Genomic DNA, 169,314 nt, shown 5'->3' with positions numbered 1-169,314 from the left:
CACGAGCTTTTTCTTCCGGCGCGTTATCGATCTGGTCGAATGCGCGAGCGGAACCACCGTAGGTTTTAGCCAGAACGGTAGTGATGGCAGCAGTCAGGGTAGTTTTACCATGGTCAACGTGGCCGATAGTACCAACGTTGACGTGCGGTTTTGTACGTTCAAATTTTTCTTTAGACACGGCTATATTCCTTACTATAGTGCTCTCCCCTTCGGAGAGAGCACGGGACTTAGGTTTTAATCCTGTGGATTATTTACCACGGGCTTCAATAACGGCCTGAGCAACGTTGTTCGGCGCATCATCATACTTCAGGAATTCCATGGTGTATGATGCACGACCTTTGGTCAGAGAACGCAGCTGAGTTGCATAACCGAACATTTCGGACAGCGGTACTTCAGCGTGGATCTTAACGCCGGTTACTTCGGATTCCTGACCGCGCAGCATACCGCGACGACGGCTCAAGTCACCGATAACGTCACCAGTGTTCTCTTCCGGAGTTTCTACTTCAACCTTCATGATCGGCTCAAGCAGAACTGGTTTTGCTTTCTTAAAGCCTTCTTTAAAGGCAATAGACGCAGCCAGTTTAAACGCCAGCTCAGAGGAGTCAACGTCGTGGTAAGAACCGAAGTGCAGACGGATACCCATATCAACTACCGGGTAACCTGCCAGCGGACCAGCTTTCAGCTGTTCCTGGATGCCTTTATCAACGGCCGGGATGTATTCGCCAGGAATTACACCACCTTTGATGTCGTTGATGAACTCGTAACCTTTCGGGTTAGAGCCCGGCTCCAGCGGGTACATGTCGATCACAACGTGACCGTACTGACCACGACCACCAGACTGCTTGGCGTGTTTACCTTCGATATCGGTAACTTTCGCGCGAATTGCTTCACGGTAAGCAACCTGAGGTTTACCGACGTTCGCTTCAACGTTGAATTCACGCTTCATACGGTCAACGATGATGTCGAGGTGCAGCTCACCCATACCGGCGATAATGGTCTGGTTAGACTCTTCGTCAGTCCATACGCGGAAAGACGGGTCTTCTTTAGCCAGACGACCCAGAGCCAGACCCATTTTTTCCTGGTCAGCTTTGGTTTTCGGCTCAACGGCGATGGAGATTACCGGCTCAGGGAATTCCATACGCTCCAGAATGATCGGCGCATCCGGGTTACACAGGGTGTCACCAGTAGTTACGTCTTTCAGACCGATTGCAGCAGCGATGTCGCCCGCGCGAACTTCTTTGATCTCTTCACGTTTGTTAGCATGCATCTGTACGATACGACCGAAACGCTCACGTGCAGCTTTCACGGAGTTCAGTACGGTATCACCAGAGTTAACCACACCGGAGTACACGCGGAAGAAGGTCAGGTTGCCCACGAACGGGTCAGTAGCGATTTTGAACGCCAGTGCAGAGAACGGCTCGTCGTCGCTTGCGTGACGCTCAGCCGGAGTATCTTTACCGTCGTCCAGGATGCCGTTGATCGCCGGAACGTCAACAGGGGATGGCAGGTAGTCAATTACCGCATCCAGCATCGCCTGAACACCTTTGTTCTTGAACGCAGAACCACAGGTTACCAGGATGATTTCGTTGTTCAGAACGCGCTGACGCAGAGCTTTTTTGATCTCTTCTTCAGTCAGTTCTTCACCACCCAGGTATTTTTCCATCAGCTCTTCAGAAGCTTCAGCTGCGGACTCGATCAGGTTCTGGTGCCATTCGTCAGCCAGATCCTGCATGTCAGCCGGGATATCTTCGTATTCGAAGGTTACGCCCTGGTCTGCATCGTTCCAGTTGATGGCTTTCATTTTCACCAGGTCAACAACGCCGGTGAAACCTTCTTCAGCACCAATTGCCAGCTGCAGCGGAACCGGGTTCGCGCCCAGACGGGTTTTGATCTGACCAACAACTTTCAGGAAGTTAGCGCCCATGCGGTCCATTTTGTTAACGAACGCGATGCGCGGAACTTTATATTTGTTTGCCTGACGCCATACGGTTTCAGACTGCGGCTGAACACCACCAACTGCGCAGTAAACCATTACCGCACCATCAAGAACACGCATGGAACGTTCTACTTCGATAGTGAAGTCAACGTGCCCCGGGGTGTCGATGATGTTTACACGGTGCGGTTCATACTGCTTAGCCATACCAGACCAGAATGCAGTAGTCGCAGCGGAAGTGATGGTGATACCACGTTCCTGCTCCTGCTCCATCCAGTCCATGGTAGCGGCGCCGTCATGAACTTCACCGATTTTGTGGTTTACACCGGTGTAGAACAGAATACGTTCGGTAGTAGTGGTTTTACCGGCGTCGATGTGCGCACTGATACCGATGTTACGGTAGCGTGCGATGGGTGTTGTACGAGCCATTTGATTCCTCGTTTATTTCTTTAGGCGTTCAGTTAAGTTATCCAGAGCGGGCGACTCATCTGAAGCGCCCGCCTGGTGACTATGACTCCGAAGGGATTACCAACGGTAGTGAGCGAACGCCTTGTTGGCTTCGGCCATACGGTGAACGTCTTCACGTTTCTTAACTGCAGTACCTTTGTTGTCTGCAGCATCAGTGAGTTCGTTCGCCAGGCGCAGAGCCATGGATTTATCACCGCGTTTACGAGCAGCTTCAACGATCCAACGCATTGCCAGGGCATTACGACGGACCGGACGAACTTCAACTGGAACCTGATAAGTAGAACCACCTACGCGGCGGGACTTAACTTCGACAGTCGGGCGCACGTTTTCGAGCGCAACTTCGAAGGCTTCCAGTTCAGATTTACCAGAACGCTGAGCCAGGGTCTCCAGCGCGCTGTATACGATAGTTTCTGCAGTAGATTTTTTACCATCTACCATCAGGATATTGACAAATTTAGCCAGCAGTTCTGATCCGAACTTCGGATCCGGCAGAATTTTACGCTGACCAATGACGCGACGACGTGGCATGGAAATACTCCGTTGTTAATTCAGGATTGTCCAAAACTCTAAGAGTTTAGTATGACATTAAGATAAATCAGTTTGGCCTTACTTAACGGAGAACCATTAAGCCTTAGGACGCTTCACGCCGTACTTGGAGCGAGCCTGCTTACGGTCTTTAACGCCGGAGCAGTCAAGCGCACCACGAACGGTGTGGTAACGAACACCCGGAAGGTCTTTAACACGACCGCCACGGATCAGGATCACGGAGTGCTCCTGCAGGTTGTGACCTTCACCACCGATGTAGGAGGTGACTTCGAAACCGTTAGTCAGACGCACACGGCAAACTTTACGCAGTGCGGAGTTCGGTTTCTTAGGAGTGGTGGTATATACGCGAGTACATACGCCACGTTTCTGCGGGCAGGCTTCCAGCGCTGGCACGTTGCTCTTTGCAACTTTGCGCGCGCGTGGTTTGCGTACCAGCTGGTTAATTGTTGCCATTAAATAGCTCCTGGTTTTAGCTTTTGCTTCGTAAACACGTAATAAATCGCCTCATATATTATGAGGACGCAGAATTTTAGGGCGGTGCCGAAAAGGTGTCAAGAAATATACAACGATCCCGCCATCACCAGGCCAACTGACCGGCATGTTTGACTGTGAGTCTGACGAAATCAGTATAGCTAACCCTGCCGACACTGTCCGCAATTTGACCAGTTAGCCCGCGGGCCTCAACGTCGTCTTGCAGCACGTAAAGGGTTATGGGGGCGGATTGCAGGATCTCAAGGAAGCGACCGCCGGCGATAGCCGCCGCGACGCCATCAGACAGCAGTAACAGATCGTCACCCTGCTCCATCAAGCGAAGCATTGCTGCGATATCGGCATGCCAGGGAGAAACACTGAGCGTATGGAGCATGGGGGCCTCAGAAACGCAAAATCACATCAAATTCATGCAGACGGGCGCGCAGGGCATCCGGCGCCAGGCATTCGACATCCACCACCCACGGGGTCGCGGGGTCCAGGCCGCGCTCTCGCGCCGACTCCGCACACAGCCAACACTGGTCGATATCATATAGCGACAGCAGTTTAAAAGTGGCGATGTAATCGCGGGCCAGCACAGCGCCAGGCCGCTGGGCGGGCAACAGCTGAAACACGCCGTCGCCCACGAAAAATACGCCAATCTCGTCGGTGAGGGCGGAGGTGGCTAATAAGGCGTCGAGGCCTTCCCTGCCGGCGGCGCTGCCGTGCGGCGCGGAGGAAAAAACGAAAGCCACACGTTTCATCAAAACTGTACCATCCGATCGCAAGTAAGCGCCGCTTCCGCCAGCGCGCCAAGTCCGCTCAACGTAAAACCCGGCTGCAGATTATGGCCAGGCAGAGCGAGCTGTTGCGCTTCGCGCTCGTCCGTTACGCCACGACGCAGGGCGGCCGCCACGCAGATATGCAGCGCGACGCCGTGCTCATCGTGGAGAGATTGCCACCCGCGCACCAGATCGAACTCATCGCTGGCGGGCGCCGTCAGCTGGTTAGCGTTAAGCACGCCTTCGCGATAGAAAAAAACGCACGCCAGCTCATGGCCTTCCTGCAGCACGGCCTGCGCAAATTGCCAGGCGCTGCTCGCCTGCTGCGTGCCATAGGCAGGGCCGGTCACCGTGAGGGCAAAACGCATTACTTATCCAGCCCCTGGAAATCGCCGCTTTTGAACTGGCGAATATAGAGGTAGACGGTGTGCTTGGAGATGTTCAGACGATCGGCCACCTGGTTAATGGCGTCTTTAATATCGAAGATCCCTTTCTCGTAGAGATTCAGCACGATTTGACGGTTTTTAGCATTGTTGGACACGCTGCGATCGGCATTCACCTCTTCGATGGTGAATTCCAGAGTCTGGGCGACCAGATCGTCAACCGAGGAAGCAAAGTTCACCGGCGAGTTAACCTCGGGCGTTTCTGGCGGAATAAAGGTGCTCATGATCTGGGAAAACGGTACATCCAGATTCATATTGATGCACAGCAGACCAATCACCCGGTGATCGCGGTTGCGGATGGCAATCGTCACCGACTTCATCAGGACGCCGCTTTTGGCGCGGGTAAAGTAGCATTTGGAAACGCTGCTATCGGCGCCCGTCATATCGTGCAGCATGCGCAGCGCAAGATCGGTAATCGGTGAACCGATTTGGCGGCCGGTATGTTCACCATTGGCGATACGGATGGCAGAGCATTTCAGATCCTGCAAAGAATGCAGCACGATTTCACAGTGCGAACCGATGAGCATCGCCAACCCGTCCACCACCGCTTCATAAGATTTAAGAATATCGAAATCGGTCTGGTCAAAGGGACGTTGATCCAGCAGGTCAAGCTCGCTGGTTTCGTTGGTTAAAAGCGACCTGGACATGAAAAAAAGCACTCCTTTTCAGGAGCCTGTCGTTATTGTCAGGGCAGGCTCATCATCATTATTAAGCTATCTAAAGTAATACAGCGCCTGAGGATCTTTCCAGTTTTAATTATATCTGCGCTCAATAAAAAAGCCGCCGCCTCTGACGAGACGGCGGCCTGAACCCGATTACTTCTTAGCGTCAGCTTTCGCGTCCGCGGCTTTCGCATCGCCAGCGGCTTCCGGCTGAGCATCTGCCTTCGGCGCCGGTTTGATATCCAGCAGCTCTACATCAAAGACCAGCGTAGAGTTGGCCGGGATGCCCGGGACGCCGGTTTTGCCGTAGGCCAGATCTGGCGGAATGACCAGCTTGATTTTGCCGCCTTTCTTGATGTTCTTCAGGCCTTCAGTCCAGCCCGGGATCACCCCGTCGAGACGGAAAGAGAGCGGCTCGCCGCGGGTATAAGAGTTATCAAACTCTTTGCCGTCGATCAGCGTACCTTTGTAGTTAACCACCACGGTGTCGCTGTCTTTCGGCGCATCGCCAGTGCCTTCTTTCTCGACTTTATACAGCAGGCCAGTTTTCGACGTTTTCACGCCCTTCTCTTTGGCAAAGCTGTCACGGAAAGCTTTACCTTTGGTTTCGTTCTCAGTGGCGTCTTTTTCCATTTTCTGCTGAGCCGCGGTCTTCACGCGCGTTTCAAAGGCCTGCAGAGTCTGTTCGATCTCCTGGTCGGACAGTTTGCTCTTATCGGCAAACGCGTCTTGTACGCCGGCGATCAGCTGGGCTTTATCCAGCTTAATGCCGAGTTTTTCTTGTTCTTTCAGGGAGTTTTCCATGTAACGCCCCAGGGACGCGCCCAGCGCATAGGCCGATTTCTGATCGTCATTTTTAAATGCCGATTTACTCTCAGCCGCCGGGGCTGCTTTCGCCGCGGTATCTGCAGCAAAGGTCAGCGGTGCATTCAGGGCGACGGCCATTGTGGTCGCCAGCAGCGTTACTTTAAACAGTGATTTCATCCATTTCTCCAGGGCCGGGGCCTCTCACCCCAGGGTTATCGTAAAAAGCAAAAAACGTACTATAGAACGTCGCCGTTAAAATCTACATACGGACGTTCCTGAATATCGCCTCTTTTAGGACTATTTTTGTATGAATAAGTTTCCTGTAGGACGCAGCGATGCTGCGCGCCGGGGGAAACTTAAGTAGAATCCGCCCGCAGGATCAGACTAAAGAGGTTACCCATGCACGATAGCACATTAGAAACGCGCCTTGCGGAGCTGGAAAGCCGGCTGGCGTTTCAGGAAATCACCATCGAAGACCTCAATAAAACCGTGACCGCCCACGAGATTGAGATGGCGAAGATGCGCGAGCATATGCGTCTGATGATCGAGAAGCTGAAGGCGACCCAACCCTCCCATATCGCCTCCCAGGCCGAAGAGACGCCGCCGCCGCATTATTGAGGCGTAAAAAAAGCGGGTCTCCCCGCTTTTTTGTTGTCTTCGCGCCGAAGCGCGAAGATTAGTGGCAACCGCAGCCACCGTGGCCGCCGCAGCCGCCTTTACCATGGTCGTGGCCATGATCGTGGTCGTGACCGTGACCGTGACCGCCGCAGCAGCCATCGTGACCATGATCGTGGTCGTGATCATGACCATGCGCGCCGTGCACGTGACCGTGCTCCAGCTCTTCAGCGGTCGCTTCGCGGATGGCGACAACTTCCACATTGAACTTCAGGTTCTGGCCTGCCAGCATGTGGTTGCCATCAACCACAACGTGGTCGTCTTCAACTTCAGTAATCTCTACGGGTACCGGACCCTGATCGGTTTCCGCCAGGAAGCGCATGCCAACCTGCAGTTCATCAACGCCCATGAAGACGTCTTTCGGTACACGCTGCACCAGGTTTTCGTCATACTGACCGTAAGCGTCGTTAGCGCCAACGGCTACGTCAAATTTGTCGCCCACTTCGTGGCCATCCAGCGCGTTTTCCAGGCCGGAAATCAGGGAGCCGTGACCGTGCAGGTAATCCAGCGGCGCGCTTACCGGAGACTCATCAACCAACACACCGTCTTCTGTACGTACCTGATAGGCCAGGCTGACCACCAGGTCTTTTGCTACTTTCATGATATCTCCTGAGATGGGAAGAATAGTGGCGCAGATTGTAGCGGAATTCTGCTGCCGTGTACCCTTTAGCTTAAAAAAAGCCGACGGATAACGCTAGTCGGGATGAAAAATGCCAATCACCTGCTCCTCTTTGCGTACATGCTCACGGGCCTCTTTATCCGCCTCACGCATCTGATGACCGCACTTAACGCATTCAACAACATCGACATTATTTTCACGCCACATCGCCAGTGAATCCTGCGCCTGGCACGCCGGACATTTCGCCCCGGCAATAAAACGTTTACGTACTGCCATATGATTTACCTTTATTCAAACTCGTCCCAGCCGTCCAGCTGCCGGCTCTCTTTCTGCATTTCGCGCTGAAAAATCTCTTCCAGTTCGCGCCGGGCTTCCCGTACGCGTGATATCTGTACCGTATCAGTATGCACCGGCATTAACTCACGCAGCATTCGCATATCGAGGCGTCGGAAGTGCAGCTGCGCGCGCTGAGCCTGGTGAGGATGCATCCCGAGGGTGATGAGCGCTTTACGCCCCAGCTCCAGCGCGCTGGAGAAAGTCTCACGGGAAAACTGCGTCACGCCGGCCTGCAGCAGCTCATGCGCCTCGACGCGCCCGCGAGCGCGCGCCAGGATGTGCAGATGTGGAAAGTGTTGTTGACACATCTCCACCAGCCGCATGGTGTCTTCCGGCTCATTACAGGTAATGACGATCGACTGCGCCTCCTCCGCCCCCGCCGAGCGCAGCAGTTCCAGCTGGGTGGCGTCGCCAAAATAGACTTTATAGCCATAGTTGCGCATCAGATTCACCGCGCTGATGTCTCGCTCCAGCACCGTAATACGCATCTTATTGGCCATCAGCAGGCGACCGATGACCTGGCCGAAACGGCCAAAGCCAACAATAATCACCTGCGGTTTATCGTCCTCTACCCACGGCGCCTCATCGGTATCCTCTGCTGGATTCAGGCGTCGCGACAGTATCTTATCGATCCCTTTCATCAGCAGCGGCGTGGTCATCATCGACAAGGTGACGGCCACCAGCAGCAGCGCCATCTGGTCGTGCTGGAACAACCGCTGAGAAGCGGGCAGCGAAAAGAGAACAAACGCGAACTCGCCGCCCTGGCTTAATACGCCCGCAAACTGCATACGCTCGGAACTCCGCAGGCCATAGAGACGGGCCAGCAGATAGAGCACCAGCATTTTTACCGCCACCAGCACCGCCACGCTCACCGCCACCCACAGCAGATGGGTGTACAGCACGCCAAGGTTCAGCGCCATACCGACGGAGATAAAGAACAACCCAAGCAGCAGCCCCTTGAACGGATCGATGGCGATCTCCAGTTCATGGCGATACTCACTTTCCGCCAGCAGCACGCCGGCGATAAAGGTACCCAGCGCCATCGACAGCCCCAGCGCCTCCATAAACAGGGCTGATCCAAGGACCAGCAGCAGCGTGGCGGCAGTGAACACTTCCCTGACCCCGGAGCTGGCGATAAAGCGGAACACCGGCCGCAGTAAATAGCGTCCGCCAATCAGCATCCCGGCAAACGCCAGGACCTTCATGCCGACCGTTAGCCAGTTCACATGCTCATCCGCGGAACCCGCCAGCAGAGGCACCAGCGCCAGCGCCGGGATCACCGCCAGATCCTGAAACAGCAGGACCGAAAAGCCTAACTGCCCTGATTCGCTGCGGCTCATTCCCTTCTCGCGCATCAGCTGCAGTGCCATCGCGGTAGAGGACATCGCCAGGCCGATCCCGCCGACCACCGCCGCCTGCCATGAAAATCCTGTCGTCATCAACAGACCGCCGAGGATCGCCGCGCTGAGCATCACCTGCGCCGCGCCAACGCCGAAGATGGAGCTTCGCAGCCGCCATAGCTTGGCGGGATTGAGCTCCAGGCCGATGATAAACATCAGAAACACCACGCCGAGTTCAGAGAAATGGAGAATTTCATCCACATCGCTGATAAACCCGAGCCCCCACGGACCAATGGCGATCCCGGCCAGCAGATAGCCCAGCACCGCGCCAATTCCCAGTCTTGAAGCCAGAGGGACGGCGATAACGGCCGCGAACAAAAACAGCACCCCCGCCAGCAGCAAATCAAATCCCGCCATGGACACCTCCGGCGGCAAGGGGGTTGGCCAGCCAGTCCCGATAGGCCAGGGCGCGGCTGCGTAGCTCCTCTGGCTGTTGCCGCCGGGCCCAGTAGACGATAATGGGGCTCATCCAGTGCATACGGCACATGCCGGCGGTCAGTTCAAAAGGACGTAAAATATCGTTCATCGGATAGCGATTCGCATCGCGACGGTAGGCGCTCTCAGGTTCGCCGGTGGTGATCACGCTGCGCCAGTACTTTCCCGCCAGTTCGTTCCCTCCGGCGCCGCTGGCGAAGCCGCGGCTTAAGACACGATCCAGCCACTCCTTGAGCAGCGCCGGACAGCTCCAGGTATATAAAGGATGCTGGAAAACGATCACCTCATGCTGGCGCAGCAGGTCCTGTTCGTGAGCAATATCGATAAAAAAATCCGGATAGTGCGCGTAGAGATCGTGCACGGTGACGTTTGGCAACTGTAAGGCCGGTTGTAATAAAACCCGGTTGGCCACGGAATCCTGAGATTCTGGGTGGGCATACAGCAGCAACACTTTCGCTGTCTGAGACATCATTCCCCTCCCGTAGGTCTTCTGGCGGCCTGCACAGCCCTGGCGTTTTGACACAGCCAGAATGACTTTGTGTATCGTCTTCGTTTTGGGCTACCATGGCGGCCCGGTGAAGCGATTCGCTTCCACACTACATTATCATAATGACAAATTAACATAGTCTGAACATACGGCGCCTTATGATTGTTTTCTCCTCGTTACAAATTCGTCGCGGCGTTCGCGTCCTGCTGGACAACGCCACCGCTACCATCAACCCTGGCCAGAAGGTCGGTCTGGTGGGGAAAAACGGCTGCGGGAAATCGACGCTGCTATCGCTTTTGAAAAACGAGATAAGCGCTGACGGCGGCAGTATGACCTTTCCCGGCAACTGGCAGCTGGCCTGGGTGAATCAGGAAACCCCGGCTCTGCCGCAGCCGGCAATCGATTATGTCATTGACGGCGATCGCGAATATCGCCAGCTGGAAGCCGCGCTCCAGCAGGCTAACGAGCGCAACGACGGCCATGCCATCGCCACCGTCCACGGCAAGCTGGACGCCATCGACGCCTGGACCATCCGCTCCCGCGCCGCCAGCCTGCTGCACGGCCTGGGTTTCAGCAATGAACAGCTCGAGCGGCCGGTCAGCGATTTTTCAGGCGGCTGGCGTATGCGTCTAAACCTCGCGCAGGCGCTGATCTGCCGCTCCGATCTGCTGCTGCTCGATGAACCGACTAACCACCTCGACCTTGATGCGGTGATCTGGCTGGAGAAGTGGCTGAAGGGCTACACGGGGACGCTGATCCTGATCTCCCACGATCGCGATTTCCTCGATCCTATCGTCGACAAAATTATCCATATCGAACAGCAGACGATGTTTGAGTACACCGGCAACTACAGCTCGTTTGAAGTGCAGCGCGCCACCCGGCTCGCTCAGCAGCAGGCGATGTACGAAAGCCAGCAGCAGCGTGTCGCGCATCTGCAAAGCTATATCGATCGCTTCCGCGCCAAAGCCACCAAAGCCAAGCAGGCGCAGAGCCGAATTAAAATGCTGGAGCGGATGGAACTCATCGCCCCGGCGCACGTGGATAACCCGTTCCACTTCAGCTTCCGCCAGCCGGAGAGCCTGCCAAACCCGCTGCTGAAGATGGAGAAAGTCAGCGCCGGCTATGGCGAGCGTATTATCCTCGACTCCATTAAGCTCAATCTGGTGCCGGGGTCGCGTATCGGCCTGCTGGGCCGCAACGGCGCAGGGAAATCGACGCTGATTAAGCTGCTGGCTGGCGAACTCCAGCCCGTGAGCGGCGAGATCGGCCTCGCCAAAGGCATCAAGCTCGGCTACTTCGCCCAGCATCAGCTGGAGTTCCTGCGCGCCGATGAGTCGCCGCTGCAGCACCTGGCGCGCCTGGCGCCGCAGGAGCTGGAGCAGAAGCTGCGCGATTATCTTGGCGGCTTTGGTTTCCAGGGGGATAAGGTCAGCGAAGAGACCCGCCGCTTCTCCGGTGGAGAAAAGGCGCGTCTGGTGCTGGCCCTGATCGTCTGGCAGCGCCCTAACCTGCTGCTGCTCGACGAACCGACCAACCATCTCGACCTCGATATGCGTCAGGCCTTAACCGAAGCGCTGATCGACTTTGAAGGGGCGCTAGTGGTCGTATCGCACGATCGCCACCTGATCCGCTCCACCACCGACGATCTGTACCTTGTCCACGATGGCAAAGTCGAACCGTTCGACGGCGATCTGGAAGATTATCAGCAGTGGCTCAGCGACTCGCAAAAACAGGAGTCCCAGAGCGGCGACGCGCCAAAAGAGAGCGGCAACAGCGCGCAAGCGCGCAAAGACCAGAAGCGTCGGGAAGCGGAGCTGCGCAGCCAGACCCAACCGCTGCGCAAAGAGATCGCCCGTCTGGAAAAAGAGATGGACAAGCTCAACGCGCAGCTGGCCAGTGCGGAAGAGAAACTTGGCGACAGCGAACTCTACGACGCCTCGCGGAAAGCGGAACTGACTGAATGCCTGCAGCAGCAGGCCAACGCGAAATCCGGGCTGGAAGAGTGCGAAATGGCCTGGCTGGAGGCACAAGAGCAGCTGGAGCGCATGCTTCAGGAAGGCTAACGCCGCCTCATCATTCTGCCTGCGACGGCGCGGGCAGAATGGGTTTCTGCCATTCCCATGCTCAGGCCATCAATGACATCAATGGATTGTTTTTCGGTGTCACCGGGCGTCATTGGCCACAAGACCACATATTGGCTAACTCCCGCGCGCCCTGCGCGGTATAGTCATCATCACGTTTATTAATTATTCTGGTGCTATGGTTGAAATCATCCCCACAGACATGACGCCCCCCGAAAACGATTCGCGTGAGTTCCATCCCATGCGCGGCGTGGGCAATCGTCATCTGCAAACCATGCTGCCGCGGCTGATCCGCCGTAAATTGCGCTTTACCCCGCACTGGCAGCGCCTTGAGCTGCCGGACGGCGATTTTGTCGATCTCGCCTGGAGCGAAGACCCGCACCAGGCGCGCCACAAGCCGCGCCTCGTCGTCTTTCATGGTCTGGAAGGGAGTCTGCACAGCCCGTATGCCCATGGTCTGATCCACGCGGCGATGCAGCGCGGCTGGCTGGGCGTGGTCATGCACTTTCGCGGCTGCAGCGGCGAACCTAACCGCAATCACCGCATCTATCACTCCGGCGAAACGGAAGATGGCACCTGGTTTCTGCACTGGCTGCAGCGCGAGTTTGGCCCCGCGCCGACCGCCGCCGTCGGCTATTCGCTGGGCGGCAACATGCTGGGCTGCCTGCTGGCAGAAGAAGGCGACCGCTGCCCGCTGGATGCGGCGGTGATCGTTTCCGCGCCTTTCATGCTGGAAGCCTGCAGCTATCATATGGATAAGGGCTTCTCGCGAGTTTATCAGCGCTATCTGCTCAATCTGTTAAAAGCCAACGCCTCACGTAAGCTGAAAGCGTATCCTGGCTCGCTGCCCGTCGATTTACGCCAGCTCAAAGGGATGCGCCGCATCCGGGAATTTGACGACATGATCACCGCCAAAATCCATGGTTTCGCCGATGCGCTGGATTATTACCGGCAATGCAGCGCTATGCCGCGGCTCAGCGATATCACTAAGCCGACGCTCATCATCCATGCGAAAGACGACCCGTTTATGGACCACCACTCCATTCCCCCGCAGGAGCAACTGCCGGCGAACGTCGAGTATCAATTGACTGAACAAGGCGGCCACGTCGGCTTCGTCGGCGGCACCCTGCGTAAACCGGAGATGTGGCTGGAAAGACGCATTCCCGACTGGTTAAACCGCTGGCTGGAGGTTCCCGTATGATTATTCCCTGGCAGGATCTGGATCCCGAAACGCTGGATAACCTGATTGAAAGCTTTGTGTTACGTGAAGGCACCGATTATGGTGAACATGAACGTTCACTTGCCGATAAAGTCGCCGATGTAAAACAGCAGCTGCAACGCGGAGAGGCGGTCCTCGTGTGGTCGGAACTGCATGAGACGGTCAATATTATGCCGCGCGCCCTGTTTAACGGCTAAGGCGACGCCACTACATCGTTTAACCAGGGAGTTGTTATGTCTGCCAAACATCCGGTGATCGCCGTCACGGGCTCCAGCGGCGCGGGCACTACCACCACCAGCCTCGCCTTTCGCAAAATCTTCGCGCAGCTAAATCTGCACGCCGCGGAGGTGGAAGGCGACAGCTTTCATCGCTACACCCGCCCGGAAATGGACATGGCGATCCGCAAAGCGCGGGATCAGGGCAAACATATCAGCTACTTTGGCCCGGAGGCGAACGACTTCGGCCTGCTGGAGCAGACCTTTGTCGACTATGGCCGCCATGGCAAAGGCCAGTCGCGTAAATACCTGCACACCTATGACGAAGCCGTGCCGTGGAATCAGGTGCCGGGAACCTTCACCCCATGGCAGCCGCTGCCGGAGCCGACGGACGTGCTGTTCTATGAGGGGCTGCACGGCGGGGTTGTCACGCCGCAGCATGATGTCGCCAGCCATGTCGACCTGCTGGTCGGGGTCGTGCCTATCGTTAACCTGGAATGGATCCAGAAACTCATTCGCGACACCAGCGAACGCGGCCACTCCCGGGAGGCGGTGATGGACTCCGTCGTCCGATCGATGGAAGATTACATCAACTTCATCACCCCGCAGTTTTCCCGCACCCACATCAACTTCCAGCGCGTACCGACGGTGGACACCTCCAACCCGTTTGCCGCGAAAGCGATCCCCTCTCTGGACGAGAGCTTTGTGGTGATCCATTTCCGCAACCTGCAGAACATCGACTTCCCCTGGCTGCTGGCGATGCTACAGGGCTCGTTTATTTCGCACATGAACACCCTGGTGGTGCCGGGCGGTAAAATGGGGCTGGCGATGGAGCTTATTATGGCGCCGCTGGTCGAGCGTCTGATGGAAGGCCGAAAGATCGGCTAACAGAAAAAACCCCGGCCAGGCCGGGGTTGAGATAATTCACATCAGCAGGCGAAGACTACGCCTCGATCACTTCATAGGAGTGGGTGATCTTCACCGCTTTTTCCAGCATCAGCGCCACCGAGCAGTATTTCTCTGCCGACAGATCCACCGCGCGGGAAACTGCGGCATCTTTCAGCGCCTTACCGGTGACGATAAAGTGCAGATTAATATGCGTGAACAGGCGCGGCGCCTCTTCCCGACGCTCAGAGGTCAGCTTCACTTCGCAGTTGGTCACGTCGTGACGACCTTTTTGCAAAATGGAGACCACATCGATCGCACTGCAACCGCCCGCCGCCATCAGCACCATCTCCATCGGGCTGGGCGCCTTATCTCCGGAGTTGCCATCCATCAGAATCTGGTGTCCTGACGCGGACTCCCCGATAAAGGTTAACCCTTCAACCCATTTCACACGCGCTTGCATAAAATTTAACTCCAGTATCGCAATATTCCTGTCAGATTACGCGCACATAACAATTCTCGCAACGGAAGGCGACCTGCGTCATGCTGAAGCGAGACACCAGGAGACATGCGGCGAAAGCTATGCTAAAACAGTCTGGATGCTACAGTAATACATTGATGTACTGCATGTATGCAGAGGAGTTCACATTACAGGCTGTCGAAAAATCATCAGCCAGCTTCCCAGGTATAGGGAAACAATACGATTGCATGCCCGGACGCCGTGTAGTGTCGGCGCCCGGAGATAGCTTATAACAGAGGATAACCGCGCATGGTGCTTGGCAAACCGCAAACAGACCCTACCCTTGAATGGTTCTTGTCTCATTGCCACATTCATAAGTACCCATCAAAGAGCACGCTGATCCACCAGGGTGAGAAAGCAGAAACGCTGTACTACATCGTTAAAGGCTCCGTGGCTGTACTCATCAAGGATGAAGAAGGTAAAGAGATGATCCTCTCCTACCTCAACCAGGGCGATTTCATCGGTGAATTAGGCCTGTTTGAAGAGGGTCAGGAGCGTAGCGCCTGGGTACGGGCGAAAACCGCATGTGAAGTGGCCGAGATCTCTTATAAGAAATTCCGTCAGCTGATCCAGGTGAACCCAGACATTCTGATGCGTCTCTCTTCGCAAATGGCTCGCCGTCTGCAGGTGACGTCTGAGAAAGTGGGCAACCTCGCCTTCCTCGACGTGACGGGCCGTATCGCCCAGACGCTGCTGAACCTGGCGAAGCAACCCGATGCCATGACCCACCCGGACGGTATGCAAATTAAAATTACCCGTCAGGAAATTGGTCAGATCGTCGGCTGCTCTCGTGAAACCGTTGGCCGTATTTTGAAAATGCTGGAAGATCAGAACCTGATTTCCGCCCACGGTAAAACTATCGTCGTCTACGGCACCCGTTAAGTTGCTAAGCGGCGTATTGCTCCTGCAGTACGCCGTTTTTGTTTTTCCCTCATGTGGCGCAGGCTGATTTACCACCCGGAAGTCAACTATGCACTGCGGCAAACGCTGGTGCTGTGTCTGCCTGTGGCCATCGGTCTTCTGCTCGGCCATCTCCAGCAGGGGCTCCTGTTTTCCTTAGTTCCCGCCTGCTGCAACATCGCCGGTCTCGACACTCCGCATAAGCGCTTTTTTAAGCGTCTGATTATCGGCGGCTGTCTGTTTGCCGGATGCAGCCTGGTGGTGCAGCTGCTGCTCGCCCAGACCATACCTTTGCCGCTTATTCTCAGCGGCCTGGCGCTATTGCTCGGCGTCACCGCGGAAATCAGTTCGCTGCACGCGCGCCTGCTGCCCGCGTCGCTGATCGCCGCCATCTTTACCCTGAGCCTGGCGGGCAATATGCCCGTCTGGGAGCCGCTGTTGATCTACGCCTTCGGCACGCTATGGTACGGCGTGTTTAACTGGTTCTGGTTCTGGCTGTGGCGCGAACAGCCGCTGCGGGAGTCGCTCAGTCTGCTCTACCGGGAACTGGCCAATTATTGCGAAGCCAAATATAGCCTGTTGACCCAGCATACCGATCCCTCGACCGCCCTGCCGCCGCTGCTCATCCGCCAGCAGAAGGTGGTCGATTTAATCACCCAGTGCTATCAGCAGATGCATATGCTGGCCGCCAACCAACGTAACGACCACAAACGTCTTCTGCGAGCGTTCCAGATGGGGCTGGATCTACAGGAGCATATTTCGGTCAGCCTGCATCAGCCGGAAGAGGTGCAAAAGCTGGTTGAGCGCAGCCATGCCGAAGCGGTGATCCGCTGGAACGCGCAGACCGTCGCCGCCCGCCTGCGGGTGCTGGCGGATGACATGCTCTATCATCGTTTTCCGCAGCGTTTCCAGATGGATAAACAGATCGGCGCCCTGGAAAAAATCGCCCGCCAGCATCCGGATAACCCGGTCGGCCACTTCTGCGCCTGGCACTTCAGCCGCATCGCCCGGGTGCTGCATACCCAGCGCCCGCTGTATGCCCGGGATCTGATGGCTGACAAAGAGCGTCGTTTACCGCTGTTTCCCGCGCTAAAGAACTATCTGTCGCTGAAGTCGCCCGCGCTGCGCAACGCCGCCCGCATCAGTGTGATGCTGAGCATCGCCAGCCTGATGGGCAACGCCCTGCATTTGCCGAAGCCCTACTGGATCCTGATGACCGTCCTCTTCGTGACACAGAACGGCTATGGCGCCACGCGGGTTCGTATTGTCCACCGGGCGGCGGGGACGCTCGCCGGCCTGATCATCGCCGGGCTGACCTTGCACTTTCACGTTCCGGAGAGCTATACCCTGAGCGGGATGCTGCTGATCACCCTGCTCAGCTATCTGATTATCCGCAAACACTATGGCTGGGCGATGGTGGGGTTTACGGTGACGGCGGTATATACCCTGCAGCTGCTGACGCTCAACGGCGAACAGTTTATTATCGCCCGGCTGATCGATACGCTGATCGGCTGCCTGATCGCCTTCGGCGGGATGGTCTGGCTGTGGCCGCAGTGGCAGAGCGGCCTGCTGAAAAAAAACGCCCACGATGCGCTGGAGGCCGACCAGCAGGCGATTCGCCTGATCCTCAGCCCCGACCCCAAAGCGCCCGCGCTGGCCTACCAGCGCATGCGCGTCAATCAGGCGCACAACGCGCTCTACAACTCCCTGAATCAGGCGATGCAGGAGCCCGGGTTTAATACCCACTACCTGGAAGATATGAAGCTATGGGTGACGCACAGCCAGTTTATCGTCGAACACATCAACGCCATGACCACTTTGGCCCGGGAGCATACGATGCTCACCCCGGATCTTGCCCAGCGCTATCTCGAATCCTGTGAGATTGCCCTGCAGCGCTGTCAGCAGCGGCTGGACAGCGATGGCCCCGGCAGCGCAGGGGATGTCAATATTATGGAGTCACCGGAAAGCGAGGTGCCGATCGGTCCGTTAAGCACCCTGGAGCAGCATCTGCAACGCATTCTGGGCCATCTGAACACCATGCACACCATTTCGTCAGTGGCATGGCGTCAGCGGCCGCATCACGGCATCTGGCTGCGGAAGATCAGCCGTTAATCACCTTTGCCACGGCCTGGGCAAAGCGCGCCATCCCCTCGGCAATATCCTGCTCTTCGATGATCAGCGAGGGAACAAAACGCATCACGTCCGGCCCGGCGTTAAGCACCATGACGCCGGCTTCCGCAGCGGCATAGAGGAAATCACGCGCGCGGCCCTTGTGCTGCGGCTTGAGTTCGGCGCCAATCAGCAGGCCCATCCCGCGAATATCACTGAACAGATCAAACTCGGCATCCAGCTGCTGCAGGTGTTTGACGAACAGTTCGCGTTTGGCGTTCACGCCATCCAGCACCGCCGGGGTATTGATCAGATCGAAAGCGGCGTTGGCGACCGCGCAGGCCAGCGGGTTGCCGCCGTAGGTTGAGCCATGGGAACCCGCATGGAAGGCGCTGGCGATCTCGTGGGTAGTCAACATGGCGCTGACCGGGAAACCGCCGCCCAGCGCTTTGGCGCTGGTGAGAATATCTGGGGTTACGCCATAGTGCATATAGGCAAACAGCGATCCGGTACGCCCCATTCCGCACTGCACTTCATCAAAGACTAACAGCGCCTGGTGTTGATCGCACAGTTCGCGCAGCCCCTGCAGGAACGCCGGCGTCGCTGCCGTCACGCCGCCTTCGCCCTGAATCGGCTCCACCACCACTGCGCAGGTGTGGTCATCCATCACCGCTTTTACCGCCTGCAGGTCGTTGAAGGGAACATGGACAATATCCGCCGGTTTCGGGCCGAAACCATCGGAGTACTTCGGCTGCCCGCCGACGGAGACGGTAAACAGGGAGCGACCATGAAAGGCATTATGGAAAGCGATGATTTTGGTTTTGTACGGGCTATGGCGGGTCACCGCATAGTGACGCGCCAGCTTAAAGGCCGTTTCATTGGCTTCGGTACCGGAGTTCATAAACACCACTCGCTCGGCGAAGGTGGCATCGACAAGTTTACGTCCCAGGCGCAGCGCTGGCTCATTGGTAAAGACGTTGCTGGTATGCCACAGCGTTTCGCCCTGCTCGTGGAGCGCCGCCACCAGCGCCGGGTGGCAATGGCCGAGCGCCGTCACCGCGATACCGCCGGCGAAATCAACATACTCTTTGCCCTGCTGATCCCAGACGCGGCTGCCTTTTCCCTTTACCGGGATGAATTCTGCCGGTGCATAAATTGGCAAAATAACTTCATCGAATGTGGCGCGGGTGATTGCCGGTTGTTCAGTTGCCATGTCTTGCCCATCCCTCTTCGTTATGCAGATGCGATTATGATAATCTAATCACAAAATATGCATAAAAAATCAGTCAATGGCAACCGAAATCACCGCTTAATAAAGTTCGCCAGCAATTGATGGCCCTGTTCGCTGAGGATGCTTTCCGGATGGAACTGCACGCCCTCGAGATCCCAGTCGCGATGACGGATCCCCATAATCTCACCGCTGGCGCTGCGGGCGGTGACGATAAACTCAGGCGGCAACGTCGGCGGGTCAATCACCAGCGAATGATAGCGGGTCACCGTCAAAGGATTATTCAGCCCCTGAAACACCCCTTCGCCGTTATGCTCGATAAGCGAGGTTTTTCCATGCATCACCTGCGCCGCCCGCACAATGGTCGCGCCAAACGCCTGGGCTATCGCCTGATGCCCGAGGCAGACGCCCAGCAGCGGCGTTTTCCCTGCATAGTGACGGATTACCGCGAGGGAAATCCCCGCTTCATCCGGCGTACAGGGACCAGGCGAAATCACTATCTTCTCCGGCGCCAGCGACGCTATCTCCTCCAGCGTCAACGCATCGTTGCGCCTGACCAGCACTTCCGCCCCCAGTTCGCAAAAGTACTGATACAGATTCCAGGTGAAAGAGTCATAGTTATCGATAAGCAGGATCATAGCGGCTCCGGAACAATCAAACCGGGCTATTCTACTCAGATTCCCGCGCTTCGCTTACCACTTTGCGAAAGATCGCCGCCAGCGGGTCCGGATCGCCCATCGCGCCCTGCTGACAGGCGGTGCTCCAGGCGGCAGGATCGACGTCACGCCAGTCAAGAAGGTAGCCGGCATGTATCGCCAGCTGTTCAAAGAAAATGCGCTGGGTCAGGCCATTGCCGAGACGAAAAGGGTGCAGCACATTAATTTCACCATAGAACCAGCTCAGGCGTTCGATAAAGGTATCCCGCGGCAGACCGCAGAGATAATCCTCCTGCTCCAGAGCCTGCATCAGGGCATTCCCCTCCTCTTCGATGCGGGCAAAGTGGCAGAACGGCGTATCGCCCAGGTAGAGGTTCACTTCACGCAGCCTACCCGCCCAGTCAAACAGATCCTGATACAGCTGATGATGAATAGCGCACAGATAGGGTAAGCCGCGCACCCGCGGGCCCAGCGGCAGGGTGGCCGCCCGCAGGGACGTCATCTCCAGGGCAGCCTGCTGCAGCGTTTTAGCCTGGCGGATGCCGAGTCGGTTGCGCAGGACGTTCAGCGCCGGATAGAGGTAAGGATCGCGTTCATCGCCAAATTTATCGCTCATACTCCCTCCGCAGCGTCGCGAGGCGAGCCTGCGCCTCCTCGGCAGTCAGCGTAACCAGCGGCACCGATACGCCTTCGAGGCGACGGCTGGCCTGAAAATTGCTATTACGTGTCTGTTCCCAGAGCCGGGATTTTTGCTTATCGGTGAGTGGACGCATCGTCGCCCCCCTTATCGTCCCCTGTGTGCCACAAGTATAAGCAGCAATTACAGGTTATGCCGGGAGGCAACCGGGCGCGGCGATAAACCACCGCGCCGCGGGAGGATTAGGGCAGCACTTTCGCAGAGAGGATAACAACCGGTTTAGTCGGCACATTTTGGTATGGGCCGACGTTATGAGTCTGGACCTGGGAGATCTTATCCGCAACGTCCATGCCTTTGACTACCTTGCCAAACACCGCATAGCCAAAGTCGCGCTGGCCATGGTCGAGGAAGGCGTTATCCGCCACGTTGATGAAGAACTGGCTGGTGGCGCTATCCTGATCGGCGGTACGCGCCATCGCGATAGTGCCGCGGGTGTTGCGCAGGCCGTTGTCTGCTTCATTCTTGATCGGCGGGTTAGGCTGTTTCTGCTGCATCTGCTCGTTAAAGCCGCCGCCCTGCACCATGAATCCCGGGATCACGCGGTGGAAAGTGGTGTTGTTGTAGAAGCCGCTGTTAACGTACTTCAGGAAGTTATCCACGGAAATCGGGGCTTTCTGGCTGTTTAACTCAAGCTCAATGTTACCTGCCGAGGTGGTCAGCAGCACATGCGGATCGCCCTTTGCCGCCATGGCCGGGGAGAAAGCTGAAATGGCGAAAACGGCAGCCATCGCCGCCAGTGTTGATTTGAGCATGGAAATTCCTTAACGGAGCAGAATAAAAGCGAGTGCCTTGATTCTAAAGAGCCTTTGCATCCTGGGCCAGCCTTTTACCAAATTTTACTTAGCTGTAATAATTGTAACCGCGCAAACGTTCTCCCTGTCGTCGAAAAAGCGTGATGCAGGTCACATTAAAACATGCAAAAGATAACGTATTTCACAATAAACATTTAATTACATCACCTGAACGACTAAAATCTGTCCGCCCGGCGCAGCGTCAACGCGCTTTACCTTTCTATTCACAGGCCAGTCATGACTAACAGCAACCGTATTAAGCTCACATGGATCAGCTTCTTCTCCTACGCCCTGACCGGCGCGTTGGTGATCGTCACCGGGATGGTGATGGGTAACATTGCGGATTATTTCCATCTGCCCGTTTCCAGTATGAGCAACACCTTTACCTTCCTGAACGCCGGTATTCTGATCTCCATCTTCCTCAATGCCTGGCTGATGGAGATCGTGCCGCTGAAAACTCAGCTGCGTTTTGGCTTTATTTTAATGGTGCTGGCGGTGGCCGGCCTGATGCTCAGCCACAGCCTGGCGCTGTTCTCCGCGTCGATGTTCGTTCTCGGCCTGGTCAGCGGGATCACCATGTCGATCGGGACCTTCCTGATCACCCATATGTATGAAGGCCGTCAGCGCGGGGCGCGTCTGCTGTTTACCGACTCCTTCTTTAGCATGGCGGGAATGATTTTTCCGATGGTCGCCGCGGTCCTGCTGGCGCGCAGCATCGAGTGGTACTGGGTCTACGCCTGTATCGGTCTGGTGTATGTCGCTATTTTCGTCCTGACATTCGGCTGTGACTTCCCGGTGCTCGGCAAAAAAGCGCAGAGCGAAAACAGCCAGCCGGTGGTGAAAGAGAAGTGGGGCATCGGCGTGCTGTTCCTCTCCGTCGCGGCGCTGTGCTACATCCTCGGTCAGCTGGGCTTTATCTCCTGGGTACCGGAATATGCCAAGAGCCTGGGCATGAGCCTCGGCGATGCCGGTAAACTGGTGAGCGATTTCTGGATGTCCTACATGATCGGCATGTGGTCATTCAGCTTTATCCTGCGCTTCTTCGACCTGCAGCGCATCTTAACCGTCCTCGCCGGCCTCGCGACGGTGCTGATGTACCTGTTTATCAATGGTTCGCCGGAGCATATGCCGTGGTTTATTCTGACCCTGGGCTTCTTCTCCAGCGCCATCTACACCTCGATCATTACGCTCGGTTCGCAGCAAACTAAAGTCGCTTCACCAAAGCTGGTGAACTTTATCCTCACCTGCGGCACCATCGGCACCATGCTGACTTTCGTGGTCACCGGCCCGATTGTGGCTGCCAGCGGTCCGCTGGCAGCGCTGCACACCGCTAACGGCCTCTACGCCGTGGTGTTCGTGATGTGCTTTATCCTCGGCTTCGTCTCCCGTCACCGCCAGAACAACGCGCAGGCGGCGTCTCACTAAGCCTTCGGCCCCTTTGCGTCCGCAAGGGGGCTGTTCCTCATAAAAGAGAGCGCCTCGCCACCGCGGTCGGTCTGGATCCAGGTTTGCGCCAGCTGGGTAATCGCGATCACCCTTCCCTGGCGAATTGACCAGCGCACCGGCACCTGGCAGCGTACCGCCTCAAAGCCATTCTCCGCCGGGAGGATGATCAGGTTAGCCGGGTTGCCGCTGACGATGCCGTAATCGGTCAGGCCAAACGTGCGGGCGCTGTTGTCAGTGATAAGCTGCAGGCCGTCGTTAATCTGCTGGTAGCCCATCAGCTGGCAAACGTGCAGCCCCATATGCAGGACCTGCAGCATATTACCGGTCCCCAGCGGGTACCACGGGTCAAAGACATCATCATGACCAAAGCAAACGTTGATCCCCGCCGCCATCAGCTCCTTCACCCGGGTAATGCCCCGTCGCTTCGGGTAGTCGTCAAACCGGCCCTGCAGATGAATATTGACCAGCGGATTGGCGACAAAGTTGATGCCGGAGAGCTTTAGCAGGCGGAACAGGCGCGAGGTATAGGCGCCATTATAGGAGTGCATGGCGGTGGTATGGCTGGCCGTCACCCGCGGCCCTATCCCCGCCTTCAGCGCCAGCGCGGCAACGGTTTCAACAAAGCGCGACTGTTCATCGTCAATTTCATCGCAGTGAATATCCAGCGGGCGGTCATATTTCTGCGCCAGTCGAAAGGCGATATGCAGCGATTCCACCCCATATTCACGGGTGAACTCAAAGTGCGGGATCGCCCCGACAACATCCGCCCCCAGCTTCAGGGCCTCTTCCAGCAGCGCCTCGCCGTTGGGGTAAGAGAGGATCCCCTCCTGCGGAAAAGCGACAATCTGCAGCTCGACCCATGGCGCCACCTCCTTTTTGACCTCCAGCATCGCCTTCAGCGCCGTCAACGTTGGATCGGAGACATCGACATGGGTACGGACAAACTGCACGCCATTGGCGATCTGCCACTTGAGGGTTTTCCACGCCCGGGCTTTAACGTCCTCATGGCTGAGCAGCGCTTTCCGCTCCGCCCAGCGCTCAATCCCCTCGAACAGGGTGCCGGACTGGTTCCAGTTCGGCTCACCGGCCGTCTGGGTGGTATCCAGATGGATATGCGGCTCAATAAAAGGCGGGATCGCCAGACCGCCGCGAGCGTTCAGCACCTCGTAGCTTTCGTCCCGCGCCTCCCCCATCGGTGTGATCTCGCCAAAGCGGCCCTTATCTATCGCTATCTGCCACAGGCCGTCGCGGTCTGCCAGGCGTACGTTCTGAATCAACCAAAGCGGCGCTGCTGTCATATCACCCTCTCTATTCAATACGGCTTGTTTTCTACTCAACCCCAATCGCGACCTACCCAATTCTTGTACACAAAATCGGCAAAAAGGAAAAGCCAGCGTTTTCCACAACTTAGAAAATTACAGACAAATCAATTATATACCCATTAAGTGGTAGGTGAAGTTGTCATTGATTTGCATCAATAAGCCTGATGGCTGAATCGTTAAGGTAGGCGGTAATAGAAAAGAAATCGAGGCAAAAATGAGCAAAGTCAGAATCGCTATTATCGGTAACGGCATGGTTGGCCATCGCTTTATCGAAGAGCTTCTCGATAAGGCGCCTGCCGGACAGTTCGACATTACCGTGTTCTGTGAAGAACCGCGTATCGCCTACGACCGTGTCCACCTGTCGTCTTATTTCTCCCACCATACCGCAGAAGAGCTGTCGCTGGTCCGCGAAGGTTTCTATGAGAAACACGGCGTCAAGGTGCTGGTCGGCGAACGGGCCATCACCATCAACCGCCAGGAGAAGGTGATCCACTCCAGCGCCGGGCGCACGGTGTTCTACGACAAGCTGATTATGGCGACCGGCTCATACCCCTGGATCCCGCCGATTAAAGGCGCGGAAACTCAGGATTGCTTCGTCTATCGCACCATTGAAGATCTTAACGCCATTGAATCCTGCGCCCGTCGCAGCAAACGCGGCGCGGTGGTCGGCGGCGGCCTGCTCGGCCTGGAAGCCGCAGGCGCCCTGAAAAACCTCGGTGTCGAAACCCATGTTATCGAATTCGCGCCGATGCTTATGGCCGAGCAGCTCGACCAGATGGGCGGCGAGCAGCTGCGGCGCAAAATTGAAAGCATGGGCGTGAAAGTTCACACCAGCAAAAACACCAAAGAGATCGTTCAGCAGGGCACCGAGGCGCGCAAAACCATGCACTTCGCCGACGGTAGCGAGCTGCAGGTCGATTTCATCGTCTTCTCTACCGGGATCCGCCCACGCGATAAACTGGCCACCCAGTGCGGACTGGCGGTTGCCCAGCGCGGCGGCATCATGGTCAACGATAGCTGCCAGACCTCCGACCCGGATATCTATGCCATCGGCGAATGCGCCAGCTGGAACAACCGCGTGTATGGCCTCGTCGCGCCGGGTTATAAAATGGCCCAGGTGGCCGTCGACCACCTCCTCGGCAGTGAAAACAGCTTCACCGGCGCCGACCTCAGCGCCAAACTGAAGCTGCTGGGTGTAGACGTGGGCGGTATCGGCGATGCCCACGGCCGCACGCCGGGCGCCCGCAGCTACGTCTATCTCGACGAAAGCAAAGAAGTGTATAAGCGTCTGATCGTCAGCGCCGATAACAAAACCCTGCTCGGCGCGGTGCTGGTCGGCGACACCAGCGACTACGGCAACCTGCTGCAGCTGGTGCTGAACGCCATCGAGTTGCCGGAGAATCCGGATTCGCTGATCCTCCCGGCCCACGCCGGCAGCGGCAAGCCGTCGATCGGCGTCGATAAACTGCCGGACAGCGCGCAAATCTGCTCCTGCTTCGACGTCAGCAAAGGCGACCTGATCGCCGCCATCAATAAAGGCTGCCATACCGTCGCGGCGCTGAAAGCGGAAACCAAGGCCGGTACCGGCTGCGGCGGCTGTATCCCGTTGGTCACCCAGGTGCTCAACGCCGAGCTGGCGAAACAGGGTATCGAGGTCAACAACAACCTGTGCGAACACTTCGCTTACTCCCGCCAGGAGCTGTTCCACCTGATCCGCGTGGAAGGCATCAAAACCTTCGACGAACTGCTGGCCAAACACGGCCAGGGCTACGGCTGTGAAGTGTGTAAACCGACCGTCGGCTCCCTGCTGGCCTCCTGCTGGAATGAGTACATCCTCAAGCCTCAGCATACGCCGCTGCAGGACACGAACGACAACTTCCTCGCCAATATCCAGAAAGATGGCACCTACTCGGTCATTCCGCGCTCCGCGGGCGGCGAAATCACGCCGGAAGGGCTGGTCGCCGTGGGCCGTATCGCTCGTGAATTCAATCTGTACACCAAAATCACCGGTTCCCAGCGCATCGGCCTGTTTGGCGCGCAGAAAGACGACCTGCCGGAGATCTGGCGGCAGCTGATTGAAGCGGGCTTCGAAACCGGCCACGCCTACGCCAAAGCGCTGCGGATGGCGAAGACCTGCGTCGGCAGCACCTGGTGCCGCTACGGGGTCGGCGACAGCGTCGGCTTCGGCGTCGAACTGGAAAATCGCTACAAAGGCATCCGTACGCCGCACAAAATGAAGTTCGGCGTCTCCGGCTGTACCCGCGAATGTGCGGAAGCCCAGGGCAAAGACGTCGGGATCATCGCCACCGAGAAAGGCTGGAACCTGTACGTGTGCGGTAACGGCGGGATGAAGCCGCGCCACGCCGATCTGCTGGCCGCGGACCTCGATCGCGAGACGCTGATTAAGTATCTCGACCGCTTTATGATGTTCTACATCCGCACCGCCGATAAGCTGACCCGCACTGCGCCGTGGCTGGACAACATGGAAGGCGGGATCGACTATCTGCGCAGCGTCATCATCGATGACAAGCTCGGTCTGAACGACCATCTGGAAGAGGAGCTGGCTCGCCTGCGCGCCGCCTTCGCCTGCGAGTGGACCGAGACCGTCAATAACCCGGCGGCGCAGACCCGCTTCAAACACTTTATCAACAGCGACCAGCGCGACCCGAACGTTCAGGTGGTGCCGGAACGTGACCAGCATCGCCCGGCCACGCCGTATGAGCGCATCCCGGTTACTCTGGTGGAGGAAAAAGCATGAGCCAGTGGGTAAACATCTGCAACATCGACGACATCCTGCCCGCCACCGGCGTCTGCGCCCTGCTCGGTCAGCAGCAGGTGGCGATCTTCCGTCCCTATCATGACGACAGGGTGTTCGCCATCAGCAACATCGATCCGTTCTTTAACGCCAGCGTACTGTCTCGCGGCATTATCGCCGAGCATGACGGCGCCCTGTGGGTTGCCAGCCCGCTGAAAAAACAACGTTTCCGCCTGAGCGACGGCCTGTGTATGGAAGATGCCAGCCATTCTATCGCCCGTTTCGACGCCCGGGTAAAAGACGGCCACGTTCAGCTTAAGGCGTGAGTCCCGCATCCTCCCCCCTGCCACGGGGGGAGATATAAGTAACACTTCTGACCGACAGCGCATGAGTGCGGGATATGTCGCATGTTTTGTATTACCTTTGCTGCTATTCTACGACCACTCATTTTCTACCCCTTATTTTTATGAGGTTATTCTGTGGATCACTTACCCATATTCTGCCAGTTGCGCCAGCGTGATTGTTTACTGGTTGGCGGCGGGGATGTCGCCGAACGCAAGGCCCGTCTGCTGCTGGATGCTGGCGCAAACGTCACGGTCAATGCGCTCGACTTTACCCCGCAGTTTCATGTGTGGGCCGATTCACAGATGCTAACCCTGGTGCAGGGGGAGTTTATCCCCTCGCTGCTGGACAACTGCTGGCTGGCCATCGCCGCTACCGATAATGAGACGGTGAACCAGCAGGTCAGCGACGCGGCCGAAGCGCGGCGTATCTTCTGTAACGTGGTGGATGCCCCGCGCCAGGCCAGCTTTATCATGCCGTCCATTATCGACCGCTCGCCGCTGATGGTCGCCGTCTCCTCGGGCGGGACATCCCCGGTGCTGGCGCGCCTGTTGCGCGAGAAGCTGGAGTCAGTCTTACCCCTGCATCTTGGCCAGCTGGCCCGCTACGCCGGCCATCTGCGCGCGCGCGTGAAGCAGCAGTTTGCCACCGTAGGCGAACGCCGCCGCTTCTGGGAGAAGCTGTTCGTTAACGACCGGCTGGCGCAGTCGCTGGCCAATGACGATCGGCAGGCGGTGGCGGATACCACCGAGCAGCTGCTGACCGAGCCGTTAGAGCATCGCGGCGAGGTCGTCCTGGTTGGCGCCGGCCCTGGTGACGCCGGGCTGCTCACGCTCAAGGGCCTGCAGCAGATCCAGCAGGCCGACGTGGTGGTCTATGACCGGCTGGTCTCCGACGACATTATGAATCTGGTGCGCCGCGATGCCGACCGGGTGTTCGTCGGCAAGCGCTCAGGCTATCACTGCGTGCCGCAGGAGGAGATCAACCAGATCCTGCTGCGCGAAGCGCAAAAAGGAAGACGCGTGGTCCGGCTGAAAGGCGGCGATCCCTTTATCTTTGGCCGCGGCGGAGAGGAGCTGGAGACCCTCTGCGAGGCGGGGATCCCCTTCTCGGTTGTGCCCGGCATCACCGCCGCCTCCGGCTGCTCCGCCTACTCGGGGATCCCGTTGACCCATCGCGATTTCGCCCAGGGCGTCCGCCTGGTCACCGGCCATCTGAAAACCGGCGGCGAGCTGGACTGGGCGAACCTGGCGGTGGAGAAGCAGACCCTGGTGTTCTACATGGGTCTGAACCAGGCGCCGGCGATCCGCGAGAAGCTTATCGCCCACGGCATGGCGGAAGATATGCCTGCCGCCATCGTCGAGAACGGCACCGCCGTGACGCAAAAAGTGGTCAGCGGCACCTTAGGACAGCTGGATATTCTGGCGCAGCAGATGGCCAGCCCGGCGCTGATCATTGTCGGCCGCGTAGTCGGTCTGCGGGATAAACTGAACTGGTTTTCGAACCATTAACCTTCGCCTGACGGCGTGAACGACAGGCATAAAAAAGGGCGGGATAATCCCGCCCTTTTTAGCTGTTGCATCGCTTACGGCTTGGCGACAAAGCCAATCGCTTCGTATACCGCTTTCAGGGTTTGAGAAGCGCGCGCGCTGGCCTTTTCTGCGCCGTCCTTCATCACCTGATTGAGAAACGCTTCGTCGTTACGGAAACGGTGATAGCGCTCCTGCAGGTCAATCAGCATGCCCGATACCGCTTCGGCGACTTCGCCTTTCAGGTGGCCATACATTTTGCCTTCGAAATGCTGCTCCAGCTCAGGAATGGTTTTCCCGGTGACCGCGGAGAGGATATCCAGCAGGTTGGAGACGCCCGCTTTCTCTTTCAGGTCGTAGCGCACCACCGGCGGCTCGTCGGAGTCGGTGACCGCACGTTTGATCTTCTTGACCACCGATTTCGGGTCTTCCAGCAGGCCGATGACGTTGTTGCGGTTGTCGTCGGACTTGGACATCTTTTTCGTCGGCTCCAGCAGCGACATCACGCGCGCGCCGGATTTAGGGATAAACGGCTCAGGCACTTTAAAAATATCGCCGTAGATGGCGTTAAAACGCTGGGCGATATCGCGGCTCAGTTCAAGGTGCTGTTTCTGATCTTCGCCCACCGGAACCTGGTTGGTCTGGTACAGCAGAATGTCAGCGGCCATCAGTACCGGATAATCAAACAGACCGGCGTTGATGTTCTCCGCGTAGCGCGCGGACTTGTCTTTAAACTGGGTCATGCGGCTCAGTTCGCCGAAATAGGTGTAGCAGTTCAGCGCCCAGCCTAACTGGGCATGTTCCGGCACGTGAGACTGAACGAAAATAGTGCTTTTCTGCGGGTCGATGCCGCAGGCCAGATACAGCGCAAGGGTGTCCAGCGTCGCCTTACGCAGCTGCTGCGGATCCTGGCGCACGGTGATGGCGTGCTGGTCCACGATGCAATAGATGCAGTGGTAATCGTCCTGCATGTTTACCCACTGACGCAGCGCACCCATGTAGTTGCCAATGGTCAGTTCACCTGAGGGCTGTGCGCCACTAAAAACGATGGGCTTAGTCATGTTTCAATTCCTGAGTTTCACTGTGCGGTAACCCGAGAGCGGGTAAGAGTTCATTAAACTGGTCGAAGAGATAGTCCGGCTCGCTCAACGCAAGCGGTTCGCCATAGTTATAGCCGTAGGTCAGGCCAACAGAGCAGCAGCCTGCCGCTTTGGCCGCCTGAATATCATTACGGGAATCGCCGACGAACAGCAGCGCCTCCGGCGTCAGGCCGAGCTTTTGCGCCACCAGCAGCAGCGGTTCCGGATGCGGCTTTTTGTTCTGTACGTCATCGCCGCCGATCACCACGGTAAAATATTTCGCAATATCGAGCGCGTCCAGCAGCGGGGCGACGAACGGCGTCGGCTTATTGGTCACCAGCGCCAGCGGCAGGCCTTTGGCCTGCAGCGCGCCGAGCGTATCGGCCACTGCCGGAAACAGGAAACTGCCCTCTTCCGCCGCTTCGGCGTAATAGCGGTCAAACAATTTACGCAAAATGCGCAGCTGTTCGTCTTGCGGAATATCATGATCGTCGACGGAAGGCTTGCCCATCGCCGCACGTAACGTTGCACGCTCCTGACGAGCCCAGGTCAGCGCCCGCTCCATCAGAACATCGGCGCCGTTGCCGATCCAGGTCACGACGCGTTCTTCTCCCGCCACCGGCAGCTCCAGGGCGTAGAGGGCGTTATCAACGGCGGCGGTCAGACCCGGCGCGCTGTCCACCAGCGTGCCGTCGAGATCAAACGCGATGCCGCGGATCGCCTGTAATTTATCCATGACTTACCTTCGCTAATTCATTACGCATGTGATCAATGACTTTCTTGTAGTCCGGCTGGCCGAAGATCGCCGAACCGGCAACGAACATATCCGCACCCGCCGCGGCGATTTCGCCGATATTGCTCGCTTTCACTCCGCCATCCACTTCCAGGCGAATGTCGTAGCCGGACGCATCGATGCGCTGGCGCACTTCACGCAGTTTATCCAGCGTCTGCGGAATAAAGGACTGGCCGCCAAAGCCCGGGTTAACCGACATCAGCAGGATCACGTCCAGCTTATCCATCACGTAATCGAGATAGCTCAGCGGCGTCGCGGGGTTAAACACCAGGCCCGCTTTGCAGCCGTGCTCTTTGATAAGCTGCAGGCTGCGGTCGACGTGTTCGGAGGCTTCCGGGTGGAAGGTGATGATGCTGGCGCCAGCTTCGGCAAAATCAGGAATGATGCGGTCGACCGGCTTCACCATCAGGTGGACGTCGATCGGCGCGGTAATACCGTAGTTACGCAGCGACTTCAGCACCATCGGGCCAATCGTCAGGTTCGGCACGTAGTGGTTGTCCATGACGTCGAAGTGCACGACATCCGCACCCGCCGCCAGCGCCTTCGCGGTATCCTCACCCAGACGGGCAAAATCAGCCGACAGAATCGAAGGGGCAATCAAATACTGCTTCATCCGCATCTCCTTGAAATTTATTTGGTCTTAGGCGGACGGTAGAGCGCTAAGAGCTCGTCCACCTTTTTACGCGTACCACCGTTGCTGCTGATGCTGCGCCGAACCTTCACAATATGCGTTTCTGCCGCGTTTTTATACCACTCCTGCGTCAACGGCGTGCGGTGGTTGGAAATCAGCACCGGGATCCGTTTCTTCATCAGCGATTCCGCCTTTTGCGCCAGCAGCACCTGTTGCTCCAGGTTGAAACTGTTGGTGTGGTAGGCGGTAAAGTTCGCCGTCGCCGTCAACGGCGCATAGGGCGGATCGCAATACACCACCGTGCGGCTATCCGCACGCTGCATGCACTCTTCATAAGATTCGCAGTAAAACTCAGCGTTTTGCGCCTTGTCGGCAAAATGATAGAGCTCAGCCTCGGGGAAATAGGGCTTCTTATAGCGGCCAAACGGCACATTGAATTCGCCGCGCAAATTGTAGCGACACAGGCCGTTGTAGCCGTGACGGTTCAGATACAGGAACAGCACCGCGCGACGCAGCGGATCCTGGCTCTGGTTGAATTCATCACGGTACTGGTAGTAGCGCTCAGCGACGTTGTTTTCCGGGGTAAACATCTCGCGGGCGGCAGCGACATACTCGTCGGTGCGCAATTTGACGATGTTGTACAGGCCGATTAAATCACTGTTGATATCCGCGAGGATATAACGAGAAAAGTCGGTATTGAGAAATACCGACCCGGCGCCCACAAAGGGCTCGATTAAGCACTCACCTTCCGGCAAATGCTTTTTAATATCGTCAAGCAGGGGGTACTTCCCCCCTGCCCACTTTAGAAAAGCGCGATTCTTTTTCATGCTGCCTAACTAATTACACATTCTCCGGCTGTGGAGAAAGCTCCGACAGCATCCTGCGCTTAAGACTACCCCACGGCATTATTTCAGATCAGCCTGAACCTGATGCAGTGGTTTTGCCCATGGATTTTTCGCCTGCACGTCCGGCGGCAGCGAGGTGACCGCGCGTTTCGCTTCATCTTTCGATGAATAGATACCGCTCACCAGCACGTACCACGGTTGGCCGTTACGCGACGTTTCATAGACAACATATCTGTCCAGCTTCTCTTTCTTCGCCCAGTTATTCAGGTTTTCATAGTTAGAGGAGCTGCTGAGCTGCAGGGTATAGTTACCCGACGGCGCAGATTTCATCGAGCTGACGTCACCTGCCGTTTTACCGCTCTTCGCCGCCGGCGCTGCCGCGGCTGCCGTTGCGGCTGTCGCTGCGGTCGTCGCGGTCGTGGCTGGTTTGCTCTGCGCGGTGGCTGCCGGTTTACTTTCGCTGACGGTCGTTTTCGCCGGAGCGGTAGTGGCCGCGCTTTCAACATGCTTCGGCTGGACCGGTTTCGTTTCTACCGGCGCTTTCGCCACCGCCTGTGGTTTCGGCTGCGGCTTCGCTTCGATGACGGTGTGCTTACGCTCCGCCGGACGCGGCGTTGCCGCCGTCTGACGTTCGGTCGTCTGGCGCGGCGCCGCGGCGCCACTGGCGCCATTACGGATCGGCGCGACGGTTGCCGGTTCAGTTGGCAGCGTCGAGTTAGCTACGGCGCCGTCCAGCTGGCCCTGCTGCTGGGTCAGCGCGTTATTCAGATCGCCCTGAACTTCAACACGCTGCTGGCCCTGCGGCTCTGCCGCTGCCTGGCCCTGGGTCGGGTTCGCGGCAATAGGCGGTACCGTGACGTCCTGCTGTGTGGTGGTATTGGCGGCTGTCTGATCCTGGCCGGCAGCTGGCGTGCTGGCGGACTGGTCGTCAGACAGATTAATGCTCTTCTCGCCGGAAGCGGTCTGCTGGCTGGACGAAGATGGCGATTTCAGCGCGGAACCGATACCTACGATTAACAGCAACAGCACCAGAATCCCCACGCCCATCATGATGTACTGGCGGGAAGCGGGTTTCGCCGGCGCTTTTTTACGCTTACGCGGACGACGCTCTACAGGCTGCTCTTCGAGCATCTCCTCATCTTCCGCATCCAGTTCTTCTTCGAACTCTTCCTCTTCACGCTCACGACGGGCCTTGCCGGCGCGCGTCGGACGGCCTTCATCGGCATCAAGATCGACATCGTCAAAATTGATCTGCGGATCGGCATCACGCTCGGAAGACTGACGGGAACGACCAGCACGACGATCGTTGCGATCGGCTTTCATATCGTCTTCTGGTTTGAAATCATCCATTTAACACCCCACTAAAAGGCTTATGCTCACGATTATTGCACATCACCCGAAATGATAACGCCGCGCGAACGCGGCCAGACCTTCTTATTGTTGCGCCTGCTGAGTATCAGCAATCGCGCCAAGAACCACATCATGCGGCACTCCGCCGCGCAGCTCGCTGCTTCCTATTGCGAGCGGGAGCACCAGCCGCATTTCGCCAGCCAGTACTTTCTTATCGCGCATCATATGGGGCAAATACGCCTGCGCACTCATTTCCTGCGGGCCGCGTACCGGTAAGCCTGCACGCTTGAGCAGATCGATAAGGCGCTGAGTATCCTGCGCGCGGAACTGCCCCAGCCGCTCGGACGTATGCGCCGCCATCACCATACCTGCCGCCACCGCTTCGCCGTGCAGCCAGTTACCGTAGCCCATTTCCGCCTCGATAGCATGGCCGAAGGTATGTCCAAGATTGAGTAAAGCACGTAACCCGGTTTCACGCTCGTCGGCAGCCACAACTTCCGCTTTCAGCTCACAGCAACGGCGAATGCAGTACGCCATGGCCTTTTCATCCAGCGCCAGCAGGGCATCAATGTTGTTTTCCAGCCAGCTGAAGAATGCGCCGTCGAGGATCACCCCATACTTGATGACCTCAGCCAGTCCGGAAGCGAGTTCGCGCTTCGGAAGCGTCTTCAGACAGTTAAGATCAACCACCACGGAAACCGGCTGCCAGAAGGCGCCAATCATGTTTTTGCCGAGAGGGTGGTTCACTGCGGTTTTGCCGCCGACCGACGAGTCGACCTGCGACAGCAAGGTGGTAGGGACCTGGATAAAACGCACGCCGCGCTGATAGCTTGCCGCGGCGAAACCGGTTAAATCACCGATAACACCGCCGCCGAGCGCCACCAGCGTGGTGTCGCGGCCATGGGGTTTTTGTAACAGCGCGGTAAATACGGTATCCATCACCGCCAGGCTTTTATACTGCTCGCCGTCGGGCAGGATCACGCTGTCAACGTTGACCCCTGCCTGCTCCAGCGCAGAGCGGACGGTATCCAGATAAAGCGGCGCCAGCGTTTCGTTGGTGACCAGCATAGCCTGGTCGCCCGACTTGAGTGGCAGGAAGGAAGCTGGATCGTTAAACAAACCAGCCGCGATGGTAATCGGGTAACTACGTTCCCCGAGGGTAACAGTAAGCCTCTCCATAACGCGACATCCACCTCAATGACTTTTACTCTGACGCACTTTTATTAAGCCAGAATCAGTTGCTTTCCAGCATATGAATAATCTGGTTCGCGACGACTTTCGCACTCTGATCGTCTGTGCGGATAGTCACATCGGCGATCTCTTCATACAGCGGATTACGCTCGTCAGCCAGCGCTTCCAGTACTTCACGAGGCGGCGCATCGACTTGTAGCAAAGGACGCTTTTTATCGCGCTGCGTACGGGCCAACTGCTTCTCGATCGTTGTTTCCAGGTAGACCACCACGCCGCGGGCGGAGAGACGGTTACGCGTTTCACGGGATTTTACAGAGCCGCCGCCAGTCGCCAGCACAATCCCCTGTTTTTCCGTCAACTCATTGATAATTTTTTCTTCACGGTCGCGGAAGCCTTCTTCGCCTTCAACATCGAAGACCCAGCCCACATCAGCGCCAGTGCGTTTCTCAATCTCTTGATCAGAATCGTAAAATTCCATGTTGAGCTGTTGGGCTAACTGGCGCCCAATAGTGCTTTTGCCGGCACCCATAGGCCCAACCAGAAAGATATTGCGTTTCTCTGCCATTTTTTCGGTACTACTAAGACTATTCGTTAATGATAAACCCGCTTCGCAGACACCCAGCGCCGCAGGGCATGAACTGAAACCTCATATGCAATAGAGCGAGAGTCAGACTAAAAATTATCTCAATACTCCGGCTGGTTTGGCAACTGAATAAAATCGCCGGACAATAAAGGGAGGATTGATGTCGTACCCGACTCTCAAATCGGTACCCCTTGTATGCTAAATCCGTCCTCACGTCAAACACCTGAAACGTGTTTAGCATGAAAAACCTGCTTAACGTACTGCCAGAATCCGTGGCGTAATAAAGACAACCAGTTCACGGCGTTCATTATCTTTCCCGTCGCGGCGAAACAGACGCCCCAGTACCGGGATATCGCCAAGCAGCGGGACGCTGTCGCGGGCGGTTTTGTTTTTCTGCGAAAAGATGCCGCCCAACGCCAGGGTCTCGCCGCTGCGGACTTCAACCAGGGTCTCGATCTCCTGTTTATCAATGGCCAGCGCCTCGCCGTTATCCTGCTTCAGCACCTGGCCTGGCGTGTTCTCGCTTATTCGCAGCTTCAACCGCACTCTCCCCTGCTGCAGCACCGTCGGCGTCACCTCCATGCCCAGCACCGCCTCTTTAAACTCCACCGACGTGGCGCCGCTTTCACCGCTGGAGACCTGATAGGGGATCTCGCTCCCCTGCTTGATGCTGGCGGGCTGCATATGGGAGGCGAGCAAACGAGGACTGGCGATAATCTCGACCTGCTGCTTGCGCTCCAGCGCGGAAAGCTCCAGCTCAAGCAAGCGCCCGTTAATTTTGCCGATGTTAAAGCCTGCGCGGGTGCTGGCATCGTTGACCGACACATCGCTGCTTAGGGTGGTGATGTGCCCGGATCCCGGGGTGCTTTCAGCCTCCGCCAGCCGCCACTTCACCCCCAGTTCACGCAGGCTGGTTTCGCTCATCGACACGATATGGGCGGCCAGCTCCACCTGTCCGACCGGCAGATCCATCTCCTGCGCCCAGGCCTTCAGCGCCGGCAGATGCCGCGCATCATCGCGGATCAGCAGCCGATTGGTCCGCTTGTCCGCCATCAGGTTGCCCCGGGCGCTAAGCAACTTACCGCCGCTTTTAGCCAACTCCTCGGCATCGGCATAGTGCAGCGTCACGCTCTCCGCCAGCAGCGGCAGGTTCTGCAGACGTTTCGCCTGTTCAGCTTCGCGCTGCGCCAGATTGGCCTTTTGCCAGGCCTGCGTATGCGCGTAGATGACCGTCCCCTGCTGTTGCAAAGAGAGACCTGCGCTATCCGCCACTGCCCGCAGCGCCTGGGTCCAGGGGACCTTCTGCAGGCGCAGGGAGAGCGTGCCGCTGACGTCCGGTGCGACAACGAGGTTCTTATGGTTCATTTCGGCCAGGGCTTGCAGCACCTGGGCCACTGGCGCGTCGTCAACGACCAGCGAAACCGGCTTGTCATTTCGCGCGGCGACCACCGCCAGCGGTAGCAGCAGAAGCAGCAGGCTTATCCATCGCATCATCTTGTTTTCCTTCACGTTGCCAGCGCCACGCTGGAGGTTCACATCCCGGGGGCGTGACGATGTCCAGCTCGCCGGCCGTCAGCCGACTCACCCGCCAGCCCGTAGGCAATTGCTCATCCAGGCGTACCCGTCGCCACATACCGCTTCCGTCCTGCAAAAACCCCGTCCAGCCTGCGCCATCGCCGGCCGCGCCGCCATAGCGCCATTGCGACAGCTGCGCCGTGCGGCAAGGATCTTCAACCGGCAGGAAAGGATCGCGCCCGGCCGCCAGCAGCGACAGCGGCAACCACAGCAAAATCCAGCATTTACCGCCCATCTTCCGCCTCCAGCTGCAGCCGCATGCGCAGCGCCTGCCCCTCGCGCTCCAGCGAGAACGAACGCGGGTTCATCCCGCAGCGCGCCAGCCATGAGAACAGGGCGGGTACCGTCGGCCAGGGGAGAGCCAGCGCCATCTCACCGCCGCTCCCCTGCGGATGCCAGGCGATTAGCTTCGCGCCGGCGAGCGGAATGGCGATGGGCGAGAACGGCTGCTTGTCGATGCGTTCCCCGGAACTTTCACCGGCGGGGATGCGCAGCGCCATGATCCGCCGCCACTGCGTTTGCAGAGCGCCATCGCGGGACAGCGCCGCCAGCGGCGGGCGGGTATCGCGCCAGAGCGCCACGCCGCCCCCCATCAGCCCCATCGCGAGCAAGATCAACAGCCCCGCCCGGGTGCGCCGGGTGTTAATCCGCATCGGCGCGCGCTCCCGACAGGGTAAAACTGAACCGCCAGCGCCCCTCGGCGTCGCGCTGCGTTCCGCCGGCTTTAGCCGGCGCGAATCCCGCGACGCTGGCCAGAGCAGCCTCCACCCGGGCCAGCGCCTGCAGGTTGAGGGCCAGACCATCCAGCGTCAGGCGCGCCCCCTGGTACTCCAGCCGCGTCAGCCATGCCTGAGCGGGCAGGCCTGCCGCGAGCGCCATTAGTCGGGGTTGCCAGGCGGCGATCGTCGATCTGCGCTGGCGCTGCTCGCGCTGGCGTTGATGCTGCTGCCATGCCTCGCGCATCGCCTGTTCGCGCTGTTTGAGCGAGGCGAGCAACGCTGCGTCGGCTGTCGTGTGGATCCTCGCCAGGGCGTCGCGCTGTAGACCCGCTGTTCGTCCCGCCTGTAGGGTCGTCCCCACCAGCAGCACGATACCGGTGGCTAACAACAGGGCGTAGCGCAGGCGCTGGCGGCGACGCAGGTCACGCCAGGGGAGAAGATTAACGACATACGTCATGGCGCCCACCTCCCAGCGCCAGCCCAAGGGCAATGGCGTAGCGATCGCCGTCGGCTGGCAGCGGAGGCTGCCGGCGGTGAACCACCTGCCAGACATCAAAACGACTGCCCTCGTCGCCCGCATCAGCGCACAGGCGCAAAGGAACCTGAAGTTGCCCCGCCAGCTGGCTTAAGGACCCTATCGCATCGCAGGCGTCACAGCCCCAGGCCTCCTGGGTCGCCCATAGCCAGTGCTTTTCATCCCGCCACGCCAGGCCTTGCTCTGCTGCCGTCACCCAGGGGAAAAAGGCGCCGAGCGCGCTGGCATCCGGTACGATGGCCGCCACCCGCAGCCGCAGCCGCCCTGCCAGCTCCCGCAGAACATTGATATCCAGCCGCTGCGCCGCCGTCACCTGCCAGCCGTCATCCCGCGAGGTGGGCGCATAATCAATACATAGAGAGGAGGCGGGCATCGCCAGCTGTTGGGTCATGGCGCTGGCTATCCACGTCGCCTGTTCCCGCTCTCGCAGGGCAAACTGGGGATAAGGCAGGCGTTTTTGCAGCGTGCGAGCCGCGGGAAAGGCGATACTGATCTGATGCTGCGCCGGTAGCTCCCGCCGCCAGGCGGCCAGCCGTGAGCCGAGGGCGCTAACGTCCGCCACCATCCCCTGCCGCACCAGACCTGGCGGCAGAGGAATGCGCCACCAGCGGCGCAGTGCCCAGTGTGAGCGCTCATGCAGTAGCGCGACAATGGCAACGCTATCCTGTTGGATATGCATTCCGATCCGCCAGTTTCTGAAAGCCATGCTTACGATCTCCTTATCCGGCAAAACTGTCCGGCTATATCAATGCACCTGGCTTGCCTTTATACTACCGCGCGTTTGTTTATAAACTGCCCAAATAAAACTAAATGGGAAAACACCGGTGAAGTTCGTAAAGTATCTATTGATCCTTGCAGTCTGTTGCGTACTGCTGGGAGCAGGCTCGATTTTTGGCCTCTACAAATACATAGAGCCGCAACTCCCCGACGTCGCAACCCTGAAGGATGTGCGTTTGCAGATCCCGATGCAGGTCTATAGCGCTGACGGTGAGCTTATTGCGCAGTACGGCGAAAAGCGCCGTATCCCTGTAACGTTGCAGCAAATTCCCCCCGAGCTGGTGAAAGCGTTTATCGCCACCGAAGACAGTCGTTTCTATGAGCATCACGGCGTCGATCCGGTGGGTATTTTCCGCGCCGCCAGCGTGGCGATGTTCTCAGGCCACGCCTCGCAGGGCGCCAGCACCATCACCCAGCAGTTAGCGCGTAACTTCTTCCTCAGCCCCGAGAAGACGTTGATGCGTAAGATTAAAGAGGCCTTTCTGGCCATCCGCATCGAGCAACTGCTGAACAAAGATGAAATCCTTGAGCTGTATCTGAACAAGATTTACCTCGGCTACCGCGCCTATGGCGTCGGCGCCGCGGCGCAGGTCTATTTTGGCAAACCTATCGACCAGCTGACCCTCAGCGAAATGGCGGTGATTGCCGGTCTGCCGAAAGCCCCGTCCACCTTTAACCCGCTCTATTCGATGGATCGCGCCACAGCCCGTCGCAACGTGGTGCTGTCGCGTATGCTGAGCGAGGGGTACATCACCCAGGCGCAATACGATGAAGCGCGCAGCGAACCCATCGACGCCAGCTACCACGCGCCGAAAATCGCCTTCTCAGCGCCTTATCTGAGCGAAATGGTGCGCCAGGAGATGGTGAATCGCTATGGCGAGCAGGCCTATGAAGATGGCTACCGGGTGTACACCACGATTACCCGCAAAAACCAGCAGGCGGCCCAGCAGGCGGTCCGCAATAACGTGCTGGATTACGATATGCGTCACGGCTACCGCGGCCCGGCCAGCGTGCTGTGGAAGGTCGGCGAAACGCCGTGGGAGGCGAAAAAGATCGTCGACGTCCTGAAGCGCCAGCCTGGCTTAGGCCCGCTTTCTCCTGCGGTGGTCACCTCCGCGACTGCCCAGGAGGCCGTCGCGCTGTTGGCTAACGGCGACTCCGTTTCACTGACGATGGACGGCGTGCGCTGGGCTCGTCGCTTTATCTCCGATACGCAGCAGGGAGCGACTCCGCGTAAAGTCAACGACGTCGTGCAGGCCGGGCAGCAGATCTGGGTTCGCAAAGTGGGTGACAGCTGGTGGCTGTCGCAGGTCCCGGACGTCAACTCGGCGCTGGTCTCCATTAACCCGCAAAACGGCGCGATTATTGCCCTTGTCGGTGGGTTTGACTTTAACCAGAGCAAGTTTAACCGCGCCACCCAGGCGCTGCGCCAGGTCGGCTCCAACATCAAGCCGTTCCTCTACACCGCTGCGATGGATAAAGGCTTAACTCTGGCCAGCATGCTCAACGATGTGCCAATCTCGCGCTGGGACGCCGGGGCCGGCTCCGACTGGCGGCCGAAAAACTCGCCGCCGCAGTATGCCGGTCCGATTCGTTTACGCCAGGGCCTGGGGCAGTCGAAAAACGTGGTAATGGTGCGCGCCATGCGCGCCATGGGCGTTGACTATGCCGCCGAGTACCTGCAGCGCTTTGGTTTCCCGGCGCAAAACATTGTCCACACCGAATCGCTGGCGCTGGGCTCCGCCTCCTTTACGCCTCTGCAGGTCGCCCGCGGGTATTCGGTGATGGCCAACGGCGGCTTCCTGGTCAACCCGTTCTTTATCAGTAAGATTGAGAATGATCAGGGCGGGGTCCTCTTCGAAGAGCGCCCGAAAATCGCCTGCCCGCAGTGTGATTTACCGGTGATTTACGGCGATACGCCAAAATCCAATGTGCTGGAAAACAAAGATGTGGAAGATGTCGCCACCTCGACGGAACCGCAGAATGGCAACGTGCCGCCGCAGCCGCAGCTGGAGCAGGCCAATCAGTCACTGGTGGCGCAGAGCGGCGCCCAGGAATACGCGCCGCATGTGATCAATACCCCGCTGGCCTTCCTGATCAAGAGCGCGCTGAACAGCAACATCTTTGGCGAACCGGGCTGGATGGGAACCGGCTGGCGCGCCGGACGGGATCTGCAGCGGCATGACATCGGCGGCAAAACCGGAACCACCAACAGCTCGAAGGACGCCTGGTTCTCAGGCTACGGGCCGGGCGTGGTGACCTCGGTTTGGATCGGCTTTGACGATCATCGTCGCGATCTTGGCCGGACCACCGCGTCAGGGGCGATTAAAGATCAGATCTCCGGCTACGAAGGCGGCGCCAAAAGCGCCCAGCCGGCCTGGGACAGCTTTATGAAGAGCGTGCTGGAAGGCGTTGCGGAAGAGCCGTTAACGCCGCCGCCGGGAATCGTCACGGTGAATATCGATCGCAGCACCGGTCAGCTGGCGAACGGGGGCAACAGCCGGGCGGAATACTTTATTGAGGGTACCCAGCCCACGCAGCAGGCGGTCCATGAGGTGGGCACCACCCTGACGGACGGCGGCGGTGAAACCCACGAGCTGTTCTGACAAAAAAAGCGCCTGCGGGCGCTTTTTTATTGCTGCTTAGCGTGAACGCTCGTTCAGAGTCTCCCCTGGGCCTGCAGCCATTCCCGCACTAAAAACAGTGCGCTGACGTTGCGGGCCTCGTTAAAATCTTCTTCATCCAGCAGCGACATCAGCTGCGCCAGCGGCCAGCGCACCTGCGGCAGCGGCTCGGGCTCATCGCCCGGCAGCGACTCCGGATAGAGCTCTTCCGCCACCAGGATGTTCATTTTGCTGGAGAAGTAAGAGGGAGCCATACTGAGCTTCTTCAGGAACGTCAGCTTATTGGCGCCGAAGCCAACCTCTTCTTTCAGCTCGCGATTGGCCGCTTCATCCACGGTTTCACCCGGATCAATCAGCCCTTTGGAGAAGCCCAGCTCGTAGGATTCCGTCCCGACGGCATACTCGCGAATCAAAATAATATGATCATCCACAATCGGCACAATCATTACCGCTTCGCGGGTGGAAGGCCGCATACGTTCATAAACGCGACGCACACCGTTGCTGAATTCCAGATCGACGCTTTCGACATTAAAGAGACGCGAACGGGCGACAGTTTCAACATTGAGAATGGTGGGTTTTTGTAATGATTTGCTCATTGTCATCGGTCTATGCTGTGATTAAGCAGTCATTGTGCGATACGCAACACGCTTTCGGCAATCCAAATCGCCACTTATTTACAGAGTTGTAACCTTTTCCCTGCAAAGGTGAAAGTAATAAAGATAAAAAAGTCAATAGCTTGAATTCTGTTTGAGAATTTACCGATTTCTGCGCTTTAACGTTTTTGGTAAGCTTATACACTGCTGCATGACATATTCACTACCCTGCAAGCAGGTGCGCCGCTAACACTGCAGCTTGACGTTAGTCTTCACGTTCACCGACGATTTCGTAAGAAAAATATAACTATGATGGGATGGGCATGGGCACCTTTCTGATATTCCTTACAGCTCTGCTAATCTGCGTATTGCTCATTGGATGGTGGTATCGCACGCACGCCAGACGCCGCCGGCTCCCCCTACTGCACGCCTTTAGCGATGCCACCACGCGGCCGCTCCCTGCCGATGAGCGCCAGGCCATCGAAAAGTATCTTGCCGAACTGAGCCGCGCCCAGCAGGTGCCCGCGTCCGGCGCCACCAGCGCGCCCGTCGCTCTGGCGCTAAACGAACAGAGCGATACCGTCTATGGGTTGACGCGAGCCATCACCCGCTACGGGATCACCACCGACGCGCCGAATAAATGGCGCTATTTTCTCGATTCGGTGGAGGTACATCTGCCGCCGTTCTGGGAACAGCATATCAACGATGAAAACAGCGTCGAGCTGATCCCCACCGACAGCCTGCCGCTGGTTATCACCCTTAACGGTCATACCCTGAGCGACTATCGTCAGGAAGCGCAAAGCTACGCTCTGGAACGCGCCTCGGCCACCCAGGCCTCGATTCGCGGCGAAGAGAGCGAACAGGTAGAGCTGCGGCAGATCCGGCGGGAAAGCCCGGAAGAGCACGCCCTGAATCGCCCGGACGGTCTGCGGGAAGCGATCCTGATCGTCGCCTCTTTCCTGGTCTTTTATTTCAGCCTGATTGGGCCAGCCGTCTTTACCCCGTGGCTGGTGGCCGCCGGTTTGCTGCTGCTCGCCGCCGGTCTGTGGGGGATCTATGCCCCGCCGCGCCGCGCCGCGCTGCGCGAAATCCACTGCCTGCGCGGCGTCCCGAAGCGCTGGGGGCTGTTCGGCGAAAACGATCAGGAACATATCAATAATATCTCGCTGGGCATTATCGATCTCATCTATCCGCGCCACTGGCAGCCCTGGATCGCCCAGGACCTCGGACAGCAGACCGATATTGATATCTATCTCAACCGCCATGTGGCCCGTCAGGGACGCTACTTGTCGCTTCATGATGAAGTGAAAAATTTCCCGCTGCAGTACTGGCTGCGCAGCGCGATTATCGCCGCCGGCGCTCTTGTGGTGGTGATCATGCTATGGGCCAGCGTACCGCTGAATATGCCGTTTAAGTTCACCCTGTCGTGGCTGAAGGGGGCGCAGACGATTGAAGCCACGACCGTCAGCCAGCTGGAAAAGGCCCATGTGCGCATTGGCGATACGCTGCGCCTGACCGGTACCGGGATGTGCAACATCCGCACGCCGGGCAGTTGGACGGCCAAAGAGGATTCGCCGTTCCTGCCTTTCGATTGTTCGCAGATTGTGTGGAACGATGCCCCTCCTCTGCCGCTGCCGGAGTCTGACATTGTCAGCAAAGCGACCGCCCTGATGGAGTCCGTCCAGCGTCAGCTGCACCCGGAAACCGACGACGACTCCCGCGTCAGCCCGGCACTGCGCTCCGCCATTCAAAAATCTGGCATGGTGCTGCTGGATGATTTCGGCGATATCGTTCAGAAAACCAACGATCTCTGTTCGGCTGCCGATGATTGCCTGCGCCTGAAGAACGCGCTGGTTAATCTCGGCAATACCCGTAACTGGGAGACGTTAATCAAGCGCGCGTCCGCCGGGAAACTGGATGGCGTGAACGTGCTCCTGCGGCCAGTCAGCGCCGAGTCGCTGGAGAATCTGGTGACCACCTCAACCGCCCCCTTTGTAATGCGTGAAACCTCGCGAGCGGCGCAGGCGCTCAACAGCCCGGCCCCGGGCGGCTTCCTTATCGCCAGCGACGAGGGCAGCGTGCTGGTCAATCAGCCGTGGCCGGCGGTAAGCCTGTATGATTACCCGGCGCATGAGCAGTGGGGCGAACTGCGGCGGCTGGCCGGTATGCTGATGCATACCCCCTTCCATGCCGAAGGGATCGTCACCAATCTGTTTACTGACGCCAACGGCACCCAGCATATCAACCTGCACCGCATTCCCGACCGCAGCGGCCTGTGGCGCTATCTGGGCATCACCCTGCTGCTGCTGTCGATGGTGGGATGCATGGCTTACCACGGCGTGCAGGCGCTGCGTCGTTATCAACGCCATCGCCAGCGTATGGAAGAGATTCAGAAATATTACGAAAGCTGCCTGAACCCGGTGCTGCTCCCCTCGTCTGACCCGCAAGATTAATTTCCCCGGCGGCAGGGTGTGATACCCTGTCGCCCATTTCCCGCTCGCTGGAGAGTCATCATGCATTTTGATATCGCCTGGCAGGAGGTCGATACCGTTCTGCTGGATATGGACGGCACGCTCCTGGATCTCGCTTTCGATAACTATTTCTGGCAAACGCTGGTGCCGGAAACCTGGGGGGCCGCCCGCGGCCTCAATCTGCAACAGGCGAAAGAGGCCATGCACCAGGAGTATCATGCCGTGCAGCATACGCTAAACTGGTACTGTCTGGATTACTGGAGCGAGCGCCTGGGTTTGGATATTTGTGCGATGACCAGCGAACAGGGTCCGCGCGCCGCGCTGCGTGAGGATACCGTGCCGTTCCTTGATGCGCTCAAGGCCAGCGGTAAGCGACGTATTCTGTTGACCAATGCCCATCCCCACAATCTGGCGGTGAAACTCAAACACACCGGCCTGGATGCGCACCTTGATTTATTACTTTCCACCCACACATTTGGTTATCCGAAAGAGGATCAGCGTCTGTGGCGCGCCGTGGCGGAGGAAACCGGCCTTGAGGCGCATAAAACGCTGTTTGTCGACGACAGCGAGGCGATTTTGGATGCCGCGAGGGAGTTTGGCATTCGCTACTGCCTGGGCATTACCAATCCCGACTCCGGGCTGGCGGAAAAGCAGTATCTGCGCCATCCGGGGCTGAATGATTACCGACGACTGATCCCTTCGCTTACCCCGAAGGAGAGGCGATGAAAGAGAAGCCTGCCGCAACCGTCAGACTGGATAAATGGCTTTGGGCCGCCCGCTTTTACAAGACCCGCGCGCTGGCGCGGGAGATGATTGAAGGCGGCAAGGTGCATTACAACGGACAACGCAGCAAACCAGGGAAAATCGTCGAACTGGACGCCATGCTGACGCTGCGTCAGGGCAACGACGAGCGGACGGTGCGCATCGTCGGTATCACCGAGCAGCGCCGCCCGGCAAGCGAAGCCGTCACCCTGTATGAAGAGACGGCGGAGAGTATCGAGAAGCGTGAAAAAATGGCCCTGGCGCGCAAAATGAACGCCCTGACCATGCCGCACCCTGACAGACGTCCGGACAAGAAAGAGCGCCGCGACCTGATGAGATTTAAACACGGCGAGAGTGAGTAACTCGCGCCAGAAAGAGAGATGATTATGACTCAACACGATCAATTACATCGTTATCTGTTTGAAAACTATGCCGTGCGCGGCGAGCTGGTGACGGTGTCGGAAACCCTGGAACAGATTCTGGCGAATCACACTTATCCCCAGCCGGTGAAAACGGTGCTGGCGGAGCTGCTGGTCGCCACCAGTCTGCTGACTGCGACCCTGAAGTTTGCCGGCGACATTACCGTGCAGCTGCAGGGCGATGGGCCTTTACAGCTGGCGGTGATCAACGGCAATAACCAGCAGCAGCTGCGCGGCGTCGCGCGCGTGCAGGGCGAGATTGCGGACGATGCGGATCTGAAAGCGATGGTCGGCAACGGTTATCTGGTCATTACCATCTCCCCGGAAGAGGGTGAGCGCTATCAGGGCGTGGTCGGTCTGGAAGGCGATACGCTGGCCGCCTGCCTGGAAGATTACTTCCAGCGTTCAGAGCAGCTGCCGACGCGCCTTATCATCCGCACCGGCGAACATGAAGGCCAGCCGATGGCGGGCGGGATGCTGCTGCAGGTGATGCCGGCCCAGGATGCCCAGACTGCCGACTTTGAGCACCTGGCGACGCTCACCGAGACCATCAAGGCGGAAGAGCTGTTCACCCTGCCGGCGAACGATGTGCTGTGGCGTCTGTACCATGAAGAAGAAGTCACGGTCTACGATCCGCAGAGCGTGGAGTTCAAGTGCACCTGCTCCCGCGAACGCTGCGCCGGCGCGCTGAAGACGCTGCCGGACGAAGAGATAGATAGCATCCTTGCCGACGAAGGCGAGATTGATATGCACTGCGACTACTGCGGTAACCACTATATCTTCAACGCCATGGACATCGCCGAGATCCGTAACAACGCCTCTCCGGCCGACCCGCAGGTCCATTAATCCTCACTTCTTCTTCAGGCGCCGGGCGGCGATGTGGTTTGTCGCCGGTGCCTGACTTTTATTTATTCACGAGTTGAATCGATTCTCGCTGAAAGAGTTACGTAATTTTATTCCAGGAAAGCGATTACATTCACATTTCAGCAGTTTTTTTAATTACTTTTTAACCATTGAGAAACATCTAACCCCACCATCCGGTCATTTCCTGAGATAATCCACTTCACTTCGTGACAGGAGTCACCGTTTTTTTCGTCATTCTGCGGAATGTCGAGATACGTAAATCTATGAGCCTGGTCGCGGTCAATACCCGGTAAGAAACCCTACAATTTACAGCAGTACATCTTGGCTAAGGAGCAGTGACATGCGCGTTAATCATGGTTTAACCCCGCAGGATCTCAAGGCTTATGGTATCAATGACGTTCAGGATATCGTCCACAACCCCAGCTACGACATGTTGTTTCAGGAAGAGCTCGACCCCAACCTGGAAGGCTACGAACGTGGCGTATTAACCAGTCTGGGTGCTATCGCCGTCGACACGGGCATTTTTACCGGTCGTTCTCCGAAAGATAAGTACCTCGTGCGCGACGACACCACCCGCGATACCGTCTGGTGGTCTGATAAAGGCAAGGGTAAAAACGACAACAAGCCGCTTTCGCAGGAAACCTGGCAGCATCTGAAAGGGCTGGTGACACAGCAGCTGTCCGGTAAACGCCTGTTTATCGTCGACGCCTTCTGCGGCGCTAACGCCGATACCCGTCTCAGCGTACGTTTCATTACCGAAGTGGCCTGGCAGGCGCACTTCGTGAAGAACATGTTCATTCGCCCGAGCGACGAAGAGCTGGCGGAATTCGCGCCCGACTTCATCGTGATGAACGGTGCGAAGTGCACCAACCCGCAGTGGAAAGAGCAGGGCCTGAACTCGGAAAACTTCATCGCTTTCAACCTCACCGAGCGCATTCAGCTGATCGGCGGCACCTGGTACGGTGGCGAAATGAAGAAAGGGATGTTCTCGATCATGAACTACCTGCTGCCGCTGAAGGGCATCGCCTCCATGCACTGTTCTGCCAACGTCGGCGAGAAAGGCGATGTCGCCATTTTCTTCGGCCTCTCAGGCACCGGCAAAACCACCCTTTCCACCGATCCGAAACGCCGCCTGATTGGCGATGACGAACATGGCTGGGATGACGATGGGGTGTTTAACTTCGAAGGGGGCTGCTACGCCAAGACCATCAAGCTCTCTGAAGCGGCCGAGCCGGATATCTATCACGCCATCCGCCGCAACGCCCTGCTGGAAAACGTGGTGGTGCGCGCCGACGGCACGATCGATTTCGATGACGGTTCAAAAACCGAAAACACCCGCGTCTCCTACCCCATCGACCATATCGATAATATCGTCAAACCGGTCTCCAAAGCGGGTCACGCCACCAAAGTGATCTTCCTGACGGCCGATGCGTTCGGCGTACTGCCGCCGGTCTCCCGCCTGACCGCCGATCAGACGCAGTACCATTTCCTGTCCGGGTTTACCGCCAAACTGGCCGGCACCGAGCGCGGCGTGACCGAACCCACGCCAACCTTCTCCGCCTGCTTCGGCGCCGCCTTCCTGTCGCTGCACCCGACGCAGTACGCCGAAGTGCTGGTCAAACGTATGCAGGCGGCTGGCGCGCAGGCTTATCTGGTCAATACCGGCTGGAACGGCACCGGCAAGCGCATCTCGATTAAAGATACCCGCGCCATCATCGACGCCATCCTCAATGGCTCGCTGGACAACGCGGAGACCTTTACCCTGCCGATGTTTAATCTGCAGATCCCGACGGCGCTCCCGGGCGTGGATACCCAGATCCTCGATCCGCGCAGCACCTATGGTTCCCCGGAGCAGTGGCAGGAAAAAGCCGACCAGCTGGCGAAGCTGTTTATTGAGAACTTTGAGAAGTATACCGATACGCCAGCGGGCGCCGCGCTGGTGGCGGCAGGGCCGCAGCGCTAACGGACGCAGAGATGAAAAAGCCGGGCTTGCCCGGCTTTTTATTGCGCAACGTTTTGACCAGCCAACCGCGGGCGCGATCAGCTCTCTTTGGCCGGTTTCATCGGCGTCAGCACCCGGTGCACCGGCAGCCAGGCGCGGATCAGTAACCCGCCGCGTTCGCTGGAGCCAATCTCCAGCCGGCCGTTGTGATTGTCGATAATACGCTGAACAATCGCCAACCCCAGCCCGGTTCCGCTGGTGCTGCGGGCGCTGTCGCCGCGCACAAACGGCTGAAACAGGTGCTCCCGCTGCTCAGGTTTAATCCCCGGTCCGTCATCTTCAACCTGGAACCAGGCCCGGCTCGCTTCGCTGCCGCTGCTGACCTTGATCCAGCCATTGCCATAGCGGGCCGCGTTGACCACCATATTCGCCAGCGCGCGCTTGATAGACAGAGGATGCATGCGTACCGGAATTTCGCCGGCCTGCAGGGCGGTGGCGATCTCCCGCTCATAGCCGCTCTCCGCAGCGATCACTTCCCCCAGCACCGCATTCAGATCCGCCAGCTCCAGCGGCATCTCCTGCCCGGTGCGCAGGTAGTCGATAAACTGCTCGATAATGGCGTTGCACTCTTCGATATCTTTGTTGATCGACTCCGCGAGATAGCCGTCCTGCTCGCCCATCATCTCAGTGGCCAGACGAATGCGGGTCAGCGGAGTACGTAAATCATGGCTGACCCCGGCCATCAGCAGCGTACGGTCGTCGGCCAGCTGCTTCACGCCCGCGGCCATGTGGTTGAAGGCGCGGGTCACCGATCGCACCTCAGAGGCGCCGTACTCGCGCAGCGGCGGCGGGATGATGCCGCGCCCGACCTGCAGCGCCGCATGCTCCAGATCCACCAGCGGGCGGTTCTGAATACGGATAAACAGCCAGGCGCCGCCTATCGCCAGCAGCATGATCGCCAGGGTATAGCGGAACAGCGGTGAGAAGTCGCCCTGATGGATCTCGGTCAGCGGCACCCGCACCCAGATATTGGGCGACAGCCAGGTCTTCAGCCACACCACAGGGGAGCTTTTATTGACCTCCACCCGCACCTCAGTGGGGCCGCCAAGCTGATGAGCCATCTGCTGGCTCAAGAATTCATAATGCTGCGCCCAGCGCAGGCCTGCGTCTTCCGCCGCTTCATTGGAATAGAGCGAAATCCCCAGCTCGCGATAAATTTCACGACGAAACGCCGGGGGCACCACCAGTTGGGTGCCATCCTCCAGCTGCAGCTTATCGGTCATCAGCATACGCACTTCGTAGGCCAATACTTTATTAAACTGCTGGAGGCTCGGCAGGATCGCGAAATTCAGTACCACCAGATAGGTCGTCACCAGGCTGACGAACAGCAAGGTGACGATCAGGAGCAGCGTGCGAGCAAAGGAGCTGCGCGGCGAAAAGCGCACGCGTTTCATGCCTTAGAACCGTCCGGGACGAAGACGTAGCCCAGACCCCAGACGGTCTGGATATAGCGCGGATGCGCCGGGTCCTCTTCCACCATGCGGCGCAGGCGGGAGATCTGTACGTCGATGGAACGCTCCATCGCAGAGTATTCGCGGCCGCGAGCGAGGTTCATTAACTTATCGCGCGACAGCGGCTCACGAGGATGGCTCACCAGCGCCTTCAGGACCGCGAACTCGCCGCTGGTCAACGGCATCGGCTCGTCTTCACGGAACATTTCGCGGGTGCCCAGGTTCAGTTTGAATTTACCAAAGGCGATAACCGCCTCTTCCTGCGACGGCGCGCCCGGCAGCTCGTTCGCCTGACGGCGCAGCACCGCCCGGATGCGGGCCAGCAGTTCGCGCGGGTTGAACGGCTTCGGAATATAGTCGTCAGCCCCGATCTCCAGGCCCACGATCCGATCGACCTCTTCGCCTTTCGCCGTCACCATAATGATCGGCATCGGGTTGCTCTGGCTGCGCAGACGGCGGCAAATCGAGAGACCATCTTCCCCGGGCAGCATCAGATCCAGCACCATCAGGTGGAAGGATTCGCGGGTTAACAGACGATCCATCTGTTCGGCGTTCGCCACGCTACGAACCTGGAAGCCCTGCTCGGTCAGATAACGTTCGAGCAGCGCACGCAGGCGCATGTCGTCATCCACAACCAGAATCTTATAATTCTCTTGCATTGTTTGTACTCCCAAAGGTTCACTGCAATAGTCAGTGCGTATTCTCAAAAAAGCCCGGCGCGCTCACCAGCTAAATCTGGTATACATTCCAGGCTAAATTGTTACAAAGCATATTTAACAGCAGGTTAAGTATACATTTAATCATAAGACACAGTATTTATCCTGTCGGTATTATTGCGCGCTACAAATTGTGCGCAACGACAGACTGTCAGAAGGTTGAACTCACGATGAAAACGCCGCTGATCACCCGCGAGGGATATGAAAAACTGAAGCAGGAGATGGACTACCTGTGGCGCCAGGAGCGCCCGGAAGTGACCAAAAAGGTGACCTGGGCCGCCAGCCTTGGCGACCGCAGCGAGAACGCGGATTACCAGTACAACAAAAAGCGCCTGCGCGAGATCGATCGCCGGGTCCGCTATCTGACCAAATGTCTGGAACAGTTAAAGATCGTCGATTACTCCCCGCAGCAGGAGGGCAAAGTCTTCTTCGGCGCCTGGGTAGAAATTGAAAACGATGAAGGCGATATCAAGCGCTTTCGCATCGTCGGTTACGATGAAATTTTTGGCCGCAAAGACTATATCTCCATCGACTCGCCGATGGCGCGCGCGCTATTAAAAAAAGAGGTCGGCGATCTGGCCATCGTTAACACGCCGGCGGGGGAAGCCAGCTGGTATGTCAACGAGATCGAATACGTAAAATAGACAAGAACTTTCCGAGAGACGCCGGGCGCGGCTGGCATTTTCAGCCGCCAGTCCGTATAACTAGTCCCTGTTTTTTTGACCCTAAAGATGAATTAAAAGCCATGATGAATGATTCGCTCTGCCGCATTATTGCGGGTGAACTTCAGGCCAGAGCCGAACAGGTAGAAGCTGCCGTTCGCCTGCTTGATGAAGGGAACACCGTGCCGTTTATTGCACGATATCGTAAAGAAGTCACCGGCGGTCTGGATGACACGCAGCTGCGTAATCTGGAAACCCGCCTCGGCTACCTGCGCGAACTCGAAGACCGTCGTCAGGCGATCCTCAAATCCATCGCTGAACAGGGCAAACTGACCGACGCGCTGGAAAAAGCCATCAATACCACGCTCAGCAAAACCGAACTGGAAGACCTCTACCTGCCGTACAAGCCGAAGCGCCGTACCCGCGGACAGATCGCCATCGAAGCCGGGCTGGAGCCGCTGGCTGACCTGCTGTGGAACGAACCGTCCCACGATCCGGAAACGGAAGCCGCAAAATATATTGACGCCGATAAAGGCGTGGCCGACAGCAAAGCGGCGCTGGATGGCGCGCGCTATATTCTGATGGAGCGTTTTGCCGAAGACGCCGCGCTGCTGGCGAAGGTCCGTGACTATCTGTGGAAAAACGCCCACCTGGTCTCCACCGTCGTCAGCGGCAAAGAAGAGGAAGGCGCCAAATTCCGCGACTACTTCGATCACCACGAGCCGATCGCCGCCGTGCCGTCGCATCGCGCGCTGGCGATGTTCCGCGGCCGCAACGAAGGCGTCCTGCAGCTCTCTTTAAACGCCGACCCGCAGTTTGACGAGCCGCCGAAAGAGAGCCACGGTGAGCAGATTATTATCGACCACCTGGGCCTGCGCCTGAACAACGCCCCGGCGGACAGCTGGCGTAAAGGCGTCGTCAGCTGGACCTGGCGGATCAAAGTCCTGATGCACCTCGAAACCGAGCTGATGGGCACCGTGCGCGAGCGCGCCGAAGACGAAGCCATTAACGTCTTCGCCCGCAACCTGCACGACCTGCTGATGGCCGCGCCCGCCGGGCTGCGCGCCACCATGGGCCTTGACCCGGGCCTGCGCACCGGGGTGAAAGTGGCCGTAGTTGACGGTACCGGCAAACTGGTGGCGACGGACACCATTTACCCCCACACCGGCCAGGCCGCCAAAGCGGCCGTCGCCGTCGCCGCGCTGTGTGAGAAATACAACGTTGAGCTGGTGGCCATCGGCAACGGTACCGCCTCGCGTGAAACCGAGCGTTTCTTCCTCGACGTGCAGAAGCAGTTCCCGAAGGTCACCGCCCAGAAGGTGATCGTCAGCGAAGCCGGGGCTTCCGTTTACTCCGCCTCCGAGCTGGCGGCGCAGGAGTTCCCGGACCTCGACGTGTCGCTGCGCGGCGCGGTCTCCATCGCCCGCCGTCTGCAGGATCCTCTGGCCGAGCTGGTGAAAATCGACCCGAAATCCATCGGCGTCGGTCAGTATCAGCATGATGTCAGCCAGACCCAGCTGGCGCGTAAGCTGGACGCGGTGGTGGAAGACTGCGTGAACGCCGTCGGCGTTGACCTGAACACCGCCTCCGTGCCGCTGCTGACCCGCGTTGCCGGCCTGACCCGCATGATGGCGCAGAACATCGTCGCCTGGCGCGACGAGAATGGCCAGTTCCAGAACCGCCAGCAGCTGCTGAAGGTCAGCCGTCTGGGGCCGAAAGCCTTTGAACAGTGCGCCGGCTTCCTGCGTATCAACCACGGCGACAACCCGCTGGACGCCTCCACCGTTCACCCGGAAGCCTATCCGGTGGTCGAGCGCATTCTGGCGGCGACTCAGCAGGCGCTGAAAGATCTGATGGGCAACAGCAGCGAGCTACAGAACCTGAAAGCCGTCGATTTCACCGATGAGAAGTTCGGCGTACCGACCGTTACCGACATTATCAAAGAGCTGGAAAAACCGGGCCGCGACCCGCGTCCTGAGTTCAAAACCGCCCAGTTCGCCGACGGCGTGGAGACTATGAACGACCTGCTGCCGGGGATGATCCTCGAAGGCGCGGTGACCAACGTCACCAACTTCGGCGCGTTTGTTGATATCGGCGTTCACCAGGACGGCCTGGTGCATATCTCTTCCCTTTCGAACAAGTTCGTTGAAGACCCGCATACGGTGGTGAAAGCGGGCGACATCGTGAAGGTCAAGGTCATGGAAGTCGATCTGCCGCGTAAGCGTATCGCCCTGACCATGCGTCTCGACGAGCAGCCGGGCGACAGCAACGCCCGCCGCGGCGGCGGTCAGGATCGCCCGCAGGGCAATCGCCCGGCCGCGAAAGCCGCCAAACCCCGCGGTCGCGACGCGCAGCCTGCCGGCAACAGCGCGATGATGGATGCCCTCGCCGCGGCGATGGGTAAAAAACGCTAATCCCTCCCTGCCCCTTTTCAGGGGCAGTTTTCCTTTTCATTGTCACTGACCTATAGCCGCCTTTTCGCGCAAATGGCTCTCAGTTATTTCTGATAACCTGCATTTATTCCGCGCCGGGCAGATAGCGAAATTAATATTTTCATTTCGTTAACTTAAGAAACCTTAATTAAACATTAGAGCGACGAAATAATATTTCGCATATTTTCGATCACTGGCGGACTTTGCGGCATATCAATAAAAAGGTGAATTTCACTTTAAAAATGGCATAAAGCGCATCATATGTATTGATGATAAAAACCATTCTCATTATCATCGCTTGCAGAATGTTTTTTCTTTTTCGTTGGCTACGGTCCCCGGCGCAACTGCCTCCAGGCGTCCGGAAAATTCTTCTTCGGTTAGCGATAGACAAGTAGGCCCTATGCAATTCACACCTGATAGTGCGTGGAAAATTACCGGATTTTCCCGCGATATTAGCCCAGCATACCGTCAGAAATTGCTCTCCCTCGGCATGCTGCCCGGATCCTCTTTTCATGTGGTGCGCGTGGCGCCGCTCGGCGATCCTGTTCATATTGAAACCCGACGCGTCAGTCTGGTATTACGCAAAAAAGATCTCGCCTTAATCGAACTGGAAGCGGTTGCACAATAACGGCTGACCCGGCACAAGAGTTTGAAATATGAAAAAATTAACCGTTGGTTTAATTGGTAATCCTAATTCCGGCAAGACTACCCTGTTTAATCAGCTGACCGGCGCCCGCCAGCGCGTGGGCAACTGGGCCGGGGTCACCGTTGAGCGTAAAGAGGGCGTGTTCGCCACCACTGACCACCAGGTCACGCTGGTCGACCTCCCGGGAACCTACTCTCTGACCACCATCTCTTCGCAAACCTCGCTGGACGAGCAGATCGCCTGCCACTACATCCTCAGCGGCGACGCCGACATGCTGATTAACGTGGTCGACGCCTCCAACCTCGAGCGAAACCTCTATTTGACGCTGCAGCTGCTCGAGCTGGGGATCCCCTGCGTCGTGGCGCTGAACATGCTGGATATTGCCGAAAAGCAGCAGGTGCGTATCGATATCGATGCCCTCGCCGCACGCCTCGGCTGCCCGGTCATTCCGCTGGTTTCGACCCGCGGACGCGGGATCGAAGCGCTGAAGATTGCCCTCGACCGTCATCAGGCGAACAGCGATATCGAGCTGGTCCACTATCCACAGCCGCTGCTGCGCGAAGCCGACCTGCTGGCGCAGCAGATGTCAGCGCAGATCCCGGCCCGGCAGCGGCGCTGGCTCGGTCTGCAGATGCTGGAGGGCGACATCTACAGCCGGGCCTATGCCGGCGACGCCGCCGATAAACTGGATATCGCCCTGGCGAATCTCAGCGACGAGATCGACGACCCGGCCCTGCATATCGCTGACGCGCGCTATCAGACCATCGCCGCCATTTGCGACGCCGTCAGCAACACCCTGACCGCCGAGCCGAGCCGTTTCACCGCGGCGATGGACAAAGTGATCCTCAACCGCTTCCTCGGGTTGCCGATTTTTCTCTTTGTTATGTACCTGATGTTCCTGCTGGCCATCAACATCGGCGGCGCGCTGCAGCCGATTTTCGACGCCGGCTCGGTCGCGGTCTTTATTCACGGTATTCAATGGCTGGGTTACACCCTGCACTTCCCGGACTGGCTGACCGTCTTCCTCGCCCAGGGGATCGGCGGCGGTATCAACACCGTACTGCCGCTGGTGCCGCAGATCGGCATGATGTATCTGTTCCTCTCCTTCCTCGAGGACTCCGGCTACATGGCGCGCGCCGCCTTTGTCATGGACCGCCTGATGCAAGCTCTCGGCCTGCCGGGGAAATCCTTTGTCCCGTTGATTGTCGGTTTCGGCTGCAACGTGCCGTCGGTGATGGGCGCCCGCACCCTCGACGCCCCGCGCGAACGTCTGATGACCATTATGATGGCGCCGTTTATGTCCTGCGGCGCGCGGCTGGCGATCTTCGCCGTCTTCGCGGCCGCCTTCTTTGGTCAGAACGGCGCGCTGGCGGTCTTCTCGCTCTACGTGCTGGGCATTGTGATGGCCATTCTCACCGGCCTGATGCTGAAGCACACCATTATGCGCGGCGAAGCCTCGCCGTTCGTGATGGAGCTGCCGGTGTACCACGTCCCGCATATTAAGAGCCTGATTATCCAGACCTGGCAGCGCCTGAAAGGCTTTGTGCTGCGCGCCGGGAAGGTGATCGTCATTGTCAGCATCTTCCTCAGCGCGCTGAACAGCTTCTCGCTGAGCGGTAAGGTCGTCGACAACATCAACGACTCCGCGCTGGCCTCGGTGAGCCGGGTCATCACTCCGCTGTTTAAGCCGATCGGCGTGCATGAAGATAACTGGCAGGCCACCGTGGGCCTGTTTACCGGCGCAATGGCGAAGGAGGTGGTGGTCGGTACGCTGAACACCCTCTATACCGCCGAAGATATCCAGAACGAGGAGTTCAATCCGCAGACCTTCAGCCTCGGCGAGGAACTGCTGGCCGCCGTCGACGAAACATGGCAGGGACTGAAAGACACCTTCAGCCTCAGCGTCCTGGCCAACCCCATCGAAGCCAGCAAAGGCGATGGCGAAATGGCCACCGGCGCGATGGGCGTGATGGGCAGTAAATTTGGCAGCGCCGCGGCGGCTTACAGCTATCTGATCTTCGTTCTTCTCTATATCCCCTGCATCTCGGTGATGGGGGCCATCGCCCGCGAATCGAGCCGCGGCTGGATGACCTTCTCCATTCTGTGGGGACTGAATATCGCCTATTCGCTCTCGACGCTCTACTACCAGACCGTCAGCTTTAGCGACCATCCGCGCTACAGCCTGGTGTGTATCCTGGCGGTGATATTGTTCAACGTGGTGCTCTTCGGTCTGCTGCGTCGGGCGCGCAGCCGGGTTGACGTCTCGCTGCTGGCCACCCGGAAAACGCCGGCCTCCTGCTGTTCCAGCCCGGCTGGCGATTGCCACTAAGGAGGATCTGTGGCGTCGTTAATGGAAGTCCGCGATATGCTGGCCCTGCAGGGCCGCATGGAGGCGAAACAGCTCAGCGCCCGCCTGCGGACGCCTCAGCCGCTGATTGACGCCATGCTCGAACGCATGGAAGCCATGGGTAAGGTGGTACGGATCAGCGAAACCAGCGAGGGCTGTCTCTCCGGCAGCTGTAAAAGCTGTCCTGAAGGGAAAGCGGCGTGCCAGCAGGAGTGGTGGGCGCTGCGATGAAGGGAGTAAGGCCTGCCAGCGCCACGGGATAAAACGAGTGCGACAGCAGGGAAAAACGGGCCAGCAGGCCCGTTTTTTATGACTGGATTATTTATACACGTCAGCGTTAGCGTGAACGGTTTTTTCGTTTTTCTGCCCGGCAATCACCACAAAGTATTTTCCACCCAGCTCATCGGCTTTTTTCGACAGATCGCGTCGGGCGTCCATCGGCGAGGTCGTCCTTGAGGTCGTGATGCTGCCGACCTTGGTCAGATTCATCTTCGCCACGTCCTCTTTTTGGATCTCTTTCGCTGCGAATGCGCCAAAAGACAGACAGCCAATCACCAGAGATGCAACCATTCCTGTAACAAGTTTCATAGCCTCTACTCTCCATTAGGTTGTTATTTTAGGTCACGGTGGCGGAATGAAATAATCAACCACCGTAACAACCTTAGTATTGCTGTGAATGGCCCTTTTACCATGGCGCGGCAAAAAAAATTACCCCAGCCGTTTTTTCAACGCCAGCAGCGGCTCGCAGAAGGCTGCGGGATGGGAAACAAACGGCGCATGCGCTGCCTTGTCAAAGAGAATGGACTCACTTTCCGGCCATAGCTTATCCAGCAGCGGGACAATCTTGCGCGGCACCAGCCCGTCCAGCCGACCGTACAGCCGCAGAAACGGCATCGGCAGTCCGACCAGCGCCTGACGCAGATCGACGGTTCTGAGGATCTCCAGACCGCCGTTCAGCGCCTCAGCGGAAGGCATCGGCAGCGAGAGCACCGCCTGCTTTAACGCCCGCGCATCCTGACGGGCGCTCTCCGTTCCCATGGTTTGCAGGGCGAGGAACCGCTCGACGGTACGCTGGAAATCCTCGCTCAGCTGCTGCTGAAACCCGGCCAGCACCTCCGGCTTGATGCCCGGCCAGTCCTCATGGGCCGCGAAACAGGGGGAAGAGGCGACCGTTACCAGCGCCTGCACCCGTTGCGGGCACCTTATCGCTATCTGGCTAGCCACCAGCCCGCCCAGGCTCCAGCCCAGCCATACCGCCTGAGGCGGAGCCTGCTCCAGCACCCGCTGCGCCATCGCCTCCAGCGACATCGCCCCAAACCCGCCGCTACGGCCATAGCCCGGCAGGTCCACCAGGTGAAGGGTAAAATGCGAAGCCAGCTGCGGCGTGATGCAATCCCAGACCTGAGCGTTCAGCCCCCAACCGTGCAGCAGCACAAGATGACAATCACCTTCGCCGATTGTTTGCCACCAGATGTCGTTCATCCGTTACCGTTCTCTTTTTTACTGGACAGAAGGCCAAATATGCTAACAGCACACAGCTTATGCTGGCTATGCCAAATGCCGCTGGCGGTCGCCCGCTGGGGGATCTGCTCTCGCTGCAGCCGCGCCCTGCTCGCCTCCCCCCCGCTCTGCCCGCAATGCGGGCTGCCGTCGGCAATGTCCCGGCATCCCTGCGGCCGCTGCCTGCAAAAGCCGCCTCCCTGGCATCGGATGGTGGCGGTCAATGACTATCGTCCGCCGCTGAGCGATCTGGTGCGGCAGCTGAAGTTTCACCATCGTCCGGAACTGGGCCCCGCCCTGGCGCGCCTGCTGCTGCTGCGCCTTAAACAGCGTGACGATTTGCCGCCGGTAGACGCGCTGGTCGGCGTGCCGCTGGGGCATCGCCGCCGCTGGCGCCGGGGTTATAATCAGTGCGATGAGCTGTGCCGACCGTTAGCCCGCTGGCGTGGGTGCGTCTGGCGTCGCGACGGCCTGACGCGCCAGCGAGCGGGCGCCGTGCAGCATTCGCTTAATGCCCGCCTGCGCAGGCAGAACCTGAAAAATGCCTTTCAGCTTGAATTTGCCGTGCAGGGACTCCATATCGCTCTGGTGGATGATGTCGTCACGACCGGCAGCACCGTCGCCGAGATATCCCGCCTGCTTTTGCGAAACGGCGCCGCGACGGTTCAGGTATGGTGTGTATGCCGTACCTTGTAGACCCCCGCTGATGGGCGTATTATAACCCAGTAAAATAGTCAACTATTAGGCCAACGCTATGATCCGTATTTCCGATGCTGCACAAGCGCACTTTGCCAAACTGCTGGCAAATCAGGAAGAAGGGACGCAAATTCGCGTATTTGTGATTAATCCCGGCACCCCAAACGCTGAGTGCGGCGTATCCTACTGCCCACCGGATGCGGTGGAAGACACCGACACGGCGCTGAAATTTGAACAGCTGACCGCCTATGTCGATGAGCTCAGCGCGCCCTATCTGGAAGACGCTGAAATTGATTTCGTCACCGACCAGCTTGGCTCGCAGCTGACCCTGAAAGCGCCGAACGCCAAAATGCGCAAAGTCGCTGACGATGCCCCGCTGATGGAGCGCGTCGAGTACCTGCTGCAGTCGCAGATTAACCCGCAGCTGGCCGGGCACGGCGGCCGCGTGTCGCTGATGGAGATCACCGACGACGGTCTGGCTATCCTGCAGTTCGGCGGCGGATGCAACGGCTGCTCGATGGTCGACGTGACCCTGAAAGAAGGTATTGAAAAACAGCTGCTGAACGAGTTTCCGGAGCTGAAAGGGGTTCGCGATCTGACCGAGCACCAGCGCGGCGAGCACTCCTACTACTAAGCCTTCCCTCCGGCGGCAGCCTGTCGCCGGCTCTCCTTTCTCCTTTCTGTGTTACCGCGCAACATCTCCCGCTAAACGACCGGCAAAAACCGGGGAAAGAGTATGACTTAAGTCTCATATTTAACATTTTCCCCCGCCATGTGATTCTCAACCCTCACATGTTACCCGTATCATCCCCTTCAGGCGCCACCGGCAAAAAAATAGCCAGCTATCCTTTCTCTGGGTAAGGATAATGCAAGCGTTTACGGTGCCAGACTATTTTGCTCCCTGACGGAGCGAATGTTGTAAAGGTTGAAACTTTGACGTTACCCATAACAAATTAAGGCCAGGTAAATCATGCCATTAATCATCGTTGCTATCGGGGTTGCCCTGTTATTGCTGTTAATGATCCGTTTCAAAATGAACGGCTTCATTGCGCTGGTTCTGGTGGCGCTCGCCGTCGGATTAATGCAGGGTATGCCGCTGGATAAAGTGATCGTCTCCATCAAGAACGGCGTCGGCGGTACCCTTGGCAGCCTCGCGCTGATCATGGGCTTCGGCGCTATGCTCGGTAAGCTGCTGGCAGACTGCGGCGGCGCTCAGCGTATCGCCACCACGCTTATCAATAAATTCGGTAAGAAGCATATTCAATGGGCAGTGGTCCTGACCGGCTTCACCGTCGGTTTCGCCCTGTTCTATGAGGTGGGCTTCGTGCTGATGCTGCCGCTGGTGTTTACCATCGCCGCCTCGGCCCGTATTCCGCTGCTGTACGTCGGCGTACCGATGGCCGCCGCGCTCTCCGTCACCCATGGCTTCCTGCCGCCGCACCCGGGTCCGACCGCGATCGCCACCATCTTCCACGCCGATATGGGTAAAACGCTGCTCTACGGCACCATTCTGGCTATCCCGACGGTTATTCTCGCCGGCCCGGTTTTCGCCCGATTCCTGAAAGGCATTGATAAGCCGATCCCGGAAGGCCTGCATAACCCGAAAGTGTTCACTGAAGAAGAGATGCCTGGCTTTGGCGTCAGCGTCTGGACCTCGCTGGTTCCGGTGATCCTGATGGCGATGCGCGCCGTTGCCGAGATGATCCTGCCGAAGGGCCACGCCTTCCTGCCGATTGCCGAGTTCTTCGGCGACCCGGTCATGGCCACCCTGATTGCGGTACTGATCGCGCTGTTCACCTTCGGTTTGAACCGCGGCCGCTCCATGGAGCAGATCAACGATACCCTGACCTCTTCGATTAAAATCATCGCCATGATGCTGTTGATCATCGGCGGCGGCGGCGCCTTCAAACAGGTGCTGGTGGATAGCGGCATGGATAAATATATCGCTTCTATCATGCACGAATCGAATATGTCTCCGCTGTTTATGGCCTGGTCCATCGCCGCGGTGCTGCGTATCGCGCTGGGTTCGGCGACCGTTGCCGCCATCACCGCGGGCGGGATCGCCGCGCCGCTGATCGCCACCACTGGCGTCAGCCCGGAGCTGATGGTTATCGCGGTCGGCTCCGGCAGCGTTATCTTCTCCCACGTGAACGATCCGGGCTTCTGGCTGTTCAAAGAGTACTTTAACCTGACCATCGGCGAGACCATCAGGTCCTGGTCGGTGCTGGAAACCATTATCTCGGTCTGCGGCCTGGTAGGCTGTCTGCTGCTGGGGATGGTGGTGTAAGGTTACTCCCGCCATAGAAAAAGGCCGGTCCGCATGATGCGGGCCGGCCTTTTTTATCGGACATACTCTTCGCCGCGCTGAGGTGTGCGCGGCGGGGAGTCATCAGGAGGCGGCTTTTTTGCTCGCCGCCTTGCGCCGTTTATCCAGATCCTTAATCAGCTTATTGACCTGTTCATCGGCAAACATCTGCTCAAGGGTGACGGACAGCTTCCGGCGCCAGTTCGGGTACTCAGTGCTGGTGCCCGGAATATTGACCGGCGACGCCATCTCCAGCCAGTCTTCCGGCTGCAGGCCCAGCAGGGCGCTGTTGCTGTCGGCAATATAACGTTGCATCCCCCGGTTGAGGATCCCCGTCATGCTCATCAGGGAGGCCTTATGGCCGGCACGCTTGGGCAGACAGCCGTACTTATGCAGCGCATCCAGCAGCCCTTGCTTCGCCAGCTCACGGTCCTGGTACAGCCCGCGCAGCACCACCTCATCAGGATAGAGACCCAGCGCTTTGCCTAACGTCAGATCGCCGCTTTCCCAGTAGCCGCGGAGGGTGGGCAGGTCGTGCGTCGTCGCCACAGCCATTGATTGCTCCGGGTACAGCGCCGGCGCGCGGAACGTTTTCTCTGCATCACTCTCAAAATAGAGCACCTTATACGAATAGACGCCGCTGTTGCGTAACTTGCTGACGATCTCCACCGGTACCGTGCCCAGATCTTCGCCGATCACCATGCAGCGATGACGCTGGCTTTCCAGCGCCAGAAGCGACAGCAGGTCGTCGACGGGATACTGAACGTAAGCGCCATGGTCGGCGGTTTCACCATAGGGGATCCACCACAGACGCAGCACCGACATCACGTGATCGATACGCAGCGCGCCGCAGTTCTGCATATTGGCGCGCAGCAGGTCGATAAACGGCTCATAGGCGCGAGCGGCAATAATATGCGGATCCATCGGCGGTAGGCCCCAGTTCTGGCCCAGCGGGCCCAGAATATCCGGCGGCGCGCCCACGGACGCTTTCAGACAGTACAGCTCACGGTCGCACCAGGTCTCCGACCCGCCTTCGGCGACGCCCACCGCCAGATCGCGGTAGAGGCCGATCGGCATCCCGTCGCGCTGGCTGGTTTCCCAGCAGGCGGCAAACTGGCTCCAGGCCAGCCACTGCAGCCAGAGATAGAAACTGACGTCGTCCTCATGCTCGACGCAGAAGGCTTTCACCTCCGGGCTGTCGATATCCTGAAAGGCCTTCGGCCAGGCCGGCCAGCCCCAGCGCAGCGGGTCCTGTTGAACCTGCCAGGCGTGCAGCGCATCGAAAGCGGCCTGCCAGTAGAGGCTTTCCCCTTCGCGCAGAACAAACTCGCGGAACGCCGTCATCTGTTCATCTTCACGACGGGAGAATCGTTTCCACGCCATACGCAGCGCGGTCATTTTCAGCGTGGTGACGGCGGTGTAATCCACATCATCCGTTTGCCGCGCCGCCTGCAAGGCCTGCTGGGTCGCAGCGGACTGCCACCACGCCTGCGCCTCTTCGCTACGCTGGAAATCTTCAACCGCGTTGACGTCGATATAGATGACGTTCAGCCAGCGCCGTGAAGACGGGCTATACGGACTGGCGCTCTCCGGGTTCGCCGGATAGAGGGCATGGATCGGGTTGAGGCCAATAAACGACCCGCCGCGGCGGGCGATTTCCGGGAGCATGGCGCGCAGATCGCCAAAATCGCCGATCCCCCAGTTTTTCTCCGAACGCAGGGTATACAGCTGCACGCAGGTGCCCCACAGCTTTTTCCCCTCTTTCAGCGGCTGCGGCTCATAGCAGCGGGCCGGGGCGACGATGGTCCGGCAGTGCCAGCGCTCCCCCTCCTGGGTGAGCGTCAGGGAGTGATACCCCTCCGGCAGTCTGGCCGGCAGCGGCAGCGTCTCGCCGCCGCGGGTTTTACCCTGATACTGCTTACCGTCCTCAGTGGTCAGGATCCACTGATACTCACCGCGTCCAGCCACCGGCAGCGACATTTTTTTGCCGTGGGTGAAGATCTTCACGTTCGGCAGCGGGTTAACCGCCACTTTCGTGGCGGCGGTTGAGCGATGCATCGCATCCAGCAGACGCTGTTTGGTGACAGCCGCGATAGACTGCGGCTTGCCGTGCGCGTTGATATAGCTGGGGCTGATGCCCGCCGCCAGCGCGGCATTATCGAGGCGTTTACTCTCCATAGGCCTTCCTTTAGCGTTTCGCCTGCCAGATACGTTGCTGATAATCGCGGATCGAGCGGTCGGAGCTGAACATGCCGCAGCGCGCAGTGTTGAGGATTGTCGCGCGGGTCCAGGCCTCCTGGTCGCGATACAGCTCATCTACCCGTTTTTGCGCCGCCACGTAGGCTTCGAAATCGGCCAGCACCAGATACGGGTCGCCGCCCTGCAGCAGACTATGCAGCATCTGGTCGAAGGCATGCTTATCGCCGTTGCTATAGGTGCCGTTCTCCAGCTCCTTAAGCACTGCATCGAGCAGTTTGTCTTTTTTACGCCATTTCAGCGGATCGTAGCCTTTCGCTTTCAGGGCTTTCACTTCTTCTACCGTGTGGCCGAAGATAAAGATGTTCTCTTCACCGACCTGCTCGGCGATTTCCACGTTGGCGCCATCCAGCGTCCCGACGGTCAGCGCGCCGTTCAGCGCCAGCTTCATGTTGCCGGTGCCAGAGGCTTCTTTGCCCGCGGTGGAGATCTGCTCGGAGATATCCGCCGCCGGGATCAGTTTTTCCGCAGCCGATACACAATAGTCCGGCAGGAAGACCACTTTCAGCTTATCGCCGACTTTCGGGTCGTTGTTAATCGCTTCCGCTACCTTGTTGATGGCAAAAATAATGTTTTTCGCCAGATAGTAGCCCGGCGCCGCTTTCGCGCCGAACAGGAAGACGCGCGGAACGCGGTCGGCCTGCGGGTTTTCGCGGATCTCTTTGTACAGCGCAAGGATATGCAGCAGGTTGAGGTGCTGACGCTTGTACTCGTGCAGACGTTTGATCTGAATGTCGAAAATCGCCTGCGGGTTGATCTCAATCCCGGTACGTTGCTTCACAAACTCAGCCAGATGAACTTTGTTGGCCTGCTTGATATCGCGATAAGTCTGACGGAATGCCGCATCGTCAGCATATTTTTCCAGATTGATCAGCTGGTCGAGGTCATTGGCCCACTCTTTTTTCAGCGTCTCATCCAGCAGCGTGGCCAGCGCCGGGTTGCACTGCTTGATCCAGCGGCGCGGCGTGATGCCGTTGGTCACGTTATGGAATTTGTTCGGCCACAGCTGGTTATATTCCGGGAACAGATCTTTCACCACCAGGTCCGAGTGCAGCGCCGCCACGCCGTTGACGGCAAAACCGCCCACCACGCACATGTTGGCCATCCGCACCTGCTTGTCATGCACCACCGCCAGTTTCGCCCAGACCTGCTTATCGCCCGGCCAGGTTTTGTCCACCAGCAGTTTAAATTTGTCGTTAATCGCGTTGATGATCTGCATATGGCGCGGCAGCAGCGCTTTCACCAGCTTCTCATCCCAGCACTCCAGCGCTTCCGGCATCAGGGTATGGTTGGTGTAAGCAAAGGTTTTGCTGGTGATCGCCCAGGCGTCGTCCCAGCTCAGCTGGTGCTCGTCGATCAGCACGCGCAGCAGTTCCGGGATGGCGATGGTCGGGTGCGTATCGTTCAGCTGGATCACTTCGTAATCCGCCAGCTCGGCCAGCTTGCGGCCTGCCAGATGATGACGACGCAGGATATCGGCCACTGAGCAGGCGCACTGGAAGTACTGCTGCATCAGGCGCAGTTTTTTACCGGCCTGATGGTTGTCGTTCGGGTACAGCACCTTAGTCAGTTTTTCCGCGTCGATGCCCTGCTGCTCGGCGCGCAGGAAATCGCCGTCGTTGAATTTGGTCAGGTTAAACGGATGGGCGTGTTTGGCCTGCCACAGACGCAGCGGCTGGGCGACGTTGTTGCGATAGCCGAGCACCGGCAGGTCCCAGGCTTCGCCGGTAATGACGAACGCCGGCTGCCATTCGCCGTTTTTGCTGACTTTGCCGCCGATGCCGACCTGGACATCCAGCGCCTCGTTATGGCGGAACCACGGGTAGCTGCTGCGACCCCAGTCGTCCGGGGCTTCCTTCTGCTGGCCATCGTCGAAGGACTGGCGGAACAGACCATACTGGTAATTGAGGCCGTAGCCGGTCGCCGACTGCCCCACGGTCGCCATGGAGTCGAGGAAGCAGGCTGCCAGACGGCCCAGGCCGCCGTTACCCAGCGCCGGGTCGGTCTCTTCTTCCAGCAGATCGGTGAGGTTGACGTCATAGCCTTTCAGCGCGTCGCTCACACCCTCGTACCAGCCCAGGTTGAGCAGGTTGTTGCCGGTCAGGCGACCAATCAGAAACTCCATCGAGATGTAGTTAACGTGACGTTGTCCTTGCGCTGGTTTTGCCACCGGCTGCGCCGACAGAAGTTCCGCCAGCGCTCCGCTGACGGCGCGCCACCATTGACGCTGCGTCATCTCGGAAGCGGACTGTAAACCAAAACGCTGCCACTGACGCGTCAGTGCAGCCTGAAACTGAGCTTTGTTAAATGAAGTCTGTGACATAATGAGATCCGGGTCCTTTACTAAAACGATGGCGCTAGTGTGCCGACCTCCCGATTCATCGTCCTCATCCCGACGGGGATTAGACAGGGAGGAGTACCGGGGATGAGCGAAAAGTGTGATCCTGGCCACTATAGTGTGGGTGAGAAGGCCAAAATATGCTGTAAAAATCACCGCTGTATGACAGTCGAGATGTCACCTGTGCAGGGTAAAAATTTGTTACAGGCCACTACGCGGCAAAACGCTTCCCGCCTTTCGCCTGGTTATTAAAAAAATGAATTGCGACCTCCGGGAAAATAAGCACATTTCATCACATTAATCCGCAAAAAAGATTACTTCTAAGAAATCACTGACAATAATTTAATAAAAACAAACAACTACTCCCGATATAAAATAAATCTCTCCCCGCTCCGCCAGCTGCCGGCTAAAAACCGCTGAGGACGAGTCCTGCCTGCGATTTTTACCCATTCGCAACCAATGTCGAAATTTGTGACATAGAGCAAATTCAAGAGCATAAACTTCGGACATAACTTGCAATAAATTTCATAATCACCGACCTTATTAGATATTAATTACGAAGCGCAAAAAAAATCGCAACCTCTCTCTTGCACAGCGAAATGTAGAACTATGTTGATTCCGTCCAAATTAAGTCGTCCGGTCCGCCTTGAACACACCGTGGTTCGTGAGCGTTTACTGGCGAAACTTTCCGGCGCGAACAATTATCGTCTCGTGCTGATCACCAGTCCTGCCGGGTACGGTAAAACAACGCTCATTTCTCAGTGGGCCGCAGGTAAAAACGATCTTGGCTGGTTTTCGCTGGACGAAGGCGACAACCAGCAGGAGCGTTTTGCCAGCTATCTGATCGCGGCGATCCAGCAGGCCACCGGCAACCACTGCGCGGCCAGTGAAGCGATGGTGCAAAAGCGCCAGTACGCCAGCCTCTCCTCTCTTTTTGCGCAGCTGTTTATTGAACTCGCCGACTGGCAGCGCCCGCTGTACCTCGTCATTGATGATTATCACCTGATCAATAATCCGGTGATCCATGACGCGATGCGCTTTTTCCTGCGCCATCAGCCGGAGAATATGACCCTCGTGGTCCTGTCGCGGAACCTGCCGCAGCTGGGTATTGCCAACCTGCGCGTCCGCGATCAGCTGCTGGAGATTGGCAGCCAGCAGCTGGCCTTTACCCACCAGGAAGCGAAACAATTTTTCGACTGTCGTCTGACGTCGCCTATCGAAGCCGACGACAGCAGTCGGCTGTGCGACGACGTCGCCGGGTGGGCCACCGCGCTGCAGCTCATCGCCCTCTCCGCCCGCCAGAATAACTCCTCCGCCCAACACTCCGCCCGTCGCCTCGCCGGGATTAACGCCAGCCATCTGTCGGATTATCTGGTGGATGAAGTGCTGGATAACGTCGACGCCCGCACGCGCAACTTTTTGCTGAAGAGCTCTCTGCTGCGCTCAATGAACGACGCGTTAATCGTGCGCGTCACCGGCGAAGAGAATGGCCAGATGCAGCTGGAGGAGATCGAACGTCAGGGGCTGTTCCTGCAGCGGATGGATGATTCCGGCGAATGGTTCCGCTATCACCCGCTGTTTGGCAGTTTCCTGCGCCAGCGCTGTCAGTGGGAGCTGGCGGTTGAACTGCCGGAGATCCACCGCGCCGCGGCGGAGAGCTGGATGGCGCAAGGCTTCCCCAGCGAGGCCATCCACCATGCGCTGGCGGCCGGCGATGCCAAAATGCTGCGCGATATCTTGCTCAATCACGCCTGGGGCATGTTTAACCATAGCGAACTGGGTCTGCTGGAGCAGTCGCTGTCGGCGCTGCCCTGGTCAAATTTGCTGGAAAATCCGCGCCTGATCCTGCTGCAGGCCTGGCTGATGCAGAGCCAGCATCGCTACAGCGAAGTCAACACCCTGCTGGCGCGCGCCGAGCAGGAGATGAGCGTCGAAATGGATATCGCGATGCATGGCGACTTCAACGCCCTGCGCGCGCAGGTGGCGATTAACGACGGCGATCAGGACGAAGCGGAACGTCTGTCGATGGTGGCGCTGGAAGAGCTGCCGCTGGCCAACTATTACAGCCGCATCGTCGCCACCTCGGTACATGGCGAAGTCCTCCACTGTAAGGGGAAACTGACCAAATCTCTCGCCGTGATGCAGCAGACCGAACAGATGGCCCGCCGTCACGACGTCTGGCATTACGCCCTGTGGAGCATCATTCAGCAAAGCGAAATTTTGTTCGCCCAGGGCTTCCTGCAGGCCGCCTGGGAGAGCCAGGAGAAAGCCTTCCATCTGGTACGCGAACAGCATCTTGAGCAGTTGCCGATGCATGAGTTCCTGCTGCGCATCCGCTCTCAGCTGCTGTGGGCATGGGCGCGCCTCGACGAGGCTGAAGCCTGCGCCCGCCAGGGGATGGCGGTTCTCTCAACTTATCAACCGCAGCAGCAGCTGCAGTGCCTGGCGCTGATGGTGCAATGCTCGCTGGCGCGCGGCGATCTGGACAATGCCCGTAGCCACCTGAACCGGCTGGAAAACCTGCTCGGTAACGGTCACTACCACAGCGACTGGGTCTCCAACGCCGACAAGGTGCGGGTGATCTACTGGCAGATGACCGGCGATAAAACCGCGGCGGCCAACTGGCTGCGCCAGACGCCGAAGCCGGAATTCGCCAATAACCACTTCCTGCAGAGCCAGTGGCGCAATATTGCCCGCGCGCAGATCCTGCTGGGCGATTTCGAACCGGCGGAAATGGTGCTGGAAGAGCTGAACGAAAATGCGCGTTCACTGCGTTTGATGAGCGATCTCAACCGCAACCTGCTGCTGCTCAACCAGCTGTACTGGCAGGCAGGACGCAAGAGCGAAGCGCAGAAAGCCCTGCTGGAAGCCCTGACGCTCGCCAACCGCACCGGCTTTATCAACCACTTTGTGATTGAAGGCGAGGCGATGGCCCAGCAGCTACGCCAGCTGATCCAGCTAAACACCCTGCCGGAGCTGGAGCAGCATCGCGCCCAGCGTATTCTGCGCGACATCAACCAGCATCATCGCCACAAATTCGCCCACTTTGACGAAGGGTTCGTCGAGCGGCTGCTGAATCACCCCGAGGTGCCGGAGCTTATCCGCACCAGCCCGCTGACCCAGCGCGAATGGCAGGTGCTTGGCTTAATCTATTCCGGCTACAGCAACGAGCAGATTGCCGGCGAGCTTGACGTGGCGGCCACCACCATCAAGACCCATATTCGCAACCTGTATCAGAAACTAGGCGTCGCCCACCGTCAGGACGCGGTGCAGCATGCCCAGCAGTTGCTTAAGATGATGGGATACGGCGTCTGACGACGCCGTTGTCGCTTAGCACAGCTCGAGCTGGAGGTTGTTATCGGTGATGACCTTGAGCACGCCCGCCGGGGGCAGCACATCGGTATAGACCGCATCGACCATGCTGATGCTGCCCATGTTGACCATCGCGTTACGGCCAAACTTGGTATGATCTACCACCAGCATCACGTGGCGTGAATTCTCAATAATCGCGCGCTTGGTGCGCACTTCATGATAATCAAACTCCAGCAGCGAGCCATCGCTGTCGACGCCGCTGATGCCGAGAATGCCGAAGTCGAGACGGAACTGCGAGATAAAGTCGAGGGTGGCTTCCCCGATGATCCCGCCGTCGCGGCTGCGCAGTTCGCCGCCGGCGAGAATAATGCGGAAGTCCTCTTTCACCATCAGCGTGTTGGCGACGTTCAGGTTATTGGTCACAATCCGCAAATCGTTGTGATCGAGCAGGGCGTGCGCCACCGCTTCCGGCGTGGTGCCGATATCGATAAACAGCGTCGCCCCGTCCGGGATCTCGCTGGCCACCCGCCGGGCGATACGCTCTTTCTCCGCCGTCTGGGTCGCTTTGCGATCGTGCCAGGAGGTGTTCACCGAGCTGGAGGGCAGCGCCGCGCCGCCGTGATGACGGAGGATCATTTTCTGTTCGGCTAAATCGTTCAGGTCGCGGCGGATGGTCTGCGGGCTGACCGCGAACTGCTCAACCAGCTCTTCCGTGCTGACGTAACCCTGTTTTTTTACCAGCTCGATAATGGCGTCATGACGTTGTGTTTGTTTCATGAAATATCCCTGGAAAAATGTCGCCTACCCGACCCCTGTCGGTAAGTCTTTATGCGCGTTTTCGCCCATGCAAGGTATCGACAAACGCCATCGCCAGGCCGGTCGCCAGACCAGCCACGTGCGCGCCGTTGGCGATCGCCATGCCGAAAACGTCAAACCAGCCAGCAATTAACCACACTAAAGAGAAGAGTATCAACCCGCGCTGCAGATAAATACCGCTCTGCGGATCGCGCTCGCCCCGCAGCCAGACATAGCCCATCAGCGCGTAAACCACGCCCGACAGCCCGCCAAACCACGGGCCGCTAAACTGGTGCTGCACGAAGCCACTCAGCAGGGCGCTGATGACGGTGATCACCACCAGCTTGCCGCTGCCGATGCGCTTTTCCACCGCGCCGCCGAGATACCACCACCATAGCAGGTTGAAGAGAATATGCATCAGCGAGAAATGCATGAAAGCATGGCTGAAATAACGCCAGGCTTCGAACTGCAGCGAAGGATCGTAGGGCCAGGCCAGCCAAATCATCACCGGCTGATCGCCCAGCAGATTTTGCAGGATGAACACCGCGATGCAGATCAGCAGAATCGCCCAGGTGAACGGGCCGGCGTTATGCCGCAGCGTGGCAAAGAAAGGAAAGCGCTGATAGCGCAACCCGCTGTTGGTCTGTCCGGACTGCCAGCTCGCCGCCAGATAGCGCGGGTCCGCCGGGTTTTCGAGAAAACGCGCCAGCTCAGCCCTGACGCGCCCGGCCTGACTCTCATCAGCCAGCCAGACGTCGCTCTGGGTGTGCTGCTGGATAGTCAGGATAATCCCCTGCGTCGCCATATAATCGACAAACGCCTGGGCCACGCGCGGGTTGGCAAAAGAGGTAATCATTAACATGCAGCGAATCGCTTATTCCACACAAAGGGAGATAGTATACCTGCCAGTCGTTAAAACGTCCCGTGCGCCACTTCCGCCGGGAAATGGCGATGCCAGGCGTCGAACCCGCCGTCAACGCTGTAGACCTTATCAAACCCCTGCTGCAGCAGATACTGCGCGGCGCCCTTGCTGCTGTTGCCGTGATAGCACATCACCATCACCGCCGTGTCAAAGTCGTTGTCACGCATAAACGCGCCCAGGGTATCGTTGGTCAGATGAAACGCGCCCGGCGTATGGCCCATCGCAAAGCTTTGCGGATCGCGGATATCGACCAAAACCGCCGTCTGCTGATGCAGTTTCTGGTGCGCTTCTTCAACGTTGATACATTCAAACTGTTCCATGGTTCTCTTCTCTTTCTCGTCATGACGGGCAGTGGCCGGCCCAATTTTACCCTGTAGTGTACCGTCAGGCGGTAAAGAAACGCCAATATGTTACACCCATCACTCCAAAATGTTTTTTTGATGTTACCAAAAGCGCGTTTGTTTGCTATAGTGAGCGATATCGAGCATTTGTGAGCTTAAACGAAAGTGTGAGAGGGTAAGAACGTGGAAACCAAAGATCTGATTGTGATAGGCGGAGGCATCAACGGTGCCGGTATCGCGGCAGATGCCGCCGGGCGTGGTTTATCCGTACTGATGCTGGAAGCGCGCGATCTCGCCTGCGCCACCTCCAGCGCCAGTTCCAAACTGATCCACGGCGGGCTACGCTACCTCGAACACTATGAGTTCCGCCTGGTCAGCGAAGCGCTGGCCGAACGCGAAGTGCTGTTAAAAATGGCCCCGCATATCGCCTTCCCGATGCGCTTTCGTCTCCCGCATCGCCCGCATCTGCGTCCTGCATGGATGATCCGCATCGGCTTGTTTATGTACGATCATCTGGGCAAACGCACCAGTCTGCCGGGATCCACCGGCTTGCGTTTTGGCGCAGAATCGGTACTTAAGCCGGAAATTGTGCGCGGTTTCGAATATTCCGACTGCTGGGTCGACGATGCCCGCCTGGTGCTGGCCAATGCGCAGATGGTCGTCCGCAAAGGCGGCGAGGTGCGGACCCGCACTCGCGCCATCTCGGCAAAACGGGAGAACGGCCTGTGGGTGGTGGAAGCGGAAGATATCTATAGCGGCGAGAAGTTTACCTGGAAGGCGCGCGGTCTGGTCAATGCCACCGGTCCATGGGTCAAACAGTTCTTCGACGAAGGGATGCATCTCCGCTCGCCTTACGGTATTCGCCTGATCAAGGGCAGCCACATCGTGGTGCCGCGGGTGCATACCCAGAAGCAGGCCTACATTCTGCAAAACGAAGATAAACGTATTGTGTTTGTTATCCCGTGGATGGATGAGTTCTCCATCATCGGCACGACGGACGTCGAGTATAAGGGCGATCCGAAAGCGGTGGCCATTGATGATAAAGAGATTAATTACCTGCTGAACGTCTATAACGCGCACTTTAAAAAGACCCTCAGCCGGGACGATATCGTCTGGACCTACTCCGGCGTCCGTCCGCTGTGCGACGACGAGTCGGATTCACCGCAGGCGATCACCCGCGACTACACGCTGGATATTCACGATGAGAACGGCCAGGCGCCGCTGCTCTCCGTCTTCGGCGGGAAGCTGACCACCTATCGCAAACTAGCCGAGCATGCGCTGGAAAAACTGACCCCCTATTACAAAGGGATCGGCCCGGCATGGACCAAAACCGCGGTGCTCCCCGGCGGCGATATCGGCGGCGACCGCGACGACTACGCAGCAAAACTGCGCCGTCGCTTCCCGTTCATCAGTGAGTCACTGGCCCGCCATTATGCCCGCACCTACGGGAGCAACAGCGAGTGGATCCTCAAGGAAGCCAGCGCCCTGAGCGATCTGGGGGAAGATTTCGGCCATGAGTTTTATGAAGCCGAGCTGAAGTATCTGGTTGAGCATGAATGGGTGCGCAGCCTGGATGACGCCATCTGGCGTCGTACCAAACAGGGCATGTGGCTGAATGGCGAGCAGCAGGCGCGCATCAGCGAATGGTTGGCGCAGCATGCGGGAAAGTCTGAACTGTCGTTAGCGTCTTAACGCGCCCGGTTGCGCGGGCCTGGGGAAACGCCTGAGGCCGGATCCAACCGCAATAATGAAACAACGGGGCCAAATGGCCCCGTTGTGTTGTGTTGCGTTGACTGGCTTACAGCCTTACCGGGTCGATATGCCAGATGTATTTCGCGTACTCCTGGATCGTCCGGTCGGAAGAGAAGTAGCCCATATTGGCAATATTCAGCATCGCCTTGTAGGCCCACTCTTCCGGATGTTGATACAGCTCGTCGACGCGATCCTGGCAGTCTACATAGCTACGATAGTCCGCCAGCACCTGGTAGTGGTCGCCAAAGTTAATCAGCGAATCCAGCAGGTCGCGGTAGCGCCCCGGTTCCGCCGGGCTGAAAACGCCGGTACCGATCTGCGTCAGCGCCTGGTGAAGCTCTTCATCCTGCTCGTAATATTCGCGCGGTTTATAGCCGCTGCGACGCAGCTCCTCCACCTCTTCCGCGGTGTTGCCGAAGATAAAGATATTCTCTTCGCCCACGTGCTCCTGCATCTCCACGTTCGCCCCGTCGAGGGTGCCGATCGTCAGCGCGCCGTTAAGGGCAAACTTCATATTACTGGTGCCGGAGGCTTCCGTGCCTGCGAGCGAGATCTGTTCCGACAGGTCTGCCGCCGGAATGATCAGCTGCGCCAGGCTGACGCTGTAATTGGGGATAAAAACGACCTTCAGCTTGTCGCCAATCTGCGGATCGTTATTGATCACCGCCGCCACATCGTTGATCAGGTGAATAATATGCTTGGCCATGTAGTAGGCTGAAGCCGCCTTACCGGCGAAAATGTTCACCCGCGGCACCCACTCCGCCTGCGGATCGGCTTTGATCCGGTTATAGCGGGTAATGACGTGCAGCACATTCATCAGCTGGCGTTTGTACTCGTGAATGCGTTTGATCTGCACATCAAACAGCGCCTTCGGATTCACCACCACATTGAGCTGCTGCGCAATATAGCTGGCCAGCCGCTGTTTGTTTTCCAGTTTAGCCTGACGCACTGCCTGATTGACCGTCGGATAGTCGATATGCTGCTTCAGCTCGTCAAGCTGGCTCAGATCGGTCCGCCAGGTGCGGCCGATATGCTCATCCAGCACTTTCGACAGCGGCGGGTTGGCCAGCGCCAGCCAGCGGCGCGGCGTGACGCCGTTGGTCACGTTGATAAAGCGCATCGGGAAAATTTTGGCGAATTCGGCAAACAGCGACTCCACCATCAATCGGGAATGTAGCTCCGACACCCCATTGACCTTGTGGCTGACCACCACCGCCAGCCAGGCCATCCGCACGCGACGGCCGTTTGACTCGTCGATAATCGAGGTCCGGCTGAGCAGCGCGGTATCGTTGGGATACTGCTCCTGCAGGGTCTTGAGGAAGTAGTCGTTAATCTCAAAGATAATCTGCAGATGGCGCGGGAGAATTTTGCCCAGCATATCCACCGGCCAGGTCTCGAGCGCTTCGCTCATCAGGGTATGGTTGGTATAAGAGAAGACCTGACAGGTCACCTCGAACGCCTCGTCCCAGCTGAATTTATGCTCGTCGATAAGCAGGCGCATCAGCTCCGGTATCGACAGCACCGGGTGGGTGTCATTCAGGTGGATGGCTATCTTGTCCGCCAGGTTGTCATAGGTCTTATGCAACAGATAGTGGCGGTTCAGAATATCCTGCACCGTGGCCGAGACGAGGAAATACTCCTGGCGCAGGCGCAGCTCGCGGCCGGAGTAGGTCGAGTCGTCCGGATAGAGGACGCGGGAGACGTTTTCGGAGTGGTTCTTATCCTCTACCGCGGCGAAGTAGTCGCCCTGGTTAAACTTACCGAGGTTAATTTCGCTACTGGCCTGCGCGCTCCACAGACGCAGCGTGTTGGTGGCGTCGGTGTCAAAGCCGGGGATAATCTGATCGTAGGCTTCGGCAATGATCTCTTCCGTCTCTATCCAGCGGGTTTTCTTCCCCTCCTGCTGAATGCGGCCGCCGAAGCGCACTTTATAGCGGGTGTTGTGGCGCTCAAACTCCCACGGGTTACCGTACTCCAGCCAGTAGTCAGGGGACTCTTTTTGCCGGCCATCGACGATATTCTGTTTAAACATCCCGTAGTCGTAGCGGATCCCGTAGCCACGTCCCGGCAGCCCCAGCGCCGCCAGGGAGTCAAGGAAGCAGGCCGCCAGGCGGCCCAGACCGCCGTTGCCAAGTCCGGGGTCGTTCTCTTCATCGATCAGCTCTTCGAGATCGAGCCCCATCTCCGCCAGCGCGCTGCTCACATCGTCATAGATGCCGAGCGACAACAGGGCATTCGAGAGGGTACGGCCGATCAGGAACTCCATCGACAGATAGTATACCTGGCGCACTTCCTGCGAGAGCTGCGCGCGGTTGGAGCGCAGCCAGCGCTCCACCATGCGATCGCGAACGGCAAACAGCGTGGCGTTAAGCCATTCATGCTTGTTGGCGATGGCCGGATCTTTACCGATGATAAACATCAGCTTATAGGCAATAGAATGTTTTAACGCCTCAACGCTCAGCGTCGGTGATGCATAGCTAAAGGGTACATTCATAACAATGACTCCAGTGATTACATCAAGCGTTGATAAAGTTCGCGATAGGAGTTCGCGGCAACCTGCCAGCTAAAATCCATATTCATCGCCTGACGCTGCACATAGCGCCAGAGCGATGGGCGCGACCAGAGGACAAAGGCGCGACGTATAGCGCGCAGCAATGACAGCGCATTGCTGTCCTCAAAGACAAAACCTGTCGCCAGACCATCGGCAAGGTTCTCCAGCGAACTGTCAGAGACCGTGTCCGCCAGCCCGCCGGTGCGGCGCACCAGCGGCAGCGTACCGTACTTCAGACCGTACAGCTGGGTCAGACCGCAGGGTTCAAAGCGGCTCGGGACCAGAATGACGTCGGCGCCCCCCATAATGCGGTGGGAGAAGGCCTCATGATAGCCAATCTGCACCCCCACCTTGCCCGGGTGTTCGGCAGCGGCGGCAAGGAACCCTTCCTGCAGCACCGGGTCGCCAGCGCCCAGCAGCGCCAGCTGGCCGCCCTGCTCAAGCAGGCCCGGCAGCGCTTCGAGCACCAGATCCAGCCCTTTCTGGCTGGTGAGACGGCTGACGACGGCAAACAGCGGCGCTTTATCATCGACCTTCAGGCCCATGGCGATCTGCAGCTGACGCTTGTTCTCCGCCTTCTCCTCCAGCGTGTCGCGATCGTAGCGCATCGGCAGCAGGAGGTCGTTTTGCGGGCTCCAGATACCGTCGTCAACGCCGTTGAGAATTCCCGACAGCCGCCCTTCATGATGGCGCTGACGCAGCAGCCCCTCCATGCCGTAGGCGTACTGCGGCTCGGTGATCTCGCGCGCGTAGGTCGGGCTCACCGCCGTAATATGGTCGGCGTAGTAAAGACCGGCCTTCAGAAACGAGATCTGGCCGTTAAACTCGAGGCCATGCATGTTGTAAAACGACCACGGCAGCTCGATATCATTCATATGCCAGGAGTAAAACATCCCCTGGTACGCCAGGTTGTGCACGGTAAAAACCGATTTAGCCGGACGCCCGCGCGCCGCCAGGTAGGCCGGCGTCAGGCCGGCGTGCCAGTCGTGGGCATGGACCACATCCGGGCGCCAGAACGGATCCAGTCCGCTGGCCATTTCGCTTCCCACCCAGCCCAGCAGCGCAAAGCGCAGAACGTTGTCGGTATAAGCGTGCTGGTTGGTATCGTGGTAAGGGCTCCCCGGCCGGTCATAGAGATGCGGGGCGTCTATCAGATAGATCCCCACGCCGTTAAAGTGGCCGTACAGCAGCGTGATCCGCCCGGCGAACGTATCCCGGCGGGTCACCACCTGGGCATCCACCACGCCGCGGCGGATATCGGGAAACGCCGGCAACAGCACGCGCGTATCGATACCCTCCGCGATTTGCGCCGCCGGCAGCGCGCCGATGACGTCCGCCAGACCGCCCGTCTTTAACAGCGGGAACATCTCAGAACATACATGTAAGACCTGCATTAGCGCTCCTGTTTGTGCCCCAATTTCCGCAGCATGTCGCGGGTCACCAGCACGATACCTTCCTCTGAGCGATAGAAGCGGCGTGCATCCTCTTCCGCGTTCTCACCAATCACCATTCCTTCCGGGATGACGCAGGCGCGGTCAATCACGCAGCGACGCAGGCGGCATGAGCGCCCCACCCAGACATCTGGCAACAAGACTGCCGAATCAATGTTACAGAATGAGTTCACCCGCACGCGCGGGAACAGCACCGACTGTACCACCACCGACCCGGAGATAATGCAGCCCCCGGAGACCAGCGAGTTCAGGGTCATGCCGTGGCTTCCGGAACGGTCCTGCACGAACTTCGCCGGCGGCAGCGATTCCATATGGGTACGGATCGGCCAGTTCTGGTCGTACATATCCAGCTCCGGCGTGACTGACGCCAGATCGAGGTTGGCCTTCCAGTAGGCCTCCAGCGTCCCCACGTCGCGCCAGTACGGCTCGGCGTTCGGGTCGGACTGCACGCAGGAGAGCGGGAAAGGATGTGCATAAGCCATGCCAGCTTCGGTGATCTTCGGAATGATGTCTTTGCCGAAATCATGGCTGGAGTTCTCGTTGCGATCGTCTTCTTCCAGCAGCTCATAAAGATAGGCGGCGTCGAAGACATAAATGCCCATGCTGGCCAGCGATTTGGTCGGGTCGGTCGGCATCGCCGGCGGGTTGGCGGGTTTCTCGACAAACTCAATGATTTTTTCGTTTTCGTCGACCGCCATGACGCCGAAGGCGGATGCCTCTTCAATGGGCACCGGCATGCAGGCCACGGTGCAACGCGCCCCTTTTTCGACATGGTCGATCAGCATGCGCGAGTAGTCCTGCTTATAAATATGGTCGCCCGCGAGGATCACCACGTACTCGGCCTTGTAGCGGCTGATGATGTCCAGGTTCTGCGTCACCGCGTCCGCCGTGCCGCGATACCAGTTTTCGCCGTGTACGCGCTGTTGGGCCGGCAGCAGATCGACAAACTCGTTCATCTCTTCGCTGAAGAACGACCAGCCGCGCTGGATGTGCTGCACCAGCGTATGCGACTGATACTGGGTAATAACGCCGATGCGGCGGATCCCTGAGTTAATGCAGTTAGATAATGCGAAATCGATAATACGGAACTTGCCGCCGAAGTGAACGGCAGGTTTCGCACGCTTAATGGTGAGATCCTTAAGCCGGGTGCCACGGCCGCCCGCGAGGATCAACGCCACGGATTTGATAGGTAATTGACGCGCCAGCATCAGCGGATCGTTTTTTTCAAGCCTAACCATGATTAACTCCTTTTTACACCCCAGCTTTCCTGCTCATCCCGCCGCGCCGCCGCCACGGGTTCAACCGGAAGCTTCAGGGCTTACGACCTTTGAAATACGCACACTCCGTGCGCGGGCCCATGCCAGACAGCCATGATGACCGGATTATCCTCTCCGGCGAATGGAGGAACGGCGCGCCATTCCCCCTCGGGTAAAACCATATCGACCACCTCTGCGGTGGCGTTCAGCGTGAGCAGCCAGCGATCCGACAACTGGATCTGCATACACGCTGCCCCCTGCTGCCACTCCCCGGCAGTCAGCGGCTGGGCATGGCGATTAAGCCAGCGGACGCTGCCATCCCCCTCCTGCCACCAGCGGTTGCGGGTGAGCGCCGGAATGCGCCGGCGCAGGTGGATCAGCGCCGCGGTAAAGGCGGTTAATCCCGGGTTCGCCTGGCGCCAGTCGAGCCAGGTAAGGGCGTTGTCCTGACAGTAGGCATTATTGTTGCCGTGCTGGCTGTGGCCCTGCTCATCGCCCGCCAGCAGCATCGGCGTCCCCTGAGCCAGCAGCAGCGTCGTCAGCAGCGCATGCACGCTGGCGCGTCGCCGTTCAATCACCGCAAAATTAGCTTCTAATCCTTCTATACCATGATTGTTGCTGTAGTTATTGTTAGTCCCATCGCGATTCTCCTCCCCGTTCGCCTCATTGTGTTTCTGATTGAAACAAACGCAGTCGCGCAGCGTGAAGCCATCGTGGGCCGTCACCAGATTGACCGTCGCCGATGGCGGCTTGCCATCACGGGCAAAGAGATCGCTGGAGGCCGCGAAGCGTTGCGCGAAATCCCCCAGGGAGACGTTTTGCTGCAGCCAGAAGCGGCGGGCGCTATCGCGAAAATGGTCGTTCCACTCGGCGAACAGCGGGGGAAAATTGCCCACCTGGTAGCCCCCCGGGCCGATATCCCAGGGTTCGGCGATCAGTTTCACCTGCGACAGCACGCTGTCGTGGCGGATAGCCTCGAACAGCGGCGCATCCTGGCGGAATTCCGGCGTCCGCCCCATCACTGAGGCGAGATCGAAGCGAAAACCGTCGACATGGCACTCATCCACCCAGAAGCGCAAACACTGGCGCGCCAGTTCCACTACCCCCGGGTGGCTGAGATTGAGCGTATTCCCGCACCCGGTCCAGTTGTGATAATCGCCATCTTCCCTTACCCAATAATAGCTACGGTTGTCGATTCCGCGCAGGGAGACGGTGGGACCTTCAAGATCGATTTCCGCGCTATGGTTGAGCACGATATCCAGAATCACCTCGATACCGGCGGCATGCAGCGCCTTAACCGCATCGCGAAACTCATCCAGGGCGCGCGTCGGGTCGCTGGCATAGCGCGGATCCAGCGCGAACCAGGCCAGCGGGTTGTAGCCCCAGTAGTTGCTCAACCCCATCCGCTGCAGTCGCGGCTCGCTGGCGAACTGCGCCACCGGCAACAGTTCAAGGGCGCTGATGCCCAGCGATTTGAAGTAAGCGATCATCACCGGGTGGCCCAGCGCCTTATACGTTCCGCGAATGGCTTCCGGCAGCTGCGGATTAAGCAGGGTGAGCCCTTTCACGTGCGCTTCATAAAGCACCGTTTCCCCCCATGGGGTACGCGGCGGTTTATCGCCCAGCCAGTCGTAACGCAGATCCACTACCTGCGATTTTGGCGCTATCGCGGCGCTATCGCGATGATCCGGCTGCCACATTCCGCCGTGCAGGCGCTCGTCGTCCGGCAGATCGCCCTCAACCCGGTGAGCGCAGGGATCGAGCAGCAGCTTGGCCGGGTTAAAGCGGTGTCCCTGCGCCGGATCCCAGGGGCCATGCACCCGGTAGCCGTAGCGCAGGCCCGGCCCGACGGCAGCCAGCCAGCCGTGCCAGATGTCGCCGCTGCGCGCCGGGAGATCGAAGCGTTGCTCGTTGCCCTGCTCGTCGAACACGCACAGCTCCACCCGCTCCGCGTGGGCGGAGAAGAGGGCGAAGTTCACCCCCTTGCCGTCATAGCTGGCGCCCAACGGCGCAGGCTTGCCTGCCGCGAGGTTGGTCATTGCGCCTCCCGGACCAGCCAGATCGTCGCCAGCGGCGGCAGGGTCAGGGACAGCGAATGTTCGCGACCGTGGCTGGGGATGGCATCGCTTTCCACCACCCCGCCGTTGCCCTGGTTGCTGCCGTGATAGTGCATTGAGTCGGTATTCAACGCCTCGCGCCAGCGGCCCGGCTGGTTGATGCCGAAGCGGTAGTCGTGGCGCGGCACCGGCGTGAAGTTGCTGGCGACGATAATCTCGTTCCCCGCCCGGTCGCGGCGCACAAAGACAAACACTGAGCGCTCGTGGTCATCCACCACCAGCCATTCGAAGCCGTACGGGTCAAAGTCCAGCTCGTGCAGCGCCTTATGGTGGCGATAGGTATGGTTCAGGTCGCGCACCAGCCGCTGGACGCCGTGGTGCCAGTTGTCGCCGCCCTCCAGCAGATGCCAGTCGAGGCTGCCGTCATGGTTCCACTCGCGGCCCTGGGCGAACTCATTGCCCATAAACAGCAGCTTTTTCCCCGGGAAGGCGAACAGCCAGCCGTAGTAGGCGCGCAGGTTGGCGAACTTCTGCCAGGCGTCCCCCGGCATGCGGTCGAGAATCGATTTTTTGCCGTGCACCACTTCATCGTGGGAGAGCGGCAGCACAAAGTTCTCGGTGTAGTTGTAGAGCATGCCGAAGGTCATTTTGTCGTGATGGTAGCGGCGGTGCACCGGATCGAGTTTCATGTAATCCAGGGTGTCGTGCATCCAGCCGAGGTTCCATTTGAACCAGAAACCGAGGCCGCCGCCGGCTGGCGGACGGGTTACCCCGGCGAAATCGGTGGACTCTTCCGCCATGGTGACCGCGCCCGGCGTCTGTTCGCCAAGGATGCGGTTGGTGTTGCGCAGAAACTCAATGGCTTCCAGATTTTCCCGGCCGCCGTATTCGTTGGGGATCCACTCCCCCGCCTTGCGGCTATAGTCGCGATAGATCATCGAGGCCACCGCGTCGACGCGCAGAGCATCGATGCCGAAGCGTTCGATCCAGTACAGCGCATTTCCCACCAGGAAGTTGCTGACTTCGCGGCGTCCGTAGTTGTAGATCAGGGTATTCCAGTCCTGGTGATACCCCTCGCGCGGATCGCTGTGCTCATACAGCGCGGTGCCATCGAAAGAGGCAAGGGCAAAATCATCCGCCGGGAAGTGGCCAGGCACCCAGTCCAGAATGACGTTTAGCCCGGCGGCGTGCGCGGCGTTGATAAAGTAACGGAAATCATCGCGGGTGCCGAATCGGCGGGTCGGCGCATAGAGGCCGGTGGGTTGATAGCCCCAGCTGCCGTCGAACGGGTGCTCGTTAACCGGCAGCAGCTCGAGATGGGTGAAGCCCATCCATTTCGCGTAGGGCACCAGCTGGTCGGCCAGCTCGCGGTAGCTCAGCCAGAAATTATTGTCGGTATGGCGACGCCATGAGCCAAGATGCACTTCATAGATAGAGACAGGGGCATCGAACTGGTTCGCCGCTTTGCGGTCCGCCGGCTGTTCGACTTTAGGCGGCAGGTCGCAGATAAGCGAGGCGCTTTCCGGACGCATTTGCGATTCAAAGGCGTAAGGGTCGGCTTTGACCCGCAGATGGCCGTGGGCGTCAATCAGCTCGAATTTATACAGCTGGCCATTGTGCGCGCCGGGGACGAACAGTTCCCAGATGCCGGACTCTTTGCGGAATCGCATCGGGTGGCGCCGGCCGTCCCAGTAATTAAACTGCCCCACCACCGAGACGCGGCGGGCGTTCGGCGCCCATACCGAGAAACGGGTGCCGGTGACGCCGTCCATGGTGGCGGCGTGCGCGCCCAGCGTTTCGTAAGGGCGCAGGTGGGTCCCTTCCGACAGCAGCCAGACGTCAAGATCCTGCAGCAGCGGACCAAAGCGATAAGGGTCATCAATCAGATTCTGCTGCCCGTGCCAGGTGACGGCCAACTGATAGCGAAAGGCGTTTTTACGCCGCGGCAGAACGCCGCTGAAGAAACCACGCGAGTCGAGGCATTCGAGCTTGCCGACTTTGCGTCCGGTTTTCGGTTCAATAACCCACACATCGGTGGCATCGGGTAATAATGCGCGCACTTCCAGCCCGGCATCGGTACGGTGCATGCCGAGCACGGAAAAAGGGTCCGCGAAATGACCGGCGATTAGCGCATTAATCACGTCTCTATCGATATGATTAGACATGCTTTCATCCTGTTGTAAGTGTCGCTCATTCCTGTAACTGGCGACTTTTTTTGACCTGAACGGCGCAGCGCTTTCTGCATCCTTCTGCTCCGTCCCACCTTCAGGTAAGGAATTCCTTACTTAAAGCATAGCCAAGGCTGAGTTACCTCCGTGGGGAAAAATCTAACATCCGCGTTTACTCCTTGTATTACGCAAAAAAAAAGGGGGCTCGAAGACCCCCTTTCTGTTCATCCTGCGCTTACGCCAGCTGGCGAAGCATCCGGCGCAGCGGCTCCGCGGCGCCCCACAGCAGCTGGTCGCCAACGGTAAAGGCCGACAGATACTCCGGCCCCATATTCAGTTTACGCAGGCGTCCTACCGGGGTGGTCAGGGTGCCAGTCACCGCGGCTGGGGTCAGCTCGCGCATGGTAATGTCGCGATCGTTCGGTACCACTTTAGCCCACGGGTTATGCGCGGCCAGCAGCTCCTCAACGGTCGGGATAGAGACATCTTTTTTCAGCTTGATGGTGAACGCCTGGCTGTGGCAGCGCAGCGCGCCAACGCGGACGCACAGGCCGTCTACCGGGATAACGGACGAGGTGGCGAGGATCTTGTTGGTCTCCGCCTGGCCTTTCCACTCTTCGCGGCTCTGGCCGTTATCCAGCTGTTTGTCGATCCACGGGATCAGGCTGCCCGCCAGCGGTACGCCGAAGTTATCCACCGGCAGCTCGCCGCTGCGGGTCAGCGACGTCACTTTGCGCTCGATATCCAGAATGGCGGAAGCCGGGTCCGCCAGCTCTGCCGCGACGTGGTTGTGCAGCTGGCCCATCTGGCTCAGCAGTTCGCGCATATGACGCGCGCCGCCACCGGAAGCCGCCTGGTATGTCGCCACGCTGACCCACTCCACCAGATCCTGGGCAAACAGGCCGCCGAGGGACATCAGCATCAGGCTGACGGTGCAGTTGCCGCCGACAAAGGTTTTTACGCCGTTGTTCAGGCCGGCGGTGATCACGTCCTGGTTAACCGGGTCGAGGATAATGATCGCATCGTCCTTCATGCGCAGCGAAGAGGCAGCGTCAATCCAGTAACCCTGCCAGCCGCTTTCGCGCAGCTTCGGGTAAATCTCGTTGGTGTAATCGCCGCCCTGGCACGTGACAATAATGTCCAGTGCCTTCAGCGCGTCCAGATCGAACGCATCCTGGAGCGTGCCACCGGTGCTACCGCCGAAAGACGGCGCTGGCTGTCCCAGCTGGGAGGTAGAGAAGAACACCGGGCGAATGGCGTCGAAATCGCGCTCTTCAACCATGCGTTGCATGAGAACAGAGCCGACCATTCCGCGCCAGCCGATAAAACCAACATTTTTCATAACGTATTCCTGCGAGGTGTGTGCTGTTTGTGCCTGACCAGTTTCCAACTGGATTATCCCTCACCTTACAAAATGCAGCTAAAGTCGCAAGTGAAATTAATCAATGATTGCTGAACAATCAGAAAAGCAACTTATCCTGCACATTGTCCACCGTCGCTGGTCGTCGTCAAAGCGCAATGATTATCGGGGAAATCACCCAGGGAATGGAACATTTTCCGTCGCGATTTTATTGATCCTGATTATGGATTAAGCGCGAAATCCGCTGATTTTCCCCTTGCCAAAAAGAGGCAACAAACCCAGGTGCAGCAAGGCTTGCCGAAGGATACGAGCATCGTCGTAGCGCTAATAAGGGCGAGGAGCGGGAAGAGAAAAGAGGGAAAAAGCGCGGCTTATCGCCGGGAAGCCAGGGTAAACGGCGTTACCCTGGCTTTTGGCCACCCGCGAGCGGGTGGCGAACAGACTTAGCTCAGCAGCTGGAAGGCGATCATGCCGACAATCGCCCCGGTGGTGCCGAGGATGGTTTCCATCATCGTCCAGGTTTTCAGCGTCTGGGCTTCGGTGGCGCCGGTAAATTTACCGAACAGCCAGAAGCCGGCGTCGTTCACATGGCTCACGACAATCGAGCCGCCGGCGATACAGATAGACAAGGCCGCCATCTGCGCGCCGCTGTAGTTCAGCTGCTCAATCACCGGCATCACCAGGCCGACCGCCGTCAGGCACGCCACGGTGGCGGAGCCCTGGATGATACGCACCGCCGCCGCCAGCACGAAGCAGGTAATGGCGATCGGCAGCCCCATACCGGTCAGCGCTTCACCCAGCGCCGGGCCGACGCCGGAGTCAACCAACACCTGCTTGAAGACGCCGCCTGCCCCGATCACCAGCAGGATAATGCCCGCCGGCTGCAGCGCATGACCGCAGATCTCCATCACCCGGTCTTTCGCCATCCCCTGACGTACCGCCAGGCCGTAGATTGCCACCAGGCAGGCTACCAGGATCGCGGTGAATGGGTGACCGATAAATTCAAACCATTCGTAAGCGGTCGACCCCACCGGCACAAAGCGCGCGGCGATGGTTTTCAGGCCTACCAGCACCAGCGGCAGCAGGATCAGCGACAGGCTGAAGCCGAAGGAGGGCATTTTGCCTTCGCCGAGATGCGGCTCCGTCACGTCGTCAGGAATATGCAGCTCAACGTAGCGGCTGATGAAGTTGCCCCACAGCGGCCCGGCGATAATCATTCCCGGAATTGCCGCGCACAGGCCAATCAGGATCATCCAGCCAAAGTCGGCGTGCATTTGCGACGCCAGCAGCATCGGCGCCGGTCCCGGCAGCAGGAACGCCGCGGCGGCGGCCACCCCGGCAAACAGCGGGATCACCAGCTTCACGAGGTTAGTGCCGGTATGGCGCGCCATCGAGAAGGCGACGCTGATCAGTAGCACGATCGCCACTTCGAAAAACAGCGGCAGCGCGCAGATGAGGCCGGCGAGACCAATCGCATAGTGCGCGCGATTGTGGCCGAAGGATTTGAGCATCTTGACGGCAATCTGATCGACCGCCCCCGTTTCATGCAGGATCTTCCCGAACATCGCGCCCAGCGCGACGACGATCGCCAGGAAGCCCAGCGTACCGCCCATCCCCTTCTCCATCGTCGCCGCGATTTTATCCAGCGGCATGCCGGAGAAGAGACCTGCGCCAATAGAAACCACCATCAAAGCCACGAAGGCGTGCATCCGCGCCTTCATGACTAAAAACAGCAGTAGCAATACCGAGCCGACTGCTGTTAAAACAAGCGTTAAAGTACTCACTAGTGACTGCCTTTGTTGATCACCTCAATGGTGCTGGCCACCACGCCTTCCAGCGGCTGGTCGATATCGACGATAAGCACATCGCTCTCGTCGGCGCCTGGTTCCTGCAGCGTTTCAAACTGCGTCACCAACATTTGGGTTTTGAAGAAGTGCCCTTTACGCGCCTTCAGACGGTTTTCGATCACCTCGAAGTCGCCTTTCAGGTAGATGAAGGAGAGGTTCGGGTTGCCCTTGCGCAGAATGTCGCGATAGCTCTTCTTCAGCGCCGAACAGACGATCAGCGACACCTTATTGGTACGCTGCATGGCAAACGCGGCGTCATTTAGCGCCTGCAGCCACGGGGTACGGTCGTCATCGTTGAGCGGCTCACCGGAGGCCATCTTGGTGATATTGCTGCGCGGATGCAGAAAGTCGCCGTCGAGAAACGCGGCATGCAGCTGATGCGCCACTTCGCTGGCGACAGCGGATTTCCCGCTGCCGGAAACGCCCATCAGAACGTAGACGTGGTGATCATGATTAGTCGTGCTCAAAGCATCCTCCCACCGGACAGGTACGCCGCGCCGGGGCTGACTCATTGAGCGCGAAGGCGGCGTATCGGTTAATTGTTACGGGTAACTGTTATCGGTAACATTGTCATGCCGGACCTGTGGAGAAGCAATATCCATTCGTGCCAGATGTGAATATGTGTGATCTACTTCAAACTTGTCAGTTTAAATTGATCCGCCCGGTGACAATGTGAAACCTAAATCTAACATCTTAGGGGTAATCGCTTCGCCACGAATGCGCGCCAGCAGACGTTCGGCGCCAATGCGCCCCATCCGCTCGCGCGGGGTCAGGACGCTGGCCAGCCGCGGCTCCATCACCTGGCCGATATCGTGGCCGTGGAAACCGGCTATCGCCATGTCGTCCGGGATCTTCAGCCCCAGGCGCTGGCACTCAAAGGCCGCGCCGACCGCGAGGTCATCGTTGGTGCAAAAGATGCCGTCAAGCTGCGGGTATTCGCGGCGCGCCTGGCGCATCAGCTCAATCCCGGATGAATAGGACGAGGACTGCTCCACCATCACGCTGTAGGGCGTCATGCCCGCATCGAGCATCGCCTGCTCGTACCCCTTCTGTTTGATGATAGTACGTTCATCAAGACGCGCGCCGAGATAAGCAACGTGGCGGTGGCCGCGGGCGATAATCGCCGCCGTCATCTGCCGCGCCGCTTCGAAGTTATCGAAACCGACCGCGATATCGAGGCACGGTGACTGGCTGTCCATTAGCTCCACCACCGGAATGCCGGCGACTTCAATCATCTTCAGGGTGCGGGGCGTATGGGTGCGTTCGGTGAGGATCAGGCCGTCAATGTTCCAGGAGAGCATCGATTCGAGGCGTTTCTCTTCCATTTCCGGCTTGTAGCCGTAGTGCGCCAGCATGGTTTGATAGCCGAAGGCGTCAGTGACGCTTTCAATCCCGCGCAGCACTTCCGAGAACACCTGGTTGGTTAACGATGGCAGCAGCACGCCAATGGCGCGGCTGGTGGCGTTGGAGAGAATGTCAGGGGCGCGATTGGGAATATAACCCAGTTCATCGAGGGCAACGGCAATCTTGCCACGCAGCGCTTCGGAGACCTGCTCCGGGTTGCGTAAATAGCGACTGACCGTCATTTTGGTCACGCCGACAAGATCGGCTACATCCTGAAGTACGGGTCTTTTCTTTTTCATCGTCCTGACTGTGATCAACGGGGAACATTTTCTCAGTTTATCACGGACAAAGCGCAACCTTCCCTAACATGAGGGAAGGCTACGCAATTTATTTATACCTATCATACTTCGAGTTGCATGCGCGTTGGCTTTCATCGCTCACCCCCAGTCACTTACTTAAGTAAGCTCCTGGGGATTCTCTGCGTCGCCGCCTTTCTGCAACTCAAATTATTTTGGGTATAGACGACCTCAGATAACGATCAAACCGGCGGCAGATCGAACAGCAGGATTTCGCTATCGCTGTCGGCATGAACCGAAATCGCCTGCTCGTCCCAGATAGCCAAACCATCGCTGGTAGTGGCTTTGGTACCGTTGATGGTCACTTCGCCTTTGACGACCTGGATCCAGACGCGACGTTCCGCGGCAATCTGGTGAACCGACTGCTCATCTTTCAGCAGCGCCCAGCGATACAGCTCCATATCCTGATAGACCTTCAGCGAGCCATCCCGTGCATCCGGCGACAGCACCAGCTGTTTGCCCTGGGCGGCGTCGAAGCGGCGCTGCTCGTAGCGCGGGGTAATGCCGGTTTCTTCCGGAATAATCCAGATCTGGTACAAACGCAGACGATCGGTTTTGCTCGGGTTGTACTCAGAGTGACGCACCCCGGTACCCGCGCTCATGATCTGGAACTCGCCCGCCGGCACCTGCTCTTTGTTGCCCATGCTGTCCTGGTGCTCCACCGCCCCTTCCAGCACATAGGTCAGGATCTCCATATCTTTATGCGGGTGGGTACCGAAGCCCTGACCGGCGTCGATGACGTCGTCGTTAATCACCCGCAGGGCGGAGAAGCCCATAAAGTTCGGGTCGTAGTAGTTGGCGAAAGAGAAAGTATGCCAGGAATCCAGCCAGCCATGGTTAGCGTGGCCACGTTCGTTCGCTTTGCGTAAGTAGATCATGTTGCACCCCCATATGTTTTCGATGGAGTCAGTGTGGACCCATTTCGCCGACGATCATAGAGGGTGAAAATTGACTCCTCTGTTCAAAAAATATGAACAAGCGCCGAGGAGCCGACTGGGCTTATTTCACCAGAGTAATGGTGGCCGGTGAGGGCTGCTCAAAGCCGCGCTGCAGGATCTCCATATTGGTAAGAACGTCAGATTCCTTGACGTAATTTGGCTGGCCGTTGACGAGGGTGTCGTACAGCGCGTCGTAGACCCGACCATAGTCGCCGCTCTCCAGCGGGACCGCTTCGCGCACCGTCTCCCCTGCCTCGTTGACATACACCAGCTCGCCGACGCTGTCGTCCGCGCCAAAGCCCGGCTCGCCCGGCATGATATTGGCTTTCAGGCTGGTCTCCTGCTGGTCGATACCATATTTCACAAACGAGCCTTTATGGCCGTGGACGATGAATTTCGGGTAGTCGATCTGCACCAGGTGGCTGGTCTTAACGATGGCCTTCAGATCGCCGTAGAACAGCTGGGCCTCAAAGGTATCATCCGGGTTAGCTTTGTTGCGCAGCGAGCGCAGATCGTAAGCGACATGGTCCGGGCGGCCGAACAGCGAAATAATCTGGTCCAGGGTATGCACGCCAAGGCCATAGAACTCGCCGTTTTGCGGGCCGCCGGGGTTGGTCTCCGCCAGCGGGCGGTAGTTGTCAAAATGGCTTTCGATCTCCACCAGTTCGCCAAGTTTGCCGCTCTCAATCACCTTTTTAGTGGTCAGGAAGCAGGAGTCGAAGCGGCGGTTCTGGTAGGGCGTCACCGTCAGGCCTTTGCTGTTCGCCAACGCAAACAGGGTCTTGGCTTCCTCCAGCGTCGGGGTGAACGGCTTTTCCACCAGCACGTTTTTCCCCGCCTCCAGCGCCTTTTTCGCATAGTCAAAATGGCTGTCGGCATGGGTGCAGACCACCACCAGCCTGACCTGCGGGTCGTTTAATACTTCATCGAGATCGCTGGTGAAATGGATGTGGGAATACTGCGGCGCCTGCTCCTCGGGCTTCGCCCGACGGCGATAGATGTGCGCCACCTGCCAGCGGTCCTGGCGGTGTAACACGTAAGGAAGATGGTAGCGGGTGGTGCTTTTGCCGAAGCCAATAAATGCGCAGTGCAGAGTCATAACGCTGTCCTTAGTTAATGAGCTACCTTCAACCATAGCGCAAGCCGGGACATGACTTCATCCTCTCAGTCCGTTTTCCGTGAAGATTCGTCAAAAAAATAGGTCTCGTACCATCCATACGTAATCATTAATAACTCATTGATTAACAACAGATTAAATCGACATTTTTCGGTTAAATATCTTGATCTCAATGGCGAAACTGCGGATAAGTGGAGGGCAAACCAGGACGTTGCTGATGACTAACGGAGTAGCCAGCCGCTACGGATGGACAAACAGTATCTCGCCTTAAACGGCGCCCTTTTTTTCTGGCTTCTCGCGCTGATCGCCTGGTCTGTCGATGCGATCGTGCCGGCGCGCCTGGCGGCCGCCTGCGCACTGGTCGCCTTTCTCCTCCATAGCCAACGGAACAAAATTAACGCGATGTTTATTAAGAAAAATAAAACGGAACCTCAGACGTCAGAAGTGGCCACGCCTCCGGCAAACAACCCAGAATCCCAGGCGGTCGCCAGCAAAAAACAAGAGACCACGGTCATCGCCAGCGGGGTGCATTTCGTCGGCAATATTGTCGCCAGCGGCCATGTCTATATTCACGGCCAGCTTACCGGCAACATTGAGGCGAAAGAACATCTGATTAAGGTGATGCGTGAAGGTCAGGTCGAGGGCAACATCAGCTGCCGTGAGCTGATTATTGATGGCAAGGTTCAGGGCCAGTGCCGCGGCGACAGCATCACCATTGAGGAGCACGGCAATCTGGATGGCACCCTCGCCTATCGCTCGCTGGCGATTAAAAAGGGCGGCCAGTTCACCGGCAGCGCCGAGGTGCTGGCCGCGGCGGAAAGCAAAAGTCATCTCATCGGCCTGGTTGCGGAAGACGGCGTGATGTCCGCCAGGCCGCAAAGCGCCTGAGGTTGCAGCAAAAAAAAAGCCAGCACCCGGCTGGCTAAAGTAATACTGGAAGCAATGTGAGCAATGTCGTGCTTTCAGGCTTTCCGCAAGGGTCTTCCTGAATGCAGGACAATAATAATCATTCTCATTCGCACTTGTCTATCTTTTTTTTGCAAAAAACGGCATTGACTCCCCGGCTGCCGTCAGAGATGGTGAAGGAGAATCAACCACCAAACAGAGGATAAGGGAATGAGTGACATAGTGATACGCCATGCCGAACCGCGCGATGCTGAACCTTTACGTATGCTGATGGCGCACCCGGAGGTCTATCATGACACGCTACAGATCCCTTACCCCGCCATGGAAGCCTGGCAGGAGAAGCTACAGCCCAAACCCCATACCTTCCATCTGGTGGCGACGCTGGACGATCGGGTTACCGGGCATCTGTCGCTCCATGTCGAACCGCGCCCTCGTCGCAGCCACGTGGCGACCTTTGGCATGGCGGTTGCCGCCGGCCATCAGGGGCGCGGTATCGGCAGCGCGCTGATGCGCGAGATGATCGACCTGTGCGATAACTGGCTGCGCGTTGACCGCATTGAGCTGACGGTGTTCGCCGATAACAAGCCGGCGATTGCGGTGTACAAAAAACACGGATTTGAGATCGAAGGCACAGGCAAGCGTTACGCGCTGCGCAACGGTGAATATGTGGATGCATATTATATGGCGAGAATGAAGTAGCATGTTGCCGGGTGGCGGCTTCGCCTTACCCGACCTGCGTTCGTGCAGTGGTTGGCCCGGTAAGCGCAGCAGCGCCACCGGGCAACATATCAATACCCCGCCGTTAAATCATCCGGCGAACGCGGGTCGGAGGCGCCATACAGCATCCCGTCCGGCCCCACCATAATGCTCTGAGTGCTGCCCATCGCCTCTTTCAGCGCCACTTTCTGCCCTTTCGCCTCCAGCAGCTTCAGGGTATCCGGGCTAAAGCCTTTCTCCACCCGCAGCTCATCCGGCAGCCATTGATGATGGAAGCGCGGGGCGTTGGTGGCTTCTGCGACGTTCATCCCGAAATCGATGGTATTGACCACCATCTGCAGCACAGTGGTGATGATCCGGCTGCCGCCCGGGCTGCCGGTCACCAGCCAGGTTTTGCCGTCTTTCACCACAATGGTCGGCGACATCGACGACAGCGGGCGTTTTTTCGGCTCCACCGCATTGGCGTCGCCGCCCACCAGGCCATAGACGTTAGGTACGCCGGGCTTCGCCGAGAAATCATCCATCTGGTTATTCAGCAGAATGCCGGAGTCCCCCGCCACAATGCCGGTGCCGAAGGTGGTATTCAGCGTATAGGTAACCGCCACCGCATTGCCGTCTTTATCGACCACCGAGAAGTGGGTGGTCTGGTTGCTTTCATAGGGCGCCAGCTTGCCCGGGCGGATCTGGCTGGAAGGCTTCGCCTTATTGACGTCGATCTCGGCGGCAATCGCTTTGGCGTAGGCTTTGCTGGTCAGCGCCTGCCACGGCACTTTGACGAAGTCAGGGTCGCCGAGATATTCAGAGCGGTCGGCATAGGCATGTTTCTCCGCCTCCGCCATCACCTGCATAGCGTCGGCGCTGCCAAAGCCATATTTCTGCAGATCGAAATTTTCGAGGATATTGAGGATCTGCACGATGTGGATCCCGCCGGAGGAGGGCGGCGGCATAGAGTAGATCTCATACCCGCGATATTCGCCGCTAATCGGCGTGCGCTCCACGGCCTTATAGTTAGCGAGGTCGGCTTTGGTGATAAGCCCGCCGTGCTTTTTCATCTCGTCCGCGATCTGGTCGGCAATAGCGCCTTTATAGAAGGCATCCGGACCGTGCTCGGCAATCAGCTCGAGGCTTTTCCCCAGGTTCTTCTGTACCAGCCGGTCGCCCTTCTTCAGCGGCTCGCCGTTCTTCCAGAAGATCGCTTTACTGTTTTCGTGCTGCGGGATCACTTCGCTGCCGTAGGTCTTCAGATCGTCCGCCAGCGCATCGTTAACAATAAAGCCCTCTTCCGCCAGCTTGATTGCCGGGCGGATCACTTTGTTCAGCGGCATGGTGCCGTATTTTTCCAGGGCAAGAGAGAAGCCCGCCACGCTGCCTGGCGTGCCAGAGGCCAGATGCGAGGTGAGCGATTTTTTACTGTCCGGGTTACCCTGGTCGTCGAGGAACATGTCGCGGGTGGCCTGCTCTGGCGCCATTTCGCGGAAATCGATCGCCGTAGTCTTGCCGTCTTTCGTCCGCAGCATCATAAAACCGCCGCCGCCGATATTCCCCGCCTGCGGATGAGTGACCGCCAGCGCGTAGCCAACCGCCACCGCCGCATCGACGGCGTTGCCGCCCTGGCGCAGAATATCCACCCCGACGCGGGTGGCCAGCGCATCCACCGAGGCCACCATGCCCTGCCGGGCGCGCACCGGGTGGAATACATCCTCCTCTACGCCATAAGAGACCGGCGGCGGCGGCGGTGGACTGGCGGCGACGGTAAAACTACCGCCCGCCAGCAACGCAGCGATGACCACCTGACGCCAGATTGTTGTTTTTATCATTGTCTTACTCCTGATAGGTAGGTTTCATTCCCCGCTTAAGCCTGGTTGATAACTCCTAAAAAATCATTGTTATGGCGGATTCGAGGTACACTTAAGTGATCCCACGCACGGGAGGAGAAAACCATGAAAGCGATGTTATTTCTGGCGGCGCTGATGCCGCTCGGCGTTTTAGCCCAGCCAATCAATATTGATAACAACCCCAACCAGCCGGGTTACGTGGTCCCCAGCCAGCAGCGCATGCAAAATGAGATGAAGGTGCAGCAACAGCAGCAACAGAGCATGCTGAAGCAGAATCTGAACAATCAGACTCGCTCCCAGCAGCAGCATTTGCAAAACCAGCTGCAGACCAATCAGCAGCGCGCGGCGCAGGGCGGGAATCTCAATCCGCCGCAGCAGGTGCTGCCGAACAATAACGGAGGGATGCTGCGGCAGACCAACCCGTAAAGGCCAGCCGCCGCGCAGCGGTTATTAAGGCTGGAAATGGGGCCCGATGACGTCAATAGCATCGGTGCAGATGCAGTCTACGCCCCAGCGCAGCAGCTCGGCGGCGCGCTGGGGTTTGTTAACGGTATACACCAGGATATGCAGGCCGACCTGTTTCAGGCTTGCCACCCGCCCGGCGTCCAGCAGCTTGTGGTTAAGGTGAATGGAGACGCAGCCCAGCCGGGCGGTCAACTCCCGCCAGTCCTCACGCCACTCATCCAGCAACAGCCCGCGCGGCAGCTCGGGGGCGGCTTCCTGCGCCGCTTCCAGGGCATCGATTTCAAACGACGACAGCAGCGGCGCGGTCATTCCCGCCCACAGCTCCCGCGCCGCCAGGGCCACCACGTTGCCGGTCTGCGGCCCAAGGCAGGTGGTCGGTTTAATTTCGATATTCGCCATCATGCCGTGACGGCGGCAGCGCTCCGCCACCTGGGAGAGCAGTGGCAGCGGCTCGCCCTTAAATTCACGGCTGAACCAGCTACCGGCATCCACCTTCAGCAGATCGTCCCATGGCAGCTCCCCCGCCACGCCCCAGCCGTTGCTGGTGCGTTCGAGATTATCGTCATGCAGCAGAAAGATCTGCCCGTCCTTTGACAGCTTGGCGTCAAATTCAATCATCGTGTGCCCGTAGCGAGCGCCGACGTCGATAGCCGCCAGGGTGTTCTCCGGCGCCAGTTTACCGCCGCCGCGATGGGCGACGATACGGGGATAAGGCCAGTTACTCATGCGCGTTGTCCTGTTTCACCATCAAAGAGGTGCAGATGTTCCAAAGGCAGATGCAGCCATAGCGTGCTGCCTGCCGCCGGGCGCTGCTGGTGCGGCAGTCTGACCACCAGCTTCTGTTCGCCCCAGCGCCCGTGGGCAAGGTTATCGGCGCCTAAAATTTCCAGGGAGTCCATCAGCAGCGGAATGCCGCCTTGCGCCTGCGAGCTTAAGATAAAATGCTCCGGGCGGATACCGAGGGTCATTTTACGCCCGGCGTGGCGCCGGTGCTCATGATTCGTCGGCAGCTGGATGCCGCCCGCCAGCTCAAAGCGACCGCCGTCATCGCTGATGCGCCCTTCCAGCAGGTTCATGGCCGGGCTGCCGATAAAGCTCGCCACAAAGCGGCTGGCCGGCTTCTCATACACTTCCACCGGGGTGCCGATCTGCTCGGCAACGCCTTTATTCATCACCATCACCCGCTGAGCGAGGGTCATCGCCTCCACCTGATCATGGGTAACGTACAGCGAGGTGGTTTTCAGGCGGCGATGCAGCTGCTGCAGCTCAAGACGCATCTGCACGCGCAGCTTGGCGTCGAGGTTTGACAACGGTTCGTCGAAGAGGAATACCGCCGGGTCACGCACGATGGCGCGGCCCATCGCCACGCGCTGGCGCTGGCCGCCGGAGAGCTCGCGCGGGCGGCGCTTGAGCAGGCCGTCGAGCTCAAGAATACGCGCCGCCTCCTGCACCCGCTCGGCGATCAATCCCTTACCCATGCCGCGGATCTTCAGCCCCCACGCCATGTTCTCTTCCACGCTCATATGCGGATAAAGGGCATAGTTCTGGAACACCATGGCGATGCCGCGATCCTTCGGCTCCATTTCGGTGACCCGCTTGCGGTCGATCCAGATATCGCCGCTGGTCACCCGCTCCAGTCCGGCGACCATCCGCAGCAGCGTTGATTTCCCGCAGCCCGACGGGCCGACCATGACGATAAATTCCCCGTCCGCCACGTCCAGCGTCAGCGGTTGAATCACCTGGGTTTTGCCATCCCAGCTTTTGCTTACTGCCTGTAGTTTTAAACCAGCCATTTTATTTCTCACTATCGACCAGGCCACGCACAAATGCGCGCTGCATGGCTAAAACGATGACAACCGGCGGGATCAGGGTCAGCAGCATCGCCGCCATCACCTGATTCCACTGGGTAGTACCTTCGCCGGTGGCGATCATGCCTTTGATGCCGGCGACGGCGGTGCCAAGATTCACATCCTGAATAATCAGCAACGGCCACAGATACTGGTTCCAGCCGTAGATAAAAGTGATGACGAACAGCGCCGCGAGGTTGGTTTTCGACAGCGGCAGCACGATGTCGCGAAAGAAGCGCATCGGCGAAGCGCCATCGATACGCGCCGCTTCAATCAGCTCGTCCGGCAGGGTCATAAAGAACTGGCGGAACAGGAAGGTGGCGGTGGCTGAGGCCATTAGCGGCAGCGTAAGCCCGGCGTAGCTGTCGAGCATGTTGAGATTGGCGATCACTTCCACCGTCGGGAAAATACGCACCTCGACCGGCAGCATTAGCGTGATAAAGATCATCCAGAAGAACAGGTTACGCAGCGGAAAGCGGAACCAGACGATGGCGAACGCCGACAGCATCGACACGACGATTTTGCCCACCGTAATGGCGAACGCCATGATGAAGCTGTTGAGCATCATCAGCCAGAACGGCGCGCTGTTGACGCCAACGCCGTTCACCCAGATGGTCTTCATGTTCTCCAGCAGATGTCCGCCGGGGATCAGCGTCATCGGCGTTTCGAACACCGATTGGTTATCCAGCGTCGCCGCCACGAAGGCGACATACAGCGGGAATAAAATAACGGCGATGCCCAGAATCAGCATGGTGTGGCTGAAAATCGTCAGCCCGCGACGGTTCTCAATCATTGGTAACGCACCTTACTTTCAACGTAACGGAACTGCACCACCGTCAGGATAATGACGAGGAACATCAGCACCACCGACTGCGCGGCGGAAGCGGAAAGATCGAGCCCGGCGAAACCTTCGCGATAGATTTTGTAAATCAGGGTTGTGGTCGCCTGCACCGGGCCGCCGGCGGTGGCGGCATCGATCACCGGGAAGGTGTCGAAGAAGGCGTAAACCAGGTTGACCACCAGCAGGAAGAAACTCACCGGCGCAATCAGCGGCAGCGCCAGCCTGAAGAAGCGGCGGATTGGCCCGGCGCCGTCGATAGCGGCAGCCTCAACCAGCGAACGCGGGATCGACTGCAGCGCGGCGAAGAAAAACAGGAAGTTGTAGCTTATCTGCTTCCATACCGAGGCGAAGACCACCAGGAACATCGCCTGGCCGCTGTTCTGCGCGTGGTTCCAGTCGTAGCCCAGCTCGCCGAGGAAATGGGTGATCAGCCCACGCCCGGGGTTAAAGAGGAAGATCCACAGCACCGCCGCCACCGCGGGGGCCACGGCATACGGCAGCAGCATCAGAGTCTGATAGAAGCGGCTGCCGCGCACCACGTAGTCGACCAGCGCAGCGAAAAAGAGCGAAATAAGCAGGCCGCTGACGGTCACCAGGGCGCTGAATTTGATAGTGGTCCAGAACGAATCCAGATAGTACGGGTCATGGAACAGCGCCACGAAGTTATCCAGGCCGACAAACTGGCTGGACAGGCCAAACGGATCGACGCTCTGTAGCGAATACCACAGCGCTTCGCCCGCGGGCCAGATAAAGAAAATCAGCGTGATAATCAGCTGCGGCGCGACCAGGACATAGGGCAGCCAGCGCGAGCGGAATACCGGACGGGATGATGACATTGAGATTGGGTTCCTGAACAATGCCGGGTGGCGGCTACGCCCTACCCGGCCTACATAAGGCACATCGTAGGCCCGGTAAGCGCAGCGCCACCGGGCAAGTTACAGATTACGATTTGGTCGCTTGTTCGAAGCGGCGCAGCAGCTGGTTCCCACGCTGAACGGCGGAATCCAGCGCTTGTTGCGGGGTTTTCTTGCCGGTCCACACGCTCTCCAGCTCTTCATCGACGATGGTGCGGATTTGCGGCATGTTGCCCAGACGCAGACCTTTGGTGAACGGCAACGGCGGCTTGTTCAGCATCTGGCGCGTGGCGATATCGGCGCCCGGGTTCTTATCATAGAAACCCTGCTGGCGGGTCAGATCGTAGGCCGCGGTGGTGATCGGCAGATAGCCGGTTTTCTGGTGCCATTCGGCGGCATTTTCCGGTTTGGTCAGGAAGTCGAGGAACTTCGCCACGCCGGTGTAGGTCTCTTTGTCTTTACCCTGCATCACCCACAGGCTGGCCCCGCCGATGATGGCGTTCTGCGGCGCGCCTTTCACGTCGGCATCGTAAGGCATCATGCCGACGCCGTAGTTAAATTTGGCGTACTGGCGGATATCGGCCAGCGAGCCGGACGAGGCAGTGGTAATGGCGCAGTCGCCGTTATAGAACTTTTCGGTGGACTCGTCTTTACGCCCGAAGTAGCTGAAATCACCCTTCTTGTTCATCTCTTCGAGCAGCGCGATATGCTTCACCTGCTCCGGCTTGTTGAACTCAAGAACCGCGTCGGTGCCGTCAAAGCCATTGTTTTTCGTCGCCACCGGCAGGCCGTGCCAGGCGCTGAAGTTCTCAATCTGGATCCAGCCCTGCCAGCCGCTGGCGTAGCCGCACTTCATTCCGGCGGCTTTCAGCTTCGCGGTGTAGGCCGCCAGATCCTGCCAGGTCTTCGGCGGCTGCTCCGGATCTAAGCCGGCTTTTTTGAAGGCGTCTTTGTTGTAGTACAGCACCGGCGTGGAGCTGTTAAACGGCTGGGAGAGCAGATGGCCGGTTTTCGAATCGGTGTAATACCCGGCGACCGTCGGCACAAACTGCGATTCATCAAACGTGATGCCCGCCTCGCTGAACACCTGGTAGACCGGCTTAATGGCTTTTGACGCCATCATGGTGGCGGTACCCACTTCATACACCTGCAGGATCGCCGGCGCGTTGCCGGTACGGAAGGCGGCGATACCGGCGCTCAGGCTCTGTTCATAGTTGCCCTTGTATACCGGAACGATTTTGTAATCAGGATTGGCCGCGTTAAAGCGTTGCGCCAGAGAATCCACTTCTTTACCCAGTTCGCCTTCCATTGAGTGCCAGAACGGGATGGTGGTAACCGCCAGGGCCTGACCGGCAAAAGCCAGGCTCAGCGCCAGTCCTAAAGCTGTATGTCGTAACGATATCATCGGTTATCTCTCTTGTTGTGCCGGATGCGCGATTTCACGCGTTTTATGCTCGCGGGGTAACATGACATGTTCGAATTACAGAAAAATAACTTTTTTATTACAAAAAAAAGATAGTAACGGGTCAGAGAGATGACAAGCCGATGAAAGGACGGGGGAAGTAAAGTGGGAGCTGAGACACGGATAATAGTTGTGCGATCGGCTCCCGGGGTCGGCGCAAGCGCCTCGCCCGGGCTACAAACCGGCGAAGTGAATGACGCCGGGTTGCGATGAATTAACCGCCGAGATAGGCGCTGCGCACCGCCTCGTTGGCCAGCAGCGCGTCGCCGGTATCCTCCAGCACCACGTGGCCGTTCTCCAGCACGTAGCCGCGATCGGCCAGCTTCAGCGCCTGGTTGGCGTTCTGCTCAACCAGGAAGATAGTCATCCCCTGCTCGCGCAGCTGCTCGATGGTATCGAAGATCTGCTGAATGATGATCGGCGCCAGCCCCAGCGACGGTTCATCCAGCAGCAGCAGACGCGGCTGGCTCATCAGGGCGCGGCCGATGGCCAGCATCTGCTGTTCGCCGCCGGACATGGTGCCGGCGCGCTGGATACGGCGCTCGTGCAGACGCGGAAACAGCTCATACACCCATTTGATGCGGGTCTGGAACTGATCGCGGTCGGCAAAAAAACCGCCCATCGCCAGGTTCTCTTCCACCGTCATTCGCGAAAAGACGCGCCGCCCTTCCGGGACGATCGCCACCGCCTCGCGCATGATCTTCGCCGTCTGCCAGTCGGTAATATCCTTACCGTCAAAGACAATACGCCCGCTGGAGGCGCGCGGATCGCCGCACAGCGTGCCGAGCAGGGTGGTTTTCCCCGCGCCGTTGGCGCCGATAAGCGTGACGATCTCGCCCTGTTTGATATGCAGGCTGACGTTGTGCAGCGCCTGAATCTTGCCGTAGTGGGCGCTGACGTTGTCAAAAGTTAACATCGCGTTTTCCATCTTATGCCTCACCAAGGTATGCGCGGATCACGTCCGGGTTATTACGAATCTCTTCCGGCGTCCCGTTGGCCAGCGGTGTCCCCTGGTTCACGACGTAGATGCGATCGGAAATGCCCATCACCAGCTTCATATCGTGTTCGATAAGCAGGATGGTGGTGTTGTGATGGTTACGCAGCTCGGCGATAAGCTCGTCCAGCTCTTTGGTCTCTTTCGGGTTCAGCCCCGCCGCCGGTTCATCGAGCATCAGAATTTCCGGCTGGGTCACCATGCAGCGGGCAATCTCCAGCCGGCGCTGGTCGCCATAGGCCAGGTTGCTGGCCTGCCGGTTAGCGTGCTCCAGCAGGCCGATACGCTCAAGCCAGGTGGCCGCGCGGTCCAGCGCTTCGCTCTGCGCCCGACGGAAGGCCGGCGTTTTCAGCAGGCCGGAGAAGAGCCCGGTTTTCAGCTGCTGATGTTGCGCCACCAGCAGGTTTTCAATCACCGTCATTTCGCGGAACAGGCGCACGTGCTGGAAGGTCCGCACCACGCCCATCCGGGCAATCTGCTGGCCCGGCAGCCCTTCCAGATGCTGGTCGCGCAGCAGAATGGTGCCGCCGGTGGGCTTGTAAAAACCGGTCAGGCAGTTAAAGACGGTGGTCTTCCCGGCGCCGTTGGGGCCGATCAGCGAGACGATCTCGCGCTCTTTGAGCTCCAGCGACACATTGTTGACGGCCAGCAGACCGCCGAAACGCATCATCAGGCCGCTGACGGATAATAATGGCTGACTCATGCCTGCTCTCCTTTCGCCTGACCGTTTTTCAGCTTCAACTGCACGCGCGTCATTGGCAGAAGCCCCTGCGGACGCCAGATCATCATCAGCACCATCAGACCGCCGAGCATTAACATGCTGTATTCGTTAAAATCACGCATCAGCTCACGCGACACCACCAGCAGAATAGCCGCCAGGATCACCGCAAACTGCGAGCCCATCCCGCCCAGCACGACGATCGCCAGTACAAAGGCGGACTCGGCGAAGGTAAAGGATTCCGGGCTGACGAAGCCCTGGCGCGCGGCGAACAGCGTCCCGGCGAAGCCGGCAAACGCGGCGCTGATGGTAAAGGCGGTCAGCTTGATGCGCGTCGGGCTCAGGCCCAGCGAACGACAGGCGATCTCATCTTCACGCAGCGCTTCCCACGCCCGCCCCAGCGGCATCCGCAGCAGGCGGTTGATAACGAACAGGCTCAGCACCACCAGCAGCAGCGCCACCAGATAGAGGAAAATGACCCGGTCGGAGGGATCGTATTTGACGCCGAAGAAGTTGCTGAAGGTATCCCAGCCGCCTTCGCGGGCGCTGCGGCTGAATTCGAGGCCAAAGAAGGTCGGTTTCGGGATCTGGCTGATGCCGTTTGGCCCGCCGGTGATTTCGGTATTGTTGAGCAGCAGAATACGCACGATCTCGCCGAAGCCTAAGGTCACGATCGCCAGGTAGTCGCCGCGCAGACGCAGCACCGGGAAGCCAAGCAGGAAGCCAGCCGCCGCGGAGACCAGGCCGGCCAGCGGCAGACAGGTCCAGAAGCCGAGACCGTAATAGTGGTTCAGCAGCGCGAAGGTATACGCGCCGATGGCGTAGAACCCGCCGTAGCCCAGGACCAGCAGGCCGGAAAGGCCGACCACCACGTTCAGCCCGAGGCCGAGAATGATATAGATCATCGTCAGGGTGGCGATATCCACCGTACCGCGCGACACCATAAACGGCCAGGCCACGGCAATCACCAGCAGGGCTATCAGGAACAACTTCTGCTTCACCGTCGAGCCGTCAATCGCCGGCATAATAAACTTCGGCCCGGAGACGTTCTTAACCGCTTTCTGAAACAGCGGCCGCAGCAGCTGGAAGAAAAAGACCACCGCGGTGCCGATGAAGATCCACTGCCAGCGAATATCGGCGGCGGTATCCACCACCAGTTTGGTGCCGTTCAGCTCCAGCTGCACGCCCATAAAGACGCCCGCCAGAATGAAGAACATCGCAGCAGAGAGCAGCGCCATTGCAATTTGCATCGGTTTCATACTTTTTCCACCTCCGGGCGGCCCAGAATGCCGGTCGGCATCACTAACAGCACCAGAATCAGCAGCGCAAAGGAAACCACGTCCTTATATTCGGTGCTGAGATAGGCAGAAGAGAGCGCCTCGGCAATACCCAGGATCAGGCCGCCGATCATCGCGCCGGGGATACTGCCGATACCACCGAGCACGGCGGCGGTGAAGGCCTTCATCCCGGCCATAAAGCCGATGTAGGGGTTAATCACGCCGTAGAACTGACCCAGCAGCACGCCCGCCACCGCCGCCATCGCTGCGCCGATGACAAAGGTCAGGGCAATGACGCGATCGGTGTTAATGCCGAGCAGGCTCGCCATTTTCAGGTCTTCGGCACAGGCGCGGCAGGCGCGCCCCATCCGCGAGTAGCGAATGAACAGCGTCAGGGCCAGCATGGCGATAAAGGTCACCACCCAGATCACCAGCTGCATGGTGGTGATCGTCGCGGAGAAGCTGTCGCTGTGGCCGACGACCCACTGGCCGTTAAACAGGCTCGGCAGCGCCACGTCGCGGGAGCCCTGGGTCAGGCTGACGTAGTTCTGCAGGAAGATAGACATCCCGATAGCGGAGATCAGCGCAATCAGACGCTTGGAATTACGCACCGGCCGATAGGCCACGCGCTCAATGCTCCAGCCGTAGGCGCTGGCAATCACAATGGCGCCCACGAAGCCGGCGGCGACCAGCAGCCAGCTGGTGTCGATACCCATCATCATCAGCGCGGCGATGATCATGAAGGAGACATAGCTGCCAATCATGTAGACCTCGCCATGGGCGAAGTTGATCATGCCGATAATGCCGTACACCATCGTATAGCCGATGGCGATCAGCGCGTAGGTACTGCCCAGCGTGACGCCGTTAAACATCTGCTGCAGAAAATAGAGAAACTGCTCGGACATAAGGTAACCTTTTTCAAACCGCCCGCGGATCGCAGGCGGAGGGATAACTCATCTTCAGCGCTTATTTCGCCGCGCTCGAAGAGCCGTCGGCGTGCCACTGGAAGACACCAAACTCAAATCCCTTCAGATCGCCTTTTTCATCCCAGGTCAGCGGCCCAATCACGGTTTTCGCCCCGTGCGCTTTCAAATCTTTGATTAAATCCAGCGGCTGCTGGCTGCCGGTTCTGTCCATCGCCTGCGCCAGCGACTGAACCGCGGCGTAAGTGATCCAGACATACGGCCCGCTCGGATCTTTCTTCTCCGCTTTCAGCGCGTTGACGATGGCGCTGTTGGCAGGGTCCTGATCGTAGCGTTTTGGCATCGTCACCAGCATCCCTTCCGCCGCGGCGCCCGCGATATTGGACAGCGAGGCGTTGCCGACCCCTTCCGGCCCCATAAACACGGTTTTCAGCCCCACGGAGCGCGCCTGGCGCAGCATCTGGCCCATTTCCGGGTAGTAACCGCCGTAGTAGACGAAGTCGATGTTCTCTTTCTTCAGGCGCGCCAGCAGCGCGGAGAAATCTTTCTCGCCCGCGGTGATGCCGTCAAAGAAGACGATGTTGGCCCCGGCTTTTTTCAGGTTGTCCTGCACCGAACGCGCCAGCCCTTCGCCGTACTGCTGCTTGTCATGAATGATGGCGATACGCTGCGGTTTGACGTTCTCGACGATATATTTCGCCGCGGTCGGCCCCTGCGAGGAGTCGAGGCCGGCGGTACGCATGATGTACTGATAGCCGCGCTGGGTCAGCTCCGGGTTGGTCGCTCCCGGGGAGATCATCAGGATGCCTTCATCCTCATAGATATCGGAAGCCGGCTGGGTGGAAGAGGAGCACAGGTGGCCGATAACGTACTGAATACCGTCGTTGACGATTTTGTTGGCCACCGCGACCGCTTGCTTCGGATCGCAGGCGTCGTCATATTCGACGGCCACCAGCTTGTCGCCCTTAATACCGCCGCTGGCGTTGATGTCTTTAATCGCCTGACGCGCGCCGTTGAACTCCATGTCGCCCCACTGGGCCACCGGACCCGACATCGCGCCGACCACGGCGACCTTAATATCCTTGGCCATCGCCGCGTGCGACATCGCTAATGCGACAATGCCCGCGACGATGGTTTTCGCGTTCCTTTTCATGCTGCAGAACCCCGTTCGTGATGTGGTGTAAATGTTTTGTATTTTTATGGTTAAAAAGCATTCTGTGCTTTTATTAAACAACGCCATTTTTACCATTGAGTTTAATGGTTTAGCGCAGCTTTTCACTAAAAAACAGATTAAAATCTCTATTTTTCAGTCGATTAAGCAAAGATAATATTCTGTATTTTGCTGAAGATAAACAAAAAAAAGTCCATGCGGCAGCATAAAATAACGATACATAAGGCGGAATAAAACGCTGCACATTAGGTTAAAATCCTGCTTATTTTTCGATCCATGACGGATTGCGCTACCCCAACAACGCCAGGAAAACGAATCCCCTGATGTCTGCGCAAAAAACAGCGCTCCGCCAGACAGCAATTTTGGGTACACTGGCGCCTCTGTTTTGCACTGGACTTGCCGCCCATGAAACTGACTATTATCCGTTTACAGCACTTCAGCGATCAGGATCGCATTGATCTGGGGAAAATCTGGCCGTCGCAGGATCTGTCGACGCTGACCCTGGATGAAAACCATCGTCTCTATGCCGCTCGCTTTAACGAGCGCCTGTTGGGCGCTGTGCGCGTTACCCTGCGCGGCGTCGAAGGTGAGCTCAGCGATCTGTGCGTGCGTGAAGTGACCCGCCGCCGCGGCGTCGGGCAATATTTAGTGGAAGAGACATTGCGTGATAACCCGGCGATCAATAGCTGGCGCGTCGCCGACCGCGGGGTGGAAGACCGCGGCGTGATGGCGGCCTTTATGCAGGCGCTCGGCTTTAGCGCCCAGCAGACCGGTTGGGAAAAGCATTAAGCCGTAGCCCCAATAAGCGGAGCATGGCCAAGGAAGAACCCGGCGGCGCTTCGCTTAGCCGGGCTACCTGGCAACTATAGCCCTGGTAAGCGCAGCGCGAGCGGGGGCAGACAACGCATTTGCAGCGTGAAAGGCGCCCCACCCATTTAACCCAGCTTTTCGCGTTGCAAAAAGGCGTCAAGACCCGACATCCCCGGTAGCTTACATCACTAAGTGACCGGGGTTGAGGGGCGCAGACAACGCATTTGCAGCGTGAAAGGCGCCCCACCCATTTAACCCAGCATTTCGCGTTGCAAAAAGGCGTCAAGACCCGAAATCCCCGGGAGCTTACATCAGTAAGTGACCGGGGTTGAGGGGCGCAGACAACGCATTTGCAGCGTGAAAGGCGCCGGTTAAATTATTTGGCGTCGGTCGCCGTACCGTTAGCATGCCAGGTAAAGACACCGAACTCGAAGCCTTTCAGGTCGCCTTTCTGATCCCACGACAGCGGGCCCATCACGGTGTCTACCGTCGCCCCTTTCAGGTATTTAGCGATTTCCGCCGGATCGTCAGACTGATTCAGGCCCGCCTGCAGCGACTGCAGCGCCGCGTAGGTGGTCCAGACGAAGGCGCCGCTCGGATCCTGTTTCTTCGCCTTGATCGCATCCACGATCGGTTTGTTCGCCGGCACCTGGTCGTAGTTCTTCGGCTTGGTCACCAGCAGGCCTTCCGCCGACTCGCCGGCGATGTTAGACAGGGAGACGTTCGCTACGCCTTCCGGGCCCATAAACTGGGTTTTCAGACCGGCAGCGCGGGCCTGACGCAGGATCTGGCCCATTTCCGGGTGGTAACCGCCGTAGTAGACGAAGTCGATATTCTCTTTCTTCAGGCGCGCCACCAGAGTGGAGAAATCTTTCTCACCGGCGGTGATCCCGTCGAAGAAGACCACGTTCGCCCCGCCTTTTTTCAGGCCATCCTGCACCGCACGGGCCAAGCCTTCGCCGTACTGCTGTTTATCATGCACGACTGCGATACGCTGCGGCTTCACTTTGTCGAGAATGTATTTCGCCGCGGTTGGTCCCTGGTCGGAGTCCAGACCGGTGGTGCGCAGGATCAGCTTATAGCCGCGCGCGGTCAGCTCAGGCGCGGTCGCAGCGGGGGTGATCATCAGAATGCCTTCGTCTTCATAGATGTCAGACGCCGGCTGAGTGGAAGAGGAGCACAGGTGGCCGATAACGTATTTGATCCCGTCGTTGACCACTTTGTTGGCGACCGCTACCGCCTGTTTCGGGTCGCAAGCGTCATCATATTTTACGATCTGCAGCTTATTGCCCTTAATGCCGCCCTTCGCGTTGATATCCGCTACCGCCTGCTCGGCGCCAGTAAACTCCTGATCGCCGTACTGGGCCACCGGGCCGGACATCGCCCCGACTACCGCGATTTTGATATCTTCCGCCAGCGCCGCGCTGCTCATAACTAAGGCAATACATCCTGCCAGTAACGCTTTACCCTTCATATTCATCCTGAGGCTCCCCATTATTATGGTTTTTGCATTTGTTGTGATGTTGTTTGTTAGCGCATTATTTTGTTTATATCGATAGGAAAAGCATATGATAGCTAACCAACCGGGGGCTGCTCGCGCTTTTGCAGCACACTATGCTAAACATACCGTCATTCTGAGGAATTTGAAACGACTAAATTGCGGGCTATGTAACAGATAAGTGACAAATAAAAAAACCGCGCCAGCATGAACCGGACGCGGTGCAAAACAGGCCCTGATTACCAGCCAGCGGGCAGGTAGCCTACCGCGGACGCTACCGCGTAGACGGCGCTGCAAAGATACAACAACACAATGAAGCATTGGATAAGCGGATGGGTCATCCAGGCCGGACAGGTCCAGCCCGGCGTCAGGTCGCCACGCTGGCGGGCGCCCTTGAGCATCAGGATCGGCATAATCGATAAAATAACGCCGCTGAACACCCCGGCAAAATAGAGCGCGTTGACGAAAGAGACCATACCGCTGTAGGCCAGCACGAACGGCGGGATCGCCACCACCAGCAGCACCATCAAGCGGCGGGCGGGCTGTTCATCATTCCCCAGGCGGAACTGATCGAAGATATTGGTCAGGAAGCTGCCGCCCAGTCCCCAGTAGGAGGTCAACATCGCGCACAGCGCAAACAGGTTGGCGGAGAAGAAGGCCCATTCGCCAAGCGCCCTGCCCCAGGAGATGGTGGCCACATCCGAAATATTGTCCAGGCCATTAAGCGAGATCACCGACAGCGGCACCAGCGCCAGCAGGGTAAAGGTCAGCGCCATACCGACCATAATGGCTTTAGGCAATTTTTCCGGTTTGTCGGCGAAGCCTCGCGCCATTTCCGGGACGATATACTGTGCCGAGAAGCAGAACGCCACGACGTTGAAGACCGGAACCATATACAGCCAGTTGCCGTCGAGCAGATAGCCCACGCGGGTGGTCTCTTTCAGCAGCGTGGCAATCACCAGCACCGAGATCATCACCACCATACCGATGCTGATAAATTTCTCGCCGCGGCCGATCGCCTTCAGCCCCAGATACAGCACCCCTGCCGCCGGGACGAAAAACAGCACGCTGCCCAGCGCCGGCGAAATGCCAAACAGGGAGTAGAGCAGCTTGCCGCTGCCGGTCATATAAGCCGTCAATGCGCCGACGCTGTTGACGCAGACGGAGAGGAACATCATCAGCGCGCCAAAGCCGCCGACGTAGCGCTTTGATAATCCGCTGAGCTGCAGATGTTTACGCGTGCGGAGCGTAGATTCCGCGACATAGAGCATGGTCACCGTGGTCAGGCTGCCCACCAGCACCAGCCAGAACAGCAGCGGTAAGAAGCCTGCTTTGCTTGACGCATAGGCGATGGAGAGGACACCCGCGCCGATATTGGTACCGACAATCATCGATACCCCTTCGACGAAGCTCAGAGATTTTGCAGGGACAGCCGTACGTTCCCGGCCGGTGAGGGCGGGAGAAAAGGTGGAGTTTTCAGACATAATACTTTCCGTTTTACTCCGGCGGTTTTCTCCGCCGGAAAAAAGGTGATATCAGGGTGATAAACCACTCACGCTGAGCATGAACAGCCGGCTGCGGCTTCCTGTTTCTGTTCGGCTTCCCTGCCGCCGCAGCCCACCGGGGAGACGTTAGCTCTTCAGTACGCGCGCCAGAATATCCAGCGCTTTCGAGAACTGGGCGTCCGGAATCGTCAACGGATAGAGGAAGCGGATCACGTTGCCGTAGACGCCGCAGCTCAGCAGCAGCAGGCCGTTCTCCTGCGCTTTCTGTTGCACCTGGCGGGTGAACTCCGGCGACGGCTCGCCAGTTTGCGGATCGTTAAACTCCACCGCCACCATCGACCCCCGACCGCGGACATCGACAATCGCCGGACAGGTGGCGCGCGCCTGGTTGAGCACTTCCTGCAGATGGCTACCCAGCTGTTCAGCGCGCTGGCACAGCTGCTCCTCAGCAATCACATCCAGCACCGCGTGCGCCGCGGCTACCGCCAGCGGGTTACCGGCATAGGTTCCGCCCAGGCCGCCAGGCGCTGGGGCATCCATCACCTCGGCGCGACCAACGACGCCCGACAGCGGGAAACCGCCGGCGAGGCTTTTCGCCATCGTCATCAGATCCGGTTTCACATCATAGTGCTGCATGGCGAACAGCTTGCCGGTGCGGGCGAAACCGGTCTGCACTTCATCGGCGATCAGCAGAATGCCGTGGGTATCGCACAGATCGCGCAACGCCTGCATGAAATCGGCTGGCGCGACGTTAAAGCCGCCTTCTCCCTGGATCGGCTCGAGGATGATGGCCGCGACCTGATCCGGCGCAATATCCGCTTTGAAAATGCGCTCCAGGCTTTTCAGCGCATCCGCGGTGGAGACGCCGTGCGCCGCATTCGGGTAGACACCGTGATACACCGAGCCCGGGAAGGGGCCGAAGCCGATTTTGTAGGGCGCGACCTTACCGGTGAGCGCCATGGTCATAAAGGTACGGCCGTGGAAGCCGCCGCCGAAAGTAATCAGCCCCGGACGGCCGGTGTAAGCGCGGGCAATTTTCACCGCGTTCTCGACCGCTTCCGCGCCGGTGGTGAAGAAGGCCGTTTTTGCCGGCCCGTCAATCGGCGCCAGATCGTTAATACGTTCCGCCAGCGTGACATAGCTTTCGTACGGCACAATCTGATAGGCGGTGTGGGTGAACGCCTGCAGCTGGTCAGCGACCGCGGCAACCACCTTCGGATGACGGTGACCGGTATTTAACACGGCGATACCGGCGGCGAAATCGATCACCTCATTGCCTTCGATATCCCACAGCGTGGCGTTCTCCGCCTTCTCGACAAAGTAGTTACACATTACGCCTACGCCGCGCGGCGTCGCCTGCTGGCGACGTTGATTCAGTTCTGAGCTTTTCACCTGCGAATCTCCTGTCGTGTATGTCACGTTATCGCAACAAATTAGAAACGATGTCGTTTATTTACACAGGAGTTGGCCCTATAATCGAGTACCAATTTTGAATATCTGAGGGATCCAATTGCGTTCGCTGGTGGGTGACCTGGTGCTGGTCCGTCTGCAGGAAGAGCGCGACCCTCTTCTGCACAAACGCTTATACAACGCGCTTCGCCGCGCGATCCTTGACGGTTCGCTGGCGCCGCAAAGCCGCCTGCCGCCGTCGCGGGACCTGGCGGGAGAGCTCGGCGTATCAAGAAACACCATATTAACAACTTATGAACAATTACTGGCGGAAGGATATGTGGTTTCCCGTCGGGGAAGCGGAACATTCGTTGCCCAAACCGCGCCTGAAAGTTCATTGACCGCTAAGGGGAGGCGGGAAAACAGCAGCATCGCGACATCGACGGCGCATCTTTCACGCCGCGGCCAGCATCTGCTCAGCCAGGTCAGCGCCAGTCCACGCCAGTGGGGAGCGTTTATTCCCGGCGTACCGGACGTTAACGCCTTTCCCCATCCGCTGTTCAGCAAGATCCAGGCCCGCATCAGCCGTCGCCCAAAGCCGGAGCGGCTCAGCTACAGCTGCAACGGCGGTACCCCGGAGCTACAGCAGGCGCTGGTGGATTATCTGCGCGTATCGCGCGGCGTCCACTGTCAGGCAGATCAAATTCTTATCACCGAGGGGATCCACCAGGCGATTGACCTGGTCACTCGCATGCTGTGCGACAACGGCGACCTGGCGTGGGTGGAGGAGCCTTCCTACTGGGGCATTCGCCATGTGCTGGCGATGAACGACGTCCGGGCGACCCCCATCACCGTCGATGCCAATGGGCTGTGCCCGCCAGAAACGGTTGACGATGCGCCGCGGCTCATCTTCGTCACCCCCTCTCACCAGTATCCGCTGGGCGCGGTGATGAGCCTTGAACGCCGTCAGCGGCTGCTGGCGCTCGCCCGCCAGCAGGGCAGCTGGATCGTCGAAGATGATTATGACAGCGAGTTTCGCTTTTCCGGGCAGCCCATCCCCGCCCTGCAGGGGCTGGTGGCCGATGCGCCGGTGGTCTATATCGGCACCTTCAGCAAGACGCTCTATCCCGGCCTGCGCCTGGGCTATGTGGTGATCCCCCGCCCGCTGGTCAGCGATCTGAAGCACGCCCACGCCGAGCTTTATCGCGGCGGCCATTCGCTGATCCAGATGGCGCTGGCGGAGTTTATTACCGCTGGTCACTACTCGGCGCATATCCGCCGCATGCGGCTGCTCTACAGCCGTCGTCGCGCCTTTTTAACCGAGCTGATTCAGCGGCACTGTATGCCCGACGCCCTGTCGGACTTCAGCGATAATGCCGGACTGCATTTGATCCTCAATTTACCGGAGGAGGCGGACGATGTGGCGATCGCCCGCGAGGCCAATGCGCGCCACATTCTGGTGCGGCCGCTCTCGCGCTACTACCTGACGGCGGCGCGTAAGAAAGGATTATTGATGGGATTTGCCAGCCAGCCTGAGGAGCAGATGGCGCCGGCGTTCAGCGTGCTGATAGGCTGCCTGCGGACGCACTGTCCAGAGGTGCTGCTGCCCATGGATGGCGCAGAAAAACAAAACGCCCCAACCTGAGGCGGGGCGTTATCGGGGTGCCTGGCGTCAGGCAGGGGTGGCGTATCAGGCTTCGATCGCGGCACGCAGTTTTTTCATGGCGTTCTTTTCCAGCTGACGCACGCGCTCTGCGGAGACGCCGTAGCGGTCAGCCAGCTCCTGCAGCGTGGACTTGTTGTCTTCGTCCAGCCAGCGGGCGCGGATGATATCCTGGCTACGCTCGTCCAGGCCCTGCATCGCGTCAGTCAGCTTATTCGCCGCCTGCTCTTCCCAGTTGTCGTCTTCAATGCCGTCGGCAAAGTTTGACGTCTTGTCCTGCAGATAAAGGACCGGCGCCATCGGCTGGCTGTCGGATTCATCGTCCGACGACATGTCGAACGTCATGTCCTGGGCCGCCATACGGGATTCCATCTCGCGGACGTCTTTGCTCGACACGCCCAGCTCACGGGCCACCATTTCCACTTCATCCTGGTTGAACCAACCCAGACGCTGTTTGGTTTTACGCAGGTTAAAGAACAGCTTACGCTGTGCTTTGGTGGTAGCGACCTTCACGATACGCCAGTTGCGCAGCACGTATTCGTGAATTTCGGCTTTAATCCAGTGCACGGCGAAGGAGACAAGGCGCACACCCACTTCCGGGTTGAAGCGACGCACGGCTTTCATCAGGCCGATATTGCCTTCCTGGATCAGATCCGCCTGCGGCAGGCCATAGCCCGAGTAGTTACGAGCAATGTGAACAACAAAGCGCAGGTGAGACAGAATCAGCTTTTTCGCTGCTTCCAGATCGCCCTGGTAATGCAGCTTTTCAGCAAGCTCCCGCTCTTCATCAGCCGACAGCATCGGCCAAGTGTTAGCGGCCCGGATGTACGATTCCAGGTTACCAACGGGGGCTAAAGCTAAAGTTTGCATTTCTTTGGTCATTCAAATCCTCTCAATCGATATCTTCTGACGTGGTCTTGTCCCCATCAGGCAACAAGCATGCCAGCATTCATGAGCAACGAGAATATCACTCACATTAGTATCAGACAGTGATTTTATCCACAAGTTCCCTGCAACGGTGTGAATAAATTACGCACAAAATGTGACACCACGATGAAAAAGTGAGGGCAGGAAAAGGAGAACAAGCTTGCGGTATCTTTCCCTGCGAACAGGAACTCATTGCAGCAGGGAAAGATTATATCACGCTTTTTTTAATCGGGAGTAAAGTGACGTAAATGTTGCACTGTCGCCAGCCAGGCGGCCACCCACCCGATCATCGAGCAGACGATCAGCATCAGCAGACACTCGTCAAAGCCTAAGCCGCTCAGCTCAAACTGGGTGCCGAACACCTTCGCCACCTCGGTCACTGCCGACGAGAGGCGCATCACCAGAATCTCCGACAGGATCAGCGATAAAAACGCGCCGGAGAAGCCCAGCATCGCCCCGCCGTAGAGGAATGGACGCAGGATAAAGCCGTCGGTGGCGCCGATCAGTTTCTGCACGTTAATGGTATCGCGGCGGGCGAAGATGCTCAGGCGCACGCTGTTGCCGATCACCAGGAACACCGCCGCCACCATCAGCACGCCGATCATCGCCGACACGCGGCCCACCAGCCCGGTGAGCGAGGAGAGGCGGGCAAACCAGCTGTCGTCCATCCGTACTTCATCGACCCCCTGGATCCGCGATACCCGATCGCGCAGGGTGTTCAGCGCTTCCGTGCTCTGGAAATCCAGCTTCGGCACCACGATGGCGACCGCCGGCAGCGGGTTCTCTTCCAGCATATCCAGGGCGCCGCCAAAGCCGGACCAGTTACGGAATTCACCCAATGCCTCGTCACGTGACAAATAGTTCACCTTGTCGACGCCCTGCTCCGCCTGCAGCTGGCCGACCACCCGCGCCGCGGCATCGTCATCCAGCGTTTTTTCCAGATACACGGTGATCTGCGGCGAGGGATAGTACTGTGACGCCGCGCTGCTGACGTTTTTGTAGACCATGTAGCAGACGCTTGGCAGGGTCAACGAGATGGCGATAACCATCACCGTCAGGAAGGTCGCCAGCGGCGTGCTTTTTAAATCCTGGAGCGCGCCGTGCCAGGCGTAGCGCACCTGCTCGTTGAACACGTTGCTCTTACGCGAGGCCGGGTTAGGCGCCGCTTTCGGCCGTTTTGGCGCATTGCGCCCGCCGCCGCCGCCGCCCGCCGCGTTGCGCAGGCGATCGAACTTGCTGCCGAACTGGCGGATTTGGTTCATTGCGTCGCGCTTATTCACCCCGAATGCCTCCATGCAGATGGCCGTCGCTGAGCGTCAGCACGCGGTACGGACGGCTGGAGATAAGCCCCAGATCGTGCGTGGCCATCAGTACCGTCACCCCGACGCGGTTAAACTCTTCAAACAGACGTAAAATCCCCTCCGAGAGCGCCTCGTCGAGGTTACCGGTCGGTTCATCCGCCAGCAGCACCGCCGGCTTGTTGACCACCGCGCGAGCGATCCCCACGCGCTGCTGCTCGCCGCCGGAGAGCTGAATCGGAAAGTTCTTCGCTTTGTCCAGCAGCCCGACCTTATCCAGCGCCGCCGAGACCCGGCGACGAATGTCATCGCCGCTGGCGCCGGCGATAATCAGCGGGATCGCCACGTTGTCATACACGGTACGATCCATCAGCAAATGGTGGTCCTGGAAAATCATGCCGATCTGGCGGCGCAGGAACGGCACCTCACGGCTCTTCAGACGGCTGATTTCATGACCGCTGAAGAAGATTTTCCCGGCGCTGGGCCGTTCGATACCACAGATAAGCTTCAGCAGGGTACTTTTCCCTGCGCCGGAGTGGCCGGTCAGAAACGCCATCTCGCCCGGCTGCAGGTGGAAGTTCACCCCCTGCAGCGCTTGTCTCCCACCGAGATAGGCTTTGCTGACTTGTTCAAAGCGAATCATTCTTAATCCTCTCGGGCAAAAAGTGCCTCAATAAAGTCGCCCGCATTAAACGGACGCAGATCCTCAATACGCTCGCCGACGCCAATATAGCGAATCGGAATGCCGAACTGGTCGGCCACCGAGAAGATCACGCCGCCTTTGGCGGTGCCATCCAGCTTGGTCAGGGTGATCCCGGTCAAACCTACCGCTTCATGGAACAGTTTGGCCTGGCTAATGGCATTCTGCCCGGTGCTGGCGTCGATGGTTAACATCACCTCATGCGGCGCGTCGACGTCCAGCTTTTTCATCACCCGGACGATCTTCTTCAGCTCTTCCATCAGGTGCGATTTATTCTGCAGACGCCCGGCGGTATCGGCAATCAGCACATCAACATGGCGCGCCTTCGCCGCCTGAATGGCGTCGAAAATCACCGAGGCGGAATCGGCGCCGGTGTGCTGGGCGATCACCGGGATATTGTTACGCTGGCCCCAGACCTGCAGCTGTTCCACCGCCGCCGCACGGAAGGTATCCCCCGCCGCCAGCATCACCGATTTGCCCTGCTGCTCAAACTGACGCGCCAGCTTGCCGATGGTGGTGGTTTTCCCCACCCCGTTCACGCCGACCATCAGAATAACAAATGGCGTTTTGCCTTCAACATTCAGCGGCTCATCCACTTTGGCGAGGATATCGCCCATCTCTTCTTTCAGCAGACCGTACAGCGCTTCCGCATCGCGCAGTTGCTTACGGCTGGCGCCCTCGGTGAGATGAGTAATGATCTTGCGGGTAGTTTCCACCCCGACGTCGGCGATCAGCAGTTGCTCTTCCAGCTCTTCAAACAGATCGTCATCGATCTTCTTACCGCGGAACAGGCTGATAAATCCGGAACCGAGATTTTGTTTGGTTTTCAGCAGGCTACGCTTAAGGCGGGCGAAAAAGCCTTCTTTCGTCGGTTTTTCCTGCTCCTGGACCAGCGCTTCCACCGGCGCCTCTTCCTCTGGCGCCGGCACCACCACCGCCGCCTCTTCCGCCGCCTCGGCCGCCAGCGCCTGCGCTTCCAGCTCTTCATCGCTTAACGGCGCGTCCTCTTCCGGCGCTTCCGTCTCCTGAGGTTGGGCCACGACATCCTCTACAGGCTGCTCAGCCACGGCCTCCGCCGCCACCGGTTCGGCGATAACGTCCTCCACCAGCGACTCAACCGCTGCCGGCTGTTCCTCCGCCTTCAGCGGTTCGCTGACCGCAGGCTCCGGCGCGATGACTGGCGCGTCTTCAACCAAAGCAGGCGCTGGCGCCGCCTCTTCTTCCGGCGCGCTGGCAGGCTCCGCGAGGTGGGCCTTTTCGTTTTCGACCACCGTCCCGGTGACCTCGACGACCTCTTCGGCAAACGCCTCCGGGTCCGCTTTCGGCGCGCTCGGCTCAGCAGGGGTTTCCGCCGCCGGCGTCTCCTGGGCAACCGCTTGTTGTTCTTCTACTTTTTGTTCAGTCTCGGTTTCCTGTGCCTGCTCTTTCTGTCCAAAGCCCAGCCAGGAAAAGAAGCCACGTTTTTTCTCTTTTGCCATTTGCGACCACACTCCTCGCTGTTTATTCATGGCGCAGCTTCATCAGAAGCTGAAAAAATGATGAAATTAGTTGGATAGTCTATCACTTAACTTAACTCGCAGCACCGCCCCCGGATTAAGGTTTCGTCAACCGCCGTCGATCGCTAGAATAGCAGGCCGGAAGTTGAGACTTGAGCAGAGAGATGAAAAAACCAAACCACGCGGGCAGCGGCCAGATCCGCATCATCGGCGGGCAATGGCGCGGCCGTAAATTACCGGTGCCGGAGAGCCCGGGCCTGCGGCCGACCACCGACCGGGTTCGCGAAACCCTTTTTAACTGGCTGGCGCCGTCCATCGTTGACGCGCACTGCCTCGACTGCTTTGCCGGTAGCGGCGCGCTGGGGCTTGAGGCGCTGTCTCGCTATGCGGCCAGCACCACGCTACTGGAGATGGAGCGCGGCGTCGCTCAGCAGTTGCAAAAAAACCTGGCCACCCTGAAAGCGGATCGCGGCAAGGTGATCGCGACTAACACCCTCAGCTTCCTGAGCCAACCGGGCACGCCGCATCAGATTGTGTTTGTCGACCCGCCGTTCCGTCAGGGGCTGCTGGAGGAGACGCTGCGCCTGCTGGAAACGCAGGGCTGGCTGGCCGACGAAGCCCTGGTGTACGTCGAAAGCGAAGTCGAAAACGGTTTACCGCCGGTACCGGCGAACTGGCATCTGTATCGTGAAAAAGTGGCCGGACAGGTCGCGTATCGTCTTTACCAACGTGAGGCCCAAGGAGAGAACCATGCTGATTAATTTAGGCCGCCTGCTGATGCTGTGCGTCTGGGCCTTTCTGTTATTGAATCTGTTTCAGCCCTTCCCGAAGCCGCTGAATATCTTCGTCAACGTCGCGCTGATTTTTATGATCCTGATGCACGGTCTGCAGCTGACGCTGCTCAAGGCGACGCAGCCGAAGGATGCCCCGCCGCTGAGCCGCTTTGAGCAAATCCGCATTTTTATCTTCGGCGTGTTTGAGCTCGTCGCCTGGCAGAAAAAACTGAAGGCGACGCTGAAGAAATAGTCCTGACAAGGGCTCAGGGATCGGGCGTGAACGCCACGAACGCTGTGCCCTTATAACTTAACATTCCGCGATCGCCGACGCTCAGCGCATGATACTGCGGCGCGTCAAGGCGAAACACCACCTCCAGCCCGCCGTTCTCAGGGCGAAAGCTCGCTTCATAGCGCATCTCGCTGCCCGCAGGCGTCACCGTCTGCTGCCGCGAACGCCGATCGTTAATCACTTTTTCCCGCTTATTGCTGACGATCACCCGCTTTTGCAACACCGGCGCGGCGTCGTTCGCCAGTTTTTCGCGGCGCTGCTGCACATAGCGAAACGAAGCCGCCACCACAATCACCGCGACGACCAGAACAAAAAAGAGCGGCATTTTACTCATTAAGGTTACCCATAAAAAATATCAGGAATCAGCATACTGCGACTGGAATAACATTGTCATCTGCTGCGCCAAACCACTACACTGAGTGGTAGCTTCACGCATCCGTAACTTTCCTTATGATAACAGATACAGGGACTTACTATGCTTTGGTCATTTATTGCTGTCTGTTTCTCCGCATGGCTTTATGTCGATGCATCCTATCGCGGGCCGGCCTGGCGACGCTGGGTATTTAAACCTGTCACCCTGATTCTGTTGCTGTTGCTGGCCTGGCAGGCGCCGATGTTCAATGCCATCAGCTACCTGGTGCTGGCCGGCCTGTGCGCCTCCCTGCTCGGCGACGCCCTGACCCTGCTGCCGCGCCAGCGGGTGATGTACGCGGTGGGCGCCTTCTTCCTGTCGCATCTGCTGTATACCATCTGGTTCGCCAGCCAGCTGACGCTGTCGTTCTTCTGGCCGCTGCCGCTGGTGCTGCTGGTATTCGGCGCCCTGCTGATGGCGGTGATCTGGAGCCGGCTGGAAGAGATGAAAATGCCGGTGCTGACCTTTATCGGCATGACGCTAGTGATGGTCTGGCTGGCCGGCGAGCTGTGGTTTGCCCGCCCTACCAACACCGCGCTGTCCGGATTCGCCGGCGCCGCTCTGCTGCTGCTGAGCAATGCCGTGTGGCTGGTGAGCCACTATCGCCGCCGTTTCCGCGCCGATAACGCCATTGCCGCCGCGTTTTACTTTGCCGGCCACTTCCTCATCGTGCGCGCGCTGTACCTGTAATTTAGTCCTTGACTCTGGAGTCGACTCCAGAGTGTATCCTACGGCTAATGAGAAAATTATCATTTACCGGAGGGTGCCATGTCGACTCCAGACGCGCAGGATAAAAAAGTCCCACAATTCTCGTCATTCACCATGCGGCCAGCGCCCGCCCCGGCGGAAAGCTGCTGCACAGACCACGCCTGCGCCGCAGAGACCGCGCCTGCCGCCGAAGCGCTCAGCGACGCCCGCTACAGCTGGCAGGTTGCAGGCATGGACTGCGCCGCCTGCGCCCGCAAGGTGGAAACGGCGGTTCGTCAGGTGCCCGGCGTCAGTCAGGTTCAGGTGCTGTTCGCCACTGAAAAATTATTGGTTAACGCCGAAGGCGACGTTCGGACTCAGGTTGAGCAGGCGGTACGTCAGGCAGGCTATACGCTGCGCGATGCCGATACCCCCGCGTCAGAGAAAACTCAAGGCTCGCGACTGCGCGACAATTTACCGTTGCTGACGCTGATCATGATGATGGCCCTGAGCTGGGGGCTGGAGCAGGCCAACCACCCTGCCGGTCAGTTAGCCTTTATTGCCACCACCCTGGTCGGCCTGTGGCCGGTTGCCCGCCAGGCGCTGCGCCTGATCAAGAGCGGGAGCTGGTTCGCCATTGAAACGCTGATGAGCGTCGCCGCCATCGGGGCGCTGTTTATCGGCGCCACCGCAGAGGCGGCGATGGTCCTGCTGCTGTTCCTGATCGGCGAGCGTCTCGAAGGCTGGGCCGCCAGCCGCGCGCGACAGGGGGTGAGCGCGCTGATGGCGCTGAAGCCCGACACAGCCATTCGCCTGCGCAACGGCGTGCGGGAAACCGTCGCCCAGCGCGATCTGCGCCCCGGGGATGTGATCGAAGTGGCCGCCGGTGGGCGTCTGCCGGCGGATGGTCAGCTGCTGTCGCCATTTGCCAGCTTTGATGAAAGCGCTCTGACCGGCGAGTCGGTACCGGTGGAGCGCCAGGCCGGAGAACGCGTAGCGGCGGGCGCCACCAGCGTCGACCGCCTGGTGCAGCTGACCGTAATCTCCGAACCGGGCGACAGCGCCATCGACCGCATCCTGAAGCTGATTGAAGAGGCGGAGGAGCGTCGGGCGCCGATCGAGCGTTTTATCGATCGCTTCAGCCGGATCTACACTCCGGCCATTATGGTGGTGGCCCTGTTGGTCGCCATTGTCCCGCCCCTGCTCTTCGCCAGCGCCTGGCTGCCGTGGATTTATAAAGGGCTGACGCTGCTGCTGATCGGCTGCCCGTGCGCGCTGGTCATCTCCACCCCGGCAGCCATCACTTCCGGCCTGGCGGTCGCCGCTCGACGCGGAGCGTTAATTAAAGGCGGCGCGGCGCTGGAACAGCTGGGCCAGGTGCGCCAGGTGGCGTTCGACAAAACCGGCACCCTGACCGTCGGCCAGCCGCAGGTGACCTCGGTCATCGCCACGGCTGAGAATGACGATAACACGCTGCTGGCGCTGGCGGCGGCGGTTGAGCAAGGCTCCAGCCATCCGCTGGCGCAGGCTATCGTCCGCGAAGCGCAGCGGCGTCAGCTGAGTATTCCGCAGGCCAGCGGCCAGCGGGCGCTGGCCGGCTCCGGTATCGAAGCCGAGGTCAACGGCAGCCGTATCGTGATCTGCGCGGCCAGCAAAGCCGCCCCGTCAGAGCATGAGGCGCAGATCCAGCAGCTGGAGAGCGTCGGTCAAACGGTGGTGCTGGTCATGCGCGGCGAGACGCTTCTCGGCATCCTGGCGCTGCGCGACACCCTGCGCGACGACGCGCGTCAGGCAGTGGATGCCTTACACCAGCTGGGGGTGCAGGGGGTGATCCTTACCGGGGATAACCCGCGCGCCGCGGCGGCCATCGCCAGCGAACTGGGTCTGGAATTCCGCGCCGGCCTGCTGCCGGCGGACAAAGTCGAAGCGGTGATGGCGCTGAATGCCGATGCGCCGCTGGCGATGGTCGGGGACGGCATCAACGACGCCCCGGCGATGAAGGCGGCGACCATCGGCATCGCCATGGGCAGCGGCACCGACGTGGCGCTGGAGACCGCCGACGCCGCGCTGACCCACAACCGTCTGACCGGCCTGGCGCAGATGATCTCCCTGGCGCGGGCGACCCACGCGAATATTCGCCAGAACATCGCGATTGCCTTAGGGCTGAAGGGGATTTTCCTTGTCACCACCCTGCTCGGCCTGACCGGCCTGTGGCTGGCGGTGCTGGCGGATACCGGCGCCACCGTACTGGTAACGGCTAACGCGCTGCGGTTATTGCGTAAGAAGTTGTAGCATAGATACCGGCTTCCCTGCTCGCGCTACGCTTAGCAGGGCTACGGTTCCAGACCGTCGGGTAGCCCGGATAAGGCGCTACGCGCCGCTATCCGGGAGAGGCTCAGTGGCTTTTGCGGATCAGGTAGCGGTACGGCAGAGCTTCGGTTTCCTGGGCCACCAGCTCATGCTCCATAAAGCGGCAGAATCCCGGGATATCGCGGGTGGTGGCCGGATCGTCAGCAATAATCAGCAGCGTCTCGCCGACGGGCATTGTCCGCACGGTTTTACGCACCATCATGACCGGCTCCGGGCAGCGCAGTCCCAGGGCATCCAGAGTGTGGTCTGGAGTGGAGAAAAGTTCGCTCATTTTAGTCTCACATCAACAAAACGGCCCTAGTTTACCCCCAGTTCGCCAGTACGCAAGCCAGGTTAACGTTTGCGCGAAAAACAACCATTGCATTACGCCGGCAACGCAGTATCATGCAGCCGTTTTTCATTGGGTTCCCTCACCCCAACGTTCCGCTGCCGATTGCTCATTTACCTGAAGCATGACGGGCATAAAAAGGTCACAATATGAATCCGTTTACTACCGTACAGCGCAAAAAAGCGCTCGTCTGGCTTTCGCTATTTCATCTGCTGGTGATCACCTCCAGCAACTATCTGGTTCAGCTACCGATCTCCATCTTTGGTTTCCATACCACCTGGGGGGCGTTCAGTTTTCCGTTTATCTTCCTCGCCACCGATCTGACGGTGCGAATTTTTGGCGCACCGCTGGCGCGACGCATTATTTTTGCGGTGATGGTCCCGGCGCTGGTCATCTCCTACGCCATCTCCGCCCTGTTTTACATGGGCGAGTGGCAGGGTTTCGCGGCGCTGGGCACCTTTAATCTCTTCGTCGCGCGTATCGCCATCGCCAGCTTTATGGCCTATGCGCTAGGGCAGATCCTCGACGTCCACGTCTTCAACCGCCTGCGGCAGAGCCGCCGCTGGTGGCTGGCCCCCACCGCCTCGACGCTGTTCGGCAACATCAGCGATACCGTGGCGTTCTTCTTCATCGCCTTCTGGCGCAGCCCGGATCCGTTTATGGCCGCCCACTGGGGGGAAATCGCCCTCGTCGACTACAGCTTTAAAGTGCTTATCAGCATCATTTTCTTCCTGCCGATGTACGGCGTACTGTTAAATATGCTGTTGAAAAGGCTGGCGGATAAATCTGATTTGTCGGCATTGCAGCCGAGTTAAAGGTACTCGCGGGCTGATGTGTTAAGATAGCCGGATGAGCCATTAGTGGCCGTTTATCGAAAGGAAGATGTCAATGCGCAATTTGGTTAAATATGTCGGTATTGGCCTGCTGGTGATGGGGCTTGCCGCCTGCGATAACAGCGATTCAAAAGCGCCAACCGTTGGGGCAGCAGCGGAGAGCAACACCAGCGGCCAGGCGATCAGCCTGCTGGATGGCAAACTGAGCTTCACCCTGCCTGCGGGCATGGCCGACCAGAGCGGCAAACTGGGCACTCAGGCGAACAACATGCACGTCTATTCTGACGCCACCGGCCAGAAAGCAGTCATCGTCATCGTCGGCGACAGCACCAATGAAGACCTGGCGGTGCTGGCGAAACGTCTGGAAGATCAGCAGCGTAGCCGCGACCCGCAGCTGCAGGTGGTGAGCAATAAATCGCTGGAGATCAAAGGTCACACCCTGCAGCAGCTGGACAGCATCATCTCCGCCAAGGGGCAGACCGCCTGGTCTTCCGTGCTCCTCGGCAAAGTGGATGACAAACTGCTGACCCTGCAGGTCACCCTGCCGGCGGACAACCAGCAGCAGGCGCAGACCGAAGCGGAAAGCATCATCAGCACCCTCACCATCCAGTAATTACTGGCCTGGTGCGACGGCCTCCGGTTCGCTGACCGGGGGCCGTTTTTTTAACCGCCAGCCCAGCAGCAGCGCCGCCATCACCAGACCTGCCGCCGCCAGATATATCACCGGGATCCCGGTCCACGCCATCAGCAAGCCGGCCAGCGGCCCGGTGACGCCTAACGACAAATCCATAAACACGGTATAGGTGGCCAGCGCCGACCCCTGGTTATGCTGCGGCACCGCTTTCACCGCCACCACGCCCAGCGCCGGAAAGACCAGTGAGAACCCGGCCCCGGTAAGAAAGGTGCCGATTTTCGCCAGCAGCGGCGTATCGGCAAAGCCGACCAGCAGCAGGCCGATGATCTCCACGATAAAGCAGAGCATCGCCACGTTCAGCCCGCCGAGGCGGTTAATGGCGTTGGGAAACAGCAGCCGCGCGCCAACGAACGCGCAGCTGAACAGCGTCAGGGCGAAGGCCGCCCCGTCCCAGCCTTTGGCGTCATAAAACAGCGTGATAAAGGTGGCGATAACCCCGAAACCGGCGGAGGCCAGGGCCAGCGCCATGCCGTAGGGCCACACCCGCCCGAGCACCGCGCGAAACGACATTGCTTTGCCTTTCGCCGCCTTCACCGCTGCGCGGGGCAGCGCGCAGAGGATAGCCACCAGCGCAACCGCCATAATGACCCCGGCCAGGCCGCTGAGGCCAATTTGCGAATAGCACAGCACGCCGAGCGGGGCGCCCATCGCCATCGCCCCGTAGGTCACAATGCCGTTCCATGAGATGACCCGCCCGATATGCAGCGACCCAACAACGCCGACGCCCCACAGCGTCGAGCCGGTGCCGGCAAAGCTCTGGCCGATGCCGAGAATGACTCGCCCGAGGCATAGCAGCAGCAGGCTAACCAGCGGCCAGCCGCTGCTCCAGGCGGCCAGCAGATAGCTCAGACCGCTTAAAAAGCAGCCGCAGAGGCCGAAGACGACAATCTTTTTGGGCCCCAGCAGGTCAGCGTAGCGCCCGGCGTGCGGGCGGCTGAGCAGCGTGGCGAAATATTGCAGACTAATCACCAGGCCGGCCCAGAAAGCGCTAAAGCCCATTACATCATGCACATAGCCAGGAAGTACCGCCAGCGGCAAGCCGATGGTGAGGTAGCTGGCAAAGTTAAAAATAACCACGGAGACAATCCGCAGATTGAGGCGCAGTCCATTGAGCGCCGGTTCGGCGACGGGTTCGGGCATCAGGTTCCACCAGATTTGTACTATACAGAGCCACTATTACCACGACTTCTGTTGAAAAGCAGCCTTCCGATGGCAATAACCTCAGCGGCGCCATCGCCGCGCTCATCAGCATAAATTGCCGCGACGATTATTCGACTTTCCTTAATGGAAGGATATATACACATTAATAATTATCGCTATTGCCTGAGCAGGGTTAAATTACTTATACTTCCTCACGGCTCTGATAGCGTCTCATTGTTTATCATGATGTTAATATTTTAATAACATCATATTTCCCCCTCCGGCCCGTTTTAATACAGATGAACATATTGCCTGACAGAACAACCACAGCATATCAGCCTATATAAAAGTTTCTTACGTGGCATAAGTTAATGCCAGTAGCCAATATATTGACATGGAGTATTCATGAAAAAAATTATTCACTGGATGATTGCCGCTACGGTTGTCGGTGCGCTCGCCGGTTGCGCACGGACAGCCCCTATTGAACAGGTCAATGCGATAGTGAGCGCCGGCCATACGGAATCGCAGGTCAAGGATGCCATTATCAAAGCAGGTGCTCAGCGCCAATGGATTATGTCTGACGCGGGCCCTGGCGTCATAAAAGGTAAATTGCAAAATCGCGACCATGTCGCGGATATTAAAATTAACTACTCCGCAACAAGTTATTCTATTGTCTATGTGAGTAGCATTAATCTCATGGCCGCCAACGGAAAAATTCATAGAAACTATAACCGCTGGGTACACAACCTCGATAAAGATATTCAGGTTACGCTGGCAGCAAACACCGCTCTGCAACAATAAATATACATACGGGTCACTACTGACCCGTTTCGCCGATTATTTGTAATAAGGTTGTACCGAACGTGTACCAAAAGGATTCTCTCAGCGCACTTGATGCCATTACTGAAGCGCAGCGTATTGCTTTTGCCCCCATGCTCTTTCAAACCGCATTATGTCTACGCAACTCAGGTATTCTGGGTTATCTGGACCAACAATGTAAACGCGGTGCAACGTTTGCAGCCATCAGTGAAATTTTCGACGGAAAAGAATATGCCGTTAGCGTTTTGCTCGATATGGGATTAAGCGGTCGTATCCTGACCTATAAAGAGGAACGCTACCACCTCTCTAAAATAGGACATTTCTTACTTCATGATCCGATGACGCGAGTAAATATGGATTTTACTCAAGACGTTTGTTATCAAGGATTATTCTTTCTGGAAAATGCGCTCCAGGAGGGAAAGCCTTCAGGATTAAAAGTTTTTGGTGAGTGGCCAACGATTTACCCTGCCTTGTCACAGCTACCACCCGCGGCGCGCAAAAGCTGGTTTGCCTTCGACCATTACTATTCTGATGGCGCTTTCACTGCAGCGCTGCCCTATGTATTCTCCAGCCAGCCCGCAAGGCTGTACGATGTAGGCGGTAATACCGGGAAATGGGCGCTACGCTGTTGCCAGTACGATGAAAATATCGCGGTCACGTTATTAGATTTACCGCAACAAATTGCACTGGCACGGGAAAATATAGAAAATGCTGGCCTTGCCCATCGCATCGATTTTCATGCTGTGGATATGCTGAGTGACGCCCCCCTACCCGGAGAAGCGGATATCTGGTGGATGAGTCAGTTCCTGGACTGTTTCTCGCCAGAACAAATCATCACCATACTCAGTAACGTGGCACAGGTCATGAAACCTGGCGCCCGCCTGTACATTCTGGAATTGTTCTGGGATGCGCAGAAATTTGAAGCAGCATCATTTAGTCTGAATGCGTCTTCACTCTATTTTACCTGTATGGCCAACGGCAACAGCCGTTTCTACAGCGTAGAGAAGTTTTATCGCTATCTTGAAATGGCGGGGTTCGAAGTAGAACAGCGTCACGATAATTTAGGCGTTGGGCATACCTTGTTGATATGCCACAAGAATAATTGATTGATCGCGGATGCGAGTGGATGACATTTTCATTTAACATTGTTGATTGGCAGGCCTTCGCGCCTGGCGTCAGTGGCCCCGAGCAATGGCAACGGTGGTCACAGCATTTGCACGCCATCGATCCCGCCGCGGCGCCACCCAAACTCAGCGAATTGCCGATGATGACCGCACGCCGGCTCAGCTCGGGAAGTAAGCTGGCTGTGGAATGCGGTCTGGCTATGCTCCGTCGCCATGAAATCGATGCCGTTCTTTATACCAGCCGTCACGGCGAACTGGAGCGCAACTATCGGATCCTCCATGCGCTGGCTATGGAGCAAGCGATCTCGCCGACCGATTTCGCCTTATCGGTGCATAATTCCGCCGTGGGTAATCTGACGATTGCTGCAAAAAAAGCGATTATGTCGTCATCCCTTTCTGCCGGGCGCGATACGTTTCAGCAGGGATTATACGAAGTGATGGGCCTGCTACAGGCGGGTTATCAGCGCGTGTTGATGGTTGATTTCGACGGTTTTCTCCCTGAGTTTTACCACGCTCAGTTGCCGTCAGGTATCACCACCTGGCCCTATGCGGCAGCCTGGGTGATTGAGCCCGGTCGCCAGTGGCAATGCCACGCCCAGCCTCATGCAGCCGTTGCCGAAAGTCCATTACCGCAAAGTTTACTGTTCTTGCAGTACTATTTGCAGAATGCCTGCACGTTCACGCTTCCCGGCGATCGCGTGCAATGGCAATGGAGCCGCGCATGAAGCCGTTTTTCCACCGGCTTAATCGGCTCTGGCGCGCAGCGATGACCGGTTTCTGCTTCGCACTGTTTGGCATTGGCGGCCTGCTGCTCTCGCTCATCTGGTTTAATCTGCTGCTGGTTTTGGTACGTAATAAAACCCGCCGACGCCGTATCGCGCGGCGCAGCATTTCCGTTAGCTTTCGCGTATTCCTCAGCGTGGTGAAAAGCGTCGGCGTTCTCGATTACCGTATCGATGGCCGCGATATTTTGCGCGCGGAGCGCGGTTGCCTGGTGGTCGCCAATCACCCCAGCCTTATTGACTACGTGATGCTGGCCTCGGTGATGCCGGAGACCGACTGCATGGTAAAAAGCGCGCTGCTGAAAAATCCATTCGTCAGCGGCGTGATCCGCGCCGCCGATTATCTGATTAACGATCAGGCCGATGCCCTGCTGCCGGCAAGCCGGCAGCGTTTACAGCAAGGCGATACGATTTTGATTTTCCCTGAAGGCACGCGCACCGTGCCGGGGAAAAAAATGCAGCTACAGCGGGGGGCGGCTAATATCGCGGTACGCTGCGGCAGCGATTTACGCATTGTCGTCATCCGCTGTACCGAGCATATGCTGGGTAAACAAAGCAAATGGTACGACGCGCCGCCAACTAAGCCGCGGTTTACCGTCGAGGTTGGAGAGCGGCTGCCAATACATCAGTTTTATGATGCCAATAAACAAGAACCGGCGCTGGCCGCAAGACAGTTGAACCGTCATATTTTGCTTAAATTAGAAACAGGCACTCTCCCTGAAACAGGAATGAATGATGCAAGCGCTCTATCTTGAAATTAAAAATCTGATCATCAGTACATTGAACCTGGACGAGCTGTCCGCTGATGATATCGACACCGACGCCGCGCTTTTTGGCGATGGTCTGGGCCTGGACTCAATTGATGCGCTGGAGCTGGGTCTGGCGGTAAAAAATCAGTACGGCGTGGTGCTGTCGGCTGAAAGTGAAGAGATGCGTCAGCATTTCTACTCTGTCGCCACGCTGGCGGCATTTATTCAAGCACAGCGCGCCTGAGGAGAGTGGTTATGAATGAACAACAAGCCATTTACGAAGAAATCTCCGCGCTGCTGGTGAACGTATTTGAAATCGATCCGCAGGATATTACGCCTGAGGCCCGCCTGTACGAAGATCTCGAACTGGACAGTATCGACGCCATCGACATGATCGTCCATCTGCAAAAGAAAATTGGTAAGAAAATCAAGCCAGAAGAGTTCAAAACTGTCCGCACCGTGCAGGATGTGGTCGATGCGGTAGAACGCCTGTTCAAAGAAGAATAATTCACCGTGTCGGGCATTCGCTCACTGCCAGTTGTGCCATTGCTGACGGGCATATTGCTGCTGGCCTGGCCGTTTATCATCTGGTTCGGCCTCGCGCATAACAGCCTGCAAGGGTTGTTACCGCTCATGGCGCTGATGTTGTTTTTACGCTTTCGTCAGACCCGGCGACGGGCGGGAGCGCTGAGCGTGGTCACTCAGATTGTGGCGGTGGCCGGCATGACGCTGTGTATTGCCAGCTACCTGCTGAAAACCCATCAGTTACTGCTATTTTACCCGGTGGTGGTGAACAGCGTGATGCTGGCGGTGTTTGGCGGTTCGCTATGGTCCAGAATGCCGATAATTGAGCGTCTGGCGCGACTGCGTGAACCGGATCTTCCGGAGCGGGCTGTACGCTATACCCGGCGCGTCACCCAAATCTGGTGCGCCTTTTTCATCATTAACGGTGGCATTGCGCTTTTTACCGCGCTGTATGGCGATCTGTCCCTGTGGACGGCGTGGAACGGCATGATTTCCTATCTGCTGATGGGCACGCTCATGGCCGGCGAGTGGCTGGTGCGCCAGCGGGTGATAAAACGAGATAAACCATGAAGCAGCCTCTCCCGTTGGACCAGTGGCTCAGCGCCGCGCGTTCGCCGGAAACGCCGATCGCCTGGCAGGACACGCACCTCTGGACGCTTGCACATCTGCGCCATGATGTCGCCCACCTGCTCACGCACTTGCGTCAGCAGCCAGCCATGCGCTGGGCGTTGTGCATTGAAAATAGCTACTTGTTTATCGTCGCTCTGCTGGCAACCCTGCATGCCGGCAAAACGCCGGTCCTTCCCGGCCACGGCCGCATTTCGCTGTTAAATGAGCAGAAGGCGCTGTTTGACGGCATTCTCAGCGATAAAGCGCTGGCATGGGATGGCGCGCTGGTGATTGTCGAGTCCACGATGGCGGTAACGAGCGGCCAGATGCATTTTCCCGCGCCAGGCAAAGAGGCTTGCATTGAATTATTCACCTCCGGTTCCACCGGTCAACCGAAGCGAATTTGCAAACCGATCGGATCGCTCGACCGCGAGGCGGCGCTGTTATCCGCCTGCTATGCCGGGCGTCTGGCAGGCTGTCGGGTGGTGGCATCCGTAGCGCCGCAGCATCTGTATGGCCTGACGTTTCGACTGTTCTTGCCAATGGCGTTGGGTTTACCGCTTCACGCGGACATGCTGGAGTACACCGAGCAGTTAACAGCGTTAAGCCGGAAGCATCGCTATCTGTTTATTAGTAGTCCGGCCTTCCTTAAACGTCTCGACCACCGGCTTACCCCTCCGCCGATCGAAATGATCGTGTCCGCAGGCGGCAAGCTGCTTTGGCAGGATGCCGTGCAAACCGCCCGCTGGTGCAATACCTGGCCGGATGAAATTTACGGCAGTACGGAAAGCGGCGTCATCGCCTGCCGCCAGCGCGTGCAGGATGAGGCGCCATGGCAACCGTTTCCCGGCATCCGCTTTCAGCCAGAAGGCGATGCGTTCCGCCTCTTTTCTCCGCTTATTACCGATAACCGCGGCCAGCTGCTCGAGGATATTTTGCATTTTCGCGAGAGTGGCCACTTCCATTTGGCAGGCCGTCGGGATCGCGTGGTCAAAATTGAAGAGAAGCGCATATCGCTGAGCGAAGTGGAGCAGCGCCTGCTGGAACTTGAAGGCATCATTGATGCCGCCGTGTTACCCATCACCCGCGGCAGCCGTCAGAGTATTGGCGTATTGCTGGTGCTGGATAACCATGCCCGCCAGCGTTGGGGAAAAAGCCAGGAGACTCATTGGCGAAAAGCACTGCGCCCTCTGCTGGAACCGGTCGCCATTCCCCGCTACTGGCGGGTTATCGACGAGATCCCCGTCAATAGTATGAACAAGCGTGTCTACGCGCAGTTACAGGAGTTATTTCATGCAGCCCCATGAAATTGAGCGCCGTCAGCCACAAGCCGATCGGGTTGAAATCATTTTATCGGTGGATCCGGCGTTATTCTGGTTTCGCGGCCACTTTGCCGTTCAGCCCTTGTTGCCAGGCGTCGCGCAGATTGACTGGGCGATGCATTACGCCACCACCTTGCTGGCGCCCGGCTGGCGCTTTCACGATATTCACAATGTGAAATTCCAGTCGCCGCTCCTGCCGGGGGCGATCGTGACGCTCACTCTTAGCTGGCAGGAAGCGCGTCAGCTCATCACCTTCAGCTATCAGCGCCACGATGGCGAAACACGACATACCGCCAGCAGCGGGAAGATTCGCTTATGTCGCTAACCTTCTCCCCCTGCGTGGTGATCCCGTGCTATAACCACGGCGCGATGATGTCGCGGGTGCTGGCGCGCCTACAGCCGTTTGATCTTCCCTGTATCGTGGTGGACGACGGGAGCGACAGTCGCACACAGCTGGAGCTGGAGCGACTGGCGCTGGAAAACCCGGATCTGACGTTGATCCGCTTACCGCAGAACGCCGGAAAAGGCGCCGCCGTCATCTGCGGATTACAGGCCGCAGCGCAAGCCGGGTTCAGCCACGCGGTGCAGGTCGATGCCGATGGACAGCACGCCATCGAAGATATTCCGCAGCTGCTGGCGCTGGCGCAGAAGCATCCCGAGGCGCTGATCTCCGGCCAGCCGGTTTACGACGACTCAATCCCGCGCTCGCGCCTGTACGGACGCTGGATCACCCACGTCTGGGTATGGATTGAAACGCTATCGCTGCAGCTAAAAGACAGCATGTGCGGCTTTCGCGTCTATCCGCTGGCGCCGACGCTGCAGCTGGCTAAGCGCGTGCCCCTCGGCAAGCGGATGGATTTTGATACCGAAGTGATGGTGCGCCTCTACTGGCAGGGGAACACCAGCTACTTTGTCCCGACCCGCGTGACCTATCCGCCGGACGGTTTGTCGCATTTCGATGCCCTCAGAGATAACTGCCGCATCTCGCTGATGCATACCCGACTGTTCCTCGGCATGTTGCCGCGGATCCCCTCGCTGCTGTTTCGCCGCGCTTCGCCGCACTGGGCGCGTCAGAAGGAGGTCAAAGGCTTATGGGGCATGCGCCTGATGCTGTTGGTGTGGCGGCTGTTGGGACGACACGCGTTTTCGCTGCTGCTCTACCCGGTGGTCGGCGTCTACTGGCTAACGGCCAGCACCGCGCGCCGCGCTTCACAAAACTGGCTTACCCGCGTGCGCGACCAGTTAGCCGCTCGTCAGCTGCCGGAGCCGGGCGAACTCAGTAGCTATCGTCACTTCCTGCGCTTTGGCAACGCGATGCTGGATAAAATCGCCAGCTGGCGCGGCGAACTGCAGTTTGGTCGCGATGTGGTGTTTGCCGCAGGAGCCGAAGAGACGCTCAATATCGACGATCCGCGCGGCAAACTACTGCTGGCCTCACATCTCGGCGATGTTGAAGCCTGCCGTGCGCTGGCGCAGCTGCAGGGCAGCAAGACCATCAACGCGCTGGTGTTCAGCGACAATGCCCAACGCTTTAAGCAGATTATGGCGGAGATGGCCCCGCAGGCCGGACTCAACCTGCTGCCGGTCACCGATATCGGCCCGGAGACCGCCATGCTGCTGCAGGAAAAACTGGATCGCGGAGAATGGATCGCCATTGTCGGCGATCGTATTGCGGTCAATCCGCAGCGCGGCGGCGAGTGGCGCGTCTGCTGGAGCCGTTTTATGGGGCTACCGGCCCCCTTCCCGCAGGGGCCCTTTATCCTCGCGGCTATTTTGCGCTGCCCGGTCAATTTGATGTTCGCTCTGCGTCAGCAGGGCAAGCTGCGCATTTACTGTGAGCCGTTCGCTGACCCGCTGCCGCTGCCGCGCGCCAATCGCCAGCAGGCACTGCAACATATCATCGATCGCTACGCCGAACGGCTGGAATATTACGCGCTGCAGTCGCCGCTCGACTGGTTTAACTTTTTCGATTTCTGGCGTTTGCCGGAGCCCAAAGATAAGGAGTAAAGGGTGCTTAACGATCCCCGTTTTACTGCTGAAGTAGAGCTAACCATTCCCTTTCACGACGTCGATATGATGGGCGTCGTCTGGCATGGCAACTATTTCCGCTACTTCGAAATTGCCCGCGAGGCGCTGCTTAACCAGTTCAACTACGGCTACCGGCAGATGAAAGCCTCCGGCTATCTGTGGCCGGTGGTGGATACCCGCGTGAAGTACCGGGACGTTATCACCTTCGAGCAGCGTATTCGCGTCCGCGCGCGTCTGGAAGAGTTCGAAAACCGCCTGCGCATTGGCTATGAAATTTTTGCCGCCGAGAGCGGCAAACGCACCACCACCGGCTACACCATCCAGGTCGCGGTGGACGAAAAAAGCGGCGAGATGTGTTTTGTCAGCCCGCAAGTTCTGTTTGAACGCATGGGGGTCACGCCATGAGATTGCTGCTGTTGGTGGGACTGTTCATCAGTCCGTTGGTCAGCGCGCTGACGCTCGATGACCTGCAAAAACAATTTAGCGAACAGCCGGTGGTGCGCGCCCACTTCGATCAAACCCGCACCATAAAGGATCTTCCGCAGCCGCTGCGATCCCAGGGGCGGATGTTGATCGCCCGCGACCAGGGCTTGCTGTGGGATCAAACCTCACCGTTCCCGATGCAACTGCTGCTGGATGATAAACGGATGGTGCAGGCGATTAACGGCCAGCCGCCGCAGACCGTCACCGCCGAAAACAACCCGCAGATGTTCCAGTTCAACCATCTGCTGCGCGCGCTGTTCCAGGCCGATCGTAACGTGCTGGAGGAGAACTTCCGCGTGGAATTCGCCGATAAAGGCGACGGGCGATGGACGCTGCGCCTGACGCCTGTCACCACGCCGCTGGATAAGATTTTCGCCAGCATCGATCTCGCCGGAAAAACCTACCTGGAGCATATTCAACTCAACGATAAACAAGGCGATCGCACCGATATCGCCCTTTCCCAACATCAACTGACGCCAGCGCAACTGACCGATGACGAACGCCAACGCTTTGCCGCCCAGTAAACGTCCTGCGCTGATCTGGGGCGTCGTCTGCCTGATACTGGCGGGCGCGCTGCTGGCGCTGTTGCCGCAGGCCCGGCTCAACAGCAGCGTGCTGGCGATGCTGCCCAAACAGACGCTCGGCGCGATCCCCCCGGCGTTGAACGACGGCTTTATGCAGCGTCTGGATCGCCAGCTGGTCTGGCTGGTCAGTCCCGGTAAACAGGCCGACCCGCAGGTGGCTCGCGACTGGCTGCGGTTGCTGCAAACCTCAGACGCGCTGGCCGAGGTCAAAGGCCCAATGGATGCCGCCAGTCAGCAGGCCTGGGGAACGTTTTTCTGGCAACATCGCAATGCGTTAATCGACCCCGCCACCCGCGCACGTCTGCAGGAGGGCGGCGAAGCGCAGGCCCAGTGGATCCTTTCGCAGCTCTATTCGGCGTTTTCCGGGGTCAGCGGTAAAGAGTTACAAAACGACCCGCTGATGCTGATGCGCGGCTCACAGCTGGCGATGGCGAATAGCGGCCAGCGGATGCAGCTGCAGGACGGGTGGCTGACCAGCAAAGACGCGCAAGGTAACGTCTGGTATCTGCTGCACGACGAGCTGGCGGGTTCGTCGTTCGATATGCGACAGACGCACCGCCTGGTGACCACCCTCGCGCAGCTTGAAAAGGAATTAAAAGCGCGCCACCCGCAGGCGCAGCTGCTGTCGCGCGGCACCGTATTTTACAGTGATTACGCCAGCCAGCAGGCGAAGCGCGATATCTCCACTCTCGGCGCGGCGACCCTGTTCGGCGTCATCCTGTTGATCGTGGCCGTGTTCCGCTCGCTGCGTCCGCTGCTGTTATGCGCGATCTCTATCGCTATCGGCGCACTGGCCGGCACCGTTGCCACGCTGCTGCTGTTTGGCGAGCTGCATCTGATGACCCTGGTGATGAGCATGAGCATTATTGGCATTTCCGCAGATTACACGCTCTATTACCTGACCGAACGGATGGTCCATGGCGCAGCGGCTTCACCGTGGCAAAGCCTTGTTAAAGTACGGAAAGCGCTGCTGCTGGCGCTGCTTACCACCGTGGCGGCTTATTTAATCATGATGCTGGCCCCCTTCCCGGCCATTCGCCAGATGGCGCTATTTGCGGCCGTGGGGCTAAGCGCCTCATGCCTGACGGTGATTTTCTGGCAGCCATGGCTGTGCCATGGGCTCCCGGTGCGTCCCGTTCCAGCGATGGTGCTGATGTCGCGCTGGCTCGCGGCATGGCGGCGTAACAAAAAACTCGCCATCGGTCTGCCGGTGGTTCTGGCCATTTTCTCCCTGACGGGGCTCGCTCTCCTGCGGGTGGATGACGATATCTCACAGCTGCAGGCGCTACCGCAGAATATCCTCTCCCAGGAGCATGCCATCACCGCGCTTACTGGCCAAAGCGTCGATCAAAAGTGGTTCGTGGTTTACGGCGACACGGCGCAACAAACGCTGCAGCGGCTTGAAGCCTTTATGCCCGCACTGGCTAAAGCGCAAACCGACGGAATGCTTGGCGGGTATCGCGCCATTCCGCTCAATTCACTGGCCCGCCAGCAGCAGGATCTGGCCCTGCTGAAGCAGGCGGCGCCGGCCGTCGGCCAGGCGCTGAATAACGCCGGACTCACCGCTGTTCACCCCGACCTGCGGCCGATGCCGGTGACAGTCGGCGACTGGCTTGCCAGTCCGGCCAGCGAAGGCTGGCGGCTGCTATGGCTGACGCTGCCGGATGGCGAAAGCGGCGTACTGGTGCCAGTGAGCGGGGTGAAAGATAGCGCGGCGCTGAAGGCGCTCAGCACAACCCAGACTGGCGTGGCGTGGGTCGATCGTAAAAGCGATTTCGACCAGCTTTTCGCGCTCTACCGTCATATTTTAACCGGGCTGCTCGGCGTTGCGCTGGCGGTGATTGCCTGCGGCGCCGCTATCCGCCTTGGCTGGCGCAAGGGCTTAATAAGCCTGGTGCCGTCGGTATTGTCGCTGGGATGCGGCCTGGGGGCGTTGGCGCTCACCGGCCACGCCGTTAACCTGTTCTCCTTACTGGCGCTGGTGCTGGTACTTGGGATTGGCATCAACTACACCCTGTTTTTCAGCAACCCGCGCGGCACGCCGCTGACATCGCTGCTGGCGGTTACCCTGGCGATGATGACCACCTTATTAACGCTTGGCATGCTGGTGTTTAGCGCCACCCAGGCCATCAGCAGCTTTGGCACTGTCCTGGTCAGCGGTATTTTCACCGCTTTCCTGCTGTCGCCGCTGGCGATGCCGAGCAAAAAAGAGAAAAAAAGACGATGAGAAGACCATCATTCTGGCGCGCCTTCGCGCTCTTCGCCGCCTTATTGCTGGCCGGCTGCAGTCATTCGCCGCCGGAGCCGCAAGGCCGTCCGCAGGCGTGGCTGGAGCCGGGTACGCGCGTCACGTTACCGCCGCCGGGCATCTCGCCGGCCATCAGTTCCCAGCAGTTATTGACCGGCCGCTTCAACGGCCAAACCCAGTCGCTGCTGGTGCTGCTCAATGCCGATGATAAAAAGCTCACGCTGGCGGGCCTGTCGTCCGTCGGTATCCGCCTGTTCCTGGTGACCTATGATCAACAAGGGCTGCGCGCGGAACAGTCGATGGTGATCCCGCAACTGCCGCCCGCCAGCCAGGTGCTGGCCGATGTGATGCTCAGCCACTGGCCGCTTAGCGCATGGCTGCCGCAGCTGCCGAAAGGCTGGACGCTAACCGACCGCGGCGACAAACGCGAACTGCGTAACGCGCGCGGAAAACTGGTCACCGACATCACCTATATCAACCGCAAAGGCAAGCGCGTGCCGATTAGCATCGAGCAGCACGTCTTTAAATACCACATCACCATTCAATACCTGGGTGACTGAGATGATCTTCATTTCTGCTGTCGGCATGATTAACGCCCTGGGACGCGATAATGATGAAATCGCCGCCAATCTGGCCCGCGGTATAGCGCCCGGCATGCGCCCGCGTGAAGGGTGGTTACAGGGGCATCCGCAGGCGATTTTCGCGGGGGTGGACGGCGAACTACCCGCCATTCCCGATACCTTTCGCGACCATCGTTCGCGCAATAATCAGCTGCTGCTGGCGGCGCTGGCGCAGATCCAGCCGCAGGTGGATCGCGCCATCGCCCGCTATGGCCGGGCTCGGGTCGCCGTGGTGTTGGGCACCAGTACGTCAGGGCTGGATGAAGGCGACGTACACGTTAATTTGACGCTTAACGGCAAGGCGAGCGAGGCCTGGCGCTATCCACAGCAGGAGCTGGGCGACCCGTCGCGTTTTCTCAGCCGCTGGCTGGCGCTGGATGGTCCGGCATATACCCTGTCAACCGCCTGCTCCTCCAGCGCGCGGGCGATAATCAGCGGACGGCGGCTCATTGAGGCGGGGCTGGCGGATGTGGCGATCGTCGGCGGCGCGGATACCCTTAGCCGGATGCCCATCAACGGCTTTCACAGCCTGGAGTCGCTCTCCACGACGCAGTGCCAGCCGTTTAGCCGCGACCGCAGCGGGATCACCATCGGCGAAGGGGCGGCGCTGATGCTGCTGACCCGCGAGCCGCAGCCCATCGCGCTGCTGGGTATCGGCGAATCCAGCGACGCCTGGCATATTTCCGCCCCGCACCCCCAAGGAGAAGGGGCGATGCGCGCCATTCAGCAGGCGCTGGACGACGCGGGCATCACGCCGGAGCAGGTGGGTTACATTAACCTGCACGGCACCGCTACGCGGCTTAACGACCAGATAGAAGCCCGGGTGATCAACGCGCTGTTTAGCGAAAGGGTGCCCTGTAGTTCCACCAAACATCTGACCGGACATACGCTGGGCGCGGCGGGGATCACCGAGGCCGCCATCGGCATGCTGATCCTGCAGCGCAATCTGTTGTTACCGGCACAGGATTTCAGTCAGTCTCCGCAGGATGACACGCTACCGCCGTGCGGGCTCATTGAACATCCGCAGCCGCTGTCGCGGCCAGTTATCCTGTCGAACTCTTTTGCCTTTGGCGGCAATAACACCAGCATCCTGCTCGGGAGAATGTCATGAGCCACTTTTTATCACCCGGCAGTTACCTGCCGCACGACGCGCCGATGCTGCTGCTGGAAGAGGTCGAGGCGGTGACCGCCGACACCGCCACCTGCCGCGTCGCGGTCTCACCCGGCAGCGTTCTGGCGCCATTTCTCGATACCAACGGCGATCTTCCCGGCTGGTTCGCCCTTGAATTAATGGCGCAGACCGTCGGCGTCTGGTCCGGCTGGCACCGCCAGCAGCAAGGACAAACATCGCTCGCTTTAGGCATGGTGCTGGGCGCGCGCGAACTGGTTTGCGCGGCCGGGAGCCTGCCGGGCGGAAAGACGCTGTCCATCAGCGTGAAGCTCTTGATGCAGGATGAACGTTTCGGCAGCTTCGAAGGCACCATTATGGCGGACGATGACGTCCTGGCCAGCGGGCGGGTCAACACCTTCCAGCCCACAACAGAAGAACTTAGCACTTTATTTCAACAAGGAGCGTCAGAATGAGTCGTTCAGTTTTGGTTACCGGCGCCAGCAAAGGCATCGGTCGCGCTATCGCCTGCCAGCTGGCAGCGGACGGTTTTGTGGTGGGCGTCCACTATCATCGCGACCGCGCGGGGGCGCAACAGACGCTGGAGGCGATAACCGCCGCTGGCGGCGACGGCCGGCTGCTGAGTTTTGACGTCGCCGATCGTCAGCAATGCCGCGAGGTACTGGAGCAGGATATGGCCGACCATGGCGCGTGGTATGGCATTGTCAGCAACGCCGGCATCGCCCGCGACGGCGCCTTCCCGGCGCTTGGCGATGACGACTGGGACGCCGTGATCCACACCAACCTCGACAGTTTTTATAACGTCATTCATCCCTGCATCATGCCGATGATTAGCGCGCGCCAGGGCGGACGTATCATCACCCTCTCCTCGGTTTCCGGCGTCATGGGCAACCGCGGCCAGGTCAACTACAGCGCCGCCAAGGCGGGCATTATCGGCGCCACCAAAGCGCTGGCGATAGAACTGGCAAAACGCAAAATCACCGTTAACTGTATTGCGCCGGGTCTTATCGACACCGGGATGATTGACATGGAAGAGCACGCGCTGAAAGAGGCGATGACCATGATCCCGATGAAACGCATGGGTCAGGCCGACGAGGTGGCCGGGCTTGCCAGCTATTTAATGTCGGATATCGCGGGCTACGTCACCCGCCAGGTCATTTCCATCAACGGGGGGATGCTATGATACGCCGGGTGGTCATTACAGGGATGGGCGGGGTGACCGCGTTTGGCGAAAACTGGCAGGATGTCGCCACCAGGCTGCGGGAATATAAAAATGCGGTGCGTAAGATGCCGGAATGGCTGGCGTATGACGGACTGCATACGCTGCTGGGGGCGCCAATCGACGATTTCACCCTGCCGGAGCATTATACCCGCAAGCGTATCCGCGCGATGGGCCGGGTATCGCGACTCTCCACCCGCGCCACTGAACTCGCGCTGGAGCAGGCCGGGCTTATCGGCGACACCGTGCTGACCAACGGCCAAACCGGCATCGCTTACGGCTCGTCAACCGGTAGTACCGGTCCGGTGAGCGAGTTCGCCACCATGTTGACGGAGAAACATACCAACAATATCACCGGCACTACCTATGTGCAGATGATGCCGCATACTACCGCGGTGAATACCGGATTATTCTTCGGTCTGCGGGGGCGCGTGATCCCCACCTCCAGCGCCTGCACCTCCGGCAGCCAGGCGATTGGCTACGCCTGGGAAGCCATTCGCCATGGTTACCAAACGGTGATGGTGGCCGGCGGTGCCGAGGAGCTCTGCCCTTCGGAAGCCGCGGTATTCGATACCCTCTTCGCCACCAGCCAACGCAATGACGAACCGGCCCTCACCCCCTCTCCGTTCGATGAACAGCGAGATGGTCTGGTGATTGGCGAAGGCGCCGGCACGCTGATCCTTGAAGATCTCGAGCATGCCAAAGCGCGCGGCGCAACCATCTACGGTGAAATCGTCGGGTTCGCCACTAACTGCGATGCGGCCCATATTACCCAGCCGCAGCGCGAAACCATGCAGATCTGCATGGAACAATCGCTAAACATGGCGGGCTTAAGCCCCCGGGACATCGGCTATATTTCGGCCCACGGCACCGCCACCGATCGCGGCGATATCGCGGAAAGCCAGGCAACGGCGGCCGTTTACGGCGACAGCGTGCCGATCTCTTCGCTGAAAAGCTATTTCGGCCATACGCTTGGCGCTTGCGGGGCGTTAGAAGCGTGGATGAGCCTGCAGATGATGCGCGAAGGCTGGTTTGCGCCAACGCTGAATCTCCATAAACCGGACGCCAACTGTGGCGAACTGGATTACATCATGGGGGAAAAGCGCAAACTGGAGTGTGAATTCCTGCAGAGCAACAACTTCGCCTTCGGCGGCATTAACACCTCAATCATTATTCGACGCTGGCCTTGAAATGTATCAGCTTTTTCTGGGTAAGATCTCCGCCCTTAGCGCCCTGCCGTTACCGCCTGCGTTGATGGCGCAGGCGCCGGACGGACCGCGACGAGCCAGCTGGCTTGCCGGCCGCGCGCTGCTGGCGCAGGCGGCTGCCCCGCTGACGGATATTCAGCTTGGCGAACAGGGCAAGCCTGCCTTCCCCGTCGCGCGCGGGCTGTGGTTTAACCTTAGCCACAGCGGCGACGATATTGCCCTGCTGCTCAGCGATAAAGGCGAGGTGGGTTGCGACATCGAAGTGATTCGCCCGCGCGAAGGCTGGCGCCGCCTGGCTAACGCCCTGTTCAGCGAAAGCGAGCACCAGGAACTGGCGCAGGCTTCGCCGGCGCAGCAGCTCACGGTCTTCTGGCGTATCTGGACGCGCAAAGAGGCGCTGGTGAAACAGCGCGGCGGCAGCGCCTGGCAGATGGCCTCCGTTGACAGCGCCTGTCACGGCCCGCTGTCGCTCAGCCAGATTCTGCACGATGGGTTAAGTATTGCGGTCTGTACGCCGACGCCGTTCACGCTGACGGACGCGCGCATTCAACATTTCAGCGGCGCGGTTTAAGCGATCAAAAGATGATGGCGGAAAAGCCGCTCGCCTTTCGGAATATTGGCAGCCAGCGAACCGCTACACTTATCAGGCGCGACTCACAAAAGGAATACCTATGTCCCCTCCGCAGGCTGATAAAGCCGGGCTCCATATTTTACTTAAGCTGGCGGCGCTGGTGATTATCCTCGCCGGGATCCACGCCGCCGCCGATATTCTGGTGCAGCTCCTGCTGGCGCTGTTTTTCGCTATCGTCCTCAACCCGCTGGTCACCTGGTTCATTCGCCGCGGGGTGCGGCGCCCGTTCGCCATTACGCTGGTGGTGACGGCAATGCTGGTCATGCTGACCGCGCTGCTTGGCGTGCTGGCGGCGTCGCTCAATGACTTTGTCGCCATGCTGCCCGATTTCAACCGCGCCCTGACGCGTAAGATCGTCCAGCTCCAGGAGTATCTCCCCTTTCTCAACCTGCATATCAATCCGGAGCGCATGCTGCGACGTATGGATTCAGAACGGCTGATGACCTGGGCCACGACGCTGATGACCCAGCTTTCCGGGGCGATGGCCAGCATTGTGCTGCTGGTGATGACGGTGATCTTTATGCTGTTTGAGGTTCGCCACCTGCCCTACAAACTGCGTTTTGCCCTCAATAACCCTCGCCTGCATATCGCCGGGCTGCACCGGGCGCTGAAAGGCGTCACCCACTATCTGGCGCTGAAAACGCTGATCAGCCTGTGGACCGGCCTGATTGTCTGGCTGGGGCTGCTGGCGATGGGGGTGCAGTTCGCGCTGATGTGGGGGGTGCTGGCGTTCCTGTTGAACTATGTGCCGAATATCGGCTCCGCCATCTCCGCCATCCCGCCCATGCTGCAGGCGCTGCTGTTCAGCGGCATCTATGAGTGCCTGCTGGTCGGGGCGCTGTTTCTGGTGGTGCATATGGTGTTGGGCAACATGGTGGAGCCGCGCATGATGGGCCACCGGCTGGGGATGTCGACCCTGGTGGTGTTCCTGTCGCTGCTGGTCTGGGGCTGGCTGCTGGGGCCAGTGGGAATGCTGCTCTCGGTGCCGTTAACCAGCGTCTGTAAAATCTGGATGGAGACCACCGTCGGGGGCAGCAAGCTGGCGATCCTGCTCGGCCCGGGGCGCCCCAAAAGCCGGCTCCCCGGCTAGCGGCGTTTCACCGGCCAGAAGATGGTCAATACGCCGGCGACGATAATCGCCACGCCCAGCAGCGATTGCCAGTGGAACGGCTCATGCCAGCCGGGCAGCCAGATGGCGGCGGCCCAAACGAGGATATAGCTCAGGCTCAGCAGCGCATACGCTTTCGACAGCGGCAGACGGTGGAGGGCAAAGTACCAGCAGACCATCGACAGCAGGTAGCCCAGCAGGCCGAAAAACAGGCCGAAGGTGCCGGGCTGGAGATGCAACAGATGCTGGAGAAACGCCAGAATATCGGTCAGCGGCGGCAACACCACCATGGCGCTGCGCAGTAGCAGCTGCGCGCCGCTGACGAGGCCGACGCTGAATAATGCCCAGAGAAAGCCCATCAGACGCTGGTCCCCAGAATGACAATGCCCACGACGATCAACCCGACGCCAAACCAGTGGCGGGGAGCGACCGGCTCATGCCAGATGCCCCAGCCCGCGAGGGTGACCCAGACGAAGTTCAGACTCAGCATCGGATAGGCGATGCTCACCGGAATTGACTGCAGGACGCTCAGCCACAGCAGCATGCCGCAGCCGAGGCATAACAGCGCCATCCCCAGCCAGAAGAGTATATGACGACTCCGCCGTCCGCGACGGGACGGGCGGGTCGCCTGTTTCTGGCACAGCTGTCCGGCGCAGCTCAGCAGGCTGGCGAACACCAGACAGATCCAGACGCTCATTGCGGCAGATACTGAAGGAAAACGACCCGCCCCAGCTCGTAAGCGTTATCGGGTTTCGGTAACGGTAAGTCGAGCATACTCTCTCCTTTATCCATCAACAGCACCAGCGAGACCGGCCCCTGCTGACGATGCGCGGCCAGCCAGTCGGCAAACCCGGCCTGGCTGACAAAGCTTCCCTGAGCGTCCGGCCAGTCGAGACCGTACTTCAGCTCACCCTGTTTGTCGAACATAATAATATCGCTTCGCTTCAGCTCCCAGGCCAGGCCGCCGGCGATCCCGACGTTGTTGGTCAGGACGTAGCGGCTGGGCTGCAGGGATTCGCTGACGATATCCACGAGGAACTGCGGCTGTTTGCTGTCGATAACCCGGTCCGGGATGGCGAAGCCCACCAGCAGCGCCAGGCCGAGCGGGCAAAGCGCCGCCAGGCTCCAGCGGCGGCCAGCGTCTTTCATCGCCAGCCAGCCCATCAGCGCCCAGACGGCGAAGGCGATCGCCGCCAGCAGACATTTATACAGCTCAATCTTGGTCCACACCGGCTTGTGCATCACGCCCCAGGGCGAGACCACCAGCACGGCGATCAGCCCCAGCAGGCCGACGCCCAGGTTGATCATCCCGTTGACCCGTAACGCTTTCGCGCCGGTCTTCGCCGCCTCCAGCGCGTAGCGCGCCATCAGGATCGACAGCGGCGCAAAGCACGGCAGGATATAGGTCGGCAGTTTGCCTTTGGCGATACTGAAGAACAGGAGCGGCATCGCCACCCAGCCTAACAGATACAGCGCGCCGCGGGCCTCATCGCGCTCAAGCCAACCGCGCTTCAGCGCCCCCGGCAGCAGGGCCAGCCACGGCAGGCTGCCGGCGATCAGGAACGGGATGTAGTACCAGAACGGCGCTTTGTGCTGGGCGTCTTTTTCGGCGAAACGCTGAATATGCTCGACCCAGAAGAAGTAGCGCCAGAAGTCCGGCTCGCGCTGGGCGATAGCCAGCCCCCAGGGCAGCACCACCAGCGTACAGACGACCACCGCCAGCCAACCGTAGGTCAGCACTTCACGCCAGCGTCGACGGGCGATCACCCACGGCAGAACGCCCACCACCGGCACCGCCAGCGCAAGGAAGCCTTTGGTCATCACCCCCATACCGCAGGCGACGCCCAGCAGCGCGTAACCCAGTATTTTGCCGCTGCGGCTCTGCGCCTGCGTCGCGCCCCAAAAACTGCACATCGCCAGCGCCAGCCACAGGGTGATCATCGGGTCCAGCACCGCATAGGTGCCAATCGCATACACCAGCATCGCGGTGAGAAAAATCACCGGCGACAGGACAGCTACCTTTTTGTCGCGAAAGACGCGCCACGCCAGCCAGGCCACCAGCACGGCGGTCATGGTGATGGCGAAGACCGACCCAAAGCGTACGCCGAAGTTATTATGGCCAAACAGCCATTGACCGATACTGTTGATCCAGTAACCGGCAATCGGCTTTTCGAAATAGCGCAATCCGAGAAAATGCGGCACCACCCAGTCGCCGGTGGCCAGCATTTCACGGCTGATCTCCGCGTAGCGGGTTTCATCGGGTTGCCAGAGCAAACGGAAATTAAGCGGCAGCAGGTAATACAGCGCAAACAGCGCAATCAGAGAGACGCCATAGCGAATGCTTTTCATCAAACACCCGAAGTCAGTAATTGTTCACGTCCGAGCCAGCCTTCCCGGCCAGCCAGTTCACCCCGAACCACTTTGCCAGACGGCAGCTCGCTAAAGTCAGCGGGCAACAGCTGGCTCAGTGGGCAAAACTGAATTTCTTCTTCCGCCGCCATGGTCAGCAGTTCATTGAACTGATCCGCGTAGGCAATGCCTTCCACTTCGGCGTGAATGGTATAGACCGGCACGCCCGGGTCGCGATGGATGAAGTCCAGCAGGTAGCGGTTAAAGCCGGCGATTTCCACCGCCGTGCCCACCGCCTCGTCCCAGGTCGGCAGCGTGACCGGGATCTGCACCGTACCGGAGACGCCGCTGCCGAGCTGGGGCAGAAACGGCCGCGTGCCGCGACAGTCGCTGTTGTAGAGGAAATCGAAGGATTCTTTGGCTTTCACCACTCGCTGATCGGCGCGCCAGCCGGCGACAGCCGAGCAGGTGACCGGCCGGCCGATGATGCGTTCGAGCTCCAGCAGGCCGCGCTCAACCTCCAGCGTCAGCCGTTCCTGCGGCCAGACGCCGCTCCACGCCTGCCAGCTGTAGTGGTCCCAGGCGTGCAGGCCCACTTCATGAGACTCGGCGGCGGCGCGGATCACCGCTTCGTTCCCCGCGCCGATGCGGCGTCCCGGCCAGGCGGTGCCGGCCAGCAGAATATCCCAGCCGTACAGCGAGGCCGCTCTGGAGCGCAGCATCTTCCACAGAAACTTCGGTTTTACCAGGCGCCACAGGTGGCGCCCCATATTGTCCGGCCCGACGCTGAAGAAGAAGCTTGCCTGGATCCCGTGCTGACCCAGCAGGTCCAGCAGCCGCGGAACGCCGTCCCGCGTGCCGCGAAAGGTATCGACATCTATGCGTAAGCCGACCTGTTTCATGGATTTTTAGCGTCCACCAGTTCAACCGTGCGCAGGAAGAAGTCCAGCGTATGCTCAACGGTCTCTTCCATCTCCACCTTCGGCTCCCAGTTCAGGCAGCGTTTGGCGTTGCGGATGCTCGGTTTGCGATGCTCAACGTCCTGATAGCCCTTGCCGTAGTAGTCGCTGCTTTCCACTTCGCGGAAGCCGGCAAACGGCGGGAAGCGATCGCGCAGCGGATGACGTTCGAAGCAGGCCAGCAGCATCTCCGCCAGCTCTTTGATGCTTGCTTCGTTATCCGGGTTACCGATGTTGATGATCTGCCCGTCGCAGCGGCCGTCTTTGTTCTCGATGATGCGGAACAGCGCTTCGATACCATCGCTGATGTCGGTGAAGCAGCGCTTCTGCTTACCGCCTTCGATGAGCTTGATCGGCGAGCCTTCCACCAGGTTGAGGATCAGCTGGGTGATGGCGCGGGAGCTGCCGATACGCGCGGCGTTGAGGTTATCCAGACGCGGCCCCATCCAGTTGAACGGACGGAACAGGGTGAACTTCAGGCCATTCTTATCGCCATAGGCCCAGATCACGCGGTCCAGCAGCTGCTTGGAGACCGAGTAGATCCAGCGCTGTTTGTTGATCGGCCCGACCACCAGATTGGAAGTGTCTTCGTCGAAGTTTTTATCAGTGCACATGCCGTACACTTCCGAGGTCGACGGGAAGATGATGCGCTTATTGTATTTCACGCAGTCGCGGATGATCTTCAGGTTCTCTTCGAAATCCAGCTCGAAGACGCGCAGCGGGTTGCGGGTGTACTCGATAGGGGTGGCGATGGCCACCAGCGGCAGCACCACGTCGCATTTCTTAATGTGATATTCGATCCACTCGGAGTGAATGCTGATATCGCCTTCCACAAAGTGGAAACGCGGGCAGTCGAGGAAACGGCTGATGGCGTCGGAGCCGATATCCAGGCCGTAAATCTCATAGTTGTCGTCCTGCAGCAGGCGTTCGGTCAGATGGTTACCGATAAAGCCATTGACGCCGAGGATCAGCACCCGGGTGCGACGCTTAACCGCCACCACCGGTTTGCTGCTGATCACCGCCCCGGACACCAGGCCCAGCCCCTGCGCCAGCTGGGCGCCCTGCATGTACACCCCGCGTTCGGTCTGGCCGGTGACAATCTCCAGCGCCCCCTCCTGGCACGCCACGATCAGCGGCGCAACGGAGATAACGGTACCCGGTTTGGCTGCCGGCAGATCATGACGGACGCGGGATTTCCAGACGATAAACTTGTTCGCGCCGGCGTAGCCGAAGGCGCCCGGCCACGGATCGGAGACCGCACGCACCAGATTGTGCAGGGTCTGCGCCGGCTGCTCCCAGTCGAGGCGGCCATCTTCCGGGGTACGACGCCCCACATAGGTCGCCTGGCTGTGATCCTGCGGACGTTCATCGGTGGTTCCGGCGAGGATCGCCGGCAGCGCCTGGCCCAGCAGCCCGGTGGCGGCGGCGCACAGCTTGCGGTGCAGCGTCAGGGCGGCGTCATCCGGGCCAATCGCCACGGCCTGCTGGGCGACGATATCCCCCGCGTCGGCGCGGTTCACCATTCGGTGCAGGGTGACGCCGGTTTCGCTTTCGCCATTGACCAGCACCCAGTTCAGCGGCGCGCGGCCGCGATATTTCGGCAGCAGCGAACCGTGCAGGTTAAACGCCCCTTTCGGCGCGAGACGGAGGATCTCATCGCCCAGCAGATTGCGGTAGTAGAAGGAGAACAGCACGTCCGGCTTCATCTCGCGGATACGCTCAATCCACAGCGGATGGTTCACGTCTTCCGGCGCCCACACCGGAATGCCCTGCTCGGCAGCAAGGCGCGCCACGGAGCCAAAGAAATGGTTTTCGCCAGGGTTATCCGGGTGGGTGAAAATAGCAGCGATATCATACCCGGCGTCCAGCAGAGCCTGGATACCGGTGCAGCCCATATCGTGATAAGCGAAGACTACGGCTTTCATGAACGATCTTCCTCTTTAGATGCCGTTTCCGGCTGGCGAACAACACGTTGAATAAAGTAGCGGGGACGCGCGCGCACGTCGTTATAGATGCGTCCGATATACTCCCCGAGCAGACCCATACCGATAAACTGGGCGCCGATAAACATAAACAGCACGGCGAAGAGCATAAACACCCCTTCCGCCGCCCACTGCGGGCCGAAGGCCAAACGCAGCACCACCAGCAGCAGGCCGAAGGCGAAGCCCAGCAGGGCTATCACGCTGCCGAAAATGCTGAGCAGACGCAGCGGCGTGGTGGTCAGACAGGTCACCAGGTCGTACATCAGGTTGATCAGGCGCATAAAGCTGTATTTGGAGTCGCCGAATTCACGCTCGGCGTGCATCACCGGGATCTCCACCGCGCGACGGGCGAAGGTATTCGCCAGAATCGGGATAAAGGTGCTGCGCTCGTGACAGTTGAGCATCGCGTCGATAATGTGGCGACGGTAGGCGCGCAGCATGCAGCCGTAGTCGCCCATCGCTTTGCCGGTGGTGCGCTGGATCAGGCGGTTGATCATCTTCGAGGCGGTTTTGCGGAAGATGCTGTCCTGACGGTTCTGACGGACGGTGCCCACCACGTCGTAACCTTCATCCGCCTTCGCCACCAGCCGCGGGATCTCTTCCGGCGGGTTTTGCAGGTCGGCATCAAGGGTAATAATCAGATCGCCCGTCACATGGCTGAAGCCGGCCATGATCGCCGAGTGCTGGCCGTAGTTACGGTTTAACAGCACGGCGACGACGTGACTGCCTTCCGCCTCGGCGGCTTCGGTGAGCATGCGCGCGGAATCGTCGCTGCTGCCATCGTCGATCAGCAGAATTTCATATTGCCGCCCCAGCGTGGCGCAGGCGGTTTCCGTACGACGAAGCAGCTCCGGCAGGCTATCCTGTTCGTTATAAACCGGGATAACCACCGAGACCTTCTTCACGGGAGGGTAAGTAAGCATATCAACGTCCTGACAGCTGGCGCAGTGCGGAAATGACGCGAGTGACATCGTCATCGGTCATGTCCGGGAACAACGGGAGAGAACAGATGCGGGCGCTGTTCCATTCGGTATTCGGCAGGGAAACCTCAGGGAAGCGCTCGCGGTAATATTTTTGCGTATGGGCCGCACGGAAGTGCAGACCGGTGCCGATACCCATCGCCTTCAGCTTTTCCATCAACGCGTCGCGGCTGATGCCGCACGCAGCCTCATCGACGCGGATGATAAACAGATGCCAGGCGTGCTGGTGATCCCAGGCCGGGACGGTCAGGGGCGTAAACGGCGTGTCCGCCAGTTCGCGCAGATAGCGCTGGGCAATTTCCGCCCGGCGCTGGTTGGCGTGAGGCAGTTTTTCCAGCTGGACCAGCGCCAGCGCGGCGTTGATGTCGGCAAGGTTGTATTTAAAGCCCGGAGCGATCACCTCCGCCTGCGGCGCGCGGCCGTGGGTCTGGCGGTCATAGGCGTCCACGCCGAGGCCATGGAATTTCAGGCTACGGATGCGGGAGGCCAGCTCGTCGTCGTCGGTGACAACCAGCCCGCCTTCAGCGCAGGTCATATTTTTGATCGCGTGGAACGAGAAAATCGCGGTCCCCTGGCAGCCTACGTGGCGGCCTTTATAGTGGGTCCCCGCCGCATGGGCGGCGTCTTCGATCACCGGGATGCCATGGCGCTCGCCCACCGCGCGAATGGCGTCGATATCGGCTGGCGCCCCCGCGTAGTGCACAGGAATAATCGCTTTGGTCCGCGAGGTGATCGCCGCTGCCACCGCCTCAGGGGTGATCATCAGATTGTCGTTATCGACATCGATCATCACCGGCGTGGCGCCCAGCAGGCAGATCATATTGAGGGTGGAGACCCAGGTCTGGGACGGCGTAATGACTTCATCGCCGGGGCCAATACCCAGCGCCATCAGGGTCACGTGCATCCCGCCGGTCGCTGAACTGACGGCAATCGCGTGGCGGTTGCCGGTCAACTGGCAGAATGCCGCTTCAAGTGCCTGATTCTTCGGCCCGGTGGTGATCCAGCCCGACGCTAAAACTTCACGCAGCGCTGCCAGCTCTGCGTCGCCCATCGACGGGCGCGAAAAAGGCAAAAAATCGCTCATCATCATCCTGTTCTGTAGATGACCCACGCACAAATCAGGGTCGTTAGAATAAAATATCCTGCGCCTGTGGACTTAAACGAAATTAAAATGAAGTGAGTTCAGCGCGGCATTCCATTTCAGGGTATTTCGACAACTATTAATGTAGTTGACCTTGCTTAGGATAATATTAAGAAATTAATCTTTTCTCAGCATGGCCAAATAAATCATTAAGAAACAGAATGATAGGTTTTATTTATGGCAGAATTTTGACAAAAAAACGTTCCTGTCTGGAAAAGCAAACAGGAACGCTATCGCGGAAAGTAAACGGGGGTTAAACCAGATAACAATTAATGACGCTGTCTTTGTCACGCTTGATGACAAAAAGTTAGCGCAGATCACAAAGTTATTTCTGCTTAATTACAAATTTGCAGGAAAATCCGCAGGCAATTCACTCGCCGGGCAATTAATTACCTCATCATTATCTGCGCCACAGTCGCGAATGAAGGTGATGGTGGCGAACTCGTCAATCACTTCTGTCGGGTAGGCCGGGCCGGCATCGCGGTAAGAATTCATCAGCGGAATGTGATCGTTCTGGAAGCAGACGGTTTTTTCCGGGTTATTCATGATCCAGCGCGGGAAGAAGATGGTGCCGTGGAACAGTTTATCGCCCAGGTTGACGATCAGGCTCACGTCGGTACCGGTCGGTTCGGTCCAGGAGATTTTGTAGATACTTTCCCCCACCCGCACGATGTACGCTTCCTGATCTTTCACCCAGCGATTGCCGACGATGCCGCTGTGAATACGGTAGTCGAGGGTGTGGCCGTTTTTGACGTAAATTTCGTAGTTCCAGCCGTTGTCGTAGGTGTAGACCAGATGTTTACCGATAAAGCCGCTGAGGTCATGTTTGTCGAAAGTGCTCATCATTTATTCTCCTCTGTGTTGTTGAGGACAGCATACGTCTTTAAAAATTGAATGAATAACGCTATGTTTGGATTAAATACATCCAAATTTTAGATTGATTATGCACAAGACAACCCTGGAGCAGTGGGCATTACTCGAAAAGGTCGTGGAACTCGGGAGCTTTGCCAGAGCGGCGGAGGAGACCAACCGCAGTCAGTCTTCGGTGAGCTATAACCTCGCGCTGCTGCAGGAGCGCTTAGGGGTGGCGCTGCTGGCGCCGTCCGGTCGGCGGGCGGTGCTGACCCCGGCCGGCGAACTGCTGCTGAATCAGGTCAAACCGTTGCTGCAGGCCTTCGCCTACGTTGAGACGCATGCTGCCACTCTGCGCAACGGGGCGCGCACCCGTCTGGACCTGGTGGTCGACAGCATTTTCCCGCGCCAGCGGCTGTTCGCCATTCTGCGCCAGTTTCAGCAGCGTTATCCGCAGACTCAGGTCAGACTCACCGAAGTGCTGGAAAATATTGATGACGAGGGCGCGGCGCGAACGGAAGCCGATGTCATGGTTCTGACCCGCCGCCAGGATATTACCGGCCGCGGAGAGTGGCTGATGAATATTGATTTTATCGCCGTCGCCCACCGCGACCATCCTCTCGCCGCCCTCGACGGTCCGCTGGAGGATAGCGCGCTAGCGCCATGGCCGCTGGTGCGCATTGCCGACCAGACCGGCGATGGCCAGGCGACGCGTGACGCATGGACCTTCTCCACCATTGACGCGGCCATTGATGCGGTGATGTATCAGGTCGGCTTCGGCTGGCTGCCGGAAGAGCGCATTCGTTCCCATCTCGATCAGGGCGTGCTGAAGCGGCTGCCCCTCAGCCACGGCGCGCGCCGCGCGACGCCGCTGCATCTGATCGTCAAGCGGGATCTGGCGCCGATCGACGAACAGGTGGCCACGCTGCTGGGGTTGTTCCGGGCGCCCTGAGGGGTAAGGCGGCGCCTGCCCCTGCGCATAATCATACGGATTACTTATACTTTCCGGCGCAATATTGATCCAGGTTACTCCGAAAGTATGATGAATCACTAAAATCGTCATACTTTCCTGTCGCTGAGAACGCCGTCTTGTCTATTTTCCGCCTCACTCTGCTGGCGCTGGTCGCCTGCGCCCCTCTGCTGGCTCAGGCCGCGCAGCACTCGCTTACTACCGCATGGCCGGTGAACGTCGGCCCGCTGAATCCGCATCTCTATACGCCCAACCAGATGTTTGCCCAAAGCATGGTCTATGAACCGCTGGTGAAGTATCAGGCTGACGGCAGCGTGCAGCCCTGGCTGGCGACCCGCTGGCGCCACTCCGCCGATGGTAAAACCTGGTGGTTTACCCTGCGCGAGGATGTGACCTTCTCCAACGGCGAACCCTTTAACGCCCAGGCCGCGGCGGCTAATTTCCAGGCGGTGCTCGCCAACCGCCAACGCCACGCCTGGCTTGAGCTCGCCAATCAGATAACCGACGCGCGGGCGCTCAGCGCCAGCGAGCTGCAGCTCACTCTGAAAAGCGCCTACGCCCCCTTACTACAAGAGCTGGCTCTGCCCCGCCCGTTCCGCTTTATCGCCCCCTCGCAGTTTATCGATGGCGGCACCGCCAACGGCATCAAAGCCCCGATCGGCACCGGGCCGTGGCGACTGGCGAGTTCGCAGCTCAATCAGCGCGACGTGCTGGTACGCAACGAACGCTACTGGGGTAATAAACCCGCGCTACAGCAAATCACCATCAAAGTGATCCCCGACGCCACCAGCCGCGCGGTGGCGTTCGAAACCGGAGAAATCGACATGCTCTACGGCGACGAGGGGCTGCTGCCGCTGGATACCTTCGAACGCTTTCGTCATCACCCCGGCTACGCGGCTCGTCTCTCCGCCCCGGCGGAGACGGTGATGCTGGCGCTGAACGCCAGCCAGGGCCCGACCCGCGAGCAGGCGGTTCGCGAGGCGCTCAACTACGCCGTCGACAAGCAGACCCTCGTCGATAGCGTGCTCTACGGCACCCAGCAGGTTGCCGACACCCTGTTTGCGCCCTCGGTCCCCTACGCTCCGCAGGATCTGACGCCGCGCCGTTACGACCCGGCAAAAGCCCGCGCCCTGCTGGCGCAGGCCGGCTGGCAGCAACCGGAAGGCCAGCCCTGGCGACAAAAGGCCGGGCAACCGCTGGCGATTGAGCTGGCGTTTATCGGCACCGACGCGCTGGCTAAATCGATGGCCGAAATTATTCAGGCCAATCTGCGGGAGGTCGGCGTCCGCGTCACCCTGGTGGGCGAGGAGGAGAGCAGCATCTATGCGCGCCAGCGCGAAGGGCGGTTCGGCATGATCTTCAATCGCACCTGGGGCGCCCCCTACGATCCGCATGCCTTTTTAAGCTCGATGCGCGTGCCCTCCCATGCCGATTATCAGGCCCAGCGCGGCCTGCCCGACAAAGGGCTAATTGATAAAGAGATTAGCGAGGTGCTGACCACCAGCGACGAGGCGCAGCGGAAACGGCTGTACCACGATGTGCTGAGCCGCCTGCATCAGGACGCGGTGTACCTGCCCATCAGCTATGTCTCGCTGATGTCGGTTGCGCGCCAGGAGGTCGGGGAGATCCCGTTCGCGCCGGTGAGCACCGAGATCCCTTTCGACCAGATTAAACCGGTAACGCCATAATGCTACGCTATATTTTACGCCGCCTGCTGCTGCTGATCCCGCTGCTGCTCGCCGCCTCCGCCATCATCTTTCTGCTGCTGCGGCTCGGCACCGGCGACCCGGCGCTGGATTATTTACGCCTGTCGAACCTGCCGCCCACTGAAGAGATGGTCGCCTCGACCCGCGAACTGCTGGGGCTCAACCAGCCGCTGGCGATGCAGTATCTGCACTGGCTGTGGCGGGCGCTGCACCTGGACTTTGGCCTCTCCTATGCCACCCGGCGCCCGGTGCTGGATGACCTGCTGCACTTCCTGCCGGCCACCCTGCTGCTCACCGGCGCGGCGCTGGCGCTGATCCTCGTCACCTCGCTGCCGCTGGGGATCTGGGCGGCGCGCCATCGCGATCGCCTGCCGGACTTTGCTGTGCGGCTGATTGCCTTCCTCGGCGTGTCGATGCCGAACTTCTGGCTGGCCTTTCTGCTGGTGATGCTTTTTTCCGTGCATCTGCAGTGGCTTCCGGCGATGGGGTACGGCGACTGGCAGCACCTGATATTGCCCGCCGTCTCCATCGCCTTTATGTCGCTGGCGATCAACGCCCGCCTGCTGCGCGCCAGCATGCTGGAGGTCTCCAGTCAGCGTCACGTGGTGTGGGCGCGGCTGCGCGGCTTGAGCGCGCGCCAGGTGGAGCGGCGGCATATCCTGCGCAACGCCACCCTGCCGGTGGTGACCGCCATGGGCATGCACATTGGCGAGCTGATCGGCGGCACCATGATTATTGAAAATATCTTTGCCTGGCCGGGGGTCGGCCGCTACGCGGTTTCCGCGATCTTCAATCGCGATTACCCGGTGATTCAGTGCTTTACGCTGATGATGGTCACGGTGTTCGTGCTGGCTAACCTGGCGGTGGATGTGCTCAACGCGGCGCTCGACCCGCGCCTGCGCCGCCATGAGGAGGTGAGCGTATGAGATGGCTACGAAACTTCCGCTGGCCGGTGAAACTGGCCCTGCTGGTTATTGCGCTGCTGGCGGTCATCGCCATCGGCAGCGGCTGGTGGCTCCCCTCGGATCCGGCGGCGATTAACCTGCAGCAGCGACTGCTGCCGCCAGGGGCAGCGCACTGGCTGGGGACCGATCATCTAGGACGGGATATTTTCTCGCGCCTGCTGGCCGCTACCCGTGTCTCGCTGGGGGCGGTAATGGCCTGCCTGCTGCTGGTGCTGCTGATCGGTCTGGCGGTTGGCGGCAGCGCCGGGCTGCTGGGCGGCCGCGCCGACCGCGGCCTGATGCGCCTTGCCGAACTGTTTATGACCTTTCCAACCTCGATCCTGTCGTTCTTTATGGTGGGGGTGCTCGGCACCGGGCTGACCAACGTGATCCTCGCCATTGCGCTATCGCACTGGGCCTGGTACGCCAGAATGGTGCGTAATCTGGTGGTCTCCCTGCGCCAGCGCGAATTTATCCTCGCCGCCCGCCTGAGCGGCGCCAGCCAGTGGCGGCTGTTCAGCGACCATCTGGCAGGGGCGGTGATCCCCTCGCTGCTGGTGCTCGCCTCACTGGATATCGGCCATATGATGCTTCACGTGGCCGGCATGTCGTTCCTTGGCCTCGGCGTCAGCGCGCCGACGGCGGAATGGGGGGTGATGATCAACGACGCCCGGCAGTATATCTGGACCCAGCCGCTGCAGATGGTCTGGCCGGGGCTGGCGCTGTTCATCAGCGTGATGGCCTTTAACCTGCTGGGCGACGCGCTGCGCGATCGCCTCGATCCTCACCTGATCGCGGAGCATAGCCACTGATGCCGCAAAAGATCCAACTGCAACAGATCGCCCTTGCCGCCGACCGCCCGCTGGTCAGCGACGTCTCTCTTACCCTGCGCCGCGGCAAGGTGCTGGCGCTGCTCGGCAGCAGCGGCAGCGGGAAATCGCTTACCTGCGCCGCCGCGCTGGGCCTGCTGCCGCCCGGCGTCAGCCAGACCGCCGGCCGGGTGTTGCTTGACGGCATGCCGGTGCACGGCGAACAGCTGCGCGGCGCGACTATCGCTACCATCATGCAGAACCCACGCAGCGCCTTTAATCCGCTGCATACCATGGCCGCCCACGCCCGGGAAACTTGCCGGGCGGCGGGACGCGAAGCGAATGACGCCGCCCTGCTGGCGGTGATGGAAGAGGTGGGTCTGGATAATCCGCGCTCGCTGCTCAGCCGCTATCCCTTCGAGATGAGCGGCGGCATGCTGCAGCGGATGATGATCGCCCTCGCCCTGCTCAGCCGCGCGCCCTTTATCATCGCCGACGAGCCGACCACCGACCTCGATGCCATCGCCCAGGCGCGGATCCTCGATCTGCTGGCGGATATCGTCGCCAGCCGCGGTCTGGGGCTGCTGCTGGTGACGCATGACATGGGCGTTGTGGCGCGGCTGGCGGATGACGTAACGGTCATGGAGAACGGTCGCCTCGTTGAACAGTGCGATGTAAACACGCTGTTCAGCGCCCCACAGCACCCGCTGAGCCAGCGCCTGCTGGCGGCGCATCTGGCGCTGTACGGACTGGAGAAAACAGCATGAATTTACTCAGCGTCAACGGGGTGAGCCACGATTACCCCCACCACGGCAGGGTCCTGCACGAGATCCAACTCGCCATCGCCCCCGGCGAAACGGTGGCCCTGCTCGGGCGCAGCGGCTGCGGCAAGAGCACCCTGGCGCGGATGCTGGTGGGCCTGGAAACGCCGCAGCACGGCGATATTGTCTGGCGCGGCACACCGCTGACCGCCCTGAAGGGTGAGGCCATCGGCGCCTTCCGCCGTGATATTCAGCTGGTGTTTCAGGATGCCTTCAGCGCGGTGAATCCGCGCAAAACGGTGCGCGAGATCGTCAGCGAGCCGCTGCGCCATCTGTTCCGCTTGTCGCGCGAGGAGCGCGCACGGCGGGTGGAAGAGATGCTGCACGCGGTCGACCTTTCCACGACGCTGCTCGATAAACGCCCGGCGCAGCTCAGCGGCGGACAGCTGCAGCGCGTCTGCCTGGCTCGCGCCCTGGCGGTGCGGCCGCAGCTGTTGATCCTGGATGAAGCGGTCTCGAATCTCGATCTGCTGCTGCAGGCGGAGATTATCGCCCTGCTGAAGCGCCTGCAGGCCCGGTTTGGCACCGCCTGCCTGTTCATTACCCACGACCTGCGGCTGGTGGAGCGCTTTTGCCAGCGGGTGCTGGTGATGGAGCACGGACGCATCGTCGAAACCGCAACGGTCAGTCTACCGCTGCGCCTGCGCTCTCCTGCCGGACAGGCGCTCCAGCAGGCGGTGCTGCCACCTTTTCCTGCCACTCTGCTCAACGAGGCCATGCCATGCAGCGCGTAACCCTGACCCTTGATGATGACCTGCTGGCCGCTCTCGATGCGCTCAGCGCCCGCCGCGGCTACCATAACCGTTCGGAGGCGGTACGCGATATTCTGCGCGACGCCCTCAACCAGGATCCCGCGCCGTCGGAGCCGCGGCGCGGTTATGCCGTCCTGTCATATGTCTACGAGCATGAAAAACGCGAACTGGCGAGCCGGCTGGTGGCCACCCAGCATCATCATCACGATCTCTCCGTCGCCACGCTGCATGTGCATATCAGTCATGACGACTGCCTGGAGATTGCGGTGCTGAAGGGAGACATGGCCGAGGTGCAGCATTTTGCCGACGACGTGATTGCCCAGCGCGGTGTGCGCCATGGGCATTTGCAGTGTTTAGCGGATGATTAACTATTTGAAAATGCCTGGGTGGTTTATCAACAGTTGATAAACCACCTAAACTATACGCTTGGTGAATTATCCCTCTTCGCCAATAATGGCGCCTCATTTAACGATCTCGTTATGGCGAGGCTCCTGCATAAATACAAGTTACCGCCCTGTTGGTATCGAGAGAGACCACTCAGGGAAATACAGGCTTCCATCGAATCAAGGTGTTGCCAAGGTAACTTCTGGCGGTCATGACCGTTCAGATACGTTATGCAGTGCTAAAACCAGGACGTAGGGATCTGCCTGCGCTAACCCTGTCTTGTTCGCCCCTATGAGTGATTTTTTATAGGGATTTTAATCATGTCTTCCATTCAACTCTGCGCCGCCCATCAGGCGACCTCTGGCTTCGACGGCGATGCCATCGCCCAGTACATGCGTACCGACTTTATTACGCTGCAGGAACATCTCAGCGTCCATGAAGCGCGGGAGCACTTTATCTCACAGCTCACCAGCGATGATATTCCCGGCCAGGTGTTTGTGGTCGCCGGCAAGAAGCTGCGCGGCAGCCTGTCGGTCAAAAAGCTACTGCAGGAAGGGGATGTCGGGCAGTCTATCCGCTACCTGATGGACAGCTGCCTGTTCCGCGTCAAACCTGACGATGAACGCCCGCAGGTGATAGCCGAGCTCAACGAGCGCGGCCTCGACCTGGTTCCCGTCGTCGATAAAGGCGAGCTGGTCGGCTGCCTGATGGAAAAGGAGATCGCCCATCTGCTGGAGGATGACGTCACCGAGGACGCCCAACTGCAGGGGGCGACGCTGCCGCTGGAAAAACCGTATCTGGACATCAGCCCCTGGACGCTGTGGAAGAAACGCTCGGTGTGGCTGCTGCTGCTGTTCGTGGCCGAAGCCTACACCAGCAGCGTGCTGCAGCATTTCGAAGAGGCGCTGGAATCGGCCATCGCGCTGGCCTTCTTTATTCCGCTGCTCATCGGTACCGGCGGCAACAGCGGAACGCAGATCACCTCGACGCTGGTGCGCTCGATGGCGCTGGGAGAAGTACGGCTGCGCGATATGGGGCGGGTGATCCGCAAAGAAGTATCGACCTCGTTTCTGATTGCCTTAACGCTTGGGCTGGCGGGCTGCCTGCGCGCCTGGATGATGGGCATCGGCATGGAAATCACGCTGATCGTCAGCCTGACGCTGGTATGCATTACCCTGTGGAGCGCGATTGTCTCGTCGGTCATCCCGATGGTGCTTAAACGGATCGGCATCGATCCGGCGGTGGTTTCCGCGCCGTTTATCGCCACGCTGATCGATGGCACCGGACTGATCATCTATTTCAAAATCGCCCAGTATTTTCTTGGGTTGAACTGACGCCATGCCACAGCCCGGCCGACTGGCGCCGGGCTTATTCAGCCAGGTGCTTTGCGCGGCGAATAGTCGCGATAGCATGCAGTATGCCGAGGATCTGCGGCGTCAGCTTATAAAAAGCCCTTCCCTTTTCCGTTAATATCACCTTCCTGATATTTTTTCCTCGCAAGATGAGATTAAAACCAATCTCGTTCTCCAGCGCACAAATACTGGTGGTGACAGCAGCAGCATCAATGCCAAGCCGTTGCGCAGTATGATGAATATTTTCCGTTTGTACCATGATGCTGAAGATTTCAATCTGGGTATTATTCACGATCAATACGTCCTGTTTATTTATTCATCCCGCTTCGTTTTAGTTAACCGACAACAAAATGTCAATGCCACTCGACCCAGGCTCTGTCAAGCAACAATGTGAAATGCATAACACTGTTATTTAATTTTGCAATCCAGCCATTTCATAATGAAAAAATCAGGCGATAACGCCTAATATGAATTTGTGACATCCATCACCAAGAAAACAATTCACCAATAATTAACAAAATAAAAATCATTTAAATTTCAATTGATTAAAAATAAAATCAACGCTGAGATCATTTATGGCATCCGGCATGCATTTCCCTCCTCGTAAACAACACTGGAGAAATTGACATGACGTATAAAATTCTACTCCCGCAAGAGATCATGGCCGAAGGGAGAGCGTATCTGGAAAGCCGAGGTTATCAGCTAATTAAAGGTTCGGGGATGGAAGAGGAAGATATCATTCGTGATATCGGCGACTGTGACGGTATTATCGTACGCCTTTCAAAAATGTCCGACCGCGTATTTGAAGCCGCTAAAAAGCTGAAAGTGGTGGCCCGCCATGGCGCGGGTTACGATACCGTGGATCTGGAGTCAGCCAAACGTCATGGCGTTGTGGTATTAAATGCCCCGCTAGCCAATAGCATGTCGGTCGCTGAACTGACAATATTTTATATGCTGCACTGCTCACGTAATTTCAAGCTGGTCGAAGAGAAAATGCTTGAAGATTATTATTGGGCAAAATTGCGCACGCCGAAAGTTGAACTTGACGGTAAAACCCTGGGTTTAATCGGCGTAGGAAATATCGGCTCGCGCGTCGCGATCAAAGCACTGCATGGCTTTAATATGAAAGTCATTGCCTATGATCCCTATAAAACACAGCAGCAGATCCCCGAAGGTGTCGAACTCACTGACGATTTCGACCGTATTTTCAAAGAGAGTGATTTCGTTTCGCTGCACTGCCCAACAACGGCGGAAACCACCGACTTTGTCGGCGAAAAACAGTTCTCGATGATGAAACCCAGCGCCTATTTCATTAATACCGCCCGCGGCAAGCTCGTCGATGAGCGCGCGCTTTATCACGCCTTAAGCCAGCAAATTATCGCGGGCGCCGGCGTTGATGTTTTAAAGAAAGAACCCTTCGATGCCAACGATCCTATTTTCGCATTGAGCAATATCGTCATCGGTCCTCATATCGGTGCCGCCACCATCGAAGCGACTGACCGGGCTTCCCTGCATTCCGCCATCGGCATTGACGAAGTGTTATCGGGTAAAAAACCGTCCTGGCCGGTCCCAGGTTTTTAAGGAGCAAGAGATGACTATTGGTAACCGTGTATTTTTAAAACGTCCGGCGGGAAATATTGCACTGCTGAAAGAATATGAGCACCTGCCGGCGGCAAATATTGCTGACACCATGAACCGTATTGCGGTATTAGGCAACGGCATCAAGCGCATTTCCTCACCCAAAAAACCGATAATGGCCGGCTTCGCTATTACGGTAAAAGCACGCGCCGGCGACAATTTGATGCTCCATGCCGCCCTGGATATGGCGGGGGAAAATGACGTCATTGTGGTCTCTAACGAAGGAGATCGCTCGCGGGCGTTGATGGGCGAAATCATGGTGGCGTATGCCCATCACATGAAGAACATTGCCGGCATTGTGCTCGACGGGCCAATTCGCGATATCGACGCGCTATCGGTTCTTGATTTTCCGCTCTATGCCACCGGTTCGAACCCGGCGGGCCCGTTCAAAATGGGTCCAGGGGAAGTGAATACCCCTATTGCCGTGGGCGGCGTCGCGGTCTGTCCCGGCGATCTGATTGTCGGTGATGCGGATGGCGTCATTGTCATCCCACTGAGCGATGCAGAGACTGTGCTGGATAAAGCGAAAGAGTACGCCAAACTCGACTCCAGCAAAGTGGATGCCGCCAAAAACGGCACCGCCAACCGCCAATGGGTTAGAAAATCGCTGGATGCAACCGGCGTCGAATTTATCGACGACACATATCGTTAATTCGATTGAATAATATAAGCCACGGTCATTTAACTGCCGTGGCCTTAAAGCAAAGGTAACAAAAATGCTTTATTTAAAACTCTTGCCGATTATCTTTTTCCCTGTTTTATTTTGGATAATACCGCATCCGGAAGGCGTTGCCGCCCCGACATGGCATATGGTTGGTATTTATCTGGCCATGCTCTGTGGCCTGGTTTTACGCCCGTTTACCGATTCGGTGATTATGCTGATTATTTTGGGATTCGCCTCTCTGGTACTCGACCCCGGTCCGCTATTCGCTGGATTTGGCAGCCCAATGGTATGGTTTATTATCAGCGCTTTTATTATTTGCAAAGCGTTTGTCATTACCGGGTTAGGTAAACGCATTGCTTATCTGTTACTCAAACGCTACGGCAAAAATACCCTGACGCTCGGGTATTTGATGATGGTCACCGATACCGTGCTGGCCCCAGCGACCGGTTCAAACATGTCGCGTTCGGGAGGGATTACCTACCCCATTTTCAGGAATATCGCCGAAGCGCTTGGCTCGAAGCCCGACGACGGCAGCCGCAAAATCGGCGCCTACCTGACTATTTTGATGTACGTCGTCTCGATGGGCACCTCCAGCCTGTTCCTGACCGGGATGGCCACCAACTCGATCACCGTTTCATTAGCCAATGAGATTATGAAGGTTAATCTTGAGTGGATGACCTGGTTTAAAGCCGCCATTGTCCCGGCGGGACTGGTGCTCATTCTGGCGCCCTGGATCCTGTATAAAATCTATGCTCCGGAACTGAAAGTTATTACGAACGTCAATGAAATTGCGGAAAAAGGACTCAATGAATTAGGGCCGGTAAAACGCGAAGAGAAGCTGTTAATCGCGTTCTTTATTCTTGGCGTATTAGGCTGGATGACGGGGTCTATCACCGGCATTGCCTTTATTCCCGTGGGACTCGCCTTCCTCGCTTGTCTGTTGCTTTTCGGCGTACTGAGCTGGAATGACGTAGTCAGCGAAAAATCAGCCTGGCAGACTTTTGTCTGGTACGGCGCCTTCTACGGCTGCGCGGTCGCGCTGTCAAAAGGCGGATTCTATGTTTACCTGGTCGACGTGATTAAAAATTATCTCGATCTCTCGCATTTGAGTGAATTCAGCGCGATTGCTGTGCTGGTGTTTATCAGCCTCGCGGTCCGCTATTTCTTCGTCTCAAACAGCGCCTTTGTCGTCTCTTTCTATCCGGTACTCTTTACCCTCGGAATGACCACGCAGGCACATCCTATGTATGTGGCGCTCTCTCTGGCCTTCTCCGCAGGCTATGGCGCGTTATTGACCCACTATGGTAATGGGGCTGGCGTATTTACCTTCTCCAGCGGCTACGTGCCGCAAAAAACGTTCTGGATGCTCGGCACCATTATGGTTGTGGTTAACGTATTGATATTTTTCTTAATCGGTATTCCTTACTGGAAGCTTATCGGTATCTGACAGGAGCATAAAATGAAACTGGATATAGTCATTAAAAACGGCCAGATCGCCGATATGGAAAACCGAACTTATATCAACGCCGATATTGGTATTAAGGGTAACCGCATCGTTGATATCACGCATCAGGATGAACGACAGGCAGAAACCGTTATTGATGCCTCAGGCTGTATTGTTCTTCCCGGGCTCATCGACTTTCATGGGCACGTTTTTCATGGCGGAACGGCGATTAGCATCAACCCCGACATCGTCTGTTTACCAAACGGCGTCACCAGCATGGTCGATGCCGGGAGCAGCGGATGGGTAAACTATTCGCTATTTCGTAATAGCGTGATTCATCCGGCGATGGTGAAAATCAAGAGCTATTTAAACGTGGTCAACGTTGGCCTTTCGACCCTTGGCGGTGGGCCAACCGGCTATCTTGAAAATACCAATCCAGCAAATTACAACGAGGAAAAAATTGCCCAGACGCTGAATGACAATAAAGCCAACATTCTGGGCTTGAAATTACGCTATAGCCAGGATATCGCCCGGGGCAAACAGTATGCCAGCGATCCGCTGTTAGCTACGGTCTCCCTGGCGCGAAAACTGGATACCTCCATTTGCGTGCATGTCACCGACTCCCTGTTATGCGCCGATGAGCTGATCCGCTATTTCGAGGAGGGTGACATCTACGCGCACTGTTTCCACGGTACCGGTCATTCCATTCTCAATGAACAGGGGCAGGTCTATGCCGCCATCAAAGAAGCGCAGTCCCGGGGGGTGATCTTCGATTGTTCAAACGGTGTCGCCCACTTTGATTTTGAGGTGGCGCAATCGGCGATGGAGCAGGGATTCTACCCTGATATCATCAGTACCGATTTAACCCTGCGTAATAGCTTGCGTACCGACAAGGTCTATAGCCTGCTGCATGTGATGTCGAAATATCTCAATATGGGCATGTCCTTCTTTGACGTCATCCGCGCCGTCACCGCCACTCCGGCTCGCCTGATGAAAATGCAAGGGCAGATTGGTACTCTGGCGCCAAATGCTCTTGCCGATATTTCCATTGTGAAATTACGCAAAGATAAAATTATGTTTGAAGATACCCGGGGAAAAACCCTGGAGGGTGATCGCTACCTCGATAACTGCGCCACTATCTGTAACGGACAGATCGTTTATCGCCGTCTGCGATTCTAATTCGCCAGCCACCAGCCTTGCGTCTTTCCAGGCGTAAGGCTGGTACGATAAAACCCACCTTCCATGACCTTCGTCATTATTTATCTGCACCTTAAAATTATAATGATTTTAGCCAATCTTGAGCCGATAAGTGAATAATGTATGAAGAATAATGAAATTGTCATCTTCTCAGTTTCCAGCACTATTACCCAACGAATTATGCATGTCCTTATTGAGCGCAAACTGGAAATCCCCGTCTATGAGTTTCGTTATTCTGATGTCCTCAATAAAGCCAACGAAATGATCCAATCCGGTACCCGAATCATTATTAGCCGGGGCGGTACCGCCGCCCTGCTTCGCAATAACATTCCCATTCCGGTGATCGAAATCGCCCATGATTTTCATGGCGTATACCGCATCCTGCAGGAAGCCAAGAATAAATCGCAGAAAATCGCCGCCATCGGTTTCCCCCAGTTTTGCCGGGCGCTGCGGCATTACCAAAGCATGACCAACGACGAGTTTAAGATTTGCCAGGTCTATAACCATCATGATATTGAAAATGTTATAAAAAACCTGTCTGAAAATGATTACCATATGGTCATTGGCGGTTTAACGGTCGCCGAAATGGCCAAGAAATACAATCTCAACGTTATTGAAGGCGATGCTGACAATAATTCTATTGAACAAGCAATTAATGAAGCTCATGGCTTACTAAAATATATCAATCGGGAAAATTTAAAGTTAGTGATGAGCCATGCGGCGCTCAACCAATCCCGCGAAGGAATTATGTGCGTTGATCAGCTGGGTGAGATTATTCATATTAATGCTATCGGCATGACCTTATTTCAATGCCAGGTGGGTGACAAATTATTTAAAAAAGAGGTTTTTAAAGATATCTATGCCAGTATGATTAATGAGTCCAACGTCAAAGAGCAAGCTATCGAAATTAATGGCACACTTGTTAGTCTCTCCGTCCGGCATTTTTCTAATCGCCACAACAGCTATGCCGTCATCACCGGCTTAAGCCAGGAAAGTACGCTCTGGCAGCAGACTACCAGTAAGAAAAGTCACTTACGCGGCTATGCCACCAGCTACTCTTTTGACAATATTATTGCGCAATCGCCGATCATGCATCAGGTGATACAAAAAGCCAGGCTGTGCGCTCAACATGAGCTTCCGGTCCATATCCTGGGCGACACCGGCACGGGGAAAGAGCTGTTTGCCCAGAGTATTCATCACGTTAGCGCCCGAAGCCATGGTCCTTTTGTCGCGCTTAACTGCGCGGCTATACCGGAGAGCCTGCTGGAAAGCGAACTGTTCGGTTATGCCGAAGGCGCGTTTACCAACGCGCGGAAGGGAGGCAAGCCCGGGGTCTTTGAAATGGCCACTAACGGAACGGTATTTATCGATGAGATCAGCGAAGCCCCGCTGTCGGTCCAGGTGAAGCTGCTGCGCGTATTGCAGGAGAAGCAATTTTCCCGTCTTGGTGGCGACACCCTGCTCTCAGCCGATTTTCGCCTGATCACCGCCAGCAATAAAGATCTGGGTCAGCTCGTCGCCAGCGGGGAGTTCCGCCAGGATCTTTATTACCGAATCAATATCCTTGAACTGCAGCTCCCGTCATTACGCGAAAGACCCGAAGATATTATGGTGCTGATTCACCATCTTCTGCAGCAACAAAACAAGCACCTCACCTTTACTGCGGATGCCGTGAACTGCCTACAGAACTATGACTGGCCGGGCAATATTCGTGAACTGCAGGCGGTCATCTATCGTCTTATCGTCTTGCTGGACGGAAACACGGTGAACAAAGAGGTTTTACAGCAGATCAGTCACCTCTCGCCGGTCTGCCACCAGAGCGTGTCTCTTGTTTCTGACCACACGCTGGTCGCGGATGAGAGCGATCTGTTAAAAAAACAGGAGAAACAGCTGATTGCGAGCGTGATTGAAAAAACGGATGGCGACAGAACCAGAGCCTCCGCCATCCTCGGCATCAGCCCTACCACGCTGTGGCGAAAACTGAAGCAGCATAACATCAGCGGATAAGCCGAAACCTGTCCGCCGGAACGATACCGCCGTTACCCTTCCACCAGCGCCTGCGCGCAGGCCCAGGCGCTTGACCACGCCCACTGGAAGTTATACCCGCCGAGCCAGCCGGTGACGTCCATCACTTCGCCGATAAAGTAGAGGCCCGGCGCCTTGCGCGCCTCCATAGTACGCGACGAGAGCTCATTGGTGTCCACGCCGCCGAGGGTCACCTCCGCCGTCCGGTAGCCTTCGGTGCCGTTCGGCTGCACGCGCCAGGCGGTCAGCGTCTCCACCAGCGCCTGCTGGTCGCGAACGTTCAGCTGCTTCAGCGTGACATCAGGAATTTGCCCCAGCTGCTGCAGGCACTCCACCAGCCGCTTCGGCAACTGCATCGCGAGGGTGTTTTTCAGGCTCTGGTTGGGATGCGCGCCGCGCTGCTCGTTAAGGAAGTCTTCAAGATTGCAGTCCGGCAGCAGATTCACGGTGACGAACTCGCCGGGCTGCCAGTAGCTGGAAATTTGCAGCACCGCCGGTCCGGAAAGGCCGCGATGGGTGAACAACAGGTTTTCGCGGAACAGGGTGCCGTTCTCGGCGGTGATGGTCGACGGCACCGAGACGCCGGAGAGAACCTGCAGCTGCTCAAGCAGCGGCTTGTGCAGGGTAAACGGCACCAGACCCGCACGGGTCGGCAGCACCTTCAGGCCGAACTGTTCGGCGATTTTATAGCCGAACGGCGAGGCGCCAAGGCCCGGCATCGACAAGCCGCCGGAGGCGATCACCAGCTTTTTGGTCGCCAGCGTTTCGCCGTTCACCTGGAGCCGGTAGCCTTGCTCGTCGCGCTCGACGCTGAGGATTTCGCTGCGCAGGCGGATCTGCACGCCGCCCTTTTCGCATTCCGCCAACAACAGATTGACGATCTGTTCCGCCGAATCATCGCAAAACAGCTGACCGAGGGTTTTCTCATGCCAGGCGATGCCATATTTGCCGACCAGCTCGATAAAGTCCCACTGGGTGTAGCGCGCCAGGGCAGATTTGCAAAAATGCGGGTTTTGGCTCAAATAGGCCGCCGGCTCAACATACATATTGGTAAAGTTGCAGCGACCGCCGCCGGACATCAGAATTTTTCGCCCCGGCTTTTTGCCGTTGTCGAGCAGCAGAACGCGACAGCCGAGCTGCCCCGCCTGCGCTGCGCAAAACATTCCCGCCGCTCCGGCGCCAACGACAATGGCATCAAACCTTTCCACAGCGCATTCCTCGTTCCCCAATTGTCGGGTTTTGTAAATATTTCACTCTGGTCACACCAGCGGGAAAAATCCCGCATTAGATACATCATTGAAAGATATAGGATTACTCCCAACAGGGTAAAACCTAAACAGGAAGAAAATCAAAAAAAGTCTATATTTCACTTTGCCCGCGCCGCTAAAGTCACTGATAATGCGCCGCGTTCATGTCCTCAAAATGGCGTAACGTCCTATGCTACATTTATTTGCCGGTCTGGATTTACATACCGGACTATTATTATTGCTTGCTTTAGCTTTTGTACTGTTTTACGAAGCGATTAACGGTTTCCATGATACCGCAAACGCGGTGGCTACGGTTATCTACACTCGCGCTATGCGCTCACAGCTCGCTGTGGCGATGGCAGCGCTCTTCAACTTCTTCGGCGTTCTGCTGGGGGGTCTCAGCGTAGCCTATGCCATCGTGCATATGCTGCCGACCGATCTGCTGCTTAACATGGGTTCCGCACATGGCCTCGCCATGGTGTTCTCTATGCTGCTGGCGGCGATCATCTGGAACCTCGGCACCTGGTACTTCGGTCTGCCGGCATCCAGTTCCCATACGCTGATCGGCGCTATCATCGGGATCGGTCTCACCAATGCCTTAATGACCGGTACGTCGGTCGTTGACGCGCTGAATATCCCGAAAGTCATCGGCATTTTTGGATCGCTGATTATCTCGCCTATCGTCGGCCTGGTGATCGCGGGCGGCCTGATTTTCCTGCTGCGTCGCTACTGGAGCGGCACCAAGAAACGGGCGCGTATCCACCTGACCCCAGCGGAGCGTGAAAAGAAAGACGGCAAGAAAAAGCCGCCGTTCTGGACCCGTATCGCCCTGATCCTGTCCGCTATCGGCGTGTCGTTCTCTCACGGCGCTAACGATGGACAGAAAGGCATTGGTCTGGTGATGCTGGTCCTGATTGGCGTCGCCCCGGCGGGCTTCGTGGTGAATATGAACGCCTCCGGTTACGAAATCACCCGTACCCGCGATGCGGTCAACAACGTGGAAACCTTCTTCCAGCAGCGCCCTGACCTGCTGAAGAAAGCCACCGGCGTTGACCAGCTGGTTCCCTCTCCGGACACCAATACCGCGGCCAACGGCGAGTTTCATTGTCATCCGGCGAACACCATCAACGCCCTTGACCGCGTGAAGACCATGCTGACCGGCGTTGAGAACTACGAGTCGCTAAAACCGGAACAGCGCGGCCAGCTGCGTCGCATCATGCTCTGCATCTCCGACACCACCGACAAAGTGGCGAAACTGCCGGACGTGAGCGCTGACGACCAGCGTCTGCTGAAGAAACTGAAAACCGATATGCTGAGCACCATCGAGTACGCGCCAATCTGGATTATCATGGCGGTCGCACTGGCGCTGGGTATTGGCACCATGATCGGCTGGCGCCGCGTGGCGACCACTATCGGTGAGAAGATTGGTAAGAAGGGCATGACCTACGCCCAGGGGATGTCGGCGCAGATGACCGCTGCGGTGTCTATCGGTCTGGCGAGCTACACCGGGATGCCGGTCTCCACCACCCACGTACTCTCCTCCTCGGTAGCGGGGACGATGCTGGTGGATGGCGGTGGTCTGCAGAAAAAGACGGTGACGAGCATTCTGATGGCCTGGGTGCTGACCCTGCCGGCAGCGATTATCCTTTCAGGCGTCCTTTACTGGCTCTCCCTGAAGCTGATTTAAGCGTTATTCGTTCAAAACGGGCCAGCTTGCTGGCCCGTTTTTTTATCCCGAAGATGCCGTCAGTGCCAGATCATCAACGCAATCAGGCTCACCACCACCAGGCCGCACAGGGCGCTGGTCAGAATAAACTGGCGACGAACACGTTCGCAGCGACGAATAAATTCATCGTCATGATGGTCACGGTAGCGCTGGGCATAGATATACCACACCAGGCGCATCTGTTTGCTGGGCTGCCCGTGCGAGGTAAAAAAGCCGCCGCCATCGACGTACTGATAGAGCAAGGGATCGCAACCACGTAGCACAACCAATAATGCACGCAACGATGAGAAGTAGCGTGCCATATTCACCACACAAACGACACACAGGGCCCAAAACAGCGCAATAGTGCTGATCATACCTCCTCCCCGGCGACCCGCCCACGGAGAAACCCTCCGCGGCTACCGCTCCCCAAATAACCGACGACAATACCGTAAAGAGTGCGATTCCGATCACATTTATTTTTCCGACCGGCTCATTAAATAGTGTAGGAGATCCATTAATTTTTTTACCACAAGGTTATTCGTTATCAATACGTAAGACGGATAAATTTGTTTAACTTTTAGGTGAACCCAGTGCATTGACGGAGTGCGGGGGGCGCTATAAGGTAAGAAATATCTTCTACAATGAAGTCCTTAAAGGCTACCCTCCCGCGAATGTAGCACGCAGGACGCGGGCGAAACGGCAGCGCCAGCTGTCAGGTCCAATGGTCATCGACAAACTTATGGAAGGAGTAACACTATGGCTTACAAACATATTCTGATTGCAGTAGACCTGTCCCCGGAGAGTAAAGTACTGGTTGAAAAAGCCGTTTCTATGGCCCGCCCGTATAACGCGAAAGTCTCCCTGATCCACGTGGATGTGAATTACTCCGACCTCTACACCGGGCTGATTGACGTGAACCTCGGCGACATGCAAAAACGCATCTCCGAAGAGACCCATCACGCGCTGACCGAGCTCTCGACCAACGCCGGCTACCCGATCACCGAGACCCTGAGCGGCAGCGGCGACCTGGGCCAGGTGCTGGTCGATGCGATTAAAAAATATGATATGGACCTGGTGGTCTGCGGCCACCATCAGGACTTCTGGAGCAAGCTGATGTCCTCTGCCCGTCAGCTGATCAACACCGTCCATGTCGACATGCTGATTGTCCCGCTACGCGACGAAGAAGACGAATAACCGTCCCGTTGTGTCATGCCAGACGCCCGCCGCTGCGGGCGTTTTTATTTTCGCTTCCGCCTCGCCAGACAATAGAGCTTAACTCCATAAAAAAGCCATTCAATTAGTGTGATCAACCAGTTATTCACTAAAACATCTATATAATAATCTATTCAATAAGCCAATAACCGCAGCATGGCGAGTTATCAGACATTTTCGGCGCGTTCTGGCATACGCGTTCATACTTTTTGGGAAAGTAATACAAGGCGAAGGAATATGAATACAACTGCACCTACGGGCTTGCTGCAGCAACCTCGTCCGTTCTTTATGATCTTCTTTGTGGAGCTCTGGGAACGTTTTGGCTATTACGGCGTTCAGGGGATCCTGGCGGTCTTCTTTGTGAAACAGTTGGGCTTCTCTCAGGAACAGGCCTTTATCACCTTCGGCGCCTTCGCGGCGCTGGTTTACGGGCTGATCTCCATCGGCGGCTACGTGGGCGACCATCTGCTGGGGACCAAACGCACGCTGGTGCTCGGCGCGATTGTGCTGGCCATCGGCTACTTTATGACCGGGATGTCGCTGCTGAAACCGCAGCTGATCTTTATCGCCCTCGGCACCATCGCCGTCGGCAACGGTTTGTTTAAAGCCAACCCGGCGAGCCTGCTGTCAAAATGCTATCCGCCGAAGGATGCCCGTCTCGACGGGGCGTTTACCCTGTTTTATATGTCGATAAACATCGGTTCGCTGCTGTCGCTGTCGCTGGCGCCGGTGATCGCGGAAAAGTTTGGCTACGCGGTGACCTATAACCTGTGCGGCGCGGGGCTGATTATCGCGCTGCTGGTCTACCTCGCCTGCCGCGGGATGGTGAAAGAGATTGGTTCCGAGCCCGATCATCGCCCCCTCTGCCTGCGCAATCTGGCGCTGGTGCTGGCCGGTACGGTGGTGATGATTTTTCTCTGCGCCTGGCTGATGCATAACGTGATGATCGCCAACCTGGTGCTGATTGTCCTGTCGGTCGTGGTCATTGCATTCTTTTTCCGCGAGGCGTTTCGCCTTGATAAAACCGGGCGCAACAAAATGTTCGTCGCCTTTATCCTGATGATCGAGGCGGTGCTGTTTTACATTCTCTACGCCCAGATGCCGACCTCGCTGAACTTCTTCGCCATCAATAACGTCCATCATCAGATCCTGGGTTTTACCATCAACCCGGTCAGTTTCCAGGCCCTGAACCCCTTCTGGGTGGTGGTGGCCAGCCCGGTGCTGGCGGCGATCTACACCCATCTCGGCCACAAGGGTAAAGACCTGACCATGCCGGTGAAATTTACCCTCGGGATGTTCCTCTGCGCGCTGGGCTTCCTTACCGCCGCGGCCGCCGGGATGTGGTTCGCCGACGCCCAGGGATTAACCTCGCCGTGGTTTATTGTGCTGGTTTATCTGTTCCAGAGCCTGGGCGAGTTGCTGATCAGCGCCCTGGGGCTGGCGATGGTCGCCGCGCTGGTGCCGCAGCATCTGATGGGCTTTATTCTGGGGATGTGGTTCCTGACCCAGGCCGCCGCGTTCCTGCTCGGCGGCTATGTGGCGACCTTCACCGCGGTGCCGGAAAATATCACCGACCCGCTGCAGACGCTGCCCGTTTACACCAGCGTGTTCAGTAAAATTGGCCTGGTGACCCTGGGGGTCACGGTAGTGATGGCGCTGATGGTGCCGTGGCTGAACCGGATGATTAATACCCCGGGGGAAGCTGAGCGGTAGAGATGATCGTCGGTTTACGCCTTTCTCAGCCCGGCATGCGGGAATGATATCCATCTGATATATAAATGATTATGTAGGCCGGGTAAGGCGTAGCCGCCACCCGGCAACATGACGGCGCGATACCTGATAGATTGCAAATTTACGCCGGCGTGCCGGCGTAAATATCAAACCGATGCCCTTTGGTCACCACCGCGTTCGGCGTGGCGACTTCCGCCAGCGGCGGCGCGTAATCCGGGCGCTTCACCACCACCCGTTTGGTCGCCAGCTGGCGCGCCGGGGCCAGCAGGCCATCGGCGTCTAAATCGGGCCCCACCAGCGACTGAAAGACGCGCATCTCTTTCTTCACCAGCGCGCTTTTCTGCTTATGCGGGAACATCGGGTCGAGGTAGACCACCTGCGGACGCGGGGTAATATCGGTCAGCGCCGTCAGGCTGGAGGCGTGGATCAGCTGCAGCCGCTCCTGCAGCCAGCCGCCGATTTCCGCATCGGCATAGCCGCGGGCCAGGCCATCGTCGAGCAGCGCGGCGACCACCGGATTACGCTCCAGCATCCGCACGCGACAGCCGACCGACGCCAGCACAAAGGCGTCACGCCCCAATCCGGCGGTGGCATCGACGACATCCGGCAGATAATCGCCTTTAATACCGACCGCTTTGGCCACCGCTTCACCGCGGCCGCCGCCAAACTTGCGTCGGTGGGCCATCGCCCCGCCGACGAAATCGACGAAGATACCGCCGAGTTTGGGCTCATCGCGCTTACGCAGCTCCAGATGCTCAGCGGTCAGCACCAGCGCCATCAGGTTATCGTCATCCTGCTCCAGCCCCCAGCGGGCGGCTAAAACAGATAAGGCGCCGTCTCCGGCGCCCGTTTCATCAATTAAGCAGATCTTCACCGCAGACTTAACCCTTGATCCCGTAATGCTCCAGCATCGCATCCAGCTGCGGCTCGCGCCCGCGGAAGCGTTTGA

General features: G+C 58.4%; 161 protein-coding genes, 1 pseudogene and 1 riboswitch (1 of these 163 cut by a window edge). Of the genes and pseudogenes, 75 read left to right on the top strand and 87 right to left on the bottom strand.

All coding sequences use genetic code 11. The features are described 5' to 3' along the window. The 9 genes from ABLX76_RS03165 to fkpA all read right to left on the bottom strand — a co-directional run. The coding region (locus ABLX76_RS03165) for a GTP-binding protein (protein WP_016831079.1) at positions 1–178 on the bottom strand (178 nt) is incomplete at its 3' end. 69 nt (positions 179–247) lie between these two features. After that, positions 248–2,362: an elongation factor G gene (gene fusA, locus ABLX76_RS03160; RefSeq protein ID WP_023291175.1), complete on the bottom strand. Its 2,115-nt coding sequence runs from the start codon at positions 2,360–2,362 to the stop codon at positions 248–250. Positions 2,363–2,458: 96 nt separating this feature from the next. Further along, positions 2,459–2,929 carry a 30S ribosomal protein S7 gene (rpsG, locus tag ABLX76_RS03155; protein ID WP_002920113.1) on the bottom strand — a complete coding sequence of 157 codons (471 nt, stop codon included), beginning with the start codon at positions 2,927–2,929 and terminating at the stop codon, positions 2,459–2,461. A gap of 96 nt (positions 2,930–3,025) precedes the next feature. Further along, positions 3,026–3,400, bottom strand: coding sequence for a 30S ribosomal protein S12 (rpsL, locus tag ABLX76_RS03150; RefSeq protein ID WP_002920115.1), 375 nt, complete (start codon positions 3,398–3,400; stop codon positions 3,026–3,028). Positions 3,401–3,524: 124 nt separating this feature from the next. Beyond that, on the bottom strand, positions 3,525–3,812 hold the full coding sequence (tusB, locus tag ABLX76_RS03145; protein ID WP_101993008.1) for a sulfurtransferase complex subunit TusB: 288 nt from the start codon (positions 3,810–3,812) through the stop codon (positions 3,525–3,527). Between the two features lie 7 nt (positions 3,813–3,819). After that, positions 3,820–4,179, bottom strand: coding sequence for a sulfurtransferase complex subunit TusC (tusC, locus tag ABLX76_RS03140; RefSeq protein ID WP_032454214.1), 360 nt, complete (start codon positions 4,177–4,179; stop codon positions 3,820–3,822). After that, a complete protein-coding gene (gene tusD / locus ABLX76_RS03135) occupies positions 4,179–4,565 on the bottom strand; it encodes a sulfurtransferase complex subunit TusD (RefSeq protein ID WP_002920128.1) in 387 nt (128 codons plus the stop codon). The genes tusC and tusD overlap by 1 nt, the downstream gene beginning before the upstream one ends. Further along, positions 4,565–5,287, bottom strand: a complete 723-nt coding sequence (locus tag ABLX76_RS03130; protein WP_002920130.1) for a transcriptional regulator — start codon at positions 5,285–5,287, stop codon at positions 4,565–4,567. Before ABLX76_RS03130 ends, tusD begins: the two co-directional genes overlap by 1 nt. 168 nt (positions 5,288–5,455) lie before the next feature. After that, positions 5,456–6,286 (bottom strand): FKBP-type peptidyl-prolyl cis-trans isomerase, encoded by an 831-nt coding sequence (gene fkpA, locus ABLX76_RS03125; protein ID WP_004202215.1) that lies wholly within the window; start codon positions 6,284–6,286, stop codon positions 5,456–5,458. A gap of 222 nt (positions 6,287–6,508) precedes the next feature. On the opposite strand from fkpA, the gene ABLX76_RS03120 reads away from it, so the two are divergent. Further along, positions 6,509–6,727 carry a protein SlyX gene (locus tag ABLX76_RS03120; RefSeq protein ID WP_002920136.1) on the top strand — a complete coding sequence of 73 codons (219 nt, stop codon included), beginning with the start codon at positions 6,509–6,511 and terminating at the stop codon, positions 6,725–6,727. Positions 6,728–6,785: 58 nt separating this feature from the next. On the opposite strand, the gene slyD is transcribed toward ABLX76_RS03120, so the two are convergent. The 4 genes from slyD to kefG all read right to left on the bottom strand — a co-directional run bounded on the left by slyD (position 6,786) and on the right by kefG (position 10,046). Continuing rightward, complete coding sequence (gene slyD / locus ABLX76_RS03115) at positions 6,786–7,385, bottom strand: peptidylprolyl isomerase (protein WP_048335435.1); 600 nt, start codon at positions 7,383–7,385, stop codon at positions 6,786–6,788. 93 nt (positions 7,386–7,478) lie between these two features. Next, a complete protein-coding gene (locus ABLX76_RS03110; protein WP_002920143.1) occupies positions 7,479–7,679 on the bottom strand; it encodes a YheV family putative zinc ribbon protein in 201 nt (66 codons plus the stop codon). Between the two features lie 11 nt (positions 7,680–7,690). Next, positions 7,691–9,496, bottom strand: a complete 1,806-nt coding sequence (kefB, locus tag ABLX76_RS03105) for a glutathione-regulated potassium-efflux system protein KefB (RefSeq protein ID WP_004202210.1) — start codon at positions 9,494–9,496, stop codon at positions 7,691–7,693. Beyond that, entirely contained in the window at positions 9,483–10,046 is a 564-nt protein-coding gene (gene kefG, locus ABLX76_RS03100) for a glutathione-regulated potassium-efflux system ancillary protein KefG (protein ID WP_004202208.1), read from the bottom strand. The genes kefB and kefG overlap by 14 nt, the downstream gene beginning before the upstream one ends. 173 nt (positions 10,047–10,219) lie before the next feature. Here kefG and ABLX76_RS03095 point away from each other — a divergent pair, with 173 nt between their 5' ends. From ABLX76_RS03095 to ABLX76_RS03080, 4 genes are all read left to right on the top strand, one after another. After that, entirely contained in the window at positions 10,220–12,124 is a 1,905-nt protein-coding gene (locus tag ABLX76_RS03095) for an ABC transporter ATP-binding protein (protein WP_348873949.1), read from the top strand. A 220-nt stretch (positions 12,125–12,344) separates the two neighbouring features. After that, on the top strand, positions 12,345–13,343 hold the full coding sequence (locus ABLX76_RS03090; protein ID WP_072096663.1) for a hydrolase: 999 nt from the start codon (positions 12,345–12,347) through the stop codon (positions 13,341–13,343). Next, entirely contained in the window at positions 13,340–13,558 is a 219-nt protein-coding gene (locus tag ABLX76_RS03085) for a YheU family protein (protein WP_348873947.1), read from the top strand. Before ABLX76_RS03090 ends, ABLX76_RS03085 begins: the two co-directional genes overlap by 4 nt. 36 nt (positions 13,559–13,594) lie before the next feature. After that, on the top strand, positions 13,595–14,464 hold the full coding sequence (locus tag ABLX76_RS03080) for a phosphoribulokinase (RefSeq protein ID WP_004202201.1): 870 nt from the start codon (positions 13,595–13,597) through the stop codon (positions 14,462–14,464). Between the two features lie 55 nt (positions 14,465–14,519). On the opposite strand, the gene ABLX76_RS03075 is transcribed toward ABLX76_RS03080, so the two are convergent. Then, positions 14,520–14,924: an OsmC family protein gene (locus tag ABLX76_RS03075; RefSeq protein WP_023291180.1), complete on the bottom strand. Its 405-nt coding sequence runs from the start codon at positions 14,922–14,924 to the stop codon at positions 14,520–14,522. A 306-nt stretch (positions 14,925–15,230) separates the two neighbouring features. Here ABLX76_RS03075 and crp point away from each other — a divergent pair, with 306 nt between their 5' ends. Next, positions 15,231–15,863: a cAMP-activated global transcriptional regulator CRP gene (gene crp / locus ABLX76_RS03070; protein ID WP_000242758.1), complete on the top strand. Its 633-nt coding sequence runs from the start codon at positions 15,231–15,233 to the stop codon at positions 15,861–15,863. Positions 15,864–15,914: 51 nt separating this feature from the next. Next, the gene (locus ABLX76_RS03065) at positions 15,915–17,993 is read left to right on the top strand and encodes a YccS/YhfK family putative transporter (protein ID WP_023291181.1); all 2,079 of its coding nucleotides are present in this window, start codon (positions 15,915–15,917) and stop codon (positions 17,991–17,993) included. On the opposite strand, the gene ABLX76_RS03060 is transcribed toward ABLX76_RS03065, so the two are convergent. The 5 genes from ABLX76_RS03060 to ppiA all read right to left on the bottom strand — a co-directional run bounded on the left by ABLX76_RS03060 (position 17,983) and on the right by ppiA (position 21,323). Then, positions 17,983–19,203, bottom strand: a complete 1,221-nt coding sequence (locus ABLX76_RS03060; RefSeq protein ID WP_032454216.1) for an aspartate aminotransferase family protein — start codon at positions 19,201–19,203, stop codon at positions 17,983–17,985. The two genes, ABLX76_RS03065 and ABLX76_RS03060, sit on opposite strands and share 11 nt — an antisense overlap. 89 nt (positions 19,204–19,292) lie before the next feature. Continuing rightward, a complete protein-coding gene (gene pabA, locus ABLX76_RS03055; protein WP_044524952.1) occupies positions 19,293–19,856 on the bottom strand; it encodes an aminodeoxychorismate synthase component 2 in 564 nt (187 codons plus the stop codon). Positions 19,857–19,887: 31 nt separating this feature from the next. Further along, positions 19,888–20,490: a putative adenosine monophosphate-protein transferase Fic gene (locus tag ABLX76_RS03050; protein ID WP_032454217.1), complete on the bottom strand. Its 603-nt coding sequence runs from the start codon at positions 20,488–20,490 to the stop codon at positions 19,888–19,890. Then, positions 20,480–20,647 carry a YhfG family protein gene (locus ABLX76_RS03045; protein WP_004202194.1) on the bottom strand — a complete coding sequence of 56 codons (168 nt, stop codon included), beginning with the start codon at positions 20,645–20,647 and terminating at the stop codon, positions 20,480–20,482. The genes ABLX76_RS03050 and ABLX76_RS03045 overlap by 11 nt, the downstream gene beginning before the upstream one ends. A gap of 106 nt (positions 20,648–20,753) precedes the next feature. Continuing rightward, positions 20,754–21,323, bottom strand: a complete 570-nt coding sequence (ppiA, locus tag ABLX76_RS03040; protein ID WP_002920238.1) for a peptidylprolyl isomerase A — start codon at positions 21,321–21,323, stop codon at positions 20,754–20,756. Between the two features lie 276 nt (positions 21,324–21,599). Here ppiA and tsgA point away from each other — a divergent pair, with 276 nt between their 5' ends. Then, complete coding sequence (tsgA, locus tag ABLX76_RS03035) at positions 21,600–22,787, top strand: MFS transporter TsgA (RefSeq protein ID WP_004202192.1); 1,188 nt, start codon at positions 21,600–21,602, stop codon at positions 22,785–22,787. Here the strand turns inward: tsgA and ABLX76_RS03030 are convergent. Then, positions 22,784–24,106, bottom strand: coding sequence for a cytosine deaminase (locus ABLX76_RS03030; RefSeq protein ID WP_032454219.1), 1,323 nt, complete (start codon positions 24,104–24,106; stop codon positions 22,784–22,786). The genes tsgA and ABLX76_RS03030 overlap by 4 nt on opposite strands. A gap of 238 nt (positions 24,107–24,344) precedes the next feature. Between ABLX76_RS03030 and nirB the strand changes: the two genes are divergently transcribed. The 3 genes from nirB to cysG all read left to right on the top strand — a co-directional run bounded on the left by nirB (position 24,345) and on the right by cysG (position 28,738). Continuing rightward, positions 24,345–26,888: a nitrite reductase large subunit NirB gene (nirB, locus tag ABLX76_RS03025; RefSeq protein ID WP_065883118.1), complete on the top strand. Its 2,544-nt coding sequence runs from the start codon at positions 24,345–24,347 to the stop codon at positions 26,886–26,888. Then, positions 26,885–27,211 carry a nitrite reductase small subunit NirD gene (nirD, locus tag ABLX76_RS03020; protein WP_023291187.1) on the top strand — a complete coding sequence of 109 codons (327 nt, stop codon included), beginning with the start codon at positions 26,885–26,887 and terminating at the stop codon, positions 27,209–27,211. Before nirB ends, nirD begins: the two co-directional genes overlap by 4 nt. Before the next feature lie 153 nt (positions 27,212–27,364). Beyond that, entirely contained in the window at positions 27,365–28,738 is a 1,374-nt protein-coding gene (gene cysG / locus ABLX76_RS03015; protein WP_023291188.1) for a siroheme synthase CysG, read from the top strand. A 74-nt stretch (positions 28,739–28,812) separates the two neighbouring features. Here cysG and trpS read toward each other — a convergent pair whose 3' ends face one another. The 12 genes from trpS to ABLX76_RS02955 form a co-directional block, all read right to left on the bottom strand. Then, positions 28,813–29,817: a tryptophan--tRNA ligase gene (gene trpS, locus ABLX76_RS03010; protein ID WP_002920253.1), complete on the bottom strand. Its 1,005-nt coding sequence runs from the start codon at positions 29,815–29,817 to the stop codon at positions 28,813–28,815. Then, entirely contained in the window at positions 29,810–30,571 is a 762-nt protein-coding gene (gph, locus tag ABLX76_RS03005) for a phosphoglycolate phosphatase (RefSeq protein ID WP_023291189.1), read from the bottom strand. The genes trpS and gph overlap by 8 nt, the downstream gene beginning before the upstream one ends. Continuing rightward, complete coding sequence (gene rpe / locus ABLX76_RS03000; protein ID WP_023291190.1) at positions 30,564–31,241, bottom strand: ribulose-phosphate 3-epimerase; 678 nt, start codon at positions 31,239–31,241, stop codon at positions 30,564–30,566. The genes gph and rpe overlap by 8 nt, the downstream gene beginning before the upstream one ends. A gap of 17 nt (positions 31,242–31,258) precedes the next feature. Continuing rightward, complete coding sequence (dam, locus tag ABLX76_RS02995) at positions 31,259–32,086, bottom strand: adenine-specific DNA-methyltransferase (protein ID WP_004202178.1); 828 nt, start codon at positions 32,084–32,086, stop codon at positions 31,259–31,261. Positions 32,087–32,164: 78 nt separating this feature from the next. After that, complete coding sequence (gene damX / locus ABLX76_RS02990; protein ID WP_241515810.1) at positions 32,165–33,454, bottom strand: cell division protein DamX; 1,290 nt, start codon at positions 33,452–33,454, stop codon at positions 32,165–32,167. A gap of 84 nt (positions 33,455–33,538) precedes the next feature. Further along, positions 33,539–34,633, bottom strand: coding sequence for a 3-dehydroquinate synthase (aroB, locus tag ABLX76_RS02985; RefSeq protein ID WP_044524957.1), 1,095 nt, complete (start codon positions 34,631–34,633; stop codon positions 33,539–33,541). 55 nt (positions 34,634–34,688) lie between these two features. After that, on the bottom strand, positions 34,689–35,210 hold the full coding sequence (gene aroK / locus ABLX76_RS02980) for a shikimate kinase AroK (RefSeq protein ID WP_002920267.1): 522 nt from the start codon (positions 35,208–35,210) through the stop codon (positions 34,689–34,691). 270 nt (positions 35,211–35,480) lie between these two features. Beyond that, positions 35,481–36,722, bottom strand: a complete 1,242-nt coding sequence (gene hofQ / locus ABLX76_RS02975) for a DNA uptake porin HofQ (protein ID WP_032429004.1) — start codon at positions 36,720–36,722, stop codon at positions 35,481–35,483. After that, positions 36,658–37,038: a HofP DNA utilization family protein gene (locus tag ABLX76_RS02970; RefSeq protein ID WP_023291194.1), complete on the bottom strand. Its 381-nt coding sequence runs from the start codon at positions 37,036–37,038 to the stop codon at positions 36,658–36,660. Before ABLX76_RS02970 ends, hofQ begins: the two co-directional genes overlap by 65 nt. Next, complete coding sequence (locus ABLX76_RS02965; RefSeq protein WP_065883124.1) at positions 37,028–37,456, bottom strand: pilus assembly protein PilO; 429 nt, start codon at positions 37,454–37,456, stop codon at positions 37,028–37,030. The genes ABLX76_RS02970 and ABLX76_RS02965 overlap by 11 nt, the downstream gene beginning before the upstream one ends. Then, positions 37,446–37,979 carry a PilN domain-containing protein gene (locus tag ABLX76_RS02960; protein ID WP_065883126.1) on the bottom strand — a complete coding sequence of 178 codons (534 nt, stop codon included), beginning with the start codon at positions 37,977–37,979 and terminating at the stop codon, positions 37,446–37,448. Before ABLX76_RS02960 ends, ABLX76_RS02965 begins: the two co-directional genes overlap by 11 nt. After that, on the bottom strand, positions 37,963–38,763 hold the full coding sequence (locus ABLX76_RS02955) for a pilus assembly protein (protein ID WP_348873943.1): 801 nt from the start codon (positions 38,761–38,763) through the stop codon (positions 37,963–37,965). The genes ABLX76_RS02960 and ABLX76_RS02955 overlap by 17 nt, the downstream gene beginning before the upstream one ends. 118 nt (positions 38,764–38,881) lie before the next feature. Between ABLX76_RS02955 and mrcA the strand changes: the two genes are divergently transcribed. Beyond that, complete coding sequence (gene mrcA, locus ABLX76_RS02950; RefSeq protein WP_048298492.1) at positions 38,882–41,440, top strand: peptidoglycan glycosyltransferase/peptidoglycan DD-transpeptidase MrcA; 2,559 nt, start codon at positions 38,882–38,884, stop codon at positions 41,438–41,440. 53 nt (positions 41,441–41,493) lie between these two features. Here the strand turns inward: mrcA and nudE are convergent, their stop codons facing one another. Then, entirely contained in the window at positions 41,494–42,054 is a 561-nt protein-coding gene (gene nudE, locus ABLX76_RS02945; protein WP_348873941.1) for an ADP compounds hydrolase NudE, read from the bottom strand. A gap of 320 nt (positions 42,055–42,374) precedes the next feature. Between nudE and ABLX76_RS02940 the strand changes: the two genes are divergently transcribed. From ABLX76_RS02940 to pckA, 5 genes are all read left to right on the top strand, one after another. Then, positions 42,375–44,504: an intracellular growth attenuator family protein gene (locus tag ABLX76_RS02940; RefSeq protein WP_241515805.1), complete on the top strand. Its 2,130-nt coding sequence runs from the start codon at positions 42,375–42,377 to the stop codon at positions 44,502–44,504. A 60-nt stretch (positions 44,505–44,564) separates the two neighbouring features. Beyond that, positions 44,565–45,248 (top strand): GMP/IMP nucleotidase, encoded by a 684-nt coding sequence (yrfG, locus tag ABLX76_RS02935; protein ID WP_087848953.1) that lies wholly within the window; start codon positions 44,565–44,567, stop codon positions 45,246–45,248. Then, positions 45,245–45,646: a ribosome-associated heat shock protein Hsp15 gene (gene hslR, locus ABLX76_RS02930; RefSeq protein ID WP_065883138.1), complete on the top strand. Its 402-nt coding sequence runs from the start codon at positions 45,245–45,247 to the stop codon at positions 45,644–45,646. The genes yrfG and hslR overlap by 4 nt, the downstream gene beginning before the upstream one ends. A gap of 18 nt (positions 45,647–45,664) precedes the next feature. Then, on the top strand, positions 45,665–46,549 hold the full coding sequence (gene hslO, locus ABLX76_RS02925) for an Hsp33 family molecular chaperone HslO (protein WP_017899960.1): 885 nt from the start codon (positions 45,665–45,667) through the stop codon (positions 46,547–46,549). A gap of 358 nt (positions 46,550–46,907) precedes the next feature. Continuing rightward, a complete protein-coding gene (gene pckA / locus ABLX76_RS02920) occupies positions 46,908–48,530 on the top strand; it encodes a phosphoenolpyruvate carboxykinase (ATP) (protein WP_023291202.1) in 1,623 nt (540 codons plus the stop codon). A 77-nt stretch (positions 48,531–48,607) separates the two neighbouring features. Here pckA and envZ read toward each other — a convergent pair whose 3' ends face one another. After that, positions 48,608–49,963, bottom strand: coding sequence for a two-component system sensor histidine kinase EnvZ (gene envZ / locus ABLX76_RS02915; protein WP_023291203.1), 1,356 nt, complete (start codon positions 49,961–49,963; stop codon positions 48,608–48,610). Beyond that, complete coding sequence (ompR, locus tag ABLX76_RS02910; RefSeq protein ID WP_001157751.1) at positions 49,960–50,679, bottom strand: two-component system response regulator OmpR; 720 nt, start codon at positions 50,677–50,679, stop codon at positions 49,960–49,962. Before ompR ends, envZ begins: the two co-directional genes overlap by 4 nt. 227 nt (positions 50,680–50,906) lie before the next feature. Between ompR and greB the strand changes: the two genes are divergently transcribed. The 5 genes from greB to feoC all read left to right on the top strand — a co-directional run bounded on the left by greB (position 50,907) and on the right by feoC (position 57,054). After that, positions 50,907–51,380, top strand: coding sequence for a transcription elongation factor GreB (gene greB, locus ABLX76_RS02905; protein ID WP_002920503.1), 474 nt, complete (start codon positions 50,907–50,909; stop codon positions 51,378–51,380). A gap of 101 nt (positions 51,381–51,481) precedes the next feature. Further along, the gene (locus ABLX76_RS02900) at positions 51,482–53,812 is read left to right on the top strand and encodes a Tex family protein (protein WP_348873937.1); all 2,331 of its coding nucleotides are present in this window, start codon (positions 51,482–51,484) and stop codon (positions 53,810–53,812) included. A gap of 418 nt (positions 53,813–54,230) precedes the next feature. Next, complete coding sequence (feoA, locus tag ABLX76_RS02895) at positions 54,231–54,458, top strand: ferrous iron transporter A (RefSeq protein WP_002920506.1); 228 nt, start codon at positions 54,231–54,233, stop codon at positions 54,456–54,458. Between the two features lie 28 nt (positions 54,459–54,486). After that, positions 54,487–56,805, top strand: coding sequence for a Fe(2+) transporter permease subunit FeoB (gene feoB / locus ABLX76_RS02890; protein WP_032454235.1), 2,319 nt, complete (start codon positions 54,487–54,489; stop codon positions 56,803–56,805). Positions 56,806–56,814: 9 nt separating this feature from the next. Further along, entirely contained in the window at positions 56,815–57,054 is a 240-nt protein-coding gene (feoC, locus tag ABLX76_RS02885) for a [Fe-S]-dependent transcriptional repressor FeoC (protein WP_004202151.1), read from the top strand. 87 nt (positions 57,055–57,141) lie between these two features. Here feoC and ABLX76_RS02880 read toward each other — a convergent pair whose 3' ends face one another. Beyond that, positions 57,142–57,411, bottom strand: coding sequence for a YdgH/BhsA/McbA-like domain containing protein (locus ABLX76_RS02880; RefSeq protein ID WP_004202149.1), 270 nt, complete (start codon positions 57,409–57,411; stop codon positions 57,142–57,144). Positions 57,412–57,531: 120 nt separating this feature from the next. Then, positions 57,532–58,305, bottom strand: a complete 774-nt coding sequence (gene bioH, locus ABLX76_RS02875) for a pimeloyl-ACP methyl ester esterase BioH (protein ID WP_049013521.1) — start codon at positions 58,303–58,305, stop codon at positions 57,532–57,534. A gap of 39 nt (positions 58,306–58,344) precedes the next feature. Here bioH and gntX point away from each other — a divergent pair, with 39 nt between their 5' ends. The 3 genes from gntX (at position 58,345) to gntT (ending at position 61,306) form a co-directional block, all read left to right on the top strand. Beyond that, the gene (gene gntX / locus ABLX76_RS02870) at positions 58,345–59,019 is read left to right on the top strand and encodes a DNA utilization protein GntX (RefSeq protein WP_086075521.1); all 675 of its coding nucleotides are present in this window, start codon (positions 58,345–58,347) and stop codon (positions 59,017–59,019) included. A gap of 58 nt (positions 59,020–59,077) precedes the next feature. Continuing rightward, on the top strand, positions 59,078–59,653 hold the full coding sequence (nfuA, locus tag ABLX76_RS02865) for a Fe-S biogenesis protein NfuA (protein WP_004202143.1): 576 nt from the start codon (positions 59,078–59,080) through the stop codon (positions 59,651–59,653). Between the two features lie 336 nt (positions 59,654–59,989). Further along, positions 59,990–61,306 carry a gluconate transporter gene (gene gntT / locus ABLX76_RS02860; protein ID WP_008806999.1) on the top strand — a complete coding sequence of 439 codons (1,317 nt, stop codon included), beginning with the start codon at positions 59,990–59,992 and terminating at the stop codon, positions 61,304–61,306. Positions 61,307–61,408: 102 nt separating this feature from the next. Here the strand turns inward: gntT and malQ are convergent, their stop codons facing one another. Further along, positions 61,409–63,502 carry a 4-alpha-glucanotransferase gene (malQ, locus tag ABLX76_RS02855; RefSeq protein ID WP_023291208.1) on the bottom strand — a complete coding sequence of 698 codons (2,094 nt, stop codon included), beginning with the start codon at positions 63,500–63,502 and terminating at the stop codon, positions 61,409–61,411. 10 nt (positions 63,503–63,512) lie between these two features. Beyond that, a complete protein-coding gene (gene malP / locus ABLX76_RS02850) occupies positions 63,513–65,903 on the bottom strand; it encodes a maltodextrin phosphorylase (protein WP_023291209.1) in 2,391 nt (796 codons plus the stop codon). Positions 65,904–66,527: 624 nt separating this feature from the next. Here malP and malT point away from each other — a divergent pair. Further along, on the top strand, positions 66,528–69,233 hold the full coding sequence (gene malT, locus ABLX76_RS02845) for an HTH-type transcriptional regulator MalT (RefSeq protein WP_065883149.1): 2,706 nt from the start codon (positions 66,528–66,530) through the stop codon (positions 69,231–69,233). 15 nt (positions 69,234–69,248) lie between these two features. On the opposite strand, the gene ABLX76_RS02840 is transcribed toward malT, so the two are convergent. Genes ABLX76_RS02840 through glpE form a run of 3 tightly spaced genes read right to left on the bottom strand, consistent with a single transcriptional unit; the run spans position 69,249 to position 71,267 of the window. Continuing rightward, positions 69,249–70,007, bottom strand: a complete 759-nt coding sequence (locus ABLX76_RS02840; RefSeq protein WP_002920548.1) for a DeoR/GlpR family transcriptional regulator — start codon at positions 70,005–70,007, stop codon at positions 69,249–69,251. A 49-nt stretch (positions 70,008–70,056) separates the two neighbouring features. Next, positions 70,057–70,887, bottom strand: a complete 831-nt coding sequence (glpG, locus tag ABLX76_RS02835; protein ID WP_004151408.1) for a rhomboid family intramembrane serine protease GlpG — start codon at positions 70,885–70,887, stop codon at positions 70,057–70,059. Between the two features lie 50 nt (positions 70,888–70,937). Next, a complete protein-coding gene (glpE, locus tag ABLX76_RS02830) occupies positions 70,938–71,267 on the bottom strand; it encodes a thiosulfate sulfurtransferase GlpE (protein ID WP_101978493.1) in 330 nt (109 codons plus the stop codon). A gap of 204 nt (positions 71,268–71,471) precedes the next feature. Between glpE and glpD the strand changes: the two genes are divergently transcribed. Beyond that, on the top strand, positions 71,472–72,980 hold the full coding sequence (gene glpD / locus ABLX76_RS02825) for a glycerol-3-phosphate dehydrogenase (protein ID WP_348873934.1): 1,509 nt from the start codon (positions 71,472–71,474) through the stop codon (positions 72,978–72,980). A 106-nt stretch (positions 72,981–73,086) separates the two neighbouring features. On the opposite strand, the gene glgP is transcribed toward glpD, so the two are convergent. The 6 genes from glgP to asd all read right to left on the bottom strand — a co-directional run bounded on the left by glgP (position 73,087) and on the right by asd (position 83,865). Further along, positions 73,087–75,534: a glycogen phosphorylase gene (glgP, locus tag ABLX76_RS02820; RefSeq protein ID WP_023291212.1), complete on the bottom strand. Its 2,448-nt coding sequence runs from the start codon at positions 75,532–75,534 to the stop codon at positions 73,087–73,089. Positions 75,535–75,551: 17 nt separating this feature from the next. After that, a complete protein-coding gene (gene glgA, locus ABLX76_RS02815) occupies positions 75,552–76,985 on the bottom strand; it encodes a glycogen synthase GlgA (protein WP_004202133.1) in 1,434 nt (477 codons plus the stop codon). Then, positions 76,985–78,280, bottom strand: coding sequence for a glucose-1-phosphate adenylyltransferase (gene glgC / locus ABLX76_RS02810; RefSeq protein ID WP_002920566.1), 1,296 nt, complete (start codon positions 78,278–78,280; stop codon positions 76,985–76,987). The genes glgA and glgC overlap by 1 nt, the downstream gene beginning before the upstream one ends. A gap of 80 nt (positions 78,281–78,360) precedes the next feature. Then, positions 78,361–80,337, bottom strand: coding sequence for a glycogen debranching protein GlgX (gene glgX, locus ABLX76_RS02805; RefSeq protein ID WP_023291213.1), 1,977 nt, complete (start codon positions 80,335–80,337; stop codon positions 78,361–78,363). After that, positions 80,334–82,520, bottom strand: coding sequence for a 1,4-alpha-glucan branching enzyme (glgB, locus tag ABLX76_RS02800; RefSeq protein WP_048335469.1), 2,187 nt, complete (start codon positions 82,518–82,520; stop codon positions 80,334–80,336). Before glgB ends, glgX begins: the two co-directional genes overlap by 4 nt. A gap of 238 nt (positions 82,521–82,758) precedes the next feature. Further along, a complete protein-coding gene (gene asd / locus ABLX76_RS02795; RefSeq protein WP_023291215.1) occupies positions 82,759–83,865 on the bottom strand; it encodes an aspartate-semialdehyde dehydrogenase in 1,107 nt (368 codons plus the stop codon). Between the two features lie 103 nt (positions 83,866–83,968). Between asd and ABLX76_RS02790 the strand changes: the two are divergent. Next, positions 83,969–84,330 (top strand): annotated as a pseudogene (locus ABLX76_RS02790) (hypothetical protein). Here the strand turns inward: ABLX76_RS02790 and gntU are convergent. From gntU to ABLX76_RS02765, 5 genes are all read right to left on the bottom strand, one after another. After that, positions 84,327–85,667 (bottom strand): gluconate transporter, encoded by a 1,341-nt coding sequence (gene gntU / locus ABLX76_RS02785; protein WP_004202127.1) that lies wholly within the window; start codon positions 85,665–85,667, stop codon positions 84,327–84,329. The pseudogene ABLX76_RS02790 and the gene gntU overlap by 4 nt on opposite strands. Beyond that, entirely contained in the window at positions 85,667–86,197 is a 531-nt protein-coding gene (gene gntK, locus ABLX76_RS02780; protein WP_004202126.1) for a gluconokinase, read from the bottom strand. The genes gntU and gntK overlap by 1 nt, the downstream gene beginning before the upstream one ends. A 180-nt stretch (positions 86,198–86,377) precedes the next feature. Then, positions 86,378–87,373, bottom strand: coding sequence for a gluconate operon transcriptional repressor GntR (gntR, locus tag ABLX76_RS02775; RefSeq protein ID WP_023291217.1), 996 nt, complete (start codon positions 87,371–87,373; stop codon positions 86,378–86,380). 239 nt (positions 87,374–87,612) lie between these two features. Next, a complete protein-coding gene (locus tag ABLX76_RS02770) occupies positions 87,613–88,308 on the bottom strand; it encodes a pirin family protein (protein ID WP_002920779.1) in 696 nt (231 codons plus the stop codon). Positions 88,309–88,429: 121 nt separating this feature from the next. Further along, on the bottom strand, positions 88,430–89,467 hold the full coding sequence (locus tag ABLX76_RS02765) for an oxidoreductase (RefSeq protein ID WP_032454242.1): 1,038 nt from the start codon (positions 89,465–89,467) through the stop codon (positions 88,430–88,432). A gap of 264 nt (positions 89,468–89,731) precedes the next feature. Here ABLX76_RS02765 and ABLX76_RS02760 point away from each other — a divergent pair, with 264 nt between their 5' ends. Next, positions 89,732–90,373 (top strand): polymer-forming cytoskeletal protein, encoded by a 642-nt coding sequence (locus tag ABLX76_RS02760; RefSeq protein WP_023291219.1) that lies wholly within the window; start codon positions 89,732–89,734, stop codon positions 90,371–90,373. Between the two features lie 240 nt (positions 90,374–90,613). Then, positions 90,614–91,090: an N-acetyltransferase gene (gene yhhY, locus ABLX76_RS02755; protein ID WP_072096665.1), complete on the top strand. Its 477-nt coding sequence runs from the start codon at positions 90,614–90,616 to the stop codon at positions 91,088–91,090. Between the two features lie 89 nt (positions 91,091–91,179). On the opposite strand, the gene ggt is transcribed toward yhhY, so the two are convergent. Next, a complete protein-coding gene (gene ggt / locus ABLX76_RS02750; RefSeq protein ID WP_023291221.1) occupies positions 91,180–92,925 on the bottom strand; it encodes a gamma-glutamyltransferase in 1,746 nt (581 codons plus the stop codon). 123 nt (positions 92,926–93,048) lie between these two features. Between ggt and ABLX76_RS02745 the strand changes: the two genes are divergently transcribed. Further along, complete coding sequence (locus ABLX76_RS02745) at positions 93,049–93,369, top strand: DUF2756 family protein (RefSeq protein ID WP_023291222.1); 321 nt, start codon at positions 93,049–93,051, stop codon at positions 93,367–93,369. 24 nt (positions 93,370–93,393) lie between these two features. Here the strand turns inward: ABLX76_RS02745 and ugpQ are convergent, their stop codons facing one another. The 10 genes from ugpQ to livK form a co-directional block, all read right to left on the bottom strand. After that, the gene (gene ugpQ / locus ABLX76_RS02740) at positions 93,394–94,134 is read right to left on the bottom strand and encodes a glycerophosphodiester phosphodiesterase (protein WP_101993023.1); all 741 of its coding nucleotides are present in this window, start codon (positions 94,132–94,134) and stop codon (positions 93,394–93,396) included. After that, positions 94,131–95,201 (bottom strand): sn-glycerol-3-phosphate import ATP-binding protein UgpC, encoded by a 1,071-nt coding sequence (locus tag ABLX76_RS02735; RefSeq protein ID WP_023291224.1) that lies wholly within the window; start codon positions 95,199–95,201, stop codon positions 94,131–94,133. Before ABLX76_RS02735 ends, ugpQ begins: the two co-directional genes overlap by 4 nt. 1 nt (position 95,202) lies before the next feature. After that, positions 95,203–96,048: a sn-glycerol-3-phosphate ABC transporter permease UgpE gene (gene ugpE, locus ABLX76_RS02730; RefSeq protein ID WP_008806976.1), complete on the bottom strand. Its 846-nt coding sequence runs from the start codon at positions 96,046–96,048 to the stop codon at positions 95,203–95,205. Beyond that, entirely contained in the window at positions 96,045–96,932 is an 888-nt protein-coding gene (ugpA, locus tag ABLX76_RS02725; RefSeq protein ID WP_032454247.1) for a sn-glycerol-3-phosphate ABC transporter permease UgpA, read from the bottom strand. Before ugpA ends, ugpE begins: the two co-directional genes overlap by 4 nt. A gap of 106 nt (positions 96,933–97,038) precedes the next feature. Then, positions 97,039–98,355, bottom strand: coding sequence for a sn-glycerol-3-phosphate ABC transporter substrate-binding protein UgpB (ugpB, locus tag ABLX76_RS02720; protein ID WP_032454248.1), 1,317 nt, complete (start codon positions 98,353–98,355; stop codon positions 97,039–97,041). A gap of 271 nt (positions 98,356–98,626) precedes the next feature. Next, positions 98,627–99,340, bottom strand: a complete 714-nt coding sequence (livF, locus tag ABLX76_RS02715; protein WP_004145133.1) for a high-affinity branched-chain amino acid ABC transporter ATP-binding protein LivF — start codon at positions 99,338–99,340, stop codon at positions 98,627–98,629. A gap of 1 nt (position 99,341) precedes the next feature. After that, on the bottom strand, positions 99,342–100,109 hold the full coding sequence (gene livG, locus ABLX76_RS02710) for a high-affinity branched-chain amino acid ABC transporter ATP-binding protein LivG (protein ID WP_023291227.1): 768 nt from the start codon (positions 100,107–100,109) through the stop codon (positions 99,342–99,344). Continuing rightward, positions 100,106–101,383: a branched chain amino acid ABC transporter permease LivM gene (gene livM, locus ABLX76_RS02705; RefSeq protein ID WP_004202111.1), complete on the bottom strand. Its 1,278-nt coding sequence runs from the start codon at positions 101,381–101,383 to the stop codon at positions 100,106–100,108. The genes livG and livM overlap by 4 nt, the downstream gene beginning before the upstream one ends. Then, positions 101,380–102,306: a high-affinity branched-chain amino acid ABC transporter permease LivH gene (gene livH, locus ABLX76_RS02700; protein WP_002920807.1), complete on the bottom strand. Its 927-nt coding sequence runs from the start codon at positions 102,304–102,306 to the stop codon at positions 101,380–101,382. Before livH ends, livM begins: the two co-directional genes overlap by 4 nt. A 61-nt stretch (positions 102,307–102,367) precedes the next feature. Continuing rightward, entirely contained in the window at positions 102,368–103,477 is a 1,110-nt protein-coding gene (gene livK / locus ABLX76_RS02695; protein WP_048298510.1) for a high-affinity branched-chain amino acid ABC transporter substrate-binding protein LivK, read from the bottom strand. Positions 103,478–103,900: 423 nt separating this feature from the next. Here livK and panM point away from each other — a divergent pair, with 423 nt between their 5' ends. Then, the gene (gene panM / locus ABLX76_RS02690; protein ID WP_023291228.1) at positions 103,901–104,284 is read left to right on the top strand and encodes an aspartate 1-decarboxylase autocleavage activator PanM; all 384 of its coding nucleotides are present in this window, start codon (positions 103,901–103,903) and stop codon (positions 104,282–104,284) included. Positions 104,285–104,681: 397 nt separating this feature from the next. Here the strand turns inward: panM and livJ are convergent, their stop codons facing one another. The 3 genes from livJ to ABLX76_RS02675 form a co-directional block, all read right to left on the bottom strand. Beyond that, positions 104,682–105,785: a branched chain amino acid ABC transporter substrate-binding protein LivJ gene (gene livJ, locus ABLX76_RS02685; RefSeq protein ID WP_002920812.1), complete on the bottom strand. Its 1,104-nt coding sequence runs from the start codon at positions 105,783–105,785 to the stop codon at positions 104,682–104,684. A 257-nt stretch (positions 105,786–106,042) separates the two neighbouring features. After that, positions 106,043–107,287: an amino acid permease gene (locus ABLX76_RS02680; protein ID WP_060589716.1), complete on the bottom strand. Its 1,245-nt coding sequence runs from the start codon at positions 107,285–107,287 to the stop codon at positions 106,043–106,045. Positions 107,288–107,434: 147 nt separating this feature from the next. Then, complete coding sequence (locus ABLX76_RS02675; RefSeq protein WP_023291230.1) at positions 107,435–108,700, bottom strand: 4-aminobutyrate--2-oxoglutarate transaminase; 1,266 nt, start codon at positions 108,698–108,700, stop codon at positions 107,435–107,437. 118 nt (positions 108,701–108,818) lie between these two features. On the opposite strand from ABLX76_RS02675, the gene ABLX76_RS02670 reads away from it, so the two are divergent. Further along, a complete protein-coding gene (locus ABLX76_RS02670) occupies positions 108,819–110,342 on the top strand; it encodes a PLP-dependent aminotransferase family protein (RefSeq protein ID WP_348873930.1) in 1,524 nt (507 codons plus the stop codon). Between the two features lie 45 nt (positions 110,343–110,387). On the opposite strand, the gene rpoH is transcribed toward ABLX76_RS02670, so the two are convergent. From rpoH to ftsY, 4 genes are all read right to left on the bottom strand, one after another. Next, positions 110,388–111,242, bottom strand: a complete 855-nt coding sequence (gene rpoH / locus ABLX76_RS02665) for an RNA polymerase sigma factor RpoH (protein WP_002920815.1) — start codon at positions 111,240–111,242, stop codon at positions 110,388–110,390. Between the two features lie 269 nt (positions 111,243–111,511). Next, positions 111,512–112,567: a permease-like cell division protein FtsX gene (gene ftsX / locus ABLX76_RS02660; RefSeq protein WP_002920816.1), complete on the bottom strand. Its 1,056-nt coding sequence runs from the start codon at positions 112,565–112,567 to the stop codon at positions 111,512–111,514. Further along, entirely contained in the window at positions 112,560–113,228 is a 669-nt protein-coding gene (gene ftsE, locus ABLX76_RS02655; protein ID WP_004202097.1) for a cell division ATP-binding protein FtsE, read from the bottom strand. Before ftsE ends, ftsX begins: the two co-directional genes overlap by 8 nt. Positions 113,229–113,230: 2 nt before the next feature. After that, the gene (gene ftsY / locus ABLX76_RS02650; RefSeq protein WP_087849088.1) at positions 113,231–114,763 is read right to left on the bottom strand and encodes a signal recognition particle-docking protein FtsY; all 1,533 of its coding nucleotides are present in this window, start codon (positions 114,761–114,763) and stop codon (positions 113,231–113,233) included. Between the two features lie 182 nt (positions 114,764–114,945). Between ftsY and rsmD the strand changes: the two genes are divergently transcribed. Together rsmD and ABLX76_RS02640 are read left to right on the top strand one after the other, a co-directional pair. After that, positions 114,946–115,542, top strand: coding sequence for a 16S rRNA (guanine(966)-N(2))-methyltransferase (gene rsmD / locus ABLX76_RS02645; RefSeq protein ID WP_023291233.1), 597 nt, complete (start codon positions 114,946–114,948; stop codon positions 115,540–115,542). Next, on the top strand, positions 115,532–115,807 hold the full coding sequence (locus ABLX76_RS02640) for a DUF1145 family protein (protein ID WP_087849087.1): 276 nt from the start codon (positions 115,532–115,534) through the stop codon (positions 115,805–115,807). The genes rsmD and ABLX76_RS02640 overlap by 11 nt, the downstream gene beginning before the upstream one ends. Positions 115,808–115,820: 13 nt before the next feature. Here ABLX76_RS02640 and ABLX76_RS02635 read toward each other — a convergent pair whose 3' ends face one another. Next, positions 115,821–116,171, bottom strand: coding sequence for a DUF2500 domain-containing protein (locus ABLX76_RS02635; RefSeq protein WP_023291234.1), 351 nt, complete (start codon positions 116,169–116,171; stop codon positions 115,821–115,823). 150 nt (positions 116,172–116,321) lie between these two features. Here ABLX76_RS02635 and ABLX76_RS02630 point away from each other — a divergent pair, with 150 nt between their 5' ends. Both ABLX76_RS02630 and zntA read left to right on the top strand, forming a co-directional pair. Continuing rightward, entirely contained in the window at positions 116,322–116,948 is a 627-nt protein-coding gene (locus ABLX76_RS02630; protein ID WP_004173987.1) for a lysoplasmalogenase, read from the top strand. A gap of 78 nt (positions 116,949–117,026) precedes the next feature. Further along, on the top strand, positions 117,027–119,237 hold the full coding sequence (zntA, locus tag ABLX76_RS02625) for a Zn(II)/Cd(II)/Pb(II) translocating P-type ATPase ZntA (RefSeq protein ID WP_348873927.1): 2,211 nt from the start codon (positions 117,027–117,029) through the stop codon (positions 119,235–119,237). 103 nt (positions 119,238–119,340) lie between these two features. Here the strand turns inward: zntA and tusA are convergent, their stop codons facing one another. After that, entirely contained in the window at positions 119,341–119,586 is a 246-nt protein-coding gene (gene tusA, locus ABLX76_RS02620) for a sulfurtransferase TusA (RefSeq protein ID WP_002920858.1), read from the bottom strand. Positions 119,587–119,792: 206 nt separating this feature from the next. On the opposite strand from tusA, the gene ABLX76_RS02615 reads away from it, so the two are divergent. Together ABLX76_RS02615 and ABLX76_RS02610 are read left to right on the top strand one after the other, a co-directional pair. Further along, complete coding sequence (locus ABLX76_RS02615) at positions 119,793–120,458, top strand: 7-cyano-7-deazaguanine/7-aminomethyl-7-deazaguanine transporter (RefSeq protein ID WP_023291236.1); 666 nt, start codon at positions 119,793–119,795, stop codon at positions 120,456–120,458. Between the two features lie 73 nt (positions 120,459–120,531). After that, a complete protein-coding gene (locus ABLX76_RS02610) occupies positions 120,532–121,089 on the top strand; it encodes a DcrB family lipoprotein (protein WP_023291237.1) in 558 nt (185 codons plus the stop codon). On the opposite strand, the gene ABLX76_RS02605 is transcribed toward ABLX76_RS02610, so the two are convergent. Beyond that, positions 121,090–122,310 (bottom strand): MFS transporter, encoded by a 1,221-nt coding sequence (locus ABLX76_RS02605; protein WP_087827775.1) that lies wholly within the window; start codon positions 122,308–122,310, stop codon positions 121,090–121,092. 405 nt (positions 122,311–122,715) lie between these two features. On the opposite strand from ABLX76_RS02605, the gene ABLX76_RS02600 reads away from it, so the two are divergent. From ABLX76_RS02600 to ABLX76_RS02505, 20 genes are all read left to right on the top strand, one after another. Further along, the gene (locus tag ABLX76_RS02600; RefSeq protein WP_348873925.1) at positions 122,716–123,111 is read left to right on the top strand and encodes a hypothetical protein; all 396 of its coding nucleotides are present in this window, start codon (positions 122,716–122,718) and stop codon (positions 123,109–123,111) included. A gap of 62 nt (positions 123,112–123,173) precedes the next feature. Further along, positions 123,174–124,235 (top strand): class I SAM-dependent methyltransferase, encoded by a 1,062-nt coding sequence (locus ABLX76_RS02595; RefSeq protein WP_348873923.1) that lies wholly within the window; start codon positions 123,174–123,176, stop codon positions 124,233–124,235. A 20-nt stretch (positions 124,236–124,255) separates the two neighbouring features. Then, positions 124,256–124,978 (top strand): beta-ketoacyl synthase chain length factor, encoded by a 723-nt coding sequence (locus ABLX76_RS02590; protein ID WP_065883184.1) that lies wholly within the window; start codon positions 124,256–124,258, stop codon positions 124,976–124,978. Continuing rightward, positions 124,957–125,790, top strand: a complete 834-nt coding sequence (locus ABLX76_RS02585; protein WP_171879206.1) for a lysophospholipid acyltransferase family protein — start codon at positions 124,957–124,959, stop codon at positions 125,788–125,790. The genes ABLX76_RS02590 and ABLX76_RS02585 overlap by 22 nt, the downstream gene beginning before the upstream one ends. Further along, the gene (locus tag ABLX76_RS02580; RefSeq protein WP_023291243.1) at positions 125,771–126,028 is read left to right on the top strand and encodes a phosphopantetheine-binding protein; all 258 of its coding nucleotides are present in this window, start codon (positions 125,771–125,773) and stop codon (positions 126,026–126,028) included. The genes ABLX76_RS02585 and ABLX76_RS02580 overlap by 20 nt, the downstream gene beginning before the upstream one ends. Before the next feature lie 11 nt (positions 126,029–126,039). Continuing rightward, positions 126,040–126,291: an acyl carrier protein gene (locus ABLX76_RS02575; RefSeq protein ID WP_023291244.1), complete on the top strand. Its 252-nt coding sequence runs from the start codon at positions 126,040–126,042 to the stop codon at positions 126,289–126,291. A gap of 6 nt (positions 126,292–126,297) precedes the next feature. Beyond that, positions 126,298–126,879, top strand: a complete 582-nt coding sequence (locus ABLX76_RS02570) for a hypothetical protein (protein WP_032454262.1) — start codon at positions 126,298–126,300, stop codon at positions 126,877–126,879. After that, complete coding sequence (locus ABLX76_RS02565; protein ID WP_065883186.1) at positions 126,876–128,225, top strand: AMP-binding protein; 1,350 nt, start codon at positions 126,876–126,878, stop codon at positions 128,223–128,225. The genes ABLX76_RS02570 and ABLX76_RS02565 overlap by 4 nt, the downstream gene beginning before the upstream one ends. After that, positions 128,212–128,565 carry a beta-hydroxyacyl-ACP dehydratase gene (locus ABLX76_RS02560; RefSeq protein WP_023291247.1) on the top strand — a complete coding sequence of 118 codons (354 nt, stop codon included), beginning with the start codon at positions 128,212–128,214 and terminating at the stop codon, positions 128,563–128,565. Before ABLX76_RS02565 ends, ABLX76_RS02560 begins: the two co-directional genes overlap by 14 nt. Next, positions 128,556–130,247: a glycosyltransferase gene (locus ABLX76_RS02555; RefSeq protein ID WP_348873920.1), complete on the top strand. Its 1,692-nt coding sequence runs from the start codon at positions 128,556–128,558 to the stop codon at positions 130,245–130,247. Before ABLX76_RS02560 ends, ABLX76_RS02555 begins: the two co-directional genes overlap by 10 nt. Before the next feature lie 3 nt (positions 130,248–130,250). Further along, entirely contained in the window at positions 130,251–130,673 is a 423-nt protein-coding gene (locus ABLX76_RS02550; RefSeq protein WP_032454265.1) for a thioesterase family protein, read from the top strand. Next, on the top strand, positions 130,670–131,275 hold the full coding sequence (locus tag ABLX76_RS02545; RefSeq protein ID WP_023291250.1) for an outer membrane lipoprotein carrier protein LolA: 606 nt from the start codon (positions 130,670–130,672) through the stop codon (positions 131,273–131,275). Before ABLX76_RS02550 ends, ABLX76_RS02545 begins: the two co-directional genes overlap by 4 nt. Then, positions 131,244–133,562 carry an MMPL family transporter gene (locus tag ABLX76_RS02540; protein ID WP_348873918.1) on the top strand — a complete coding sequence of 773 codons (2,319 nt, stop codon included), beginning with the start codon at positions 131,244–131,246 and terminating at the stop codon, positions 133,560–133,562. Before ABLX76_RS02545 ends, ABLX76_RS02540 begins: the two co-directional genes overlap by 32 nt. Next, positions 133,559–134,143 carry a DUF3261 domain-containing protein gene (locus ABLX76_RS02535; protein ID WP_023291252.1) on the top strand — a complete coding sequence of 195 codons (585 nt, stop codon included), beginning with the start codon at positions 133,559–133,561 and terminating at the stop codon, positions 134,141–134,143. Before ABLX76_RS02540 ends, ABLX76_RS02535 begins: the two co-directional genes overlap by 4 nt. Position 134,144: 1 nt before the next feature. After that, positions 134,145–135,314, top strand: coding sequence for a beta-ketoacyl-[acyl-carrier-protein] synthase family protein (locus ABLX76_RS02530; protein ID WP_348873916.1), 1,170 nt, complete (start codon positions 134,145–134,147; stop codon positions 135,312–135,314). Beyond that, positions 135,311–135,787, top strand: a complete 477-nt coding sequence (locus ABLX76_RS02525) for a 3-hydroxy-fatty acyl-ACP dehydratase (RefSeq protein ID WP_065883197.1) — start codon at positions 135,311–135,313, stop codon at positions 135,785–135,787. The genes ABLX76_RS02530 and ABLX76_RS02525 overlap by 4 nt, the downstream gene beginning before the upstream one ends. After that, positions 135,784–136,515: a 3-ketoacyl-ACP reductase FabG2 gene (locus tag ABLX76_RS02520; protein ID WP_023291255.1), complete on the top strand. Its 732-nt coding sequence runs from the start codon at positions 135,784–135,786 to the stop codon at positions 136,513–136,515. The genes ABLX76_RS02525 and ABLX76_RS02520 overlap by 4 nt, the downstream gene beginning before the upstream one ends. Next, the gene (locus ABLX76_RS02515) at positions 136,512–137,741 is read left to right on the top strand and encodes a beta-ketoacyl-ACP synthase (RefSeq protein WP_023291256.1); all 1,230 of its coding nucleotides are present in this window, start codon (positions 136,512–136,514) and stop codon (positions 137,739–137,741) included. Before ABLX76_RS02520 ends, ABLX76_RS02515 begins: the two co-directional genes overlap by 4 nt. Position 137,742: 1 nt before the next feature. After that, on the top strand, positions 137,743–138,330 hold the full coding sequence (gene acpT, locus ABLX76_RS02510) for a 4'-phosphopantetheinyl transferase AcpT (protein ID WP_065883199.1): 588 nt from the start codon (positions 137,743–137,745) through the stop codon (positions 138,328–138,330). Positions 138,331–138,430: 100 nt separating this feature from the next. After that, entirely contained in the window at positions 138,431–139,480 is a 1,050-nt protein-coding gene (locus ABLX76_RS02505; protein WP_004202085.1) for an AI-2E family transporter, read from the top strand. Here the strand turns inward: ABLX76_RS02505 and arnF are convergent. The 8 genes from arnF to ABLX76_RS02465 all read right to left on the bottom strand — a co-directional run bounded on the left by arnF (position 139,477) and on the right by ABLX76_RS02465 (position 147,755). Then, positions 139,477–139,857, bottom strand: a complete 381-nt coding sequence (gene arnF / locus ABLX76_RS02500) for a 4-amino-4-deoxy-L-arabinose-phosphoundecaprenol flippase subunit ArnF (protein WP_032454284.1) — start codon at positions 139,855–139,857, stop codon at positions 139,477–139,479. The genes ABLX76_RS02505 and arnF overlap by 4 nt on opposite strands. Continuing rightward, entirely contained in the window at positions 139,857–140,195 is a 339-nt protein-coding gene (gene arnE, locus ABLX76_RS02495) for a 4-amino-4-deoxy-L-arabinose-phosphoundecaprenol flippase subunit ArnE (protein ID WP_023291259.1), read from the bottom strand. Before arnE ends, arnF begins: the two co-directional genes overlap by 1 nt. Beyond that, entirely contained in the window at positions 140,192–141,847 is a 1,656-nt protein-coding gene (arnT, locus tag ABLX76_RS02490) for a lipid IV(A) 4-amino-4-deoxy-L-arabinosyltransferase (RefSeq protein ID WP_023291260.1), read from the bottom strand. The genes arnE and arnT overlap by 4 nt, the downstream gene beginning before the upstream one ends. After that, a complete protein-coding gene (gene arnD, locus ABLX76_RS02485) occupies positions 141,847–142,749 on the bottom strand; it encodes a 4-deoxy-4-formamido-L-arabinose-phosphoundecaprenol deformylase (RefSeq protein WP_348873913.1) in 903 nt (300 codons plus the stop codon). The genes arnT and arnD overlap by 1 nt, the downstream gene beginning before the upstream one ends. After that, positions 142,746–144,731 carry a bifunctional UDP-4-amino-4-deoxy-L-arabinose formyltransferase/UDP-glucuronic acid oxidase ArnA gene (gene arnA, locus ABLX76_RS02480; RefSeq protein ID WP_032454287.1) on the bottom strand — a complete coding sequence of 662 codons (1,986 nt, stop codon included), beginning with the start codon at positions 144,729–144,731 and terminating at the stop codon, positions 142,746–142,748. The genes arnD and arnA overlap by 4 nt, the downstream gene beginning before the upstream one ends. Then, positions 144,728–145,711 (bottom strand): undecaprenyl-phosphate 4-deoxy-4-formamido-L-arabinose transferase, encoded by a 984-nt coding sequence (gene arnC / locus ABLX76_RS02475; RefSeq protein WP_023291263.1) that lies wholly within the window; start codon positions 145,709–145,711, stop codon positions 144,728–144,730. The genes arnA and arnC overlap by 4 nt, the downstream gene beginning before the upstream one ends. A 1-nt stretch (position 145,712) precedes the next feature. Then, positions 145,713–146,852, bottom strand: coding sequence for a UDP-4-amino-4-deoxy-L-arabinose aminotransferase (gene arnB / locus ABLX76_RS02470; RefSeq protein WP_218810537.1), 1,140 nt, complete (start codon positions 146,850–146,852; stop codon positions 145,713–145,715). Between the two features lie 396 nt (positions 146,853–147,248). Then, positions 147,249–147,755, bottom strand: a complete 507-nt coding sequence (locus tag ABLX76_RS02465) for a phenolic acid decarboxylase (protein WP_012540376.1) — start codon at positions 147,753–147,755, stop codon at positions 147,249–147,251. Positions 147,756–147,852: 97 nt separating this feature from the next. Here ABLX76_RS02465 and ABLX76_RS02460 point away from each other — a divergent pair, with 97 nt between their 5' ends. From ABLX76_RS02460 to ABLX76_RS02425, 8 genes are all read left to right on the top strand, one after another. Further along, the gene (locus ABLX76_RS02460) at positions 147,853–148,713 is read left to right on the top strand and encodes a LysR family transcriptional regulator (RefSeq protein WP_050534014.1); all 861 of its coding nucleotides are present in this window, start codon (positions 147,853–147,855) and stop codon (positions 148,711–148,713) included. Positions 148,714–148,850: 137 nt separating this feature from the next. After that, entirely contained in the window at positions 148,851–150,419 is a 1,569-nt protein-coding gene (gene nikA / locus ABLX76_RS02455; RefSeq protein ID WP_262963307.1) for a nickel ABC transporter substrate-binding protein, read from the top strand. Further along, positions 150,419–151,363 carry a nickel ABC transporter permease subunit NikB gene (nikB, locus tag ABLX76_RS02450; protein WP_023291267.1) on the top strand — a complete coding sequence of 315 codons (945 nt, stop codon included), beginning with the start codon at positions 150,419–150,421 and terminating at the stop codon, positions 151,361–151,363. Before nikA ends, nikB begins: the two co-directional genes overlap by 1 nt. Next, entirely contained in the window at positions 151,360–152,193 is an 834-nt protein-coding gene (gene nikC / locus ABLX76_RS02445; RefSeq protein ID WP_048298537.1) for a nickel ABC transporter permease subunit NikC, read from the top strand. Before nikB ends, nikC begins: the two co-directional genes overlap by 4 nt. Next, positions 152,193–152,957 carry a nickel import ATP-binding protein NikD gene (nikD, locus tag ABLX76_RS02440; protein WP_023291269.1) on the top strand — a complete coding sequence of 255 codons (765 nt, stop codon included), beginning with the start codon at positions 152,193–152,195 and terminating at the stop codon, positions 152,955–152,957. Before nikC ends, nikD begins: the two co-directional genes overlap by 1 nt. Beyond that, complete coding sequence (gene nikE, locus ABLX76_RS02435; protein WP_087849076.1) at positions 152,954–153,745, top strand: nickel import ATP-binding protein NikE; 792 nt, start codon at positions 152,954–152,956, stop codon at positions 153,743–153,745. The genes nikD and nikE overlap by 4 nt, the downstream gene beginning before the upstream one ends. After that, entirely contained in the window at positions 153,733–154,131 is a 399-nt protein-coding gene (gene nikR / locus ABLX76_RS02430; protein ID WP_023291271.1) for a nickel-responsive transcriptional regulator NikR, read from the top strand. The genes nikE and nikR overlap by 13 nt, the downstream gene beginning before the upstream one ends. A 98-nt stretch (positions 154,132–154,229) precedes the next feature. Then, positions 154,230–154,411: riboswitch (M-box (ykoK) riboswitch) on the top strand. A gap of 56 nt (positions 154,412–154,467) precedes the next feature. Beyond that, complete coding sequence (locus ABLX76_RS02425; protein WP_023291272.1) at positions 154,468–155,481, top strand: magnesium transporter; 1,014 nt, start codon at positions 154,468–154,470, stop codon at positions 155,479–155,481. 34 nt (positions 155,482–155,515) lie between these two features. Here the strand turns inward: ABLX76_RS02425 and ABLX76_RS02420 are convergent, their stop codons facing one another. Continuing rightward, positions 155,516–155,791: a LysR family transcriptional regulator gene (locus ABLX76_RS02420; RefSeq protein ID WP_065882854.1), complete on the bottom strand. Its 276-nt coding sequence runs from the start codon at positions 155,789–155,791 to the stop codon at positions 155,516–155,518. A 335-nt stretch (positions 155,792–156,126) separates the two neighbouring features. Here ABLX76_RS02420 and ABLX76_RS02415 point away from each other — a divergent pair, with 335 nt between their 5' ends. The 5 genes from ABLX76_RS02415 (at position 156,127) to ABLX76_RS02395 (ending at position 162,449) form a co-directional block, all read left to right on the top strand. After that, positions 156,127–157,080 (top strand): hydroxyacid dehydrogenase, encoded by a 954-nt coding sequence (locus ABLX76_RS02415; protein WP_060589789.1) that lies wholly within the window; start codon positions 156,127–156,129, stop codon positions 157,078–157,080. Positions 157,081–157,090: 10 nt separating this feature from the next. Beyond that, positions 157,091–157,789: an RraA family protein gene (locus ABLX76_RS02410; RefSeq protein ID WP_065882855.1), complete on the top strand. Its 699-nt coding sequence runs from the start codon at positions 157,091–157,093 to the stop codon at positions 157,787–157,789. Positions 157,790–157,853: 64 nt separating this feature from the next. Next, on the top strand, positions 157,854–159,248 hold the full coding sequence (locus ABLX76_RS02405; protein ID WP_060589793.1) for a DASS family sodium-coupled anion symporter: 1,395 nt from the start codon (positions 157,854–157,856) through the stop codon (positions 159,246–159,248). Positions 159,249–159,260: 12 nt separating this feature from the next. After that, positions 159,261–160,424, top strand: a complete 1,164-nt coding sequence (locus ABLX76_RS02400) for a metallo-dependent hydrolase (protein ID WP_348873908.1) — start codon at positions 159,261–159,263, stop codon at positions 160,422–160,424. 141 nt (positions 160,425–160,565) lie between these two features. Then, positions 160,566–162,449 (top strand): sigma 54-interacting transcriptional regulator, encoded by a 1,884-nt coding sequence (locus tag ABLX76_RS02395; protein WP_065882857.1) that lies wholly within the window; start codon positions 160,566–160,568, stop codon positions 162,447–162,449. A gap of 32 nt (positions 162,450–162,481) precedes the next feature. Here the strand turns inward: ABLX76_RS02395 and ABLX76_RS02390 are convergent, their stop codons facing one another. Further along, positions 162,482–163,675 carry an NAD(P)/FAD-dependent oxidoreductase gene (locus ABLX76_RS02390; RefSeq protein ID WP_065812597.1) on the bottom strand — a complete coding sequence of 398 codons (1,194 nt, stop codon included), beginning with the start codon at positions 163,673–163,675 and terminating at the stop codon, positions 162,482–162,484. A 229-nt stretch (positions 163,676–163,904) separates the two neighbouring features. On the opposite strand from ABLX76_RS02390, the gene pitA reads away from it, so the two are divergent. Next, complete coding sequence (gene pitA, locus ABLX76_RS02385) at positions 163,905–165,401, top strand: inorganic phosphate transporter PitA (RefSeq protein WP_004204940.1); 1,497 nt, start codon at positions 163,905–163,907, stop codon at positions 165,399–165,401. 59 nt (positions 165,402–165,460) lie between these two features. On the opposite strand, the gene uspB is transcribed toward pitA, so the two are convergent. Then, positions 165,461–165,796 carry a universal stress protein UspB gene (uspB, locus tag ABLX76_RS02380; protein WP_002921203.1) on the bottom strand — a complete coding sequence of 112 codons (336 nt, stop codon included), beginning with the start codon at positions 165,794–165,796 and terminating at the stop codon, positions 165,461–165,463. Positions 165,797–166,178: 382 nt separating this feature from the next. On the opposite strand from uspB, the gene uspA reads away from it, so the two are divergent. Together uspA and dtpB are read left to right on the top strand one after the other, a co-directional pair. Next, positions 166,179–166,616, top strand: coding sequence for a universal stress protein UspA (uspA, locus tag ABLX76_RS02375; RefSeq protein ID WP_004145166.1), 438 nt, complete (start codon positions 166,179–166,181; stop codon positions 166,614–166,616). A gap of 255 nt (positions 166,617–166,871) precedes the next feature. Next, a complete protein-coding gene (gene dtpB, locus ABLX76_RS02370; protein WP_336581079.1) occupies positions 166,872–168,347 on the top strand; it encodes a dipeptide/tripeptide permease DtpB in 1,476 nt (491 codons plus the stop codon). A gap of 139 nt (positions 168,348–168,486) precedes the next feature. Here the strand turns inward: dtpB and rsmJ are convergent, their stop codons facing one another. Then, positions 168,487–169,239 (bottom strand): 16S rRNA (guanine(1516)-N(2))-methyltransferase RsmJ, encoded by a 753-nt coding sequence (gene rsmJ, locus ABLX76_RS02365; protein ID WP_032429010.1) that lies wholly within the window; start codon positions 169,237–169,239, stop codon positions 168,487–168,489. A 7-nt stretch (positions 169,240–169,246) separates the two neighbouring features. After that, positions 169,247–169,314 carry the 3' portion of an oligopeptidase A gene (prlC, locus tag ABLX76_RS02360; protein WP_023291276.1) on the bottom strand. It continues 1,975 nt past the right edge of the window, so only the last 68 of its 2,043 coding nucleotides appear in the window; the start codon falls outside the window, past its right edge — the gene reads right to left on this strand; the stop codon is at positions 169,247–169,249.

The organism is Klebsiella sp. JB_Kp004, from assembly GCF_040065795.1.
Lineage (GTDB): Bacteria > Pseudomonadota > Gammaproteobacteria > Enterobacterales > Enterobacteriaceae > Klebsiella > Klebsiella quasipneumoniae.
Note: the sequence above shows the minus strand (reverse complement) of the source record. Positions and strands in the feature narration are given on the sequence as shown.

Bases quoted from the DNA above. Each gene is read 5' to 3' on its own strand.
- fusA (WP_023291175.1), bottom strand. From the start codon at position 2,362: ATGGCTCGTACAACACCCATCGCACGCTACCGTAACATCGGTATCAGT.
- rpsG (WP_002920113.1), bottom strand. From the start codon at position 2,929: ATGCCACGTCGTCGCGTCATTGGTCAGCGTAAAATTCTGCCGGATCCG.
- rpsL (WP_002920115.1), bottom strand. From the start codon at position 3,400: ATGGCAACAATTAACCAGCTGGTACGCAAACCACGCGCGCGCAAAGTT.
- tusB (WP_101993008.1), bottom strand. From the start codon at position 3,812: ATGCTCCATACGCTCAGTGTTTCTCCCTGGCATGCCGATATCGCAGCA.
- tusC (WP_032454214.1), bottom strand. From the start codon at position 4,179: ATGAAACGTGTGGCTTTCGTTTTTTCCTCCGCGCCGCACGGCAGCGCC.
- tusD (WP_002920128.1), bottom strand. From the start codon at position 4,565: ATGCGTTTTGCCCTCACGGTGACCGGCCCTGCCTATGGCACGCAGCAG.
- ABLX76_RS03130 (WP_002920130.1), bottom strand. From the start codon at position 5,287: ATGTCCAGGTCGCTTTTAACCAACGAAACCAGCGAGCTTGACCTGCTG.
- fkpA (WP_004202215.1), bottom strand. From the start codon at position 6,286: ATGAAATCACTGTTTAAAGTAACGCTGCTGGCGACCACAATGGCCGTC.
- ABLX76_RS03120 (WP_002920136.1), top strand. From the start codon at position 6,509: ATGCACGATAGCACATTAGAAACGCGCCTTGCGGAGCTGGAAAGCCGG.
- slyD (WP_048335435.1), bottom strand. From the start codon at position 7,385: ATGAAAGTAGCAAAAGACCTGGTGGTCAGCCTGGCCTATCAGGTACGT.
- ABLX76_RS03110 (WP_002920143.1), bottom strand. From the start codon at position 7,679: ATGGCAGTACGTAAACGTTTTATTGCCGGGGCGAAATGTCCGGCGTGC.
- kefB (WP_004202210.1), bottom strand. From the start codon at position 9,496: ATGGCGGGATTTGATTTGCTGCTGGCGGGGGTGCTGTTTTTGTTCGCG.
- kefG (WP_004202208.1), bottom strand. From the start codon at position 10,046: ATGATGTCTCAGACAGCGAAAGTGTTGCTGCTGTATGCCCACCCAGAA.
- ABLX76_RS03095 (WP_348873949.1), top strand. From the start codon at position 10,220: ATGATTGTTTTCTCCTCGTTACAAATTCGTCGCGGCGTTCGCGTCCTG.
- ABLX76_RS03090 (WP_072096663.1), top strand. From the start codon at position 12,345: ATGACGCCCCCCGAAAACGATTCGCGTGAGTTCCATCCCATGCGCGGC.
- ABLX76_RS03085 (WP_348873947.1), top strand. From the start codon at position 13,340: ATGATTATTCCCTGGCAGGATCTGGATCCCGAAACGCTGGATAACCTG.
- ABLX76_RS03080 (WP_004202201.1), top strand. From the start codon at position 13,595: ATGTCTGCCAAACATCCGGTGATCGCCGTCACGGGCTCCAGCGGCGCG.
- ABLX76_RS03075 (WP_023291180.1), bottom strand. From the start codon at position 14,924: ATGCAAGCGCGTGTGAAATGGGTTGAAGGGTTAACCTTTATCGGGGAG.
- crp (WP_000242758.1), top strand. From the start codon at position 15,231: ATGGTGCTTGGCAAACCGCAAACAGACCCTACCCTTGAATGGTTCTTG.
- ABLX76_RS03065 (WP_023291181.1), top strand. From the start codon at position 15,915: ATGTGGCGCAGGCTGATTTACCACCCGGAAGTCAACTATGCACTGCGG.
- ABLX76_RS03060 (WP_032454216.1), bottom strand. From the start codon at position 19,203: ATGGCAACTGAACAACCGGCAATCACCCGCGCCACATTCGATGAAGTT.
- pabA (WP_044524952.1), bottom strand. From the start codon at position 19,856: ATGATCCTGCTTATCGATAACTATGACTCTTTCACCTGGAATCTGTAT.
- ABLX76_RS03050 (WP_032454217.1), bottom strand. From the start codon at position 20,490: ATGAGCGATAAATTTGGCGATGAACGCGATCCTTACCTCTATCCGGCG.
- ABLX76_RS03045 (WP_004202194.1), bottom strand. From the start codon at position 20,647: ATGCGTCCACTCACCGATAAGCAAAAATCCCGGCTCTGGGAACAGACA.
- ppiA (WP_002920238.1), bottom strand. From the start codon at position 21,323: ATGCTCAAATCAACACTGGCGGCGATGGCTGCCGTTTTCGCCATTTCA.
- tsgA (WP_004202192.1), top strand. From the start codon at position 21,600: ATGACTAACAGCAACCGTATTAAGCTCACATGGATCAGCTTCTTCTCC.
- ABLX76_RS03030 (WP_032454219.1), bottom strand. From the start codon at position 24,106: ATGACAGCAGCGCCGCTTTGGTTGATTCAGAACGTACGCCTGGCAGAC.
- nirB (WP_065883118.1), top strand. From the start codon at position 24,345: ATGAGCAAAGTCAGAATCGCTATTATCGGTAACGGCATGGTTGGCCAT.
- nirD (WP_023291187.1), top strand. From the start codon at position 26,885: ATGAGCCAGTGGGTAAACATCTGCAACATCGACGACATCCTGCCCGCC.
- trpS (WP_002920253.1), bottom strand. From the start codon at position 29,817: ATGACTAAGCCCATCGTTTTTAGTGGCGCACAGCCCTCAGGTGAACTG.
- gph (WP_023291189.1), bottom strand. From the start codon at position 30,571: ATGGATAAATTACAGGCGATCCGCGGCATCGCGTTTGATCTCGACGGC.
- rpe (WP_023291190.1), bottom strand. From the start codon at position 31,241: ATGAAGCAGTATTTGATTGCCCCTTCGATTCTGTCGGCTGATTTTGCC.
- dam (WP_004202178.1), bottom strand. From the start codon at position 32,086: ATGAAAAAGAATCGCGCTTTTCTAAAGTGGGCAGGGGGGAAGTACCCC.
- damX (WP_241515810.1), bottom strand. From the start codon at position 33,454: ATGGATGATTTCAAACCAGAAGACGATATGAAAGCCGATCGCAACGAT.
- aroB (WP_044524957.1), bottom strand. From the start codon at position 34,633: ATGGAGAGGCTTACTGTTACCCTCGGGGAACGTAGTTACCCGATTACC.
- aroK (WP_002920267.1), bottom strand. From the start codon at position 35,210: ATGGCAGAGAAACGCAATATCTTTCTGGTTGGGCCTATGGGTGCCGGC.
- hofQ (WP_032429004.1), bottom strand. From the start codon at position 36,722: ATGATGCGATGGATAAGCCTGCTGCTTCTGCTGCTACCGCTGGCGGTG.
- ABLX76_RS02970 (WP_023291194.1), bottom strand. From the start codon at position 37,038: ATGGGCGGTAAATGCTGGATTTTGCTGTGGTTGCCGCTGTCGCTGCTG.
- ABLX76_RS02965 (WP_065883124.1), bottom strand. From the start codon at position 37,456: ATGCGGATTAACACCCGGCGCACCCGGGCGGGGCTGTTGATCTTGCTC.
- ABLX76_RS02960 (WP_065883126.1), bottom strand. From the start codon at position 37,979: ATGACGTATGTCGTTAATCTTCTCCCCTGGCGTGACCTGCGTCGCCGC.
- ABLX76_RS02955 (WP_348873943.1), bottom strand. From the start codon at position 38,763: ATGGCTTTCAGAAACTGGCGGATCGGAATGCATATCCAACAGGATAGC.
- nudE (WP_348873941.1), bottom strand. From the start codon at position 42,054: ATGAGCAAATCATTACAAAAACCCACCATTCTCAATGTTGAAACTGTC.
- ABLX76_RS02940 (WP_241515805.1), top strand. From the start codon at position 42,375: ATGGGCACCTTTCTGATATTCCTTACAGCTCTGCTAATCTGCGTATTG.
- yrfG (WP_087848953.1), top strand. From the start codon at position 44,565: ATGCATTTTGATATCGCCTGGCAGGAGGTCGATACCGTTCTGCTGGAT.
- hslR (WP_065883138.1), top strand. From the start codon at position 45,245: ATGAAAGAGAAGCCTGCCGCAACCGTCAGACTGGATAAATGGCTTTGG.
- hslO (WP_017899960.1), top strand. From the start codon at position 45,665: ATGATTATGACTCAACACGATCAATTACATCGTTATCTGTTTGAAAAC.
- pckA (WP_023291202.1), top strand. From the start codon at position 46,908: ATGCGCGTTAATCATGGTTTAACCCCGCAGGATCTCAAGGCTTATGGT.
- envZ (WP_023291203.1), bottom strand. From the start codon at position 49,963: ATGAAACGCGTGCGCTTTTCGCCGCGCAGCTCCTTTGCTCGCACGCTG.
- ompR (WP_001157751.1), bottom strand. From the start codon at position 50,679: ATGCAAGAGAATTATAAGATTCTGGTTGTGGATGACGACATGCGCCTG.
- greB (WP_002920503.1), top strand. From the start codon at position 50,907: ATGAAAACGCCGCTGATCACCCGCGAGGGATATGAAAAACTGAAGCAG.
- ABLX76_RS02900 (WP_348873937.1), top strand. From the start codon at position 51,482: ATGATGAATGATTCGCTCTGCCGCATTATTGCGGGTGAACTTCAGGCC.
- feoA (WP_002920506.1), top strand. From the start codon at position 54,231: ATGCAATTCACACCTGATAGTGCGTGGAAAATTACCGGATTTTCCCGC.
- feoB (WP_032454235.1), top strand. From the start codon at position 54,487: ATGAAAAAATTAACCGTTGGTTTAATTGGTAATCCTAATTCCGGCAAG.
- ABLX76_RS02880 (WP_004202149.1), bottom strand. From the start codon at position 57,411: ATGAAACTTGTTACAGGAATGGTTGCATCTCTGGTGATTGGCTGTCTG.
- bioH (WP_049013521.1), bottom strand. From the start codon at position 58,305: ATGAACGACATCTGGTGGCAAACAATCGGCGAAGGTGATTGTCATCTT.
- gntX (WP_086075521.1), top strand. From the start codon at position 58,345: ATGCTAACAGCACACAGCTTATGCTGGCTATGCCAAATGCCGCTGGCG.
- nfuA (WP_004202143.1), top strand. From the start codon at position 59,078: ATGATCCGTATTTCCGATGCTGCACAAGCGCACTTTGCCAAACTGCTG.
- gntT (WP_008806999.1), top strand. From the start codon at position 59,990: ATGCCATTAATCATCGTTGCTATCGGGGTTGCCCTGTTATTGCTGTTA.
- malQ (WP_023291208.1), bottom strand. From the start codon at position 63,502: ATGGAGAGTAAACGCCTCGATAATGCCGCGCTGGCGGCGGGCATCAGC.
- malP (WP_023291209.1), bottom strand. From the start codon at position 65,903: ATGTCACAGACTTCATTTAACAAAGCTCAGTTTCAGGCTGCACTGACG.
- malT (WP_065883149.1), top strand. From the start codon at position 66,528: ATGTTGATTCCGTCCAAATTAAGTCGTCCGGTCCGCCTTGAACACACC.
- ABLX76_RS02840 (WP_002920548.1), bottom strand. From the start codon at position 70,007: ATGAAACAAACACAACGTCATGACGCCATTATCGAGCTGGTAAAAAAA.
- glpG (WP_004151408.1), bottom strand. From the start codon at position 70,887: ATGTTAATGATTACCTCTTTTGCCAACCCGCGCGTGGCCCAGGCGTTT.
- glpE (WP_101978493.1), bottom strand. From the start codon at position 71,267: ATGGAACAGTTTGAATGTATCAACGTTGAAGAAGCGCACCAGAAACTG.
- glgP (WP_023291212.1), bottom strand. From the start codon at position 75,534: ATGAATGTACCCTTTAGCTATGCATCACCGACGCTGAGCGTTGAGGCG.
- glgA (WP_004202133.1), bottom strand. From the start codon at position 76,985: ATGCAGGTCTTACATGTATGTTCTGAGATGTTCCCGCTGTTAAAGACG.
- glgC (WP_002920566.1), bottom strand. From the start codon at position 78,280: ATGGTTAGGCTTGAAAAAAACGATCCGCTGATGCTGGCGCGTCAATTA.
- glgX (WP_023291213.1), bottom strand. From the start codon at position 80,337: ATGACCAACCTCGCGGCAGGCAAGCCTGCGCCGTTGGGCGCCAGCTAT.
- glgB (WP_048335469.1), bottom strand. From the start codon at position 82,520: ATGTCTAATCATATCGATAGAGACGTGATTAATGCGCTAATCGCCGGT.
- asd (WP_023291215.1), bottom strand. From the start codon at position 83,865: ATGAAAAATGTTGGTTTTATCGGCTGGCGCGGAATGGTCGGCTCTGTT.
- gntR (WP_023291217.1), bottom strand. From the start codon at position 87,373: ATGAAAAAGAAAAGACCCGTACTTCAGGATGTAGCCGATCTTGTCGGC.
- ABLX76_RS02770 (WP_002920779.1), bottom strand. From the start codon at position 88,308: ATGATCTACTTACGCAAAGCGAACGAACGTGGCCACGCTAACCATGGC.
- ABLX76_RS02765 (WP_032454242.1), bottom strand. From the start codon at position 89,467: ATGACTCTGCACTGCGCATTTATTGGCTTCGGCAAAAGCACCACCCGC.
- ABLX76_RS02760 (WP_023291219.1), top strand. From the start codon at position 89,732: ATGGACAAACAGTATCTCGCCTTAAACGGCGCCCTTTTTTTCTGGCTT.
- ggt (WP_023291221.1), bottom strand. From the start codon at position 92,925: ATGATAAAAACAACAATCTGGCGTCAGGTGGTCATCGCTGCGTTGCTG.
- ABLX76_RS02745 (WP_023291222.1), top strand. From the start codon at position 93,049: ATGAAAGCGATGTTATTTCTGGCGGCGCTGATGCCGCTCGGCGTTTTA.
- ugpQ (WP_101993023.1), bottom strand. From the start codon at position 94,134: ATGAGTAACTGGCCTTATCCCCGTATCGTCGCCCATCGCGGCGGCGGT.
- ABLX76_RS02735 (WP_023291224.1), bottom strand. From the start codon at position 95,201: ATGGCTGGTTTAAAACTACAGGCAGTAAGCAAAAGCTGGGATGGCAAA.
- ugpE (WP_008806976.1), bottom strand. From the start codon at position 96,048: ATGATTGAGAACCGTCGCGGGCTGACGATTTTCAGCCACACCATGCTG.
- ugpA (WP_032454247.1), bottom strand. From the start codon at position 96,932: ATGTCATCATCCCGTCCGGTATTCCGCTCGCGCTGGCTGCCCTATGTC.
- ugpB (WP_032454248.1), bottom strand. From the start codon at position 98,355: ATGATATCGTTACGACATACAGCTTTAGGACTGGCGCTGAGCCTGGCT.
- livF (WP_004145133.1), bottom strand. From the start codon at position 99,340: ATGGAAAACGCGATGTTAACTTTTGACAACGTCAGCGCCCACTACGGC.
- livG (WP_023291227.1), bottom strand. From the start codon at position 100,109: ATGAGTCAGCCATTATTATCCGTCAGCGGCCTGATGATGCGTTTCGGC.
- livM (WP_004202111.1), bottom strand. From the start codon at position 101,383: ATGAAACCGATGCAAATTGCAATGGCGCTGCTCTCTGCTGCGATGTTC.
- livH (WP_002920807.1), bottom strand. From the start codon at position 102,306: ATGTCCGAGCAGTTTCTCTATTTTCTGCAGCAGATGTTTAACGGCGTC.
- livK (WP_048298510.1), bottom strand. From the start codon at position 103,477: ATGAAAAGGAACGCGAAAACCATCGTCGCGGGCATTGTCGCATTAGCG.
- panM (WP_023291228.1), top strand. From the start codon at position 103,901: ATGAAACTGACTATTATCCGTTTACAGCACTTCAGCGATCAGGATCGC.
- livJ (WP_002920812.1), bottom strand. From the start codon at position 105,785: ATGAATATGAAGGGTAAAGCGTTACTGGCAGGATGTATTGCCTTAGTT.
- ABLX76_RS02680 (WP_060589716.1), bottom strand. From the start codon at position 107,287: ATGTCTGAAAACTCCACCTTTTCTCCCGCCCTCACCGGCCGGGAACGT.
- rpoH (WP_002920815.1), bottom strand. From the start codon at position 111,242: ATGACCAAAGAAATGCAAACTTTAGCTTTAGCCCCCGTTGGTAACCTG.
- ftsE (WP_004202097.1), bottom strand. From the start codon at position 113,228: ATGATTCGCTTTGAACAAGTCAGCAAAGCCTATCTCGGTGGGAGACAA.
- ftsY (WP_087849088.1), bottom strand. From the start codon at position 114,763: ATGGCAAAAGAGAAAAAACGTGGCTTCTTTTCCTGGCTGGGCTTTGGA.
- rsmD (WP_023291233.1), top strand. From the start codon at position 114,946: ATGAAAAAACCAAACCACGCGGGCAGCGGCCAGATCCGCATCATCGGC.
- ABLX76_RS02640 (WP_087849087.1), top strand. From the start codon at position 115,532: ATGCTGATTAATTTAGGCCGCCTGCTGATGCTGTGCGTCTGGGCCTTT.
- ABLX76_RS02635 (WP_023291234.1), bottom strand. From the start codon at position 116,171: ATGCCGCTCTTTTTTGTTCTGGTCGTCGCGGTGATTGTGGTGGCGGCT.
- ABLX76_RS02630 (WP_004173987.1), top strand. From the start codon at position 116,322: ATGCTTTGGTCATTTATTGCTGTCTGTTTCTCCGCATGGCTTTATGTC.
- zntA (WP_348873927.1), top strand. From the start codon at position 117,027: ATGTCGACTCCAGACGCGCAGGATAAAAAAGTCCCACAATTCTCGTCA.
- tusA (WP_002920858.1), bottom strand. From the start codon at position 119,586: ATGAGCGAACTTTTCTCCACTCCAGACCACACTCTGGATGCCCTGGGA.
- ABLX76_RS02615 (WP_023291236.1), top strand. From the start codon at position 119,793: ATGAATCCGTTTACTACCGTACAGCGCAAAAAAGCGCTCGTCTGGCTT.
- ABLX76_RS02610 (WP_023291237.1), top strand. From the start codon at position 120,532: ATGCGCAATTTGGTTAAATATGTCGGTATTGGCCTGCTGGTGATGGGG.
- ABLX76_RS02605 (WP_087827775.1), bottom strand. From the start codon at position 122,310: ATGCCCGAACCCGTCGCCGAACCGGCGCTCAATGGACTGCGCCTCAAT.
- ABLX76_RS02600 (WP_348873925.1), top strand. From the start codon at position 122,716: ATGAAAAAAATTATTCACTGGATGATTGCCGCTACGGTTGTCGGTGCG.
- ABLX76_RS02590 (WP_065883184.1), top strand. From the start codon at position 124,256: ATGACATTTTCATTTAACATTGTTGATTGGCAGGCCTTCGCGCCTGGC.
- ABLX76_RS02585 (WP_171879206.1), top strand. From the start codon at position 124,957: ATGGCAATGGAGCCGCGCATGAAGCCGTTTTTCCACCGGCTTAATCGG.
- ABLX76_RS02580 (WP_023291243.1), top strand. From the start codon at position 125,771: ATGCAAGCGCTCTATCTTGAAATTAAAAATCTGATCATCAGTACATTG.
- ABLX76_RS02575 (WP_023291244.1), top strand. From the start codon at position 126,040: ATGAATGAACAACAAGCCATTTACGAAGAAATCTCCGCGCTGCTGGTG.
- ABLX76_RS02565 (WP_065883186.1), top strand. From the start codon at position 126,876: ATGAAGCAGCCTCTCCCGTTGGACCAGTGGCTCAGCGCCGCGCGTTCG.
- ABLX76_RS02560 (WP_023291247.1), top strand. From the start codon at position 128,212: ATGCAGCCCCATGAAATTGAGCGCCGTCAGCCACAAGCCGATCGGGTT.
- ABLX76_RS02555 (WP_348873920.1), top strand. From the start codon at position 128,556: ATGTCGCTAACCTTCTCCCCCTGCGTGGTGATCCCGTGCTATAACCAC.
- ABLX76_RS02545 (WP_023291250.1), top strand. From the start codon at position 130,670: ATGAGATTGCTGCTGTTGGTGGGACTGTTCATCAGTCCGTTGGTCAGC.
- ABLX76_RS02540 (WP_348873918.1), top strand. From the start codon at position 131,244: ATGACGAACGCCAACGCTTTGCCGCCCAGTAAACGTCCTGCGCTGATC.
- ABLX76_RS02535 (WP_023291252.1), top strand. From the start codon at position 133,559: ATGAGAAGACCATCATTCTGGCGCGCCTTCGCGCTCTTCGCCGCCTTA.
- ABLX76_RS02530 (WP_348873916.1), top strand. From the start codon at position 134,145: ATGATCTTCATTTCTGCTGTCGGCATGATTAACGCCCTGGGACGCGAT.
- ABLX76_RS02525 (WP_065883197.1), top strand. From the start codon at position 135,311: ATGAGCCACTTTTTATCACCCGGCAGTTACCTGCCGCACGACGCGCCG.
- ABLX76_RS02520 (WP_023291255.1), top strand. From the start codon at position 135,784: ATGAGTCGTTCAGTTTTGGTTACCGGCGCCAGCAAAGGCATCGGTCGC.
- ABLX76_RS02515 (WP_023291256.1), top strand. From the start codon at position 136,512: ATGATACGCCGGGTGGTCATTACAGGGATGGGCGGGGTGACCGCGTTT.
- acpT (WP_065883199.1), top strand. From the start codon at position 137,743: ATGTATCAGCTTTTTCTGGGTAAGATCTCCGCCCTTAGCGCCCTGCCG.
- ABLX76_RS02505 (WP_004202085.1), top strand. From the start codon at position 138,431: ATGTCCCCTCCGCAGGCTGATAAAGCCGGGCTCCATATTTTACTTAAG.
- arnF (WP_032454284.1), bottom strand. From the start codon at position 139,857: ATGGGCTTTCTCTGGGCATTATTCAGCGTCGGCCTCGTCAGCGGCGCG.
- arnE (WP_023291259.1), bottom strand. From the start codon at position 140,195: ATGAGCGTCTGGATCTGTCTGGTGTTCGCCAGCCTGCTGAGCTGCGCC.
- arnT (WP_023291260.1), bottom strand. From the start codon at position 141,847: ATGAAAAGCATTCGCTATGGCGTCTCTCTGATTGCGCTGTTTGCGCTG.
- arnD (WP_348873913.1), bottom strand. From the start codon at position 142,749: ATGAAACAGGTCGGCTTACGCATAGATGTCGATACCTTTCGCGGCACG.
- arnA (WP_032454287.1), bottom strand. From the start codon at position 144,731: ATGAAAGCCGTAGTCTTCGCTTATCACGATATGGGCTGCACCGGTATC.
- arnC (WP_023291263.1), bottom strand. From the start codon at position 145,711: ATGCTTACTTACCCTCCCGTGAAGAAGGTCTCGGTGGTTATCCCGGTT.
- arnB (WP_218810537.1), bottom strand. From the start codon at position 146,852: ATGAGCGATTTTTTGCCTTTTTCGCGCCCGTCGATGGGCGACGCAGAG.
- ABLX76_RS02465 (WP_012540376.1), bottom strand. From the start codon at position 147,755: ATGATGAGCACTTTCGACAAACATGACCTCAGCGGCTTTATCGGTAAA.
- ABLX76_RS02460 (WP_050534014.1), top strand. From the start codon at position 147,853: ATGCACAAGACAACCCTGGAGCAGTGGGCATTACTCGAAAAGGTCGTG.
- nikB (WP_023291267.1), top strand. From the start codon at position 150,419: ATGCTACGCTATATTTTACGCCGCCTGCTGCTGCTGATCCCGCTGCTG.
- nikC (WP_048298537.1), top strand. From the start codon at position 151,360: ATGAGATGGCTACGAAACTTCCGCTGGCCGGTGAAACTGGCCCTGCTG.
- nikD (WP_023291269.1), top strand. From the start codon at position 152,193: ATGCCGCAAAAGATCCAACTGCAACAGATCGCCCTTGCCGCCGACCGC.
- nikE (WP_087849076.1), top strand. From the start codon at position 152,954: ATGAATTTACTCAGCGTCAACGGGGTGAGCCACGATTACCCCCACCAC.
- nikR (WP_023291271.1), top strand. From the start codon at position 153,733: ATGCAGCGCGTAACCCTGACCCTTGATGATGACCTGCTGGCCGCTCTC.
- ABLX76_RS02425 (WP_023291272.1), top strand. From the start codon at position 154,468: ATGTCTTCCATTCAACTCTGCGCCGCCCATCAGGCGACCTCTGGCTTC.
- ABLX76_RS02415 (WP_060589789.1), top strand. From the start codon at position 156,127: ATGACGTATAAAATTCTACTCCCGCAAGAGATCATGGCCGAAGGGAGA.
- ABLX76_RS02410 (WP_065882855.1), top strand. From the start codon at position 157,091: ATGACTATTGGTAACCGTGTATTTTTAAAACGTCCGGCGGGAAATATT.
- ABLX76_RS02405 (WP_060589793.1), top strand. From the start codon at position 157,854: ATGCTTTATTTAAAACTCTTGCCGATTATCTTTTTCCCTGTTTTATTT.
- ABLX76_RS02400 (WP_348873908.1), top strand. From the start codon at position 159,261: ATGAAACTGGATATAGTCATTAAAAACGGCCAGATCGCCGATATGGAA.
- ABLX76_RS02395 (WP_065882857.1), top strand. From the start codon at position 160,566: ATGAAGAATAATGAAATTGTCATCTTCTCAGTTTCCAGCACTATTACC.
- pitA (WP_004204940.1), top strand. From the start codon at position 163,905: ATGCTACATTTATTTGCCGGTCTGGATTTACATACCGGACTATTATTA.
- uspB (WP_002921203.1), bottom strand. From the start codon at position 165,796: ATGATCAGCACTATTGCGCTGTTTTGGGCCCTGTGTGTCGTTTGTGTG.
- uspA (WP_004145166.1), top strand. From the start codon at position 166,179: ATGGCTTACAAACATATTCTGATTGCAGTAGACCTGTCCCCGGAGAGT.
- dtpB (WP_336581079.1), top strand. From the start codon at position 166,872: ATGAATACAACTGCACCTACGGGCTTGCTGCAGCAACCTCGTCCGTTC.